Annotated in this window: 226 protein-coding genes, 1 tRNA gene and 4 pseudogenes (1 of these 231 running past the window's edge); 152 read left to right on the top strand and 79 right to left on the bottom strand. The window is 55.8% G+C overall.

Features of this window, described 5'->3' with window-relative positions; genetic code table 11:
- From MWU60_RS15225 to MWU60_RS15205, 5 genes are all read right to left on the bottom strand, one after another.
- A protein-coding gene (locus MWU60_RS15225; protein ID WP_247228237.1) for an oligopeptide/dipeptide ABC transporter ATP-binding protein crosses the window boundary here: on the bottom strand, positions 1–728 show its 5' portion. The gene continues 280 nt to the left of window position 1, outside the view; the window shows 728 of its 1,008 coding nt (coding positions 1–728); it begins with the start codon at positions 726–728; its stop codon lies beyond the left edge, outside the window.
- Positions 728–1,693, bottom strand: coding sequence for an oligopeptide/dipeptide ABC transporter ATP-binding protein (locus MWU60_RS15220; RefSeq protein ID WP_247228236.1), 966 nt, complete (start codon positions 1,691–1,693; stop codon positions 728–730). Before MWU60_RS15220 ends, MWU60_RS15225 begins: the two co-directional genes overlap by 1 nt.
- A gap of 2 nt (positions 1,694–1,695) precedes the next feature.
- A complete protein-coding gene (locus MWU60_RS15215) occupies positions 1,696–2,622 on the bottom strand; it encodes an ABC transporter permease subunit (RefSeq protein ID WP_247228235.1) in 927 nt (308 codons plus the stop codon).
- Between the two features lie 12 nt (positions 2,623–2,634).
- Positions 2,635–3,558: an oligopeptide ABC transporter permease OppB gene (oppB, locus tag MWU60_RS15210; protein WP_247228234.1), complete on the bottom strand. Its 924-nt coding sequence runs from the start codon at positions 3,556–3,558 to the stop codon at positions 2,635–2,637.
- A 70-nt stretch (positions 3,559–3,628) separates the two neighbouring features.
- Positions 3,629–5,263 (bottom strand): peptide ABC transporter substrate-binding protein, encoded by a 1,635-nt coding sequence (locus tag MWU60_RS15205; RefSeq protein WP_247228233.1) that lies wholly within the window; start codon positions 5,261–5,263, stop codon positions 3,629–3,631.
- 318 nt (positions 5,264–5,581) lie between these two features.
- On the opposite strand from MWU60_RS15205, the gene MWU60_RS15200 reads away from it, so the two are divergent.
- The gene (locus MWU60_RS15200; RefSeq protein ID WP_247228232.1) at positions 5,582–6,151 is read left to right on the top strand and encodes a hemerythrin domain-containing protein; all 570 of its coding nucleotides are present in this window, start codon (positions 5,582–5,584) and stop codon (positions 6,149–6,151) included.
- A gap of 1 nt (position 6,152) precedes the next feature.
- Here the strand turns inward: MWU60_RS15200 and MWU60_RS15195 are convergent, their stop codons facing one another.
- From MWU60_RS15195 to dapB, 3 genes are all read right to left on the bottom strand, one after another.
- Positions 6,153–6,515: a dihydrodipicolinate reductase gene (locus tag MWU60_RS15195; protein WP_247228231.1), complete on the bottom strand. Its 363-nt coding sequence runs from the start codon at positions 6,513–6,515 to the stop codon at positions 6,153–6,155.
- A 119-nt stretch (positions 6,516–6,634) separates the two neighbouring features.
- On the bottom strand, positions 6,635–7,027 hold the full coding sequence (locus MWU60_RS15190) for a hypothetical protein (RefSeq protein ID WP_247228230.1): 393 nt from the start codon (positions 7,025–7,027) through the stop codon (positions 6,635–6,637).
- A gap of 23 nt (positions 7,028–7,050) precedes the next feature.
- Positions 7,051–7,860: a 4-hydroxy-tetrahydrodipicolinate reductase gene (gene dapB, locus MWU60_RS15185; protein ID WP_247228229.1), complete on the bottom strand. Its 810-nt coding sequence runs from the start codon at positions 7,858–7,860 to the stop codon at positions 7,051–7,053.
- A 97-nt stretch (positions 7,861–7,957) separates the two neighbouring features.
- Here dapB and rbfA point away from each other — a divergent pair, with 97 nt between their 5' ends.
- Entirely contained in the window at positions 7,958–8,353 is a 396-nt protein-coding gene (gene rbfA, locus MWU60_RS15180) for a 30S ribosome-binding factor RbfA (RefSeq protein WP_247228228.1), read from the top strand.
- Complete coding sequence (locus MWU60_RS15175) at positions 8,353–9,072, top strand: phosphodiester glycosidase family protein (protein WP_247228227.1); 720 nt, start codon at positions 8,353–8,355, stop codon at positions 9,070–9,072. The genes rbfA and MWU60_RS15175 overlap by 1 nt, the downstream gene beginning before the upstream one ends.
- A gap of 2 nt (positions 9,073–9,074) precedes the next feature.
- Here MWU60_RS15175 and MWU60_RS15170 read toward each other — a convergent pair whose 3' ends face one another.
- A complete protein-coding gene (locus MWU60_RS15170; protein ID WP_281493313.1) occupies positions 9,075–9,494 on the bottom strand; it encodes an NUDIX hydrolase in 420 nt (139 codons plus the stop codon).
- A 108-nt stretch (positions 9,495–9,602) separates the two neighbouring features.
- Between MWU60_RS15170 and MWU60_RS15165 the strand changes: the two genes are divergently transcribed.
- From MWU60_RS15165 to MWU60_RS15150, 4 genes are all read left to right on the top strand, one after another.
- Positions 9,603–10,514, top strand: coding sequence for a co-chaperone YbbN (locus MWU60_RS15165; RefSeq protein ID WP_247228226.1), 912 nt, complete (start codon positions 9,603–9,605; stop codon positions 10,512–10,514).
- Between the two features lie 27 nt (positions 10,515–10,541).
- Positions 10,542–11,183, top strand: a complete 642-nt coding sequence (locus MWU60_RS15160) for an LON peptidase substrate-binding domain-containing protein (RefSeq protein ID WP_247228225.1) — start codon at positions 10,542–10,544, stop codon at positions 11,181–11,183.
- On the top strand, positions 11,180–11,359 hold the full coding sequence (locus MWU60_RS15155) for a Trm112 family protein (RefSeq protein WP_247228224.1): 180 nt from the start codon (positions 11,180–11,182) through the stop codon (positions 11,357–11,359). Before MWU60_RS15160 ends, MWU60_RS15155 begins: the two co-directional genes overlap by 4 nt.
- Before the next feature lie 62 nt (positions 11,360–11,421).
- A complete protein-coding gene (locus MWU60_RS15150) occupies positions 11,422–11,976 on the top strand; it encodes a hypothetical protein (protein ID WP_247228223.1) in 555 nt (184 codons plus the stop codon).
- Here MWU60_RS15150 and MWU60_RS15145 read toward each other — a convergent pair.
- Positions 11,973–13,220: a UbiH/UbiF/VisC/COQ6 family ubiquinone biosynthesis hydroxylase gene (locus tag MWU60_RS15145; protein WP_247228222.1), complete on the bottom strand. Its 1,248-nt coding sequence runs from the start codon at positions 13,218–13,220 to the stop codon at positions 11,973–11,975. The genes MWU60_RS15150 and MWU60_RS15145 overlap by 4 nt on opposite strands.
- 42 nt (positions 13,221–13,262) lie before the next feature.
- Here MWU60_RS15145 and MWU60_RS15140 point away from each other — a divergent pair, with 42 nt between their 5' ends.
- From MWU60_RS15140 to MWU60_RS15125, 4 genes are all read left to right on the top strand, one after another.
- Positions 13,263–14,591, top strand: coding sequence for an amidase family protein (locus tag MWU60_RS15140; RefSeq protein WP_247228221.1), 1,329 nt, complete (start codon positions 13,263–13,265; stop codon positions 14,589–14,591).
- 638 nt (positions 14,592–15,229) lie between these two features.
- The gene (locus MWU60_RS15135) at positions 15,230–16,429 is read left to right on the top strand and encodes an aminotransferase class I/II-fold pyridoxal phosphate-dependent enzyme (RefSeq protein WP_247228220.1); all 1,200 of its coding nucleotides are present in this window, start codon (positions 15,230–15,232) and stop codon (positions 16,427–16,429) included.
- An 11-nt stretch (positions 16,430–16,440) separates the two neighbouring features.
- Positions 16,441–19,320, top strand: a complete 2,880-nt coding sequence (locus MWU60_RS15130) for a DNA translocase FtsK (RefSeq protein WP_247228219.1) — start codon at positions 16,441–16,443, stop codon at positions 19,318–19,320.
- 61 nt (positions 19,321–19,381) lie between these two features.
- A complete protein-coding gene (locus MWU60_RS15125) occupies positions 19,382–20,593 on the top strand; it encodes an MFS transporter (RefSeq protein ID WP_247228218.1) in 1,212 nt (403 codons plus the stop codon).
- Between the two features lie 60 nt (positions 20,594–20,653).
- Here the strand turns inward: MWU60_RS15125 and rpsU are convergent, their stop codons facing one another.
- Positions 20,654–20,860, bottom strand: a complete 207-nt coding sequence (rpsU, locus tag MWU60_RS15120; protein WP_008231221.1) for a 30S ribosomal protein S21 — start codon at positions 20,858–20,860, stop codon at positions 20,654–20,656.
- 109 nt (positions 20,861–20,969) lie between these two features.
- Here rpsU and MWU60_RS15115 point away from each other — a divergent pair, with 109 nt between their 5' ends.
- On the top strand, positions 20,970–21,665 hold the full coding sequence (locus tag MWU60_RS15115) for a COQ9 family protein (protein ID WP_247228217.1): 696 nt from the start codon (positions 20,970–20,972) through the stop codon (positions 21,663–21,665).
- 13 nt (positions 21,666–21,678) lie between these two features.
- Positions 21,679–22,650 (top strand): NAD(P)H-quinone oxidoreductase, encoded by a 972-nt coding sequence (locus tag MWU60_RS15110; protein WP_247228216.1) that lies wholly within the window; start codon positions 21,679–21,681, stop codon positions 22,648–22,650.
- On the opposite strand, the gene MWU60_RS15105 is transcribed toward MWU60_RS15110, so the two are convergent.
- The 9 genes from MWU60_RS15105 to MWU60_RS15065 all read right to left on the bottom strand — a co-directional run bounded on the left by MWU60_RS15105 (position 22,647) and on the right by MWU60_RS15065 (position 28,301).
- The gene (locus MWU60_RS15105; RefSeq protein ID WP_247228215.1) at positions 22,647–23,354 is read right to left on the bottom strand and encodes an RraA family protein; all 708 of its coding nucleotides are present in this window, start codon (positions 23,352–23,354) and stop codon (positions 22,647–22,649) included. The two genes, MWU60_RS15110 and MWU60_RS15105, sit on opposite strands and share 4 nt — an antisense overlap.
- Positions 23,339–24,034: an alpha/beta fold hydrolase gene (locus tag MWU60_RS15100; RefSeq protein WP_247228214.1), complete on the bottom strand. Its 696-nt coding sequence runs from the start codon at positions 24,032–24,034 to the stop codon at positions 23,339–23,341. Before MWU60_RS15100 ends, MWU60_RS15105 begins: the two co-directional genes overlap by 16 nt.
- Positions 24,031–24,474 (bottom strand): ribonuclease HI, encoded by a 444-nt coding sequence (gene rnhA, locus MWU60_RS15095; protein ID WP_247228213.1) that lies wholly within the window; start codon positions 24,472–24,474, stop codon positions 24,031–24,033. Before rnhA ends, MWU60_RS15100 begins: the two co-directional genes overlap by 4 nt.
- Positions 24,467–25,066, bottom strand: coding sequence for a class I SAM-dependent methyltransferase (locus MWU60_RS15090; RefSeq protein WP_247228212.1), 600 nt, complete (start codon positions 25,064–25,066; stop codon positions 24,467–24,469). The genes rnhA and MWU60_RS15090 overlap by 8 nt, the downstream gene beginning before the upstream one ends.
- 1 nt (position 25,067) lies before the next feature.
- Positions 25,068–25,517, bottom strand: a complete 450-nt coding sequence (locus tag MWU60_RS15085) for a DUF3429 domain-containing protein (protein WP_247228211.1) — start codon at positions 25,515–25,517, stop codon at positions 25,068–25,070.
- Positions 25,514–26,128 (bottom strand): LysE family translocator, encoded by a 615-nt coding sequence (locus MWU60_RS15080; RefSeq protein ID WP_247228210.1) that lies wholly within the window; start codon positions 26,126–26,128, stop codon positions 25,514–25,516. The genes MWU60_RS15085 and MWU60_RS15080 overlap by 4 nt, the downstream gene beginning before the upstream one ends.
- Positions 26,125–26,661 (bottom strand): putative glycolipid-binding domain-containing protein, encoded by a 537-nt coding sequence (locus tag MWU60_RS15075; protein WP_247228592.1) that lies wholly within the window; start codon positions 26,659–26,661, stop codon positions 26,125–26,127. Before MWU60_RS15075 ends, MWU60_RS15080 begins: the two co-directional genes overlap by 4 nt.
- Positions 26,662–26,666: 5 nt before the next feature.
- Positions 26,667–27,617 carry a 4-hydroxy-3-methylbut-2-enyl diphosphate reductase gene (ispH, locus tag MWU60_RS15070; protein ID WP_247228209.1) on the bottom strand — a complete coding sequence of 317 codons (951 nt, stop codon included), beginning with the start codon at positions 27,615–27,617 and terminating at the stop codon, positions 26,667–26,669.
- Positions 27,618–27,725: 108 nt separating this feature from the next.
- The gene (locus MWU60_RS15065; protein ID WP_247228208.1) at positions 27,726–28,301 is read right to left on the bottom strand and encodes an NYN domain-containing protein; all 576 of its coding nucleotides are present in this window, start codon (positions 28,299–28,301) and stop codon (positions 27,726–27,728) included.
- 110 nt (positions 28,302–28,411) lie between these two features.
- Here MWU60_RS15065 and folK point away from each other — a divergent pair, with 110 nt between their 5' ends.
- From folK to recO, 11 genes are all read left to right on the top strand, one after another.
- A complete protein-coding gene (gene folK / locus MWU60_RS15060; protein ID WP_247228207.1) occupies positions 28,412–28,999 on the top strand; it encodes a 2-amino-4-hydroxy-6-hydroxymethyldihydropteridine diphosphokinase in 588 nt (195 codons plus the stop codon).
- 101 nt (positions 29,000–29,100) lie between these two features.
- On the top strand, positions 29,101–29,454 hold the full coding sequence (gene rpoZ / locus MWU60_RS15055) for a DNA-directed RNA polymerase subunit omega (RefSeq protein WP_247228206.1): 354 nt from the start codon (positions 29,101–29,103) through the stop codon (positions 29,452–29,454).
- 40 nt (positions 29,455–29,494) lie between these two features.
- Positions 29,495–31,645, top strand: coding sequence for a bifunctional (p)ppGpp synthetase/guanosine-3',5'-bis(diphosphate) 3'-pyrophosphohydrolase (locus MWU60_RS15050; RefSeq protein WP_247228205.1), 2,151 nt, complete (start codon positions 29,495–29,497; stop codon positions 31,643–31,645).
- 6 nt (positions 31,646–31,651) lie between these two features.
- A complete protein-coding gene (locus MWU60_RS15045; RefSeq protein WP_247228204.1) occupies positions 31,652–32,293 on the top strand; it encodes a DUF2062 domain-containing protein in 642 nt (213 codons plus the stop codon).
- A gap of 27 nt (positions 32,294–32,320) precedes the next feature.
- Positions 32,321–33,064 (top strand): pyridoxine 5'-phosphate synthase, encoded by a 744-nt coding sequence (locus MWU60_RS15040; RefSeq protein WP_247228203.1) that lies wholly within the window; start codon positions 32,321–32,323, stop codon positions 33,062–33,064.
- Between the two features lie 100 nt (positions 33,065–33,164).
- Positions 33,165–33,566 (top strand): holo-ACP synthase, encoded by a 402-nt coding sequence (gene acpS, locus MWU60_RS15035; protein ID WP_247228202.1) that lies wholly within the window; start codon positions 33,165–33,167, stop codon positions 33,564–33,566.
- Between the two features lie 53 nt (positions 33,567–33,619).
- On the top strand, positions 33,620–34,465 hold the full coding sequence (lepB, locus tag MWU60_RS15030) for a signal peptidase I (RefSeq protein WP_247228201.1): 846 nt from the start codon (positions 33,620–33,622) through the stop codon (positions 34,463–34,465).
- The gene (gene rnc, locus MWU60_RS15025) at positions 34,462–35,142 is read left to right on the top strand and encodes a ribonuclease III (RefSeq protein WP_247228200.1); all 681 of its coding nucleotides are present in this window, start codon (positions 34,462–34,464) and stop codon (positions 35,140–35,142) included. The genes lepB and rnc overlap by 4 nt, the downstream gene beginning before the upstream one ends.
- A complete protein-coding gene (gene era, locus MWU60_RS15020) occupies positions 35,139–36,056 on the top strand; it encodes a GTPase Era (RefSeq protein WP_247228199.1) in 918 nt (305 codons plus the stop codon). Before rnc ends, era begins: the two co-directional genes overlap by 4 nt.
- Complete coding sequence (locus MWU60_RS15015) at positions 36,053–36,379, top strand: DUF1491 family protein (RefSeq protein ID WP_247228198.1); 327 nt, start codon at positions 36,053–36,055, stop codon at positions 36,377–36,379. Before era ends, MWU60_RS15015 begins: the two co-directional genes overlap by 4 nt.
- Before the next feature lie 96 nt (positions 36,380–36,475).
- Positions 36,476–37,204 carry a DNA repair protein RecO gene (gene recO, locus MWU60_RS15010; RefSeq protein WP_247228197.1) on the top strand — a complete coding sequence of 243 codons (729 nt, stop codon included), beginning with the start codon at positions 36,476–36,478 and terminating at the stop codon, positions 37,202–37,204.
- Here recO and MWU60_RS15005 read toward each other — a convergent pair.
- Complete coding sequence (locus MWU60_RS15005) at positions 37,197–38,225, bottom strand: aldehyde reductase (RefSeq protein ID WP_247228196.1); 1,029 nt, start codon at positions 38,223–38,225, stop codon at positions 37,197–37,199. The genes recO and MWU60_RS15005 overlap by 8 nt on opposite strands.
- A 58-nt stretch (positions 38,226–38,283) precedes the next feature.
- Positions 38,284–39,969 carry an acyl-CoA dehydrogenase family protein gene (locus MWU60_RS15000; protein ID WP_247228195.1) on the bottom strand — a complete coding sequence of 562 codons (1,686 nt, stop codon included), beginning with the start codon at positions 39,967–39,969 and terminating at the stop codon, positions 38,284–38,286.
- A gap of 147 nt (positions 39,970–40,116) precedes the next feature.
- Here MWU60_RS15000 and MWU60_RS14995 point away from each other — a divergent pair, with 147 nt between their 5' ends.
- Positions 40,117–40,887: a sulfite exporter TauE/SafE family protein gene (locus MWU60_RS14995; protein WP_247228194.1), complete on the top strand. Its 771-nt coding sequence runs from the start codon at positions 40,117–40,119 to the stop codon at positions 40,885–40,887.
- On the opposite strand, the gene MWU60_RS14990 is transcribed toward MWU60_RS14995, so the two are convergent.
- Together MWU60_RS14990 and MWU60_RS14985 are read right to left on the bottom strand one after the other, a co-directional pair.
- Entirely contained in the window at positions 40,884–41,420 is a 537-nt protein-coding gene (locus tag MWU60_RS14990) for a DUF3859 domain-containing protein (RefSeq protein WP_247228193.1), read from the bottom strand. The two genes, MWU60_RS14995 and MWU60_RS14990, sit on opposite strands and share 4 nt — an antisense overlap.
- Positions 41,421–41,473: 53 nt before the next feature.
- Entirely contained in the window at positions 41,474–43,072 is a 1,599-nt protein-coding gene (locus MWU60_RS14985) for a phosphoenolpyruvate carboxykinase (RefSeq protein ID WP_247228192.1), read from the bottom strand.
- Positions 43,073–43,371: 299 nt separating this feature from the next.
- On the opposite strand from MWU60_RS14985, the gene MWU60_RS14980 reads away from it, so the two are divergent.
- The 8 genes from MWU60_RS14980 to MWU60_RS14945 all read left to right on the top strand — a co-directional run bounded on the left by MWU60_RS14980 (position 43,372) and on the right by MWU60_RS14945 (position 50,423).
- On the top strand, positions 43,372–44,073 hold the full coding sequence (locus MWU60_RS14980) for a response regulator transcription factor (RefSeq protein WP_247228191.1): 702 nt from the start codon (positions 43,372–43,374) through the stop codon (positions 44,071–44,073).
- Between the two features lie 3 nt (positions 44,074–44,076).
- Positions 44,077–45,813: a sensor histidine kinase gene (locus tag MWU60_RS14975; protein WP_247228190.1), complete on the top strand. Its 1,737-nt coding sequence runs from the start codon at positions 44,077–44,079 to the stop codon at positions 45,811–45,813.
- Between the two features lie 3 nt (positions 45,814–45,816).
- Complete coding sequence (locus MWU60_RS14970) at positions 45,817–46,248, top strand: serine kinase (protein ID WP_247228189.1); 432 nt, start codon at positions 45,817–45,819, stop codon at positions 46,246–46,248.
- The gene (gene rapZ, locus MWU60_RS14965; protein WP_247228188.1) at positions 46,245–47,159 is read left to right on the top strand and encodes an RNase adapter RapZ; all 915 of its coding nucleotides are present in this window, start codon (positions 46,245–46,247) and stop codon (positions 47,157–47,159) included. Before MWU60_RS14970 ends, rapZ begins: the two co-directional genes overlap by 4 nt.
- Positions 47,156–47,551, top strand: a complete 396-nt coding sequence (locus MWU60_RS14960) for a PTS fructose transporter subunit IIA (RefSeq protein WP_247228187.1) — start codon at positions 47,156–47,158, stop codon at positions 47,549–47,551. The genes rapZ and MWU60_RS14960 overlap by 4 nt, the downstream gene beginning before the upstream one ends.
- Positions 47,548–47,817, top strand: coding sequence for an HPr family phosphocarrier protein (locus tag MWU60_RS14955; protein ID WP_247228186.1), 270 nt, complete (start codon positions 47,548–47,550; stop codon positions 47,815–47,817). Before MWU60_RS14960 ends, MWU60_RS14955 begins: the two co-directional genes overlap by 4 nt.
- 57 nt (positions 47,818–47,874) lie before the next feature.
- The gene (locus MWU60_RS14950; RefSeq protein ID WP_247228591.1) at positions 47,875–48,726 is read left to right on the top strand and encodes a lysophospholipid acyltransferase family protein; all 852 of its coding nucleotides are present in this window, start codon (positions 47,875–47,877) and stop codon (positions 48,724–48,726) included.
- Between the two features lie 134 nt (positions 48,727–48,860).
- Positions 48,861–50,423 carry an EAL domain-containing protein gene (locus MWU60_RS14945; protein ID WP_247228185.1) on the top strand — a complete coding sequence of 521 codons (1,563 nt, stop codon included), beginning with the start codon at positions 48,861–48,863 and terminating at the stop codon, positions 50,421–50,423.
- A gap of 176 nt (positions 50,424–50,599) precedes the next feature.
- On the opposite strand, the gene MWU60_RS14940 is transcribed toward MWU60_RS14945, so the two are convergent.
- The gene (locus MWU60_RS14940) at positions 50,600–51,475 is read right to left on the bottom strand and encodes a 3-hydroxybutyryl-CoA dehydrogenase (protein WP_247228184.1); all 876 of its coding nucleotides are present in this window, start codon (positions 51,473–51,475) and stop codon (positions 50,600–50,602) included.
- A 160-nt stretch (positions 51,476–51,635) separates the two neighbouring features.
- Between MWU60_RS14940 and MWU60_RS14935 the strand changes: the two genes are divergently transcribed.
- On the top strand, positions 51,636–52,481 hold the full coding sequence (locus MWU60_RS14935; protein WP_247228183.1) for a DUF6473 family protein: 846 nt from the start codon (positions 51,636–51,638) through the stop codon (positions 52,479–52,481).
- Between the two features lie 51 nt (positions 52,482–52,532).
- On the opposite strand, the gene MWU60_RS14930 is transcribed toward MWU60_RS14935, so the two are convergent.
- The 5 genes from MWU60_RS14930 to MWU60_RS14910 all read right to left on the bottom strand — a co-directional run bounded on the left by MWU60_RS14930 (position 52,533) and on the right by MWU60_RS14910 (position 56,057).
- A complete protein-coding gene (locus tag MWU60_RS14930) occupies positions 52,533–53,459 on the bottom strand; it encodes an FAD-binding protein (protein WP_247228182.1) in 927 nt (308 codons plus the stop codon).
- Positions 53,459–54,217, bottom strand: a complete 759-nt coding sequence (locus tag MWU60_RS14925) for an electron transfer flavoprotein subunit beta/FixA family protein (RefSeq protein WP_247228181.1) — start codon at positions 54,215–54,217, stop codon at positions 53,459–53,461. The genes MWU60_RS14930 and MWU60_RS14925 overlap by 1 nt, the downstream gene beginning before the upstream one ends.
- A 165-nt stretch (positions 54,218–54,382) precedes the next feature.
- Positions 54,383–54,955 (bottom strand): cob(I)yrinic acid a,c-diamide adenosyltransferase, encoded by a 573-nt coding sequence (locus MWU60_RS14920; protein ID WP_247228180.1) that lies wholly within the window; start codon positions 54,953–54,955, stop codon positions 54,383–54,385.
- A gap of 5 nt (positions 54,956–54,960) precedes the next feature.
- Positions 54,961–55,167: a twin transmembrane helix small protein gene (locus tag MWU60_RS14915; RefSeq protein ID WP_247228179.1), complete on the bottom strand. Its 207-nt coding sequence runs from the start codon at positions 55,165–55,167 to the stop codon at positions 54,961–54,963.
- 62 nt (positions 55,168–55,229) lie between these two features.
- The gene (locus tag MWU60_RS14910; RefSeq protein WP_247228178.1) at positions 55,230–56,057 is read right to left on the bottom strand and encodes an SDR family NAD(P)-dependent oxidoreductase; all 828 of its coding nucleotides are present in this window, start codon (positions 56,055–56,057) and stop codon (positions 55,230–55,232) included.
- Between the two features lie 116 nt (positions 56,058–56,173).
- On the opposite strand from MWU60_RS14910, the gene MWU60_RS14905 reads away from it, so the two are divergent.
- Complete coding sequence (locus tag MWU60_RS14905; protein WP_247228177.1) at positions 56,174–58,516, top strand: DNA topoisomerase IV subunit A; 2,343 nt, start codon at positions 56,174–56,176, stop codon at positions 58,514–58,516.
- A 103-nt stretch (positions 58,517–58,619) separates the two neighbouring features.
- Entirely contained in the window at positions 58,620–60,500 is a 1,881-nt protein-coding gene (locus MWU60_RS14900; protein WP_247228176.1) for a PhoX family phosphatase, read from the top strand.
- A gap of 60 nt (positions 60,501–60,560) precedes the next feature.
- On the opposite strand, the gene MWU60_RS14895 is transcribed toward MWU60_RS14900, so the two are convergent.
- The gene (locus MWU60_RS14895; protein ID WP_247228175.1) at positions 60,561–60,932 is read right to left on the bottom strand and encodes a VOC family protein; all 372 of its coding nucleotides are present in this window, start codon (positions 60,930–60,932) and stop codon (positions 60,561–60,563) included.
- Positions 60,933–61,133: 201 nt separating this feature from the next.
- Between MWU60_RS14895 and tuf (MWU60_RS14890) the strand changes: the two genes are divergently transcribed.
- Complete coding sequence (gene tuf, locus MWU60_RS14890) at positions 61,134–62,309, top strand: elongation factor Tu (protein WP_247228174.1); 1,176 nt, start codon at positions 61,134–61,136, stop codon at positions 62,307–62,309.
- A 128-nt stretch (positions 62,310–62,437) separates the two neighbouring features.
- Here the strand turns inward: tuf (MWU60_RS14890) and MWU60_RS14885 are convergent, their stop codons facing one another.
- Positions 62,438–62,845 carry a DUF2147 domain-containing protein gene (locus MWU60_RS14885; protein ID WP_247228173.1) on the bottom strand — a complete coding sequence of 136 codons (408 nt, stop codon included), beginning with the start codon at positions 62,843–62,845 and terminating at the stop codon, positions 62,438–62,440.
- The gene (locus MWU60_RS14880; RefSeq protein WP_247228172.1) at positions 62,829–63,593 is read right to left on the bottom strand and encodes a GGDEF domain-containing protein; all 765 of its coding nucleotides are present in this window, start codon (positions 63,591–63,593) and stop codon (positions 62,829–62,831) included. Before MWU60_RS14880 ends, MWU60_RS14885 begins: the two co-directional genes overlap by 17 nt.
- Positions 63,594–63,739: 146 nt before the next feature.
- Here MWU60_RS14880 and MWU60_RS19535 point away from each other — a divergent pair.
- The 5 genes and pseudogenes from MWU60_RS19535 to MWU60_RS14860 form a co-directional block, all read left to right on the top strand.
- Positions 63,740–63,835: pseudogene (locus MWU60_RS19535) on the top strand (hypothetical protein); the annotation flags it as partial.
- Between the two features lie 531 nt (positions 63,836–64,366).
- On the top strand, positions 64,367–64,804 hold the full coding sequence (locus tag MWU60_RS14875) for a universal stress protein (RefSeq protein WP_247228171.1): 438 nt from the start codon (positions 64,367–64,369) through the stop codon (positions 64,802–64,804).
- A gap of 11 nt (positions 64,805–64,815) precedes the next feature.
- Complete coding sequence (locus MWU60_RS14870; RefSeq protein WP_247228170.1) at positions 64,816–66,369, top strand: alanine/glycine:cation symporter family protein; 1,554 nt, start codon at positions 64,816–64,818, stop codon at positions 66,367–66,369.
- 106 nt (positions 66,370–66,475) lie between these two features.
- Complete coding sequence (locus tag MWU60_RS14865) at positions 66,476–66,730, top strand: hypothetical protein (RefSeq protein WP_247228169.1); 255 nt, start codon at positions 66,476–66,478, stop codon at positions 66,728–66,730.
- Positions 66,727–67,383 carry a CatB-related O-acetyltransferase gene (locus MWU60_RS14860; RefSeq protein WP_247228168.1) on the top strand — a complete coding sequence of 219 codons (657 nt, stop codon included), beginning with the start codon at positions 66,727–66,729 and terminating at the stop codon, positions 67,381–67,383. The genes MWU60_RS14865 and MWU60_RS14860 overlap by 4 nt, the downstream gene beginning before the upstream one ends.
- Before the next feature lie 9 nt (positions 67,384–67,392).
- Here MWU60_RS14860 and MWU60_RS14855 read toward each other — a convergent pair whose 3' ends face one another.
- Positions 67,393–68,082, bottom strand: coding sequence for a hypothetical protein (locus MWU60_RS14855; protein ID WP_247228167.1), 690 nt, complete (start codon positions 68,080–68,082; stop codon positions 67,393–67,395).
- Between the two features lie 127 nt (positions 68,083–68,209).
- Here MWU60_RS14855 and MWU60_RS14850 point away from each other — a divergent pair.
- The 6 genes from MWU60_RS14850 to rplA all read left to right on the top strand — a co-directional run bounded on the left by MWU60_RS14850 (position 68,210) and on the right by rplA (position 71,471).
- A tRNA-Trp gene (locus tag MWU60_RS14850) sits at positions 68,210–68,285 on the top strand.
- A gap of 47 nt (positions 68,286–68,332) precedes the next feature.
- Positions 68,333–69,229 (top strand): hypothetical protein, encoded by an 897-nt coding sequence (locus MWU60_RS14845; RefSeq protein WP_247228166.1) that lies wholly within the window; start codon positions 68,333–68,335, stop codon positions 69,227–69,229.
- Between the two features lie 91 nt (positions 69,230–69,320).
- Positions 69,321–69,521, top strand: a complete 201-nt coding sequence (gene secE / locus MWU60_RS14840) for a preprotein translocase subunit SecE (protein WP_247228165.1) — start codon at positions 69,321–69,323, stop codon at positions 69,519–69,521.
- 184 nt (positions 69,522–69,705) lie between these two features.
- The gene (gene nusG / locus MWU60_RS14835) at positions 69,706–70,236 is read left to right on the top strand and encodes a transcription termination/antitermination protein NusG (RefSeq protein ID WP_247228164.1); all 531 of its coding nucleotides are present in this window, start codon (positions 69,706–69,708) and stop codon (positions 70,234–70,236) included.
- 108 nt (positions 70,237–70,344) lie between these two features.
- Positions 70,345–70,770 carry a 50S ribosomal protein L11 gene (rplK, locus tag MWU60_RS14830; protein ID WP_247228163.1) on the top strand — a complete coding sequence of 142 codons (426 nt, stop codon included), beginning with the start codon at positions 70,345–70,347 and terminating at the stop codon, positions 70,768–70,770.
- Positions 70,770–71,471: a 50S ribosomal protein L1 gene (rplA, locus tag MWU60_RS14825; protein ID WP_247228162.1), complete on the top strand. Its 702-nt coding sequence runs from the start codon at positions 70,770–70,772 to the stop codon at positions 71,469–71,471. Before rplK ends, rplA begins: the two co-directional genes overlap by 1 nt.
- An 89-nt stretch (positions 71,472–71,560) precedes the next feature.
- Here rplA and MWU60_RS14820 read toward each other — a convergent pair whose 3' ends face one another.
- Positions 71,561–72,313: a hypothetical protein gene (locus MWU60_RS14820; protein WP_247228161.1), complete on the bottom strand. Its 753-nt coding sequence runs from the start codon at positions 72,311–72,313 to the stop codon at positions 71,561–71,563.
- 87 nt (positions 72,314–72,400) lie between these two features.
- On the bottom strand, positions 72,401–74,224 hold the full coding sequence (locus tag MWU60_RS14815; protein WP_247228160.1) for an EAL domain-containing protein: 1,824 nt from the start codon (positions 74,222–74,224) through the stop codon (positions 72,401–72,403).
- A gap of 316 nt (positions 74,225–74,540) precedes the next feature.
- Between MWU60_RS14815 and rplJ the strand changes: the two genes are divergently transcribed.
- Together rplJ and rplL are read left to right on the top strand one after the other, a co-directional pair.
- On the top strand, positions 74,541–75,053 hold the full coding sequence (gene rplJ, locus MWU60_RS14810; protein WP_247228159.1) for a 50S ribosomal protein L10: 513 nt from the start codon (positions 74,541–74,543) through the stop codon (positions 75,051–75,053).
- Between the two features lie 68 nt (positions 75,054–75,121).
- Positions 75,122–75,493 carry a 50S ribosomal protein L7/L12 gene (gene rplL, locus MWU60_RS14805; RefSeq protein WP_247228158.1) on the top strand — a complete coding sequence of 124 codons (372 nt, stop codon included), beginning with the start codon at positions 75,122–75,124 and terminating at the stop codon, positions 75,491–75,493.
- Positions 75,494–75,572: 79 nt separating this feature from the next.
- On the opposite strand, the gene MWU60_RS14800 is transcribed toward rplL, so the two are convergent.
- On the bottom strand, positions 75,573–76,463 hold the full coding sequence (locus MWU60_RS14800; RefSeq protein WP_247228157.1) for a LysR family transcriptional regulator: 891 nt from the start codon (positions 76,461–76,463) through the stop codon (positions 75,573–75,575).
- Positions 76,464–76,620: 157 nt separating this feature from the next.
- Here MWU60_RS14800 and MWU60_RS14795 point away from each other — a divergent pair, with 157 nt between their 5' ends.
- The 4 genes from MWU60_RS14795 (at position 76,621) to MWU60_RS14780 (ending at position 81,009) form a co-directional block, all read left to right on the top strand.
- The gene (locus MWU60_RS14795) at positions 76,621–77,394 is read left to right on the top strand and encodes an alpha/beta hydrolase (protein ID WP_247228156.1); all 774 of its coding nucleotides are present in this window, start codon (positions 76,621–76,623) and stop codon (positions 77,392–77,394) included.
- 50 nt (positions 77,395–77,444) lie between these two features.
- The gene (locus tag MWU60_RS14790) at positions 77,445–78,395 is read left to right on the top strand and encodes a glycine betaine ABC transporter substrate-binding protein (RefSeq protein WP_247228155.1); all 951 of its coding nucleotides are present in this window, start codon (positions 77,445–77,447) and stop codon (positions 78,393–78,395) included.
- 64 nt (positions 78,396–78,459) lie between these two features.
- Complete coding sequence (locus tag MWU60_RS14785; protein ID WP_247228590.1) at positions 78,460–79,518, top strand: betaine/proline/choline family ABC transporter ATP-binding protein; 1,059 nt, start codon at positions 78,460–78,462, stop codon at positions 79,516–79,518.
- 3 nt (positions 79,519–79,521) lie between these two features.
- Entirely contained in the window at positions 79,522–81,009 is a 1,488-nt protein-coding gene (locus MWU60_RS14780) for an ABC transporter permease subunit (protein WP_247228154.1), read from the top strand.
- 11 nt (positions 81,010–81,020) lie between these two features.
- On the opposite strand, the gene MWU60_RS14775 is transcribed toward MWU60_RS14780, so the two are convergent.
- Entirely contained in the window at positions 81,021–81,920 is a 900-nt protein-coding gene (locus MWU60_RS14775) for a LysR family transcriptional regulator (RefSeq protein ID WP_247228153.1), read from the bottom strand.
- A gap of 119 nt (positions 81,921–82,039) precedes the next feature.
- On the opposite strand from MWU60_RS14775, the gene MWU60_RS14770 reads away from it, so the two are divergent.
- On the top strand, positions 82,040–83,053 hold the full coding sequence (locus MWU60_RS14770) for a D-cysteine desulfhydrase (RefSeq protein WP_247228152.1): 1,014 nt from the start codon (positions 82,040–82,042) through the stop codon (positions 83,051–83,053).
- Positions 83,054–83,056: 3 nt separating this feature from the next.
- The gene (locus MWU60_RS14765) at positions 83,057–83,755 is read left to right on the top strand and encodes an amino acid racemase (RefSeq protein ID WP_247228151.1); all 699 of its coding nucleotides are present in this window, start codon (positions 83,057–83,059) and stop codon (positions 83,753–83,755) included.
- Between the two features lie 111 nt (positions 83,756–83,866).
- On the opposite strand, the gene MWU60_RS14760 is transcribed toward MWU60_RS14765, so the two are convergent.
- Both MWU60_RS14760 and MWU60_RS14755 read right to left on the bottom strand, forming a co-directional pair.
- Positions 83,867–85,795 (bottom strand): DUF4105 domain-containing protein, encoded by a 1,929-nt coding sequence (locus MWU60_RS14760; protein ID WP_247228150.1) that lies wholly within the window; start codon positions 85,793–85,795, stop codon positions 83,867–83,869.
- A 77-nt stretch (positions 85,796–85,872) separates the two neighbouring features.
- Positions 85,873–86,337 carry a DUF3015 family protein gene (locus tag MWU60_RS14755; protein ID WP_247228149.1) on the bottom strand — a complete coding sequence of 155 codons (465 nt, stop codon included), beginning with the start codon at positions 86,335–86,337 and terminating at the stop codon, positions 85,873–85,875.
- A 546-nt stretch (positions 86,338–86,883) separates the two neighbouring features.
- On the opposite strand from MWU60_RS14755, the gene rpoB reads away from it, so the two are divergent.
- Both rpoB and rpoC read left to right on the top strand, forming a co-directional pair.
- Positions 86,884–91,023: a DNA-directed RNA polymerase subunit beta gene (rpoB, locus tag MWU60_RS14750; protein WP_247228148.1), complete on the top strand. Its 4,140-nt coding sequence runs from the start codon at positions 86,884–86,886 to the stop codon at positions 91,021–91,023.
- A 94-nt stretch (positions 91,024–91,117) separates the two neighbouring features.
- Positions 91,118–95,374, top strand: a complete 4,257-nt coding sequence (gene rpoC, locus MWU60_RS14745; RefSeq protein ID WP_247228147.1) for a DNA-directed RNA polymerase subunit beta' — start codon at positions 91,118–91,120, stop codon at positions 95,372–95,374.
- 98 nt (positions 95,375–95,472) lie between these two features.
- Here the strand turns inward: rpoC and MWU60_RS14740 are convergent, their stop codons facing one another.
- Positions 95,473–95,901 carry an SRPBCC family protein gene (locus MWU60_RS14740; protein WP_247228146.1) on the bottom strand — a complete coding sequence of 143 codons (429 nt, stop codon included), beginning with the start codon at positions 95,899–95,901 and terminating at the stop codon, positions 95,473–95,475.
- Positions 95,902–95,948: 47 nt separating this feature from the next.
- The gene (locus MWU60_RS14735; RefSeq protein WP_247228145.1) at positions 95,949–96,179 is read right to left on the bottom strand and encodes a DUF2892 domain-containing protein; all 231 of its coding nucleotides are present in this window, start codon (positions 96,177–96,179) and stop codon (positions 95,949–95,951) included.
- A 121-nt stretch (positions 96,180–96,300) separates the two neighbouring features.
- Here MWU60_RS14735 and MWU60_RS14730 point away from each other — a divergent pair, with 121 nt between their 5' ends.
- The 3 genes from MWU60_RS14730 to MWU60_RS14720 all read left to right on the top strand — a co-directional run bounded on the left by MWU60_RS14730 (position 96,301) and on the right by MWU60_RS14720 (position 98,658).
- A complete protein-coding gene (locus MWU60_RS14730; protein WP_247228144.1) occupies positions 96,301–97,164 on the top strand; it encodes a LysR family transcriptional regulator in 864 nt (287 codons plus the stop codon).
- 145 nt (positions 97,165–97,309) lie between these two features.
- On the top strand, positions 97,310–97,717 hold the full coding sequence (locus tag MWU60_RS14725; RefSeq protein ID WP_247228143.1) for a universal stress protein: 408 nt from the start codon (positions 97,310–97,312) through the stop codon (positions 97,715–97,717).
- A gap of 38 nt (positions 97,718–97,755) precedes the next feature.
- The gene (locus tag MWU60_RS14720; protein ID WP_247228142.1) at positions 97,756–98,658 is read left to right on the top strand and encodes a DMT family transporter; all 903 of its coding nucleotides are present in this window, start codon (positions 97,756–97,758) and stop codon (positions 98,656–98,658) included.
- Positions 98,659–98,660: 2 nt separating this feature from the next.
- On the opposite strand, the gene MWU60_RS14715 is transcribed toward MWU60_RS14720, so the two are convergent.
- Positions 98,661–99,236, bottom strand: a complete 576-nt coding sequence (locus MWU60_RS14715; protein ID WP_247228141.1) for a hypothetical protein — start codon at positions 99,234–99,236, stop codon at positions 98,661–98,663.
- A gap of 440 nt (positions 99,237–99,676) precedes the next feature.
- On the opposite strand from MWU60_RS14715, the gene rpsL reads away from it, so the two are divergent.
- The 18 genes and pseudogenes from rpsL to rplP all read left to right on the top strand — a co-directional run bounded on the left by rpsL (position 99,677) and on the right by rplP (position 115,250).
- The gene (rpsL, locus tag MWU60_RS14710; protein ID WP_072901927.1) at positions 99,677–100,048 is read left to right on the top strand and encodes a 30S ribosomal protein S12; all 372 of its coding nucleotides are present in this window, start codon (positions 99,677–99,679) and stop codon (positions 100,046–100,048) included.
- Positions 100,049–100,060: 12 nt separating this feature from the next.
- Positions 100,061–100,531 (top strand): 30S ribosomal protein S7, encoded by a 471-nt coding sequence (gene rpsG / locus MWU60_RS14705; protein ID WP_247228140.1) that lies wholly within the window; start codon positions 100,061–100,063, stop codon positions 100,529–100,531.
- Between the two features lie 15 nt (positions 100,532–100,546).
- Positions 100,547–102,664 (top strand): elongation factor G, encoded by a 2,118-nt coding sequence (gene fusA / locus MWU60_RS14700; RefSeq protein WP_247228139.1) that lies wholly within the window; start codon positions 100,547–100,549, stop codon positions 102,662–102,664.
- An 88-nt stretch (positions 102,665–102,752) separates the two neighbouring features.
- Positions 102,753–103,928, top strand: a complete 1,176-nt coding sequence (gene tuf, locus MWU60_RS14695) for an elongation factor Tu (protein WP_247228138.1) — start codon at positions 102,753–102,755, stop codon at positions 103,926–103,928.
- Between the two features lie 362 nt (positions 103,929–104,290).
- On the top strand, positions 104,291–104,815 hold the full coding sequence (locus MWU60_RS14690) for a lysozyme inhibitor LprI family protein (protein ID WP_247228137.1): 525 nt from the start codon (positions 104,291–104,293) through the stop codon (positions 104,813–104,815).
- Positions 104,816–105,177: 362 nt separating this feature from the next.
- The gene (gene rpsJ, locus MWU60_RS14685; protein WP_008236563.1) at positions 105,178–105,489 is read left to right on the top strand and encodes a 30S ribosomal protein S10; all 312 of its coding nucleotides are present in this window, start codon (positions 105,178–105,180) and stop codon (positions 105,487–105,489) included.
- Positions 105,490–105,501: 12 nt separating this feature from the next.
- Positions 105,502–106,353 carry a 50S ribosomal protein L3 gene (gene rplC, locus MWU60_RS14680; protein WP_247228136.1) on the top strand — a complete coding sequence of 284 codons (852 nt, stop codon included), beginning with the start codon at positions 105,502–105,504 and terminating at the stop codon, positions 106,351–106,353.
- The gene (gene rplD / locus MWU60_RS14675) at positions 106,353–106,973 is read left to right on the top strand and encodes a 50S ribosomal protein L4 (protein ID WP_247228135.1); all 621 of its coding nucleotides are present in this window, start codon (positions 106,353–106,355) and stop codon (positions 106,971–106,973) included. The genes rplC and rplD (MWU60_RS14675) overlap by 1 nt, the downstream gene beginning before the upstream one ends.
- The gene (locus MWU60_RS14670; protein ID WP_008236551.1) at positions 106,970–107,266 is read left to right on the top strand and encodes a 50S ribosomal protein L23; all 297 of its coding nucleotides are present in this window, start codon (positions 106,970–106,972) and stop codon (positions 107,264–107,266) included. Before rplD (MWU60_RS14675) ends, MWU60_RS14670 begins: the two co-directional genes overlap by 4 nt.
- Before the next feature lie 180 nt (positions 107,267–107,446).
- Entirely contained in the window at positions 107,447–107,716 is a 270-nt protein-coding gene (locus MWU60_RS14665) for a hypothetical protein (protein WP_247228134.1), read from the top strand.
- A 44-nt stretch (positions 107,717–107,760) separates the two neighbouring features.
- Positions 107,761–108,129: pseudogene (gene rplD, locus MWU60_RS19530) on the top strand (50S ribosomal protein L4); the annotation flags it as partial.
- Between the two features lie 47 nt (positions 108,130–108,176).
- Complete coding sequence (locus tag MWU60_RS14655) at positions 108,177–110,276, top strand: methyl-accepting chemotaxis protein (RefSeq protein ID WP_247228133.1); 2,100 nt, start codon at positions 108,177–108,179, stop codon at positions 110,274–110,276.
- 564 nt (positions 110,277–110,840) lie between these two features.
- A pseudogene (locus MWU60_RS14650) lies at positions 110,841–111,119 on the top strand (NAD-binding protein); the annotation flags it as partial.
- Between the two features lie 1,494 nt (positions 111,120–112,613).
- Positions 112,614–113,456, top strand: a complete 843-nt coding sequence (gene rplB / locus MWU60_RS14645; protein ID WP_247228132.1) for a 50S ribosomal protein L2 — start codon at positions 112,614–112,616, stop codon at positions 113,454–113,456.
- Between the two features lie 2 nt (positions 113,457–113,458).
- Positions 113,459–113,737, top strand: a complete 279-nt coding sequence (rpsS, locus tag MWU60_RS14640; protein WP_008236480.1) for a 30S ribosomal protein S19 — start codon at positions 113,459–113,461, stop codon at positions 113,735–113,737.
- Between the two features lie 3 nt (positions 113,738–113,740).
- Positions 113,741–114,121 (top strand): 50S ribosomal protein L22, encoded by a 381-nt coding sequence (rplV, locus tag MWU60_RS14635; protein WP_008236481.1) that lies wholly within the window; start codon positions 113,741–113,743, stop codon positions 114,119–114,121.
- Positions 114,121–114,822 carry a 30S ribosomal protein S3 gene (gene rpsC / locus MWU60_RS14630; RefSeq protein WP_247228131.1) on the top strand — a complete coding sequence of 234 codons (702 nt, stop codon included), beginning with the start codon at positions 114,121–114,123 and terminating at the stop codon, positions 114,820–114,822. The genes rplV and rpsC overlap by 1 nt, the downstream gene beginning before the upstream one ends.
- Before the next feature lie 14 nt (positions 114,823–114,836).
- Positions 114,837–115,250 (top strand): 50S ribosomal protein L16, encoded by a 414-nt coding sequence (gene rplP, locus MWU60_RS14625; RefSeq protein ID WP_100367924.1) that lies wholly within the window; start codon positions 114,837–114,839, stop codon positions 115,248–115,250.
- 81 nt (positions 115,251–115,331) lie between these two features.
- On the opposite strand, the gene MWU60_RS14620 is transcribed toward rplP, so the two are convergent.
- The gene (locus MWU60_RS14620) at positions 115,332–115,739 is read right to left on the bottom strand and encodes a hypothetical protein (RefSeq protein WP_247228130.1); all 408 of its coding nucleotides are present in this window, start codon (positions 115,737–115,739) and stop codon (positions 115,332–115,334) included.
- A 257-nt stretch (positions 115,740–115,996) separates the two neighbouring features.
- On the opposite strand from MWU60_RS14620, the gene MWU60_RS14615 reads away from it, so the two are divergent.
- Both MWU60_RS14615 and MWU60_RS14610 read left to right on the top strand, forming a co-directional pair.
- Positions 115,997–116,536, top strand: a complete 540-nt coding sequence (locus tag MWU60_RS14615) for a peptidoglycan-binding protein (protein ID WP_247228129.1) — start codon at positions 115,997–115,999, stop codon at positions 116,534–116,536.
- Positions 116,537–116,718: 182 nt separating this feature from the next.
- Positions 116,719–117,243: a hypothetical protein gene (locus tag MWU60_RS14610; RefSeq protein WP_247228128.1), complete on the top strand. Its 525-nt coding sequence runs from the start codon at positions 116,719–116,721 to the stop codon at positions 117,241–117,243.
- A gap of 53 nt (positions 117,244–117,296) precedes the next feature.
- Here MWU60_RS14610 and MWU60_RS14605 read toward each other — a convergent pair whose 3' ends face one another.
- The 4 genes from MWU60_RS14605 to MWU60_RS14590 all read right to left on the bottom strand — a co-directional run bounded on the left by MWU60_RS14605 (position 117,297) and on the right by MWU60_RS14590 (position 120,065).
- Entirely contained in the window at positions 117,297–118,130 is an 834-nt protein-coding gene (locus MWU60_RS14605; RefSeq protein ID WP_247228127.1) for a glycosyltransferase, read from the bottom strand.
- Complete coding sequence (locus MWU60_RS14600; RefSeq protein ID WP_247228126.1) at positions 118,127–118,843, bottom strand: polysaccharide deacetylase family protein; 717 nt, start codon at positions 118,841–118,843, stop codon at positions 118,127–118,129. The genes MWU60_RS14605 and MWU60_RS14600 overlap by 4 nt, the downstream gene beginning before the upstream one ends.
- 238 nt (positions 118,844–119,081) lie before the next feature.
- Positions 119,082–119,702: a TIGR02466 family protein gene (locus MWU60_RS14595; protein WP_247228125.1), complete on the bottom strand. Its 621-nt coding sequence runs from the start codon at positions 119,700–119,702 to the stop codon at positions 119,082–119,084.
- A 54-nt stretch (positions 119,703–119,756) separates the two neighbouring features.
- Entirely contained in the window at positions 119,757–120,065 is a 309-nt protein-coding gene (locus tag MWU60_RS14590) for a type II toxin-antitoxin system death-on-curing family toxin (RefSeq protein ID WP_348644696.1), read from the bottom strand.
- Positions 120,066–120,553: 488 nt separating this feature from the next.
- Between MWU60_RS14590 and rpmC the strand changes: the two genes are divergently transcribed.
- The 31 genes from rpmC (at position 120,554) to MWU60_RS14435 (ending at position 144,598) form a co-directional block, all read left to right on the top strand.
- Positions 120,554–120,787: a 50S ribosomal protein L29 gene (gene rpmC / locus MWU60_RS14585; RefSeq protein WP_247228123.1), complete on the top strand. Its 234-nt coding sequence runs from the start codon at positions 120,554–120,556 to the stop codon at positions 120,785–120,787.
- A 3-nt stretch (positions 120,788–120,790) separates the two neighbouring features.
- Positions 120,791–121,021, top strand: a complete 231-nt coding sequence (gene rpsQ, locus MWU60_RS14580) for a 30S ribosomal protein S17 (RefSeq protein WP_008236497.1) — start codon at positions 120,791–120,793, stop codon at positions 121,019–121,021.
- Between the two features lie 155 nt (positions 121,022–121,176).
- Positions 121,177–121,545 (top strand): 50S ribosomal protein L14, encoded by a 369-nt coding sequence (gene rplN, locus MWU60_RS14575; protein ID WP_247228122.1) that lies wholly within the window; start codon positions 121,177–121,179, stop codon positions 121,543–121,545.
- A complete protein-coding gene (gene rplX / locus MWU60_RS14570; protein WP_247228121.1) occupies positions 121,545–121,850 on the top strand; it encodes a 50S ribosomal protein L24 in 306 nt (101 codons plus the stop codon). The genes rplN and rplX overlap by 1 nt, the downstream gene beginning before the upstream one ends.
- Positions 121,850–122,413, top strand: a complete 564-nt coding sequence (rplE, locus tag MWU60_RS14565; RefSeq protein WP_247228120.1) for a 50S ribosomal protein L5 — start codon at positions 121,850–121,852, stop codon at positions 122,411–122,413. Before rplX ends, rplE begins: the two co-directional genes overlap by 1 nt.
- A gap of 13 nt (positions 122,414–122,426) precedes the next feature.
- A complete protein-coding gene (rpsN, locus tag MWU60_RS14560; protein WP_055295584.1) occupies positions 122,427–122,732 on the top strand; it encodes a 30S ribosomal protein S14 in 306 nt (101 codons plus the stop codon).
- Between the two features lie 12 nt (positions 122,733–122,744).
- The gene (gene rpsH, locus MWU60_RS14555; protein ID WP_247228119.1) at positions 122,745–123,137 is read left to right on the top strand and encodes a 30S ribosomal protein S8; all 393 of its coding nucleotides are present in this window, start codon (positions 122,745–122,747) and stop codon (positions 123,135–123,137) included.
- A 9-nt stretch (positions 123,138–123,146) separates the two neighbouring features.
- Positions 123,147–123,680, top strand: a complete 534-nt coding sequence (gene rplF, locus MWU60_RS14550) for a 50S ribosomal protein L6 (RefSeq protein ID WP_247228118.1) — start codon at positions 123,147–123,149, stop codon at positions 123,678–123,680.
- 11 nt (positions 123,681–123,691) lie between these two features.
- On the top strand, positions 123,692–124,057 hold the full coding sequence (rplR, locus tag MWU60_RS14545) for a 50S ribosomal protein L18 (RefSeq protein ID WP_247228117.1): 366 nt from the start codon (positions 123,692–123,694) through the stop codon (positions 124,055–124,057).
- A gap of 131 nt (positions 124,058–124,188) precedes the next feature.
- Positions 124,189–124,770, top strand: coding sequence for a 30S ribosomal protein S5 (gene rpsE, locus MWU60_RS14540; protein ID WP_247228116.1), 582 nt, complete (start codon positions 124,189–124,191; stop codon positions 124,768–124,770).
- Positions 124,771–124,783: 13 nt separating this feature from the next.
- Positions 124,784–124,972, top strand: coding sequence for a 50S ribosomal protein L30 (gene rpmD, locus MWU60_RS14535; protein ID WP_247228115.1), 189 nt, complete (start codon positions 124,784–124,786; stop codon positions 124,970–124,972).
- A 294-nt stretch (positions 124,973–125,266) separates the two neighbouring features.
- Positions 125,267–126,031 (top strand): hypothetical protein, encoded by a 765-nt coding sequence (locus MWU60_RS14530; RefSeq protein ID WP_247228114.1) that lies wholly within the window; start codon positions 125,267–125,269, stop codon positions 126,029–126,031.
- A gap of 572 nt (positions 126,032–126,603) precedes the next feature.
- Positions 126,604–127,077 (top strand): 50S ribosomal protein L15, encoded by a 474-nt coding sequence (rplO, locus tag MWU60_RS14525; protein WP_247228113.1) that lies wholly within the window; start codon positions 126,604–126,606, stop codon positions 127,075–127,077.
- 105 nt (positions 127,078–127,182) lie between these two features.
- Complete coding sequence (gene secY / locus MWU60_RS14520; protein ID WP_247228112.1) at positions 127,183–128,541, top strand: preprotein translocase subunit SecY; 1,359 nt, start codon at positions 127,183–127,185, stop codon at positions 128,539–128,541.
- Entirely contained in the window at positions 128,538–129,182 is a 645-nt protein-coding gene (locus MWU60_RS14515) for an adenylate kinase (protein WP_247228111.1), read from the top strand. The genes secY and MWU60_RS14515 overlap by 4 nt, the downstream gene beginning before the upstream one ends.
- Positions 129,183–129,445: 263 nt before the next feature.
- On the top strand, positions 129,446–129,814 hold the full coding sequence (rpsM, locus tag MWU60_RS14510; protein ID WP_247228110.1) for a 30S ribosomal protein S13: 369 nt from the start codon (positions 129,446–129,448) through the stop codon (positions 129,812–129,814).
- A 14-nt stretch (positions 129,815–129,828) separates the two neighbouring features.
- Positions 129,829–130,218, top strand: a complete 390-nt coding sequence (gene rpsK / locus MWU60_RS14505; RefSeq protein ID WP_019953332.1) for a 30S ribosomal protein S11 — start codon at positions 129,829–129,831, stop codon at positions 130,216–130,218.
- 109 nt (positions 130,219–130,327) lie between these two features.
- Positions 130,328–131,344, top strand: coding sequence for a DNA-directed RNA polymerase subunit alpha (locus tag MWU60_RS14500; RefSeq protein ID WP_247228109.1), 1,017 nt, complete (start codon positions 130,328–130,330; stop codon positions 131,342–131,344).
- A gap of 139 nt (positions 131,345–131,483) precedes the next feature.
- A complete protein-coding gene (rplQ, locus tag MWU60_RS14495) occupies positions 131,484–131,903 on the top strand; it encodes a 50S ribosomal protein L17 (protein ID WP_247228108.1) in 420 nt (139 codons plus the stop codon).
- Positions 131,904–132,030: 127 nt separating this feature from the next.
- The gene (locus tag MWU60_RS14490) at positions 132,031–133,086 is read left to right on the top strand and encodes a TauD/TfdA family dioxygenase (RefSeq protein ID WP_247228107.1); all 1,056 of its coding nucleotides are present in this window, start codon (positions 132,031–132,033) and stop codon (positions 133,084–133,086) included.
- Positions 133,087–133,090: 4 nt separating this feature from the next.
- On the top strand, positions 133,091–134,401 hold the full coding sequence (locus MWU60_RS14485) for a replication-associated recombination protein A (protein WP_247228106.1): 1,311 nt from the start codon (positions 133,091–133,093) through the stop codon (positions 134,399–134,401).
- 31 nt (positions 134,402–134,432) lie between these two features.
- Positions 134,433–134,792, top strand: coding sequence for a fluoride efflux transporter CrcB (gene crcB, locus MWU60_RS14480; RefSeq protein WP_247228105.1), 360 nt, complete (start codon positions 134,433–134,435; stop codon positions 134,790–134,792).
- Positions 134,789–135,844 (top strand): RluA family pseudouridine synthase, encoded by a 1,056-nt coding sequence (locus MWU60_RS14475; RefSeq protein ID WP_247228104.1) that lies wholly within the window; start codon positions 134,789–134,791, stop codon positions 135,842–135,844. Before crcB ends, MWU60_RS14475 begins: the two co-directional genes overlap by 4 nt.
- Positions 135,837–136,502 carry an HAD-IA family hydrolase gene (locus MWU60_RS14470; protein WP_247228103.1) on the top strand — a complete coding sequence of 222 codons (666 nt, stop codon included), beginning with the start codon at positions 135,837–135,839 and terminating at the stop codon, positions 136,500–136,502. The genes MWU60_RS14475 and MWU60_RS14470 overlap by 8 nt, the downstream gene beginning before the upstream one ends.
- A gap of 3 nt (positions 136,503–136,505) precedes the next feature.
- Positions 136,506–137,216 carry an ATP12 family protein gene (locus MWU60_RS14465; protein WP_247228102.1) on the top strand — a complete coding sequence of 237 codons (711 nt, stop codon included), beginning with the start codon at positions 136,506–136,508 and terminating at the stop codon, positions 137,214–137,216.
- Between the two features lie 217 nt (positions 137,217–137,433).
- On the top strand, positions 137,434–138,453 hold the full coding sequence (locus MWU60_RS14460; protein WP_247228101.1) for an amino acid ABC transporter substrate-binding protein: 1,020 nt from the start codon (positions 137,434–137,436) through the stop codon (positions 138,451–138,453).
- 128 nt (positions 138,454–138,581) lie between these two features.
- Positions 138,582–139,811, top strand: a complete 1,230-nt coding sequence (locus MWU60_RS14455; protein ID WP_247228100.1) for an ABC transporter permease subunit — start codon at positions 138,582–138,584, stop codon at positions 139,809–139,811.
- Between the two features lies 1 nt (position 139,812).
- The gene (locus MWU60_RS14450) at positions 139,813–141,102 is read left to right on the top strand and encodes an amino acid ABC transporter permease (RefSeq protein ID WP_247228099.1); all 1,290 of its coding nucleotides are present in this window, start codon (positions 139,813–139,815) and stop codon (positions 141,100–141,102) included.
- Positions 141,103–141,114: 12 nt separating this feature from the next.
- Entirely contained in the window at positions 141,115–141,882 is a 768-nt protein-coding gene (locus MWU60_RS14445) for an amino acid ABC transporter ATP-binding protein (RefSeq protein ID WP_247228098.1), read from the top strand.
- A 196-nt stretch (positions 141,883–142,078) separates the two neighbouring features.
- Positions 142,079–142,585 carry a hypothetical protein gene (locus MWU60_RS14440; RefSeq protein WP_247228097.1) on the top strand — a complete coding sequence of 169 codons (507 nt, stop codon included), beginning with the start codon at positions 142,079–142,081 and terminating at the stop codon, positions 142,583–142,585.
- A 9-nt stretch (positions 142,586–142,594) separates the two neighbouring features.
- The gene (locus MWU60_RS14435; RefSeq protein ID WP_247228096.1) at positions 142,595–144,598 is read left to right on the top strand and encodes an EAL domain-containing protein; all 2,004 of its coding nucleotides are present in this window, start codon (positions 142,595–142,597) and stop codon (positions 144,596–144,598) included.
- Between the two features lie 17 nt (positions 144,599–144,615).
- On the opposite strand, the gene MWU60_RS14430 is transcribed toward MWU60_RS14435, so the two are convergent.
- From MWU60_RS14430 to MWU60_RS14375, 12 genes are all read right to left on the bottom strand, one after another.
- On the bottom strand, positions 144,616–145,143 hold the full coding sequence (locus tag MWU60_RS14430) for a histidine phosphatase family protein (RefSeq protein WP_247228095.1): 528 nt from the start codon (positions 145,141–145,143) through the stop codon (positions 144,616–144,618).
- Positions 145,140–145,751: a ferredoxin gene (locus MWU60_RS14425; RefSeq protein ID WP_247228094.1), complete on the bottom strand. Its 612-nt coding sequence runs from the start codon at positions 145,749–145,751 to the stop codon at positions 145,140–145,142. The genes MWU60_RS14430 and MWU60_RS14425 overlap by 4 nt, the downstream gene beginning before the upstream one ends.
- A gap of 39 nt (positions 145,752–145,790) precedes the next feature.
- Positions 145,791–146,309 (bottom strand): hypothetical protein, encoded by a 519-nt coding sequence (locus tag MWU60_RS14420; RefSeq protein WP_247228093.1) that lies wholly within the window; start codon positions 146,307–146,309, stop codon positions 145,791–145,793.
- 62 nt (positions 146,310–146,371) lie between these two features.
- On the bottom strand, positions 146,372–147,226 hold the full coding sequence (gene argB, locus MWU60_RS14415; RefSeq protein ID WP_247228092.1) for an acetylglutamate kinase: 855 nt from the start codon (positions 147,224–147,226) through the stop codon (positions 146,372–146,374).
- Between the two features lie 17 nt (positions 147,227–147,243).
- The gene (gene yihA, locus MWU60_RS14410; protein ID WP_247228091.1) at positions 147,244–147,891 is read right to left on the bottom strand and encodes a ribosome biogenesis GTP-binding protein YihA/YsxC; all 648 of its coding nucleotides are present in this window, start codon (positions 147,889–147,891) and stop codon (positions 147,244–147,246) included.
- Between the two features lies 1 nt (position 147,892).
- Positions 147,893–148,648 (bottom strand): MOSC domain-containing protein, encoded by a 756-nt coding sequence (locus MWU60_RS14405; RefSeq protein WP_247228090.1) that lies wholly within the window; start codon positions 148,646–148,648, stop codon positions 147,893–147,895.
- Complete coding sequence (gene yidC, locus MWU60_RS14400) at positions 148,649–150,472, bottom strand: membrane protein insertase YidC (protein ID WP_247228089.1); 1,824 nt, start codon at positions 150,470–150,472, stop codon at positions 148,649–148,651. It abuts the gene before it with no gap.
- 137 nt (positions 150,473–150,609) lie between these two features.
- A complete protein-coding gene (locus tag MWU60_RS14395; RefSeq protein WP_247228088.1) occupies positions 150,610–150,780 on the bottom strand; it encodes a hypothetical protein in 171 nt (56 codons plus the stop codon).
- A gap of 332 nt (positions 150,781–151,112) precedes the next feature.
- A complete protein-coding gene (locus MWU60_RS14390) occupies positions 151,113–152,414 on the bottom strand; it encodes an FAD-binding oxidoreductase (RefSeq protein ID WP_247228087.1) in 1,302 nt (433 codons plus the stop codon).
- Positions 152,415–153,806 carry an aspartate aminotransferase family protein gene (locus MWU60_RS14385; protein ID WP_247228086.1) on the bottom strand — a complete coding sequence of 464 codons (1,392 nt, stop codon included), beginning with the start codon at positions 153,804–153,806 and terminating at the stop codon, positions 152,415–152,417. It lies immediately after the preceding gene.
- Positions 153,807–153,822: 16 nt separating this feature from the next.
- Positions 153,823–155,199 (bottom strand): glutamine synthetase family protein, encoded by a 1,377-nt coding sequence (locus MWU60_RS14380; protein WP_247228085.1) that lies wholly within the window; start codon positions 155,197–155,199, stop codon positions 153,823–153,825.
- A gap of 98 nt (positions 155,200–155,297) precedes the next feature.
- The gene (locus MWU60_RS14375) at positions 155,298–155,987 is read right to left on the bottom strand and encodes a GntR family transcriptional regulator (protein WP_247228084.1); all 690 of its coding nucleotides are present in this window, start codon (positions 155,985–155,987) and stop codon (positions 155,298–155,300) included.
- A gap of 114 nt (positions 155,988–156,101) precedes the next feature.
- On the opposite strand from MWU60_RS14375, the gene MWU60_RS14370 reads away from it, so the two are divergent.
- The 4 genes from MWU60_RS14370 (at position 156,102) to MWU60_RS14355 (ending at position 160,097) form a co-directional block, all read left to right on the top strand.
- A complete protein-coding gene (locus MWU60_RS14370) occupies positions 156,102–157,190 on the top strand; it encodes a polyamine ABC transporter substrate-binding protein (protein ID WP_247228083.1) in 1,089 nt (362 codons plus the stop codon).
- 74 nt (positions 157,191–157,264) lie between these two features.
- Positions 157,265–158,386 carry an ABC transporter ATP-binding protein gene (locus MWU60_RS14365; protein WP_247228082.1) on the top strand — a complete coding sequence of 374 codons (1,122 nt, stop codon included), beginning with the start codon at positions 157,265–157,267 and terminating at the stop codon, positions 158,384–158,386.
- Positions 158,387–158,391: 5 nt separating this feature from the next.
- Positions 158,392–159,282, top strand: coding sequence for an ABC transporter permease subunit (locus MWU60_RS14360; RefSeq protein ID WP_247228589.1), 891 nt, complete (start codon positions 158,392–158,394; stop codon positions 159,280–159,282).
- The gene (locus MWU60_RS14355) at positions 159,279–160,097 is read left to right on the top strand and encodes an ABC transporter permease (RefSeq protein ID WP_247228081.1); all 819 of its coding nucleotides are present in this window, start codon (positions 159,279–159,281) and stop codon (positions 160,095–160,097) included. The genes MWU60_RS14360 and MWU60_RS14355 overlap by 4 nt, the downstream gene beginning before the upstream one ends.
- A gap of 103 nt (positions 160,098–160,200) precedes the next feature.
- On the opposite strand, the gene MWU60_RS14350 is transcribed toward MWU60_RS14355, so the two are convergent.
- The 3 genes from MWU60_RS14350 to MWU60_RS14340 all read right to left on the bottom strand — a co-directional run bounded on the left by MWU60_RS14350 (position 160,201) and on the right by MWU60_RS14340 (position 162,619).
- The gene (locus MWU60_RS14350; RefSeq protein ID WP_247228080.1) at positions 160,201–160,806 is read right to left on the bottom strand and encodes a VPLPA-CTERM sorting domain-containing protein; all 606 of its coding nucleotides are present in this window, start codon (positions 160,804–160,806) and stop codon (positions 160,201–160,203) included.
- Between the two features lie 370 nt (positions 160,807–161,176).
- A complete protein-coding gene (locus tag MWU60_RS14345; RefSeq protein WP_247228079.1) occupies positions 161,177–161,431 on the bottom strand; it encodes a DUF6525 family protein in 255 nt (84 codons plus the stop codon).
- 168 nt (positions 161,432–161,599) lie between these two features.
- Positions 161,600–162,619: a zinc ABC transporter substrate-binding protein gene (locus tag MWU60_RS14340; RefSeq protein WP_247228078.1), complete on the bottom strand. Its 1,020-nt coding sequence runs from the start codon at positions 162,617–162,619 to the stop codon at positions 161,600–161,602.
- Between the two features lie 120 nt (positions 162,620–162,739).
- Here MWU60_RS14340 and MWU60_RS14335 point away from each other — a divergent pair, with 120 nt between their 5' ends.
- Genes MWU60_RS14335 through MWU60_RS14325 form a run of 3 tightly spaced genes read left to right on the top strand, consistent with a single transcriptional unit; the run spans position 162,740 to position 164,804 of the window.
- On the top strand, positions 162,740–163,237 hold the full coding sequence (locus MWU60_RS14335; protein ID WP_247228077.1) for a transcriptional repressor: 498 nt from the start codon (positions 162,740–162,742) through the stop codon (positions 163,235–163,237).
- Positions 163,234–164,007, top strand: coding sequence for a metal ABC transporter ATP-binding protein (locus tag MWU60_RS14330; RefSeq protein ID WP_247228076.1), 774 nt, complete (start codon positions 163,234–163,236; stop codon positions 164,005–164,007). The genes MWU60_RS14335 and MWU60_RS14330 overlap by 4 nt, the downstream gene beginning before the upstream one ends.
- Positions 164,007–164,804: a metal ABC transporter permease gene (locus MWU60_RS14325; RefSeq protein ID WP_247228075.1), complete on the top strand. Its 798-nt coding sequence runs from the start codon at positions 164,007–164,009 to the stop codon at positions 164,802–164,804. The genes MWU60_RS14330 and MWU60_RS14325 overlap by 1 nt, the downstream gene beginning before the upstream one ends.
- A gap of 264 nt (positions 164,805–165,068) precedes the next feature.
- On the opposite strand, the gene MWU60_RS14320 is transcribed toward MWU60_RS14325, so the two are convergent.
- A complete protein-coding gene (locus tag MWU60_RS14320; RefSeq protein WP_247228074.1) occupies positions 165,069–166,346 on the bottom strand; it encodes an NAD(P)/FAD-dependent oxidoreductase in 1,278 nt (425 codons plus the stop codon).
- 31 nt (positions 166,347–166,377) lie between these two features.
- Complete coding sequence (locus MWU60_RS14315; protein ID WP_247228073.1) at positions 166,378–167,121, bottom strand: cupin domain-containing protein; 744 nt, start codon at positions 167,119–167,121, stop codon at positions 166,378–166,380.
- A 498-nt stretch (positions 167,122–167,619) separates the two neighbouring features.
- On the opposite strand from MWU60_RS14315, the gene MWU60_RS14310 reads away from it, so the two are divergent.
- The 12 genes from MWU60_RS14310 to MWU60_RS14255 all read left to right on the top strand — a co-directional run bounded on the left by MWU60_RS14310 (position 167,620) and on the right by MWU60_RS14255 (position 182,413).
- Positions 167,620–168,741, top strand: a complete 1,122-nt coding sequence (locus MWU60_RS14310) for an extracellular solute-binding protein (protein ID WP_247228072.1) — start codon at positions 167,620–167,622, stop codon at positions 168,739–168,741.
- Between the two features lie 45 nt (positions 168,742–168,786).
- On the top strand, positions 168,787–169,698 hold the full coding sequence (locus MWU60_RS14305) for an ABC transporter permease (protein ID WP_247228071.1): 912 nt from the start codon (positions 168,787–168,789) through the stop codon (positions 169,696–169,698).
- Positions 169,695–170,525: an ABC transporter permease gene (locus MWU60_RS14300; RefSeq protein WP_247228070.1), complete on the top strand. Its 831-nt coding sequence runs from the start codon at positions 169,695–169,697 to the stop codon at positions 170,523–170,525. The genes MWU60_RS14305 and MWU60_RS14300 overlap by 4 nt, the downstream gene beginning before the upstream one ends.
- A 4-nt stretch (positions 170,526–170,529) precedes the next feature.
- Positions 170,530–171,621 (top strand): ABC transporter ATP-binding protein, encoded by a 1,092-nt coding sequence (locus MWU60_RS14295; protein WP_247228069.1) that lies wholly within the window; start codon positions 170,530–170,532, stop codon positions 171,619–171,621.
- 6 nt (positions 171,622–171,627) lie between these two features.
- Positions 171,628–172,290: a TetR/AcrR family transcriptional regulator gene (locus MWU60_RS14290; RefSeq protein WP_247228068.1), complete on the top strand. Its 663-nt coding sequence runs from the start codon at positions 171,628–171,630 to the stop codon at positions 172,288–172,290.
- Positions 172,287–173,687 carry an NAD(P)/FAD-dependent oxidoreductase gene (locus MWU60_RS14285; protein WP_247228067.1) on the top strand — a complete coding sequence of 467 codons (1,401 nt, stop codon included), beginning with the start codon at positions 172,287–172,289 and terminating at the stop codon, positions 173,685–173,687. The genes MWU60_RS14290 and MWU60_RS14285 overlap by 4 nt, the downstream gene beginning before the upstream one ends.
- The gene (locus tag MWU60_RS14280; RefSeq protein WP_247228066.1) at positions 173,680–175,776 is read left to right on the top strand and encodes an FAD-dependent oxidoreductase; all 2,097 of its coding nucleotides are present in this window, start codon (positions 173,680–173,682) and stop codon (positions 175,774–175,776) included. The genes MWU60_RS14285 and MWU60_RS14280 overlap by 8 nt, the downstream gene beginning before the upstream one ends.
- A gap of 25 nt (positions 175,777–175,801) precedes the next feature.
- The gene (locus MWU60_RS14275) at positions 175,802–178,390 is read left to right on the top strand and encodes an FAD-dependent oxidoreductase (RefSeq protein ID WP_348644694.1); all 2,589 of its coding nucleotides are present in this window, start codon (positions 175,802–175,804) and stop codon (positions 178,388–178,390) included.
- Positions 178,391–178,393: 3 nt separating this feature from the next.
- Complete coding sequence (locus MWU60_RS14270) at positions 178,394–179,692, top strand: FAD-binding oxidoreductase (protein WP_247228065.1); 1,299 nt, start codon at positions 178,394–178,396, stop codon at positions 179,690–179,692.
- Between the two features lie 24 nt (positions 179,693–179,716).
- A complete protein-coding gene (locus MWU60_RS14265; protein ID WP_247228064.1) occupies positions 179,717–181,192 on the top strand; it encodes an aldehyde dehydrogenase in 1,476 nt (491 codons plus the stop codon).
- A gap of 103 nt (positions 181,193–181,295) precedes the next feature.
- Complete coding sequence (locus tag MWU60_RS14260) at positions 181,296–181,991, top strand: TorF family putative porin (protein ID WP_247228063.1); 696 nt, start codon at positions 181,296–181,298, stop codon at positions 181,989–181,991.
- 74 nt (positions 181,992–182,065) lie between these two features.
- Positions 182,066–182,413, top strand: a complete 348-nt coding sequence (locus MWU60_RS14255; RefSeq protein WP_247228062.1) for a hypothetical protein — start codon at positions 182,066–182,068, stop codon at positions 182,411–182,413.
- Positions 182,414–182,688: 275 nt separating this feature from the next.
- On the opposite strand, the gene MWU60_RS14250 is transcribed toward MWU60_RS14255, so the two are convergent.
- From MWU60_RS14250 to MWU60_RS14220, 7 genes are all read right to left on the bottom strand, one after another.
- Positions 182,689–185,913, bottom strand: coding sequence for a S41 family peptidase (locus tag MWU60_RS14250; protein ID WP_247228061.1), 3,225 nt, complete (start codon positions 185,911–185,913; stop codon positions 182,689–182,691).
- Between the two features lie 42 nt (positions 185,914–185,955).
- Positions 185,956–187,266 carry a di-heme oxidoredictase family protein gene (locus MWU60_RS14245; protein WP_247228060.1) on the bottom strand — a complete coding sequence of 437 codons (1,311 nt, stop codon included), beginning with the start codon at positions 187,264–187,266 and terminating at the stop codon, positions 185,956–185,958.
- A 12-nt stretch (positions 187,267–187,278) separates the two neighbouring features.
- Positions 187,279–187,668: a VOC family protein gene (locus MWU60_RS14240; RefSeq protein ID WP_247228059.1), complete on the bottom strand. Its 390-nt coding sequence runs from the start codon at positions 187,666–187,668 to the stop codon at positions 187,279–187,281.
- Between the two features lie 75 nt (positions 187,669–187,743).
- Positions 187,744–189,357, bottom strand: coding sequence for a hypothetical protein (locus tag MWU60_RS14235; protein ID WP_247228058.1), 1,614 nt, complete (start codon positions 189,355–189,357; stop codon positions 187,744–187,746).
- A gap of 429 nt (positions 189,358–189,786) precedes the next feature.
- A complete protein-coding gene (locus tag MWU60_RS14230) occupies positions 189,787–191,358 on the bottom strand; it encodes a TRAP transporter large permease subunit (protein ID WP_247228057.1) in 1,572 nt (523 codons plus the stop codon).
- A 3-nt stretch (positions 191,359–191,361) separates the two neighbouring features.
- A complete protein-coding gene (locus MWU60_RS14225) occupies positions 191,362–191,913 on the bottom strand; it encodes a TRAP transporter small permease subunit (protein ID WP_247228056.1) in 552 nt (183 codons plus the stop codon).
- A 60-nt stretch (positions 191,914–191,973) separates the two neighbouring features.
- Positions 191,974–193,077 carry a TRAP transporter substrate-binding protein gene (locus MWU60_RS14220; RefSeq protein ID WP_247228055.1) on the bottom strand — a complete coding sequence of 368 codons (1,104 nt, stop codon included), beginning with the start codon at positions 193,075–193,077 and terminating at the stop codon, positions 191,974–191,976.
- Between the two features lie 195 nt (positions 193,078–193,272).
- Here MWU60_RS14220 and MWU60_RS14215 point away from each other — a divergent pair, with 195 nt between their 5' ends.
- Positions 193,273–194,178, top strand: a complete 906-nt coding sequence (locus tag MWU60_RS14215) for a cyclase family protein (protein WP_247228054.1) — start codon at positions 193,273–193,275, stop codon at positions 194,176–194,178.
- On the opposite strand, the gene nanR is transcribed toward MWU60_RS14215, so the two are convergent.
- Complete coding sequence (gene nanR, locus MWU60_RS14210; RefSeq protein WP_247228053.1) at positions 194,170–194,886, bottom strand: transcriptional regulator NanR; 717 nt, start codon at positions 194,884–194,886, stop codon at positions 194,170–194,172. The two genes, MWU60_RS14215 and nanR, sit on opposite strands and share 9 nt — an antisense overlap.
- A 398-nt stretch (positions 194,887–195,284) precedes the next feature.
- Here nanR and MWU60_RS14205 point away from each other — a divergent pair, with 398 nt between their 5' ends.
- Positions 195,285–196,286, top strand: coding sequence for a TAXI family TRAP transporter solute-binding subunit (locus MWU60_RS14205; RefSeq protein WP_247228052.1), 1,002 nt, complete (start codon positions 195,285–195,287; stop codon positions 196,284–196,286).
- 94 nt (positions 196,287–196,380) lie between these two features.
- Positions 196,381–198,288: a TRAP transporter permease gene (locus tag MWU60_RS14200; RefSeq protein ID WP_247228051.1), complete on the top strand. Its 1,908-nt coding sequence runs from the start codon at positions 196,381–196,383 to the stop codon at positions 198,286–198,288.
- Here MWU60_RS14200 and MWU60_RS14195 read toward each other — a convergent pair.
- Positions 198,285–199,028: an alpha/beta hydrolase gene (locus tag MWU60_RS14195; RefSeq protein ID WP_247228050.1), complete on the bottom strand. Its 744-nt coding sequence runs from the start codon at positions 199,026–199,028 to the stop codon at positions 198,285–198,287. The two genes, MWU60_RS14200 and MWU60_RS14195, sit on opposite strands and share 4 nt — an antisense overlap.
- A gap of 258 nt (positions 199,029–199,286) precedes the next feature.
- Here MWU60_RS14195 and MWU60_RS14190 point away from each other — a divergent pair, with 258 nt between their 5' ends.
- The 4 genes from MWU60_RS14190 to denD are packed head-to-tail and all read left to right on the top strand — an operon-like array spanning position 199,287 to position 203,250.
- The gene (locus tag MWU60_RS14190; RefSeq protein WP_247228049.1) at positions 199,287–200,231 is read left to right on the top strand and encodes a tripartite tricarboxylate transporter substrate binding protein; all 945 of its coding nucleotides are present in this window, start codon (positions 199,287–199,289) and stop codon (positions 200,229–200,231) included.
- 57 nt (positions 200,232–200,288) lie between these two features.
- Complete coding sequence (locus tag MWU60_RS14185; protein ID WP_247228048.1) at positions 200,289–200,756, top strand: tripartite tricarboxylate transporter TctB family protein; 468 nt, start codon at positions 200,289–200,291, stop codon at positions 200,754–200,756.
- The gene (locus tag MWU60_RS14180) at positions 200,756–202,255 is read left to right on the top strand and encodes a tripartite tricarboxylate transporter permease (protein WP_247228047.1); all 1,500 of its coding nucleotides are present in this window, start codon (positions 200,756–200,758) and stop codon (positions 202,253–202,255) included. Before MWU60_RS14185 ends, MWU60_RS14180 begins: the two co-directional genes overlap by 1 nt.
- A complete protein-coding gene (gene denD / locus MWU60_RS14175; RefSeq protein WP_247228046.1) occupies positions 202,252–203,250 on the top strand; it encodes a D-erythronate dehydrogenase in 999 nt (332 codons plus the stop codon). Before MWU60_RS14180 ends, denD begins: the two co-directional genes overlap by 4 nt.
- A 2-nt stretch (positions 203,251–203,252) precedes the next feature.
- Here the strand turns inward: denD and MWU60_RS14170 are convergent, their stop codons facing one another.
- The 3 genes from MWU60_RS14170 to MWU60_RS14160 are packed head-to-tail and all read right to left on the bottom strand — an operon-like array spanning position 203,253 to position 205,601.
- Positions 203,253–203,759 (bottom strand): GAF domain-containing protein, encoded by a 507-nt coding sequence (locus MWU60_RS14170; RefSeq protein WP_247228045.1) that lies wholly within the window; start codon positions 203,757–203,759, stop codon positions 203,253–203,255.
- The gene (locus MWU60_RS14165) at positions 203,752–204,855 is read right to left on the bottom strand and encodes a Xaa-Pro peptidase family protein (protein WP_247228044.1); all 1,104 of its coding nucleotides are present in this window, start codon (positions 204,853–204,855) and stop codon (positions 203,752–203,754) included. Before MWU60_RS14165 ends, MWU60_RS14170 begins: the two co-directional genes overlap by 8 nt.
- Positions 204,852–205,601 (bottom strand): GntR family transcriptional regulator, encoded by a 750-nt coding sequence (locus MWU60_RS14160; protein WP_247228043.1) that lies wholly within the window; start codon positions 205,599–205,601, stop codon positions 204,852–204,854. Before MWU60_RS14160 ends, MWU60_RS14165 begins: the two co-directional genes overlap by 4 nt.
- Before the next feature lie 77 nt (positions 205,602–205,678).
- Here MWU60_RS14160 and MWU60_RS14155 point away from each other — a divergent pair, with 77 nt between their 5' ends.
- The 6 genes from MWU60_RS14155 (at position 205,679) to MWU60_RS14130 (ending at position 213,949) form a co-directional block, all read left to right on the top strand.
- Positions 205,679–206,665 carry a sugar ABC transporter substrate-binding protein gene (locus tag MWU60_RS14155; protein WP_247228042.1) on the top strand — a complete coding sequence of 329 codons (987 nt, stop codon included), beginning with the start codon at positions 205,679–205,681 and terminating at the stop codon, positions 206,663–206,665.
- Between the two features lie 63 nt (positions 206,666–206,728).
- Positions 206,729–208,756 (top strand): hydantoinase/oxoprolinase family protein, encoded by a 2,028-nt coding sequence (locus MWU60_RS14150; RefSeq protein ID WP_247228041.1) that lies wholly within the window; start codon positions 206,729–206,731, stop codon positions 208,754–208,756.
- Complete coding sequence (locus tag MWU60_RS14145; protein WP_247228040.1) at positions 208,753–210,453, top strand: hydantoinase B/oxoprolinase family protein; 1,701 nt, start codon at positions 208,753–208,755, stop codon at positions 210,451–210,453. The genes MWU60_RS14150 and MWU60_RS14145 overlap by 4 nt, the downstream gene beginning before the upstream one ends.
- A complete protein-coding gene (locus tag MWU60_RS14140) occupies positions 210,450–211,958 on the top strand; it encodes a sugar ABC transporter ATP-binding protein (protein ID WP_247228039.1) in 1,509 nt (502 codons plus the stop codon). Before MWU60_RS14145 ends, MWU60_RS14140 begins: the two co-directional genes overlap by 4 nt.
- A complete protein-coding gene (locus MWU60_RS14135; RefSeq protein WP_247228038.1) occupies positions 211,955–212,890 on the top strand; it encodes an ABC transporter permease in 936 nt (311 codons plus the stop codon). Before MWU60_RS14140 ends, MWU60_RS14135 begins: the two co-directional genes overlap by 4 nt.
- A 51-nt stretch (positions 212,891–212,941) precedes the next feature.
- The gene (locus MWU60_RS14130; protein WP_247228037.1) at positions 212,942–213,949 is read left to right on the top strand and encodes a zinc-binding dehydrogenase; all 1,008 of its coding nucleotides are present in this window, start codon (positions 212,942–212,944) and stop codon (positions 213,947–213,949) included.
- Positions 213,950–214,346: 397 nt separating this feature from the next.
- Here MWU60_RS14130 and MWU60_RS14125 read toward each other — a convergent pair whose 3' ends face one another.
- Entirely contained in the window at positions 214,347–215,639 is a 1,293-nt protein-coding gene (locus MWU60_RS14125; protein WP_247228036.1) for a bifunctional diguanylate cyclase/phosphodiesterase, read from the bottom strand.
- Between MWU60_RS14125 and MWU60_RS14120 the strand changes: the two genes are divergently transcribed.
- The 8 genes from MWU60_RS14120 (at position 215,638) to MWU60_RS14085 (ending at position 226,676) form a co-directional block, all read left to right on the top strand.
- Positions 215,638–216,303 (top strand): DUF3987 domain-containing protein, encoded by a 666-nt coding sequence (locus tag MWU60_RS14120; protein WP_247228035.1) that lies wholly within the window; start codon positions 215,638–215,640, stop codon positions 216,301–216,303. The two genes, MWU60_RS14125 and MWU60_RS14120, sit on opposite strands and share 2 nt — an antisense overlap.
- Before the next feature lie 253 nt (positions 216,304–216,556).
- Positions 216,557–216,844, top strand: coding sequence for a hypothetical protein (locus MWU60_RS14115; protein ID WP_247228034.1), 288 nt, complete (start codon positions 216,557–216,559; stop codon positions 216,842–216,844).
- 204 nt (positions 216,845–217,048) lie between these two features.
- On the top strand, positions 217,049–217,843 hold the full coding sequence (locus MWU60_RS14110; RefSeq protein ID WP_247228033.1) for a hypothetical protein: 795 nt from the start codon (positions 217,049–217,051) through the stop codon (positions 217,841–217,843).
- Between the two features lie 67 nt (positions 217,844–217,910).
- Positions 217,911–218,792, top strand: coding sequence for a DNA adenine methylase (locus tag MWU60_RS14105; protein WP_247228032.1), 882 nt, complete (start codon positions 217,911–217,913; stop codon positions 218,790–218,792).
- Between the two features lie 705 nt (positions 218,793–219,497).
- Positions 219,498–221,849 (top strand): N-6 DNA methylase, encoded by a 2,352-nt coding sequence (locus MWU60_RS14100; protein ID WP_247228031.1) that lies wholly within the window; start codon positions 219,498–219,500, stop codon positions 221,847–221,849.
- A 29-nt stretch (positions 221,850–221,878) separates the two neighbouring features.
- Entirely contained in the window at positions 221,879–223,285 is a 1,407-nt protein-coding gene (locus tag MWU60_RS14095; RefSeq protein WP_247228030.1) for a restriction endonuclease subunit S, read from the top strand.
- Complete coding sequence (locus tag MWU60_RS14090; RefSeq protein WP_247228029.1) at positions 223,282–224,775, top strand: hypothetical protein; 1,494 nt, start codon at positions 223,282–223,284, stop codon at positions 224,773–224,775. Before MWU60_RS14095 ends, MWU60_RS14090 begins: the two co-directional genes overlap by 4 nt.
- An 11-nt stretch (positions 224,776–224,786) precedes the next feature.
- Positions 224,787–226,676 carry a DUF262 domain-containing protein gene (locus MWU60_RS14085; RefSeq protein WP_247228028.1) on the top strand — a complete coding sequence of 630 codons (1,890 nt, stop codon included), beginning with the start codon at positions 224,787–224,789 and terminating at the stop codon, positions 226,674–226,676.
- 187 nt (positions 226,677–226,863) lie between these two features.
- Here the strand turns inward: MWU60_RS14085 and MWU60_RS14080 are convergent.
- Positions 226,864–227,573: pseudogene (locus MWU60_RS14080) on the bottom strand (hypothetical protein); the annotation flags it as partial.

Below are 227,573 nucleotides of genomic sequence, written 5' to 3'. Positions count from 1 at the left end.
TGACTTTCCGCCGTTTCCATCACCCGACCAAGGTAAAGCACAAGCGTGCGGTCGCTAATGTGTTTCACGACGCTGAGGTCATGGGCGATGAAGATCATCGACAGGTTCATGTCGCGCCGCAACTCCATCAGCAGGTTTATGACCTGCGCCTGTACTGACACATCAAGGGCTGAAACGGGTTCGTCACAAATCAGCAGCTTGGGTTTCAGGATCAGCGCACGCGCGATCCCGATGCGCTGGCATTGCCCGCCGGAAAACTCATGCGGGTAACGGTTGATCAGGTTGGGCAGCAGGCCCACCCGTTCCATCAGTTCGCCCACGCGTTTCTTGACGTCCTTGCGGGAAGTGCCCGGTTCATGGGTGATCAGCGGTTCTGCAATAATCTCGCCCACAGTCATGCGCGGGTTCAGCGCGGCCAGCGGGTCTTGAAAGATCATCTGCACATCACGCCGGTGTACCCGCCGTTCGCGCGTGTCCATATTGGCCAGATCGTGCCCTTCAAAGAAGATGTTGCCGCCGGAGGACGGCAGCGTGCCAACAATGGCGCGGGCGATCGTGGATTTGCCTGAGCCGGATTCGCCCACGATGCCGAGGCATTCACCGGGCTGGATATCAAAAGACACCTCAGACACCGCATGCAGTTTGCGCGGCGGCGTCCAGGGCCACGATCCGGGGCGGCGTATATCAAACGTCACCGACAGGTTGCGCACGGAAAGAAGCGGTTCCATCACGCGACCTCCTGCACTGGCAAATGGCAGGACCGGCGGCGGTCGCCCGTCATTTCAAGCGGCGGGCGCTGGGCGCTGCAATGGTCAAGCTGGACAGCACAGCGGGGCGAAAACGGGCACCCGGGCGGCAGGTTGGACATATCGGGCGGTTCACCTGCGATGGTGATCAACTCGCCTTCGTCAACGTCCAGTCGTGGGACAGCTTTGAGCAGGCCGCTGGTGTAAGGATGCGATGGATTGGCGAAAATATCGTCCGTGGTCCCTTCCTCCATAATCTGCCCGCCGTACATCACCAACGTGCGATCACAGAAGCCCGCAACAACGCCAAGATCGTGGGTGATCAGGATGACAGCGGTGCCAAAGTCCTGCCGAATGTCCCCAAGCAGTTGCATGATTTGCGCTTGGACTGTCACATCCAGCGCCGTGGTCGGTTCATCGGCGATCAGCAGACGCGGCTGGCAGAGAAGTGACATCGCGATCATGATCCGCTGGCGCATGCCGCCAGAAAATTCATGCGGGTACATCGTGACACGGGCCCGTGCGTCGGGAATGCGGACGGCGTCCAGCATGTGTACCGCCTCGGTCACCGCTTGTGATTTGCTGACGCCTTTGTGCAGCATCAGCACTTCGGCCATCTGTTCGCTCACCCGCAGGTAGGGGTTCAGCGATGTCATGGGATCCTGAAAGATCATCGCCATGTCTTTACTGCGGATTTTGTTGAACTCGCGCTGGGACATGGACAGCAGGTCTTTGCCGTCAAACCGGGCCACACCTGTGGCGCGCCCGTTCTTGGCCAGCAGCCCCATCGCGGCAAAGGCGGTCTGGCTTTTGCCCGACCCGCTTTCACCCACAATCGCCAGTGTTTCACCCTTGTCGATATTGAACGTCAGCCCATTCACTGCGTGCACATCGCCGTCAGCGGTGGTGAAAGTGACCATGAGGTCTTCGATTTCCAAAAGGGGCATGTTCAGCGGTCCTTGGGGTCAAGTGCATCGCGCAGACCGTCGCCAACAAAGAAGAAGGCGAAGATGGTCAGGACGAAGAAGAAAAGCGGGAAAGAGATTTGCCACATATAGCCGAACTGCATGGTGCGCGATCCTTCGTTGATCAGCGCACCCAGTGATGTGGCGGGTTCTTGTACGCCAAGGCCCAGAAAGCTGATGAAACTTTCAAAGATGATCATATTGGGGACCAGCAGCGTGGCGTAGACGATCACGATCCCTAGCAGATTGGGCACGATGTGGCGCAGGATGATCTTGCTGGGGCGCACGCCGGTGGCGACGGCGACCTCAACAAATTCCTTGTTCTTGATCGTCAGCGTCTGCCCTCGCGCGATCCGCGCCATGTCGAGCCATGAGATCAGGCCAATCCCGAGGAATAGCATGAAGATGGACCGCCCGAATATCACCAGCATCAGGATCAGCACGAACATGAAAGGGATGGACATCAGTACATCCACGATCCGCATCATGATCCCATCAACGCGCCCGCCATAATACCCCGCTGTCGCCCCATAAAGCGTGCCGACAATCACGGCGACCAAGGCCCCCACGACGCCGACCATCAGCGAAATGCCGGTGCCCATCGCGGTGCGCGCGAACAGGTCGCGCCCATTGCTGTCGGTTCCGAAATAATGACCGGTTTCAATGGAAGGCACGCCAAGATAGGCGTTGCTGCCGATCAGGCTGAAGTTCACGAAGTCGGGCTCGTATTGCGCGAACATACCGCCAAAAAGGGCGAAGGCGGCAACCAAGCCCAGCATGACAAGCGATATGACGGCGGCCCGGTTGCGGAAAAACCGGATGCGGGCGTCGGCCCAAAGGGACCGGCCTTTGACCTCGGCCAATGCCATCTGGTCTGCGACGCCTTCGACGGCTGCTCTGTTCGGTAACATCGCGCGCCTCCCTTAATAGCGGATCTTGGGGTCGATCCATGCGTACAGGATATCGACCACAAGGTTGAACAGGATTGTCAGGGTGCCCACCAGAATGGTGATCCCCATGATGACGGAATAGTCGCGGTTGAAGGCAGAGTTCACAAAGAACTGGCCAATGCCGCCGGTGGAAAAGAACACGTCAATAATGACCGATCCGGTGATCATGCCGACGAATGCTGGTCCAAGGTAGGACAGCACCGGCAGAATGGTCGGCTTCATCGCATGCCGCCAGATCACGCGGCGCATTGGCAGGCCCTTGGCCTGGGCGGTGCGGATGAAATTGGTGTTCAGCACCTCAAGCATCGAGGACCGGGTGATCCGCGCGATGGAGGCCATGTAGGAGGTTGAGAGCGCGATCACCGGCATGATCAGGAACTGCCATTGCCCGCCGCTCCAACCGCCGCCGGGCAACCAGCCAAGCCAGAGGGTGAAAACGAGTAGCAGGATGGGCGCCATCACGAAGTTAGGCAGCACCTGCGCGCCGATTGAGATGCCAACGGCGAAGTAGTCGATCCATGTGTTTTGCTTGATGGCAGCTGCAACACCAAGCGAGACACCAATCGTCACCGCGACCACGAAGGACCAGAACCCATAGGTCAGCGTCACCGGGAACCCTTGCGCGATCACGTCGTTCACGCTGCGGTCTTTGTACTGGAAGGACGGGCCGAAATCGAAGGATGTCACAACACCGGAGACGTAGTTGACGATCTGCTTCCAGAATGGCTGATCCAACCCGTATTTCGCTTCGATATTCGCCAACACTTCAGGCGGCAGGGGGCGTTCGGAATTGAAGGGACCGCCGGGGGCTGCGTACATCAGGATGAACGACAGGATGACCAATATCAATAGGGTCGGGATAGCCACGGCGAGGCGACGAACAACAAAGCTCAGCATGTGTCAGGTGTCCTAACAGAATGGGAAAACCGCGCCCCGTGTGAGGGGCGCGGTCAATCACGCGATGTGATTACTCAGCGATCTTGTAGAGATCTTTAGAGTACCATTGCTGTTGGAAGTTCTCGAAAGGCCAGCCTTCGAGGTTCTCGTTGTACATATACACGGATGCATAGTGGTAGATCGGAATGATCGGGGCCTCTTCGGCGATGATTTCCTCAACCCGATCATAGTTGGCTTGGGCGTTGTTCGAGGTCTTCGCCTCTTCCATGAGCGCATCAACTTCCGCGTTCACGAATTTGCTGTCGTTGTAGCCGGACTCGGATTGCATCAGGTCAAGGAACGTCGATGCCTCGTTGTAGTCAGCACACCAACCACCACGGGCCACCTCGAAATCACCGTTGTTGCGGGCTTCAAGGAAGGTTTGCCATTCCTGATTGGCCAATACGGTTTCAACACCAAGGGTTTGCTTCCACATTTGGCTGATTGCGACCGCGACAGACTTGTGGCTGTCGGAGGTGTTATAGACCAGATCAATCTCAAGCGGATTGTCAGGACCGTAACCGGCCTCTGTCATCAGCTCTACCGCCATTTCGTTGCGCTCGGCTTGGGTCATGGAGGCCTTTGGGATATCGGGTGTTTCAAACCCGGCTGTGGCCCAGTGCGTGAACGTGTAGGCGGGTTTTTGGCCACCGGCGAGCACGTTTTCGACGATGATATCACGGTCCACAGCGAGGCTGAGCGCACGACGGACGTTGACGTCTTGCACGTCTTCGGATGCGCCATCGCGCAGGTTGAACATGTAATAGTAGGAACAGGCTTCTGGCACGGATACAGCTTGATCCGGGAATTCCGCAGACAGACGCGGGAACTGACCGGCGGGCACGTGCGTGCGGTCCAGCTCACCTGCCAGATAGCGCGTCAGGGCGACGTTCTCATCGTTAATGACCAGCGACGTGACCTTCTCGATGATGGTATTTTCGTTATCCCAATACATCTCATTGCGCTCACGCACGAGCCGTTCTTGGGGCACATGTTCGGTCAGGACGTAGGCGCCATTGGACACCATGTTGCCGGGTTTGGTCCAATCTGTGCCATGCTCTTCGATCGTCGCCTGAGGCACTGGGAACGTGGTGTAGTGGGTCAGCATCAGCGGAAAGTAGGGTAATGGCTGGGACAGGCGGACCTCAAGCGTTGTGTCGTCGATTGCGGTGACGCCAAGCTCGGACGGATCCAGATCGCCCGCGATGACTTCGGATGCGTTTTCAAGCGCCATGATTTCAAGGAACCATGAGTAGGGCGATGCCAGTTCAGGGGATGCGGCGCGCTTCCAAGCATACTCAAAATCACCGGCAGTGACCGTGTCGCCGTTGGACCATTTCGCGTTATCGCGCAGAGTGAACGTATAGGTCAGATTATCGTCACTGACAGTATGGCTTAGCGCGACGCCGGGGGCCAGACTACCAGATGCGTCTTGGTTATAAAGACCTTCGAACAGGTCACGCACAATATCACCGCCGGCGCTATCTTCAGCCATCCCCGGATCAATCGACGGGCTTTCGTCAAGATCGCGGTAGGTAAAGGACTGGTCAGAGGCGAGCACCTCGCCGGTTTCGGGATGGGTGGCGTGGCCGTCGGCGTAAAGCGCGCCAGTTGTGGCGATCAGGACAGCCGAGGTCGTTGCCAGAAGCTTTGTTCTGAGTGTCATAATATATCTCCCTGTTGCTGTATCTCTTGGCGATACAATCATTGGTTTTCGCGCGCATGCTTGCGCTTGTGAAACTATCTTTTGACGTGAAATTCGAAATGGCAAGTGTAATCAGGGCTTGACCCTAGGGCAGATGCTTCTGGGCATAATTTGACCCGTAAGTACGCAATAAGTGGGCAAAATTTCACGGATATGCGGAATTTTATGACTGCAAGTTTAGTAGGCGGAAGGGTTGATTCGCTGCGTTTCAGCCGCTTTTGGCTAGTGTTGGTCGTCGAACATGCTAGATGCTAGCGACCAGAAAATGATGGGATAATCATGGACAATCTTGCCCTTGCAAAGCGCGCGCAGCTACCTGACGCTTTGCGCGTTTTACTGGCAGAATACCCCCGTGACGGATGGGAGGCAGACCCCGGATTTGACGGGTTGATCCGGTTCTGGCTGGACCGGCATTTGATGTTTCGCCGTCTGATGCGCGAGATGCGTGAAGGGACTGAAGCGCTGCTGGACCGCAAAACCGCCCCTGATCGCTATGCTGCGATGGTATCACGTTATGGTGGTATGTTTGTGAACGGACTGCACGAGCATCACACGATCGAAGACACCTATTACTTTCCAAAGCTTGCGACAAAGGATGCTCGGATTGAAAAGGGGTTCGCCATTCTGGACAAGGATCACCACGACATTGATGCGTTTCTTGCGTCCTTCGTGGATCGCGCGAATGAGATTATACAGACCAGCGCTGATCGCGATACATTGCAGACCGTCGCAGGATCATTTCAACAAGAGCTTGCGAAGCTGGAGGGCCTGTTGGACCGCCACTTGATTGACGAGGAAGAACTGATTGTCCCCGTCATCTTGCGCTATGGTTCAGCCGACCTTGGTTAACCTACTGAAGCCGGAATGATGCGGAATCGCCCGCCCCCTGATCAACCGTAAAGCGCAGGCGGTCATCGCCGCGTGCCTCAACCAATTGGCAGTTATATGGGATCGGGTCACCACCCCAGCTCATTTCCCGACAGAAATAGCCGTCCTGCCAAGTCCACGTCCCTTCAATGCCCCAGCCAACGGCAGAGCCGTCGATTTGGCCGTTTGGGAACACATTCAGACGGACGCCGTAAAAGAAATTGCGGAGTTGTTTACCGTCAACCAGCGACAGGAAGGTCGCTTGGTCCTTCACAGGGACATAGCTATCTGCTGCGGCAGGTGCAGCGGCGGTGGCGAAGATCAAAGCCAGGATCGCGTGTTTCATCAGGTCCTCCGTCGTGTGCAGAATATCTTTAATACGCAGCGGTCTCGCATTTGGTTCACTTGGTGGGGTCTGGTATCATCCAGATCGGTCAGTTTCCGCCGATGGCTGGATGTTTGACCTCAGATATCTTCATCTGGGTAAGGCAAATCATCCAGCGACACGTTGATGTGATCAGGCTTTGGCGTCACGGGGAGGCGGATGGCTTGGATATGGGTCCGGCCTTCGACCAGCGCTTTGACCACACGGTGCATGCCGTCCATAAGCCGACCGTCGGCGCAAAGCAGGATCGGATATTTCAAGTCTGTCTCGCGGACCAGCACCAGATGTTCGGCAAAAGACCGTGGCGTGGGCATCATGCCGGGCTCTTGATACCACCAGTTTTCGTCAAGTTCCGCGATGTCGCTTAGCGAGACCAAGATTGGGTCGATGCCTTTGGATAGTCTGACAAGCCGATGCACATCCCAGATGTGCCGGTCCGTGCCCACAAGGCGGCTATGATATTGCGTTCTCATATCACGGACCGCAGTGACATTGGCTATATCCCTAGCACATCCATCATATCGTATTCACCGGGGTTCTTGTCTTGTCCCCAAAGGGCGGCCTTCAGCGCACCGCGCGCAAAGATCGCCCGGTCCGTTGCCAGATGCCGCAACACGATCCGTTCGCCAGCTGCGGCAAAGAGCACGTCATGTTCGCCCACGATATCGCCGCCCCGGATGGCACTGAACCCGATATCGCCCTTTTTGCGGGCGCCCGTGATCCCGTCACGCCCGCTGTCGCTGACGTCTTTGAGGGACACGCCGCGCCCTTCAGCGGCGGCCTCGCCCAGCATCAGGGCAGTGCCTGAGGGGGCATCGACTTTTTGGTTGTGATGCGCCTCGATCACTTCGATATCGAAATCATCATCAAGGGCCGCGGCGACTTTCTTGGTCAGTTGCACCAGCAGGTTCACTCCAAGGGACATATTGCCTGCGCGCACAATAGCGGCATGGCGGGAAGCAGCGTTGATGGCTTTAAGGTCATCCTCTGATAGCCCCGTCGTTCCAATTACATGCACCGCGCGCGCTTGCGCCGCGAGACCCGCAAAACCAACCGTCGCAGCAGGTGCGGTAAAGTCGATGACGGCTTGCGCCTTGGCAAAGACCTCAACCGCATCATCGGTCACCGAAACGCCGACCGGTTGCCCGCCCATGGCCGTCCCAACGTCCTGCCCGATCCAATCATGGCCCGTCCGCTCCAGCACACCGACCAGACGGCATTTGTCCGACGCGAGCACAGTCTGGATCAGCATTTGCCCCATCTTGCCTGATCCGCCGGTGATCACGATGCCTGGTGTGTCTGTCATGTCGTTCTTCCTCATTTTCGCCCCACGTTTAGCGCCGGTTCGCCGTTGACGCAAAGCCTAGCTTGGCATCGCCTTCCGCAACGACTAAATGAACGCCATGGCAAAGAATTCAAACCGAGACGGCAAGGCCCCCACCCAGCGCATGTTGCGCGTGGGCGAGGTGATCCGCCGGACACTTTCCGAAGTCCTGCAACGCGGTGACGTGCATGACGACGAGTTGGCGCGCATGTCCATTACGGTGGGCGAGGTGCGCATGACGTCCGATCTGCGGATTGCGACCGCTTTTGTGCTGCCCCTTGGTGGGCAAGGCAAGGAAGAGGCGTTGGAGGCATTGCGCCGCAACAAACACGAAATCCGGCATCTGGTGGTGAAAGGCGGGACGATGAAGTTCGCGCCTGAACTGCGGTTCGAGATTGACGGCACGTTTGATCAAATTGACGCGACACGGGCCTTGCTGGCAGAGGATCATGTCCGTCAGGACTTGGAAGACTGATGCGTTGGTTGGCAGGGGTGCTGCTGTTCTGGGCTGTGCCTGCAACAGCAGTGACCTGCGAAGATGTCGATTATGAAGGGCGCAGCTATACTGCTTGCACTGTTGATGCAACGACCGAGAACCTTGGCCTGTTTCATCACGATGCCGATGGCGCGGTGATTGGCAGCTTCAGCGCGCTTGAGGATCATCCGGATGTGCACGCCCTCGCTTTCGCGATGAACGCGGGCATGTATCACGATGATCGTTCTCCCGTCGGGCACTATGTCGAAGATGGCGTGCAGACGATGCGGGTGATCACCAATGCAGGTCCCGGTAACTTTGGTCTGCTGCCCAATGGTGTGTTCTGTATCAACGATGACAGTGCGCAGGTTTATGAAACGCTGGATTACGTCGAAACCGCGCCTGCATGTCGGGACGCCACACAGTCCGGCCCAATGCTGGTCATTGATGGCGCACTGCATCCACGGTTTTTGCCGCATAGCACGTCGCGCTTTGTGCGCAACGGGGTGGGGACCAGCGCGGATGGAACAACGGCGGTCTTTGTCATTTCCAACGACAATGTGTCGTTCCACGAATTCGGCAGCTTCTTTCGCGACTACCTCGCAGTACCCAATGCGCTGTACTTCGACGGCAAAGTCTCGCGGCTTTACGCGCGGGATCAGGGACGTAGTGATTTTGGTTTTTCTTCGTTGGGTCCGATGGTCGCCGTGACTGAGTGACCCTAAGCGTTCATCAGATCAAAAACAGTTTGCACATTTGGGCTTTGGTCGAGGGCTGCAGCCTCTTCAACCGTGAACCACCCCGCATCGCTCACGTCATCTGCAGCCTGCGGGGAGCCGCTTTCGTAAGTACAGACGACAACCGCCAGCAAATAGTGAAACAGAATTGCCCCCTGCGCATCCCGCGTAATGACATCGACGTTTGTCAGATACCGCGCGGCACGACCAATTACGCCGGTCTCTTCGGCCAATTCGCGCGCCGCCGCCTCTAGCGCCGTTTCGCCCAATTCCACATGCCCGCCGGGAAAGCCCCATGTATCGGCGTTAGGTTCTTTCTTACGTTTCACCAGCAAGAACCGCCCTTCGTATTGGACAACCGCAATCGCGCCAAGCTTGGGTAACATGGGAACAGTTTGCGTCATGCCCGCACGCTATGTGCGCGCGCGCAGATCGTAAAGCGTCTTTGCCCCTTGGCGTTGCCTGTCTTTGCGCACATATAAGAGCCAACCAAGAGTTGAAGGAGACAGACCATGCTGGAATTGGATGGAACCGCCGAAGCCCCCGCTGATCTGATCAAAGACGGCACTGACGCAACCTTTGCGGCGGATGTGATCGAAGCCTCGCAAACCGTGCCGGTGATTGTGGATTTCTGGGCACCGTGGTGTGGCCCCTGCAAAACACTTGGTCCCGCGATCGAGGCGGCAGTGACCAAAGCCAAAGGCCGGGTCAAGCTGGTTAAGGTCGATGTGGATGCCAATCAGGCCTACGCTGGTCAGTTGCAGGTGCAGTCGATCCCGACCGTCTATGCCTTCTTCCAAGGCAAGCCGATTGATGGCTTCCAAGGTGCGCTGCCACCATCTGAGATTGATGCCTTTGTCGATAAGATCGCAGCGCTCGCCGGCGATCCCGAGGCCGAAGGGCTAAGTGCCGCGATTGAAGCCGCAGAGCAGATGCTGGAAGAAGGCGCTGCGACTGATGCTGCCGAAACCTTTGCTGCGATCTTGCAGGAAGAGCCCAACAATGCGCCCGCTTACGCGGGGCTTGTCCGGTCTTATCTGGCGCTGGATGATGTGGAACAGGCCGAGGCGATCCTGAATGGCGCACCGGCCGAGATTTCGACCGATCCTTTGTTAGAGGCAGTGCATGCCCAAATCCGCCTTGCGCGCGAAGCGGCCAACGCGGGTCCGGTCGCTGAATTGCAGGCCACTGTGGATGCCGAACCTGATAATCATCAGGCGCGCTTTGATCTGGCGATTGCTTTTCATGCAAACGGTCAGGTGGAGGATGCAGTGAACACATTGCTTGAACTTTTCCGCCGTGATCGCGAGTGGAACGATGGGGCCGCCAAGACCCAGCTTTTCACCATTTTCGATGCGCATGAGGCGAAAGACCCAATCGTTTTGAACGGGCGGCGCAAACTTTCGTCGATGATATTTGCCTGACCAAAAGTTCGGCCTACCTTCGTATACATGATATCAAAGACTGACCTGCCAGACACTATTCCGGTGTTTCCATTGCCGGGCGCACTGCTACTGCCGCGCTCGCGTTTGCCGTTGCATTTGTTTGAACCGCGCTATCTGGCGATGCTGGATGATGTGCTCAAAACCTCGAGCCGCTTGATTGGGATGGTGCAGCCTTATGATGCGCCGGGTGCGGGTGGCAAACTGCACAGCATCGGATGTGCGGGCAAAGTCACTGCCTTTTCCGAAACCGAAGACGGGCGCTATATGATTACCCTGTCGGGCGCATCCCGGTTTCGGATCAAGGAAGAGGTCGAAGGCTTCACACCTTACCGCCGCTGCAATGTCAGCTGGCAGGGCTTTGACCGCGATCTGGGCCCAGTTGAAAAAGATGACAGCTTTGACCGCGATGCCTTTATGGAGGCATTGGGCCGCTATTTGGTTGATCAGGGTTTGTCGACCGATTGGGAAAGCCTAGGTGATGCCGAGGATGAATTACTGATCAACTCGCTGTCCATGCTGTGCCCGTTCGAACCCGAGGACAGGCAGGCCTTGCTTGAGGCCCCATCCTTGACCACACGCCGCGAAACGCTCATGACCTTGATTGAATTCGCCCTGCGCGGCGGATCCGGTGAAGAGGTAATGCAATGAGCGAGATCGCGTTCGACCCCAAGATGCTTGAGGCGCTGGTGTGCCCCATGACGCAAGCCACGCTGGAATATGACGCTGACAAACAAGAGCTGGTCAGCAAAGCGGGGAAGCTCGCCTTCCCGATCCGCAATGGTATCCCGGTGATGTTGGTGGATGAAGCGCGGGTGTTGGAGTAAACCGAACAACCGGCGCGCTGTTTCGCGCGCGTGATCCATGACTGACACAAGGGGAATATGAAATGCCCCATGATCCCAAAGAACGCCCCCCTTTGCAGCCTGCGCAATTGATCCGAGTGCTGGCCGATTTCAAGATAAATTGGGTTTTATGTGGATCACAGGTCTTGGCGCTTCATGGGGCTGATCTTGCGCCGAATGATTTGGATGTGGTTCCTGATCTGGCTCCGGATAACCTGAGACGCGTAGCGGATTGCCTTGATGACCTGCATGCCACGGCGGCTTATCTGGATGGATGGGGTGGCCCACGCGGCACGTTGGAGGCCTGTCGCGCATGGCACCCCGATCCGGCAACCGCTGAACACCTTGATTGGCTGTTTGTTACGCCGTTCGGGATGCTTGATATCGTGATCGAACATGCCGACAGCTATGCATCGCTCATGAATGGTGCCACGCGTTACTATGCCGAAGACGTGTCGTATTGGGTTTGCGATCCGCGTCGGGTTCTGCAAGCCCTTGAAGGGCGAAAGCGGCCAAAAGATGCGAAGCGCCGTGCGGTGTATCGGGCGATGCGCCGCAAATTCGGGATGCCGGATCTGCCAGATGCGGGCGGCGACTAGCCCTGCATCAAGCGCGGCAAATCACCTGTCAGCCCGGCAGCCCGCCGGATGAAACCGCGCCGTAGGCCTGGCGCTGCGTTCACCATACCCATCCCGACGTCGCGTGCTGCACGAAGCAAAGGGTTATCGTTTGAAAACAGACGGTTGAATGTATCGGTGGCCAGCGCCAGCGTCGTCGTGTCGAACCGTCGCCATTCCTGATAACGCGCTAAGGTTTGCGCGCTGCCAATGTCTTCGCCCCGCCCGCGGGACTCTTCCAACACATGGGCCAAGGCCGCTACATCCCGTAGCCCTGCGTTCAGCCCTTGCCCTGCAATCGGGTGCACGCCGTGGGCTGCGTCACCGACCAAGGCCAGCCTGTCGGCGATAAAGCTGTTGGCCAGCGTCAGCCCCAGCGGATAACTGAACCGCGCGCCCGTCAGACTGATCTGCCCCAGAAAGCTGCCGAATGCGGGGCGCAGTGCCTCCAGAAAATCGTCATCGTTCATCGCAATCAATGCGGCGGCGCGGGCATCGGTCTCGCTCCACACGATTGAACTGCGGTTCTTGGTCAGCGGCAGAATTGCCAGCGGGCCTGAGGGCATGAAAAACTGATGTGCGATCCCATCATGTGGTCTTTCATGGCTCACGGCACAAACGACCGCCGTTTGCCCATAGCCCCAGCCTGTCCGCTTGATCCCCGCACGTTCGGCCGTGCCACTTTTGCGGCCATCACAGCCGACCAGCAGGCGGCCAGTGATCTGCGCACCAGATGCCAGTGTCACTGTCACACCAGCCGTGTTATGCGTCTGCGCCACGACCGTTTCACCCGATAGATGTGTGATCTTGTGACTTTCCGCCATTGCATCCAGAAATGCGCGGCGCAGGTGCCGGTCTTCGACCAGATAGCCCATTGGCTCTTCTTCGATTTCAGCATGATCAAAATGCATCATCCAAGGGCTGGGGCCTTCGCCCGCGCGGCCATCGGTGACCTTGATCTCCAACATAGGTTGGGCGTTTTTGGCGATGCCGTCCCAAATCCCGATCCCGCGCAGAAGCCGCATTGACGCATGCGCCAGCGCATAGCTCCGCCCGTCAAAATCCACGCGTTTGCGGGTGTCCAATGGCAGGCTGTCGATGATTGTGACGCTAAATCCGGCCTGTGCTGCGGCCAGCGCCAAGGCGGGGCCATTCAGCCCACCGCCCACGATGATCAGATCATTTTCCATGCTTGGCAATATGCGCAGCCAGGCGGGATTGTCCATGCGCCTGATGGCCGCTACCGTCGTCCCGAACAGGAGAATGAAATGCAAGACTGGCGATGGATGACAGCGGCGGATTTGGGCCGCGCGATTGGGGCAGGTGACATTGATCCGCTGGCGCTGACGGAGGTGTATCTGGAGGCCATAGACGCGCACGAACATCGCGACCGGATTTATGCGCGTGTGACCCATGACCGCGCGCGGGCTGAGGCGAAAGCAGCGTCCGAGCGGGCGAAAGCGGGGATGCGTCGCGGGGTGCTTGATGGTGTGCCTGTGTCCTGGAAGGACCTCTTTGACACAGCTGGCATCGGAACCGAGGCAGGCACTGCACTGATGGAAGGCCGCGTGCCTGATGAGGACGCAGAGGTCTTGAAAGCGGCGACAGCGGCGGGGCTCGTTTGCCTTGGCAAAACCCACATGTCCGAGATCGCCTTTTCGGGGCTGGGTCTGAACCCCATCACTGCGACTCCACCTTGCGTGAATGATCAGACGGCGGTGCCCGGTGGGTCATCATCGGGGGCAGGGGCTTCGGTCGCCTTTGGCTTGGCGGCGGCTGGCATCGGGTCGGATACGGGCGGGTCTGTCCGAATACCATCCGCCTGGAATGATCTGGTTGGTTTGAAAACCACGCATGGGCGGTTGTCTTTGGAAGGCACTGTTCCGCTTTGCCTGACATTCGATACGGTCGGCCCGCTTTGCCGGTCGGTTGAGGATGCAGGGCTGTTTCTGGCGGCGCTTGAGGGCAGTAAACCAGCGGATCTTGCGGGCAACAGCCTTGATGGGGTGCGTCTGATGGTGCTGGATACCATCGTGCCCGAGGATGTCCGCGATGCGCCTCGCGAGGCGTTTGAGAGCGCCGTGTTGCGCCTTAAAGCTGCTGGCGCGCAGATCGAACACCGCTATTTTTCGCAGCTTTTCGATGCGTTCAACGTGGCAGGCAACCTTTATGCCGCCGACAGTTATGGCTGGTGGCGTGATCTGGTCGAGGCGCACCCCGAAAAGATGTTCCCCCAGATTTTGGAACGTGTGCGCGGTGGGCAAACAGTCACTGGCCCGGATTACTGCGCTGGCTGGAATATGCTGCGCGACATTCGCAAACAGTACCATGCAGAGACAGCGCAGTTTGATGCGGTGATCATGCCCACAGCCCCGATCCTGCCGCCCAATGCAGAGCGGTTGTTGTCGGACGATGACTACTACAAATCCGAGAACCTGCTGGCCCTGCGGAATACACGGGTCGCGAACCTGATGGATGTATGCTCGGTGACGCTGCCGACGGGGGTGCCGTCTTGCGGGATCATGCTGAATGGGCAGAATGGAACGGAAGAGGCGTTGCTAAGGGTGGCGGCTGCGGCGGAGAGGGCTTTGCGGTAGATTGGTAGCTCTGCATTGCTTGATGGCGACTTAGCGGTGAGGATCGAATGGGTGGCAAAGGTGCAAAAATGAAGTTCTATGGTGGGTGCCAATGCGGGGCAGTGCGATACGAAGTAAACAGCAACCCGATCATTGCCTACTGTTGCCATTGTACTGATTGCCAACGGCAATCAAGCAGTGCTTTTGGGATGTCTGTTTGGTTCCCAACCCACTCATTCAAGCTCACATCCGGTATCCTAAAGACTTGGAAAACAAATGCCGATAGCGGGAATGAGAAGGTCTGCAACCACTGCGCCGATTGCGGTACGCGCATACATCATGGATCCCTCGATGAGGACGATGTTCTTAGTGTGAAAGGAGGTTCACTTGACGACATTTGCCAGATCACACCCATTGCGCATATCTGGACAAGAAGTGCTCAGCCTTGGATTTTGTGGTTTATCTCAGATGAAACCTGCCACGAGACTCAACCTGATAGCTTCGACGACCTCATCGCACGCTTTCAAAGTGATTAGAGCAGGTTAGGCTCAAACCTGACATGCCTAACTGACCAAAAAGCCACAAAAACCCGCTGACCTGCCCCTTCTTCTGGACAGGTCCGCCTCTCCCGCGCTAGTTTACAAAAAAGTCGGGCGAAAATGATCCGGCGTATTGAGGCAGTTATGGTATTTCCTGAGCGGTTTTCGGACCTTCCGGCAGCGACGTGGCCACGCTTGCGTGCGCTTCTTGACGTGCCGACAACGGCGTCCGAGGCGATCAACATGACGATTGGCGAACCGCGCCATGCGTTTCCTGCGTTCGTGGGCGATATCATTGCGGACAACCTGGCCGGATTCGGGAAGTATCCGGCGAACAACGGGACCGACGCGCATCTGAAGGCAATTGTCGGGTATATCCGGCGTCGATATGACCTTGAAATACTTCCTGATCAGGTGCTGACACTGAACGGCACACGCGAAGGACTCTATAACGCTGCGATGGCGCTGTGCCCTGAGGTGAAAAACGGGCGGCCAGTCGTGCTGACCCCAAACCCGTTTTATCAGGTTTATGCGGTCGCTGCGCTTTCTGTGGGCGCAGAGCCGATTTACGTGCCAGCGACAGCGGAAACTGGCCACCTTCCAGATTTCCATGCCCTGCCAGAGGATGTGCTGAACCGCACTGCACTGGCCTACATCTGCTCACCAGCCAACCCACAGGGGGTTGTGGCCGATGGGGGTTATTGGCGTGATCTGATCAATCTGGCTGAAAAGTACGACTTTAAGGTGCTGGCGGATGAATGTTACGCTGAGATTTACCGGGATACGCCGCCACGCGGAGCCTTGCATGTCGCGCGCTGGATGCGCGCTGATCCAGAGCGGGTTATGGTTTTTCATTCGCTTTCCAAGCGGTCGAACTTGCCGGGTCTTCGCTCTGGTTTCTGTGCTGGTGGGCGGAACAGCATTGCGCGGCTGCGGCAGTTGCGTGCGTTTGCGGGAGCACCGCTGCCAGAGCCGTTGCAGGCAGTGGCAACTGCGGCTTGGAGCGACGATGCGCATGTGGTTGAGAACCGGGCGCTCTACGCGGAAAAATACGTCATCGCTGACGAAACGTTTGGCGACATCCCCGGCTACCAAAGCCCGCAGGCAGGGTTCTTTTTGTGGTTACCGGTCGATGATGGCGAAGAGGCCGCCGTCAGGCTCTGGCAAGAGACCGGCGTGCGTACCTTGCCCGGTGCCTATCTGAGCCGAGAGATCGGGGGCCAAAACCCCGGCAAACCCTATATCCGGGTCGCCATGGTGGCCCCAAAAGAAGAAATGCAGCGCGGTCTGACCCTGATCCGCGACTGTTTGTACGATTGAGGAACGAGCATATGGCATCTTACCAATCCCGGCGGCGCGATCCGCTTTTGGACAGCACGACACAAGCAGCGATTGAAAAACGCACCAAAGAGCTTTTGGGCCTTGGTCTGCTTTTCGCGGGCTTGTTGATTGCTCTGATGGTGGGCAGCTATTCGCCCGATGATCCAAGCTGGATTTCCGCGACGGATGCCCCTGTGCAGAACTGGCTGGGCCATTTCGGGGCGTCGGTTGCCGCACCTTTGATGATGATCATTGGGCTTGGTATTTGGGTTGTGCCGGTTGTGCTGATGATGTGGGGCCTGCGCTTTGTGATGCACCACGGGCAGGAACGCGCCATCGGGCGTTTGATCTTTGCGCCCGTCGCCATTGTGCTGGCGTCGGCCCATGCCGCGACGCTGACACCCGGTTTTGCGTGGCCTGCGAACTTTGGTTTGGGTGGTCTGTTTGGTGATACTGTGTTGGGTGTTATCCTGACAATTGTGCCCTTCGGTACGATCTTTGGCGTTAAGCTGTTGTCGCTCTTGTCCGGTGTTGCTTTGCTGGCGCTGATGGCCTTTGTGCTTGGGTTCACGCGACCCGAAATGAAGGCGGCTGGCCGCTTTGCGTTGCTGGGCACCGTTATGCTTTATGCCATGTTGCTGCGGGTAATGGGCAAGGGGGCTGCGTTGTCAGCCCAGGCAGCCCAAGGTGTGAACGCCACTGTGCAGGCGCGCCGCGAACAGTTCGCTGAGACACGTGCCGCCCGTGCGGATGAACCTGCGCTGGAAGACCCGTTCTCTGTTGCATCGCTTCAGGAAGATCCGCGCACCCGTGCTGCTGCCGTTGTTCGTGCCAACCCCGTGATGCCGACAGCCGAGCCGCCCCTGACCGCACCAAAGATGCCGCCAGCACCGCCTCTGGCGGCTCCTGCCCGAACCGTCGCACCTGAGCCACAAGGTGGTTTTCTGTCCGGCCTGCTGAAGCGCAATGATGCGATGCCGGAGCCTGAATTGGTGACGCCTGTACCCGTTGATCCCGTCATGCCGGAAGGCGGCAACACGGATCGCGTCAGCGCGCGTATTGCCGATGCGATCAAGAACCGCTCTGTGCCACCAGCGCCAACCGGTGTACGTATTGAACCATCTTTGACCGCTGGCCGCGGCCCACAGCCGCTCGTGTTCGCGCCGTTGGAAGACGACACATCCGCAGATGAAGAGTTGATCGAAACACCAGTTGAAGCGCCGCGCATGGCCGCGCCGCATATGCCAATCCCTCAGGTGCATGTCCCGACACCCGAGCCGCGTAGCGTTGTGCAGCATCCGCCGAAACGCGCACCTGCCCCGTCTCGTCAGGCCCAAGCCGAGGCGCAGCCTGCTCTGAGCTTTGAAGATAAGTATGCCGATTACGAGCATCCGCCGCTTGGCCTGTTGTCCAACCCGATTGATATTCAGCGTCACCACCTGAGCGATGAAGCGCTGGAAGAAAACGCCCGCATGCTCGAAAGCGTGCTGGATGATTACGGCGTGAAGGGTGACATCGTTTCGGTCCGTCCCGGCCCTGTCGTCACGATGTACGAGCTAGAGCCTGCGCCGGGTTTGAAAGCATCCCGTGTGATCGGCCTGTCCGATGATATCGCGCGTTCAATGTCTGCCTTGTCTGCACGCGTTTCCACCGTGCCGGGTCGGTCGGTCATTGGTATCGAACTGCCCAATGAGAACCGCGAAAAGGTGGTCTTGCGCGAAATCCTTTCCCATCGTGACTTTGGCGATGGCAATCAAAAGCTGCCACTGGCGCTGGGCAAGGATATTGGTGGTGAACCGATCATCGCCAACCTTGCCAAGATGCCTCACCTGCTGATTGCTGGTACAACCGGTTCGGGTAAATCCGTGGCGATCAACACGATGATCCTGTCGCTGCTTTACAAGCTGACACCGGAAGAATGCCGGATGATCATGATTGACCCTAAGATGCTGGAACTCAGCGTCTACGACGGCATCCCGCATCTGTTGTCGCCTGTTGTGACCGACCCGAAAAAGGCGGTTGTCGCCCTCAAATGGGTCGTGGGCGAGATGGAAGAACGCTATCGCAAGATGTCCAAGATGGGCGTGCGCAACATTGATGGCTTCAATGGTCGCGTGAAAGATGCGCTGGCCAAGGGCGAAATGTTCAGCCGCACGGTGCAGACCGGGTTTGATGATGAAACCGGCGATCCGATCTTTGAGACAGAGGAGTTTCAGCCGGAAGTGCTGCCTTACATCGTCGTCATTGTTGATGAGATGGCCGACCTGATGATGGTGGCCGGTAAAGAGATTGAAGCCTGCATTCAGCGTCTGGCACAGATGGCGCGTGCGTCGGGTATTCACCTGATCATGGCCACACAGCGTCCGTCAGTCGATGTGATCACCGGTACGATCAAGGCGAACTTCCCGACACGGATTTCCTTCCAGGTGACCTCGAAAATCGACAGCCGCACGATTTTGGGTGAAATGGGCGCAGAGCAGCTTTTGGGCATGGGTGACATGCTTTATATGGCGGGTGGGTCCAAGATTACCCGCGTGCACGGGCCGTTTGTCAGCGATGAGGAAGTTGAGGAAATCGTCAACCACCTGAAAGGCTTTGGCCCGCCTGAGTATATGTCAGGTGTGGTCGAGGGGCCGCCTGATGATCAGGAAAGCAGCATTGATCTGGTGCTTGGCCTTGGTGACGGGTCGGATAGCGAAAACGCACTTTATGACACCGCCGTGGCGATTGTGATCAAGGATCGCAAATGCTCTACCTCCTACATCCAACGCAAGCTTGCGATCGGCTATAACAAGGCCGCTAGACTTGTTGAGCAGATGGAAGACGAAGGCGTCGTCAGTTCCGCCAACCACGTTGGCAAACGCGAGATTTTGGTACCCGAGCAGCACTAACGTGTCAGGAGTGTTGCTTTAGCGGCTTGCTACCCAGAGCAAAGAGGTGTCGATTGGCAGCATGAAGCTGTCCGGCCCCTTTTTGTTCATCCTCGCAACTCTGCTGATCGACGCGATTGGCATCGGCATCGTCTTTCCGATCATGCCCGATCTGATGGACCGTGTCGGTGCGACCAGCACCGCGGAAGGCGCATTTTGGGGCGGGGTGATGATGTCGGCCTATGCCGCAGCGATGTTTCTGTGCGGGCCTATTATTGGCAGCCTGTCGGATGCCTTTGGGCGCAGGCCAATCCTGATTGCCGCCTTGGTCACGTTGACGATTGATTATGTCATCATGGCGATGGCCCAGACCTATTGGGTGCTGCTTGTGGGGCGCGTCGTCGCTGGTATGGCCGGGGCGACATATATAACGGCGACTGCGTACATTGCCGATATCGCCAAGCCCGAACAACGCGGGGCTGCCTTTGGCATGATCGGGGCAGCATTCGGGATTGGCTTTGTCATTGGTCCCGCCCTTGGTGGGCTTGCGTCGGGCTGGCACATTACCGCACCGTTTTGGATTGCTGCGGCATTGTCTGCGGTCAACGTGGCGTTTGGGTTCTTCATCCTGCCGGAATCGCTGAAAGAGGAAAATCGCCGCCCGTTTGGCAGGGGAGATCTGAATCCATTTGCCATCATCCTGCGCGCGATCCGCTTGCCGGGTCTTGCGATCCCGCTGATCTGCATCTTTGTGTTTGAGTTCGCGAATATGGTCTATGTCACGCTTTGGGCGTTTTGGGGACGCGAGGTGTTCGCATGGGATGGGTTCACCATCGGCCTGTCGCTATCGGCCTACGGTATCTTGATCGCTGTCGTGCAAGCCGGCGTGTTGCCGCAATTGACCAAGCGCATTGGCGACTACAAAACCCTGCTGTTCGCGACCGGGGCGGCGATTGTCGGGATGATCGGCTTTGGCTTTGCGGGCGCGGTCTGGGCTGTGGTTATTTTCTTGCCCATCGCTGCGCTGTCAGACATGGCACCACCCTTGATGACCGCTTTCGCAGCCAACCGTGTGGGTGAAGATCAACAGGGGTTGGTGCAAGGCGTGATAGCATCGCTGGCGTCAGTAGCGGCGGTCGTGGCCCCGCTCTTGTTAACCGGCGTGTTTGAGCGTGCGGTCAACGATGATGGTCTTTATCTGCCCGGCGCCCCGTTCTTGATTGCAGGGTTCTTGATCATACTGATTACCCCGCTGGTGCTGCGTATGCGATCTGACGGTACGCCGGGGGAATGAAAAACCCCCGCCTGATCACTCAGCCGGAGGTTCTTTAGATCGTAACGCTGAAGGGTCGCTTTAGAGCAGACCTTCACGCTGGAGCTTTTTCCGAGCCAGCTTGCGCTGACGGCGGATCGCTTCTGCTTTCTCGCGTGCTTTACGCACGGACGGCTTTTCGAAATGTTGCTTAAGCTTCATTTCACGAAAAACGCCCTCACGCTGGAGCTTTTTCTTCAGAGCACGCAACGCCTGATCGACGTTGTTATCACGAACACTAACCTGCATGTGGTTTTCACCACCTCTCTAAGTTAAATTTGCAAAAATTGCAGGAAGTGGGCAGATAGCAAAGGTGGGCTAGTTTGTCTAGTGTCCGCCGTTGCAGGAGATCAGGATCATGACCGCCCCAATAGACCCTATGTTGAACACGCTTTTGGACGCCGCCTTGCCGCATGTGGCATTTGACGGGTGGTCCCCCGCGACGTTCAACGCGGCCATTGCTGATGCTGATATCACTCCCGGTGCTGCCGCCACACTTTGCCCGCGTGGTGCTGTTGATCTCGCCATCGCCTATCATCAGCGGGGTGATGCTGCGATGGTGGCCGCCCTGAAAGAGGCCGACCTGACCGCGATGCGCTTTCGCGATAAGGTCGCCCATGCGATCCGACTGCGCCTGCAAGTGATCGACGATAAAGAGGCCGTGCGTCGCGGCACCACCCTTTTTGCGCTGCCGCACATGGCGGCGGATGGGGCCAAGCTGATTTGGGGCACGGCGGATGCGATCTGGACCGCGCTTGGCGACACGTCGCGCGATGTGAATTGGTACACGAAGCGGATGACGCTTTCGGGCGTTTATAGTGCGGTGATCCTGTATTGGCTGGGCGATGACAGTCTTGACTTGCAGGCAACGGATGCCTTCATCGACCGGCGCATTGACAACGTCATGCAGTTTGAGAAGATCAAAGCGCACGCCAAGGCCAGCCCTCTTTTGAAACCGCTGACCACCACGTTGGAGCGTATGATGGGCTCAGTCAAAGCGCCAGGTGCCGCGACCGACCCTGATCTGCCCGGTGTTTGGCGCGATCCGCAATAGGAATAATAAGTTCATGAAGGCCATCGAGATTTCCCAACCCGGCGGGCCGGAGGTGCTGACCCTTACGGACCGGCCGATGCCGGAACCTGCCCATGATCAGGTGGTGATCAAGGTTGCCTATGCCGGGGTCAACCGCCCTGACGCATTGCAGCGTGCGGGTCTTTATAATCCGCCCAAGGGTGCCAGTGATCTGCCGGGGTTAGAGGCTGCGGGTGAGGTCGTGTCTTGCGGTGCCGGTGTTGCGGGCCTCAAGCTTGGCGATCAGGTCTGCGCGTTGTTGCCGGGTGGTGGCTATGCTGAATACGTGGCGACCCCCGCTGCGCATTGCTTGCCCATTCCCGGTGGTCTGAATTTGAAACAGGCGGCTTGTTTGCCCGAGACGTTTTTTACCGTGTGGTCCAATGTCTTCATGCGCGGCGACTTGAAAGCCGGCCAACGGTTTTTGGTGCATGGCGGCAGTTCCGGGATCGGCACAACGGCCATCCAACTGGCCAAGGCCTTTGGTGCACGCGTGTTTGCGACCGCCGGGTCGGACGACAAATGCACGGCTTGCATGGGTTTGGGGGCAGAGGCGGCCTTTAATTACCGCGAAGACGATTTTGTTGAAAAAATGCAAGCGCTGGGAGGGGCCGATCTGATCCTTGATATGGTCGGAGGCCCTTATATCCAGCGTAATCTCAAAGCGTTGGCGGACGACGGAAAACTGGTGCAGATCGCATTTCTGCAAGGGCCGAAGGTCGACTTGAACCTCGTGCAGCTGATGACGCGCCGGTTGACGATCACAGGATCAACGCTGCGCCCGCAGTCCGATCTGGCAAAGGCACGGATTTCGGATGATTTGCGCAAACATGTCTGGCCGCTGATCACGGCAGGCAAAGTCGCCCCGGTGATGGATCAGGAATTCGTGTTGGAAGATGCAGCCGCCGCCCATGCCCGCATGGAAAGTAGCGCGCATATTGGGAAGATTGTGTTGAAAGTCGCCTAGGTCCGCGCCTTTTCAAACGCGCTCCAAGCCTCCAGCAATTTGTCGAGATCAAAGTCAGGCTCTCGTGCTGGCCCGAGGATGATCTGCTCGCCTGCGAACATCTTTTCAATCGCGGCCTTCAAGTTCGGGATCACCTCAGGTGGAATGACCAATCCGCCATGCCGATCCGCATGCACAAGATCGCCCTGGTTTACCGTCATGCCCATGACATTCACCGGCGTACCCAGTTCGCGCACATGCACAAAGGCGTGGCTGGGGCCTATAGAGCCTGCAATCACCGGAAACCCCTCCGCTAGATCGCCAAGATCGCGCATAACGCCGTTGGTCAGTGCACCGTTCAGGCCAAGGCCTTTATGCACATTCGTATGCACCTCGCCCCACCATGCGCTCACGCAATGGGGGTAATCAACGTCTTCGAGCACGGCAATTGCGGGGCGCGGGCCCTCTGCCATGTTGCGGAAATAGTCCAGCCGCCGGGCGCGGATCACGTTCGGGTCTTCAGTCGGGGCCTCGCGTCCTGCGATCTTGGCGGTGCGCGCAAAACCGACCATGGATTGCCCCGGCGCTGAGCATTGCATTGTCCCTTTCGTGTAGGCGTCAAAGCCACGCTTGCCCTGCGCCACTTCAATGGCATTGCAGACCGTGGGTGTGTCGACCCGTTGCAGCAGGTCGAGCAGGTCGGCGGGGATTACTGGTTCAGCCATTTCGCCAAAGCCTCATTTGTTGCGTCGGGTTGTTCGAGCGTGGGCAGGTGGCCCGCACCTTTGATGATTTTCAGTGTCGCGCCAGAGATCAGATCGTGCATCAACTCATGCCGATGGATCGGGCAAAGCGTGTCGTCTTCACCGCAGAGGATCAGTGTTGGCACTTTGACGCCGCGCAGCGTTTCTTGCTGATCAGGCCGCGACTGCAACGCACGCGATTGGTTGATGAAGACATCAGCGCCCAAAGTCGCGGCCATCGCCATGCAAAGATCAAGGATTTGGCCCATGCGCGGGCCATCGGTCAGATAATTCGGCTTCATTTCATCGCGCATGACGGACCGCAGGTTGCCTGCGCGGACCTTCTCTATCTGCGGTTCCCGGTATTGCGCGATGGCCGGTGCCTCGGCCTTGGGGTTTGTATCCAGCAAAGCCAGCCGGGTGATGCGTTCAGGGGCCTGTCGGATAACCTCCATCGCGATGATGCCGCCCATGGAAAGGCCAGCCAGCGCGAATGTGGGCGGTGCCGTGTCGAGGATATCCTTCGCCAAAGCCTGAACCGTGTCGTGGTCATTGATTGGGGCTGTCACTATCGCACGTTCATGCGAGAATGCGTCGATCTGTGGGCCATATAGCCGTGCATCGCACATCATGCCGGGCAAAAGGACCAGTGGATCGTTCATGGTTTAAACGGCTCCATGCCTGCGCGGGCCAATTCATCGGCCTTTTCGTTTTCGGGGTGGCCTGCGTGCCCCTTGACCCATTCCCATGTCACGTCATGGCGGGCGGCGGCGGCATCAAGGCGCTGCCAAAGATCTACGTTCTTGACCTTCCCCTTTTTCCAGTTGGTTTTTTTCCAGCTATGAATCCACTTGGTGATCCCGTCTTTGACGTAGGAGCTGTCGGTCACGACCGTCAGTTTCGTTGGGCGATCAAGTGTTTCCAAAGCCGTAATTGCCGCCAGCAATTCCATACGGTTGTTTGTCGTTTCAGCCTCGCCCCCGCAGAGCTCGCGTTCCTTCAGGACGGTGTCACCGTCTCGGGCGATCAGCAGCGCACCCCAGCCGCCGGGGCCGGGATTGCCAGAACATGCGCCGTCGGTATAGGCAAAAAGCTCAGGCACCGGATTTGACCCCGCGCATAATGACAAATGGGTCCATTGTTCCAGCCATCCCGCGTTCGACGCCCTCCTTGGTGTAACTCACCGTGAAACCCGCATCGGTGATCAGGCGTTTGAGTTCATCAACAGTCACATAGGTATAGCGACGGTTGATGGCGTCACGGTCCGTACCTTCGCCGGTCTTCATCCCAATGTGTAAGATGCCGTTTGGCTGTGTCGCGCGGTGCAGCATTTGCACATAGCGGGGCAGGTCTTCGCGGGCGGCATGCAGCAGACTGAAGTTGGCCCAAACGCCTGCGTAGATCGACTCGCCGCTGATATCCTCAAAGGTGCCAAGCCGCGCGTCTAAACCGAATTTCTCGGTCGCGATGTTGATCATGCCTTCAGATGCGTCCACCGGATCGGGCACCAGTCCGGCGTCGCGCATGTGCGCTGAAGCGGCACCCGGGCCGCAGCCAAGATCCAGAACGCGCCCGCCTTTTGGCATCAAATCAATGAAGGATTGCAATGATGTGTCGGGTGCATCGCTTGCGACCAAGTTGGCGTAATCCGCCGCTTTGGCATTGTAGGTCGCGATGGTTTCTTTGTCGGCCATATCAAAACACCAATGGCAAATAGGTGATGATCACGATCGCCGTCAAAAGCCCACGCAGATGCATCCACCACGGCGGGGCAAGACCCAGCCGCCAGAAATGCCAGTCCAGCAAAAGCAGCCCAAGAAAGCCCACGATCATATTAACGGCTGCGGTGGTCGGTCCGCCACCTGTCATGAAAAACGCCCAAAGTGCCGGGATCACGGACAAGATATAGCTGGCCGTTGCGATCTGCCCGGTCGCCTTGGTCGCAAACCCCCAAAGGACCCCGGACATGAACGACAGGATCACCGCGCCGTAGAACAGCTGCACATAGGGCCCTATGAACCTGCCGCTCAGGTTCATTTGCCCCCAGAGTGCGAGATCCGGCAGTATGATGGTCGCCGCACCCCAGATAAACGGGATGAGGCCAGCCAAGCCAAGGATCAGGGCAGAGCGTGGGATATCATTCATGCTTTCTCAAACGCCAATCGCAGGCCAAGTGCTGCAAAGATGCCCGCAAAGGACCGGCTGAGCCATTTCATGACGGTCTCACTTTGCAGCAGCCAGTCACGCGCGAAGGCGGCAAAAACGCCGTAGAGGACAAAGATCACAAAGGTCAGCGCCATGAAAATACCGCCAAGCAGAACCATCTCAGCCGTGGCTGTCGCGGGGTTGCCGGATAGGAATGGCGGCAGCAGGGCGAGGAAGAAGATCGACAGCTTGGGGTTCAGGATGTTGATCAAAGCGCCGCGTCGGGCGATCTTGAAGGCGGCTTGTGGTGTGGCATCCGGCCGGATTGCCAATGCGCCATCCGACTTCAGCGCCTGCCATGCGAGATAAAGCAGATAGGCGACCCCTGCGAATTTTACGATCTGGAACAGCAGGGCGCTGGTGTGCAAAAGGGCCGCCAGTCCCAGCGTTGCCGCCGCCAAGTGTGGCACGATCCCAAAAGTGCATCCTGCTGCCGCCGCGATCGCCGCGCGCCGCCCTTGGCCAAGGCCCAAAGCCAGTGTGTAGATCACGCCCGTGCCCGGTGCGATGCATACGACAATGGCGGTGATAAGAAACTGCAGGCTGATCATGGCGCCCCCTCGGTCAAGTGACAAACACCGGGATAATCGGTGACCCAGCCCGCAGTGTCCACTGTCAAGTTCGCGCGGAACCCGCTGTCGCGGTTTTCATAAAGATACCCGGTCGGGGTGCGCCGATAGTGTTGACGCACGACGTGCGGTTTCAGTGCAGGAATGGGGATATACAGCACATCAATCTCGGCGCTTTCCTCTGGGCCAAGGTTCAACCGTCGGATCGGCAAGGTGTTCGTCAGCGCGGTGCAGGCAATATCAACATCGTAGGCCTGAATGCTTTGCTCAATTAATGTGCCATCCGCGTGGTGCCAGCCGAAGGCGTCGCGGCGCAAAGCGAGCTTTGCGGGGTGGTCCTCTGGGCCGTCCAAAGCGACCTCAACAGTCTGGGCCGCCCCGTCCTGATCCGTTGTCAGCCAGTAGCAGGTCGATCCATGCTGACCTGAGACGAACCATCCGTCATCCTTAACCATGACGCTTGCACGGTCACCCCCGCCATCAACCCATTGCCAAGTCAGATCATAGGTCGTCATTGCATTCACGCAGGTTCGCGCAGGACCCGAGGCACTTTGAATTCCACATTCTCCTGGGCCGTGACCACCATCTCGACGGTTGTATCAAAGCGGTCTTTGAAGGCGTCGATCACTTCGGTGATCAGGACCTCTGGCGCAGAAGCCCCGGCTGTAATCCCCATTGACTTGATCCCCTCCAGCGCGCGCCAGTCGATGTCGGTCGCCCGTTGCACCAGTTGCGCGTATTGGCAGCCAGCCCGCGCGCCGACCTCGACCAGCCGTTTTGAGTTGGATGAATTGGGTGCGCCAACCACCAGCATGGCATCGCATTTGGGAGCCATCGCCTTGACGGCCTCTTGGCGGTTCGTTGTGGCGTAGCAGATGTCTTCTTTGTGGGGGCCTACGATCTTGGGGAAACGATCATAAAGGGCCGCGACGATATCAGCCGTGTCATCGACCGATAGCGTGGTCTGGGTCACAAAGGCAAGCTTGTCAGGGTCGCGCACTGTGACGGTGGCGACATCGGCAACAGTCTCAACCAGCAGCACTTCGCCATCTGGCAGTTGCCCCATCGTGCCGACGGTTTCGGGGTGGCCTTCGTGGCCGATCATGATCATTTGCAGGCCATTGTCGGCATGGCGCTGGGCCTCGATATGGACCTTGCTGACGAGCGGGCAGGTCGCATCGACATAAACCATCTCGCGCTTGGCTGCGGCGGCGGGCACCGATTTGGGCACACCGTGGGCCGAAAAGATCACAGGCCGGTCGTCGGGACAGTCGTCCAGTTCCTCGACAAACACAGCACCTTGATCGCGCAGCGCATCGACAACGAATTTATTGTGCACAATCTCGTGGCGCACATAGACCGGCGCGCCCCATTTTTCTAAAGCCATCTCGACGATCTTGATGGCGCGGTCGACGCCAGCACAAAACCCGCGCGGGGCGGCCAGATAAAGGGTGAGAGGTGGTTTGGTCATCGCATACTCCGGTGTCATCACCAGAGGTAAGGGTTTGGGCCGTGTAGGTCCAGCATCAGATGCTGCGGCGGATTGGAGCGCAGTGCGCGCGCCCCAATCTCTGGACGCTTACGTTTCTTGTGTGACTTCTTCTTGTTCCGGCTCAATGCGCGGCTCGCGGGTCGGACGACCAACAACATCGCGCAGCTCGTCCAGTTCGATGAAGTTATCAGCTTGGCGGCGCAATTCGTCGGCGATCATAGGTGGTTGGCTGCGAATCGTTGAAACGACGGAAACGCGCACACCTTTGCGTTGCAGTGCCTCGACAAGAGGCCGGAAATCGCCATCACCGGAAAACAGCACAACGTGGTCGACGTGTGGGGCCAGTTCCATCGCATCGACCGCAAGTTCGATGTCCATGTTGCCCTTCACCTTCCGGCGACCCATGCTGTCGGTGTATTCCTTGGCCGGTTTGGTCACCATCGTGAAGCCGTTGTAGTTCAACCAATCCACGAGTGGTCGAATCGGCGAGTATTCGTCGTTCTCCAAAAGTGCGGTGTAGTAGAATGCCCGAAGCATTTTTCCGCGGCGCATGAATTCCTGCCGCAAAAGTTTGTAATCAATGTCAAACCCAAGCGACTTAGCCGCTGCATACAGGTTTGATCCATCGATAAAGAGCGCCAATCGCTCGTCCCGATAAAACATGGATGGTCCTTCCAAATATAGACCTTGCGCGTTGTTTGTCCGTGAGTGTTATGGTTCGCACAAAGATTTCACTTATTTAATGTTTTCCACGAATGAGGCAAGACAGTCATATGAGCATAGTAAGCCGGTTAGCGCTGATCGCCCTTGGCAGCAACGAAGAATCGGTCTGGGGTGACGCAAGGGAAACTGTACAAAAGTCTATGCTGGCTGTCGGCCAATTATCGGAACAATCAGCGAAATTCAGCGGATTGTTTACAACACCGGCTTTTCCGGCGGGGGCGGGACCGGATTTTGTGAATGCTGCGATGGCGATCTTCACAAAGCTGTCACCGGCGGATTTGCTGGATCAGCTACACAGAATCGAAGCCGATGCCGGTCGCATCCGAACCCGGCGTTGGGGGCAACGCACGCTTGATATTGACCTGATCGCCATTGCCGATGACGTGCAACCAGACGCTGCAACCCATGCCTATTGGCGTGACCTATCACTGGACGATCAGCAGGCGATGATGCCCACTGAATTGATCCTGCCGCATCCGCGTTTGCAGGACCGCGCGTTTGTGCTGATCCCCTTGATGGATGTTGCCCCGGATTGGGACCATCCGCTGCTCGACCTCTCGGTCGCCCAGATGTGTGCAGCACTGCCCTCTGCGGCACAGGCTGACGTGGTGCGGCTGGATGGTGCAAACACCCCTTAGAAAACTGCGCTCCACATGGTCTCTGGCCCTTGTCAACCTCGCTCTAAGCCTCTAAGTAGGCGACTTCCAATGTCCCTTTTGACCCGACTGGAGTACGCCTCATGGCCCGCGTCACCGTAGAAGATTGCGTCGATAAAGTTCCTAACCGGTTTGAACTGGTGATGCTTGCTGCACATCGTGCCCGCGAAATTTCCGCTGGTGGCCCGATCACAGTGAACCGTGACAACGACAAAAACCCTGTTGTTTCTCTGCGTGAGATTGCGGAAGAAACCCAGCAGGCCGCGGATCTGCGCGAGCGCATGATTGAAGCGAACCAGACCCAGATCGAGGTTGATGAACCCGAAGAGGACAGCATGTCCTTGTTGATGGGCGCCGAGACGGACAAGCCCGCAGAAGACGATATGTCAGAAGAGAAACTGCTGCGCGCATTGATGGATGCGCAAGGGCAGCGCTAAGGCCGCCTTACCGGCCTTATATGGATAGGCGCGGGACCGGATGACGAACGCAGATGATCTGATCTCACTGGTCCGCACCTACAACCCAAATTCCAATCAGGTATTGCTGCGCGATGCATTCGCCTTTGGTGCTGAGATGCATGACGGACAGTTTCGCCACTCCGGCGAGCCGTATTTCACGCATCCTGCCGCGGTGGCTGGTATTTTGGCAGAACAGCAGATGGATGACGCCACGCTTGTGACGGCATTGCTGCACGACACGATTGAAGACACCAAGGCGTCTTTTTCTGAGGTCGAGAAACGCTTTGGCCGCGAGATTGCCGAACTGGTTGACGGTGTCACCAAGCTGACGAACCTGCAACTGACCTCAACCCAGACAAAGCAGGCCGAAAACTTTCGCAAGCTTTTCATGGCGACCTCGCGCGATCTGCGGGTGACATTGGTCAAGCTGGCTGACCGATTGCACAATATGCGCACGATCAAATCCATGCGCCCGGACAAGCAGGCCCAAAAGGCGCGCGAAACGATGGATATCTTTGCCCCTCTTGCGGGCCGCATGGGTATGCAATGGATGCGCGAAGAGCTGGAGGATCTGTCCTTCCGTGTCCTGAACCCCGAGGGCCGCAATTCAATCATTCGTCGCTTTATCACGTTGCAGCGCGAAACCGGTGATGTGGTCCAAAAGATCACCGCCGACATGCGGGTTGAGCTGGAAAAAGCCAGTATCACCGCTGATGTGATCGGCCGTGCGAAAAAGCCCTATTCGATCTGGCGCAAGATGCAGGAGAAAGAGCAGGGGTTCAGCCGCCTGTCCGACATCTACGGCTTTCGCATCATTGTAGCGACCGAGGCGGATTGCTACCGCGTGCTGGGTGCCATTCATCAGCGTTGGCGTGCAGTGCCGGGACGGTTTAAAGACTACATCAGCCAGCCAAAATCCAACGGCTATCGCTCGATCCACACCACCGTGTCCGGGCGTGACGGCAAGCAAGTCGAGGTCCAGATCCGCACCCGCGAAATGCACGAAGTGGCCGAGACCGGCGTTGCAGCGCACTGGTCCTATAAGAACGGTGAACGGGTCGAGAACCGCTTTGCGGTCGATCCGGTAAAATGGATTTCCTCGCTGACCGAGCGGTTGGACGAAGATCAGGACCACGATGAATTCCTCGAAGCGGTCAAGCTTGAGATGTATCAGGATCAGGTGTTCTGCTTCACACCCAAGGGTGATGTGATCAAACTGCCGCGCGGGGCGACACCGATTGATTTTGCTTATGCGATCCACACCCGCATCGGATCGGCCTGTGTCGGGGCCAAGGTTGATGGGCTGCGCGTGCCGCTTTGGACCCGCCTGAAGAACGGACAGTCTGTCGATGTGATCACCGCCGAAGGGCAAACGCCACAGGCGACGTGGATTGATATCGCTGTGACGGGTCGTGCGAAAACGGCAATCCGGCGGTCCTTGCGTGAAGAAGACCGCGAACGCTTTGTGCGTCTGGGCCGCGAACTCGCCCGTGTTGCCTTTGAAAATGTCGGCAAGAAAAGCACCGACAAGGCGTTGAAGACTGCTGCGAAAGCACTGGCGATTGACGGCGTTGAAGAAATGCTGGCCCGCCTTGGCAGCGCGGAACTGACCGGGCGCGCGGTTGTCACCGCGATTTATCCCGAGCTTGAGCACGCTCAAGGCGAAGTGATTGACCAGAGGCGCGCTGTTGTCGGTCTTGCCTCCGATCAGGTGCAGCAACGTGGTGCCTGTTGTCAGCCAGTGCCGGGTGAGCGTATCCTGGGCATTACCTTTCGCGGGCAAGGCGTTGTTGTCCATGCGATTGATTGCGAAGCTTTGGCTGACTATGAGGACCAGCCAGAACGCTGGATTGATCTGCATTGGCATGAAGGCACACACGCTGCTGTGAACACCGTCACGTTTGACGCCACGATCGCAAATGATTCTGGTGTCCTGGGACGTATTTGCACATTGATCGGCGAACAAAGCGCCAATATCTCTGACCTTAAGTTCATTGACCGGAAACCAGACTATTTTAGGTTATTGATTGACGTAGATTTGCGCGACGCGGAGCACTTGCACCGCATTCAGACCGCGCTTGAGGCAGAAAGCAACGTGTCGACGATCACACGGCACAAAGATCCGGGGCTTGCGGCCTTGGGCGCGGGCACACCCCGCAGAGAAGGATGACGACTTTTGGTATTCAAACGCAGGGATAGACGCGCGATCTGGCAGATCGTGCTGGATTTCTTCTATCCCCGTGGTGGTTGGACCCGTGCCTTTGAATACGTCAAACATCGTGTGCGCCGTCTGCCTGACACGCCTGAAAAGATCAGTCGTGGCATCTGGGCGGGTGTTTTTATCTGTTTCACACCGCTTTTTGGTCTGCATTTCGTCTTTGGCGCGATCATCGCGCGGTTGCTGCGTGGCAATATCCTTGCCGCCTTGATGGCGACGTTCTTTGGTAACCCACTGACCTTTCCGCCCATTGGTTACTTGTCCATCAGTCTGGGGTCTTGGATGTTGGGCCTGCCGCCGGGACGGAATGACCACCTTGGTCAAAAATTCGCGGATGCCAGCTATGATCTGTGGAACAATATCGTCGCTGTTTTCACGCCTGCCCGGATCAACTGGCATGGGCTTCGCGTTTTTTATGACGATGTGTTCTTTCCTTATCTTGTGGGCGGGATAATTCCTGGATTGATCACTGCGACGGTTGCCTACTATCTGGCTGTGCCTGTGATCAGCGCTTATCAGATGCGCCGCAAGAAAGCGTTGCTGGCAAAGCTTGACCAGTTGAAGAAAAAGACATCACCTAGCGAAGACGCCAGCAACTAAGCTGCTCAAGACAAAGGAATGCTCCCGATGACCAAGAAACTGCGCCTTGGGGTGAACATTGACCATGTGGCGACCGTGCGGAATGCGCGCGGTGGGGCTGTGCCTGACCCGGTCCGCGCCGCCGTTATGGCAGAAGAGGCGGGCGCTGACGGGATCACAGCGCATTTGCGCGAGGATCGCAGGCATATCTCGGATGCGGATATCGAAGGGCTGATGGCCGCGTTGAAGGGGCCGTTGAATTTTGAAATGGCGGCGACGCAAGAAATGCAAGCCATTGCACTGCGCCATAAGCCTCATGCAGTGTGCATCGTGCCTGAAAAGCGTGAGGAACGGACCACAGAAGGTGGGCTGGAGGTTGCCCGCGAAGAAAACTCCTTGGCGCATTATATCGCACCTTTGCGTGATGCCGGGTGCCGCGTGTCGATCTTTATCGCAGCTGATCAGCGCCAGATCGAAGCCGCGCACCGGATTGGTGCGCAAGTGATCGAACTGCACACCGGTGCTTACTGCGATGCCCATGCCGAAGGGCGTTTTGACGCGCGTGACGAAGAGTTGCGCAAATTGACCGAGATGGCAGCCTTTGCCGATGATCTGGGGCTAGAGGTCCATGCCGGTCACGGTCTGACCTATGATTGTGTGTCGCCAGTCGCCGCTTTGCCGCAGGTCGTTGAGTTGAACATCGGCCATTTTGTGATTGGCGAGGCGATTTTCCGCGGTCTTGGCCCCACAATAGGCGAAATGCGCCGTATCATGGATGAGGCGCGCGGGTGATCAAGCAAGTCGTTTTTCTTGATCTGCCCAATGACTATGATCGCAGAGCGTTGACCGGGATCATGGACGGTATCGGCGTGATTGATCTGGATATCAGCGCATGATCTTGGGTGTCGGCACGGATTTGGCAAATATCGAACGCATCGCAGGTACGCTGGACCGCTTTGGTGACCGCTTTCGCGATCGCGTCTTCACGGATATCGAACAAGGCAAAGCGGAGCGGCGCAAAGACGTGGCAGGCACCTACGCCAAACGCTGGGCCGCGAAAGAGGCGTGTTCCAAAGCGCTGGGCACCGGCCTGCGCATGGGTATTTCGTGGAAAGACATGGCCGTGTCCAACCTGCGCACCGGCCAACCCGTGATGGCGGTCACCGGCTGGGCTAAAGAACGGCTGGATCAAATGACCCCAGAAGGCCACGAGGCCATCATTCACGTGACTTTGACCGATGATCACCCTTGGGCGCAGGCTTTTGTGGTGATTGAGGCACGGCCCATCGCTTGACAGCACAGGCGCGCGCCCTCATGTAGCCTCAAACCCAAAGCAAGGATCAGGCAATGGCCGAAAAAGCCGAAAACACAGGATTTATCGCCTGGCTTATCGAGACAGTGAAGACAGTCTTTTGGGCGCTGATCATAGCAGGCATATTTCGGACGATTTTCTTTCAGCCGTTTTGGATCCCATCAGGATCAATGAAAGACACATTGCTGATCGGGGACTTCCTGTTCGTCAACAAAATGGCCTATGGCTACTCCTACGCGTCCTGCCCGTCGATCCGTATCCCTCAGGTCGGGCTAGATCTTGGCGCTGACGATTTTTGCGGCTTCCTTGAGGACCGCGAAGACCGCATCTTTGGCGCGGACCCGGAACGCGGCGACATCGTCGTCTTTCGTCACCCGGTGGATGGGCGCGACTTTATCAAGCGGCTGATCGGCGTGCCCGGTGATCGCATTCAGATGATCGACGGTGTGCTGCAGATCAACGATGTGCCCGTGACAGTGGAACCGGCAGGCACGTTCACTGAGATTATGGAACCCCAAGGCCCGCTTGGCCTGCGACCCCAATGCGCAAATGGTGCTGTGGGTTTTGGTGCCAATTGCGATAAGGCGCGGTTCATCGAAACGCTGCCCAATGGGGTAAGCCACGCGATCCTTGATATCGGGCCTCGGCCCACCGACAACACCGGTGTGTTCACTGTTCCTGAGGGGCAGTTCTTTTTCATGGGCGACAACCGCGACAATTCCACTGACAGCCGCGTCGCCCAAATCTCACGCGGTGTGGGCTTTGTGGAACGCAAGGATATCGTTGGCCGCGCAGATCGGGTGATGTTTTCATCCGCAGGTCGGTCGATGTTTGCGTTCTGGACATGGCGGTCGGATCGTTTCTTCAAGGCGCTCGATTGAAGCTCTCAGCCGAACTGACGGCCTTTTCTCAAAGGCTGGGGCATAACTTCGCCAAGCCAGAAATCCTGATCCGTGCGGTCACCCATTCTTCCATCGTCAGTCCGCATCGTGACGATAATCAGCGGTTGGAATTTCTGGGCGACCGGGTGTTGGGCCTTGTGATGGCCGAGGCGCTGCTGCAAGCGGACCCATCTGCCCCCGAAGGCTTGCTTGCCCCGCGCTACAACGCGCTGGTTCGGCGTGAGGCCTGTGCCGATGTCGCGCGCCAGATTGATCTGGGGGCGGTGCTGAAACTGGGCCGATCCGAGATGAAATCAGGCGGTCGCCGGAAAGAAGCGTTGCTGGCTGATGCGATGGAAGCAGTGATTGCCGCGATCTATCAGGACGGTGGGTTTGATGCGGCTCGCGCGGCGATCCTGCGCCTTTGGGGTGACCGGATCAAAAATGTGGCCGCTGATGCACGCGATGCAAAGACCGCGTTGCAAGAATGGGCGCAGGCCCGTGGCGAGGTTCCGCCGCAATACATCGAGGTCGCGCGCACTGGACCTGACCACCAGCCGGTGTTTACCATTGAAGCGCGTTTGGCCTCTGGTGCTTCCGAGCAGGCGACTGCCGGATCAAAGCGCCATGCCGAGCAGGCCGCCGCGACCGCCCTTTTGAAGAAAGTCGATACATGACCGATGCCCCAACCAAAGCCGGTTTCGTTGCCCTGATCGGCGAACCGAATGCTGGCAAATCGACGCTGCTGAACCACATGGTTGGCGCGAAAGTGTCGATTGTGACCCATAAGGTGCAAACGACGCGCGCGCGCATTCGCGGCGTGGCGATGGCGGAAAATGCGCAGCTTATCTTCGTTGACACCCCCGGTCTTTTTAAACCGCGCCGCCGATTGGATCGGGCGATGGTTGCGGCCGCTTGGGGCGGGGCTGCGGATGCGGATGTTGTCGTTTTGATGATCGAGGCACATCGCGGGGTCACGGATGGCGTGAAGGCGATTTTGGAAACGCTGTCCGAGCGGGCAGGGAAATCGCCTGTCGCATTGGCGATCAACAAGATCGACAAGGTAAAGTCCGAGGTGCTGCTCGCGCTGACCAAACAGATGAACGACGCCTACCCATTTGCAGAAACCTTTATGATCTCGGCAGAACGCGGGCATGGCTGTGACGCCTTGCGCGATTGGCTGGTCACACAAGTGCCCGAAGGTCCGTATCTTTACCCCGAAGACCAGATTGCTGATCTGCCGATGCGTATGATTGCGGCAGAGATGACGCGCGAAAAACTGACGCTGCGCTTGCATCAGGAATTGCCATATGAATTGACGGTTGAGACCGAGAATTGGGAAGAACGCCCCGACGGGTCTGCCCGAATTGATCAACTGATCTATGTCGCCCGCGATGGGCACAAGGGTATCGTGCTGGGTAAAGGGGGCGAGACGGTCAAGGCAATCAGTCAGGCCTCACGGCTTGAGTTGGAAGAGTTTTTGGGCCGCCGCGTGCATCTGTTCGTGAAGGTCAAAGTGCGACCTAATTGGCTGGAAGAATCCGAACGGTACTCGGAAATGGGCCTTGATTTTAAAGATGGCAACGCTTGAAGCTAACGGCTGAGATATGGGTGTCTGCCTATCTGACACGGCTGCGTCTGATCGAAATCCCTGCCTTCATCGTGCAGCGTGGCGATAGCACCGCAGGCGCTGTCCTCGTCAAGCTCAACACGCTTGATGGCAAGGCTTGTTGTTATCAGCGCAGTTTTGACCTGATGACGGGTGACCGCAAATGGATGGTCTTGGCTGAGGGCGATGAGGCAGAGGTTGATTTGTCCGTGTCAAAGCAATGCGGTTTTGACCCTGATCTTTGGGTGATCGAGGTTGAGGATAAACAGGGCCGTCATCTTTTGGATGAACCGGGGCTTGAATAACTCCCGCCTGAGGCATCATCCCTGACAACACGCACTGCCGCTTGCAAGTGAGGTCGAACCGGTCTGATATGGGCCTTATGAATTTGGCTGACCAACATGATTGAATGGCGTTCTGAAGCAGCATTGCTTTCTACACGGCCTTTTGGTGAAAACAGCGTCATTATTGAGGTGTTCAGCGCCTCTCATGGCCGTCACGCCGGTGTTGTCCGTGGCGGAACCAGCCGCAAGGTCGCACCGATCCTGCAGCCGGGTGCGCAGTTATCAGTGGCGTGGAAAGCGCGGCTCGATAGCCACTTGGGCAGTTTCACAGTAGAGCCGATCCGCAGCCGCGCAGCGGTGGCAATGGGGGACCGCCTTGCCTTGGCCGGGCTGAATGCTGTGTGCAGTCTGTTGGCGATGGTCCTGCCAGAACGCGAAGCCCATGCGCCGCTATATGACCGCACGATTGCATTGCTGGATTTGCTGGGTCAGTCCGACGTCTGGCCGCTGGCCTATCTGCGGTGGGAGCAGGCTTTGCTGGAGGAAATGGGCTTTGGCTTGGACCTCTCCGCCTGTGCGGTGCGCGGTGTGAATGAGGAGTTGATTTATGTCTCGCCAAAGTCAGGCCGTGCTGTCAGCCGTGAAGCGGCAGGTGAATGGGCCGACCGAATGCTTGCCTTGCCAGAGGTGCTGGCCGGCAAAGGGGATGCGTCAAACGATGAAATTCTCAGGGCCTTGGGGACCACCGGTTATTTTATCGAGCATCGTCTGATCAAAGGTCTTGGCGATCGTCCCATGCCTGGCGCACGCGCCCGGCTTCTCGATGCAATTGCGCGGGTTAAATGAGCTTGTTGTCGATCAGATAGGTCGCGGAGGACGCGGCGGCCTTGGGTGCCTGCCGCATGCCACGCCGCAAGGTGGCAATGGCCCGGGCGTTATCCATCTTGTCCACGCGACCCAAGCTTGGGATAATTGATCTGATCGCCGGATCAAAAAGCCCCAGAAACTTGATCACGAAATTCGGTGCGACACGGGTCGGAATCTTGCGGTCTGGATGCGCCGTCTTGATTGCTTTCGCTATTTGAGAGAATGAGAGAAAGCGATCCACGACCATGATCCGCTGACCGATCGTATCGGGCTTGTCGATCACGGTGACATGCATTTCAGCGACGTCCAGCACATCGACAGTCGCAAATCCGATATCGGGCAGCATCGGGTCTTTGCCCCGGACCAAGCGGGCGATCACATTGATGGAGGTGCCAAAGTTTTTATCAAGTGGCGCACCCAAAACAAAGCCGGGGTTGATGGTGGTCAACTCCATCTCGGGCGCTTCATCGCTGATGAATGCCCATGCTGCTTGTTCTGCGAGCGTCTTGGATTTTGTGTAGGGGTTGATCTCGGGATCGTCCGGGTTGGTCCAGTTTGTTTCGTCAAATGCGGTGTCGCCACCGGGCAATTCCGATCCGCTGATTGCGGCGGTCGAGGATGTCAGCACGACCCGTTTCACGCCAGCCTTTTGTGCTGCACGCAGTGCCCGCAATGCGCCGTCAACTGCTGGACGGATCAAGTCATTTTCATCCTTGGGTTGGGTCAGCGGAAAAGGCGACGCGGTATGCATCAACACATCGACGCCTGCCATCGCGTCTTCCCACCCGTCATCGGAGGTCAGATCAAGTGCGACAAAAGTCAGCCTGTTTTCAAGGTCATCCGCATCTGTCAGGTGCGGGCGCACCGCTTCTGTCACCTCGGCCCCACGAGACAGGTCGCGTACCGTGCCACGCACGTGGTGCCCAGCCTCAAGAAGTTGCAGCGCGATATGCTTGGCGATGTAACCGGATGCTCCGGTAAGCAGAACAGTCTTAGGCAATTGCGGCTCCTTTTTGCGCTACCCTATTGCACTTAGCCACAGGTAGCGCAAAAGCAACCTAGTCGAGCAAACGACGTGCGATGACTTGCGCTTGAATCTCTGCGGCCCCTTCAAAGATGTTAAGGATACGCGCGTCACACAGGATACGGCTGACTTTATACTCCAAGGCAAAACCGTTGCCGCCGTGGATTTGCAGTGCGTTGTCGGCGCAGGCCCAGGCAATCCGTGCACCCAGCAGCTTGGCCATCCCTGCCTCAAGGTCGCAACGGCGGTCGTTGTCTTTTTCATGTGCGCTGAAATAGGTCAGTTGGCGGGCGACCATGATCTCAACCGCCATCATTGCCAGCTTGCCTGCGACGCGTGGGAACGCGATCAAAGGCTTGCCGAATTGCTTGCGATCCTGCGCATATTGCATGCCGACGTCCAAAGCGGATTGCGCGACGCCCACGGCACGGGCCGCAGTCTGGATGCGGGCGGACTCGAAGGTCTGCATCAACTGCTTGAAGCCTTTGCCGGTTTCGCCACCAAGCAGGTTTTCGCCCTTGATCGCAAAGCCGTCGAAGGCCAGTTCATACTCTTTCATACCTCGATAGCCGAGCACTTCAATCTCACCGCCGGTCATGCCGGGGGTGGGGAATGGGTTTTCTTCAGTGCCAGGGGTCTTTTCGGCCAGAAACATGGACAGGCCGCGATAGTCAGTCGTCTCAGGATCGGTCCGCGCGAGCATCGTCATCACATGGGTGCGGGTCGCATGGGTGATCCAAGTCTTGTTGCCGGTCACTTCCCAGTCATCGCCTTTCTTGACCGCACGGGTGCGCAGGGAACCAAGATCGGAGCCGGTGTTGGGTTCTGTGAACACCGCCGTTGGCAGGATTTCAGCAGAGGCGAGGCCCGGCAACCATTTCTGCTTTTGTTCTTCAGTCCCGCCACACAGTATCAGTTCTGCCGCAATCTCGGACCGGGTGCCGAGCGAGCCAACGCCGATGTAGCCGCGCGAGAGTTCCTCGGACACCACGCACATCGACGCTTTCGACAGGCCAAACCCACCGTATTCTTCGGGGATGGTCAGGCCGAAGACGCCCATTTCGGCCATCTCGTCGATGATTTCCAGCGGGATCAGTTCATCCTTGAGGTGCCAGTCATGCGCATCAGGCTCTACCCGGTCGATACTGAAGCGGCGGAACTGTTCGCGGATCATTTCCAGCTCGTCATCAAGGCCAGACGCGCCGACGGTGATATTGGCAGATTGTTCCTGCATCAGCTCACACAGGCGCATCCGTGCCGCTTGCGTGTTGCCCGACCCCGTCAGCGTCATGACCGCAGGTTGCATCAAGCTACGCATGTCATCCTGCGACAGGCCGATGTCTTGCAGGCGCAGGATCTCTCCCTGACTCATCGGGATGCCGCCGTAGATCTGCCAAAGGTATTCACCAAAGGCGATCTGGTGGATCAGCTGTTCCACCTCACCAAATTTACCATCCGCTTGCAGACGTTCAGCCCAGTTTTGCATTTGCTGCAAGGACTGTGCGTAGGTGGCCAGCCAGGCAAGGCCGTGGGCCGCTGTCTGGTTCTCTTCGATCAGCTTGCCAGAGATGCGGTCGCCGTCTGTCACAGTGGCGCGCACGGCGTCTTTTGCGCGTGCGAGAACGTCTTCAACAGCAGGAATTGCGTCGGCGGTCAGCGACAGCAGATCAGCCAGAACTGGGTTTTGGTTCAACGTCATATCCTGACCATCATGCGCCATTTTGCGACTCCTATCAATTTGCAGGTGCAGAGATAATCACTTTGCAAGTGCAGCGCAATAATTATTCACCAAGACACGTCGTTACGCACAAAAGTGTCGCACGTGATTTCTTTCTGGAATGTCCTGACCAATGTCGTAAGACAAGATATGCCCGAGTTTTCGCCTCTGATAACCCCAGCGATTTTTGCCTTTGCCTGCGCTGTGACGCTGCTGGGTGGCTTTGTCAAAGGTGCCGTCGGATTCGCGATGCCGCTGATCATGATTTCGGGGATGGGCATTTTCATTCCGCCGGAATTGGTCATTGCGGGCATCGTGATCCCGATTGTGATTGCCAATGTCCTGCAAGTAGCGCGTTCGGGGATCGGAAATGCACAAGCGTCGCTTAAGGAACACTGGCGCTATATTATTGTCGTTTGCGTCATGATTCTGGTGTCTGCTCAGTTTGTGCGCAGCATTCCGGGCGACGTGATGTTCATTGTGCTGGGTGTGCCGGTTGTCGCCCTGTGTGTCATTCAACTTATCGGCTGGCGTCCGCGTATTAAGCCACAGTGGCGTCGCCCCTTTGAATGGACCGCAGGCGGCCTTGCCGGGACCTTGGGCGGTTTGGCGGGAACATGGGGTCCGCCGACGGTTCTCTATCTTTTGGCGCTTAATACGCCCCGCGAACGGCAGATGTCGGTGCAAGGGGTGATCTACGGGCTTGGGTCCGTGATGCTACTGCTGGGCCATTTGCAGTCCGGTATTCTGAACGCGCAAACCTGGGGGTTTTCGGCGGCTCTGGTGGTCCCCGCGTTACTTGGCATGTGGTTGGGGTTCCGGCTGGGAGATCGGTTTGATCAGGAACGGTTCCGCAAGGCGACCCTATGGGTGTTGATCATCGCGGGCGCCAATTTGATCCGCCGTGGTGTGATGGGCTAGGACAGCAGTTCCAGATAGCCGCAGGCATTGGCGAGTTGCGGCACAGCGCGCGGGTCCACCACTTCAAAACTGACCGAATAAAGCGCCTGATCTCCTGACATCGCCGTGAATTCCCATGTGCCAAGGACCAGTTCATAGCTGTAATCAAACTGATAGAATGTCAGTGAAGGATCGCTACCACTGATCCGCGTGGCAAAGGTCTGCATCGTTGCGTTTGTAGCGCCCATCTTTGGATGAGTCAGAACCATGTTGATCCCGTCCAGACCGCCTGTTGCGACCGCTTGCGCTTTCACACCAAAACCAACGCCCAGCACAGCAGGGACTTGCCGCGTGGTGCTGACGAAGTCCGGTTCTTCAGCGATGATATGCGTCGTGCCAGCCACGGTGCCCGGCGCGGGTACTGATCCGATAGGGTCGGGCGCGCAAACAATGCCGGCCTCAAGCGATGCGATTTCGGAAGATGTGGCAATGTCAGCCGAGGCGACTGTCATGCTCAGGCATAAAACGGCGGTCAGGGTGTAGGTCGGTTTCATACCCCATAAGTTAGGTATGAAACCGCGGTTGTCTATGAAAATGCGCTGTCTATTCAGCCGATAGCCGCTGCTTTCACATCGTCATCAATGAACGGGACATATTTTTCAAAGTTGTCGCTGAACATCGTGACCAGCTTTTCGGCCTGCGCGTCATAGCCTGCCTTGTCGGCCCATGTATCGCGCGGGTTCAGCAGCCCATCGTCTACGCCATCAACCGAGATTGGAACCTCGAACCCGAAATGCACATCCTTGCGGAAGGTGCTTTCGATCAGCGTACCGTCCAGGGCCGCAGACAAGAGCGCGCGTGTTGCTTTGATCGGCATGCGTGACCCGGTGCCATAAGCGCCACCGGTCCAGCCGGTGTTCACCAACCAGCAGGTCGCACCGTGGCTTGCGATCTTGGAGCGCAGCAGGTTGCCGTAAACTTCGGGTCTGCGCGGCATGAAAGGCGCGCCGAAACAGGTGCTGAATGTTGGCTCTGGTTCTGTCACACCGCGCTCGGTGCCTGCGACCTTTGACGTAAAGCCGGACAGGAAGTGATACATCGCCTGTGCCGGTGTCAGCCGCGCAATCGGGGGCAGGACTCCGAAGGCATCGCAGGTCAGCATGATGATGTTCTTGGGATGCCCGCCCAGTGCGGTGTCTGATGCGTTGGAGATGTAGTTCAGCGGATAGGCGCAGCGCATGTTCGCGGTCAGACTGTCGTCTTCGAAGTCGAGTTCAAGCGTCTCTGGATCAAAGACCATGTTTTCGATCACCGTGTGCGGCATGGAACAGGTGGCGTAAATTTCCGGCTCGGCCTCTGGGTCCAGACCGATCGTCTTGGCGTAGCAGCCGCCTTCAAAGTTGAAGGTCCCGCGATCGGACCAGCCATGTTCGTCGTCGCCGATCAGCACGCGGGTTGGATCGGCAGAAAGGGTCGTCTTGCCTGTACCGGACAAGCCAAAGAAGACGGCCGTATCAACAGGGTTGCCCGGCGCGTGGTTGGCCGAGCAGTGCATCGGCATGATGCCTTTTTCGGGCAACAGATAGTTAAGCAGGGTGAAGACCGACTTTTTGTTTTCGCCGGCGTATTCCGTGCCGCCGATCAGGATCAGCTTCTTCTCGAAGTTCAACGCGATCACGGTCTCGGACCGGCACCCGTGCTTGTCAGGGTCGGCCTTGAAGGTGGGGCAGTTGATGATTGTGAAATCCGGTGCAAATGTTTCCAGCTCGGACGCGTCGGGGCGACGCAGCAAGTGACGGATGAACAGGCCATGCCAAGTCAGCTCTGTCACGACGCGAACATCAAGACGGTGGGCCGGATCAGCACCACCAAAAAGGTCCTGCACGTTGTAGGTGCCACCTTTCATGTGCTCCAGCATGTCGTTGTAGAGCATGTCAAACTTGGCTGGCTCCATTGGTGGGTTGTTTTCCCACCAGATCGTGTCTTCGACACTCGCCGTTTTGACCACGAATTTGTCCTTGGGCGACCGCCCGGTGTGCTTGCCTGTGGTGACAAGGAAGGTGCCGCCTTTGCCTGTGACGCCTTCACCAGCGGCAACGGCTGCATCGTGTAATTCGGCTTCAGAGCGGTTGTAATACACATAACCCAGCCCTGTGATGCCTTGATCTTCAAGTTTCATCGACGGGTTGACCGTACCGTGGTCCATGGGTTCGCTCCTTTGTGAAGTGGCCGTTGTGGCCAGCGATGGTCTTCCATAGCACCAAGTTTTAAAGGGCCGATACCCCCGTCGCACATCGTTAGCGCAACCATTTCGATGTTAGCGCAACCAACATACGCTCTGGTCGAGGCGGCAATAAGAATTTTGGCGAAACTGGCAAAATTAACCCAAATAAGGCGTATTTGTGGCCTAGACTGAGTTAACTATTGATTCGTCACAATAAAACAGTGAAAACCTTGTTTCAGCGCCAGCAAGAGCGTCGGTACAGCGAATGAAGGGGCTCTTTGATGTCCAGAATTGCACTTGTCGATGATGACAGGAACATCCTTACGTCGGTTTCGATGACACTCGAAGCCGAAGGGTTTGAAGTTGAGACCTACAATGACGGCTTGTCCGCATTGGAGGCGTTCAACAAACGTATGCCTGAACTGGCTGTGTTGGACATTAAAATGCCACGGATGGACGGCATGGACCTGTTGCAGCGTCTGCGCCAGAAGACGTCGATGCCCGTTATTTTCTTGACGTCCAAGGATGATGAGATCGACGAAGTCCTTGGTTTGCGTATGGGCGCGGACGATTACGTAAAAAAGCCATTTTCTCAGCGTTTACTGGTTGAAAGAATCCGTGCGCTCTTGCGTCGTCAGGATGCGATCGCCGGTGAAGAGATTGAGGAAACCGAAGACACCAAAGTGATGGTGCGCGGTGAATTGGTGATGGACCCGCTTCGTCACGCAGTAAAGTGGAAAGGGAAAGACGTATCCCTGACAGTGACCGAGTTTTTGTTGTTGCAGGCGCTTGCCCAGCGGCCCGGCTTTGTGAAAAGCCGCGATCAGTTGATGGATGTAGCCTATGATGATCAAGTCTACGTGGACGATCGCACGATCGACAGCCACATCAAACGGCTGCGTAAGAAGATGCGTAATACGGACAATGAGTTTTCCGCGATCGAGACCCTCTATGGCATCGGGTACCGCTACAACGAAGAGTAAGGCATGACCGCCGCTCCGAAAATTGACGTACGCGACCTGAAGTCGGTGCGTGCGGCGGCACGCACGCCTGACCTTGTGTTGGGTGATGACTGGGTTGACCCCGATCTTGTCACTGAGGATATCGCAGTTGATGAGGTTCCGGGTGGTCGCCTTTTTGCGCTACGGCGTTCGCCCATTGCCCGCAAGATTGTCACCTTCAATCTGATCGCTTTGATCCTGCTGATCGCCGGTGTGCTTTATCTCAGCCCATCGCGTGACAGTCTGGCTTTTCAGCGTGCAAACGGTCTTGTCAACGAAGCACAGCTGATCGCTGATGTGTTTGAGGCGCAGTTGCCGACGGTTGCCCCGGTCAATCTGGTCACAGCCGACGGTATCAATCCGACGGCAACTCTTGATGGTTTGAACCTGCGCGGCGGTGTCGAAGTATCCGTCTTTGCCCCTGATACAACACTGGTGGCGCGTGCGACCGGTGGCTTGAACGCGTCCCAGATTGCCGAACTTGAAGCACAGACCGGCGGGACCTTTGTGTTGGATTCTCTCATCTCGCTTTGGAACGGCATGGTCAGCCTTGGGTCCTTCGGTGAAGAACCAATGACCCAGGAACAAGCCCTGGTTCAGCTATCGCAAGAGAACGTCAGGCAAGCGATTGAAAATGGAACGCAGCTCGAGGCCTCGCAAATCGAAGGTGCCACCAGTTTTGTCGTGACCACACCGATCATGCGCAACGGTGTCGCTGTCGGCGTGATTGCGGTAACCACGGCCGCGGGTGAAGTGGACAGCCTTGTGCGCCGCGAACGGGAACAGTTTTTGCGTTTGTTCTTTGTTGGCGTTTTTGTCAGCATCGGCCTCAGCCTTGTGCTGGCTTCGACCATCGCGAACCCGCTTGCCCAATTGGCAACGGCGGCTGAGGCAAGCCAGGAAAAGAACGCGCGCAAGATGTCGCCCGGTCGTGTCCGTATTCCTGATCTAAGCGGACGCCCTGATGAGATTGGTCGCCTTTCCGCCGCCTTGCGCAGCATGGTTGCCGCACTTTACGAGCGGATTGAAGGCAATGAACAGTTCGCCGCCGACGTCGCCCACGAAATCAAGAACCCGCTCGCGTCCCTCCGCTCGGCCGTTGGCACGATGCGTGTGGCCAAACGCGATGACCAGCGCGAGCGTTTGCTGGAAGTGATTGAGCATGATGTGAAGCGCCTCGACCGGTTGGTGAGTGATATTTCCAATGCATCCCGTCTTGATAGTGAATTGGTGAAGGAAGAAGAAGAAACCTTCGATCTGATCAATATGCTTGGCAATATTGCGGAGTTCCTTGGCAAAGATGCGACCCAGCGCGGCGTGGATTTCGTCGCCGATTTACCGGATGAGGCGATCACCGTGCAGGGGCTTGAGGGCCGCATGGCGCAGGTGTTTGTGAACCTGATCACCAACGCTGTTTCTTTCTGTGACAAGGGCGATGCGATCCGTGTTTGGGCGCGGACCCGCCAAAACCGCGTGCTTGTCGTGGTTGAGGATACGGGTCCGGGCATCCCTGATGATGCGCTGACCAAGATTTTCCAACGCTTTTATTCGGAACGCCCCGAAGGCCAGTTTGGCAATAACTCGGGTCTTGGTCTGGCGATTTCAAAGCAGATTGTTGAAGCACATGCGGGCGTCATCTGGGCCGAGAATATTCGCCCGACGGATGCTGATCCAACGTCAGAGCCGCTTGGCGCGCGCTTTGTCGTTGGTTTGCCGATCTAGCCTATGTCCGATCCCGCCCCTGACACCCTGCACGCGACCTGTGTGGCATGGGATGGGAGGGCGGTCGCGATTACAGGGGCATCGGGTGCGGGCAAATCAGCCTTGGGTTTGGCGCTGCTGGCACTTGGGTGCACCTTGATTGCGGATGATCATGTGCAGCTGACCGCGCAGGATGGTCATCTCATTGCTCATTGTCCGCAAACAATCGTGGGCCTGATTGAAGCGCGCGGTGTTGGCATCATCAATGCCCATCACGAAATGCAGGCACAGGTTGTGCTGGTGGTTGATCTGGACCGCATAGAGGCGGAGCGACTGCCAAAAGAGCGCATTTTCACGGCTTTGGGATGTGATGTGCCCTTGATCTACAAGGTTGATGCGCCACACTTTGCACCGGCAATTCTGCAAATTCTCAAGGCCGGTTGGAGCGATAGATGACACGGGCAGGTCCTGACCCTTCAAAATCGGCACCCTCTGTGGTGTTGGTGACTGGTCCATCCGGGGCGGGGCGGACAACAGCGATCAACGCGTTGGAAGACCTCGGGTATGAGGTGATCGACAATTTGCCGCTGTCGTTATTGCCACGACTGCTGGACGGTCCGCCACCCGCGCGCCCGCTTGCGCTGGGCGTCGATGTGCGGAACCGCGATTTTGGAACAAATGCGTTGATCGAAACCATTGATCGGCTGACCGGGCAGGGCGATCTGATGGCGCAGGTCCTTTACATGGATGCCGCCGAAGAAGACCTTGTGCGCAGGTATTCCGAAACACGGCGCAGACACCCGCTTGCGCCCGCTGGTCCGCCTCTTGCGGGGATATCTGCAGAACGCGAACTGCTGATTCCGATCCGTGCACGTGCTGATGTCTTGATCGACACCACGGGCATGTCACCCCATGATGCCAAGGCTGAGGTTGAGCGCTGGTTTGGGGCCGGCGACGGACACCGACTAAGCGTCACCTTGCATTCCTTCTCTTACAAACGTGGCCTGCCGCGCGGCATGGATATCGTCATGGATTGCCGTTTTTTGCGAAATCCACATTGGGAAGAGGACCTGCGCAAACTGGACGGGCGTGATCCGGCGGTGGCCGCCTATGTCGCGGCTGACGCGCGCTTTCCAGCGTTCTTTGAGCGGGTGAAAGCACTGGTGGATTTGCTGCTGCCTGCCCACCGGGATGAGGGCAAGGCGCATCTGTCCATTGGCTTTGGGTGTACCGGAGGGCAACACCGCTCAGTTGCCCTGACGGAACATATGGCAGAAACTCTTGCGCAAGACGGATGGCATGTGTCTAAACGACACCGCGAGTTAGAGCGGCGCGAAGCGCAAGGTAGTATGGGACAAAAGGTTTGATCGGTATCGTCATCGTCGCACATGGTGGGCTTGCACAGGAATACCACGCTGCCGTGGAACATGTCGTAGGGCCGCAGCCCGGCATGGTCAGCATTGCCATCGGTCCCGAAGACGATCGGGCGACCAAGCAATCCGAGATTTGCGATGCGGCCGATGGGGTCGATACCGGCGACGGCGTTGTGATCGTGACGGATATGTTCGGGGGTTCGCCCACAAACCTGTCTTTGCGGGCTTGTAGTCCGGACAATCGCAAGATCCTTTATGGGGCCAATCTGCCGATGCTGATCAAGCTGGCCAAGACCCGCAACAGGACGGTGCCTGATGCGGTTGAAGCTGCAATTGCTGCCGCGCACAAATACATCAACAGCCACAATGGTGGTCTTCCGCAATGACGGTGCAGCGGTTGAAAATCCAAAACATCAAAGGCCTGCACGCCCGCGCCTCTGCCAAACTGGTTGAAGTGGTCGAAAGTTTTGATGCGGATGCCACGGTCAGCAAGGACGGCAACAGCACAGGCGGCGACAGCATCATGGGTCTTTTAATGTTGGCAGCTTCTATCGGAACCTTTATTGACGTTGAAACCCGCGGTCCGCAGGCAGCCGAGCTTGCGGCGGCAATCGAAAATCTGGTCGCGGATAAGTTCGGCGAAGGCGACTGACCTCTATGTGGATCGAATAGGACAAGCAGATTGACCGAAACGAGCCCTAAAGCCTCTGTGCAGCCTGCGGTTTCCCAAGCCACACCACGCGTCTATGACCGCGGGGCGCTGACCTACTCCAACACTTTTGACAGCCCTATCAAACGCAACATCATCAAAACGATTGAGTGGTGCTCGGGCAAGATCCACATCATCCGCATGATCCGCAAGTTCGAGAAGCGCGGCAAGTACCACGGTCAGTCGTTTTGGCGTGGTGCGCTGGATGTGATGGGCATTGATCTGATCACGCCGCAGGAGCAACTTGACCGCATTCCCAAGACCGGCCCTGTGGTCATTGTCGCCAACCATCCGCACGGCATGGTCGATGGCATGGTGATGGCTGATCTGATCGGGCGGGTGCGCACCGATTACCGCATTCTGACCCGCGCTTTCCTGACCGACATCGACGAAGACGCTGGCAATTTTCTGATCCCGGTTCCATTCCCTCATGAAAAAGACGCGCAGGCCAAAATGGTTGAAATGCGCAAGGCAGCGATGGCGCATCTGAAAGAGGGCGGCGTCATCGCGATATTTCCGTCTGGCGTTGTGGCCTCATCGAACTCCTTGTTTGGCCCGATGGTTGAGGATGAATGGAACCTCTTCACCGCCAAGATGATCCGCATGTCGGGTGCCCGCGTCGTGCCACTGTTCTTTCCCGGTGCAAATTCGCGTTGGTATCAAATGGCAAATCAGGTTTCAGCGACACTGCGTCAAAGCCTGTTGATCCATGAGATCGTGAATGCCTGCGGTCGGCCACAAAAGCCCGTTGTCGGGCATCCGTTTGACGAAGATGAGGTTAAAGAGCGCCTGAAAGACCAGCGCGCCTGCATGGATTGGATGCGCGAAGAAACGTTGAACTTGAAAGAGTGAAGCTGGATTGGCCGGCGCGTGGTGGGATGCACCTAAAATGCAAACAAAGCGGCGCTGGGGGACGGGCATAATGCATGAGTTGTTAACTGATTACCGCTAAACCTAAAGCCGTCGAAACGACCGGGTTTAGTATTATGTTGAATAGGATTAAGGCGTATTGGATCGACGCGCTTGTGTGTTTGGTCGGTGTAATTGCCTATATATTCGCGGCTGAGGCCGAGGCGTTTGAAGCATTTTTTGAATTCAGCCGTTCGCATGAAGATTGGGATCTTGACGAGATTATCCTCGTCTACGCAATTGGCGCGGCGATTTTGCCGTTTCTGCTTTTTCGTGCGAATAAGCGCCTGCGTGCTGCCATGCGCGATGCATCTGAGGCCAAGAACAATGCCCAGCATGCCGCACGCCACGATGCGCTTACCGGGTTGTATAACCGGCGCTATTTCAGCGAGCTGTTAGACGCCGCTACTGAAAATGTGACGCAGGATGAAGTCCCGACCGTGCTTTTGCTTGATCTGGACCGGTTCAAGGCCGTCAATGACCTGCGCGGGCATGAAAGCGGCGATTTGGTTCTTCAGGAAGTCACGCGTCGGATTCAGAAATGCTGCGGCAGTGACGACAAGGTGGCGCGTCTGGGCGGTGACGAATTTGCCATTCTGATATTGGACAATTTGAAATTCACAGGGTCAACCAGACTGGCACGAAGGCTTTTGACGGAAATCGGAGAGCCTGTAGAATTTGATGGATGGCTTGCAAACATCGGCAGCAGCATCGGCATAAGTCGTTGGCATCAAGGCGAAGATGCGCAATCAATGATAAGAAACGCCGATCAGGCGATGTATCGGGCAAAACAACAGGGCCGCGGCCGTTACGCCTTTTTTGACAAAGACCTTGGCGATGAACTGCACAAGCAGGCTCTGCTTGAAGCTGAATTGAAAGCAGCCGTGGCTGAGATGAGTTTTGAGCCGCATTTTCAGCCAATCGTTGACATCAATGACGGAAGTGTATGCGGCTTTGAGGTTCTTTCGCGTTGGAACAGCCCCACGCTTGGCCCCGTTCGACCAGACGAATTTATTCTGCTGGCCGAGGATATGGGGCTTATCAATGCAATAACATGGCAGGTGATGCGCAAAGCGCTCAAGCTGGCGGCGGAGTGGGATGAAAACCTGTTCATTGCATTCAACCTGTCCCCACGCCTGTTTGATGACGAGCTGTTGGAAAACATCAAATGGCAGTTGAGTGAGTCGAAAATTGCCCCAAACCGCATCGAGATTGAGATTACCGAAAACGCTGTGATCGGTAACATCGGCGAAGCGAAAAAGGCTCTGGATGCCCTTAAAGAACTTGGCATGCAGATATCCCTCGACGACTTCGGAACAGGCTTCTCTAGTTTGGCAACGCTTAGCAAGCTGCCATTCGACAAGATCAAGATCGACAAGAGTTTCGTGTCGCATGTCGAAACCACACCGCAGAATGCCAAAATCGTCACAGCTATTCTGGCGCTCGCACGGTCAATGGATATCAAGGTCACGGCTGAGGGAATTGAAACTGATGAGGCCCTGAGTTTTCTTTCAGATCGGCAGTGTCGCCAAGGCCAAGGCTTCCTGTTTGCAAAGGCAATGGACGCGAAAGCCGTTTCAGATTTCCTCGGCCGGACAGATGGGCTGCTCAATGATATGGCAGCGCGCCAAGCGTCCTGATCCATCGTTTTTCAACGGGTCGCTCAGCTGACAGCCGGTGTGCGTCAGCTAACCGGACCCCTGATGTGGGATGCTGGCCGGTTTAGTCGATCCAGATGTTGGCTTTGCTTTGTATCGCGACCCAATACTGCAACCAAGCATCAATCTGCTCAGGCTCAGCCATCGTTCCCGGTAACCTATCGCGTCGGAACCGGAGTATCCCCCCGGTAGTCATAAAATCCGCGTAGCGATTTACGACCCAACCAGCCAGCTTCCACGTATTTCGTCAGCAATGGGCAAGGGCGGTACTTCGTGTCGGCCAGTCCGTCATGCAATACGTTCATAATGGCAAGGCAGGTATCAAGCCCGATAAAGTCTGCCAGTTCCAGCGGCCCCATCGGGTGATTTGCACCCAGTTTCAGTGACGTATCAATCGACTGCACCGATCCCACACCTTCGTAAAGCGTGTAGATCGCCTCATTGATCATTGGCATCAGGATGCGGTTCACGATGAAGGCGGGGAAATCTTCTGCTGTGGCCGAAGTTTTGCCCAGACGCTCAACGACGGCATAACAGGCTTTGAACGTCGGCTCATCCGTTGCGATGCCACGGATCAACTCGACCAGTTGCATGATCGGCACCGGGTTCATGAAGTGGAACCCCATGAATTTCTCAGGCCGGTCGGTGCGCGACGCGAGGCGCGTGATTGAAATAGAGGAGGTGTTGGAGGTCAGGATAGTATCTGGCTTCAGATGGGGCACAAGGTCCTCAAAAATCGCCGTCTTGATCGTCTCACGCTCGGTCGCGGCCTCAATGATCAGATCTGTTTTGCCCAGATCGGTCAGGGTCTGGGTCGTGCCGATCCGCTTGATTGCATCGGCTTTCTGGGAAGCTGTGATCAGCTCTTTGCTGACCTGCCGATCCAGATTGCGTTCAATCAGGGCAACGGCCGCGTCAAGCGCCTCTTGGCTGATGTCCGTCAGCAGCACCTCGTATTCGGCTAGGGCAAAAACATGCGCGATGCCGTTGCCCATCTGGCCTGCGCCAACAATGCCTACCTGTTCAATTGCCATGATCAATTCCTCAACGGTTCGCTGCACCATAGGCCCCAGCGGGGGGCAGCATCAAGGCGGGTCGATAGGTAAAAGTTTTAACGAATATGCGCATTAGCGAATTGGCAAAGGATTTCAGCGAATCTGCATCGTGGGTGAAGAAATCAAAGGGGTTGAAGCCATGAAGCACGAAAACGTTGAACTGGGTGATCTGTCGTATTCGCCCTGCCGCTATGGTAATTCCCGGATGCTGTTCCGCGGGCCGCGCAAACGGCTGGATGCGCCTTATCTTGCCTTTGTCGGCGGAACAGAGACCTATGGGAAATTCATTGAAAAGCCGTTCCCAGCGCTGGTCGAAAAGGCGATGCGCCAGCCTTGTGTGAATTTTGGTTGTGTGAATGGCGGCATTGATGCCTTCGTGAATGACCCCACAGTGATGGGTATTTGTTCAGAGGCTGATCTGACCGTGGTTCAGGTGATGGGCGCCAACTACTTGTCGAACCGGTTTTACTCCGTCCATCCACGTCGCAACGACCGTTTTTTGCGCGCTTCAACCGTCTTGCAAGCGATCTATCACGATGTGGACTTTTCCGAATACTCCTTTACGCGGCACATGCTGGGCGCGTTGCATACGAAGTCTATTGAACGGTTCGAAACCGTCGTGGGCGAATTGCGCGAGGCTTGGCTGGCGCGGATGCGTAATATGCTGGGTCAGATCGGTAACCGTGTGATCCTGCTGTGGTTTTCCGAGGATGAGATGACTGACAGTCATTGGTCAAAACGGCAAAACCAGCTTCAGGTCGATCCTTTGTTCATCACCGCATCAATGATTGATGAGTTGCGCCCACTGGTAAAGGATGTCGTGATCGCCAACCCATCCGAGAAAGCGGTCGCGCAGGGGACTGAAGGCATGTTTTTCCCAGTTTCACAGACCAAAGCAGCGTCCGAGATGCTGGGTGTGGATTGCCATGTTGAGGCCAGTGCTGCCTTGGTGCGATCAATCCGCGATACGCTTTATGAGATATGAAAAAGGCCCGCGCATTGGCGCGGGCCTTTTCAAGTTCACCCAGGCGGACGCCTAGAGCTTGCCGGTCAGTTCTGGCACCGCGTCAAAGAGGTCAGCAACCAGACCGTAGTCAGCGACCTGGAAGATCGGCGCTTCTTCGTCTTTGTTGATTGCCACGATGATCTTGCTGTCTTTCATGCCCGCAAGGTGCTGGATCGCACCCGAGATACCGACGGCAACATAGAGATCAGGTGCGACCACCTTACCGGTTTGACCGACCTGCCAATCATTGGGCGCATAGCCGCTGTCAACAGCGGCACGTGACGCACCCACTGCGGCGTTCAGCTTATCAGCCAGCGTTTCGATCAGGGCAAAGTGCTCTTCCGACCCCACACCACGACCACCGGACACAACGACACCTGCAGATGTCAATTCTGGCCGGTCTGAGGCTGCCACCTTGTCTTCGACCCATTCAGACAGACCGGGGTTACCAGCAGCACCGATGCTTTCAACAGTGGCGGAACCGCCCATCTCAGCGGCGTCATAGCCGGCGGTACGGATGGTCATGACCTTCTTGGCGTCAGCGGATTTGACCGTCTGGATCGCGTTGCCGGCGTAGATTGGGCGCTCGAACGTATCGGCGTCAACGATGGCTGTCACTTCGGAAATGACCATCGCATCCAACAATGCCGCCACGCGTGGCATGACGTTCTTGGCGTCGGTCGTACCGGGTGCGGCGATATGGGTGTAATCGCCAGCCAATGACACGATGAGGTCGGCAGTTGGTTCTGCCAGACGATGACCAAGGGCCGGGTCTTCGGCGCAAAGCACCTTTGACACGCCTTGAATTGTTGCCGCCTCATCAGCCGCAACCTTTGCAGAGGCACCGGCACAAAGCACGGTCACATCGCCCAAGGCCTGCGCTGCAGAGACAGCTTTTGCAGTCGCATCAACGGCCAATGCGCCGTCTGTGACTTCGCCAATTAGAAGTACAGCCATTATACAGCCCCCGCTTCTTTGAGTTTTTCAACAAGTTCATCGACAGAACCAACGATGATGCCCGCTTTGCGTGCTTCGGGCTCAGCCGTGCTAACGACGGCCAAGCGCGGTGCGACATCAACGCCGTAATCGGCCGGTGTCTTTTCGTCCAAAGGCTTTTTCTTGGCCTTCATGATGTTGGGCAGTGACGCATAACGTGGTTCGTTCAAACGCAGGTCCACAGTCACGATAGTCGGCATCTTGACCTTGATCGTTTGCAGGCCGCCGTCCACTTCGCGGGTCACTGTGGCGCTGTCGCCGTCCACATCGACCTCGGATGCGAATGTTGCTTGTGACCATCCCAGCAGGGCAGACAGCATCTGGCCTGTCGCGTTCATGTCATTGTCGATGGCTTGCTTGCCACACAGAACCAGACCCGGATCTTCTTCCTTGACGATGGCCGCCAGGATTTTCGCAACGGCCAGCGGTTCGATGTCCGTGTGCACATCATCTGTCGCGACGACAAGGATTGCACGGTCGGCACCCATCGCAAGGGCGGTGCGCAATGTTTCCTGACTTTGCTTGACGCCGATGGACACCGCGATGACTTCTTCGACCTTGCCTGCTTCGCGCAGGCGGATCGCCTCTTCAACGGCGATTTCATCGAATGGGTTCATCGACATTTTGACGTTGGCGAGATCAACACCGGAACCATCCGCTTTGACGCGAACCTTCACGTTGTAGTCGATCACGCGCTTGACGGGTACAAGGACCTTCATCTGCGTTCTTCTCCTAAGAATCTGATCATTTATGTTCTCAGGATGTTGTTATCGTGCGCGTGCCCGGGAAAACAGTGTAAAATCGACGCGCCAAGGCCTCCCGACGCCACGTTCTTGACGTGCACGTCAGGTGCGAAACGTAAGGTGGATCATGATCCACCTTACCTAGCGGTTCGCACCGGGCACCCAAAGCACGTCGTCCTTGCCGTTGTTGTTCGCGATCCTGGACGCTTGAAAGCACCAGTCTGACAGACGGTTAAGGTATTTTACGGCCGCAGGGTTCACAGACTCCATTGTCGCCAGTTCCACCGTCAATCGCTCTGCCCGGCGCGAAACGGTCCGGCACAAATGCAAATAGGCAGCAAGCGCTGATCCGCCCGGCAGGATAAAACTGCGCAAGGGTTCAACTTCCTTGGTCATCGCATCAATCTGACCTTCCAGCCGCTCGACCTGCGCGTCTGTCATACGCAGGACAGGATATTCAGAGTCGCCGTCTTTTTCCATGTCAGGACGGCACAGGTCCGCGCCCAAATCAAAAAGGTCGTTCTGGATCATCGCCAGTTGCGCGTCCATTTCACCCGTTGCATGCAGCCGTGCCAGACCCACGGTGGCGTTCGTCTCGTCCACTGTCCCGTAGGACGTCACCCGCAGTGAATGTTTGGCCACCCGGCTGCCATTGCCAAGTGCCGTTTCACCCGCATCGCCGGTTTTTGTATAGATTTTGTTCAGAACAACCATGGTCTTCAGGCCCCTTCGCCGCGCAGATAGACAAACAACAAGATAAGTACGACGGCAAACAACTGGGCCCCGATCCGCCAGCGCATGATCTTATTGGCGTGCTTGCGATTGTATTCGCCGCCTTTGCCAAAACTGCCCATACCCCACATCAGGATGCCAAGTACAATCAGCACTGAAAGTGACATCAGCCAGAAAAGTGGATCATCCGCCATCGTTTTCGTGTCCTTCGTTCGTGTGGCTTGCGATGTAGCAGGCGGACCGGGGAAGGAAACCCTCAGGCGCGCAAAATCAACGCATCAAGAAGTCGAGTTGGGAGAAGCCGCCGTAGAAATCCCATCAAATAAGTCGGTGTCGTCACATAGTATCGTGGCCTCGGGCGCTGCGCTGTCAGTGCATGCAATATCTTCTTTGTGACGGCAGAGGGCGGTAGTTCAAATCGGTCAGGCCCCGCATCTTCATACAGGCGCGACCTAAGCTCGTCATACTGTGCTGCGCGTGCTGACGACTGCCAGTCAATCCATTTCTCAAAATGCGGGATCGCATTCTGGCGAATTTTTGCGGTGATTGGCCCCGGTTCGATCAGGATTACCTTAATTGGTGTATCGCTCATTTCGATCCGTAAAACATCTGTCAGGCCCTCAAGCGCATGTTTGGACGCCACGTAGGCCCCGCGCCAGCGCATCGGTACGAATCCCAACACAGACGAGCAATTGATAATCCGTCCATGTCCTTGCGCACGCATCACCGGGATCACCAACCGTGTCAGTGCGTGCCCGCCAAAGACGTTGGTCTCAAAGATGGCGCGCAATGCGTCGACCGGCAGATCCTCGACCGCGCCGGGCAGCGCGTAGGCCCCGTTGTTGTAAAGCGCGTCCAGTGTCCCGCCGGTTGCCTCAAGTGTCTCAGCCAGCCCATTCACGATGCTGTCGGCGTCGGTATAGTCGATACGCGGGCTTTCAAACCCTTCGCTGCGCAGCTGGTCGCAGTCTTCCGCCTTGCGGCAGCTTGCAAAGACGCGCCAGCCTGCCGCGCGCAACCCGCGTGCCGCGTCAAGGCCGATGCCGGAGGAACACCCGGTGATCAGTATGGATTTCTGTGTCATTGCAACTCTTTGGCCTCTTGCCAGTGTTGTGGCAAGCGATGTTGCGCCAAAAGGGCGGATGCCCGCCAAAAGATAGCTGCTTTACGCTGGATTCTTGCATCGCTACACACGTCACCATGAGTGATGACAACGATACTGGTCTCGGCCCGAACGATGTAACCGAAACGCTGCGGCGCGCCATTGGCGATCGCTATCTGACCTATGCGCTCTCAACCATTATGCACCGGGCGTTGCCGGATGCGCGTGACGGGCTCAAGCCTGTGCACCGTCGCATCCTTTATGCGATGTCGCGGCTGCGCCTCTCGCCCACAGGCGGTTTTTTGAAGTCTGCCAAGATCAGTGGCGACACGATGGGCGACTTCCACCCGCATGGTGACGCCGCGATTTACGACGCGATGGCGCGTTTGGCGCAGGATTTTAACGTTCGCTACCCGCTGGTCGATGGTCAGGGCAACTTTGGTAACATCGACGGCGATAATCCTGCCGCGTCCCGGTATACCGAGGCGCGCATGACCGCCGCCGCCGAGGCTTTGCTGGAAGGCCTCTCTGAAGACAGCGTTGATTTCCGCGATAACTATGACGGGCGGCTGACCGAGCCGGCAGTCTTGCCGGCCACATTCCCGAACCTTCTGGCCAATGGGTCCAGCGGGATCGCTGTGGGGATGGCGACGAATATCCCGCCGCATAACCTGCACGAGTTGATCGACGCCTGCCTGCATCTGATCAAGACACCGGATGCCCGTGATGATACGTTGCTGAACTACATTCCCGGTCCTGATTTTCCGACCGGTGGCACCATTGTCGAACCTGCCGAAAATATCGCTGAGGCCTATCGCACCGGGCGCGGGTCTTTCCGTCTGCGTGCAAAGTGGGAAGTCGAGGATCTGGGGCGTGGGACATGGCAGATTGTTGTGACCGAGATCCCTTATCAGGTCCAGAAGTCCAAACTGATCGAGAAGTTGGCCGAGGTCATCCAGCTTAAGAAAGTCCCGTTACTGGCCGATGTCCGCGACGAAAGTGCCGAAGATATCCGCGTTGTGCTGGAACCGCGCGCCAAAACTGTCGATCCCGAGGTGATGATGGGCATGTTGTTCCGCAACTCCGATCTGGAAACACGGTTTAGCCTCAATATGAACGTGCTGATTGACGGGCTGACGCCCAAGGTTTGTTCGCTCAAGGAAGTGCTGCGCGCCTTTCTTGAACACCGCCGCAATGTTCTGGTGCGTCGCAGCAAATACCGCCTTGAAAAGATCGACCACCGTTTGGAAGTGCTCGAAGGCTTCATCATTGCCTTCCTGCATCTGGATCGTGTGATTGATATCATCCGCTATGACGATGAACCTAAACAGGCTCTTATGGTCGAAGACTGGGCGCATGATCACGTTCGCGCCACATCCGAGGTCGACTATCGCTCGCCGATCGTACCGGGCGCTGACCCAGAGGTTTCGCTGTCTGAAATTCAGGCCGAGGCGATCCTCAATATGCGCCTGCGCAGCTTGCGCCGGTTAGAAGAGCTAGAACTGATTGCCGAGCGCGATGCTTTGATGGAAGAACGCGCAGGCATCGAGGATTTGCTGGAAAGCGATGACCTGCAATGGGCCAAGATCGCTGAGCAGTTGCGCGAGACCCGCAAGGTTTTTGGCCGTGACAGCGAAGGTGGCGCACGTCGGACGCAATTTGCCGAAGCGGCTGAGGTTGTCGAAGTGCCGCTTGAGGCGATGATTGAGCGTGAGCCGATCACTGTGGTCTGTTCGCAAATGGGCTGGGTCCGCGCGATGACCGGTCATATTGATCTGACCCGCGAGTTGAAATTCAAGGACGGTGACGGCCCGCGTTTCATCTTCCATGCGGAAACCACCGATAAGCTGTTGGTCTTCGGCGCCAATGGCCGCTTCTACACCGTTGGTGCCACCAACCTGCCCGGTGGGCGCGGCATGGGCGAGCCTTTGCGCCTGATGATTGAGCTGCCCAATGACGTCGAGATCGTGGATTTCCTGATCCACAAGCCCGGTGAAAAGCTGTTGGTCGCCTCGGCTGAAGGCAACGGTTTTATCGTACCAGAAGAAGAAGTCGTGGCGCAAACCCGCAGCGGCAAACAGGTCCTGAACGTCAAAGACACCATCGCCAAAGTCTGTCACCGCGTTGCGGGTGACCATGTGGCGGTCGTGTCTGAGAACGCGAAATTCCTGGTCTTTGAAGTCAGCGAACTGCCCGAAATGAACCGCGGCAAGGGTGTGCGCATCCAGAAATACAAGAAAGCCTCGGGTCGTCAGGGCATGTTGGAACTGGATGGTGGACTGTCTGACATCACCACCTTCGCGTGGGACGAAGGCCTGTCGTGGCCCATGGGCGGCGGTAAGACTCGGGTAGAGCCTGACATGACGGAATGGAAGGGTGCGCGCGCCGGGGTTGGCAAGCGTCCACCTTACGGCTTTCCCAAGAACAATCGCTTCTCATAGCGCTGCTTGCGGTTTTACATCGCTGTCACACAAGCTTCACATGGGTGCAAAGAATGTCCCTTAGCGTCCGCGCTGTTGCCAACACCAGCTAGGAGCAAGTGTGATGAAAGATAACGATACTTACCACCTGTCATGGGACGAATGGGACGAGCTGCAACGCCCCGCGCCTGAACAGACCGATTTTGATGATGTCGTCGAAGCCGCCATTTCGCGCCGTGGATTTCTAAGCGGTGTTCTTGCCTATGGCTCTGGTGCTGCGGTGATGGGCACGGGCCTTTTGTCTGGCACATCAGCCGAGGCACAGACCGCAAGCCGCTTTGGCTTTACCCCGATCCCGATCCAGACCGATGGGACTATCCATGTGCCAGAAGGCTATACATGGCATCCGGTGGCGAAATGGGGTCAGGCGCTCTTTTCAGATGCAGAGCCTCTGAGCAATGAAACGGGCGTCAGCGTCGCAAGCTCTGACCGGGTGTTTGGTGAAAACACCGACGGTATGGAAGCCTTCGTTGTCGATGGCCGTCAGGTGATTGCCATAAACCACGAATACGTCAATCCGCGTGAAAACCTGCCACATCAGGACGGCGAAGTCCTCAGCGCGGATGACGTGCTGACGTTGCAGAACATGCAAGGCGTCACCGTGATGGAGGTGGCCGAGGGCCCTGACGGATGGGACATTGTTGTCGATAGCGACCTGAACCGCCGCATCACCCCGAACACGCCGATGACGATTGCAGGCCCTGCTGCGGGCCATCCTCTGATGCAGACACCTGACGATCCTGCGGGCACGACGGTACTGGGCACGATGAACAACTGCGGTGCAGGAAAGACACCTTGGGGCACCTATCTGACCTGCGAAGAGAACTTTAATGGCTATTTCGGGTCCACCGATCCCGCGTTTGAACAGCCTGAGGATTACATCCGCTACGGCATCGGCCTTGAAGGTCGCTATGACTACGAAAGGTTCGACGCCCGCTTTGACGTCAGCCAAAACCCCAATGAGCCGCACCGCTTTGGTTATATCGTCGAGATCGACCCGACAGATCCGACATCAACCCCGATCAAGCACACCGCCATGGGCCGTTTCAAACACGAAAACGCAGCAGCGGTAATCGCCCCCGATGGCCGCGTTGTTGTCTATATGGGCGATGATGAACGGGGCGAATTCCTGTATAAATACGTCTCAAACGGCATCTACACACCCGGTGGACCAACATCGGAATTGTTGGATGACGGTCAGCTTTACGTGGCCAAGTTCAACAACGATCTGACTGGCACTTGGGTTGCACTTACGCCTGAGGCGACCGGCATGGATGAGGCCGAGATCGCGATCTATACGCGCATGGCTGCATCCAAAGTGGGGGCGACAACCATGGACCGTCCTGAATGGGTGGCCGTGAATACCGTCGCGGTAGAGGGTTACTGCTGTCTGACCAACAACCGCAACCGAGGCGTTCAGCCAAATGCAGGCGGCGATGAAACGCCGGTGAATGGGCCAAACCCCCGCGCGGAAAACCACTATGGCCAGATCGTGCGCTGGTATCCCAGCAACGATAATCATGCCGACGACAGCTTTACGTGGGACCTTTATGTGATGGCTGGGAACCCAACCGTACATGACGACGTTTATGGCGGGTCGTCCAACATTAACGAAGGGAACCTTTTTAATTCACCCGATGGGATGATGTTCGACAGCACGGGTCTGGTCTGGATCCAGACCGATGGTGACTATGACAATGAGGGTGATTTCGCGGGTATGGGCAACAATCAGATGCTGGCCGGTGATCCGATCACTGGGCAAATCGAACGCTTCATGACCGGTCCTTACGGATGCGAGGTCACGGGGCTGACATGGTCAGCCGACAAGCGCACGATGTTTGTGGGTATCCAACACCCCGCAGCACCTTTCCCGGATGGGGAAGGGATGCTGCCACGATCGTCTATCGTGGCCGTGAAGCGGGTCGATGGCGCGATGGTTGGTTGATTGCGTTGGGGGCGTGCCACAAGGCGCGCCCCTGCGTCATTGGGTAGATGGCTGCTGGCGTCACCGATGCTGATCCACCAATATCGGGTTCCCATCCGGGTCCTTGATGATAAAGCTCGCCGGTCCCGTTGTGCTTTCATCGGCCTCGCTTGCAAAATCGACACCGTCCGCCTTCAACCGCTTCTGGATGTCGCGCACATCATCGAAGTCATCAAGCTCTTGGATGTTCTGATCCCAGCCGGGGTTGAATGTCAGCGTGTTGGCCTCAAGCATCCCTGCAAAGAGCCCAATTACGGTGTCGCCATTGCGCAGGATCAACCATCCCTGCGCCTCGTCCCCACCAAAGGCTTCAAAGCCTAGCTTGGCGTAAAACGCTTTGGAAATGGCAATGTCCTTGACGTTCAAGCTGAGTGAAAATGCGCCCAGTTTCATGATTATGTCCTTTCAAACTGTCCTTGCGACATAGCATATCCTGCCGCTCGCATGAAGTTCCGCGCCCCCGCGCTTGTAAAAAGTGACCCGACAGCCCTGTTGTGCCAACCCAAGGCTTGATTTCCACCGCGTTTCCCAATACATCGCCCGCGATGTTGGACCGGGCCGTACATGGCCCCACAAAATTAAGGGCCCTGCAAAATGGCAAAGGCAAAGTTTGAACGTAATAAGCCGCATGTAAACATTGGCACGATTGGCCACGTTGACCACGGCAAGACGACGCTGACAGCGGCGATCACCAAGTATTTTGGTGACTTCCAGGCGTATGACCAAATCGACGGCGCGCCCGAAGAAAAGGCCCGTGGGATCACCATTTCCACAGCCCACGTCGAGTATGAGACAGAAGCCCGTCACTACGCCCACGTCGACTGCCCCGGCCACGCCGACTACGTCAAGAACATGATCACCGGTGCCGCCCAGATGGACGGCGCGATCCTGGTTGTGAACGCCGCTGACGGCCCGATGCCACAAACCCGCGAGCACATCCTGCTCGGCCGTCAGGTTGGTATCCCGTACATGGTCGTCTACATGAACAAGGTCGATCAGGTTGACGACGACGAGCTGCTTGAGCTGGTGGAAATGGAAATCCGTGAGCTGCTGTCCTCTTACGAGTACCCTGGCGACGACATTCCTGTGATCCCGGGTTCCGCGCTTGCCGCGATGGAAGGCCGCGATCCCGAGATTGGTGAAGAATCTATCAAAAAGCTGATGGAAGCTGTCGACACATATATCCCGACACCTGCCCGTGCGGTTGACCTGCCGTTCCTGATGCCAATCGAGGACGTGTTCTCGATCTCTGGCCGCGGTACTGTTGTGACCGGCCGTGTTGAGCGTGGCGTGATCAACGTCGGCGACGAGATCGAAATCGTCGGTATCCGCGACACCTCCAAGACCACATGTACGGGTGTTGAAATGTTCCGCAAGCTGCTGGACAGCGGTGAAGCTGGCGACAACATCGGTGCGCTTCTGCGCGGTGTTGACCGTGAAGGCGTTGAGCGTGGTCAGATCCTGTGTAAGCCGGGTTCGGTGAAGCCGCACACCAAGTTCGAAGCCGAAGCCTATATCCTGACCAAGGAAGAGGGTGGCCGTCACACGCCGTTCTTCGCCAACTACCGTCCACAGTTCTACTTCCGGACCACAGACGTGACCGGCACGGTTGAGCTGCCAGCGGGCACAGAGATGGTGATGCCGGGCGACAACCTGAAGTTCAACGTCGAGCTGATCGCACCGATTGCGATGGAAGACGGCCTGCGCTTCGCGATCCGCGAAGGCGGCCGGACGGTTGGTGCCGGTGTTGTGTCGAAAATCGTCGAGTAAGCACGACCGACCAAACATGTAAGGTGGATCATGATCCACCTTACACCAAAGGCCGCTTCGGAAACGAGGCGGCCTTTTGCTTTGATCCCGGGCAGGTCTGTTGCAGAGTTTGGTCTATTTGCCTTTGCTCAGGGTCGTTGCCATTGCGAGGTGGCACAGAGAAGGCCGCCCAAGATACAACCTTGCAGAGCAAGACTTTGACCCGCGACGGTCAGTCGTCCCAAATAGACGGTGCCACTGCGTGGATCGATCACCTCTCCTTCGAAACGCCCCTGTCCAACCTGCCGCATCTCCCGGATCACGGGGTTACCTGCCAGCGTATCGACCCGCGTACCGTTTGCGTCAATGCCGTGGACGACGTTTCCACAAAATGCGTCCTGACAACTCTCGACCCGGATCAGGCCTGACACGCCGTCACGCGGTTCCGTGATCCAGAACCCGATAAGAGAGGGGTCCGACCAAGCGGCGCCACCCGACAGACAGCAGGCCATCAGCCCGATGACCAGACGTGACAGCAACTCAGGCCTGCCAAGCATGCGCGACATCCTTGGCGCGTCCTTCGAAGGCCGCAATCTCAGCGGTCATGACGGCGCAATCCCGCCCGGCGGCCTTTGCTGCATACAGCGCTTCATCGGCATCCAACATCGCTTGATCAACCCCGCATCCGTCAAGCTTTGTCACACCATAGCTCGCGGTGAGCGGGTAGGGTGCGTCGCCCTGTAAAGCTGGCGCGCGCCGCAATACGGCGCGCAGCCCATCGATCCAGATGTTCAGATCCGCCTTCGCCGGCATATCAATGTGGATCAGGAATTCCTCTCCGCCGATCCGTCCGATCGCCGCCCGTTCTTCACCCAGCGTCATTTGCAGATAATGCCGTGCGGTTGCCCCGAAATGTTGCAACATCAGATCACCTGCAGCGTGACCAAACCGATCGTTGATGGATTTGAAGTGATCTATGTCTGCAAGCACCAAGAACCCCGTCGCCCGACGGCTATTCTGGAGCCGCTCAAAAATCGCCCGACGCGAATAGGTGCCGGTGAGGGTGTCGTGCGACAACGCATATTCCAGAGACTGCTTGAGTTTGTTTTCGCGCAACATTCTGTGCCCGGTGATCTCCGCGACCCCAAAGCCAAGACTAGCCGAAAACAGCATCCGCCAGCCCAGATTACGCTCGAAAGCGGCTTGGGGGATCATCGTCCAATCATAAAGAACACTGGCCGCCGCGGCAAAAAGCGAGATGGCGATCGAGAAGATAACCACATGCCGGGGGGATTTGATCTGCACACTGACGCTCCACTTGCCGACGCGTTGGTATCGGCCAATCCTGAATAGTCCGTGAACAATTGCTGGGTGTGGGGCAAAAAGGGTTTGCCTGTCCCGGCGAACATTCCTGTGGCAGCCCAATCAAACACGGATGTGCCGTGTGCGCCCTGATCGCCCCCATCGCGATGGAAGGCGGCTTGCGCTTCGCGATCCGAGAAGGCGGCCGCACCGTTGGTGCGGGTGTTGTATCGAAGATCGTCTAGTAAGCATAACCTACCAAGCGTGTAAGGTGGATCATGATCCACCTTACACCAAAGACCGATCCACTTGGGGCGGTCCTTTTGCGTCAGGTTGTTTATATGTTGGCAACAACTCTCTTAAAATTCTGAAGTTGGATCGAAAAACGCGATGCTGGCTTTAAAGTCATCGACTGCTATTTGCGCCGCGGTACTTTTTTGTTTGCAAGAACAGCGCCAGGCGATATTTGATCAAACACCATAAGGCGGCGACCAAACGGTGCCTTCTCAAATTGTCCTTTTTGCAATCTATCAACAGATCAAATTTCCGGCTTCGTGCCCAAGATGAAACCATTTAGCCGGTTTAAGGCGTAGATTGCAGGCTGAATAGCCTTCACATCATAAAAATTAAGTCACAATGCCCTATTGAATTTCCTTATCGTGATCCCAAGGGGCTGCGCCAAAATGGCGAGATTCTGTGCATCCGTGGTCAACAGGGACCCTGCGCAGCTCTTTCATGGATAAGCACTGACGATATGCCAAAAGAAAGTGGGACAGATGGCGCATAAAATTGTCGTCGGCCTTGATGGGCAAAGTTCGGGCGCAAAGGCGCTGGACTATGCACAAAACATGGCCAAGCAAATGGGTGTGTGCGAGCTTCTTGTTGTCTATGTGATCGAATGGTCGCCCTTTTCGTTCCAGACTGCCGAAGAAAACGCAGAGCGTCACAAACGGCGCGAGGAAGAAATTACTGTTGCGAAAGAACGGGTCGTGGAGCCGGCGCTCAAGCAACTCAAAGACGTGGGGCTGACGGCGACCGGTGTCGTCCGGCACGGCCATGTTGCGGATGCTCTGGACGCGATCGCCAAAGAACATCAAGCAGATCAGATTGTTGTGGGGCGTTCGACCGAAGGCGGTATGACCGCGCGGATCTTTGGCAGCTCGACCGCCAATCTTGTTATGAACGCATCGGTGCCTGTCACCGTGATCGCTTAGGGGGCATCACAATGAACGCTTTTACAAAACGCCTGATGGCTGCGGGCGCTGCATGTGCTGCGGCTGGTCCGGCACTCGCCCAAGAGGCAATGACGCTTGATGAGCGCGTCAATGCTACCTTTGCATCTGCAACAGGGTGGTTCGTCAACTTCATCTTTATGTCGATACCGGGCACGAATTTCCCGTGGATTGTGATGTGGCTGGTGATCGGTGCTACCGTGTTTACCATATACTTTGCCGCGGTGCAGTTCCGGTTCTTTGGCCATGCGATCAGCCTGGTCAAAGGCGATTATTCCGATCCCAATGATGCAGGCGAAGTCAGCCACTTTCAGGCGCTTGCAACTGCCCTGTCGGGGACCGTTGGTCTTGGTAACATCGCTGGTGTTGCCGTGGCGGTCGGTATCGGCGGACCGGGGGCCACGTTCTGGATGATCCTTGCGGGTCTGTTGGGCATGGCGTCGAAGTTCACCGAATGTACGCTGGGTGTGAAATATCGCAACGAATACCCCGATGGGACCGTCTCTGGTGGTCCGATGTACTACATATCAAAGGGGTTTGATGAATTGGGCTTGCCGGGGGGTAAAATCCTTGCGGTGATGTTCTCGATCTTCTGTATTCTTGGGGCCTTGGGCGGTGGGAACATGTTCCAGGCCAATCAGGCACATGCACAGATTACGCAGATCACCGGCGATTTCCCGGGCTGGATCACGGGCCTTGTCTTTGCGGGTGTCGTATTTGCCGTGATTGTTGGCGGTATCAAGTCTATTGCGCGGGTCACCGAAAAGGTCGTGCCTTTCATGGGCATTCTTTATGTAGGCGCATCAATCGTCGTTTTGATTGTGAACTACGACATGATCGGTTGGGCCTTTGGCCAGATCTTTGCGGGTGCATTCACTGGTCTTGGTGTCGCGGGCGGTTTCGTCGGCGCGTTGATCCAGGGCTTCAAGCGTGCTGCCTTCTCAAACGAAGCAGGCGTTGGTTCTGCGGCGATCGCACACTCGGCGGTGAAAACCAAAGAGCCGATCACCGAAGGGTTTGTGTCCTTGCTTGAACCACTGATCGACACGGTTGTGATTTGTACGATGACAGCTTTGGTGATCATCATCTCGCAACAGCTGATCATTGACGAAGCGACAGGCAACTACATGCTGAACGAAGCGGGTACGGCGATTGCCACGGTTGATGGCAACGGCGGTGTAGCGCTGACGTCAGCCGCGTTTGGATCGGCGATCAGCTGGTTCCCGTTTGTCTTGGCAATCGCGGTGATCCTGTTTGCCTTCTCGACCATGATCTCTTGGTCGTACTACGGGCTGAAAGCGTGGACTTACCTGTTCGGTGAAGGCAAGACCACTGAGCTGGTGTTCAAGATCATCTTCTGCATCTTCATCGTGATCGGTGCGGCGGCCAGCCTTGGGCCTGTCATCGACTTCTCGGATGCGGCGATCTTTGCGATGGCGGTGGTCAACATCTTCTGTCTCTACTTCCTGATGAAAGTGGTGCGGACAGAGTTGAACTCTTACAGCGCGCGTCTGAAGTCAGGCGAGATTAAGAAGTTCACCCATTAAGCGCGTTGATTGCTGAATAAAGAGGCCGCCTTGGTGACAGGGCGGCCTTTTTTTATCTCAAACAGTCGGGTACGGTTTTCGTGAAATCAGCAAACTGAGGACCCCCATGCAAAAAACTCTTAGCGCCATTGCATTGCTCACTTTCGTTGCGGCCTGCGGTGGCCCGTCGCCGGACCAACTGACACAAAACCGCGATGGCAACACGGTTACAGGAACAGCCGGCGCGAACTGGTCGGATGAAGAACTGCGCAGCAATGCGTTCGCAGCCGTTTGCGCGCAAAACGAGCGGATCACTGACCTTAGGATCAGTCGCGATGCTGATGGTGTCGGCACCTTCTCGGCGACCTGCCTGAGCCAGTGACGTTCTTTCCATTGCCTGACACGGTGCATCCGGTGACTTTGCCGGATGGGACCGTACATAAAGGCAATGTGTTTTTGAAGGCCGCGATCACGCATCCAAACTGGGATGTGGGTGATTACACCTATGCCAGCGACTTTGATCCCCCCGACGACCCACAGGATTGGGCCGGGCGATTGGCACCATATCTGTTTCCAATGGCAACGGATCGTCTGATCATCGGCAAGTTTGGGCAGATAGCGCATGATGTGCGGTTCATCACAGATGGGGCTAATCATGCCCGGATGGGCTTTTCGACCTTTCCCTTCGCGATCCATGATCCCGACCGTTTTGCGGACTATGCCAGCACATTGCGCCCGGGCCGCGATATCCGGGTTGGCCATGATGTCTGGATCGGGACCGGTGCGCGTATTTTGGCGGGCGCGCAAATTGGTAATGGCGTGATCATCGGGGCCGGAGCGGTCGTCAGCGGCGTTGTGCCGGATTATGCCATCGTGGCGGGCAACCGCGCCACGGTGCAGCGCATGCGTTTTGATGATGAAACGATTGCGGCGCTGAACCGGATTGCGTGGTGGGACTGGGACATCGCCCGGATCATTGACAACGAAAAGGCTATCGTCGGGCATGATTTGCAAGCATTGCTTGCGGCAAGCTGACCAAGCGCATCAAGGTCCTTCTGGCAGGCCTAAAAGCTGGTCTGCGTCACGTGTCACCTTGTTCAGAAAGTCCTGAAGGCTTTGGCGCAACGCTTCCTGTTCATCCGCCGTCGGTTTACGTGGAAACGCGTCATCAAATCGGCGAAAGACATAGGCCCCTTTGCCAAAGGGTTTGGGCACCAACATTTGATCCCACGAGTCCAAACGCCGTTCTTTTGTCGTGGTAAAGGCATAGCCGAAAACCGGGATGCCCGTCACCCGTGCCCATTCCAGCGTTGCATCGTTGACTTGCCGGGCGGGCCCCAAGGGCCCGTCGCCCGTCATCCCGATGCTGACGCCCTCTTTCACCCGTTTAAGGACCGTGCGCGATGCTGCGATGTTAGTGGTTTTGCGCGACATTTTCATCGGTCGCAGGCCTGCGCGGGTATGCAAAACACCAACCACGCGGCCGATGGGTGAGGTGTCATGCAGGCTGGAGAGTGTGCCATCGGCAATCGGCCAATGGTACGCGCTCATCATCAGGCGGCTGTGCCACATCACCAGCAAAACGGGGCCTTCGGCCATCGCGGCACGCAGGTCATCGACACCTTCGGACTGCCACGTGGTCGTGCGTTGGCAGAATGACAGATAGGTCCCGGCCAGCCGTGCCAGAACATTCGCCAGAAATGTAGATTTCTCAATCCGTTTGCGCAGGGACATGAGCGGGCAGAGACCTTTGATTGTGAATTGCGCCCTTCTTGTCGCATTTCTGGACCTGAACACAAGTGTGCCGCACTTATCCCCCTTGATCCTGCCTTGGTTTCGGACTACCCCGACACCCGGTCGTAGGGGTATAGCTCAGTTGGTAGAGCGGCGGTCTCCAAAACCGTAGGTCCCGGGTTCAAGTCCTGGTGCCCCTGCCAGACCAGATCACCGATACGCGCATGCGCGGAGGATCAAAACCTTTCCCATGACATCCCAGCCGCTTTCAATCGCCTTTCATATCGGCGCGCACAAGACCGCCACATCGCATTTGCAGCGCTCGCTGTTGCGCGCGCGTGATATTTTGGCTGTGAAGGGTGTGCGTTATTATGGGCCCGATTATTTTCGTCTGCCCGGCCACACTATTCAGGCACTGTTTGGGTTTCGTCCCGGTGTCGCAAATGGTGGTGCTCTGCGCCCTGCGTCCGATCAATTGGCCTTACTGCGCAAGGATGGTCATCGGTTGGTCTTTAGCGAAGAGAACTTCATTGGACCGTTGAATCAACCCTATGGACGCACAATGAAGCGACGTTACAAAGCGGCTGATGCGCGGTTGCAGGCGCTGGCCCGTGCCATCGGGCAGGATGTCGATGTTTTCCTTGCCGTGCGCCGCCCGACGGCTTTCATCAATTCGGCCTATTGCCAGATGTTGCTGGGCGGGCGGGTGCAACCCATTGCCGTTTATCAAAGGCGCAACCCGCTGAGCACTGTTGATTGGGTTGATCTGGTCTCGCGGGTGCGCGCGACGCCGGGCGTTGGTGGCGTCACCGTGTGGCAGTACGAAGATTATGGTGCGCTGTTCCCGCAAATCATAGCCGGGCTGGTTGGGCCAGAGGCCGCGTCGGTGGTCCCGCCTCGCCCGCGCTATATCAACCGTGGTCTGTCAGAGGCGGCTGTGACGGCAGTCTTGGACCAAGCAGAGGGCGAGATCGCCGAAAAGCTGGCCCATGCCGCGCGCCAGCAGTTCCCGGTTGAGGACGGGCATACGCCCTTTGATGGTTTTGCCGCCGACGAACATGCCATTGGTGATGCGGCCTATGCCCGTCAGTTGAAAACCATCGCAGGGCTTGATCGCGTACGGTTGCTCCAAACGGCCCCTGATTGACGCCATGTTGATGGACCCGGTGCCCTTACGGGCTTGAATTCATCCGGCGGACCCCGTAAGTGGATTTTGTTTCGACAAAGGACAATCCGACATGGCCATCGCCAACCCCGTCAAGTTCATCCAAGAAGTCCGCGCAGAGATTTCCAAGGTCGTATGGCCGACCCGTCGTGAGGTGATCATGACAACAATCATGGTGTTTATCATGGCGGCATTGACGGCGATCTTCTTCTTTTTGGTGGACCTGCTGATCCGTACCGGACTGAATGGTGTGCTGACCTACTTTGGCAGCTAATCTAGCGGAATTCTCGCAGGGCTCTTGAAAACTGTGTGTGGCAGCGGTAAGAGCCTGCAACTTCCCGAAAATGGCGTGCTGCGAATCAAGTTGCACGCCGCTTTTATTTTCGGGACTTGCGGATTTCTCCGCTGAAATGCAATTGCGGCCCATCGGGCCACGTGACGACAAGGTGCTCTGACAGATGGCCAAACGTTGGTATTCGGTAAGCGTTCTCTCAAACTTTGAGAAGAAGATCGCAGAAGCGATCCGCCAGAAGGCGGAAGAACACGGGCTTGACGATCAGATCGACGAAGTGCTGGTGCCGACCGAAGAAGTCATCGAAATTCGCCGGAATAAAAAGGTGACAGCCGAGCGCCGCTTTATGCCCGGCTACGTTCTGGTCCACATGGAAATGTCGGATGAAGGTTATCACCTGATCAACTCGATCAACCGCGTCACAGGTTTCTTGGGCCCACAAGGCCGCCCAATGCCGATGCGCGACGCCGAAGTGCAGGCCATCCTTGGCCGCGTTCAAGAGGGCGAAGACGCGCCACGCACGCTGATCCACTTTGAGATCGGCGAGAAGGTCAAAGTCAACGACGGTCCGTTTGAAGACTTCGACGGCATGGTTGAAGAAGTTGATGATGAAAACCAGCGCCTGAAGGTGACGGTTTCTATCTTTGGCCGGGCCACCCCGGTCGAATTGGAATATACGCAGGTTTCTAAACAGTAGGCTGCGTGTTCAGACGTGGGAGAGGCAACTCTAACCACGGCATAACCGCCCCAACTTGGGGCAATGTAGGACAGGTTTCGATCTGTCGCTGAAAAAAGGAGAGGCCTCATGGCCAAGAAAATCGTGGGTACGCTGAAACTGCAGGTTCCTGCAGGTGCTGCTAACCCTTCCCCACCTGTGGGTCCTGCGCTGGGTCAGCGCGGCATCAACATCATGGAATTCTGTAAAGCGTTCAACGCCAAGACAGCTGACATGGAAAACGGCGCACCTTGCCCGACTGTTATCACCTACTATCAGGACAAGTCGTTCTCGATGGAAATCAAGACGCCACCTGCGTCTTACTACATCAAGAAAGCGGCCAAGCTGAAGTCCGGCAGCCAGACACCTGGCAAGTCGGTTGCGGGTTCGATCACTGGTAAGCAGGTGCGTGAAATCGCCGAGGCCAAAATGAAAGACCTCAACGCGACGTCTATCGAAGGCGCAATGCTGATCATCGCGGGCTCTGCTCGCTCTATGGGCATCGAGGTGAAGTAATGGCAAAGTTCGGTAAGCGTACAACAGCGGCCCGCGCCGCATTCGAAGGCAAGCACAACGTATCCGTTGCGGAAGCCGCATCTTTGGTCAAAGACAACGCCAAGGCGAAGTTTGACGAAAGCATCGAAATTGCAATGACACTGGGCGTTGACCCACGTCATGCAGACCAGATGGTTCGTGGCACGGTTTCCCTGCCACACGGCACAGGTAAAACTGTCCGCGTTGCTGTCTTCGCCCGTGGCGACAAGGCTGAAGAAGCAAAAGCGGCCGGTGCAGATATCGTTGGTGCAGAAGACCTGATGGAAACCGTTCAGGGCGGCACAATCGACTTTGATCGTTGCATCGCCACACCTGACATGATGGCCGTTGTTGGTCGTCTGGGTAAGGTTCTGGGTCCACGTAACCTGATGCCAAACCCACGCGTTGGCACAGTGACCATGGACGTCAAGGAGGCTGTGGAAGCAGCAAAGGGCGGTCAGGTTCAGTTCAAGGCTGAAAAAGCTGGTGTGGTTCACGCCGGTATCGGCAAGGCGTCATTTTCTGCCCAACAGATCGAAGAGAACATGAAAGCCTTCGTTGACGCGGTCAGCAAAGCCAAGCCAACAGGTGCCAAGGGTACGTACATGAAGAAGATCGCCGTCAGCTCGACCATGGGCCCAGGCGTTTCTATCGACGTGTCTTCTGCGACTGGCAACGAATAACGTCTCATCACTTTAGTGAACGGATTGTGGAAAGGCGGCCTTCTGGGGCCGCCTTTTTAAGTTGCACCATCATGAACCTGCGGTCCGGTCTAAACTGGTCCTGCGTCAAATCGAGAGCGCCATACAGCACCGCTTTTCTGTAGCGTTCTCGCGATCGCACGTTGGTCCCCTTCCATCGCGTCATGAATGATGCGGGACAGCACGCCGTCTTCCTTTAACTTCAGCCCGATTTCGGAGTGGCCGAGACTTGGGAATACAAAATGTGCCCGATTGCGGCGCGGGGCAAACAGCCGGAGGTGGGCTGCATCATTTTTGCCCGCGTGTATGATGAAGCTTTGCTGAGGATGGGTTTGGATTGAATCAGCAGTCTCAAACCGCAAGTCACCAAGTCTTTGACGCCAAAACTCCCAGCGGTGTTCATCGGGTAAGATGGCCTTTGACATCGTGTACTGAGGCGATATTGCGAGCGCGGTTGTCACAGGAAAGAGGGTTGCGCACACAAGAGCGCTGAAGCCTCCCATGCTGAGACCCAGCGCTGTCGTTCGTTTGATATGACCATCTTTCTGGATGTTCTGAACGACCTGTTGAAGCTTAAGACAGAGCGTCGCGTCGTTGAGCCAAGATCTTTTGAGGTCACTCACAAAAAGGCAGTGTGCGTTCTCATTGCGTAGAACTGAACCGACAAATTCATCAGGCGGCATTTCAGTGCGCGACCCGCCAATGCCCGCAAAGCATATGATAAGATCTGCACCTTGGCCTTCCGCATAACGCATACGCATCGTCTCAGGGGTGGGCAGTGTCACGAGCGTCCGCCGCTGGTCGGTTTTGTCGGTGTCGGACATAGAGGCTCGTCTTGTATCGGGTTTGGGTCGCAAAATATCGGCCGTTGTGACTCTGCGTGTCCAAATGCGGTAGTGCCCGAGGGGACGTTAGTCAATCTTCACGGCATGAGCGGCCCGCGTTGCTGTGCTTGCCGTTTTCATTTGGTTGGTTGGCTGCATCTGATGCAAGTACTCTAGAAAATCCGCCTCAGACAGCGGGCGCGCATAGGCGTAGCCTTGGAACAGATGACATCCCAGTTTCCGAATGACCGCGATATCTGCAGGTGTTTCGACCCCTTCGGCCAGCACCTCAATCCCAAGCGCGCGGGTCATGTCCAAGATAGCGGAAACGACCTTGCGCTTAGTGGGATCGTTGGTTGCGGCCTGCACCAGATGGCGATCAATCTTGAGCCGGTCCGGGCGCACCATGAGCAAGCCGGTGATCGACGCCCGCCCGCTACCAAAGTCATCGGTTTCGATCTGAACCCCTAATGCGCGCAGCCGTGCGAGGTTGTCGTTGACCATGGGTTCGTGCTGCAATTCATCAAAACTGATGGTTTCCAGCAACTCGATGGATAACTTGCACTGCCGGTTGGTCCAGCATGCATCAACGTCATCAACCAGCTTTGGGTCAATCAAACGTCCCGCGCTCAGATTGACTGAGATAGCGGGTAGCAGCCCCTGTTTCGCCGCCCCGTCTGCGAATTGCAGGGCCTGATGCATCATGCTGCGGTCGATCGCCGCCACAAGGCCCAGTTCGGAGGCGACATCAAGGAAAGCAGCCGGTGCCAGCAGTCCGTGTTCTGGGTGTTGCCACCGCGCCAGTGCTTCGGCCCCGACGACAGCGCCGGTTCCGGCATGGATTTGCGGCTGGTAGAATGGGATGAATTCACCGTTTTCAATAGCGCCCGGAATTTCACTGGCGAGTTGCCGTCGCGCGGCGATCGCGGATAGCATGCTTGGCATCAGTTCGCGCACGCACCCGCGGCCAGCGCGCTTTGCCTCATAAAGTGCGATATCGACTTTCGCGACCAGTTGGCGCGGGGTCACGTCGCCACCAGCGCCATAGGCGATACCAATACTGGCCCCGATTGAAATCTCTTGCCGGTCGACAAGGATTGGCTGTTCCATCGCCTCAACCAAATCATCGGCGATCCAGCGGGCCTGATCGCGGTCCGCATTATCGGCCAGAACAATCAGGAATTCATCGCCCCCCAGACGATAGACCGGGCCAATGCCGCTGGCGCGCTGTCGCATGCGTTCGGCTGCTGCGACGAGTACGCTATCCCCGGCCGGGTGGCCCAGCGTGTCATTGACCCATTTGAAGCGATCCAGATCAATGTGAATAAGAATGACGTCATTACCGACGACCCCCAGCACTTCGCTTAGGTCCCGTTCAAATGCGCGCCGGTTCAGCAGGCCTGTCAAACTGTCTTCATTGGCGCTGCGTTCCAAAGCGCGTCGCATCACGTTAAGTTCGCTGTTGCGTTCTGCGAGCGCCGCATTCGTTTCCATCAGGCGCTGTATGGACTCTTTTTCCTGCGTAATGTCATGCCCGGTGCCCCGATACCCGATGAAGGCTCCGGCATCGTCAAACAGCGGCTGCCCGGCAACGCGGACCCAAAGATAACCACTGTTGTTGGGTCGATTGATCTTATACTCAAAGTTTCTGAAAGGGCGTCGTGCCCGCAGGTCTGCAAGATGGGCCTGCCAGTTCGGATCGTTTGCGCACATCTCTCCGACATCATCCCGCCGGGTGCCCAGGACTTTTGACGGATCTATCTTTGCGATGTCTTTCAGAACGCTTGAAAAATATGTGAACCGATGTTCGGAGTCGGTCTCCCAGAACCAGTCGGAAGAGATACCGGCAAAATCCTCAAGATTTCGAAATTTAGTATCATTTGTCGATGTCATCGCAGCGAGCTTAGTCAAAGGCGCTGAACAAGTGGTTAGCGTGTGCCAATTCTGTTGGGCGGTGCTGCAGGATAAGACTTGGCATTTGGGTGAATGATGACTAGGGATTGCGCAGGTCCGAACGATTGATTCGAACGGGCTTTATTCGTCCGAGACGGTGGGTTGGTGCAGAGCATCGCTAATTCCTGCCTGAGACGGGATAGACCGGATTTACCTGAGGCCATGCCTCAGCCCAAGCTGGCTCAACCCCCGTACATGTGGACATCGACTGTCACCGCGCTTGCGTGGGGGCAAAATTGAGCCGGGAAGCAATTCCCAAACTTGGAGTAAAACTGTGGATAGAGCACAAAAAGAACAGCTGGTCGACGATCTCGGCCAGATCTTTGAAAGCTCTGGCGTCGTAGTGGTTGCCCACTACGAAGGCATGACAGTTGCTGAAATGCAGGACCTGCGCGCGCACATGCGTGAAGCGGGCGGTTCCGTACGCGTTGCCAAGAACAAGCTCGCCAAAATCGCCCTTGAGGGCAAGCCATGCGCAAGCATCGCTGACTACCTCGAAGGCATGACTGTACTCGCTTACTCGGAAGACCCTGTCGCTGCGGCGAAGGTTGTCGACAAGTATGCCAAAGAGAATGACAAACTTGTCATTCTTGGCGGTGCCATGGGCGAGACAGCACTGGACGTCGCTGGTGTGAAAGCCGTTGCCGGGATGCCATCACGCGAGGAGCTTATTGCTTCTATCGTGGGCTGCATCGGGGCACCTGCAAGCAACATCGCCGGGGCCATTGGCGCGCCTGCTTCGAACATCGCAAGCATTCTCTCAACCATCGAAGAGAAAGCTGCATAAAGCATCTGAATTGACTTGGGGGTTCACCCTCACGTTGGAACACACATAACTGAAACGGAAAGCATAAAATGGCTGATCTGAAAAAACTTGCTGAAGAGATCGTTGGTCTGACCCTTCTCGAAGCACAAGAACTGAAAACCATCCTCAAGGACGAGTATGGCATTGAGCCCGCAGCTGGCGGCGCAGTCATGATGGCGACATCTGACGCTCCCGGCGAAGCTGCTGCTGAGAAGACAGAATTCGACGTCGTTCTCAAGAATGCTGGCGCATCCAAAATCAACGTCATCAAAGAAGTCCGCGCGATCACAGGTCTTGGCCTGAAAGAAGCAAAAGACCTCGTCGAAGCTGGCGGCAAAATCAAAGAAGGCGCGTCCAAGGACGAAGCCGAAGAAGTCAAAGCCAAGCTGGAAGCAGCTGGCGCAGAGGTCGAACTGGCCTAAGCCACTTCGATTTGATCAAAGGAATCGGGTCGCATCACGCAGCCCGGTTTTTTTGTGCCGTTTGAGAAGACCGTCAAGGTCAACCACCAAACCTTTTCCAGACTTCGAGCCCTTTTTCATCGAGCCGCTCAGGAGAACAGAACACCGAGAGCGTCATCTGTGCTTCGAGTTCTCGCGGTCCCATTTGTTGAAGAGTTCCAGCCGCCAATTCGGTATGGATGGCGGAATATGGAAGCCAGCCGATCCCGCTTCCGTTAAGGACTCGTCTTTTAATGGCTTCGACAAGCCCATCAACGTAGCGCACGTTTAGATGAAGCAGCTGCTTACTAATTGTTTGGTCGACAACTGTGCCCAAAAATGAAGACCGTTCATAGGCAAGATATGGCACGGGCGCATGTGCTGTCCCCGGCAAAACCCAACCGTTTGAAGCAACAGCTTTCTTAAGCGCAAAGGGTACTAATTTCTCAAAACCAAGGTCAATTCGTGAAAACTGATCCTCGTCCAGGATCAAAGGTACGTCGGGATGGCGATAGCAAATCAGAAAATCGCACCCGCCTTCCGCCAATAGCTGGCAACACGTGCTGAGGCTGTCAGAAATGACCCGCGCCTTTAGGTCGTCAATTTCGGCTTCCAGTTCTTCAAGTCGCACGGTCAGATAGTTTACTGAAATCGTGTGCAGAACAGCAAAGCGTTGGAAAGACTTATCGCCTTGATCTTGCTCTCTGATGGCTTGGCGTGCATCAATCAAATCAGCAATGATCGCCTTTGCCACCGGCAAAAACTGCTTTCCGGCCGGTGACAATTGAACCGGGTAGGTTGCCCGGTCAATGAGAGCAATTCCCATCCAGTTTTCGAGCGATTTTACACGACGACTGAACGCAGACTGCGTAATGTTGCGTTCTTCTGCGGCCCGCGTAAAGCTAAGCGTGCGCTCAAGGCAGATAAAATCTCTTAGCCAGTTCAGATCCATTTTATCGCCTTTCCATCGAAATCTACGAAACAAATTCAAGTTATGCAAATTTGGAATAACGTGATGAAATAAATGAATTGGCGCGGCAAAGCTCTTCGCGTCTAGGCTCAAAAGGTAAGTCCGGCATGTGGTCTGGATTCTACTGGAGACGCCTAAAATGCAACTTGCCGAGGCTGGGCCAACTTATTTGCGCGAAGGCAAAGGATTTCCGTTGGTCCTTTTGCACGGCTATCTTGGTGGGGCAGCACTTTGGGAACAGCAAGTGGCGGCGCTAAGCAAGAATTTTGATGTCATCGTACCTGAACTTTCTGGATACGGCGGCAATGCTGATCAATCACCTTTGGATAGCATCGAAGGCTACGCGCGTCAGGTTTTGGATTTCCTAGACGATCTACGCGTCGATAGATTTCATCTGATAGGGCATTCAATGGGGGGCATGATCGCTCAGCAGATGGCGGCCATGGCGCCCAACCGCATTGACAGGCTCGTGTGTTACGGTACCGGCCCACGCGGCGTCATGCCTGACCGTTTTGAAACCATAGAAACGTCCCGTGCCCGTACCCGCGATGATGGCACCATAGCCACAGCGCGCAGGATTGCAGCAACGTGGTTTGACGAAGGCGAACAGGCCGCAGGTTACAACACCTGCGTCGCCCTGAGCGAAAATGTAAGCCTTACGACGGCGCTTTCGGGCCTGTCGGCCATGGAAACGTGGGACGGGCGTGCCGCACTTGAAAACATCACTAATCCGACCCTCGTCATTTGGGGGGATCGTGACCGATCTTATGGCTGGTCGCAGCCAGAAGCTCTGTGGCGCGGGATCAAGGACAGCAGTTTGGCGGTTTTGCCGGGCTGCGGACACAACGCGCACATGGAACAACCGGAAATTTTCAACGCAATCGTGGGGAAATTTCTGCCGGAAACCGTCTGAAAAACAGACCGCGCCAGCCGGCGGCGCCTAAAGCAACAGTGGAGAGACCAATGAAAAAGTTACTACTTTCAACAGCCCTTTTGGCCAGTATGGCAACTGCATCAGCCGCAGAAGAAGTCAAAATCGGCGCACCGGCATGGACCGGTGCACAGGCCATCGCACATCTGATCGCTGAAATCGTCGAAACCCGTATGGGCGGCGAAGCAGAACTGGTGCCGGGCAACAATGCCAGCATCTTTCAGGCCATGGGCCAAGGGCGTGGCGACATCGACGTACATCCAGACGTTTGGCTGCCAAACCAACAAAGCTTTACCGATCAATATGTGGAAGAAGAGGGCACGGTTATCCTGTCGGACAATTCCTATGAAGGTAAGCAAAGCTTTTGTGTCAGCCGCCAGTTCTCTGAGGCGAATAACGTCACATCCATCTTCGATCTGGCGCGTCCTGAAATTGCGGCACTGATGGACAGCGATGGCGACGGCCTTGGCGAAATCTGGATCGGCGCACCCGGTTGGGCCTCGGCCAATGTAAACGAAGTGAAGGTCCGTGATTACGGCCTGATGCCGTTTATGGAACCTATCCGCGCCGATCAAGCCGTTATGACCGCCACCGTAGGCGACAGCATCCGCAAGGACATAGGCTATGCATTTTACTGCTATTCGCCACATGCAATCTGGTTCCAGCATGACATCGTGCGTCTGTCAGAGCCACCGTTTGACCCAGCCAAGTATATCGCAATTCAGCCGTCCGATGATCCGGATTGGTTCGAAAACTCGACTGTCATGACAGAAGACGCTTTGAAGGAAGTGCAGATTGCATATTCCGGCACGTTGTCCGAACGCTCGCCTGCGATTGCCGATCTTTTGGCGAACATCGCTTTGGACGGTGAAACTGTGTCTGACTTTGCCTTCCAGATCGAGGGCGGCAAAGACCCGGCGGATGTTGCGCGCGAATGGGTTGCGGCCAATTCAGACCGCGTCGACAGCTGGCTCGGACTTTAATCCGAAAATAATGATAGGCACCGCGCATCTGCGTGGTGCCGCCACCGACCTTGGGGACCTGAACATGTCAGAAGACTACGCCATCGAACTGTCGAATGTTTGGAAGATCTTTGGTCACCGCGCACCCGAAGCAATGGCCGATGTGAAAGCGAACGGCATCACCAAGAAACAGGTGCTTGAAAAATACAATTGCGTGGTCGGCGTGGCCGACGCGACCATGAACATCAAACCCGGCGAGATTTTTTGCGTCATGGGTCTGTCAGGGTCCGGCAAATCAACGCTCGTGCGCCATATCAACCGATTGCTAGAGCCCACATCGGGCACCATCACGGTGAACGGCAATGACATCATGGCAATGCAGCCCGATGACCTGCGCCGCTACCGCAATGAACACATTGCAATGGTGTTCCAGAACTTCGCGTTGATGCCCCACAGATCCGTGCTGGATAACGTCGCGCTGCCGCTTGAAATTCGCGGTATTTCGAAAAACCAACGTATGGAAGTGGCCGAACGCACCATCGAAATGGTCGATTTGACAGGCTGGGGTAACAAGTTTGCGCATGAGCTTTCCGGCGGTATGCAGCAGCGGGTTGGCCTTGCCCGTGCCTTGGCCGCTGATCCTGAAATCCTGCTGATGGACGAGCCATTTTCGGCGCTTGATCCGCTGATCCGCCGCCAGTTGCAGGGCGAGTTTATGGGGCTGGCCGCGAACATGAACAAAACGACCGTCTTCATCACCCATGATCTGGATGAGGCCGTACGCATCGGGGATCGCATTGCGATCATGCGCGACGGTATGGTGATCCAGACAGGCACGCCCGAAGATATCGTGATGAACCCGGTGGATGATTACGTCTCGGATTTTGTTGCCGGTATTTCGCGCCTGAAAGTTGTGCGGGCCCATGCAGTCATGCAGCCCTTGGCCGCATTCGAAAGCGCAAATGGGACCCTTGCTGCGACAGCACAAGAGTTTCCACAAGACGCTCACTTGGGTGATCTTATCGGGGCGGCGATCACGTCTGATCAACCCGCCGCAATTATCAACGCCACCGGACAGCGCATCGGGGTCATCACCCGACCCGACCTGCTGCGCACGGTGATCGAAGGAACGGAGACCTCTTGAGTCATGACAGATAAGACCAAAGATGAGCTCCTCACAGATTTTGTGACCACGAGCAGCGCGTATTACAATGATCAGTTCCAAAAGATCGGGGCGAGCGCAAAATTCACCTGGACTTTCAATTGGGTCGCCGCCCTGCTGGGACCAATTTGGTTCGGGATGCGGGGCATCTGGAACTGGGCACTGACCTTTGTGATCCTTGAAGCCTTTGCCTATATCCAGCTAGGGCGCGGACTGTTCGGAGACCTTGGAGCCACCGCACGCGACAAGATCGCGCAGATTGAAGGCACGTTGGCCTTGCGGCGTGAACAGCTAGAGGCCGCGATTGCAAACGACGCTGATAATGTTGAAGTGTTTGAACGCACGATTACCTCGCTTGAGACCGCCATCTCTGACGTGCGTGTCGAGATCGCTGAACTTGAATCCGGCGCGATCTGGGTGGCCCTTTTCGGGTTTGTCGCGCTGATCGTAATCAAGATTTGCGCCGGCATCATAGCCAACACAGCATTGGAAAAGCGTTATTCAGAGTGGTTGTCGGATGCGTCGGTCAGCTCTGGCATGAACCCGTTTCGCACCGGTGTGGCCGTGATCTTTCCCGTGCTCGTTATTGCCACCTGCGTGATACATTATGCTTTTCCCGGTGCGGTCTACTGGCTCACGGATTTCCCCACACGACCCGAAATTCGCCTTGGTGCCATCGACCGGGTCGAAGCATTTTTCGCAGCCATCATCGATTCAGGTGAGTGGTTCTTCCGGCTGATCACGCTTGGCATTCGCACCGTTCTTGACGCGTTAGAGGTCTTGTTTGTGGACACGCCGTGGCCCGTGATCGGCAGCTTCATCGCCTTGCTGACATGGCTCTCAGCAGGCAGCCGCGCTGCGATATTTGCGGTCGCATTCCTTGCCTACATGGGCTTTTTGGGGTTTTGGGAAAAAGCCATGACCACATTGGCACTTTTGGGAACAGCCGCCTGTATCTCAATCGCGATTGGTATTCCTGTGGGTCTATTCTGCGCGCGTCGTCCGCGATTTTACGCGGTCGTGCGCCCTGTGATGGACTTTATGCAAACCATGCCTGCCTTTGTTTTCATGATCCCTGTCATCGCGTTTTTCGGCACCGGTAAACCCGCGGCGGTCGTCACCACGATGATCTTTGGCGGCACACCCGTGGTGCGCCTTACGGTTCTTGGTTTGCGTGGTGTGCCTGACACCATCCGTGAAGCCGCCATCGCATATGGCGCATCCAAGTGGTTCTTGTTGACGAAGGTTGATTTGCCCCTCGCTGCGCCATCCATTTTGGCGGGTGTAAACCAAACTATCATGCTGAGCCTTGCAATGGTTGTTGTGGCATCCCTGATCGGCGCAAAGGGACTGGGCGAAGACGTTCTGGAAGCCTTGCAATATGCCTCTGTCGGGCAAGGTATCCTGGCAGGCTTTGCGATCCTGTTTTGCGCGATGATTTTGGACCGTATCGTCCAAGGTAAACGAGAGTAGATCGCGGTGTTCTAAAGCGTCGGGACCACTTGCAAATTCTCGGCAAGGTGACGCCAGATCGCGTCACTTTGCGCAGTCTCGCCGCCGCGCAGGCGGACCAGGTTGATGTCAAGGGTTTGCGCAGGCAAGGTATCATCAACGCGTATGAGTTCGCCCTGCGCAAGGGGCTTGGCGATCAGCGAGGACGGCAGCCATGCAATCCCGATCTCGCTGAGGGCCAACTGCAACATGGCGAACGTCAGTGCCGTTTCGGCGATGGGGACAATCGTGACACCATGCGGCAATCGGGGGCTGACCATGCGTGTAAAAACCTGCCCCAGAAAAACGTCTGATGGGTAGGCAATGATAGGTATGTTTTCGCGACAGGCCTGCACGCGCAGGCTTGGTGCGCAAACCGGGACAAAGATATCCTCACCAAGGCTCAGGGTTTCAAACGCAGTGCTCTTTTTCAGCGTCGCGCCATTTGGAAGCGCATACATCACCGCAAGATCGACCTCTTTGGAGAGCAGCAACATCAAGCATTCGTCCTGATTGCCTGAGCGGACGCGCACAGTTGTCTCGCCATCGTGTGCCGCTGCACGCACGACTTGGGGCGAGATGGTCGTGGTCAGAGCATGCTGGCACACGAACGCAAGTGACTTGCCCAACCCCTTGCTTGTGGTTTTCAGGGTTTGGCGCAGTTTGTGCAGCCGCGTGCTAAGTTCACGTAGCTCTGGCTCCAATGCCTGGACACCGGGCATCAGTGACACAGGTTTGCGGCGACGATCAAAGAGCGTGGTTCCAATACTGTCTTCGATGGTGCGGACCCGCCGCGTGAATGCGGATTGGGTTAGTGCACGCTTTTCAGCTGCCTGCGCAAGTGACCCGCAATCAAGTACCGCCAAGATATCATCAATCCACTCAAGCCGCATAAATTCTTATCCTGATCGCGCTATAAAATGCAATTCACGCAACTTAAGACGCGTAATTCGCATTAGCAACGTAAGATATATCACTCTAAATTGACGTAAACACATATAGGAGAACCATAATGCACCTCGCTCGCTTTCCCCGCGTTCATCTGGCCCATCTTTCTACACCACTTGAGCCAATGGAAAGGTTGTCAAAGGAACTTGGTGTCGAGTTATGGATCAAACGTGATGACTGCACCGGCATGTCAACGGGCGGTAATAAGACCCGCAAGCTTGAATTCTTGATGGCCGAAGCCTTGGAACAGGGCGCAGACATGGTCATGACCCAAGGGGCGACCCAAACCAACCACGGTCGCCAAACAGCCGCTTTTGCCGCAAAGTTGGGCCTGAAATGCCACATCCTGCTAGAAGATCGCACTGGTTATCAGGATGGCAACTATAACACCAACGGCAACGTGTTGTTGGATCACCTACATGGTGCGACGACCGAGAAATTCCCTGCGGGCCATGACATGCCCGGCGAAATGGAGAATGCCGCCGAGAAGATGCGCGCCAAGGGCCACACAGTCTATGTCATCCCCGGTGGTGGCTCGAACCCGACGGGTGCGCTTGGTTATGTCAATGCCGCGTTCGAGCTCGTCTCGCAGGCCAATGACATGGGAATGAAAATCGACCGGCTTACACACGCGACAGGCTCTTCAGGTACGCAGGCAGGTCTGGTCACAGGCATGTGCGCAATGAACGCACAAATCCCCGTATTGGGCATTGGCACCCGCGCACCGCAGCCCAAGCAAGAACAGATGGTTTATGATCTGGCCTGTAAGACCGCTGAAATGCTGGGCTGCCCCGGCATCGTCAAGCGTGAAGATGTGATGGCGAACACCGACTATGTCGGCGACGGCTACGGCATTCCTACCGAAAGCGGCATCGAAGCGATCAAGATGTTTGCAGAATTGGAAGGCATTCTGCTTGACCCTTGTTACTCGGCCAAAGGTGCCGCAGGTCTGATTGATCTGGCACGCAAAGGCGAGTTCAAAGATGAGCGTGTGGTGTTCTTGCACACAGGCGGTGCGGCTGCGTTGGGTGGCTATGACTTTGCCTTCGATCACACTTCCCGCTGGGTGAACGTTTAGAAAATGCCCGGGCCCCTTACAATCGGTATACTCGGCGGGATGGGGCCCGAAGCAACCATATTGCTGCAACGCAAAGTCATTGATGCCGTGTCTGCGCATGACGACAGCGATCATGTTCCCTTAATGATTGACATGAATCCGCAGGTGCCGTCGCGCATCGCGCATTTGATTGAAGGCACCGGCGAAGACCCTGGTCCTGCGCTGGCCGCGATGGCTATTAGGTTGCAACACATGGGCTGCGCCGCCTTGGCAATGCCTTGCAACACGGCGCACCACTATGCAGACGCGATAACCGGCGCGGTGGACATTCCCTTCTTGAACATGATTGATCTGGCTGCAAACCATGCCGCGCGCGCTATTGGCGAGGGTGGACGTGTTGGCATACTGGCCTCACCTGCCGTGCAGAAAGCCGGCTTATTTGAGCGGGCTCTGGGCAAAAAAGATATGTCGGTGCATTGGCCAAACCGCGATGATGCCATGCTCGCTGCAATCAGTTTGATTAAATCACAAGGACCAGAGCCGCGAGCACGCAACGCTCTACTTGACGCCTCGACAGTGCTTGATGCTGCTGCGGTGGAGCTACAGATCATTGCCTGTTCCGAATTTTCGCTGATCGCAGATAGCGTGGTCCCGGATGCACATGTTGTGGATACCATTGACCTGTTGGCACAGGAAATTGTTGGCTTTTCGACGACTGGATAGATCAAAAAACCCCAAACCGGACCGTCGCCGCATTCTGATCCAAAGACCGTTTTTCTGTTTGAGGTCAGATATGCGGGTGAGGGGGGAATGCGGCCGACATTCGGCAGAGCACTAGAAAAAGAATGATGCTGACAATCCAACTTCTGAATTGCTTTGCCCGCTGTCGGGTTGCAAGTGCTGGGCTCTGAGCCGTACATCCGATGTTTGGCTGTCGCCAAAGCGCATGTCGATTGATGCTTCAAAGCGGCTCTGGTCGTCCAACCCATGTGATGTCAGGTGGCGCGCCGTTGCCGCCAGTCTGATCGCTGTGCCAAATGATCCGACCAGTTGGATGTTCGGCCCAACCTCAAGCGCGCCGTCAAATCGACCATCTGCAATCCCGCGCCCTTGGGCGAAAAGCGCGAGCGCCGCATTCTGTCCCAATGCGATGCTGGTCCCGTACCCCCCTTCGGCAAAACCAACGAGGCATTGATCGCAGCTTAGGTCGCGATCTTCGGCACCGATCCGGAAAGTCCATGCACGATCGCGGTCAAAGGGCAGGGCGGTTGGGGATACGTTGAATGCTTCGATCCTGATCAGGTCCAACTGTCGCAGCGATAGTTCATCGTTGCGCAGCAAAAGACGGATATCTCCCATCGCTACGCCACCATAGGGCAATGCACCTGCATCAAGTGACAAAAGGTCCGAATAGGCGGGCCGCAGTCTGATCTCGATCCCTTCGCCAAGCCTGTTGTGCGACAATGCGGTGATCTGCAGCAGTGACGACCGATGCCCCTGCGTCGGCGGAGCGATATCATCGGGTGCAGGTTCTAACGCGGCCCCTGCCGGTTGTTGCAGCCGTAACAGGGCCAGTTGCCGCTGCATTTGCTGGGCACTGGTGGCTTCGTCGCTACCGGCCTCATGCTTTTCACGGCCAAAGCGGGTGTATTGCAAAGCCACCTCAAGAATGCGGCTTTGGCTTTGAGGGTCTTTCTCGTCAAAGCTGGCCGGGGCGCTTTCGCCTGTATCCAGCGCGGTCAACAAATCGTCCAGTGCCTGTTGCTCAGCGGTCGTCAGCGATGCGTATGCCTGTCGGAAACTTCGCTGGCGCGACGCGACAAGCCCTATGTCAGCCACCAGTGGTGCGCCTGTTGCGGTGGTCATGCCGGACAGGCTCTCGAACAGATCGGCGGGGGTGGACCAGAGTTTGATTTCAGGCAAGGTCAGCCCGTCAATGGCTAAGGAAAGCAATTGCGCAAACTCGTAAGCGCAATTGCGGGTCAGAAAGAAGTAGGTGTTGCGCGCATCCTGCAATTCCCATGTGTGATCTACCATAAGCTGCACTTGCGCATCGTCTAGGTTCAGGCGGTATTCCCACATGTCGCGCAACTGATCTTCGCCGTAGTCGTGGCGTTGGTCAAAGTAGCTGGTAGAACTGTAGCTGGATGGGTAGCCGCCCACCAATCCGCGCACCAGATAAGACACGGGATTTTCGGCCTCGGGCACAAGTGCGCCAAAATTGACGCTGCGGTTGCTCAGGTCGTCAGTTGTCAGGTCACCTTCACCGTCCTCGTTGAATTTCATCAAGATATGACCAAAGAATGAGGCGGGGTTCGACAGATCACCCGAGACGAAAACCAGACTGATCCCTGTAACGCTGCCATCCCTGCGCCAGCGTTGCAGGTCGGGGCAAACCGGTTGCTGCGGGGCTGTCCAGTCCAGCGCATCTTGCAAAAAACGGATGCGCGCCGGATAGCGACAGGACACGTAGGTGTTCACATCAGTGCTGATCGGGGCGAAGGCGGCAGTTAGCGTCGCCTCCATCTCGGCCAACGGATCGGTGGCACCTTCAGGGCTGAGGAAAAACGAACCTGGGCTGATTTCACTGCGCTGCGCTCTGCCGCGATAATGTAGCAGACCTTTCCAGTGATCCCGCTCACTGAGTTGCAGATCGTTGGCTTGTGCGATCAGGCTTTGCAACTGGGCACGGTCGCCCGCATCACGCGCGCTCAGTGGTCCGGATATCAACAAAAGTAGGGAAATTAGGCATATACGGAGCATGCAAAAGCGATCCGATGAGATTTGCAAAAAAAAGGGGTTGGCAAAAACGTGTTTTGCCAACCCCTCAATAGCGGTGGTTACTGTACGGGCAGGCAGGAACCCGCATAGTTGGCTTGTACGGTCTGGTACATATCCACATACATGTCGCGTGCTTTGTCAGCGTCGTCCATGCTTGCGTAAGTAACGTCAGACATGCTGTCGTTCAGGTTTGTGCGCATGTCGGCGATCAACGCAGGGCGTATCGCTTCGTCACAACCCATCACGTTCATCAGCGATGTGATGTATTCACCTTCGCCAACGGCCACATCAACTTCGAATTGTGGGTAGGCTGCGTGCATCATACGTGCAGAGACTGCGCCCGCGCCGGAGCAGCTGTCAGGTAAGAGCAGACCTTGGGTCAGAACGGTCGGCGATGACACCAAGATGTTGACAATAACAGGTGCGACGGGCTGATCACCATTTGGGAAAATTGCGCCACCAAGGCCGCAGTTTGTATAAATCGCGCCAATATCTTGCGCAGAGGCAACGTTTGGTGCGGTCAAAGAAAGGGCGGCAACGGCGGCTACATATACGAGGTTTTGCTTCACAGGTTTTTTCTCCAGTTATGGTTCTCACAAGTTGAGCGATATGAACAGTTCACTCAATCGTGAGCATTGCCCCGAATTGCTGCTGGTACAAGGTGTTTATTCGACTTAAGCGTGTAACGCACATTTGCCACGAATGATCTGAAGCGGTCCGAACCATAGTTTCCCGCGCGGATAAGCCCCCGTCGCCATTTCTGGTGTCAGGTGTCGCCCCGCTTCATCGGTGCATTTCGCGCTGTTTTTTCTTATTGACCTTGAACTTTTGTCGAATCCCGACTAAGTGACGCGCTCGTCCAGCGTGATCGGCCCAAATTAACCATGTCATAACCATATTTTAGCTTGTCTTTCAAAGCGCCGATGATGCGCGTTTTGACAGGTAAGTTGTTCGTTTCGGGAGAGGTGTTTTGGGATACACCTCAGGTATTGAAACGATCCTGCTGTAAATCGGACGCGCATTGGTGGCCCAGCCAACGCGCGTTCTGACATTATGGAGACCCGGCAAACATGGCTTCAACCTTCCTTGGTCAGAAACGTCTGCGTAAGTACTACGGCAAAATCCGCGAAGTACTTGAAATGCCGAACCTTATTGAGGTTCAGAAATCCTCTTATGATCTGTTCCTGCGCTCTGGCGACAGTGATACACCGCTTGACGGCGAAGGCATCAAAGGTGTCTTCCAGTCGGTGTTCCCGATCAAAGACTTCAATGAAACCGCCGTGCTTGAGTTCGTCAAATACGAGCTGGAAAAGCCGAAATACGATGTCGAGGAATGTCAGCAACGCGACATGACTTACAGCGCACCGCTGAAAGTGACCCTTCGTCTGATCGTGTTTGATGTGGATGAAGATACAGGCGCAAAGTCTGTCAAAGACATCAAAGAACAAGATGTGTTCATGGGCGACATGCCCCTGATGACGCCAAATGGCACATTTGTTGTCAACGGCACCGAGCGTGTGATCGTATCCCAGATGCACCGTTCCCCCGGTGTGTTCTTTGACCACGACAAGGGCAAAACCCACTCGTCCGGTAAACTGCTGTTTGCTTGCCGTATCATCCCGTACCGCGGCAGCTGGCTCGACTTTGAATTCGATGCCAAGGACCTTGTGTTCTGCCGGATTGACCGTCGTCGTAAACTGCCTGTGACAACCCTGCTTTATGCGCTGGGCTTCGATCAGGAAGGCATCATGAATGCCTATTACAACACTGTGGAATACAAGCTGGACAAAAAGGGCGCTGCTTGGACAACCAAGTTCTTCCCTGAGCGTGTGCGCGGCACACGCCCCGCCCATGATCTGGTTGACGCCAAAACAGGCGAAGTGATCGCCAAGGCGGGTGAGAAAGTTACCCCGCGTTCGGTCAAGAAACTGATTGATGCCGGCGACGTCACTGAATTGCTGGTTCCATACGACAACATTCTGGGCAAGTTCGTATCCGAGGACATCATCAACGAAGAAACCGGTGCGATCTACGTCGAAGCCGGTGATGAGTTGACTGTTGAAGTTGACAAAGCTGGTGAAGTGACCGGCGGTACGCTGACCGAATTGGTCGCTGCTGGTATTAAGACGATCCCAGTTCTGGACATCGATAACGTCACAGTGGGCGCTTACATGCGCAACACAATGGCCGCAGATAAGAACATGAACCGCGAAACCGCGCTCATGGATATCTACCGCGTCATGCGTCCGGGTGAGCCGCCGACCGTTGATTCAGCAAGCGCGCTGTTCGACACGCTGTTCTTCGACAGTGAGCGTTATGATCTGTCCGCTGTTGGCCGTGTGAAGATGAACATGCGTCTGGATCTGGATGCTGAAGACACCATGCGCACCCTGCGCAAGGAAGACATCGTATCCTGCATCAAAGCGCTGGTTGAGCTGCGTGACGGCAAAGGCGACATCGACGATATCGACCACCTTGGTAACCGCCGCGTCCGTTCTGTTGGCGAGCTGATGGAAAACCAGTACCGCGTTGGCCTGCTCCGCATGGAGCGCGCGATCAAAGAGCGTATGTCATCTGTCGAAATCGACACAGTCATGCCGCAGGACCTGATCAACGCCAAGCCGGCGGCGGCCGCGGTGCGTGAATTCTTCGGCTCTTCGCAGCTGTCGCAGTTCATGGACCAAACCAACCCGCTGTCCGAGGTCACGCACAAGCGTCGCCTGTCCGCACTTGGACCCGGTGGTCTGACACGCGAGCGTGCCGGATTTGAGGTGCGCGACGTGCACCCAACCCACTATGGTCGTATGTGCCCGATTGAGACACCGGAAGGGCCGAACATTGGTCTGATCAACTCGCTGGCCACTTTTGCCCGTGTGAACAAATACGGCTTTATCGAAACACCATACCGCAAGGTCACAGACGGCAAGGTCACAGACGAAGTGTCCTATATGTCCGCGACCGAAGAAATGCGTCACACCGTGGCGCAGGCCAACGCGAATATGGCTGCCGATGGGTCGTTTAACAACGAACTGGTCTCAACCCGTAAGAACGGTGACTATACGCTGTCTCCGCGCGAAAACGTTGACCTGATCGACGTGTCACCAAAGCAGCTTGTCTCTGTTGCGGCGTCCTTGATCCCGTTCCTTGAAAACGATGATGCGAACCGGGCCCTGATGGGTTCGAACATGCAACGTCAGGCGGTTCCACTGCTTCAGGCCGAGGCCCCGTTGGTGGGTACCGGTATCGAAGAAGTTGTGGCACGCGACAGTGGCGCGGCGATCATGGCGAAACGTGGTGGTATCATCGACCAGGTCGATGCCCAGCGTATCGTGATCCGTGCGACATCTGATCTTGAGTTGGGTGACGCAGGCGTTGACATCTACCGCATGCGCAAGTTCCAGCGTTCCAACCAGAACACCTGCATCAACCAGCGTCCGCTGGTGAAGGTGGGCGACAAGATCCAGAAGGGTCAGGTCATTGCCGATGGTCCATCTACCGATATCGGTGAATTGGCCCTTGGTAAGAACGTGGTCGTCGCGTTTATGCCGTGGAATGGCTATAACTACGAAGACAGTATCCTGATCTCTGAGCGTATCGTGCGCGACGACGTCTTTACCTCGATCCACATCGAGGAGTTTGAAGTCGCCGCCCGTGACACCAAGCTTGGGCCAGAGGAAATCACCCGCGATATTCCAAACGTCGGCGAGGAGGCACTGCGCAACCTTGACGAAGCAGGGATCGTTTACATCGGGGCCGAAGTTGGCCCTGCGGATATCCTTGTCGGCAAGATCACACCAAAAGGCGAAAGCCCGATGACGCCGGAAGAAAAGCTTCTCCGCGCCATCTTTGGTGAAAAAGCATCTGACGTGCGCGACACATCCTTGCGTCTGCCGCCGGGTGACTTTGGTACGGTCGTAGAGGTCCGCGTCTTTAACCGCCACGGCGTGGAAAAAGACGAACGTGCATTGCAGATCGAGCGTGAAGAGGTTGAACGCCTTGCGCGTGACCGCGACGATGAAATGGTCATCCTTGACCGCAACATCTATGCGCGTTTGTGGGACATCATCAGCGGCAAGAAAGCGGCCAAGGGTCCGAAGGGCTTTAAGTCGGGTTCTGTGGTGTCCGAGGAAAGCGTTGCCGATCTGACACGTGGTCAGTGGTGGCAGCTGGCGATGGCTGACGAAGATGACGCCAAGATCGTGGAAGCGCTGAACGAACAATACGAAATCCAGAAGCGTGCAATGGACGCGCGGTTCGAGGATAAGGTCGAGAAAGTGCGCCGCGGCGATGATCTGCCTCCGGGTGTGATGAAGATGGTCAAAGTCTTCGTGGCTGTGAAGCGTAAGCTGCAGCCCGGTGATAAGATGGCCGGTCGTCACGGCAACAAAGGTGTTATCTCCAAGGTTGTTCCTATGGAAGACATGCCGTTCCTTGCGGATGGTACACCAGTGGATTTCTGTTTGAACCCACTTGGCGTGCCTTCGCGGATGAACGTCGGTCAGATTCTGGAAACACACATGGGCTGGGCCGCACGCGGCCTTGGCATTCAGATTGACGAAGCCTTGGGTGAATATCGCCGCTCTGGCGATCTGACACCTGTGCGTGAGGCGATGAAAATTGCCTATGGCGACGATGTCTACGACGAAGGCATTGCTGGCATGGACGAGGATCTGTTGATCGAGGCTGCGGGTAACGTCACCAACGGTGTTCCAATCGCAACGCCCGTTTTTGACGGCGCGAAAGAGGCTGACGTGAATGACAGCCTTGTGCGTGCGGGTTTCGACACCTCTGGTCAGTCGGTTTTGTTCGACGGTCGCACAGGTGAGCAGTTCTCGCGCAAAGTGACTGTTGGTGTGAAGTATCTGCTGAAATTGCACCACCTGGTCGACGACAAGATCCACGCACGTTCCACCGGGCCTTACAGCCTTGTCACGCAGCAACCGTTGGGTGGTAAAGCCCAGTTCGGTGGCCAGCGTTTCGGGGAAATGGAAGTCTGGGCATTGGAAGCATATGGCGCAGCTTACACCTTGCAGGAAATGCTGACTGTGAAGTCGGATGACGTGGCAGGGCGGACGAAAGTCTATGAAAGCATCGTCAAAGGCGAGGACAACTTCGAGGCCGGTGTGCCGGAGTCGTTCAACGTGCTTGTGAAAGAAGTCCGGGGCCTCGGCCTCAACATGGAACTCCTGGATGCGGAGGATGAGGAATAGGCGCAGCAGCGCGTGGGTTTCACCCACCCTACCGTAGGGTGGGTGAAACCCACAATTCCCACATCCCCATGCACCCCAATTCAAGGAATTGAAGATGAACCAGGAACTGACAAACAACCCGTTTAATCCGCTCACACCGGCGAAAACGTTTGACGAAATCAAGGTCTCTTTGGCCTCTCCTGAACGGATCCTGTCGTGGTCCTTTGGTGAGATCAAAAAGCCAGAGACCATCAACTACCGTACGTTCAAGCCAGAGCGTGACGGCCTGTTCTGTGCGCGTATCTTTGGCCCGATCAAGGACTACGAATGCCTGTGCGGTAAGTATAAGCGCATGAAATATCGCGGTGTTGTCTGCGAAAAATGCGGTGTGGAAGTCACACTGCAGAAAGTCCGCCGCGAGCGGATGGGCCACATCGAATTGGCCGCACCTGTGGCCCACATCTGGTTCCTCAAGTCGCTGCCATCCCGCATCGGCCTGATGCTGGACATGACATTGCGCGATCTTGAGCGTATCCTTTACTTTGAAAACTACGTAGTGATCGAACCCGGCCTGACTGACCTGACTTACGGCCAGTTGATGACCGAAGAAGAGTTCAACGACGCCCAAGACCTTTATGGCATGGATGCATTCCAGGCCAACATCGGTGCCGAAGCGATCCGCGAAATGCTGTCCCAGATTGACCTTGAATCTGAGGCAGAGCAACTGCGCGCTGACCTCAAAGAGGCGACAGGTGAGCTGAAGCCAAAGAAGATCATCAAGCGTTTGAAGATCGTCGAAAGCTTCCTTGAAAGCGGCAACCGCCCAGAGTGGATGGTTCTGACAGTGATCCCTGTGATCCCGCCAGAGCTGCGCCCGCTGGTCCCACTGGATGGCGGCCGTTTCGCGACGTCTGACCTGAACGACCTTTATCGTCGTGTGATCAACCGCAACAACCGTTTGAAGCGTTTGATCGAATTGCGCGCCCCTGACATCATCGTCCGCAACGAAAAGCGGATGTTGCAGGAATCTGTTGATGCGTTGTTCGACAACGGCCGTCGTGGCCGCGTGATCACGGGTGCCAACAAGCGTCCGCTGAAATCGCTGTCAGACATGCTGAAAGGTAAGCAGGGTCGTTTCCGCCAGAACCTTTTGGGGAAACGCGTCGACTTCTCTGGTCGTTCGGTCATTGTGACGGGTCCGGAACTGAAGCTGCATCAATGTGGTCTGCCGAAAAAGATGGCGCTGGAGCTGTTCAAGCCGTTCATCTATTCGCGCCTTGAAGCGAAGGGCCTGTCTTCGACCGTCAAGCAAGCCAAGAAACTGGTTGAAAAAGAGCGTCCCGAAGTGTGGGATATCCTGGACGAGGTCATCCGCGAACACCCTGTCATGCTGAACCGTGCGCCAACGCTGCACCGGTTGGGCATTCAGGCGTTCGAACCTGTGCTGATCGAAGGCAAAGCGATCCAGCTGCACCCGCTTGTGTGTTCTGCGTTTAACGCCGACTTCGACGGTGACCAGATGGCGGTTCACGTGCCGCTTTCGCTGGAAGCACAGCTTGAAGCCCGTGTTCTGATGATGTCCACGAACAATGTGTTGTCGCCCTCCAACGGTGCGCCAATCATCGTGCCTTCGCAGGATATGATCTTGGGTCTCTACTACACCACCATCATGCGCGACGGCATGAAGGGCGAGGGCATGAACTTCTCGGATATCGAAGAAGTTGAACACGCCTTGACCGCTGGTGAAGTACACCTACACGCCAAGATTAACGCGCGCATGACGCAGATCGACGACGAAGGGAACGAAGTGCAGGTGCGCTTTGAAACCACGCCGGGCCGTTTGCGCCTTGGTGCGTTGTTGCCGCTGAATGCGAAGGCACCATTTGCCTTGGTCAACCGTCTGCTGCGCAAGAAAGAAGTGCAGCAGATCATCGACACGGTCTACCGTTACTGTGGTCAGAAAGAATCTGTCATCTTCTGTGACCAGATCATGACCATGGGCTTCCGCGAGGCGTTCAAGGCGGGCATTTCGTTTGGTAAAGACGACATGGTTGTGCCGGACACCAAGTGGGGACTGGTCGATGAAACACGCGACTTGGTCAAAGACTTTGAACAGCAGTACATGGACGGCCTGATTACGCAGGGTGAAAAGTACAACAAAGTTGTCGATGCGTGGTCAAAGGCCAACGACAAAGTCACCGACGCAATGATGGCCACGATTGGTACAACGCCAACGATGGAAGACGGCTCTCAGGGTGAACCGAACTCGGTTTACATGATGGCCCACTCCGGTGCGCGTGGTTCGGTCACACAGATGAAGCAGCTGGGCGGTATGCGCGGCCTGATGGCCAAGCCGAACGGTGAAATCATCGAGACGCCAATCATCTCGAACTTTAAGGAAGGTCTGACCGTTCTTGAGTACTTCAACTCTACCCACGGTGCCCGTAAGGGTCTGTCGGATACGGCGTTGAAGACTGCGAACTCTGGTTACCTGACACGTCGTCTGGTGGATGTCGCCCAAGACTGTATCGTCCGCGAGGTTGATTGCGGAACTGAGCGTGCGATCACTGCCGAAGCTGCCGTGAACGATGGTGAGGTTGTGTCGTCCTTGGCTGAGCGTGTGCTGGGCCGTGTCTCTGCTGATGATGTCATCAAGCCGGGTACGGACGAAGTGATCGTCGAAGCTGGTGAGCTGATCGACGAACGCAAGGCCGACATGATCGACGTTGCCGGCGTTGGCAAAATGCGTATCCGTAGCCCGCTGACATGCGAGTCAGAGGATGGCGTCTGTGCCATGTGCTACGGTCGTGACCTTGCCCGCGGTACACGCGTCAACATCGGTGAGGCCGTTGGCATTATCGCTGCACAGTCCATCGGTGAGCCTGGTACGCAGCTGACCATGCGGACATTCCACATTGGTGGCGTTGCCCAAGGTGGCCAGCAGTCGTTCCAGGAGGCATCACAGCCGGGTAAAGTTCGTTTCGACAACGAAAACCTGCTGGAAAATGCCGCTGGCGAAATGGTTGTCATGGGTCGTAACATGACTCTGTCGATCATGGACGCGGACGAGAACGAGCTTGCCAGCCACAAGGTTGGTTACGGTTCCAAGGTCTTTGTCAAAGACGGTCAGGATATCCTGCGCGGCGACAAGATGTTCGAATGGGATCCATACACCCTGCCGATCATTGCAGAGGCATCCGGTACAGCCAAATACGTTGATCTGGTGAACGGTATCGCGGTCCGTGAAGACACAGATGATGCAACGGGTATGACCCAGCGCATCGTGTCTGACTGGCGCGCGGCACCCAAGGGCAATGAGCTTGCACCAAAGATCATCGTTCTGGGCAAAGATGGCGAAGTTGTCCTCAAAGAGGATGGCAACCCTGTTGCTTATCCGATGTCTGTGGACGCCGTTCTGTCTGTCGAAGACGGGGAAGAGATCAAAGCGGGTGACGTTGTCGCGCGTATCCCACGTGAGGGTGCCAAGACGAAAGACATCACCGGTGGTCTGCCACGTGTGGCCGAACTGTTCGAAGCCCGTCGTCCGAAGGATCACGCAATCATCGCCGAAATTGATGGCTACGTGCGCTTTGGCAAGGACTATAAGAACAAGCGCCGCATCGCGATTGAATCCTCTGATGATGCAGAGGTAAAGGTCGAATACATGGTGCCCAAGGGCAAGCACATCCCGGTTGCGGAAGGTGACTTTGTCCAGAAGGGTGACTACATCATGGACGGCAACCCAGCCCCGCACGATATTCTTGCGGTTATGGGGGTCGAGGCGCTTGCCGACTATATGATCGACGAAGTGCAGGACGTGTACCGCCTGCAGGGCGTGAAAATCAACGACAAGCACATCGAAGTTATCGTACGTCAGATGCTCCAGAAGTGGGAGATTCAGGACAGTGGTGACACCGTTCTGCTGAAAGGCGAAAACGTCGATAAGGCTGAATTTGATGAAGCCAACGCCAAGGCACTTGCACGGGGCGACCGCCCCGCGCAGGGTGAGCCGATCTTGTTGGGTATCACCAAGGCATCGTTGCAGACCCGTTCGTTCATCTCTGCCGCATCGTTCCAGGAGACGACACGCGTTCTGACCGAAGCATCCGTGCAAGGTAAGCGCGACAAGCTGATTGGCCTGAAAGAGAACGTCATCGTGGGCCGTCTGATCCCAGCCGGTACGGGTGGCGCGACACAGCAGGTGCGCCGTGTGGCCGCTGACCGCGACAATGTCGTGATCGAAGCGCGCCGCGAGGAAGCTGAAGAAGCTGCACGTTTGGCCGCTCCGATGGAGATGGCGGATACGTCATCTGACGCGAATGTGTTTGCGGATGATCTGGTTGTGGACACGCCGGAAAGCAACGACACGTAAGATCGGTCAAATGATTGAAAAAGGCCCTCGCTTCTGGCGGGGGCCTTTTTGTTTGGTGCCACGATGCATTCGCAAAAAACCCAACTTTGGGCGAACGACTAGCTTTGGTGATGTGCCTCCAGCGACGCAAGTCCGTTGTCATACATCCCCTGAACCATTGGCCCGAACTTTTCAGCTGTGCCGGGATCAAGCACAAGCTGAGCGGACCAGGAAACATGGCTGGTCCCGTCGCCTAGATCGTCGATACGGATCGTCCCGACGACGTTCCTGGCGGGCAACCCGTGCTCATCAATAGCGTAGCTGAAGGTGCGGGTCGCCGCATCGCGAAGCAGTATCCGTTCCTTCAAGATGCCGCCATCTTGCATGACACAGGTCCTGCGCGGTTGCGCTGAATCGGCCTCCAGAACTTCGCTTTCCCGGATCAAGCCCGGATACCATTTTTCCATCTCGGTCATTTGGCTGACGGTCTGCCAAAGTATATCTGCACCAATTGGAATGTTACGTTCCGCGCGAATGTGGTGGGTCATGTTTTATCCTGATTTGGGTGAGCTTTGAGAGTGAGGTCTTTTTGTGATCAAGAATTGTTCACGGGGCAGGTGCTGAAGCCCAGCATTGCGTAGATTGAACAGCGTGCCGTGATTGACGTGAGTAAGAGCATCACTGCCAGTACCGCGCTAATCACAAGAGCAATGCCCGTTAGCGTGCCGTTGAACCAAAGAAGGGTGACAATAAGGGCGGGGACGGCGCGAACAATTCTGTCGATGGTGCCGACATTCCGGGTCATGAGACGTTGAAGAAGTGACATTTGGTGTTTCCTTTCTGGGTTCATTTCCGGAAAGAGTTATGGCATGGATCATATTGGTCCGCGTGATCCAATTTTGAATATACTGTGGTCCATTAATGGACCGCATCCGGAGGAAACTAGAATGTCCTTGGATTGGAATGACTTGAAAGTGTTCCTGGCGTTAGAGCGAGGACGATCAGCGCGTGCGGCGGCAGTCAGTTTGGGGACCAGCCATTCGACAGTTCTACGCAGACTACAGACGTTAGAACACGCGCTGGGCGCACAGGTTTTTGATCGAACGCCGGAAGGGCTGTTGATCACAGGGCCGGGGGAAACGCTTCTTCACAAGGCGCAGCAAATCGAAGCTGACTTTCTTGAGGTTGAGCGCGAAGTGGCAGGTGCTGATGTTGTTCTCAAAGGCGCGGTCAGGTTGACGGCGCCACCGGCTGTCCTGAAATATCTGATGCTTCCCATCTTGGCCGATTTCCGGGCAAAGTACCCCGAGATTGAGATTGAGATCGTATCAACGAATAGATTTACAGATCTGAACAAGCGGGACGCTGACATCGCTGTTCGGTTCTCGGAAGAACCCGATGATTATCTTGTTGGAAGACGATTACCGCCATTTCATGACGCGATATTCTGCGCCCGCGGAACCGCAGATCCGCAAGGGATGGGCTGGATCGGTTGGACGAATACTGTCCGCTTTCAAGAACGGATCGCAACGACCCCATTTTCAAACGCGCCTGTTGACTGGACGATCCCGGATCTTGAGTTGCAGGCGCAGGCAGCGCGGGAAGGCTTGGGAATGGCTCTGTTACCTTGCGTGATGGGGGACCGCGATGACCGGCTACAGCGGGTGGTTCCACATTTCACACAACCGACATTGACGGCGTGGTTGCTTCAGCATCCAGACCTGCGGCGGCTGGAACGCGTACGCATTTTTGCAGAGTTCGTCTTTGCCGCAATTTCAAAACAGAGCCGGTTTGTGGCTGGTATTGGCTAGAGCCTATCTGAAACAAGCATCGGCATGGCGTCTTCCCGACGGCGCCGCTGCGCACAGTCAAAATCATCGCAATCCGGGTGACCTAGATCAAAGCTATCCGTGCGCTGGGCTGCTACGCTGTGGTCATAATCAAAGGACCCAAATCATGTACAACAACATCCTCGTTCCCGTTTCATTCGAAGCTGACCGCAATGCCCAAGGTGCGATGGAAATCGCCAAGGCGCTCCGCGCCGATGGCGGGACAATCACCTGCCTGCATGTGATGGAACAGTTGCCGAAATACGCGACCGAGTATTTGCCCGCCGGTCACCTTGAGACTGCGAAGGCCGATGTTGTGGCAAGTCTGCAATCGCTTGTTGATGGGGTCGATAACGCATCTGCGGTGGTAGTGGACGGGCATTCCTCGCGTACCATCCTTGCCCATGCCGACAATAACGATGTGGACCTGATCATCGTGGCCAGTCACCAACCGGGCATGCAGGATTACCTTCTGGGGTCCACAGCGGCCAAGGTTGTGCGCCATGCCAAATGCGCGGTGCATGTGCTGCGCTAATGCTGGCTTTGTCTGGATGGCGCTGATACGCCAGCGCCATGCCGGTCCTGTCTGACAATATCCGCGGCGCACTTTTCATGGTGTGCGCGATGTGCGCCTATACGTTCAACGATGCTTTCATGAAGGCACTGTCGGATGAAATCCCGCTGTTTCAGGCGATCTTTTTGCGCGGGGTCGGTGCGGTGATTTTTCTGGCGATCATGTGCCGCATGCTGGGTCAGCTACGTTTCCGGTTTCCGCGACGCGATTGGGGCCTTTTGCTGCTGCGCACGGCGGGCGAGGTTGGGGGCACGTTCTTCTTTCTGACCGCCCTCTTCAACATGCCCATTGCGAACGTGAGTGCGATTTTGCAGGTGCTGCCTCTGAGTGTCAGCCTTGCTGCGGCGCTGATCTTGGGCGAGGCGCTTGGCTGGCGCAGGCTGACGGCAATCTTTGTTGGCTTTGTCGGAGTGCTGTTGATCATTCAGCCAGGTGGTGCGGATTTCAGTAGCTATAGCATTTATGCGCTTGGTGCTGTCGCCTGTGCGACGATGCGCGATATCGCCATGCGGCGCATGTCGCATGACGTGCCAGCTGTGTTTGTGGGGTTGATTGCGGCAGTTGGTGTCATGGGACTGGGGGCGGGTGGGTCGCTTTTCACCTCGTGGGAGCCGCTTACCAGAACGTCCGGCTTGCAGTTGGCCGGTGCGATGACATTCATGATCTTTGCTTACATCGCATCCGCGAATGCGATGCGATTTGGTGAAATCGGGTTTGTCGCCCCGTTCCGCTACACCAGCTTGTTGGTCGCGTTGATCCTTGGTGTCATCGTCTTTGGTGAATGGCCCAACGCGTTGGCCTTGGCCGGTGGTGCTGTCGTTGTGGTCACAGGGCTTTTTACGCTCTACCGAGAGACGAAGCTGAAGATCCGGCACAGGATTATGCCGGACCGTATCAAATAGGCTTAGTCTGCTCTCCCGAAGAAGACGCCATCGACATCCATATTGAATTCGCCGCGCGCGGTCCCTTCGGCTGACCCAAAGACTGCATCGCCGCGACGCAAGCCGTCATGGACGTCACCATCAAGCGTCAAAAGCATCTGGCTGTCGACCTCAACCCCGTCGTTGTCCACACCGGTAATCTGACCCGATGCAAAGGCATCAAGTCGACCGCTGCTTTCAACCCCGTCAATGTTCAGACTGCCATCAAAGCGTTGGTTAGGTTCCCCGTTGGGATCAATCAGGTTAATGTTCGTGACACTGCCATCAATGTCATTGTCTGCAAAATCGACGCGCATGGCCATGTCACCCAAAATGCTGCCATTGGCATCACCGCTTACATTTGCGCCTAACTGACCGCGATAGGTCACGCTGCCTGTGGGCAAGTTGGCTGTGCTGGTCAAAGGCAATCTGCTGATCGCTTCTGCCTCGGCAAAGGCACGATCCACATCCGAGGCAGTGACGGAAGGCTCATTCTCGCTTGCGCTCATGCAGGCCGAAAGGGCGGCGAGGCTGATTATACTAACTGTGATACGGTTCATGTTTTGGGCTCCATCGTGATGGTTGCAAAGGGCTGGCGCGGCTTTTGCGCCTTGCAACAACAGATGGGGCAAGGGGGCTTCGTTAAGCAATAAAGCCTGATTGCTATAGGATATCGTTGGATGTTATTGACGCCTTCGCGCCGCCAGATAACAGGTGCGCGACTGAGACGCGGGGTGGGCGTTGTGGCACTGTTGACAGCCCAACCGACTCCACCTATACGCCGCTCATCCGGGCCGAGGGGAAACCCTTATAGTCCCGTTATTATACCACGTCGTGGCCAAGAACCGAGCGCTTTTACTGCTTTGTTCCTCTGGAGCTCACCGCACCGAACCTCCGGTAAGGGTTCGACTGCGGAATTTTTGTGCTTTCCGAAGTGAAAGCAGTTTTGAAACTCAGCGTTTGCCGGACGCAACATGTGAATAGATGGGAACATCAAACGATGCCAACGATTCAGCAGCTGATCCGCAAGCCGCGCCAGCCAAAAGTCACCAGATCCAAGTCGCTCCACATGGAGGGATGCCCACAAAAACGCGGTGTTTGCACACGCGTTTATACAACGACACCTAAGAAGCCGAACTCGGCCATGCGTAAGGTTGCCAAAGTGCGCCTGACAAACGGTTTTGAGGTCATCTCTTACATCCCCGGTGAAAGCCACAACCTTCAGGAACACTCAGTGGTTCTGATCCGTGGCGGCCGTGTAAAAGACCTTCCAGGTGTGCGTTACCACATCCTGCGCGGTGTACTTGATACCCAAGGTGTCAAAGACCGTAAGCAACGTCGTTCGAAATACGGCGCGAAGCGTCCTAAGTAAGGAAAAGATTAGATGTCACGTCGTCACGCCGCTGAAAAACGCGAAGTCCTGCCAGACGCAAAGTTTGGTGACCTTGTTCTGACAAAGTTCATGAACAACCTGATGGTTGACGGTAAGAAAGCCGTCGCCGAACGCATCGTTTACAACGCATTCGATCGCGTTGAAGACAAGCTGAAGAAATCCCCTATGGAAGTCTTCCATGAGTGCCTTGAAAACATCAAACCATCCGTCGAAGTGCGTTCGCGCCGCGTCGGTGGTGCGACCTATCAGGTACCCGTCGAAGTGCGCCCAGAGCGTCGCGAGGCATTGGCTATCCGCTGGCTGATCGCTGCTGCGAAAAAGCGCAACGAAAACACGATGGAAGAGCGCCTTGCAGGCGAGCTGATGGACGCGGTCAACGGCCGCGGCACAGCCGTCAAGAAGCGTGAAGACACCCATAAAATGGCCGACGCGAACAAAGCGTTCAGCCACTACCGCTGGTAATAGGAAGCATCTGATATGGCACGCGAGTATCCTCTCGAACTGTACCGGAACTTTGGTATCATGGCGCACATCGACGCCGGCAAAACCACATGTTCCGAGCGCATCCTGTATTATACAGGCAAAGAACATAACATCGGCGAAGTCCACGACGGCGCGGCGACCATGGACCACATGGAGCAAGAGCAAGAGCGCGGCATTACGATCACATCTGCTGCGACGACTACTTTCTGGGAGCGCACAGAAGATGGTGCGACGCCTGATGGCCCCAAGCACCGCCTGAACATCATCGACACACCCGGCCACGTTGACTTCACGATTGAAGTTGAGCGTTCTTTGGCTGTGCTTGACGGTGCGGTCTGTGTTCTTGACGCCAACGCCGGTGTTGAGCCGCAGACAGAAACTGTTTGGCGTCAGGCTGACCGTTATAAAGTGCCGCGCATGGTTTTCGTCAACAAGATGGATAAAATCGGCGCTGACTTCTTCAAATGTGTTGAGATGGTCGAAGACCGCACTGGCGCACGCGCATTGCCAATCGCATTCCCAATTGGTGCCGAAACCGAGCTGGAAGGCCTGGTTGACCTTGTCACTATGGAAGAATGGTTGTGGCAGGGTGAAGACCTTGGTGCGTCTTGGACCAAAGCCCCTATTCGTGAAAGCCTGCAAGACCTGGCCAACGAATGGCGCGAAAAGCTGATCGAAGGTGCGGTTGAGCAAGACGACGATGCAATGGAAGCGTACCTTGAAGGTAACGAGCCTGACGTCGCAAAGCTGCGCGAAATGATCCGCAAAGCGACGCTCAGCATGTCTTTCGTTCCTGTTCTGGGTGGGTCTGCGTTCAAAAACAAAGGTGTTCAGCCGCTGTTGAACGCAGTTGTTGACTATCTGCCAAGCCCGCTTGACGTCGTGGACTACATGGGCTTCTTGCCCGGCGACGAAGACGAAGTGCGTAACATTGCCCGCCGTGCGGACGATGATATGGCCTTCTCTGCGCTGGCGTTCAAAATCTGGAATGACCCATTTGTGGGCTCGCTGACGTTTACCCGCATCTATTCGGGTAAGCTGGAAAAAGGCGATACATTCCTGAACTCCACCAAAGGCAAAAAAGAACGTGTCGGCCGCATGATGATCATGCACTCCAACGACCGTGATGAAATCTCGGAAGCGTTTTCCGGCGACATCATCGCGCTGGGTGGTCTGAAGGACACAACAACAGGTGACACATTGTGTTCTGTTGCAGAGCCTGTCGTTCTTGAAACAATGACGTTCCCGGATCCTGTGATCGAGATCGCCGTTGAGCCAAAGACAAAGGGTGATCAGGAAAAGATGGGCCTTGCTTTGCAGCGTTTGTCTGCTGAGGATCCTTCCTTCCGCGTTGAGACTGACCTTGAATCCGGTCAGACCATCATGAAGGGCATGGGCGAATTGCACCTCGACATTCTTGTCGACCGCATGAAGCGCGAATTCAAGGTTGAAGCCAACATCGGTGCGCCACAGGTGGCATACCGTGAAACAATCGGCCACGAGGTTGAGCATACCTACACCCACAAAAAGCAGTCGGGTGGTTCAGGTCAGTTCGGTGAAGTGAAAATGATCATCTCCCCGACAGAGCCCGGCGAAGGTTTCTCATTCGAAAGCCGCGTTGTCGGTGGTTCGGTGCCCAAGGAATACATCCCCGGTGTTGAAAAAGGCATCCGGTCTGTCATGGATAACGGCCCCTTGGCCGGCTTCCCCGTGATCGACTTTAAGGTGGCTTTGATCGACGGAAAGTTCCACGACGTTGACTCCTCCATCATGGCGTTCGAAATCGCGGCCCGTATGTGTATGCGTGAAGGCATGCGCAAAGCTGGTGCGAAACTGCTTGAGCCGATCATGAAGGTTGAGGTGATCACACCTGAAGAACACACCGGTGGTATCATCGGCGACCTGACATCACGTCGCGGTCAGGTGCAGGGTCAGGACACACGCGGTAACGCCATTGCAATCGACGCAATGGTGCCATTGGCGAACATGTTCGGCTACATCAACACGTTGCGTTCCATGTCGAGCGGTAGAGCCAACTTCTCGATGCAGTTTGACCACTACGAGCCGGTTCCAAGCAACATCTCTGAAGAGATCCAAGCGAAATACGCATAAGCGGTGCGGCGGGGATAACCCCGCCCTACCACCATCCCGTAGGGCGGGGTTATCCCCGCCGCCCCAACTAAATTGAAGGAGCCACACCATGGCAAAGGCAAAGTTTGAACGTAATAAGCCGCACGTAAACATTGGCACGATTGGCCACGTTGACCACGGCAAGACGACGCTGACAGCGGCGATCACCAAGTATTTTGGTGACTTCCAGGCGTATGACCAGATTGATGGCGCGCCCGAAGAAAAGGCCCGTGGGATCACGATCTCTACAGCCCACGTCGAGTATGAGACAGAGGCGCGTCACTACGCCCACGTCGATTGCCCCGGCCACGCCGACTACGTCAAGAACATGATCACCGGTGCCGCCCAGATGGACGGCGCGATCCTGGTTGTGAACGCAGCCGACGGCCCGATGCCACAGACCCGCGAGCACATCCTGCTCGGCCGTCAGGTTGGTATCCCGTACATGGTTGTCTACATGAACAAGGTCGATCAGGTTGACGACGACGAGCTGCTTGAGCTGGTCGAGATGGAAATCCGCGAACTGCTGTCCTCTTACGAGTACCCCGGCGACGACATTCCTGTCATCCCCGGTTCGGCTCTGGCTGCAATGGAAGGCCGCGATCCCGAGATCGGCGAAGAATCCATCCGCAAGCTGATGGAAGCTGTCGACACCTACATCCCGACACCTGCACGTGCGGTTGACCTGCCGTTCCTGATGCCAATCGAGGACGTGTTCTCGATCTCTGGCCGCGGTACTGTTGTGACGGGCCGTGTTGAGCGTGGCGTGATCAACGTGGGCGACGAGATCGAAATCGTCGGTATCCGCGACACCACCAAGACGACCTGCACAGGCGTTGAAATGTTCCGCAAGCTGCTGGACAGCGGTGAAGCTGGCGACAACATCGGTGCGCTTCTGCGCGGTGTGGACCGTGAAGGCGTTGAGCGTGGTCAGATCCTGTGTAAGCCGGGTTCGGTAAAGCCACACACCAAGTTCGAAGCCGAAGCCTATATCCTGACCAAGGAAGAGGGTGGGCGTCACACGCCGTTCTTCGCCAACTACCGCCCACAGTTCTACTTCCGGACCACAGACGTGACCGGCACGGTTGAGCTGCCAGCGGGCACAGAGATGGTGATGCCGGGCGACAACCTGAAGTTCAACGTCGAGCTGATCGCACCGATCGCGATGGAAGACGGCCTGCGCTTCGCCATCCGCGAAGGCGGCCGGACTGTTGGTGCCGGTGTTGTGTCCAAGATCGTCGAGTAAGCACGACCACGCGTGGGTTGCACCCACCCTACGTAGGGTGGGTGAAAACCCACCGCATGACCAAACAAACGAAAGGCCGTCGCAGATTTGCGGCGGCCTTTTTGCTTTTGGTTTGCTGCTAGTGCGCCATGCCCGCACATGACCCTCCAGCCAATCTAGCCCGCGGTGTTAGTTCTTACGATGCGCTTCGTTTTCGCTGCTGGATATCCCCATTGGAAATTGTCGTCATGCCTGAATTTGCGACCAACCAAGAAATCGCTTGACTACAAGGCAATCTCCTTCAAGTTGTGCACCAAACAGCAAGCACTTGAGCAATGCTGGGTAAATTTTCACCACAAGCGATCTACTAAAGGAAAATACTGATGCTTAGACAGATACTGGCTTTTGGTTTTGTAGTTGTAGCGGCAAGTGCGCAAGCAAATGATTGGGAGGCAGCTTCCGCTGAATACGATGAATCCTATCTTCAAGTTGAAGCGTGTTTCGCAATTGAGTCTATCGATCAGGCAGCTTGCGTCATAGCAGGTATTCAAGAGTGTGTAATAGACTTGGAAACAGTTCTCGAAAGCAAAGGGCTCCCTATTCCCGGAGGAGCCGCTGTGTCACCTAGCGAGTACTGTAACTACATTGGCGCGGGACGTGCGGACGAGTATCTTAACGCTGTTTACCAACGGGTAATTGCCCAAGGACCGTCGCGACCTGGCGACCAAGAGAGTATCGCCAATCTGCGCGTGGCTCAGCGGCAGTGGATTCAGTTCGCAGATGAAATGTGTTCCGAAAAGAACATTGTTGGCTGGCACTCGGGAGGGTCAGGCTGGGGAGCGGTCACGGCTGAATGCATTACAATTCTGTCAATCCAGCAAGCCCAGAATCTGGAACGGTTCTTTTAATAAGCCTGGCTGATCATAAACGGGTTGTGATTGCATCTTAATCATAAAGACAAATCGCTTATGGTGGTGTCAAAGAGACGGCCGCCCTCGAATTTGCGTACTCCATAGCCTTCGGCTATCCACATCCGCAAAGTGCTCTAACCAGACACTGGTTAGACAAGTGAGGAATTAGCATCTTCTGAGGTTGTGAACCACTCAACGCCAAACCCCCTTTACACATCCCCCGACTCCCCCTATAGCACCCCAATCCAACAAGGGTACGCCGCGCGTGCCCTTTATACGTTGGACCAAAGACGCGACGAGGGTAGGGGATGAGCCTCTATCGTCCAATCCGTTTCAGACCCTAGATAAAGGGTGATGACATGGCAGCGAGCCAAAACATCCGTATTCGCCTCAAGGCGTTTGATTTCCGGGTGCTTGATGCAAGCACACAGGAAATCGTCAGCACAGCAAAGCGCACTGGCGCATCTGTGCGTGGACCGATCCCACTTCCAAACAAGATCGAAAAGTTCACCGTTCTGCGTGGCCCCCACGTTGACAAGAAATCCCGCGATCAGTTCGAGATCCGCACGCACAAGCGCCTTCTCGACATCATCGACCCAACACCACAGACCGTGGACGCGCTGATGAAGCTCGACCTGGCCGCCGGTGTTGACGTTCAGATTTCTGTATAAGGGGTAGATCATATGCTCCGTACAGGACTTATCGCAAAGAAAGTCGGCATGACCCGGCTTTTCATGGAAGACGGCAAGCAGATCCCTGTGACCGTTCTTTCCCTCGAAAATCTGCAGGTTGTGGCACAGCGCACGCCCGAGACAAACGGCTACACAGCTGTTCAGCTGGGTGCAGGCAACGCCAAAGCCAAGCGCACGTCACAAGCGATGCGCGGTCACTTCGCAAAGGCCAAAGTCGAACCCAAGCGCAAGGTTGCTGAGTTCCGCGTTGCCCCAGAGAACATGATCAATGTGGGCGAAACACTGACAGCGAACCACTACTTCGAAGGTCAGTATGTTGACGTCTGTGGTACATCTATCGGTAAAGGTTTTGCCGGTGCGATGAAGCGCCACAACTTTGGTGGTCTGCGCGCGACACACGGTGTGTCGATCTCTCACCGTTCGCATGGTTCCACTGGCCAGTGTCAGGATCCGGGTAAAGTCTTCAAAGGCAAGAAGATGGCCGGTCACATGGGTGCGGCGAAAGTCACAACCCAGAACCTGCAAGTCGTTAAGACCGACGCCACCCGCGGTGTCATCATGGTCAAGGGCGCTGTTCCCGGTTCCAAAGGTGGCTGGGTCACAATCAAGGATGCGGTCAAAAAGCCGACACCTGAGAACGTGATTTATCCTGCTGGTCTGAAATCCATGGCCGAAGAAGCTGAGCGTCTGGCCGCAGAAGCCGCCGCCGCTGCTGCCGCTGAAGAGGAAGCCGCCGCAAAGGCCGCAGCCGAAGCAGAACAGGCGGCATTGGAAGCTGCTGAAGCAGAAGCCACAACTGAAGCCTCGGCAGACGATGCCGCGCCAGAAGAAGGTGATAAATAATGAAGGCTGATGCAATCAAACTGGACGGCAAGAAAGCTGGTTCCGTCGAACTGAACGACGAAATCTTCGGTCTTGAGCCACGCAAGGACATCTTGCACCGCGTCGTCCGCTGGCAGCGTAACAAGGCAATGGCAGGTACACACGATGTGCTGGGTCGTTCCGAAGTGAGCTATTCCACCAAGAAGATCTATCGCCAAAAGGGCACAGGTGGCGCACGTCACGGCTCGCGCGGTGCTCCGATCTTCCGTTCCGGTGGTATCTACAAGGGTCCAACCCCCCGTAGCCACGCGCATGATCTGCCAAAGAAGTTCCGCAAGCTTGGTCTCAAGCACGCTTTGTCTGCAAAAGTTGCAGCAGGTGAACTGGTGATTGTCGATGACATCAATGTCAAAGACGCCAAGACCTCTGCTCTGGCCAAACAGGTCGGCGCGTTGGGCTGGAAGCGCGCGCTGATCATCGACGGTGCCGAAGTCAACGCTGACTTCAAAAAGGCCGCCGCCAACATCACAACCATTAACGTTCTCCCGTCTCAGGGTGCCAACGTTTACGACATCCTGCGCAGCGACACACTCGTGTTGACCAAAGCAGGCGTCGAAGCTCTGGAGGCTCGTTTAGCATGAACGCTAAAGCAGAACATTACGATGTGATCCGCAAGCCGATCATCACCGAGAAAGCAACAATGGCGTCCGAAGCCAATGCCGTTGTTTTCGAAGTTGCGATCGACGCCAACAAGCCGATGATCAAGGAAGCTGTTGAAAGCCTCTTTGGTGTGAAGGTCAAAGCGGTCAACACATCCATCACCAAAGGTAAAGTGAAGCGCTTTCGCGGGTCGCTGGGCACACGCAAAGACGTGAAAAAGGCCTATGTGACGCTCGAAGAGGGCAACACGATTGATGTGTCGACTGGTCTGTAAGACCCAAGGTCGGACGAAATGGAGAAGGCCCTCGCAGTGATGCAGGGGCCTTTTTGCGTCGTGGGTGTTGCAGGGCAAGGTTTTGCTGAAGTTGAGGTTCCCATTGAGCGAAGCTATAGTTTCAAATTCGCCTGGGCCGCGATGCACGTTGGCCCAAGGCGTATGAAACAGGAGATACAGATGTCTAATATGAAATTGACGGTTCTTACGGTCTTGGCATTAGCCCTTGCCGCTTGCACGCCGCCTGCGGCCACGCCCAGCCCGCCAGCGGGCGCCACGCCAGAAGAAGTCGTCGCGTTCTATGGCGCTATCTGTACCCAAGAGGGCATTCCGGATATGTCCGTCGAAGACGCTGTTGCGCAGGGCAATGCGCGACTGGCCTTTGCGCATCAAGCCTGCATCGATGGGTATGTGCTTGAGCACGTGAAAAAGATACAAGCAGGCGGCTAACACGAAGGGCCAGCGACTGCCCGTGGGGTGGCATCGGTCAGCCCAAGAAGTTCCGCAAGCTTGGTCTCAAGCACGCTTTGTCTGCAAAAGTTGCAGCAGGCGCGTTGGTGATTGTCGATGATATCAATGTCAAAGACGCCAAGACCTCTGCTCTGCCCAAACAGGTCGGCGCATTGGGCTGGAAGGTAACACAATCGACGTATCTACTGGTCTTTAAGTCAGCCACCGAACGAATTGATGAGGGCCCTCGCGGAAACGCGGGGGCCTTTCATCTTGCTTGCTATCAGTCCTCAGCCAGGCAGCGAGGAAGATGCGACCGTGGCCAAGGTCTGTGCAGGGCAGGTGGGTATGACGTTGCCAGGCACGGGAAAGTATCCGGCGCCGGAATGAAAGTGATGTTGGGGCCGCTTTAGAAATCTTGCTGTTTGGAAACCAAATCTAAAGGATCGTGCAGCTATTCATGGACCCTACCCGATCATGCGATGCAAAGCCGATTATTTGGGAGCTTACTGTGACGATCAAAACTGTCCTGACGCGCAACACGCTGATCACTGTGTTTGCTTTTCTTCTTATGATGGCCCTTGGGGCGTTCTTTCTTCATAAAGAAGATGAAACTGATCGCGCCAAACAAGACGTGGCCGATTTCGAAATGCACTTGCGTGATCTAGATATCGATTTGCTGCAGGCCCGGCGCGCAGAAAAGGATTTCATACTGCGGCGAGAAGAAAGATATGCGCAACGACATGCAGAAGCAGTAGCGACTGCGCTTTCGGATTTGACTAGAATTGGTGATCAGGCGCGCCGGCTGAACGTGCCAGATAGTGACGTGCGTATTCAAGAAATATCTGAAACGTGGCAGACGTATGTGACGCAGTTCGAAACGCTGGTACGGCTGACACGGCAAGTTGGTTTGCAGCCCGACCTTGGATTAGAGGGCGAATTACGCGGTGCAGTTCACAGCATTGAAACCCTTTTGGGTGAGGTTGGAAATGACGCACTTACCGTCAAGATGTTGATGATGCGCCGGCATGAGAAAGACTTTATAATGCGGGTTGATCAAAAATACGTTGACCGCATCGCGGCCCGTGTCGAAGAATTTCAAGCATTTCCAGTGACTGCCTTCGGATCACAGGCTGTCGCGACGCAAGCGAATGATCTTCTTTTAGTGTATCAAAACGCCTTCAATGCGCTCGCTCAGGCTACTTTTGCGGAACGCGAGGCGCGGCGCGTTCTATCCAATTTATACAGTGAGGTGACGCCGCTGATTGCCGAACTGAAGACGGCTGCTGATACGGTTTCAAAGGCGAAACTTGCGGCTGACAGTCAGGCGCGACAATTCTTTATTGTAGCATCGTTTGGGGTTGTTTTCGCCAGCATAATCGGTGTCTTTGTAGCGATGCAGCGGTCATCGCGCGCGATCGCGACACCGCTGACGTCTTATGTCGAAGCGCTAAGACGCGTCATGGCTGGGCAGGACATTGGTGCTTTGCCCGGGTCGAAAATATATGAAATCAGCGAAATTTCCAAAGCCGTTGAAGCTCTGGGACAGAATGAAGACAGGCGCAAGGTGTTGGAGGCTGACGCAGCGCGCTTGCAGGAAAGTCAGGAAAAGGTCACGGAAGTCCTGCAATCCAGTCTTGAACGTTTAGCTGATGGGGATTTGCAGTGGCGTATCGAAGCCCAGTTCGGCGGCGGATATGACAAACTCTTGGCAGATTATAACGGCGCAGTCGATAAATTGAGATCGGCGATGGTGGGAATTTATGAACGCTCCGCGCGTATTCGCAGCGGTGCGGACGAGTTCGCGCACGCCACAGGCGACCTGTCTCGCCGGACAGAAGGCCAGGCTGCAAGTCTGGAAGAAACAGTGGCCGCGATCGAAGAATTGAGCGGAAGCGTGAAATCATCCGCAGAGCGATCAGGCGAAGTACATCACTTTGTGACAAAGGCCCGCTCGCAGGCTGAAAAGGCCAGCGAAGTGGTCAGCAATACGGTCACTGCCATGGGTGAGATTGAAGGATCGTCAAAAAGCATATCGCGCATCATTGGTGTGATTGATGATATTGCCTTTCAGACCAATCTTCTTGCATTGAATGCGGGCGTCGAAGCGGCGCGCGCGGGTGATGCCGGACGCGGGTTTGCTGTGGTGGCCTCTGAGGTGCGCGCGCTTGCGCAACGCTCGTCCGAAGCCGCAAACGAAATCAAGACCCTGATTTCCGCGAGTTCAGAGCATGTTGACCGTGGGGTTGACTATGTGGGCAAGACCGGAACGGTTTTGAATGAAATCGTAGAAATGGTTGAACAGATCAACACTTTGGTATCAGAGATCGCGATGGCTTCGACCGAACAAGCCAACGGTCTGACCGAGATAAACGCTGCGATGGTCCAGCTTGATCAAGTGACCCAGCACAATGCTGCGATGGTTGAACAAACGACTGCAGCGAGCGTTGAACTGACAAGGGATGCCGAAGGACTGGACAAACTGACATCAGGTTTTCGGTTGGGCGTAACGTCTGGGGGGCCACATGCAGGTGCAGAAGGTTTAGCAAAGGCGAGCTGACGCACTCTGGCTGAGTGTGGCGTGGGCGTGGCGTGCAGTCGTCGGCCTATTTGCTTTTCTGGGCACGGATCGCGGTCATGGCGCATGACGTTACCACTGCCTAATACTTCAAAAGAATTGTTACGGCAGAAGCTGCGAAAATGAACGAAAGATCCTGCAGCAAGATGGCTACAGGGGCCGGGACCCATGGCAATCCCCCGACAACCCGGCGCCGTCAGTTTGTCAGATTGATCCCGTGGCGATGCGTAAAACTGCAAGAATAGCGGTTCTGTTTCAAGGCTTTGAAACGATGCCCAAGCAGGCCATCCGCCAAACCCGTCGTGCCGAAGATATGCCTGATAATCTGAAGCGCCAGCCTGAGGGTGACGCGCGACGTGTTCACGTAGTGTCGGAGGCACGCGCCGTTAGCGAAGGTCTATGCGGGGCAGGTCGGTGTGACGTTGCCGGGGAAGTGATGCGTCGGGGCAGGCCCCGACCTACGTAGGCCGGGGTTCTCCCCGGCGATCCAACATTTGCCACAAACGAATGGGCCAGCGGTAGCCTATGGGTTGGCATCGGTTACGTCGCTGCGCCGGCACCAGCTGGATGCTGGAAAACCGCGCGCCGCATATCGTGGCGGGGGATTACACGCCGCATAGTTCAGTCAACATCTGGCCCAAAGACCTTGGGATCGTGCTGGAGATTGCAGAGGAGGCGGGGTTCGACGCCCCGGTGACGCAAGCGGCCTTGGCGCAGTTCATGGAAGCGGCAGCGCAAGGGCTGGGCGGCGAGGATGATGCGGCGGTGGCGAAGGTCTATGCGGGCCAGGTGGGGGTGGGGTTGCCCATTACCAAAAAGGATTGACAGGACATTCCAATAAGTAAGCTGGCTGTACCAAGGCAATCTAGAACGAAACAGAGACCAGTCTGGGATTCACATAGTAGTTTGCTGGCATCACTATCGGTGCAGTTCGACACAAGTCCCGCAACTCAAGTGGCGATGATCGTTGCATAACTGCACTGAATATCTCGAAAATGGCTGTGCTGCAGATTTGGCCTCTCTTAAACTCCTCTTCTAATGACTTGGTATGACTTCGCGCGCCAAAAGAAACTCGTGTTTTTTCTAGCCATGTTCCTAACGTTATTCCAAGTGCGATAACGTTAATGCTATAGTACATTGATGTGAATTCTTCAGCTTTAGACAGTAACGCTTGGACGGGCAGTTTAACGTTCTTTTCGTCCAATGTAGGCCTGCCTGCAGAAATTTTAGCGCCATCATAATATTCGAGAAAGCTTTGTCGCCGAATGCGTGAATTACTTGGTGAAGCTGGAGAAAATGTACCGTGTATGACTTCATTGTGACCCGAATAGAGTGACACGTGAACAATTGAAGGCGAAGGAGGGGGATATTTGAAGTAGTTTTGAGTCAGCTCAATTGTAGACGACAAGGAAGATCTGTCACTCCACTTCATTATGATATCGCCCGGCCGAAGCTTGGACAATATTTCATCAATATTTTTACGGCTAACGGTTTTAGTTGGTCTATGAGTAATCGGTTGTTCGGTTGGCAATACAGAACTCTTTATGAACTGGAATAGTTGAGTCCATCATTTAAAGCTTTTCTCAAAGTTGTACCAGAACACAAATTACGCCTACGCGTATATTTTTGCGTCGATATCGCCGTCCAAGTTTTCGTATGCGAGTACATTGACTGCAAAGCCATCTTCTAAGGTAAAGCTGACGTTAACCCCAACTTCCAAATCTAGTACTTCGCCAAGGTTGGGAAAATGGCTGTACGCCTTCCCAGTGTCCTCGCACCAAATAAAGCAGCTGCCAGATGCAAATTTCTGACTGACTATTCCGTACATTGGCTTTCCTTTCAGCTATCACCATCTCTAACAGCCTGTGCTACGACCGTAAACTCACAATAAGGCGTAAAAAAGTTAGCAAATAGTGACGCGAGGGGAATTTCTTAGAGATTATGTGGGTATTAATCGGAACTAGTCAAGCTTCATGTCATTTTGTCTAGGGGCCTAAAGTAATGCCAATGCTTCGCTATACGATGAAAAATCAGTAACTTAGCGAATATACAGAGCTAGCAAGATGAGGCTTGCTGCAACTAGAGGAATTCTCTATCGAAATGTCCGAAGCTCTTGCCACCCTCACCCCTCCCTGCTACATCCCCGCAATCGCTTGGCCTCGGATTCGTTCCGGGGTCTTTGTGTTATGCGAAAAGCCGGGGAAAACTTCGGCCTACGTAGGTCGGGGGCTCCCCCGACACATCCAACCGGGCACCTACGGGGGCCTATAACATCAGGGTTCGCACTGCGGGCCCGCCAAGCAAACGGAAGAAGCTAACATGGCACTCAAGTCGTACAAACCGACGACGCCGGGCCAGCGTGGGCTGGTGCTGATCGACCGTTCGGAGCTTTGGAAAGGACGTCCTGTCAAATCTCTTACAGAGGGTTTGACCAAATCGGGCGGCCGGAACAACACCGGACGGATCACTATGCGTCGTATTGGTGGGGGCGCAAAGCGTCTTTACCGCATCGTCGATTTCAAGCGGAACAAGCTGGACATGTCCGCTGTTGTCGCACGGATCGAATATGACCCGAACCGCACCGCATTCATCGCGCTGATCCAGTACGAAGACGGCACACAGAATTACATCCTTGCCCCGCAGCGCCTCGCTGTTGGTGACAAGGTGATCGCATCTGCCAAGGCTGACATTAAGCCCGGTAACGCCATGCCATTCTCTGGCATGCCAATTGGTACGATCATTCACAACATCGAAATGAAGCCAGGCAAAGGCGGCCAGATCGCCCGCGCAGCCGGTACATACGCCCAGTTCGTGGGCCGTGATGGCGGCTACGCGCAGGTCCGTCTGTCTTCCGGTGAATTGCGCCTGATCCGTCAGGAATGCATGGCCACTGTTGGTGCTGTGTCAAACTCTGACCATTCCAACCAGAACTTCGGTAAAGCAGGCCGCATGCGTCACAAGGGCATCCGCCCAAGTGTCCGTGGTGTTGCCATGAACCCGATCGACCACCCGCACGGTGGTGGTGAAGGCCGGACATCTGGTGGTCGGACGCCTGTCACACCTTGGGGTAAAGACACCAAGGGCAAGCGCACCCGTAACAAAAACAAAGCATCGCAGCGCCTTATCGTGCGTTCGCGTCATGCCAAAAAGAAGGGTCGTTAAGAATGGCTCGTTCCGTATGGAAAGGCCCCTTTGTGGACGCCTATGTTTTGAAAAAAGCAGAAGCATCCCGCGAAAGCGGCCGCAACGAAGTGATCAAGATCTGGTCGCGTCGTTCCACTATCCTGCCTCAGTTCGTTGGCCTCACCTTTGGTGTGTACAACGGCAAGAAGCACATCCCTGTCAACGTTAGCGAAGACATGATTGGTCAGAAGTTTGGTGAATATTCGCCAACGCGGACCTATTATGGTCACGCCGCTGACAAAAAAGCGAAGCGGAAGTAAGCCATGAGCAAGGATAAGAATCCCCGCCGCGTGGCCGATAACGAAGCAATGGCAAAACTGCGCATGCTCCGTACCTCCCCGCAAAAGCTGAACCTCGTTGCTGGCCTGATCCGTGGCAAGAAAGTCGAGCAGGCATTGACTGACCTGACTTTCAGCAAAAAGCGTATCTCGGACGATGTGAAGAAGTGTCTTCAGTCGGCCATCGCCAACGCCGAAAACAACCACAACCTTGACGTCGATGAACTGGTCGTCGCAGAGGCTTATGTCGGTAAGAACCTGACCATGAAGCGCGGTCGCCCTCGGGCCCGTGGCCGTTTTGGCAAGATCATCAAGCCGTTTGCAGAGATCACCATCAAGGTGCGTCAAGTTGAGGAGCAATCATAATGGGTAACAAAGTAAACCCGATCGGTATGCGTCTTCAGGTCAACCGCACCTGGGATAGCCGCTGGTATGCAGATACCAAAGACTATGGCGACCTTTTGTTGGAAGACCTCAAGATCAAGGCTTTCATCAAGAAAGAATGTGCACAGTCCGGCGTCAGCCGCGTGATCATTGAACGTCCGCACAAAAAGTGCCGCGTTACAATTCACGCAGCACGTCCCGGTGTGATCATCGGCAAGAAAGGTGCAGACATCGAAGGTCTGCGTCAGAAGCTTGCCAATCTGACCGCATCTGAACTGCACCTGAACATCGTTGAAGTCCGCAAGCCAGAACTTGACGCAGCCTTGGTTGCCGAAAGCATTGGTCAGCAGCTTGAGCGCCGTGTCTCTTTCCGTCGCGCCATGAAGCGGTCTGTTCAGAACGCGATGCGCATGGGCGCCCTTGGTATCCGGGTGAACCTTGCCGGCCGTCTGGGTGGTGCAGAGATTGCCCGCACAGAATGGTACCGTGAAGGTCGCGTGCCGCTGCACACACTGCGCGCCGACATCGACTATGCACTGTATGAGGCGATGACGCCTTATGGGATCATTGGCATCAAGGTCTTCATCTACAAGGGTGAGATCATGGAGCACGATCCATCAGCGCACGACCGCAAACATGCTGAGCTGCAAGAGGGCGCTGTCCCTCGCGGCCCACGTCGCTAAGGGAGCTGATTTAAATGCTACAGCCAAAGCGTACAAAGCACCGGAAACTGCACAAAGGCCGTATCCGGGGTGAAGCCAAAGGCGGTTCTGATCTGAACTTCGGCACATATGGCCTGAAAGCCATTGAGCCTGAGCGGATCACAGCCCGTCAAATCGAAGCCGCACGTCGTGCCATGACGCGTCACATGAAGCGTCAGGGCCGCGTCTGGATCCGGATTTTCCCGGACACGCCAGTAACGTCCAAGCCCGTCGAAGTGCGTATGGGTAAGGGTAAAGGTTCGATTGATTTCTGGGCATGCAAGGTCAAACCCGGCCGCGTGATGTTCGAAATTGATGGTGTGAACGAGACAATCGCACGCGAGGCCCTGCGCCTTGCCGCGATGAAGCTGCCGATCAAGACACGGACGGTTGTTCGCGAAGATTGGTAAGTTTGAGTCGGGGCAGGCCCCGACCTACGTTAGAATATGAAAGCCCCTGCCGGGATATCGGTGGGGGCTTTTTGTTTTCGACTACCAAACCACGTCAATGATCCGGCCATCGCTGTGGTTACAAACACCCACACCACCTGCTGATGTTTCTCCTAGGCTGCTCGCATAGTTCATCTGGCATCTGAGCGTCGATCCACGATTGCCAAGTAGTGTCGCAACAAAGTTACCGCTGCTGCTCGACGTCATTATCGTCGAAGGCATACCTGTACCAAAGACTGTTCCAAAGCCTGAACGTGCGTCTGCTTGAACGGCTTTACCGCTAAACTGTTCACCGCCAACCTGAGCAGTGTAAGTGTCACTTTCCATACCTTGTTCGTATTGAAATTGAACAGGTGACCCATCTCCCCGAACGACGCCTTGCATTGTGCCGCTACATGCAGTCAGCGCCAGTACTGTGGCAAACGATAGAAGAGTTTTCTCAAATTTCATAACAACCTCAAATAGAGTGAAAATCGGTGACCCTCACTATGAGGATTGTTTTGGCGCAAATAAGGCATTGAGAACAGTTCTGGGTTCGTAGTTCGCCGCTGCGCAGCAGAGTACCGCCCGGCCTTGTCGGGCAGCCGGACAGCTCCTTTAGAGCGGGGAGTTGCCTTACCTCTTTCCCCTCGTGGCATCTGTCCTTTTGAGATAGCTTTTGTGACAAGAGCAACGCTCTGACATAAAAATCAAAAGGGAGTATCAACATGTCTATCCTCAAGCGTGGCCTGAAGGGCGCACCTGTAAAGCGGTTGCAGGCGAAACTTGGCGTCACCGCCGACGGCGATTTTGGGCCGGGGACAGAAAAGGCGCTCAAGGAGTGGCAGTCTGCCAATGGTCTGGCAGCCGACGGTGTCGCTGGTCCAGATACGTTTACCGCTATGGGTCTGCTTGAGCTGGTGCTGTTGCGCAAAGGGTCGCGCGGCGCGCAGGTGAAGAAACTCCAAGAGGGTCTTGGCATTGCCGCCGATGGCATCTTTGGTGCGGGGACAGCGGCGAAGGTCGCGGAATTCCAGGCGGCCAACGGTTTGGACGCTGACGGCATGGCCGGGCCTGCGACCTTGGCGAAGATGGACACCTTTGCTGAAATCACGCCTGCTGTGGTCGAAAAGGCGGCTGTGCAGCCTGACGAAGAGCACTTTGAAGAAGAAGCACTGCCCGAAATTGAAGGCACCGATGTAGCCACCGCCAGCGAAGAGCCCGCGCCAAAAGGCGTTTGGGGCAAGATGAAAGGCTGGTTCAGCTAGGCCGATAGAGCCGTCTGACCCAAATTTCGAGAATAAGCCCCTGCCGAGAGATCGGTTGGGGCTTTTGCCTTAGGTTAGGTTTGTGCAGCGATCCGATGTCCCGACAACTCCTTGTGTTAACCGTATTTCAGCCCGATTCCACTCATATCGCGGGCGACGGATACAACAACGGAATTTTGGAAATGATCAAGACAGCAGTTGCCGCACTTTGCTTGTCCCTTGGCCTGACATCTACAGCGATGGCGCAATCGGCAAGTAATAGTATTTTCTATTTTGGAGGCGGCGTGAATAACGACGGCGCGACCGAGGAGACCGATGATACGCCTTTCGTCATCGGGTTCATGGGCTCACCTGCCAATAGCAACGCGCTCTTTGGCGTTGATATCGCGGCGGAAGGCGAAATGCTTGATTCAACATTCGGCACGGATTCCGTCCGTCAGGCGTTTTCATTCAACGCGCTGGTGGGTGCCAATCTGTCCAATTCCGGCCAGATGCGCACCGATGCCGCGCTGATCCTTGGCATGAGAGAAAGCTTCTCTGATTGCCCGGATTCCTTCATCGGGTTCCAATGCTACGCCGATGAGCCACCTGAAACGGATTATGAGTTCAACTATGGTGCTTTGCTGACGATGTCCGTGAATAACATCACTTTTGGTGTGCGCGCGACTGAGGTGAGCACCCAAGCGGTCATTGGCTTTAGCTTTTGATTGCGAAGTAGCGTCGGGGCAGGCCCCAACCTACGCACGAAAAGACGCCGCTTTTACCGCCCTCTGTACCACTGGCTTTGTGTGCGGAAAAGCGGCGTACGCACGGCCAATGCGACGCTTGCGTAGACCACAAAACCCAAGGGATCGCGTAGAAAAAGCGCCAGCTTCTCTTTCAGGTCAGGGTTTGTGCGCTCCATCCGAGCAGACAGATCGGGCCAGCGTTCACGGATTTCTTTCAGTCCTTCGTCCTGCCGTCTGCGAACCCGCACCAGATTCACAAAGCCTTCCGTGATAGGCCAGGAATAGGTCGCTGGCACGCCGCGCATTTCCTCTGGTGCGAAGTTATTGCGGACGAATGTGTCATCGGCAATCACTTGCGGAAATGCCTGCCAGCGCGCCCGGCCCGCCGCATTCACCCCGAAGACCCCGCAGCCGGGCACGCCTGTGGCCATAAAGGGCAGCTTTTCCCAGAAACGCGCGTAGCGTTCGGAAATGAAGTTTCGTGCGCGGCGGATTTGCGGTCGTCCTCCTGCATAGGTGGGCTCAGGCCGATCCAGTGCCTCGGCAAGCTGCGCGATCAGTGGCGGCGTGACATGAACATCCGCGTCAATGTAAACTCTGAGCGGGAAAAGGATGGCGTCCTCGCTGGCGTTGAGTGCATTCACCTTTCCGCCTTCGACGAGGTCCAAAACGTCAAGCGTCCAACCTTTAGCCGCAAAGGCCGCGGTCCTCGCGCTTGCTTCGGCCACCGTGCCGTCTGTGCACCCATTGGCCACGACGACAACCTGTATCGGTCCTCCTTCGGGGGCATCTGACGCAAGCAGCAGGTCAAGGCAGGGCCCGATGTAGCCTTCTTCGTTGTTGGCGGGCACGATCACGGAAATCATGCGCGCAACCTGACTGGCAGCAGGCGCTTGCGCGCAACGCCAAGGCAGCGCCGCACCGCACGCAGCGGCGGCACGCGTCCGCGCAATGCATTTTGAAGAGACGTCTGATCCATCGCGCCTTCCAGGCAGTTGCGTGGGCGCACAAAGCGACCCGCGTCAGCCAGTCCGCGATCACTAGTATAAAGTGCGTCGAATTTAAGACCGCGAAGATCCTGGATCGTTTGTCTGTTATACAGACCGAACGGCGCGGCCGCTGTTTGAATAGGATATCCTGCCAGTTCGGCCAGACGTGCGCGTGCCGCGACAAATTCACGGTGACGCCCCGCCTCATCCAGTTCACGCCAGTCAACATGCGCATGCCCATGCAGACCAATGGCGTGTCCTGCTTTGGCTAGCGTCCCGACATCCTCGCTTGTCAACGATCCGGGCGTATCCAACCTTTGCGTCAGCACAAAGAACGTCGCCGTCAGGCTGCGTGCCGCAAGTTCCGGCATGGCGATACTGATGTCAGATGCATTGCCATCATCAAAGGTGATCATTGGTGCGTCGTCACCCATCAGGGCAATCTGATCCAAAGTGCGGCGAAAGAGGTCCTTTGACAGCCAGAACGCGTCCTCGCCAGCCTCCAGCGCGCGCTGCGGCGCGCCGATCCCATGCAGGATGATAACGGAGTGGTTGGCCGCATCCTTCATTTTGCTGTCGTGGGGCTGCATCGGAAAATCATTTTCAAAAGTACAAGTTAAAGGCAGGCAAAAAAGTCAGAGTGTGCCACTTCGAAAGACCCTAGCGGCCCGCAGGGAACGGATCAAGCGTAGGCCATAGATCGCCAATAGGTGCGGTACGGCAGGCGGGCGTCGTGCAGACTCAGATGACATGACATCTATTTGCAAATTCTGGTCATGATCCGCCGTGCCCTTTTTTGAAGACACACCGGGATCACGCCGACAAAGCCTAGCCCCAGCTGTAGTTGAAACTCACCGATATCCGCTCTTCCTCAGCCATGTTCATCGGCACCTCGTGCCGCAGCCAGCTTTCCCAAAGCAGCACGTCGCCGACTTCCGGTTTCGCGTAGTAGAACGTCCGCAACTCGTCCCGCGCGTCTTTCACCCGCGTGGGGGCCGCCATCATCATGGCCAGTCGGGGGTCTTCGAACTTGATCGCGCTCGCCCCGTCGGGCATGGCGACGTAGGTCGTGCCGCTGATCACCGAATGGGGGTGGATGTGGCCGGTGTGGATGCCGCCTTCGGGCAGGATATTGATCCAGATGTCTTCGAGTTGCAGTGTCGTGTCGCCAAGGTCGAAAGCCAAGTCTTCGGCAAAACCCGCGACATGGGCGTCGAGGACGGTGACGAGATCTTTGAAGATCGGGAAGCGCCAGGGTAGGTCGCTGAGCGACGCGTAGGAGGTGTAGCCCGGAAAGCCGTTCTGCTCGCACCAGTCCTGCCCCGCCTCATCGTCATCTGCGATGACAAGGCAAGAGTTTTCAAGCTCGGACGGGTCGATGGGCGCGCCATGGGCGGAAAGCTTGGCGTGGTAGAGGCGGGTCGCGAAGAGGGATTTGATTTGGGTCATGAGAGTGTCTTAACGAATGCCGTCCGACAGGGCGAGTGTAACCTGTGAAGTGGCTCAGGTCGCGGTGTCGGATTTGCTAATCCGTGCTTTGAACCACGCGCAAAGTTCTTCAAATGTGATTTGATTGTCCGCGACGGAGACAACGAGATCATCAATGGGTGCGTCATCGGCGATTGAGAGGTGGAAACCACTACGCTCAATCAGTATTTCCACCAAGAGCCATGCCGTACGCTTATTTCCATCCGTAAAGCCATGATTGCCCACGACACTATGCAAAATTGCTGCCGCTTTGCGATGGATCGGACGATGATATCCTGAGTATGCACGTGCCACGGCCGACTCGATGAGATGCAGGCTCGTCACGCCTTCTCGCCCACCGTACGTCAAAGCTTCATCATGCGCGGTGAAGGCGTCTGCCAGCGTAATGCGGTAGTGACGCCTACCTATCCGCCAAACGCTTCAGCGCAGCACTGCGCTTTGAGGAAGCCTCCTTCACAGTCGTTACCGTGGTCTTGCGTGCAACATGTTTACCTGTGCTCGTGTGTACCTCTACGAAACGCCCCGTCTTTGCGTCACGTTTGATTTGTCCACCCTTAACGGAAGTTGTTTTGACAGCGGTTGACATCGTGGCTCCTGAAATCCTTCTACCGTGACTTCTAATATATGTGGTGATCTGTGCACAGTGTTAAAAGGATGTATGCGTTTAGGCCGTGAAAACACGAAGTGCGGTGGATTAACCCCCTTGCCACACCCCTTTAACCCCCCTATACGGCCCACTTCTACCCCCACTCCATCGGGAATCGGGTGACGTGTTTCACGGCCCGCCGATGATGTTGACAAAGGAATATGGCATGAACGCCAATGAACTGCGGGATAAAACGCCCGATCAGCTCCGTGAAGAGCTGGTGAACCTGAAAAAAGAGAGCTTCAATCTGCGCTTTCAGCAGGCCACTGGTCAGCTTGAAAACACAGCAGGCATTCGTGCGGCCCGCCGCAACGCTGCCAAAGTGAAGACAATCCTGAACGAAAAGGCCGCAGCGGCCGCGTCGGACGCCCCGTCCGCGAATGAAAAGTCGGAGGCTTAATCTATGCCTAAGCGTATCCTAGCCGGGGTTGTCACAAGCAACCAAAATGCCCAGACCGTCACCGTGTCGGTTGAGCGTCGTTACAAGCACCCGCTGCTTCAGAAAACTATTCGTAAGTCGAAGAAATATCGCGCTCACGATGAACAGAACGCATTCAACGTTGGTGACCAGGTCCGTATCCAGGAATGTGCACCAAAGTCGAAAACGAAACGCTGGGAGGTTATTGCCAGCTGATTGGGGCTGCTTATCAAGCCTGACGGCTTTCTTCGCGAAGAAGGAACCGAAGGGACTGATGAGCGATCTGTCGATAGGTAGTAACACCCCATTAATCGAAACCCTGGGCCCCCGGACAGAAATCGGGACTTGCCCATAGGTCGGAAGGAAACCAAATGATCCAGATGCAGACCAATCTGGATGTTGCTGACAACAGCGGCGCACGCCGTGTTCAGTGCATCAAGGTTCTGGGTGGTTCTCACCGTCGTTACGCCAGTGTTGGAGACATCATTGTCGTTTCGGTCAAAGAGGCCATTCCACGCGGTCGCGTAAAGAAAGGTGACGTCCGTAAGGCCGTTGTCGTACGCACCGCCAAAGAAGTTCGCCGCGACGATGGCACAGCCATCCGTTTTGATAGCAACGCTGCTGTCATCCTCAACAACAACAACGAGCCAATGGGTACACGTATCTTTGGACCAGTTGTTCGCGAGCTGCGCGCAAAGAACTTCATGAAAATCATCTCGCTTGCTCCGGAGGTGCTGTAATGGCTGCGAAACTCCGTAAAGGTGACAATGTCGTCGTTCTGACTGGCAAGGACAAAGGCAAGACTGGCGCGATTTCCAGCATTGACCCGAAATCCGGCAAAGCCATCGTGGACGGTCTGAACATTGCGATCCGTCACACAAAGCAATCTCAGGCAACACAGGGTGGCCGCACGCCAAAGGCGATGCCGATCCAACTGTCCAACCTGGCAATCGTTGACAAGAATGGCAAAGCAACCCGCGTCGGCTTCCGCATGGATGGCGACAACAAGGTGCGTTTCGCCAAGACAACAGGGGATGCAATCTAATGCTTGATACTGCAAACTATACCCCCCGTCTCAAGGACCTCTATGCATCGACCGTTCGCGCGGCGATGAAAGAAGAGTTCGGCTACAAAAACGACATGCAGATCCCACGTTTGGACAAAATCGTTCTGAACATCGGTTGTGGTGCAGAAGCTGTCCGTGACAGCAAAAAAGCAAAATCCGCACAGGAAGATCTGACAACGATTGCCGGTCAGAAGGCCATGACAACACGCGCCAAGAAATCCATCGCTGGTTTCCGCGTTCGTGAAGACATGCCTTTGGGTGCCAAGGTCACATTGCGTGGCGATAAGATGTACGAATTCCTCGACCGTCTGATCACCGTTGCAATGCCTCGTATCCGTGATTTCCGCGGCGTATCTGGCAAATCCTTCGACGGTCGCGGCAACTATGCCACAGGCCTGAAAGAGCACCTGGTGTTCCCCGAGATCAACTTCGACAAGATCGATGAGAACTGGGGCATGGACATCGTCATCTGCACAACAGCGAACACTGACGCTGAAGCAAAGGCACTGTTGAAAGCTTTCAACATGCCGTTCAACAGCTGAGGGGATATTAGATATGGCTAAGAAATCCATGATCGCACGCGAAGTGAAGCGTGAAAAGCTGGTCAAGCAGTATGCCGAAAAGCGTGCCGCCTTGAAGGCAATCATCAACAACAAAGAGATCGCGGTAGAAGAGCGGTTCAAGGCAACACTTGAACTGGCGAAATTGCCACGGAACTCTTCTGCAACCCGTTTGCATAACCGTTGCCAGCTGACCGGGCGTCCACACGCCTATTACCGTAAACTCAAGATCAGCCGGATCGCGCTGCGGGACCTTGGTTCCAATGGCGAAATCCCCGGCATGGTCAAGTCAAGCTGGTAAGGAGCACATATTATGAACGATCCTATCGGTGATATGCTCACACGTATCCGCAACGGCCAGATGCGCGGCAAGGCAGTGGTGGAAACACCTGCGTCCAAGCTTCGTGGTTGGGTTCTGGACGTGCTTTCCGACGAAGGCTACATCCGCGGATATGAGAAGAAGGACGGCAAAGATGGCCATCCTGCTTTCTCGATCGAGCTGAAGTATTACGAGGGTGACCCAGTCATTCGCGAAGTGAAGCGGGTTTCAAAGCCTGGCCGTCGCGTTTACCTGGGCTCCAATGACATCCCATCCGTCCGTCAGGGCCTGGGTGTGTCGATTGTCTCCACCTCACAAGGTGTGATGTCGGATGCAAAAGCACGCAGCGCCAATATCGGCGGCGAAGTGCTCTGCACTGTATTCTAAGGGGATATCATGTCTCGTATTGGTAAAAAACCGGTTGAGCTGCCATCAGGCGTTACCGCCTCTGTGTCAGGTCAAACCGTTGAAATGAAGGGCCCTAAGGGGACCCGGACTTTCAAAGCCACCGACGACGTCACCATCACAGTTGATGGCAACGTTGTTACTGTAGAACCACGCGGCAAATCCAAGCGTGCGCGCCAGCAGTGGGGCATGAGCCGCACAATGGTTGCAAACTTGGCCACCGGCGTATCCGAAGGCTTCAAGAAAGAGCTTGAGCTGTCGGGTGTTGGTTACCGTGCACAGATGCAGGGCAATGTCCTGAAACTGTCATTGGGCTACAGCCACGATGTTAACTTTGAAGTGCCTGAGGGTGTCACTGTGACATCCGCAAAGCCAACAGAAATTCTTGTCGAAGGTATCGACGAGCAGCAGGTTGGACAGGTTGCGGCGAATATTCGCGCTTGGCGTAAGCCCGAGCCCTATAAGGGCAAAGGGATTAAGTACAAAGGCGAATACATCTTCCGCAAAGAAGGCAAGAAGAAGTAAGGAACGCGACAATGGCAAACAGCAAAAGAACACTGTTTCTGAAGCGCCGCATGCGCGTTCGGAACAAACTGCGGGGTGTTACAGCCAACCAAGGGCGTGCGCGTCTTTCGGTTCACCGCTCAAACAAGAACATCAGCGTCCAGCTGATCGACGACGTCAACGGCGTGACACTCGCGTCCGCTTCGTCGCTCGAAAAGGATCTGGGCGTGGTCGGCAAGAACAACATCGAAGCTGCTTCCAAAGTGGGCACTGCAATTGCAGAGCGCGCAAAGAAGGCGGGTGTTGAGGTTGCTTTCTTCGACCGTGGTGGTTTCCTCTTTCACGGCAAGATCAAGGCTTTGGCCGATGCGGCCCGTGAAGGTGGTTTGAAGATCTAATGGTGGGGGTGGGTTTCACCCACCCTACCAACAACCTGTAGGGTGGGTAAAACCCACGCTCGATGATCCGGGGGCTTCATACCCACCGCGATTGGACAACGCCTTCGGGCAGGAAAACAAAGGACGCCACTATGGCAGAACGTGATAACAACCGGGGCGGCAATCGCCGTAACCGTGACGAAACACCAGAGTTTGCAGACCGTCTGGTCGCGATCAACCGTGTTTCCAAGACAGTCAAAGGCGGTAAGCGCTTTGGTTTCGCAGCGCTCGTCGTTGTTGGCGACCAAAAAGGCCGCGTTGGTTTTGGTAAGGGTAAAGCCAAGGAAGTTCCTGAGGCGATCCGCAAAGCCACTGAGCAAGCCAAGCGTCAGATGATCCGCGTTGCACTGCGCGACGGGCGGACCCTACACCACGACATCGAGGGCCGTCACGGCGCTGGTAAAGTGGTTATGCGTACAGCCCCAGTTGGTACCGGTATCATCGCCGGTGGTCCAATGCGTGCCGTGTTTGAAATGTTGGGTGTACAGGATGTTGTGTCCAAGTCCATCGGTTCCCAGAACCCCTACAACATGATCCGCGCCACGATGAATGGCCTGACCAAAGAGCAATCACCCCGCAACGTCGCACAGCGTCGTGGCAAAAAGGTGGCTGATATTCTGCCTAAGCGTGACGAGGCCCCAGCGGCCGAAGCACCTGCTGAAGCTGACGCGTAAGGAGACCTGACAGATGGCTAAAACAATCGTCGTCAAGCAGATCGGCTCCCCGATCCGCCGCCCCGCCAAACAGCGTGCCACGCTGATCGGCTTGGGCCTGAACAAGATGAACCGTACACGCGAGCTGGAAGACACACCATCCGTGCGCGGCATGGTGAATTCGATCAGCCACATGGTCGAGATCATCGAAGAAAAAGGGTAGTTCAGGGTAAGGTGGATCATGATCCACCTTACGGTTTGGAATGAAAGCGCCTCGCAGGGAACTGCGGGGCGTTTTTCGATTGAGGCGGTTAGGTTTCTTCTGCAAGCAACGTCCGCTATGAGCCCAAAGTCCCTGATGCTGCAGAGTGCGCGAACGGCAGTTATCTGCTCGGCTTGCTCCTATCATAGTGTAGTTTTTTGCTTCTAAAGGCAGCTCTCCAGTCTAACTATCGGCCTCCGCGTCTGTTATTATTTGATTATGATTGAGAGCACTCGACCCGTCGTTGAAAGACTATTGAGAGGTATTTCGACGGACCATGTTGAAACCGTTCGAGATGCGTGGCGAGAAATTCTGAAAGAAGGCGACACCTCAGTTAGCCAAATTAAAAAAAAGTTGGATTCACCTGCCTGGGCTGAGAACCCCCGCGGACCACTGGCCAAGTACTTTGGTGTATTGCTGTCCATTCTTGATGAACTGGACCCATCTGCTTTTGAAGAAGAAGTCGAGAGGCTTCGAAAGACAAAGTTGCATCCCATGCATATTAAAACGTTGGATATTCTGTCGCGACGCATTCTCGAAGAACCTGCAACTCATGTTATTGGCCAAATACCTGTATTTGTTGCCTCTGACATAGCTGATCGCTCTGTGGTCGTCAGAAATATCGAGATTTGGAGCAAGACGCAGGGTCTATCGCTAGGCAACGTGACCCGTGTGGATGTTATCGCGCGCCGGCCAGAACTCGATTATCTGGGGCTGTATAACTTGTTCTTCTCCGGGATCATTTTGACTTGGCCCGCCAACAAAGTCAGCGGTGTGAAGCTTTGGTGGTTGCGTCTGGATGCAGAATTCACATTCTATCATGAAGTCGGGCATCACGTATCGAGGCATATAGAGGGTGGACAAGTGGCTGAACAGGAAAGGGAAGCAGACGAATACGCCCGTTCAATGATGCGCAACTCGAGGCCGGTCTTAACGTTGATTGGTAGAACGCTACTTTGGCCGCTTAGGCTCTTGTTAAAGCGCTTGATTGCGTCGTCACGTCGCGCCAGAGCCGATTAAGAACGCCCATGCAGACATTCGGAGCACAGCAATGGACGGCAGCTTCGTCCGCATAGCTGATATTGAGTTTGAGGACGCTATCTGACTTATCCAACTGATCGCCCGGCTTGCCCGGGCAGCGGCCGACCTCCCCCAGGAGGCCGCTTTTGCGACGTCTCAACTTGAACTGACATTTGCAACTTTGGCGATACTGTGCGTCAAACAAACCTTCCAAGGCCTCCAGGTCGGCCGCTGCCCTCTATTTCGCCAATCCTTAACGCGGCATTAATCCGTCCCACCGCGCGCCCGGTTAACCATGCGAAATCTGTATATCTGTACGTACAGGTTCTGTACGCTTTGCATACGTCATCTGTACGCGCTCAACCCCTGTTTTCATGGCCTTTAACCACAAATGCCGCACAACGCGGCGAATTCAGCACATTGCCCCACCGCAGGTTGCGTCCCCCCACTTGATCCACTCCGCGCATCCGTCTATACGCCCCCAGTCGGACATCAAAAATCCGACTCAGATGAAACGCCGTGTTTGGCCGCTCCCGTCGCTGGGGGCCAATTCCGGCAAGAGGAGAAGCGACATGAAACTGAATGAATTATCCGATAATCCCGGTGCAACCACCCGCAAAACGCGCGTTGGCCGTGGTGCAGGTTCCGGCAAGGGTAAGACCGGTGGCCGTGGTATCAAAGGTCAGAAATCACGCTCCGGTGTAGCCATCAAAGGCTATGAGGGCGGCCAGATGCCACTTTACCAGCGTCTGCCAAAGCGTGGCTTCAACAAGCCGAACCGCAAGACATTTGCTGTCATCAACCTTGGTCTGATCCAGAAATTCATCGACGAAGGCAAGATCGACGTCAAAGCAGACATCACCGAAGATGCGTTGATCGCGTCCGGTCTGGTGCGTCGCAAAAAGGACGGTATCCGCGTTCTTGCCAAGGGCGATTTCAAAGCCAAAGCAAAAATCACAGTCACAGGTGCGTCCAAGGGCGCTGTTGAAGCTGTCGAAAAAGCGGGCGGTTCACTGACTGTCACAACACCGGCAGCGGCTGAGTAAGACCTTGTGAGCGGCGCACCCGTCGCTTACATAACTCTTCATGTTTTCCCAAACGCCGCGAACCGGGGAACGGTTTTGCGGCGTTTCTTATAAAAAGAGACCCATATGGCTTCTGCAGCAGAGCAAATGGCAGCCAACGTCAGTTGGAGCGCCTTCGGCAAAGCAACTGAACTGCGCCAGCGGATCATGTTCACGCTTGGTTTGTTGATCATCTACCGCCTTGGTACGTTTATTCCTGTACCTGGTATTGATGGCGCTGCGCTGGCACAGTTTATGGAAGACGCCCAATCGGGCATCGGCGGTATCCTGTCGATGTTCACTGGCGGTGCGCTGTCGCGGATGGCGATCTTTACCCTTGGTATTATGCCTTACATCTCTGCCTCCATTGTGATGCAGCTGCTGGGGTCTATGTGGGAGCCGCTGAAGAACCTTAAAAAAGAGGGTGAGCAAGGGCGGCGCAAGCTGAACCAGTATACCCGTTATGGTACTGTCGTTCTGGCCACGGCGCAGTCTTACGGCCTCGCGCTCAGCCTTGAAGCGGGTGGCTTGGCCGCTGATCCGGGTTTGTTTTTCCAAGCATCCACCGTGATTACCATCGTGGGTGGCTGTATGTTCCTGATGTGGCTTGGTGAGCAGATCACCGCCCGCGGTATCGGCAACGGTATCTCGCTGATCATCTTTGTCGGCATCATTGCTGAGATTCCAGCCGCCTTGGCACAGTTCCTGTCACAAGGCCGGTCCGGTGCGATCAGCCCGCTGGTGATCGTCGGCATCATTCTGATGTTGATCGTAGTGTTGACCTTTGTGGTGTTCATGGAACGCAGCCTGCGCAAGATCCATATTCAATACCCGCGCCAGCAGCGTGGTATGAAGGTCTATGATGGCTCTACCAGCCACCTGCCGATCAAGGTGAACCCGGCTGGCGTTATCCCTGCGATCTTTGCGTCAGCTTTGCTGTTGCTGCCGACGACGATCAGCACGTTTAATGGGGGCTCCTCCGGGCCGCTGATGTCGACGATCCTCGCGCTGTTTGGTCCCGGTCAGCCACTTTATCTGATTTTCTTTGGCGGCATGATCATCTTTTTCACGTATTTCTACACCCGTGAAGTCGCCTTCAAGACTGAAGATGTTGCCGAGAACCTTAAGAACCAGAACGGCTTTGTCCCCGGTATTCGCCCCGGCAAGAAAACCGAAGAATATCTGGATTACGTGGTGACACGTATTCTGGTGCTGGGTTCTGGTTATCTGGCTTTGGTCGCCTTGCTGCCCGAGATTATCCGGGCAGAGCTGGCCATTCCGTTCTACTTTGGCGGTACGTCGATCCTGATTATTGTGTCGGTTGGTATGGACACCATCCAACAAATCCAGTCTCATCTGGTGGCACATCAATACGAAGGCCTGATTGAGAAGTCTCAACTGCGTGGCAAGCGTAATGGAAAACGTAAAGGGCCATCGCGTCGATGAATATCATACTGCTGGGACCGCCGGGGGCGGGTAAGGGGACACAGGCACGCAAGCTTGTGGATGAACGCAACATGGTGCAACTCAGCACCGGTGATATGCTGCGGGCGGCCCGGACCAGTGGGACAGAGATGGGCAAGAAGGTCGCGGCTGTGATGGATCGCGGTGATCTTGTGACTGATGAGATCGTGATTGGCCTGATCCGCGAACAGCTGGAAAGCGATCAAGGCGGCGGTGGATACATCTTTGATGGTTTCCCCCGGACATTGGCACAAGCGGATGCGCTGGGTCGCTTGCTGGTTGATATGGGCGAGAACCTGGATTGCGTGATTGAGATGCAGGTCGATGATGACGCGTTGGTTGCCCGCATTACGGCGCGCGCGACATGCGGCGATTGTGGTGAGGTTTACAACGACCTGACAAAGCCGATCCCAGCGGATCAGAAGTGCACCAACTGTGGGTCTTCCAATTTCCAGCGCCGCGCGGACGACAATGAAGACAGCCTTCGGACCCGGTTGTTGGCCTATTACAAACAGACCAGCCCATTGATTGGCTACTACTATGCCAAGGGCGATTTGAAGTCCGTCAATGGTTTGGCCAGCATGGATGACGTCGCCGACAGTATCTCAGAGGCTTTGGCGTAGAGCGCACAATTTTCGCCGAAAATTGTTCTGTACAGAAGGATTTTCCAGAAAATCCTTTGCGCCGCGTTGGGTGGCTTGACCATGCCTCAAATGCCCCCTAAACAGCGCCATCCTGCAAAGGAATCAATTTGTGGTTAAGGGTCGCCCCCTGACATCACAGAACACCTCGATATGACGCAGCCCGGCGCCCTTCAAAGGTCCGGGCTTCCGTTGTGAAAAAAGGGTCTGGAATGACGGACCCGCAACGAAAAGGAATTGCACACGTGGCACGTATTGCCGGCGTAAACATCCCGACTGCAAAGCGGGTACCAATCGCCCTCACTTACATCACCGGTATTGGCAACGCCAAAGCCGAAGAAATCTGCGAAGCGGTCAAGATCGACCGCGCGCGTCGTGTTAACCAGCTCTCTGATGCAGAAGTGCTGTCGATCCGTGAATACATCGACGCCAACCTGACTGTTGAAGGTGACCTGCGTCGCGACACACAGATGAACATCAAGCGCCTGATGGACCTTGGTTGCTACCGTGGCCTGCGCCACCGTCGTAACCTTCCTGTCCGTGGTCAGCGTACATCCACAAACGCGCGTACACGCAAGGGCCCTGCAAAGGCCATTGCTGGTAAGAAGAAATAAGGGAGGCTTGATCAATGGCACGTGATACAAAACGCACCAAAAAGAAGGTTTCCAAGAACATCGCAGCTGGTGTTGCGCATGTGAACTCTTCTTTCAACAACACGAAAATCCTGATCTCTGACGTGCAGGGCAACGCGATCGCATGGTCGTCCGCTGGCACCATGGGTTTCAAGGGTTCGCGGAAATCCACACCTTATGCGGCCCAGATGGCTGCAGAGGATGCGGGCAAGAAAGCACAAGACCACGGCGTGAAAACGCTGGAAGTCGAAGTGCAGGGCCCCGGTTCCGGTCGTGAGTCAGCGCTTCGCGCATTGGCCGCTGTTGGGTTCAACATCACATCTATCCGTGACGTGACCCCAATGGCCCACAACGGTTGCCGCCCCCCAAAGCGCCGCCGCGTCTAATTACACCCAAACGCCTTGGGGTCATGCTTTTTGCATGGCCCCAATCCGTCATTTTAACCTCGGGCGTTTGCCTTTTTGGACATGAAGGCAGACTAGTATGGAGGGACATATGATCCACAAAAACTGGGCTGAGTTGATTAAGCCAACTCAATTGGAAGTTAAGCCGGGCAACGACCCCGCGCGTCAGGCAACCGTCATTGCAGAACCACTTGAGCGTGGCTTTGGTTTGACACTGGGCAACGCCCTGCGCCGCATTTTGATGTCATCCCTTCAGGGTGCTGCCATCACTGCCGTTCAGATCGACAACGTCCTGCACGAGTTTTCATCCGTGTCTGGTGTACGTGAAGACGTCACCGACATCGTGTTGAACCTCAAAGGTGTTGCGATCCGTATGGAAGTTGAAGGCCCCAAGCGTTTGTCCGTTCAGGCCAAGGGCCCGGGCGTTGTGACAGCCGCCGATATCAGCGAGACGGCGGGTATCGAGGTTCTCAACAAGGACCACGTGATCTGTCACCTTGATGATGGTGCAGACCTGTACATGGAACTGACCGTCAACACCGGTAAGGGCTATGTTGCGGCCGACAAGAACAAGCCAGAAGATGCACCGATCGGCATGATGTCCGTCGATGCAATCTACTCGCCTGTCAAGAAAGTCAGCTATGACGTGCAGCCGACCCGTGAAGGTCAGGTGCTGGATTATGACAAGCTGACCATGAAGGTTGAAACCGATGGGTCGCTGACACCTGATGATGCGGTCGCTTATGCTGCCCGCATCCTGCAGGATCAACTGTCCATCTTCGTCAACTTTGATGAGCCTGAGTCCGCAACTGCAGGTCAGGATGACGACGGTCTAGAGTTCAACCCGCTTCTACTCAAGAAAGTGGACGAGCTGGAACTGTCTGTCCGTTCGGCAAACTGCCTCAAGAACGACAACATCGTCTACATCGGCGATCTGATCCAGAAGACCGAAGCAGAAATGCTGCGCACCCCAAACTTTGGCCGCAAGTCTTTGAACGAGATCAAAGAAGTGCTGTCGGGCATGGGTCTGCACCTTGGCATGGACGTCGAGGACTGGCCACCAGACAACATCGAAGATCTGGCGAAGAAGTTCGAAGACCAGTTTTAAAACGTAAGGTGGGTTTAAACCCACCTTACACCAAATGCCCGTCTGTATACGGGGAAAACCTTGGGCAATCCCGCCCCACTAACGGAGCCAGCGACACGCATCGCATAGGCCCATCCTAATACAAAATGGAGACTATCACATGCGTCACGCAAGAGGTTACCGCCGCCTAAACCGCACACATGAGCACCGCAAAGCGCTGTTCGCGAACATGGCAGGCTCGCTCATTGAACATGAGCAGATCAAAACAACATTGCCAAAGGCCAAAGAATTGCGCCGGATCGTTGAAAAGCTTGTCACATTGGGCAAGCGCGGCGACGACCACGCCCGCCGTCAGGCCAACGCGCAGCTGAAGCAGGCAATGCACGCACAGAAATTGTTCGACGTCATTGGTCCCCGCTACAAAGAGCGTCAGGGCGGCTATGTCCGCATTATCAAAGCGGGCTTCCGCTACGGTGATATGGCGCCGATGGCGATCATCGAATTCGTCGACCGCGACGTCGACGCCAAAGGCGCGGCTGACAAGGCGCGCTTGACCGAGTATGAGGCTGTGGAAGAGTAAATCTTTCAGCAGCGCAAAGAATTGAGCCCCTCGTTGACTGCAGCGGGGGGCTTTTTCTTTGGGGCTTATGATGGGTTGCTCAAAGGTTGTGACTGTCGCAACCTTAATGCGAGAGGAAAGAAATCTGATGTCAGTTTTGGACGCGATCCCAGACCGTATTGAAAGCCCCTCCGCTTGGATCGGGGCTGAGATGGCGGCCAATCCGGACCGCTGGCTGGTTGATCTGACGCCCGATGTGTTGGTCGACCTGCATCAGGCGGCGACCCATTTTCTTAGCCTCGGGAAAGCCATTGGTGAAATCACCGCTGCCGACTTCCCGCTGCCCGTTTTTGCCTCGCATTTGGCAAAGCTTCGGACACAGCTGATCCATGGCACCGGAGTAGAGGTTCTACGCGGCTTGGATGTGATCAATACATCCCGCGAAATGGCCGCGACGATTTTCTGCGGCATCGGTGCGCATCTTGGCAGTGCCCGGTCACAGAATGCTGCGGGCCATATTTTGGGCCATGTACGTGATACCGGGGCAGACGCTGCCGATACGAACACTCGGATTTATCAAACATCGCAACGCCAGACTTTCCACACAGATAGCGCTGATGCCGTTGGCTTGATTTGCCTGCAAGATGCGCAAGAAGGCGGGCTGTCGCTGCTGGTCAGTGCCGTTTCGATCTACAACCGCATGCGGGCCCAACGCCCTGATTTGCTTGCGCTGCTCTTTGATCCAATCGCAACTGACAGGCGCGGTGAGGTGCCAGAAGGTGCAAAGCCTTACATGGAAATACCGCCGCTCAGCTGGCACGATGGCAAGCTCACGGTGTTTTATCAGCGTCAGTACATCGACAGTGCGCAGCGGTTTGAGGGGGCGCTAAAGTTGACGCCAGCGCATGTAGAAGCGCTGGATATGTTTGATGCGCTGGCCAATGATCCAGAATTGCACTTTGGGATGCGTTTGCAGCCGGGCGATATGCAGTTTGTCTATAATCATTCTCAATTGCATGACCGCACAGGATTTGTGGATTGGCCTGATCCTGACAAACGCCGCCATTTGCTGCGCCTGTGGCTATCATTACCTGGGGACCGCGTGTTGCCGGGCAGTTTCAAGCAACGCTATGGGTCGATTGAGATTGGCAACCGGGGTGGTATTGTGACGGCGCAGACCAAACTGCACGCCCCATTGGATTGACCACTTGGCCGACCTTTTTGACAGCACACCGACAGATACACCCGCAGGCCCGCGCCCGCTGGCGGACCGACTGCGCCCAAAAACTTTGGCCGAAGTCATTGGCCAGCAACAAGTGTTGGGCGCGGATGCGCCGTTGGGCACGATGTTGGCCTCTGGCTCGCTTTCGTCCCTGATCTTTTGGGGTCCACCCGGTGTAGGCAAGACGACCATCGCGCGGTTGCTGGCCGACGAGACCGATCTGCATTTTGTCCAGATCAGCGCGATTTTTACGGGTGTTCCCGATCTGCGCAAGGTGTTCGAAGCCGCCAAGATGCGTCGTCAGAACGGCAAAGGCACACTGCTTTTCGTGGATGAAATCCACCGCTTTAACAAAGCGCAGCAGGACGGGTTTCTGCCTTATATGGAGGACGGCACGATCCTGCTGGTCGGGGCCACGACCGAGAACCCAAGCTTTGAGTTGAATGCGGCTGTGTTGAGCCGCTCTCAGGTGTTTATCCTCACCCGGCTGGACCTCAAGGATCTCGAATTGCTGGCGCAGCGGGCTGAGAAAGAGCTGGGCAAACCGCTTCCTCTGGATGGTTCCGCGCGTGAAGCGCTGCTGGGGATGGCTGATGGCGATGGTCGGGCGCTGTTGAACTTGATTGAACAGATCGCGGCTTGGAAAACCGATGCCAAGCTAACGGTCGATGACCTGACAAAGCGATTGATGAAGCGTGCAGTGAAATACGACAAGTCGGGTGATGAGCATTACAAACTGATCAGCGCCTTGCATAAATCTGTGCGCGGGTCTGATCCTGATGCGGCCTTGTACTGGTTCGCGCGTATGCTTGCGGGCGGTGAAGACCCTCGTTTTCTGGCCCGCCGTATCACGCGCATGGCGGTTGAGGATATCGGGTTGGCCGATCCACAGGCACAGGCGGTGTGTTTGCAGTCTTGGGAGACGTATGAGCGCTTGGGGTCGCCTGAGGGTGAATTGGCACTGGCGCAGGCGGTGACTTACCTTGCGCTCGCGCCGAAATCGAACGCGACGTATGTGGCCTATAAGGGTGCCGTTGCGGCGGCCAAGCAGACAGGGTCAGAGCCGCCGCCAGCGCATATTCTGAACGCGCCGACGACGCTGATGAAAGAGCAAGGGTTTGGCGCAGGCTATAACTATGACCATGACGCCGAGGACGGGTTCAGCGGCCAAAACTACTTCCCCGAGACGATGAAGCGCGGCGTCTATTACATCCCCGTTGATCGTGGGTTTGAGCGCGAGTTGAAAAAGCGCGTTGATTTCTTTGCGGGCCTGCGTGCCAAGCGTGGCAAGAATTGACAATCCCGCAGCGAACCGCCACAGCACCCGCATGATGACACCTGTAATCTCTGTTGCCCTTGGCGGGGCTTTGGGCGCTGTGCTGCGTTACCTTGTCGGGCTGGCCGTGGCTTTCCCGATAGGCACGCTCGCGGTCAATGTCATCGGGTCTTTCGCCATAGGCTTGCTTTGGGTCTTGCTGGCAGCGCGCGGATTGCAGCATTGGCTGCCCTTCGTGATGACTGGTCTGCTGGGTGGGTTCACGACCTTTTCGGCCTTTTCGCTGGACACGCTGCGCCTGGTCGAGGCGGGCCGCATCACGGCGGCGGGCGGCTATGTTATGGCCTCTGTTGTCCTCTCAATTCTCGCATGTGCCGCAGGTTTGTGGCTAGCCAAAGGAATGACACCATGAGCGGCGTGCAAACACGGGTGATCGGCCCTGATGATGGCGACCAGCGACTTGATCGCTATCTGCGCCGGTTGTTCCCGCATCTGACCCAAGGACGCATCGAAAAGATGTGCCGCAAGGGTGAGGTGCGCGTGGATGGCGGCCGCGTGAAATCGAACTCTCGCGTTGAGGTCGGTCAGAAGGTCCGTATTCCACCATTACCGACCGAGGAAGAGGCCGCCGCAGCGGCGTCGCTGGCCAAACATGGTGTCACCAAGGCAGACGCCAAGCTGATCCAGTCCTGTGTGATTTACAAAGACGACCATATCATCGCGATCAACAAGCCACATGGTTTGGCGACGCAGGGGGGGACGAATACCATCCGCCATGTGGATGGTCTCGCTGAGGCGTTGATGTTTGATTACGACGAAAAGCCGCGCTTGGTACATCGTCTTGATAAGGATACCTCAGGTGTTTTGCTGCTGGCCCGCACCCGCATGATGGCAAAGCAGTTGACCGAGAACCTCAAACACCGTGAGACGCGCAAGATTTATTGGGCGGCTGTCGCGGGTGTCCCGCATCCGCGTGCAGGGACCATCAAATACGGCTTGGTCAAGGCCCCCGGCCATGGTCGTGGCGGCGAGAATGAAAAGATGCGCTGTGTGCATCCGCGCGACCTCGACAGCGTTGAAGGCGCAAAGCGCGCGACCAGCGATTATGCGGTGATGGATACGCTGGCCAGCCGCGCGGCATGGTGCGCGCTGGTCCCGATTACAGGCCGCACCCACCAGTTGCGCGCGCATATGGCCGAGATCGGGCATCCGATTGTCGGTGATGGCAAATACGGTGGCTCTGGTCAGGAAAACCTTGGCGATGGCTGGGGTGCCGGCATGGGCAGCGAGATTGGCCGCAAGCTGCATCTGCATGCTCGCAGCCTGACGATTGAGCATCCGGCCACGGGGGCGACATTGCATCTGACAGCCCCGTTGCCAGAGCATATGCAGAATACATGGGATTTCGTGGGCTGGGTTGTGGGCCACGCCCCTGTTGATCCGTTCAATATGCCCGATGAGTGACTTGCGGCTAGTGATCTTTGACGTGGACGGCACGCTCGTCGACAGTCAGGCCGAGATTATGGCGGCGATGACTTTGGCGTTTCAATCTGAAGGCTTGGATTTGCCCAACCGGACGACCGTTTTGTCGATTGTGGGTCTGTCACTGGCCGAGGCGTTTCATGCGCTGTGTCCTGACGCGGATGCGGCGCAGCGCGCGCGGTTGGTTGAGGCTTACAAGGCGTCTTTCATGCAGTTGCGCACGGACAATCGGGAAATGGGTCCGCTTTTCCCCGGCGCGCAGGATGCTTTGGATATCTTGCGCGCACAGGACAACACCTTGTTGGCTGTTGCGACAGGCAAGTCCCGGCGCGGGCTGGATAAGGTGCTGGAACGGCATGGGCTGACGGGTGTGTTTCATTCCGAACAGGTGGCGGATCATCATCCGTCGAAGCCGAACCCTTCGATGATCCTGACGGCGTTGAATGAAACGGGTGTCGCGCCACAACGGTCCGTCATGTTGGGCGATACGACCTTTGATATGGATATGGCGCGTGCGGCGGGGATCAAGAAAATCGGGGTGACGTGGGGCTATCACGCCGCCGAGGCCCTGCAAGCTGATGCGATGATTGAGGATTTTGCGGCGCTCGCGGGTGCTGTCGACCAGTTGATAGGGTCTTGAGCGATGAGTGACTGGAAACCAAAACGCTTTTGGAAAACGGCCCTGGCTGGCCCTTGTGAGGGCGGGTTTACGGTGTTGTTGGATGAGCGCCCGGTGCGCACACCCGCCAAGGCCCCATTGACCATGCCAACGATTGCGATGGCAGAAGCGGTCGCGCGCGAATGGGATGCGCAGAAAGAGTTGGTTGATCCACGCACGATGCCAGTCACGCGTGGCGCGAATGCGGCAATTGATAAGGTCCGCACCCAACGCGCTGAGGTGGTCAGTCTGCTGTCTGAATATGGGGACAGCGATTTGTTGTGCTACCGCGCCGCTGGGCCAGAGGGCCTGATCCAGCGACAGGCAGAAGGCTGGGATCCAATGCTGGATTGGGCCGCCGAGACACTGAATGCGCGGCTTTTCGTGGGGGAAGGGGTGATGCATGTGACGCAAAAGCCCGACGCGCTGCAAAGACTGGAAGCTCAGGTCGCGGCATTCGACGATTTTGCTCTGGCCGCCGTACATGATCTGATCAGCATTTCGGGGTCTTTGATCCTTGCCTTGGCGATCACCAAAGATGCCATCTCGGTTGAAAAAGCCTGGCTGCTTTCGCGCATAGATGAGCATTGGCAAATTGAGCAATGGGGCGAAGACGAAGAAGCTACCCTAGCGGAAGCCGTCAAGCGAGACGCATTTTTCGATGCTGCACGCTTTTACCGCTTGGCCACCGCTTAGAGGAAACAGTTCGTTTCGCGGCAAACACTCAAAAACCGCCTGATTTTGCGGCAATTGCACAGTGTTTTGCGCCACTCACCCTTGACTCTACCGGCGAATAAACAAAGTCTTGGCGCATTGAGATGGGAGGATCCCGCTCATTCATCGTGACTGTCTATCGGGACGGGATAAAAAATTGGCCACCCAAAGTTGGGTGGAAACTCAGGAAGAGGTAAAAATGAAAAAAACCGCATTTTACGGCGCACTGACTGTTGCTGGTCTTGCCGCAAGCATGGCATCGGCAGCGACGTTGGATGACGTCAAAGAACGTGGCGTGTTGAACTGTGGCGTAACAACCGGCTTGGTCGGCTTTGCATCCCCCGATGCGAACGGCGTATGGACTGGTTTTGACGTTGGTGTTTGCCGCGCTGTTGCAGCCGCTGTTCTTGGCGACGGCGACGCTGTCGAGTTCGTACCGACAACCGGTAAGACACGCTTTACTTCGCTGGCTTCCGGCGAAATCGACGTGTTGGCACGTAACACAACATGGACATTCAGCCGTGACGTTGACCTGAAGTTCGAATTCACAGGTATCAACTACTATGACGGCCAAGGCTTCATGGTGCCACGCGATCTTGGTGTCTCTTCAGCGAAAGAGCTTGATGGCGCGACCGTCTGCATCCAGACAGGTACAACAACCGAGCTGAACCTGGCGGATTTCTTCCGTTCTAACAGCATCAGCTATGAGCCGGTTCCAATCGAAACAAACGCAGAAGCACAGGTTCAGTACCTTGCTGGCGCATGTGACGTTTACACAACTGACGCATCCGGTCTGGCTGCGACACGTGCATCCTTCGAGAACCCAGGCGACCACGTTCTGTTGCCAGAGATTATCTCAAAAGAGCCACTCGGCCCGCTTGTCCGCCACGGCGACAACGACTGGGGTGACATTGTGCGTTGGACATTGAACGCACTGATCGCAGCTGAAGAGCTGGGTGTCACATCTGCCAACATCGAAGAGCTGGCAGCGGCCCCAACAGGTAACCCTGAAGTGAACCGCCTGCTGGGCACCGAAGGTGAACTTGGCGCGATGCTGGGTCTGGAAGCAGACTGGGCAAAGAACGCGATTGCTGTTGGTGGTAACTATGGTGAGCTGTTCGAGAAGAACATCGGTGAGAACACACCAATCGGTCTGGCGCGCGGTCTGAACGCGCAGTGGACAGACGGTGGTCTGCTTTACACTCCACCTTTCCGCTAAGGAAATCTGAAAGATTTAAGGGCGCGGTGCAAACCGCGCCCTTTCACCAAGACGACCATAAAAATCGGCGTAGACGAGTTGCGCAAAGCAACCACACCAAATAGCGCCGACACAACGGGGAAATTCTAATGACGTCGATTACAGACCCACCGCAGGGGTCGTCCTTTCGCCTGTCAATGCTCATCAACGATACACGCTATCGCTCTTACACGTTTCAAGCGATCGCTTTCATCGTGCTGGCATTGGCCATCGGCTATCTGATCAACAACCTATTCACGAACCTTGCCGCGCAAGGTCTGGACATTGACTTTAGCTTTCTGGGCGCTCCGGCTGGCTATGACATCAACCAGCGCCTGATCGAGTATACCAGCCAATCAACAAACCTGCAGGCCGCCATCGTGGGCGTGCTGAATACGCTTTTGGTCTCATTTCTGGCCTGTGTGACCGCGACGGTCTTTGGTGTTCTTGCGGGTGTTTTGCGCCTGTCGAACAACTGGCTCGTGCGCAAGTTGATGGCAATCTACGTTGAGATTTTCCGCAACATCCCCGTGCTGATCTGGGTTCTGATCATCTTTACGATTATGATCGCTGTGTTGCCGGGGCCAAGAGAATTCCGCGGCGATGACGCGTCCGCGTCGATGTTCTTGGGTATTTCGGCCTTTACCAACCGGGGTGTTTACATCCCACTGCCATTCTTTGAGCGTGGTTTTGGTGGTGGCATGGATCTCCTGATGGTGATTGCTGTGTTGGTCGGTTCATTCTTTGGTGCGCGGGCCGTCACCGCCCGCGCGACCCGCATTCAAGAGGCAACAGGTGATCGTCCTGCGACGCTGCTGACCAACCTCGCCATTTGGTTCGGCCCGTTGATTGCGGTCTTCGTCATCTTTGGCCTGAGCTTTGAAATTCCTGAACTCAAGGGTTTCAACTTTGCCGGTGGCATCAAGGTCGGCGGTCCGCTGATCGCGATCTGGTTCGCCTTGTCGATCTACACTGGTGCCTTTATTGCCGAGAACGTGCGTGCAGGTATCCAAGCCGTATCAAAGGGTCAGACAGAGGCCGCTGGCGCGCTGGGCATTCGCCCACGTCGCATCATGAGCCTTGTTGTCTTGCCACAGGCATTGCGGGTGATCATTCCACCGCTGATTTCCAACTACCTCAATATCACCAAGAACTCGTCTTTGGCGATTTTGGTGGGGTACGCGGATGTGACGGCGACATTGGGTGGTATCACGTTGAACCAAACAGGCCGCGCGATTGAGTGTATCCTCTTGTTGATGCTGTTCTATCTCACCATTTCGCTGCTGATTTCTGCGGTGATCAACGTCTACAACAACGCAATCAAGTTGAAGGAGCGCTAAGATGACTGATCGTTCTGTTGCGTTCGTTCGCACCGAAACCCTGCCTGAATTGCCGCCACCGCCAAATGCGGCGGGGCCGACGAAATGGATCAAAGACAATCTGTTTGCGACACCTGCGAATAGTGTCCTGACAGTCCTTGCTATCTTGGCCATCTACTTAATCCTAAGCGGCGCTTTGCCGTGGATGCTGAATGGTATTTGGACATCACCAAGCCTCGCCGTCTGTCGCGAAATCCTTGATGGGACAACGGGTGCTTGTTTTGCAGTTCTCACGGAACGCTGGAACCAGCTTTTGTTTGGCTTCCAATACCCCACCGACCTCTACTGGCGTCCCGGTCTTGCCTTTACCTTGCTGTTCTTTGCAGCAGCACCGGTTCTGTTCTTTGATCTGCCACGCAAGCTTTTGATCTTCACGGCGCTTTACCCGTTCATCGCTTACTGGCTGATCTGGGGTGGGTCGATCTTTGGGCCACTTCTTGCGCTCGTTTCGATTGCTGCGGGTGTGGTGTTCTACCAAAAGTTCGTCACCCAGAGCTTTGCACTTGGCTTCTTTGGCGGTGTGGTCACGTTCTTTGTCGTGCTCACGATAGGTGGATACATCATCCCGGATACGGAGATTACCGAAGGCGCGATGCGTTCGGTGCCCAGCCGAGACCTTGGTGGCTTCATGCTGAACATGATGTTGGGCGTGACCTGCGTGTCATTGTCCTTGCCAATTGGCATTGCCTTGGCGCTTGGCCGTCAATCCAGCATGCCAATCATCAAATATGTCTGCGTCATCTTCATTGAATTTGTCCGTGGCGTGCCGCTGATCACATTGCTTTTCGTGGCAAACGTGATGTTGGGCTACTTCTTCCCACCCGGTTCTGGTGTTGATCTGTTCTTGCGCGTTGTGATCATGATCACGATGTTCTCGGCGGCTTATATCGCCGAGGTGATCCGCGGTGGTCTGGCCGCTTTGCCAAAGGGCCAGTATGAGGCGGGCGATAGCTTGGGTTTGGATTATGCGCAGTCGATGCGTCTGATCATTCTGCCGCAAGCGCTCAAAATCTCGATCCCGGGCATCGTGAACGTGTCGGTGGGTCTGTTCAAAGACACCACGCTCGTCTCGGTCATTTCGATGTTCGATCTGGTCGGCATGATCCGCGGTCCGATCCTTGCCTCTATTGAATGGCAGGGCGTCTACTGGGAGCTGTTTGGCTTCGCAGCCCTGCTTTTCTTCGTCACATGCTACGGCATTTCACAATACTCACAATGGTTGGAGCGCAGGCTCGCAACCGACCACCGATAGGAGGCTGATATCATGGCCGAAGCAACACAAATGAAAGTCTCTGACGAGCTGGCGATTACCATTGAGAATATGAACAAATGGTACGGTTCGTTCCACGTTCTGCGTGACATCGACCTGTCGGTGTATCAGGGCGAGCGGATCGTGATCTGTGGCCCCTCGGGGTCCGGTAAATCGACGCTGATCCGGTGCATCAACGCGCTGGAAGAGCACCAACAAGGCAAGATCACCGTGGACGGCACGGTGCTGTCCTCGGACCTCAAGAACATCGACAAGATCCGGTCAGAGGTCGGCATGTGCTTTCAGCACTTCAACCTGTTCCCGCATCTGACGATCCTTGAGAACTGCACGCTGGCCCCGATCTGGGTGCGTAAAACGCCCAAGAAGGAAGCCGAAGAAACGGCGATGCACTTCCTTGAAAAGGTGAAAATCCCCGAGCAGGCCGATAAATACCCTGGTCAGTTGTCTGGTGGTCAGCAGCAGCGCGTGGCGATTGCCCGTTCGCTGTGCATGCGCCCGCGCATCATGCTGTTTGACGAACCGACATCGGCGCTTGACCCTGAGATGATCAAAGAGGTGCTGGATACCATGATCGAGCTGGCCGAGGAAGGCATGACCATGCTGTGCGTCACACACGAGATGGGCTTTGCCCGTCAGGTGGCGAACCGCGTGATCTTTATGGACCAAGGTCAGATCGTGGAACAGAACGAGCCGGAAGAGTTCTTTAACAACCCCAAGTCCGACCGGACGCAACTGTTCCTGAGCCAGATTTTGGGTCACTAAACCAATAAACAAAGCACTGACAAAGGCCCCGGTTTTGCCGGGGCTTTTTTCGTGCTCGGCCTGATCAGCGCTAGGTATTTAAACTTGAAAATACTATTTGCGCGCAAATGGCGTCATGCGCGGTGCTTGCGAACGCAGACTTAACTAACTGTAGCTAGTCTTCTCTGAAAACCGACACAGACGAAGGAGAGTTGTTATGTCTAAGATGTCCGTTCTGGCCGCGATTGCGGCACTTGCGCTAGTGACTGCTGCTGCTGCGGATACGCCGCAACCTATCGCGCTTGAACCGATCAATCACGCAGAGGCGGAATTGATCATTGTGCGGTCCGATGGGACGAAGCAGTCTTATACCCCGGCCGAACTGGAAACTTTGGCAACCTATCGGGTGCGCACAACGACACCATGGCGCGACGAACCCGCAGACTTTGATGGTGTGCTGCTGAGCGATCTTCTCGCACAGAGCGGATTGCATCTTGAGGATGCGATCAAGGTCATCGCCGAAAACGAATTTAGCACGATTATGCCTCGTGCCTTGTGGGAAACGGTCCCGGTGTTGATTGCAACGCGCGTCGATGGTCGTGCACATACCCGGCGCGAACGTGGCCCAATTCAGGTTGTTATAGACATGGATGACTACACCGCATCGCCTATCGCGGGCGAAAAGCATCTGGTTTGGATGGTTGCAAGAATCGAAGCCGAGTAGGCCGGGCGGTTGGAGGCATCTTCCTCAAAACAAGGCAAATTCGAAAGAATAAGCGCGCTGTTCCTGCGACGGCGCACTGTGGCTGTCTGCGTCTTCGCTATTCTGACGACTTGCCTTGTTGCGGGCTATTACGTGCAGGCCGCCGTGACCAACCTTCGTTCCACGCATCAATCATTCAATGACCGCCAGCTGCGCAACGGCTATATCGCAATCAGCGACTTGCATCGGCTGGTTCTTATTATTCAAGAAGCATCTTTGCGCGGCGTCATGACCGATGAAGCTGTTGCTGATTTTCGCGCGGCATCGGATTTTCTCTTTGTCAGGACAGATACGTTTCGCCAGATACAATCCGGGCGCAGCTTCTTGAAAGAAGCTGATGACGCCATTGATGCGCTTCTGCGGGCACAAAGCGTGGCGGATGAGGCGATTGCAACTGACTTTCGTGATCTCGACGGTGCCGCTGCTGCGTTAATTGCCCAGACGCAAACCGCGCGGGAGGCGCTGGTCGTCTACCTGGACAAGATGAGGCAATTGCAGGATGGCCTGTTATTGGGACAAACTTCTGCAGTTGAAAATCAGCGAACCGTCGTTTGGGTGACGCTGCTGGGATTATCGGTCCTTGGTATCGCCGCAACCGCTTTGTTGCGCAAAGAGGTGATGGCTAAACAGGCCCGCCGAGAGGCCGAAGAGAGGGTCAGGCACTTGGCTTTCTTTGATCCGTTGACCGGATTGCCCAACAGGGTACAGTTTCAGGACCGATTGACCGGTCTGCTGGTTCAAAGAAGAAGGCTGGCCTTGTTGCTGGTCGATCTGGATGGTTTCAAGCAGATCAATGATACCTATGGCCATGCCGCTGGCGACGATATCCTGCGGCATGTTGCGGCTACCCTGACACCTTACTGTTCGTCGCATGACGGTTTCGCCGCACGTCTTGGCGGGGATGAGTTCGCGGTTGTCTGTATGACGCAGGATGTACCATCGCTGATGCAGATCTGCGATGCGATCATCACGGCGATTGCCCGGCCGATTGTTTTTGAAGGCGAATCTGTGGCTGTTGCCGCCAGTATTGGGTTGGCGACAAAGGCCCACCTTGGTGGGGAGGTCGATCTGACCGTTGACGGTCTTACCCGCGTGGCTGATTTTGCGCTTTATGCGTCAAAGTCGGATGGGAAGGGCAAGTTCACCATCTACGACGAAGTGCTTGAACGACAGTTTCTGGAACGGCGCGCCATGGTTGAAGAACTGCCGCAGGCGATCGCCGATGGCAGTCTTGAGTACTATTTGCAGCCAAAGGTGGACCTTGTCACCGAAGAAGTCTTTGGGTTTGAGGCGCTTGCCCGTTGGCGGCGCAATGACGTGATCGTCCCCCCAAGCGTCTTTATCTCAACGGCCGAGGAGAGTGGCATTATCGCTGATATTGATTGCACTATCCTGTCAAACGCCACCCGCGATATCGCTGATTTCAATCGCCGCAACGGCACGCGTTTTTCGGTCAGCGTTAACTTTTCAACCCTACATTTCAATTCGCTCAAGTTCGTCGAAACGGTGGCGCAGGCGTTGATCGAGTCGGGGCTTGAATCGGACCTTCTTGTGATTGAGATTACAGAAACAGCCGAAATGCAGGACTGGGACAAAGCCAAACAGATTGTGTCTGCAATCCATAGTATTGGCGCGAAGGTTTCGATTGATGATTTTGGCGCGGGCTTTTCGTCTTTGGCCTATTTACGCACCACAGTTGCCGATGAAATTAAAATTGATCGCTCCTTGGTTCAGGATATCGAAACCTCGGACGCGGCCCGGTTCTTGTTGGATGCAGTGCTTGATATTGCGCGCAATCTTGGGCTGGATGCGACAGTTGAAGGGATTGAGACGCGGCAGCAAGCGGATATTGTTTTGGCGATGGGCGCGCGCAAAGCACAAGGCTTTTTCTTCGATGCGCCAATGCCGCGTGATGATGCTCTTGCTTCGGCCATGGCAAGTGCTCGGCCGCTGTTGGAACGCCCTGCGTCCTGACCCTAAGCACCCAATGTCTATTCGATGTCGTGGTTTGCCGTTCCAATCAGATCGCGTGGCACAACAAAGGCTTTGCAATGCCCGGTGCGTGGTTGGACTGCAGCCCACTTATTAGCCGTAAAATCAATCACCGTACTCGCACAGGTCGGGTAGTCGCTGAACCGGTGATGATCAGGGGCAGATTTCACCAGCCCGTTTGCCAACATCCCGATCCCAGGGTTGTGGCCGATAACGGCGATCGTTTGGTCGGTCTGCCTTCGAACCATCTCAAGGATTGTATCAGGGGCCGCGTGATAGATGTCGCCCGAAAGCTGAAGCGCTGGTTGAGGGTCGAGGGCCGCGATGACAAGCGCAGCCGTTTCCTGCGTCCGCGCCGCGTCAGAGCAGAGCACCACATCCGGTACATACCCTTCCTGCGCCATCCACTTGCCAATCGCTGTGGCCGACGCTTGTCCCCGTTTGTTCAGAACTCTTGCGTGATCGTCAGCGAAAGGATCGCTCCAACTGGATTTCGCGTGGCGGATCAGGATCAGGCGCAGGGTCATAGAAAGGCCTCCATATGGAAAGCGGCTTGGGCGGGCAGGCGGTTGCCTTGGCCCACAGGACAGGCGCGGCGGGCAAGGCAGCCTTCGGTGCGGCAGATTTTGCCAGCGGATGAGGCGACATGGGCTTTGCAGGCGGCCACGTCATAGCCGTCGTTGAATGCGCCAACCGGGCAGGCAATCGCACAGGGTTTTGCGCAGGTAACGCAAGGTTGCGGGCCGGTGCCAAGCTCCGCGGGCTTTCGCCACCGCAGCGCGCCACGGAACGACGTGAAGAGCCCTCCGCTATCATGCACCAGAAACCCAATCGGTGACGCCCAGAACCGCCCCGTTTGTTTGGCCCATGTGAAGAAGGGCGCATATGGCGGACCGCCGAAGGGGAACAGTGGTTCTGCGTCCAGCTGATCGGCGACCTCGGTGATGACGCGCTGGGACCAGCGGTCCATTGGGTCCGCCGCATCGTCCTTGTATTCAGAGCTTTCGCAAAATATCGGCCAAAACCGCGGTTCGTCCGGGCCGATCAGTGTGATCGTGCCGGCGCCATCAGGGCAATCGCCCAGCCGTCGCAGGCCAATCGGGTATAAAGCATCGCTTAGAACATCGCGTTTCATGGGCACGACTTTAGAGAGTGCGCGCTGGATGACCAGAGCCTACCGTCTGCGCCAAAGCCGGGGCATCCGGTTTTCGTCTGTTAGGCCGCCGACGGTCGCTTCAAAACGAAGTGTGTCGCCCGCACATTCAAACCAGCCGGTGCCGCCGCCGCCCATGCCGGTATCTGATGAAAACGGGATTTCCATCGTCTGCCCCAGAACATCAGCCGAGCCGACCAAGCTGTAGTCATTGACCGAGGCCAGAAAAACATTATCTGCCGCGTCAAACTGACCGGCGCTGTATCCGACAACTTTGACATCCATCGGAGGGACATTTGGCACCTGCACGTTGATGATCATGTCGTCCGCAAGCAAGGTAAAGCTGCCGTCATCCGCGATTTGCATGGATACTTCACCGCCGACGGGCGTTGCGGCCCCTTGCATCTGTAGCGCCATCATATCGGCGATATCACTCATATCCGCGATCCAGGTATCGACCATACAGTTTTCGACTGCGGCACTTGCTGGGTTGGCGATGGTTGCAATGAGCAGTGCAATGGCGGGGGTGACAGGTTTCATTGGAGCCCTCACTTTCCTGCCAACACGGTATCAGAGGAGGTCATTTACCCAAAGTAGGGATATCATGACTTTGGTTTGCGAATCAACGAACCGGCGCCGTGGTCAGTGAACAACTCTAGCAAGCAGGCGTTAGGTGCGCGTCCATCAAGGATAACAACCGCGCGCACGCCGTCGTTCATTGCGGCCAGCGCCGTTTCCGTCTTGGGGATCATGCCGCCTGCGATGGTGCCGTCAGCGATGAGGTCGGGGATGATTTTGGGATCAATTTCGGTCAAGACTTCGCCTGACTTGTCCTTCACGCCTTCGACATCTGTCAAAAGCAAAAGGCGGTCTGCCTTAAGCGCACCCGCGATGGCTCCTGCCGCGGTATCGCCGTTCATGTTAAATGTCTCGCCGTTCCGACCCATGCCGAGTGGTGCAATCACCGGGATCGCATCAGCGGCATGCAGATCACGCAGGACCGTAGGGTCAACGGCAACTGGTTTGCCGACAAAGCCCATCGCCGGATCAGCCTGTTCGCAGATCACCAGCCGGGCGTCTTTGCCTGACAGCCCCACAGCTTTGCCGCCTTCCTCGCAGATCGCCTGCACCAGCCGGTTGTTCACCTGACCTGAAAGCACCATCTCGACCACGTCCATTGTCGCCTGATCGGTCACTCGTTTGCCGTTCACGAACTCTGATTTGATATTCAGCTTGTCCAGCATCTCGTTGATCATCGGCCCGCCGCCATGCACCACGACAGGGTTCAACCCGACCTGCCGCATCAGCACCACGTCGCGCGCAAAGCCGCGCATCGCGTCATCGCTGCCCATGGCGTGACCACCAAGTTTGATCACCACAGTCGCACCGGCATAGCGCTGCATGTAGGGCAGGGCTTCGCTGAGCGTCCGGGCGGTGGCGATCCAATCACGGTTCATGTCTTCGGTCCTTGTCTTCATTCAATGCCCGCAATGACGGCCCGCAGGGTTTCGATGCCGTCACCCTTTTCCGACGATGACAAGATCAGTTCTGGAAAGGCCGCTGGGTGTTTGGCCAACGCCGCGCGTGTCTTATCAAGGGATGCTTGCAGCGACTCGCCCTTCAGCTTGTCAATTTTGGTCATCACAACTTGGAAGGTCACCGCAGCGCTATCAAGCAGTGACATGATTTCTTCATCCACGGCTTTCGCCCCATGCCGCGCGTCGATCAGCACGAAAACCCGGCGCAGGGTTTGCCGTCCTTGCAGATATTGCTTGAGCAACCGCTGCCATTTTTCAACTACCTCCACCGGGGCGTTCGCAAAACCATAGCCGGGCAGGTCAACGACATAGATATCGCCGGCTGTGAAAAAGTTGATCTCTTGTGTGCGCCCCGGTGTGTTAGAGGCCCGCGCCAACCCTTTGCGCCCGGTCACCGCGTTGATCAGCGATGACTTTCCGACGTTGGACCGCCCCGCAAAACACACTTCAATCCTGTCGGCGGGCGGCAAGCCGTCCATTGCCACGACGCCTTTGACGAATTCCGTTTCACCAGCGAACAGCAGGCGGCCTTTTTCAAGCGCTTGTGCGTCAGGCTCTTCCGCTTCGGGAAAGCGCATTTCCATGTCAGACTACCTTTGCCGTGTCGTTCAGGGCGACCTTACCGCCCTTGATCACCTTGGCATAGACGCCAAAATTCTGATGGTTCCAGCCGTCGCGCAAAGCGGCCAGAGTATCTGCGTCGCGCTTCCCGGTGCGCGGATTGGCCATCGTGTGTTTGCAGCGCTCAATCGGTTCGACAACATGCAGCACGGCCTCGCCGATTTGGATGTCTTTGCCAAGCCATTCGAACTCTTCCCACGGGCCAGCACCGTCCAGCCAGATGTTGCCACGCCAGCGTTCAATCTCAAGCGGGCGACCCAGTTTTTGGGACACCGCGTTATGGCTGGATTGGGTCATGATGGACACGGATGGATAGTCGCTGTCCGTCATCCCACGCTCAGGCGCTTTCGCAAGCCCTGTTGGCTTGAACGACTCAGCAGGACAAACGGGGCTGACCCATGCAATGAAGCGCGCAGCGTCATCGGCGTTGTCAGGATCAAAGCTGATGTCGCCCAGCGCGTCGTGGCGCAGATGCATGATGCCCGTTGCCTCATCAAAGCGGGCCCAGATACCGGCAAGCCCGGGGGTGCTGACCCCAATCATGAAGTTTCGACAGCTAACCCAAGCAGGTGCTTTGGCATCAAATTTTGATCGCGCGTGCATCACAGCCCAAGCGCGATCCCAAGGCATGGTCTGTCCGGGGGCCAGCGTCACAGCATCCAGCGCCTCACGCCCGTGGCTCTTGATGGGGTGCCGCCACAGTGCGGCGACACGCGGCATCTACTTGCCTTCTTTCTTATCGGTCTCGGCGGCTGCGGCCTTTTTCTTCACACTTGCTTTGATGTTGCCAAACACATCCGGTTTGGCCCCATGGCTGCGCATAATCGCGTATTGCTGGATAAACGTAATGATGTTGTTGGCAATCCAGTAAAGCACCAGACCCGACGCGAATGACCCCAGCATGAACATAAAGACCCAAGGCATCCACGCAAAGATCATCTGTTGCGTGGCGTCTGTTGGGGCCGGGTTCAGCTTTTGCTGTAGCCACATGGAAACACCCAGCAAGATCGGCAGGATACCAATAAAGATGAGCGCGAGGATCGAACCGGGCTCCGGGCTGGCGAAGGGCAGCAGGCCGAAAAGGTTGATGAAGGATGATGGATCGGGCGCAGAAAGGTCATCAATCCAGCCGATCCAGGGGGCATGCCGCAACTCGATGGTGACAAAGATCACCTTATAGAGCGAGAAGAAGATCGGGATTTGCAGAAGAATCGGCAAACAACCGGCAGCGGGGTTTACCTTGTTGTCCTTGTAAAGCTTCATCATGCCTTGCTGCATGGCTTGCTTATCGTCGCCCGTGCGTTCTTTCAGCGCTTCCATTTCTGGCTGAAGCTCTTTCATCTTGGCCATCGACACGTAGGACTTATAGGCCAGCGGCAGCACGATGATTTTCAGGATCACGGTCAGTGCAAGGATCGACCAACCCATGTTGCCGATAAAGATATTGAGATAGTGCAGCAGTGCAAAGATCGGCTTGGTCAGGAAAAAGAACCAACCCCAGTCGATGCTGTCCAGAAAGCCGTCAACACCGCCTTCGTTTTCGTAGCTGCGGATCGCTTCCCATTCCTTTGCGCCGGCGAAAAGGCGTGTTGTAACTGTCGCCGTTTCGCCAGCCGCAACGGTCGAAATCGGCATGACAGCTTCGGCTTGGTACAGGTCGCGGGCATCAAAGTATTTGGAGGTCGACCGGAACGGGACACCCTGTTCGGGGATCAGCGTCGTCATCCAATAGTGGTCGGTGTAGCCAATCCAGCCAGAGGCGGTGGCATCCAGACGTTCGGCCTGTGTGCGCTCGCGGGGGTCGACTGCATATTCGGTGATGTCATCATAGCCGGTTTCTTCCAGCTCACCGTCGGTCATCCGCACCATGCCTTCATGCAGGATGAAAAAGTTCTTCAGGTCATCGGGCTGACCGTGGCGGCGCAGCAGACCATAGGGTCGCGCTGATACTGGGGTGCTGGTCGCGTTTTCGACGCTTTGGTCGAATGTAAACATAAAGGCGTCATCGACGGAAACCTGCGTGCGAAACAGCTGACCCGCGCCATTATCCCACGACAGTGTGACCGGGCTGTTGGGGGTCAGTGTGTCGCCGCTTTCCAATGACCACAATGTGTCCGGGCCGGGGACTGCTGACGCGTCGAGCCCGTCAATTGCGGTCCAGCCAAAGGACGCAAAGTAAGCACCCGGTTCGCCGACAGGTTTCAGCAGGCGCACCACTTCGGCGTCTTCCTCAATCGTTTCGCGGTAATTGGTCAGAGCAAGGTCATCAATGCGCCCACCCAACAAGGAAATAGATCCGCTAAACTCACCCGTTTCAATCGCAACGCGTGGCGCTTGGGCCACAGGTTCAGGCGCTTCCGTCGGAGTGGTGGCAGCGGGGGCCACTGGGTCTGCGGTTGGCAGTGTGGGGTCTTCAAGCGTTTGGGCGGCTTCAGTCGCCGGATCGACTGGCAGATCCTCTGGTGGGAACAATGTTGTCCACGCAACGATGACAGCAAAGCTCAGTACCGTCGCCAAGATCAGGTTCTTGTTCTGGTCGTCCATCTGAAAACAGCCCACATTTCTTGTAAAAAGTCTGGCCCCGGTTCAACCTGTCAGGGGCCGAAAGGTCAAGCTGTTTTCAAGGATTTTGGACGGTTTGAAGCAGTTGTGAGCGCGTGGGTTGGTGTCGCCCGGTCTGTTTAGGACTTCTTCGCTTCAAGGAAGCGGCGGCGCGTGCTCTTGAACACGTCGCTCAAGCGGGGGTCGTTTGCCGCCAGCTTGGCCACCATATCATAAAATGACGATTCATCTTGCCCATAGAACGCCTGGGCAGCTTCGCGCTGGGTCATGGATTGCGCTGCATCTTTCATACGAAGTCACCTTTCACAAATAGTCTGCAAGAAGGCTAGCCCGTCATCTGGGTCAAATTGGGGCCGCTTCTGGGCTAAAAAGTTGTTGTTTGCGAAATTGCAAAAAGCTTTAAAAATCTTAAACTTACTACGTTTCATACGTGTTAAACCGCCATATCAGGACAAAAAGGCACACCCTCCGCCTTATTTGTGCATAAGAACTATCCGAATGACTGATTACAAGCATCATCGGACAGCTTGGTTAACTAAACTTGACCTTAAGTCACCCGTTTAATGCGCTATTGCGCCCAATAATGCAAATTCTTGAGCGAGCGCAGGTCTGACGTGTTGCTCTAAAGCCTGTCGCGCAGGCTATACCAGAGCATTGCCAGCACCAGCAAGGGCGACCTGAACCGGGGCCCACCCGGGAAGGACAGCGTGGGGACCTTTGCCATCACGTCGAACCGTTCTGCCTGCCCTGCGATGGCCTCGGCAGCGATTTGGCCGGACAATGTGCCCAGCGCGACACCCGAGCCGGAAAACCCTGACATTGTCAGGATGTTTCCCGCAATCCGTTCGTAATGCGGCATTCGGTTCATTGTGATTCCAAGGGTGCCGCCCCATGCGTGGTCGATTTCGACGTCTTGGAGTTGCGGGAAAATCTCGGCCAGAGGTTTACGCACGGCACCCGCGATATCGGTAGGGAATATATACCCATAGCTTTCGCCGCCGCCAAAAAGCAGCCGGTGATCTTCGGAAAACCGAAAATAGTTCACGACGAACTTGCTGTCGGCCACGGCATAGTTGTTGCGGATGATCTGTTCTTGCGCCTCGGGTGACATTGGTTTGGTCGAGACGATAAAGTTGTTGATTGGCATCACCCGCGCGGCCACATGTTTGTGCATCGTGCCAAGGTAGCCGTTGCAGCCCAAGACGACATAGCGGGCTTTAATCGTGGACTGTGCTGTGGTGACGGTGGCCGGATCGCCTTCATCAACACGTTCGACTTTGGACCCCTCAAAGATGCGCGCACCTGATGTCACGGCCAGCCGCGCCAATCCCAGCACCAGTTCAAGCGGGTTCACATGGCCTGACCCCATGTCCAATACGCCACCATGATAGGCAGGTGAATTCACGATCTGGCGGCACGCGTCAGCGTCAAGAAGGCTGACTTTGTCATAGCTGTATTTGTGTCGCATATGATCGACGTATGCTTGGTTATGTGCGTGGTCGCGCTTGCGGTTGGCAGTGTGCACGATGCCGGGGTGAAAGGTCGTGTGTACTTCGTCCTTTGTGCAAAGCGTGCGCACCAAATCGACGGCTTGCGCGCCGATATCCCAAAGCGCGCGGGCATGGGCATCGCCGACCATCGCCTCAAGGTCTTCTTGATCGCGGCGCTGCCCCATACTGGCCTGCCCGCCGTTGCGCCCGGATGCACCAAAGCCGACGCGCTGGGCCTCAACCACCACCACGTCATAGCCGCGCTGGGCCAGATGATAGGCGGTGGATAGTCCTGTGAAACCGGCCCCAACAACGCAAACATCGCATTCCAGATCACCTATTGCCGGCGGAAACCGGTCCAGATGCTTGGCACTGTCCGCATAGTACGACCGCGGGTATTCGCCCGGCTTATCGTTCGCGGTGAGCAGGTCCATTTAGCCCACCTTCAGCAGATCGTCGGCTTTCAGTTTCTCGTAACACTCATCCAGTGACTTGCGCGCGCGTTCCATCAAAATGTCGATTTCATCGCGGGTGATCGACAGCGGAGGCGAGATGATCATCCGGTCCCCCACGCTGCGCATGATGATGTTGTTGGCAAAACAGCGGTCGCGGCAGATGAACCCTACCGTGCCGGGATCGGGAAAGGCCGCGCGGCTGGCCTTGTCAGGGGTCAGCGCGATAGAGGCCATCATGCCAACGATCTTCGCTTCGCCCACCAATGGATGATCGGCAAGCGCTTCCCATTTTTTGCGCAGGTAGGGTGCGGTCACGTTGCGCACATTATCGACCATGCCTTCCTCTTCGAGGATGCGCAGGTTTTCCAAGGCGACAGCACAGGCCACCGGGTGTCCGGAATAGGTATAGCCATGGTTGAATTCTGTTTCGCGCAGAACGGCGGCGACTTCGTCTGACACGATAGAGCCGCCGATGGGGATGTAGCCAGAACTGAGACCCTTAGCGATCGTCATGATGTCAGGTTCGATCCCCACGGTTTGCGAGCCGAACCAGTTGCCGGTGCGGCCGAAGCCGCAGATCACTTCATCTGCGATCAGCAGGATGCCGTATTTTTTCACGATCCGCTGGATTTCGGGCCAGTAGGTCTCGGGTGGTACAATCACACCGCCAGCCCCTTGGATTGGCTCGGCGATGAAGGCGCCGACCCTTTCCGGACCGATTTCCTTGATCTTTTCTTCCAACTGCCGCGCGCGCTCTAACCCGAAGTCCTCGGGTGTCATATCGCCGCCCTCAGACCACCAGTTCGGCTGGTCTATGAATTCAATGCCGGGGATGGGCAGGCCGCCTTGGCCGTGCATACCCTTCATCCCGCCCAATGACGTGCCGCCTATGGTAGAGCCGTGATAGGCATTCCACCGCGAAATAATCACATCGCGTTCTGGTTGACCCTTCTCGGCCCAATAGGTGCGCACAAGGCGGATATTGGTGTCATTGGCGTCTGATCCACCACTGGCAAAGAACACTTGGTTCAGGTTTTCGGGCGCTAGTTCCGCCAGTTTTTTGGCCAGCATGATGGCGGGCACATGGGTGGTTTGAAAGAAGGTATTGTAGAAAGGCAGTTCCTTCATCTGGCGCGCGGCGGCCTCTGCGAGTTCATCGCGACCGTAGCCGATGTTTACACACCATAGGCCTGCCATGCCGTCGATGATCTCTTCGCCATCGCTGTCTTTCAGCCACACACCTTTGGCGGATGTGATGACACGCGGACCTTTGGCGGCAAGTGCGTTGGCATGCGTAAAGGGATGCAGGTGGTGGGCTGCATCCAGCGCCTGCAATTCATCGGTCGGCGGATAGTTCGTAAGCACGTTCATTGGCTGTGACCTCTGATCAGACGTTCAAAAGAAGGTGGCGGCGTTCCCAAGGCGAGATTTCGCGTTGGTATTCTTCGTTTTCGGCGAGTTTGATCTGCTCGTAGAGGCGGCAGAAATCTTCGCCCAACAGTGCACGGATTTCAGCGGCCTCTTCAAAGTACTCCAGTGCCTCGCGCAGGCTGGCGGGCAGGGGCACGTCAGCCTCCCACACTTCCTTGGTGGCCTCAGCACGCGGTTCAACCTTGTTGAGCATGCCAAGATACCCGCAAGCCAACGACGCGGCGATGGCGATGTAGGGATTGCAATCCATACCGATCACGCGGTTTTCAAGGCGGCGCGCCTCGGGTCCGGAATGTGGGACACGCAAACCGGTGGTCCGGTTGTCAGTAGCCCATTCAAGGTTTGCCGGTGCGCTTTGCCCGTCCACGGTGATGCGGCGGTAGGAATTGACGTAAGGGGCCAGCAGCGGAATGATCTGCATCAGGTATTTCTGCGAGCCGCCAATGAACCAGCGGAACAGATCGGTCGCGCTGCCGTCTTCGGCGGAAAAGATGTTTTGCCCGGTTTTCGTGTCGATGACGCTTTGGTGCACATGCATCGCACTGCCGGGTTCATCGCGTTTGGGCTTGGCCATGAAGGTCGCGAAGACATTGTTCTTGAGCGCGGCTTCACGGATGGTGCGTTTGAAATAAAACACCTGATCGGCCAAGTGCAGCGGATCGCCGTGCATCAAGTTGATCTCAATCTGGCCCGCACCGCCTTCCTGGATCAGCGTATCAATCGACAGGCCTTGATGTTCGGCATAGTCGTAGATGGTGTCGATCACCGGCCCGTATTCATCAACGGCCACCATGGAATAGACCTGACGGCTGGGCACTTTGCGCCCGGTGCGCCCCACAGGCGTTTCGATAGGATCATTGGGGTCAAGGTTCGGGGTTGTCAGGTAGAATTCCAGTTCAGGCGCGATGACCGGCTTCCAGCCTTTGTCGATGTAGGCCTGCATCACCTTTTGCAGGATCGTGCGTGGCGCTATCGCAAGCGGTGACCCATCGCGGTTGAACATATCGCAAATGACCTGCAATGATACATCATCTGCCCAAGGGATCGCACAGGCGGTCGTCATGTCCGGCTTCAGCACCACGTCTTTTTCAAGCCACTGGTTTTCAATATCCATATCGACGTATTCGCCAGATATTGTCTGATAAAAAAGCGAAATGGGCAGTGCCATTTCTGCGTTCGGCTGGAATTTGACCGTTGGCATCGTCTTGCCTCGCGAGGTGCCTACGAGATCGGGAACAATGCACTCGACCCCGTCGATTTTGTTGCCCTGCGCGTAGGCTGCGAACTCTTCCGACAAATTGTCTTGCCAGTGCGGGGTGTTCGTCGGTGCCATTGGTGGGTCCTTTGGGTGGAACTGATAGGGGTGGTGATCCATTTTCGACAATTTGATCAAAAGTTTGATGGTAGTCAATTGACCGCAGTATTGTGGTGCTAACTTTCTGTGGTGACGACAGACTGACGGACAAAGTCCATGCCCTGCCGAATATCCTGCGCGATGGCGTCACGGGTCATTGCCGCATTGTCGCTTTGCAGCGCTTGGGTCGCGGCGCGGTGGTGATCTGTCAGATTGGCGGTCCCATATCTGCCGCAAACGACGCGCAGCGATGGTCCGATACGCAGCCATAGTGTTTCGGCGATGCGGCGCAGAATTTGCGCATCCGCCAAACCATATAAATGAAAGTGGAAGTGGTAATTTGCCTCAAGATAGCCCCGAATATCGCCGCCTACGATTGCGGCATCGACACGCGCATCCAATTGCTCCAACGCTTTGATATCCTGGGGTTTGCAGTTGCTTGCTGCGGCCTCGGCCAGTGCTGGTTCAACGGTTAGGCGCACCAGTTCAATCTGCTGTAGCCGATGGGCTGTCATGGCGGGTACTTCAATGCGGCGATTTTCGCGGGTGACAAGGGCGCCCTCGGCGGTCAGGCGTCGGATCGCCTCGCGCGCGGGTGTGACGCCGGTGCCAATCATGTCTGCTAGCCCGTGAATTGTAACCGGCTGCCCCGGCACAACCTCGCCAAACAGAATCATCTCTTTCACGCGCTGATATATCGTTTCATGTTCCGGCTTTTTGCTGACCATCTGGTTCATGTTTCTGCCCGCCTCCAAGGCATTTGGCATCTCATAAAGCCCCTGTCATGTCAAAACCTATCAAATTAACGCAAGCAGGATTGCAAAGACCTCTGATTTCATCAAAGCTATTTTCGATGACGGGACAATCCAACGGAGGTTTACATGCTCAAAACGAAATCCTGCACCGCGCTTGCGGCGCTTGTGCTTGCCGCTCAGGCTGGTTGGGCGGAAGAGGTACGGGTCTATAATTGGTCTGACTACATAGACGAAGACCTGCTGACCAAGTTTGAGGAAGAAACCGGGTATGAGCTGATCTACGACGTCTTTGACAGCAACGAAGTTTTGGAAACCAAACTGCTGGCAGGCGGATCAGGCTATGATGTTGTGGTGCCTTCGGCGACGTTCCTACAGCGCCAGATTTCGGCTGGGGCCTTTCAACAGTTGGACAAGTCCAAACTGAGCAACATTGGCAATCTTTGGGATGTCGTGGAAGCGCGCACCGAGACATATGATCCCGGCGGGAACTACTCGATCAACTACATGTGGGGCACCACGGGCATTGGCGTGAACGTCGGCAAGGTGACAGAGATTTTGGGCGAAGATGCTCCTCTCAACTCGCTCGAACTGATATTCAACCCAGAGAACATGGAAAAGCTGGCAGAATGTGGCGTGCATTTCCTTGATGCGCCGTCTGAGATTATTCCGGCCGCATTGCAGTACCTCGGTGAAGATCCTGACAGCAAAGACGAAGATGTACTTGCATTGGCAGAGCCAGTCCTGTCCGCCGTCCGCCCCTATGTGCAGAAGTATCACAGCTCAGAGTATATCTCGGCTTTGGCAAACGGTGACATCTGCGTCGCATTTGGCTGGTCCGGCGATATTCTGCAATCGCGTGACCGCGCATGGGAAGCCGATAATGGCGTTGAGATTGCTTATAATGCCCCCGTTGAAGGTGCGCTGATGTGGTTTGACCAGATGGCGATCCCTGTTGATGCGCCAAACCCGGAAGGTGCACATGCCTTCCTTGATTTCATCTTGGACGCTGAAAACATGGCCGCCGCGTCGAACTATGTTTACTACGCCAACGGGAATGCGGCATCGAAGCCATTTTTGATCGAAGATGTGATTGGTGATCTTGCGATCTATCCCGATGAGGCCACGCTTGAGACACTTTATACAACCACACCCTATGACGCGCGATCACAGCGTTTCGTCACGCGCATGTGGACACGTGTGAAGTCTGGCACTTAAGATAAAGATGCATCGGCCTGCGCAAATGTGGGTCGGTGCAGCAACTGTTGTGCATACCAAAGGCTCTAATCCCTATGTCTGAGACCGTGTTTGAGCCTTGGAATGATCCTGCCGAAAAACCTCTGATCCAGTTTCGCAACGTCACCAAAAGCTTTGGTGATTTCACCGCGATTGATGATCTGAGTATCGACATTTATGAAAAAGAGTTCTTCGCGCTGCTCGGTCCTTCTGGCTGTGGTAAGACCACGATGATGCGGATGTTGGCCGGGTTTGAAAAGGTGACATCTGGTACGATCATGCTGGATGGGCAGGATATTTCGCCCATTCCGCCCAACAAGCGTAGCGTGAACATGATGTTCCAGTCTTACGCGCTGTTCCCGCATTTGACCGTTTACGACAATATCGCTTTTGGTCTGAAGCGCGACAAGCTGCCCAAGGATCAGATTGATGCGCGGGTGAAGGAAATGCTGCGGCTTGTGCAGATCGAGAAGTTTGGCCAGCGCAAGCCCGAGCAGATTTCAGGTGGGCAGCGCCAACGTGTCGCCTTGGCGCGCGCGCTTGCGAAAGCGCCCAAGCTGTTGTTGCTGGATGAACCGCTTTCCGCGCTGGATAAGAAACTGCGGCAGGATACGCAGTTTGAACTGATGGATATTCAGGAAAAGACGGGAACCACTTTTGTTGTTGTCACCCACGATCAGGAAGAGGCGATGACCGTCGCCTCCCGCGTGGCGGTGATGGATCATGGCAAGCTGAAGCAGGTGGATACTCCGGATCGCATCTACGAAGCGCCCAACAGCACTTATGTCGCGGACTTTATCGGTGATGTGAACATCATCGAAGGGCATGCCACAAAGCAGGGCGAAACGATGGCGATCGGCTGGGCCGAAGGGCAGCCGCCCATCATTGGCACGCCGTCAAAGCCGATGGATGACGGCAAGGTCAGCTTTGCGATCCGACCTGAGAAGGTGGCGATTTCGGCGGAAAGGCCGACAGACCGCAATAATGTGGTGCAGGGCAAGGTCTTGGACATCGCCTATCTCGGCAACCTGTCAACCTATCATGTGCAGTTGCCCAATGGCGTTATGATCAAGGCACAGGCCGCCAATTCACGCCGCCGTGCCAGCCGCCCATTCACGTGGGACGATGAGGTTTGGCTGTCATGGACTGATACCGCCGGTATCATTTTGGAAAACTGATGAACCTGCGTCGCTTCTCTCTGATCGCGGTTCCCTATTTCTGGCTGTTGGGCCTGTTTCTGGTCCCCTTCCTGATCGTCTTCAAGATATCTCTATCCGACATCGCCCTGTCGATCCCGCCCTATACGCCGACGCTGGAACTGTCCGAAGGCTGGGCGGGTTTCCGTGATTTCCTGTCGCAGCTGGATTTCGAGAATTTCGAGTTTCTGGCGACGGATGACCTATATTGGAAAAGCTACCTTTCCAGTGTGCAGATCGCCTTCATCTCAACCTTCATCTGCTTGGCTATTGGTTTTCCCATCGCCTACGGCATGGCGAACGCGCCAAAGGAGTGGCAACCGACCCTGATGTTGCTGGTGATCCTGCCGTTCTGGACCAGCTTTCTGATCCGGGTCTATTCGCTGATCGGTATCCTGAGCCAAGAGGGGATGCTGAATCAGTTCCTGATGTGGATCGGCTTGATCAACGAACCGCTGACGATCCTGAACACGAACATCGCGGTCTATATCGGCATCGTCTACACTTACGTGCCGTTCATGATCCTGCCGATCTATGCCACGCTAACCAAACTGGATGGATCGCTTTTGGAAGCGGCAGAGGATTTAGGTTGTTCACGGACCGAGGCGTTCTGGCGCATCACCATCCCTCTGTCGAAGGCTGGTATTATCGCGGGCTGTTTTCTTGTCTTCATCCCGGCGCTGGGCGAATTTGTGATCCCGTCCCTGCTGGGCGGGTCTGAGACGCTGATGATCGGCAAAGTGCTGTACGAGGAATTTTTTGCCAACCGCGATTGGCCTGTCGCTGGCGCGGTGGCTGTCATCCTGCTGCTGATCCTGATCATCCCCATCGTGCTTTATCAGCGCAATGAACAAAGGCAGCTGGAGGCCGAGACATGAGGCGGCTGACATGGTTCAACGCGACCTCGCTGACGCTGGGGTTTGCATTTCTCTATATCCCGATGATCGTGGTGATCATCTATAGCTTCAACGAAAGCCGTCTGGTGACCGTCTGGGGTGGCTTTTCGACCAAATGGTACGGTGAGCTGTTGCAGAACGAAGCCTTCCTTGATGCCGCATGGGTCACGTTCAAGGTTGGCTTTTTCTCATCCATCATTGCGACAATCCTCGGCACGATGGGTGCTTATGTGTTGGTGCGGGGTGGGCGGTTCTACGGGCGCACGCTGTTTTCCGGAATGATCTATGCGCCCTTGGTAATGCCCGAAGTGATCACAGGATTATCGCTGCTCTTATTATTCATCTCGATCGGGCTCGACCGCGGATTGTTCACGATCATTCTCGCCCATGCAACCTTTTCGATGTGCTATGTGTCGGTAGTCGTCAGCTCGCGGCTGGTCAGTTTCGATCGTTCCGTCGAAGAGGCAGCGCTTGATTTAGGTTGCACACCGTTCGAGGCGTTTCGCTTGGTGACGTTACCCATCATTGCACCGGCGGTGATTTCAGGTTGGCTTTTGGCGCTGACGCTATCACTCGATGATCTGGTCATTGCTTCTTTCGTGGCCGGACCTTCTGCCACAACGCTACCGATCAAGGTGTTCAGTTCGATCCGTCTAGGGGTAAGCCCCGAGATTAACGCGCTATCCACAATCCTGATTGGGTTGGTCACCATCGGGACCATTGCTGCATCTCTGACGACCAAACGCGCAGTCATGCGCCGTAGGCGTGAAGAGCAGATGGCGGAGCAGATGACTTAGTGCTTCATGCGTCACCGCGATACCTATCAGACCCACCAACGAAAAAGCCCCAGCACGATCTCGTTGATCGGCTGGGGCTATTATTCTTCTGGCAATGGACCGTTTAGGCAGCCAGCTGACGGCGCCGCATCAGGCCGAAACCACCCAGGCAGCTTAGCAACAGGATAACACCTGCAGGAAGCGGCACAGCGGCAACCTCAATGCGGAAGTCTACGCCAATACCGAAGCCGTCGACGTCTTGGTCACTTTGGACAAAGCCGCCGCCCCAAAGACCGACGATGTTGTCGTCAAACCAGTTCGCAACCGGGTTGTGAGCTGCGTCAGCAAAGTAGAACTCATATGCGCCATCTTGGCCGTGTGCCGATCCAGAGATGACGATGTTCATCAAGCCAGCGAGACCAGTGGCGCTGCCATTGGCGCGGTCTGTCAAGAAAAGGCTACCATCCGCGGTTGCTGTTCCGCCGCCAACAAGGTCCATCACGAAGTTAATGCTGCCCGTTGCAGTGTCCCACCAACCAGATCCTTCGCCGGTCGCGCGATCCAATGTGTTACCGCACATGCCACCGCAGCCAGAGGCTTCGTGGAACAGTGTCGATCCAAAGCCGTCAGCAACCAGGTTTTGGAAACCATCAATACGGTAGGTCGCAGCATTCGCAGCAGATAGGGATGTAATTAAGAGCCCAATGCTCAATGCGAGAGTTCTAAGCATTAATTATCCTTCCAATTATACTCATTATGTACTGATCGTCCGCCAAAATAGACCAACGATTAACGTTATGTTTACGGATGCATCGGGGGTGTGTCAAAGAAGCATTCTTGGCAGACCCAGCTTGGTGTACAAAGCGCCGTGATATGATGGATTGTTTCCATTTATCCCGCTATCGCGCAATCGAAACAGCATATTCTGTGCCGCCCTGCACCTTCAGGGTGCGTTGTTCGTTCATGTCGAGTTTAGGTGAGTCGGTATGCGGTTCACCCGACAAAACAACGTGTCGCAAAGAAATATACCTTGCGTGCATTTGATACATTTCAGGTTGGGCTTGATACTTTGTCGGACCCACACGGACCGGGTGCTGATCCTATTTGTCGATTGGTCTATCGCTTGACAGCTTGATGGCCTGAAGCCGCTCTAAATCGTTCAAGGCCTGCGCCGGATCACCCGTTTGCGCCAACGCGCGGTTATAAGCCCGCCGGACAGAGCGCGGACGCCAAGGCAGCGCCGCATTGGCCAGCCACGCGCGCAAAACTGGCGGAAGCCGGTCAAATTCATGCATCGGGTCTTCCCGCCGTCGCCGCTTGCGCAGTGTCGTTTGCCCCAGATTGTTGCGCTTCACCCGGTACCCTCCGCATTAAGAACCGTGCCGCGCTTATTCAGACGGGTCTGGCGCTCTGGCACCGGCTGACAAGGGCAGATGGACAACGACAAAGGCAGCTTCGCAACTGCGCGAGATGCCATAATACGCTTCATGATACGACCACTCGCGTTTGGGTTTCCCTCTGACCTAAAGGCAGTCGGCAAGTGTGGTTGCCATGTTGCGGATCAACTGCGGATACAGTGCTGGACCCGGCTCTAGATCGACACCAAGGGGGTCGATCACGCCAGTGTTGGCTTCGGTTCCGTCTAGAACAGCGGTCACCAAACCTGCGTTGAATTGCGGTTCGGCCAGTACACATGCAACCCCTTCCTCGCGGACCCGTCCTTGGATCTCCGCGATCCGTGCCGGGCTGGGGTCTGCGGCATCGCTCAGCGAAATCGCGCCAGAGGCGGGAAAGTCGAAATCTGTTTCAAAGTACTGATAGGCATCGTGGAACACGACAAAACTTTCGCCACGGACGGGTGCCAATATGGCGTTTACTTCGGCAGATAGAGCCTCCATCTCGGCCCGTGCGGCGGCGGCGTTGGCAAAATATGTGCCTGCATTTTCAGGGTCTGCCGATGACAGCTGTGCTGCGATCAGGTTGAGCCATGTTGTTGCGTTTGTCGGGGCCAGCCAGGCATGCGGGTCATGCGCGCCGTGATCATGGCCTTCATGCGCATCAGTTTCGGTATGCTCATCGTGGTCATGCCCTTCATGGTCGGCGTGATCATCATGGTCATGCGCGTCATCCTTGGCGTGGTCATCATGGTCGTGATCGTCATGCGCTGCCGCCTCGATCGCTTTGTCGTGATCGTGTTCACCACCATCGTCGTGATCATGAGCTTCGAACAAGGCACCCTCGCGGAAATCAAGCAAGGTTGTCTCCTTGGCCTCCAAAAGCGTCACCACGCTTGCGCTGCCAGCCAGTGTGTCAACCGCGTCTTCCATCCATGGGGTCAGATCATGGCCCATCCATACAACGATATCAGCGTCTTGCAGTGCCGTCGCCTCGGACGGCCGCAGGCTATATTCATGGGGGGATGCGCCGGGTGGCAGGATAAGGCTGGGGGTGCCAACCCCCTCCATGACGCGCGCGACAAGGGAATGCACAGGTGCGATATCCACGGCCACATTCGGCACATCGGCCATGGCAGTCCCGCCCATCAAAGTTGCAATTGCAGAGAGTGAAGCGCGCATTCTGGACATTAAGTACCTCATGTGATTTTATAACGTTACCAAGAGTCATAAATGATATAGAATAACATGACAAGAGAGGCAAAAGGCATGTCTGCGGAAAATGCAACACCACTCGGGTTTGAAAAGCACGACCATAAGGCCTGCGTTACACAAGGACTGGCCGCCGCTGAGGACCGTTGCATCGCAAAAGGGCTGCGTCTGACGCCTGTCCGCCGCAAAGTGCTGGAACTTCTGTTGCGTGAACACCGCGCGCTGGGCGCTTACGCGATCCTTGATCTGTTGCGCGACGCGGGCTTTGGTTCGCAGCCGCCAGTGGCCTATCGCGCGCTCGATTTTCTGGCCGAGAACGGGTTTGTCCATAAGATTGAGCGCCTGAACGCCTTTGTTGCTTGCGCCCACCCGGGAGAGAGCCATTCACCTGCTTTCATGATCTGCCGTCGTTGCGATGCGGTGGCCGAAGCCCAATCAACACCGGCCAAAGGTGCGCTTGGCGATGCCGCCCGCGCTGCTGGGTTCCAAATTGAAAAGACGGTGGTTGAGGCCGAAGGCATTTGCCCGTCCTGCGTTGATAAGGCGGATGCATGAGCCTGATTTCTGTCAAAAACCTCAGCGTCGCTTACGGCGCAAATACTGTGTTGCGCAATGTAGCCCTGCATCTGGACCCCGGTGAGATTGTAACCATCGTTGGCCCCAACGGGTCCGGCAAGACAAGCCTGCTGCGCGCCATCATCGGTGCGACTGCTCTGGCAAGTGGTGAAATTACTCTGCAATCTGGTCTGAAAATCGGGTATGTGCCGCAGCGATTGCATATTGACCCAACCCTGCCGATCACAGTCGAACGGTTCATGCGGTTGTCTAACCGCGAGTCAAAAGCAGCGTGCAAGTCCGCGCTGGAAGCGGCGGGTGTGCCGGATCTGTTGAAAAGGCAAATGTCGCAGTTGTCTGGCGGGCAGTTTCAGCGCGTCATGTTGGCGCGCGCCTTGATCAACCGGCCTGACGTTTTGCTGTTGGATGAGGCGACACAGGGGCTTGATCAGCCAGGATCAGCCGCGTTTTACCAGCAGATTGACGCGGTGCGTCAGGACACGGGCTGTGCCGTCTTGATGATCAGCCATGAATTGCATGTGGTGATGAGCGCATCTGACCGAGTGATCTGCCTCAACGGTCATGTCTGTTGCGAGGGCGCACCCGCGGTTGTCGCCTCTGCGCCAGAATATCGCGCGCTTTTCGGGACGGGGACGGGTGGCGCTTTGGCGCTTTACCGGCATGACCACGATCACGATCACGATCACGATCACGACCATGACCATGATCACAACCACAGCCATGCACATAGCCATGAGGCCGCCGAATAATGCTTGATGACTTTATGACCCGCGCCATGCTTGCCGGGGTCGGTGTGGCCTTTGCGGCAGCACCTTTGGGCTGTTTCGTGGTCTGGCGGCGGATGGCCTATTTTGGCGACGCGACCGCACATGCGGCGATCCTTGGGGTCGCCTTGTCGCTGGCACTTGAGGTGTCGGTCTTTGCAGGTGCGATGGCTGTGGCGCTGATGATGGCGCTGACCGTGACGTTGCTGGCCGGACGTGGTTACGCAATGGACACGCTCTTGGGGGTGCTTGCCCATTCGGCATTGGCCTTTGGCCTTGTGGCAGTGTCGTTCCTGTCTGGTGTGCGCATTGACCTGATGGCATATCTGTTTGGCGATATTCTTGCGGTATCGCGGACGGATTTGATGGTCATCTGGGGTGGGGCTGCGCTTGTGGTTGCGATGATCCTATGGCGCTGGTCGGCCTTGCTGACATCAACACTGAACGAGGAACTGGCCTATGCCAGCGGGCTGAACCCCAAACGTGAACAGCTTATTCTGACGGTTTCTCTGGCGATTGTTGTTGCGGTCGCGATTAAAGTGGTTGGCGTGCTTTTGATCGCCGCACTCCTGATTATCCCGGCTGCTGCGGCGCGGGGTCTGGCACGCACACCAGAGGCGATGGCTGTGATCGCGGCTGCAATCGGCACTATCTCTGCAATTGCCGGGTTACAGGGCGCCTATATCTTCGACACGCCCGCCGGGCCATCCATTGTTTGTGTGGCGGCAGTTCTCTTTGCAGCGTTGAACATCATCGGTTGGCGTAGCAAGTCGAGCGCATAGGCGTCAGCCGATGTGTTGGAGCGGGACTCGGGTGTTAGATATGTGTCGCCTGTTCTATGAGATGGAACGCTTCACTGTTCGCTGAAAGCGCAGTTCATACGGACTATGATTGGTTTGACCTGATACTCAAAGACCGATCGTGCTGCGGTCATGGAATTGTCCCGAATGAGCTCAGACCGCTTCGATCTCGACCATGTCCTGCGTTGCTGCCATTGGCCAAGGCACTCGCTTGTGAAGCAGCCGTTGGATGTGCGTCGCATGGTGTCAAATCACTTTGCAGATTTTTCGCGCAGCGCGCTTCCCGCTTGTGTAGGCCCCGCTGACCAATGCAGGGTACCCGCCGTCCATCGCCTCGCCAGCAAAAAACAGGCGGTCGCCCACCGGGGCCCCTAGCGTCTTGCGTACACCAACGTGCCCAGGTTTCACGGCGGCATAGGCACCAAGCGTGTTTTCATCATTCGCCCAATCGGTGCGGAACCCTTTGATGAAATGCTTGCGTGCATCAGAGCCCACAAGTTTCACCAACTCCTCCATTGCGAAATCGACTGTCACGTCGGAGTGTTCGCGGGACAAATCCCACCCCAGCTTTCCGCCGATATTGCCAAACAGGTAGTCATGTCCACATGGCCAAGCGATGAAGTAACAGGCCTTTGTGGGGATCTCATTGGGGACCTGATAGGTCACCCAGTTGTTTTCACCCAAACCCAAGCGTGCGCCATCAAACATCATCGGTACTTTGACAAGCAGGCCCATCGGTAGGTTATGCGCAGCTTCGATCTTTGATGCAGGCAAATCAGGGGTGAAGCGCATCTTACCCGTCGCAAGCACGCCAGTTGACACGGTGATGACACAGACCTTAGCGGCTATTGTCCCGTTGTTGGTTTCGATGCGGACGCCGGTGCCACTCCAGTCAATGTGGGTGACCGTGGTGTTCAGCTTGATGGGCAGCCCCTCGGCTCTGGTGGCGACAACGGATCCCAGACCCTCGCGTACGAAATAGCTTGGTTGATCACTTTTGCCCTGCCAGTCATCCAGCGTCGAGATTTCGTCAAAGTCCACACCATAGTCCATGGGCCCCAGCCACGACTGGATTGCGCCCATCCAAGGCAGATCATTCGGGGTGACCTCTGATGCGGGCACGTCGCGGCCCTTTTTGCCCGCTCTATTCATGCTTTTTTGCAGCGCTTTGGCGTTTTTCGCGTAGTCTTTGTAGTCCTGCGCATTGGCCCGCGATCCATCCATGCGGAAGAGATCGGTCTGTGCATGGGTATGCTCTATCAGCTTAAAGCCGCTCTTGCGCGCAATCTTGGCATAAGGATTTTTGTTCGCCCCAGACACCCATGACGCCCCCATGTCTACGGGCACGCCAAAACTCTCGCTTTGCGTCCATGCGCGCCCGCCGACCCGGTTTGCGGCCTCAAGAACCATGACAGATTTCCCGCCTTTCAGCAGTCTCCGTGCGGCACCCAGCCCAGCAGAACCAGCGCCGATCACCACAACGTCTGGATTTGTTGGAAGGTTTGCAAATGTAGGGTCGGGCATGATCTGCCTCCTCAAAAAGTGCTTTTGTTCATCAGTCTTCGTGGTCGACAGCGGCAAAGAATTTGCGGATGTATTTGGGCACGTGCCAGCTGCATTCGGTCCCTTTGGGCACGAAGAACGCATCGCCTGCGGTGAACGTCTGGCTGATGCCGCCAAGTTCTTTGATTGTGACTTCGCCAGCGACCACGAAACAGAACTCATGGCTGGGGAAGGGTTCGATTTCGCCCTCGAACGCTTGGCAGTCCCACAGACCCACGGTCATGGCTCCGTCGTCACTGGTAAAGAATTCGCGTTCGCGTTCGACCGCACCTTCCACGTCTGGCAGGATATCGTCGCCGGTCAGTTCCAACGTGGGGTCAATCACAATGACGCCGCCTTTCGCGGATGCGATCTTGGGGGTGTCCGCATTTGGATCCAGCAGCGTCAGGTAGAATTTCTTGAGGTATCCGTCCTGTTTCCAGCTGACCGGAATGCCGTTGCGAAAGGCGACCAGTTGACCTTTTTCCACGGGCACCCCGTCGCCATCGCCATCAAGCATCGCGAACCGGCCTTCCAGCACGACGATGAATTCGTCGCCGGGGTAGGGGCCGAACGCCTCTTGCATCGTCGTCGTGTCCCAGACGCCCACGTTTAGACCACGCGTTGCATCGCTATAGTAAACGTGAACGTTCTGTTCCGGTAAGGGCGATTGGAAATCAGCCGGGTCAAGGTCCATCCGTGTCAGGCCGGCCGGTCCGTTTTCGTGCATGCGGATGACGCGAGGGGCTATGGTCATGAGATGCCTTTCTGGCGGTTGCCGCTTCTGTCGCGAAATAGCGAGTCTTATCATCCTTGGCGCAGGTTCGCGTGAAAAGCAACGAATGAATAGGCATTCAGTTAAGATTCACTCCTACCGTCTGTTTGTTAGATCGCAAATGTAGAAACCATGTTGTGACTTCTGGTTGAATGCTATGAAAATTGCATGATTTCTTATCATATTCGAAGGAAATCACCTGATTTAAAGATCTGATCCGGGTCTTGATGCAACTGCATGCGATGTGACGGATTCGGACCGTTAGGGGCTGACATGGCTGATCTTCAGTTCGTTTGATGTCGCAAATTTCACCATATTATATCAATTTTTCAGCTGTTTGACTGATTGCTTAATGAATCCTTGACTGCGACATTCTGTTGACCCAACGTAATGAGTGAACAGTCATTCAGTGATTGCGATCAATATATGACGTATCGAGTGACCCAAAGAAAGAAAAGCTTCGGGATAGGAGATTTCGCTATGGACGTAATTGACCAACTCAATGCAGTGAAAACGGGTAAACTGTCGCGACGCGCTTTTCAGAAAACCTTGCTGGGTGCGGGCATTGGCATAATGACAACGCCTTTTGCTGCCAGCCGTGCCGCAGCGCAGGACGCCCAAGGCACGCTGTTTACCTGGGGTGGTTTTGACATTCCCGATCTTTATACCAGCTACGAGGCCGCGAATGGTGCGCCGCCTGATTTTGCCGTCTTTGGTGGTGCTGAGGATGCGCTGACCCGGATGCGCAGCGGCTTTGTCGTAGATGTCGCTCATCCTTGCCACACTGATATGGTCCGCTGGGTACAGACTGGCTTGTTCCAACCGATTGATACCTCGCGTTTGTCGAATTGGGGTGATGTGTTGCCGGAACTGGTCGCATTGGAGTCCAACGAGGCCGAGAACGGTATGCCGTGGATGGTGCCGTTTGATTGGGGTGGCACGTCGATCACCTATCGTACTGATCTGGTCGAGATTGAGGGTGAGGAAAGCTGGGATATTCTTTGGGACGAACGCTATGCCGGGAGGATTGGTATGCTCGCCTCTGGCGGTGACGCTTGGTGGTGTGCGGCGATCAAAGCGGGCGTGCCGTTTGACCAGATCGCCACGGAAATGGCGTTTGAAAAGACGTCTGCAGCTTTGCGTGAACAGCGGCCGTTGGTCCGCGTTTACACGGATGACACGACAACTCTGGGGCAGGCCTTGTCCTCGGGCGAAATGGTCGCCGCGATGACCTGGAACAGCACTGCCGTTGAGCTGCAAGCCGAAGAAATCCCTGTCCGCTTTGCCCAACCCAAAGAGGGCGCGCTGACGTGGGTTTGCGGTTTGATGATGCATAAAGATGCCCCAAACCCCGACCGCGCCTATGACATTATCGACAGCATGCTGAGTGTTGAGGCGGGCGAGTTCATGATTGGCGCGTATGGTTACGGCCATTCGAACGCCAAATCATTCGAAAGCTTTACCGACGATGAATTGCAAGGACTGGGCCTAAGTGCAAACCCTCGTGAAATCCTGGACGCTGGTCAATTCTCGATCCCGCAAGAGCAGGAGTGGGAAAGCCGCATGAACGAAACCTACGAGTTGATCAAGGCCGGGTTCTGATCTGATGCGGGGGCCCAGGGGGGCACACTATGAACTGGACAGGTCATGGTAAGCGTACCTGACGCAGCACCTGTGCGACGCAACCGCCTGACTGCATGGTTTCGGCGCAGCGAAGCGGCCCAAGGTTATGCGTTGATGTCGCCTACGTTAGTGGTGTTGGTCGTTGGTATTGCCGTCCCGCTATTGATCCTGATCGCGATGAGCATGTGGACCCGCGACGGCTTTGGTTTTGATATGACACCGACCTTTGCCAATTATGAACGTGCTGCGACTGAACCGATCTTTGGCACGCTGCTGACCCGGTCGTTCTTTGTTTCTGGCTTGGCGACCTTTTTTACTGTCCTTTTGTGTTACCCAATGGCCTATTACGTGGCCTTCCATGTCCATCGCAACAAGATGCTTTGGATCGTCCTGATGACCTTGCCGTTCTGGACCAGCTATCTGCTGCGCGTTTTCGCGTGGCGGGTGATTTTGGGGTATGAGGGGGTGATCAACTCGGCCTTTTTGACTGCCGGTTGGATCGAGGCACCGCTCGAATTTTTGCTCTATAGCCAGACGGCAGTGATTATCACGCTGGCCCATGCCTGGGCCGCTTTTGCAATCCTGCCCCTTTATGTGTCGCTTGAGAAGATCGACAAATCCTTGCTTGAGGCCGCGACTGATCTGGGAGATGGCCCGTTCACGCGGTTCATGCGCATCACCTTGCCCCTGTCGATGCCCGGTGTGATTTCCGCCTGTTTCCTGATCTTCATTCCCACCACCGGTGATTACATCACGCCTGCGTTGCTGGGCGGCCCGGATGGGGTGATGATCGGCAATCTGATCCAATTGCAGTTTGGCCCTGTGAACAATTGGCCCATGGGGTCGGCCCTTTCCATCGTGTTGATGGCATGGATTGCCGCCCTTGCGCTGGTGTTCTTGTTCCTGACCCGCAAGGCGAAGGATCAACTGGCATGAGGGAAGGCACCTATATCAAGCAGCCGAACCGCGCATTGCAGGTCTATGCGATTGTTTTTCTGATCGTGCTCTATCTACCGGTCCTGTTCATTCCCTTGTTTAGCTTTAACGATTCCATCTATGTGCGTTTTCCGATGCAGGGGCTTACCTTTCATTGGTATGCGGACCTGTGGACGCGCGACACCGTATGGGCTGCGTTGAAGAACAGCCTGACAGTGGGTCTGTGGGTGTCTGTTATCTCGACATGCCTTGGTGTTGTCGCCGCACGCGCGATTACCCGCTACCAGATGCCCGGCCAGAACGCGATTGTCACCTTTGCCATGCTGCCGTTGATCGTGCCCGGCGTGATCTTTGGTGTGGCCTTGCTGGTTTTGGTTAGCCGTCTGGGTATTCCGTTGTCGCTCTATACCGTCGGTTTTGGGCATCTGATCATCTGTCTGCCCTTCGCCATCGCGACCTTGCTGCCCCGGTTTGAGGGGTTTGATCGGTCGATGGAAGAAGCCTCGGCCGATTTGGGTGAAAACGGCTGGTGGACGTTTTGGCGTGTGACCTTTCCGATGGTGGCACCCGGCATCGTGGCCAGCCTTTTGCTGACTTTCACCATCTCTTTTGACGAATTCATCATGACCTTCTTTTTGTCCGGCACGGACACCACCTTGCCGATCTATATCTGGACCCAACTGCGGTTCCCCCGCGAATTCCCTGCTGTTCTGGCCCTGTCGACCATCATCCTTGCGCTGTCGTTTGTGATGGTTTTCGTGGCCTTGTGGATCGGGCGCTTGGGTGCGGTGCGCGATCAGGTCAAAGCCACCAACGAAGGAGCCTGACCTTATGACCGACGACGCCTTTATCTCGATCCGCAATGTGGGCAAGTCCTATGGCAGCTTCCGCGCCATTGAAGAAATCTCTTTGGATATCGCCCATGGCGAATTCTTTTCGCTACTGGGTGCATCGGGCTGTGGCAAAACCACATTGCTGCGGATGCTGGCCGGGTTTGAAAGCGTGTCATCCGGCGAGATTTACATTGATGGCCAGCCGATGTCGGATGTGCCGCCGTTTCAGCGCCCTGTGAATATGGTGTTTCAGAACTATGCTATCTTTCCGCATCTGAATGTCGCACAGAATATCGGGTACGGTTTACGCAAGCTCAAACTGCCCCGCGCCGATCAGGACCGCATGATTGATGAGATGTTGGAACTGGTGCAGCTGACCGGTTATGGCAAGCGCCGCGCGCATGAATTGTCGGGCGGGCAGCGTCAGCGGATAGCATTGGCCCGTGCCTTGATCCTGAAGCCCAAGGTGCTGTTGTTGGATGAACCCTTGGGTGCGTTGGATAAGCAGTTGCGCGAACAGATGCAGATGGAATTGCGCCGCTTGCAGCGCGCGATTGGTATCACCTTTGTCTTCGTCACCCATGATCAAGAAGAGGCGCTGACTTTGTCGGACCGTATTGCCGTGATGTCGGGCGGTGAGGTGTTGCAGGTGGACAGCCCAAGTGGTCTGTATGAAGCGCCCAAGACCCGCGATGTGGCCAGTTTTATCGGCAATATGAACTTCCTTGATGCGCAGGTCACAGGCCGCGTGAATGGCCACGCTTATCTGGATGTGCAGGGCATTGGGAAGATGGATATCCCGGTGAAAGGCACGACCCTGACCGAAGGTGACAAGGTCAGTGTGGCCATCCGCCCGGAAAAGCTGATACTGCATGATACGGCACCAGCGGGTGACGCCATCGCAGGTGAGATTGAATTGACCACTTACCTAGGCGAGCGAAGCCATTATCATGTCCGCGTTCCGGGGTGTGATGTACCGATGGCGATTTCGTCCCAAAACAGTCATATGCACGACCCCGACGAGGCCAAGACAGGCCGTCCTGTTTGGCTGACCTGGCCTAATGATGCGCTGATCGTGCTTGAAAGGTAGACCCGCATGAATACTCGTACCGCAGCTAAACCACGCAGCAAACCCAAAACCAAACGCCGCACGGCCCCCAAAGAGGTCCGCCGCCTGCAGCTGATTGAAGCCACGATTGCCTGCATTGCAGAGCGCGGTATTTCCGGAACCACAATGGCCGCTGTGACGGGGCGGGCCGGTCTGTCGATGGGCATTGTCAGCCTGCATTTTGACAGCAAGGACAACCTGCTTAACGCCACACTGACGCATCTGTCGCAAGAGGTGCGACGCACCTGGGTCAATGTTGTTCAGGACGACACAATGAAACCTGCGCAAAAGCTATGGGCCGTCGCCATGTCCAGCTTTGATCCGCGCATCTTTAACCCCACCACCATCGCCGTCTGGTTCGCCTATTTCGGCGAAGCGCGGTATCGGGCGTTCTATCGCCGCATAGTGGAATCCTTTGATGACGAACGCTCTGACGTGTTTGAAGAGCTTTGCGAACATCTGGTGCCCGAAGGGACGGATACCCTCGCACTGACCAACAGTATCGAGACCTTTGGCGATGGATTATGGCTGAATGCGATCCTCTATCCAGAGGAATTCACCCGTGAATACTGTATGATCCAAATGGCGACGTATCTGGCTGCCATGTTCCCGGATCACTTTGGCGATAACCGCGCAAAGACCGTCATATGACATGCTTGCCACACTCACGCAGGGGGTTCATGGCAGGTGCGGCAAGTGCCGCGTTGTTGCCGATGGTGGCGCGCGCGCAACCCACCAACCCTGATGTGGTGGTGATTGGTGCCGGTGCGGCAGGCATCGCGGCTGCACATCGCCTAATTGCGGGTGGCAAGACCGTTGTGGTGATCGAGGCCGCTGACAGGATTGGAGGCCGCGCCTATACTGAAGCCGACAGCTTTGGTGTGCCTTTCGATCAGGGCTGTTCATGGCTTCAAGGGCCGCGTTCCGGGGTGCCGCAAGTCGGTCTGGCGCGCGAGTTGGGCTTTACCTTGATTGATCACAATGGTGCCGATGAAGTGCTCTACGTTGGCGACCGTCCGGCCAACAGCGCTGAGTTGAGCGCCTATCACCGTGCGTATGAGCAGATTGAGGCGCGCGTTTACGGCATAGGCGATGTGTCTGCCGCATCGCGACTGCCTGCTGATTTGCCCTTCTCTGCTGAGGCGCAAAGCTGGATTGGTCCGATGGACTTTGGAGTTGATTTTGCGGATTTGTCCACGGGCGATATGAATTCCTACGGTAGCTATGCCTATAATTATCTGGTGAAAGAAGGGCTGGGTACGCTGGTTGTGGCGCATGGCCAAGGCTTACCCATTCGCACCGGTGTTGCCGCCACAGCCATTGACTGGAGCGGTGAAGGCGTGCGTGTGGATACGACCGATGGCACAATTTCCGCTGCGGTTTGTATCGTGACCGTCTCGACTGGCGTGCTGGCCTCAGGTGCGATCAAGTTCACCCCCGCATTGCCGGTTGAAAAGGCCGAGGCCATTGCCGATGTGCCGATGGGTTTGCTGGCCAAGATTGCCCTGAAATTTGATGGTGAACGGTTCGGCTTGCGCGAAAATGATTTCCTGACGTATGCCGTGCCAAACGATGTGCCCGCAGAGGCATGCTATTTCCTGACGTGGCCCGCGGGCATTGATGTCGCTGTCGGTTTTGTGGGGGGTCAGTTTGGGTGGGACCTGTCCCGGGCGGATGAGGCCGAGGCGGTGGATTTCGCCTTGGGGGAATTTGCCAACATGATGGGCAGCGGCGCGCGGACCCATTTTGTCAAAGGTATTATGACCGACTGGGCGATAAATCCGCTTACTCTTGGTGCTTACGCCGCCGCCAAACCGGGGCACTTTGCGTCGCGCAAAACGCTCGCTGAACCTTTGGGTGATCGCGTCTTCTTCGCGGGTGAAGCCGTTGCCGGCCGCTATAAGGCTCTGCTGTCTGGTGCGCATCTGAGTGGTGATTTCATTGCTGGCGAAGTGGTTGATGTGTTGGGCGGCCCCGGACTTTGTGGTTCGTGCGAGGCCCGTGCCGATCAACGCGAACGCATGTTAGAGGCGCAGGAGGATGAATAAACCGACCGGTCCCATCGCCTCAAAGTCCTTGCGCGACCCCCGCTATGATGTGCTGTTCGAGTCTGTCCAAATTGGCCCGGTGCAGACCCGCAACCGCTTTTATCAGGTGCCGCATTGCAATGGGATGGGCCATCAGTATCCATCCTCGATGGCCGAAATGCGGGGTATCAAGGCCGAGGGTGGCTGGGGAGTCATTTGTACCGAGCAAGTGGAGATTCACCATACCTCTGAACTGAGCCCGGTGATCGAAGGTCGCTTGTGGGAAGATCGTGACATTCCCGTGCTGCGCAAAATGACCGACAAAATACACGAACATGGCAGTCTGGCCGGGGTTGAGCCGTGTTACGATGGTCTGGCGACCCCAAACCGTTACAGCCGCGAAATTCCGATGGGGCCGTCGCCGCGCCCAGTCAGCTATATTGATCCGGTACAGGCCCGCGGCATGGACCTGCGCGATATTCGCGATCTGCGCCGCTGGTATGTCGATGCGGCGAAACGCTCAAAAGAAGCCGGGTTCGATATCATCTACGTCTATGCGGGCCACGATCTGAATGCATTGTCGCATTTTCTGTCGCGTCGCTGGAACCATCGGACGGATGAATACGGTGGTAGTCTGGAAAACCGCCTGCGTCTGCTGCGTGAAGTGCTGGCCGATACCAAGGACGCGGTTGGCGATACTTGCGCCGTTGCTTTACGCTTTGGCGTTGAGGAGATGTTGGGCGATGAAGGCTTGTCGAGCGAGGGTGAAGGCCGTGATGTGGTCGAAATGCTCGCTGACATTCCTGATCTGTGGGACGTGAACCTGAGCGATTGGGACAATGATTCCATGACATCGCGTTTTGCTGCCAGCGGGTTTCAGGATGCCTATGTGAATTTCGTCAAGAAGGTCACGAACAAGCCCGTTGTTGGCGTGGGGCGCTACACGTCGCCCGATGCGATGGTGTCGTTGATCAAGTCCGGTGCGCTGGATCTGATAGGCGCTGCCCGCCCTTCCATCGCTGACCCGTTCCTGCCCAAGAAGGTTGAGGAAGGCCGGATCGAGGATATTCGCGAGTGTATAGGCTGCAATATCTGCGTCACTGGTGACTTTCTGGCGACGCCTATTCGTTGCACGCAGAACCCCACGATGGGCGAGGAATGGCGCAGGGGCTGGCATCCTGAAAGGATTGCCACGCGTCATGCCGATGAGAGCGTGCTGATCGTTGGGGCTGGTCCATCCGGGCTGGAAGCCGCCCGCGCTTTGGGTCAGCGCGGATATATCGTGGCCTTGGCCGAGGCGGGCACCGGTTTGGGTGGCCGTGTCGCTGCGGAGGCGGCTTTGCCGGGGTTGGCTGAGTGGAAGCGCGTCTCGGACTACCGCGAATACCAGATCAGCCAAATGGCGAATGTGGGGATTTATCTGGACAGCCGCCTGACGGCTCGGGACGTGCTGGAATATGGTGCGGATCACGTTGTGATCGCCACCGGGGCCCATTGGTCTGACAGCGGGATTGGCCGCGCGCATCACGCCGCAATCCCGCGCGAAGATGGCGCCAATATCGTCACCGTGAATGCGATCATGGCCGGGGCGGAAGTTGCTGATCCGGTCGTGATCTTTGACGATGATCACTATTATATGGGCGGCGTTATTGCTGAAAAGCTGCGCCTTGCAGGCCATGAGGTGACGCTGGTCACACCGCAGGGGGATGTGTCGCATTTTACCCATAACACCCTGGAGCAGCATCGTATTCAAAAGCGCCTGATGGAGTTGGGGGTTAAGATCACACCCCTTCATACGGTCACGGATATTGAGGTGGGCAGTGTCACTCTTGAGTGCATCTATACTGAAAAAGAGCATGACATTGATTGCGGCACCTTCGTTCCTGTTACGATGCGCCAACCTGAAGATGCGCTTTATCATGAGGTTGAGGCGCTGATTGAAGCGGGCGCAAGTGGCCCGCAAACCCTTACCCGTATTGGCGATTGTCTGGCGCCCGGCACCATTGCAGCCGCCGTCTATGCAGGCCACCGCTATGCCCGCGAGTTGGGTGAGCCAAAGACCGACGCGCCCCCGTTCAAACGCGAACTTCCTACCCTTGCCACCGATTGATCTGACAGAAAAGGCAGCGTGCGCCATGTCCCGCGACCCACGATATGACATCCTGTTTGAACCTCTGAAAATCGGTCCGGTGACGACCAAGAACCGCTTTTATCAGGTGCCCCACTGTACTGGCATGGGCTATCTGCGTCCAAATACGCTGGCCCATATGCGCAGGATGAAGGCCGAAGGCGGTTGGGGTGTGATTTGTACCGAGTACAATTCGATCCATCCGTCGTCTGATGACCTGCCGCATGTGTCGGCGTCTTTGTGGGATGACAGTGATATTCGCGCCCACTCACTGATGACCGATATGGTGCATGAGCATGGGGCGCTGGCAGGAGCAGAGCTTTGGTATTCAGGTGCGCGGTCCGCCAACCTTTACACCCGCTTGCCGTCGATGGATGTCACGTCGATGCCCAATCTGGCGGGCCAGCCGTTTCAGACCAAGGCGATGGATAAGACTGACATCAATAACCTGCGGCGCTGGCATAAAAAGGCGGCCCTGCGGGCGCGGGACGCCGGGTTTGATGTCGTCTATGTCTACGCCACCCATGGTTACATGCTGGCAAATTTTCTGGACCCGACCATCAACACCCGCAGCGATGAATATGGCGGCAGTTTGGAAAACCGCATCCGCCTGACCCGCGAATTGATCGAGGAAACGAAAGAGGCCGTGGGCGATCGCTGTGCCGTCGCCGTGCGGTTCAAGTCGGATGAGACCATTGGCGCGGATGGTCAGCCCGAATACGGCGAGCGCCGCGAGATGTTTGAGATGCTGGCGGATTTGCCGGACCTTTGGGACATCAATATCGCCGACTATAGCCTTGAGATGGGGGTATCGCGCTTTACCAAAGAAGGCGCGTTGGAACCTTATATGGAGTGGGTGAAATCGGTCACCGCAAAGCCGGTTGTGACGGTGGGCCGCTTTACGTCTCCCGATACGATGGTCAGTCAGATCAAGCGCGGCATCACCGATCTGATTGGCGCGGCGCGCCCTTCCATTGCTGATCCGTTTCTGCCCAATAAGGTGGAAGAAGGCCGGTTTGAGGATATCCGCGAATGTATCGGCTGCAACATTTGCTATTCGGGTGACAGCACCGGTACGCCGATCCGCTGCACCCAGAACCCGACGATGGGTGAGGAATGGCGCAAGGGCTGGCACCCGGAAAAAGCCGCCCCTGCGAGATCTGATGCCAGTGTCCTGATCGTTGGCGCTGGTCCTGCCGGGCTGGAAGCATCGCGCGTGCTGGGCCTGCGTGGCTATAACGTGATGCTGGCCGAGGCGACCCGCGAGTTGGGCGGTCGTGTGACCCGCGAAGCTGCCTTGCCGGGGATGAGTGAATACATCCGCGTGCGCGACTATCGCGAACAGCAGCTTTTAAAGATGCTCAATGTCGAGGTTTTCCGTGAAAGCCGCCTGACCGCAGAGGATGTCTTTGCGACCGAGGCTGACCATGTAGCAATTGCAACGGGGGCTGTTTGGAACCGGACGCGCTTTGATGGCAAGGCTTACGTGCCTGTGACCACTGACGGTGCGGGCGTATTTACCCCCGATGACATCATGGATGGCAAGCTGCCCAATGGTCCGACCGTCGTGTTTGACGGTGATAACTACTACATGGCCGGGGTGATTGCCGAGGCGGTGATCAATGCGGGCCACCCTGTCACTTACGTCACCGAAAGCGACAATGTATCGGCCTGGGCCGAGATGACATCAGAACGCTGGCGCATTCGCACGCATTTGATGAAAATGGGGGTTAAGATCGTGACGGCCCATGCCTTGACCCGGTTTGATGGGGCAGAGGTGACTTTGGCCTGTGAATATACGGGTGCAGAGCAAAAACTGGCGGCTGAGGCCGTGGTGATGGTGACGCAGCGCACGCAGAACGCGGGGCTATACCATGAGATTTTGGCCACCGTGGACGGTGACGCCAGCAAGCTGCCTTTTAACCTCAAACTGATCGGCGATGCCGAAGCTCCAGCGATTATCGCAGCGGCCACTTACGCGGGCCATCGCTATGCCACCGAGGTGGATGAGGCCGTCGATATTGACGATCCGATGAAATACGATCGCCCGGATGTCGGGGCCGTTTTGCCGGAAGCGGCACCCCCGGTTTTGGCAACGTCGCCCGCGCGGCAAACTGTGGATGCCCGGTATTTGCTGACCTTGCAGGAGTACTACGAAGAAGAGGTGTCAGGCGAGGCGTGGTATCGCGCTTTGGCGGACCTGTTTGAGGGTGCGCGCCGCAATAAGATGCTGCGCTTGGCCGAGGTGGAAGGGCATACCGCGCAGATTGTGCGCCCTTTGATTGATGCCTATGGGTTGGCCCCGAAAGCTAGCTCAGCGTTGCAGGAAAAGGGGCGCAAGGCTGCGCAGAGTGGTCCGCAAGAGTGGGATGCGTTGCTTGACCAAATGCGTGCTGACTTTCCGCAGTACATTGATGATTTTAAGGCGCTTGAGGCCATGGCCCCGCCGCAGGACCGCGCCATTTTGAAGCGCATGACCGAGCATGAGGTTGTTGCGATTGAGTTCTTGGCGCTAGAGGCGGCGGGTGATCCGCAGAGTAGTGCACCGTTGGATGCGTTTCTTGCCGGGCCAGTTGCCACAGCGAAGGTGGCCTGACCTATGGGTGTGATCGCCAATGAACGTAGCGTCTTGTCGCACAGCCTTTGGGCTGCGACGGCGAATGATGCACCGGACCGTCCCGCCCTTGCGGATGATGTGACGTCGGATTGCGTGATCATTGGTGCGGGCTTTACCGGGCTGTCCGCTGCGCTGCATTTGGCGCAGACTGGCGCGCGGATTACTGTGTTGGAGGCGGAAACGCCCGGGTGGGGTGCATCAGGCCGCAATGGTGGGCAGGTCAATCCGGGGCTGCAGGACGGGCCGGATGCGCTGGAGGCGCAGTTTGGGCCAGAGATAGGCCGCAGGATGACGGATGTGTCTGGTGGTGGCGGTGATCTGGTGTTCGGCTTGATTGCGCAGCATGGGATTGATTGCGACGCCAACAGGGTCGGCTGGATCAGGGCCGCGCATACCCGCAAGGCGCTGGATGAGTTGGAAAGCCTTGCGGATCAATGGCGCGCGCGTGGGGCTGTGGTTGAACCGTTGTCTCGGGATGAACTGACCCGGCTGCTGGGCGTGAATGACTATCTGGGTGGCACGATTGACCGGCGGGGCGGAAACTTGCACCCGTTGAATTATGCGCTCGGGCTGGCGGATGCGGCGGAACGGCATGGTGCGCAGATTTTTGGTGACAGTCGGGTGATGGGATACACGGCCAAGGACGGTCTGGTGACGGTGAAGACCGCTGGTGGATCGGTGACGGCACCCAAGGTGTTGGTGTGTACCAACGCCTATACCGGTGATCTGGGCAAACCACTGGGCAAGTCTGTGATGCCTGTGACCTCTGTGCAGGTGGCGACGGCCCCGCTGAGTGATAATATCGCACAATCCATCCTGCCCGAGGGACACGCGGTGTCGGACTCGCGCCGTGTGCTGATTTATTTCCGCAAGGATGCTGCCGGGCGCTTTATCATTGGCGGTCGTGGTGCCACGCGTGATGCCAGTGTGCGGGCGCGGCAGGCCGCGTTACGCGCGAAGGCTGAACAGCTTTATCCGCTGCTAAAGGGTGTAGAATGGACCCATGCCTGGGGCGGCGATGTTGCGCTGACCCGTGATCATTTGCCGGGACTGCATTTGCTGGCATCCGGCGTGATGGCGGGGCTGGGCTATAACGGGCGCGGCGTCGGGATGGCGACTGTGATGGGCAAGGTGCTGGCGGATTGGGCCAGTGGCGTCCCTGATGATGCGCTGGATTTCCCTGTCACCAAGGTGCGCCCAATCCCGTTTCACCAATTTCGCAATCTGGGGCTCGGCCCCACCGTTGCCGCACTGCGCTTGCTGGACCGTGTGGGGCTGTGACGCCGCAATCAAGGAGACTTTGTTATGAATGCTTACACCTCCATCGCTGCCCGACTGAAACTGCCGACTGGTATCTTTATTGATGGCGGGTATCTGCCTGCTGCCAGCGGCAAGACGTTTAAAACGAAGAACCCCTACAATGGCGACGTCATTGCCAGCTTGCCTGCCTGTGACAGCGCTGATGTGGATGCTGCCGTCGCCTCATCCAAGGCAGCATTTGAAAGCGGGGTCTGGTCCGATCTGCACCCAAGCGAGCGTAAGGTGGTGTTGGGTAGGCTGGCTGATCTGATCATGGAGAATGTTGAAGAATTGGCCGTGATGGAGGCGCTGGATGCGGGCAAGCCCGTGACCGATTGCTTAGAGATCGACGTGCCAGAGACCGCCAACTGCATCCGCTGGCATGGCGAGGCGCAGGATAAGCTTTATGACCAGATCGCCCCTTCCGCCCCTGATGCTGTGGCGTTGATCGTGCGCGAACCTGTGGGCGTTGTGGCGGCTGTACTGCCCTGGAATTTCCCGCTGATGATGATGGCTTGGAAGATCGGGCCAGCGCTGGCGACCGGCAATTCAGTTGTGGTGAAACCCGCCGAGTACACCAGCCTGACATCGCTGCGCCTTGCGGAATTGGCGGTTGAGGCAGGTGTTCCGCCCGGCGTGTTGAATGTGGTGACGGGCATGGGCCCCGATGTGGGTGAACCTTTGGGGCGTCACATGGATGTGGACGCGCTGACCTTTACAGGATCGACCGCAACAGGCCGCCGGTTTTTGGAGTACGCGGCCCAAAGCAACATGAAAGAGGTCTGTTTAGAGATGGGCGGGAAGTCAGCGGCAGTTGTGCTTAGCGACGCTAAGGACATTGACCGCATCGCCGACATTCAGGCCAATGCGATTTTCTGGAACATGGGTGAAAACTGCACTGCCAACAGCCGGATCATTGCCCATAAGGATGTGTATGATGACCTGATCGCCGCGATGGAAAAAAAGATCGCGGATTGGAAACTAGGCGATCAGCTGGACCCTGAAACGCGCAATGGACCGCTAGTGAGCGAGATGCATTACAAGAAAGTCGCGGGCCTTGTGGAAACCGGCAAAGCGCAGGGCGCGCGCCTTGTGGCTGGTGGCGATGGAGCCGGAGGGTTGATGTTCCAACCCACGATCTTTGCCGACGTGACCGCCGACATGGATATCTTTCAAAAGGAGATTTTCGGCCCTGTCGTTGGTGTCACCCGCGCTGAAACGGATGAAGACGCGATCGCATTGGCCAATGCCACCGAATACGGGCTGGCTGCGACGCTTTACACCTCGGACATCAGCAAGGCGCACCGCTACGCCCGCAAGCTGAAAGCGGGAACGGTGGGTGTGAACGCCTATTCCGAAGGTGAGATTTCAACGCCCTTTGGGGGTTTCAAAGCATCTGGCTTTGGTGGACGCGACAATGGCATTCACGCCCACGCGCAATACACCGAGCTGAAAACGATCTGGATCGATTTGACCGCCTGATCCGGGGGAAGGAAGCGGTGGCGTGCCGGTTGCAGCCGACACGCCGTCGTTAGGTCATGGACTTTTTGACAAGCAACACAAACCAACGAAATGAGGACTTAACATGCGATCACTTTATGCGACAACCACTGCGGCTGCAGTATTTGCAATTGCGGGGCCCACAGTCGCCACCGCCGAAGAGTTTAGCATCAGTGCCGGCTTTGCAGTGACTTCCGAATACGTTTCGCAAGGCTTGAAATTCTCGGATGGACCAGCGGTGCAGCCCTATGTCGAACTTAGCTATGGTGGCCTTTATGCGGGGGTCTGGGCGTCAAACGGCGATGAGAACCTGTTGTTTGCCGACAGTGAGGTTGATTACTATATCGGCTATCGCGGAGAGATCGAGGCTTTCTATTATGATGTCTCAGTTGCGTATTACACGTTCCAGGACAGCACGTTCCCACCGCCAGACGATACGATTTCTTACGAAGAGTATCTGGTCAGCGCAGGCTATGCGGTGAATTTGCAGCTCTATGTTACCGGCAATGTGGGCTATGCGCCCGAGTTTGAAACGACCGATCTGTCTTTGGATGTGGACTACTTTACCGATCTGCCGGGTCTTGCGCTGGCGGCCTCTTACGGGTCTGTCATGTCGGATATCTCTGGCGCGGATGAGTGGAACTATTGGTCGATCGGCGGCAGCTATAGCCTGACTGATACCATCACCCTTGATCTGACCTATCACGATTCAGATGAAACCGGCGACTTCATCGAAGGGGCCGATGGTCTGATTGTCACAACGATTTCTTTCGATTTCTAAAGCAGTTTGGTGCGGTGCTGTCTGGATCAGCCCGCGCCGTCTTTCGCCTAACCCCATGATAAGGAGACACCACTATGGCAATGTCCCACCTGAAGCTAATCATGCCTGTGACCGCACTTGGCTTCACCTTGCTTGCCACCCCGGCTACGGCTCAGCAACTGACCGGTCAACAGTTCATCGACAGCCATGCCGGCAAATGCTTAACTTACACCGGTCCTACAAATGGTACCCAATGCTACAATGCGGATGGCACCACATCCTACGATGATGCGATCTATGGCACTGACACCGGCGAATGGTCGGTCCGTGGCGATGATATTTGCGTGCGCTATACCAAGGAGCCAGCACTTGATTGTGGGCCGGTGACGAGTGTTGGTGGGGGTAGCTATACTGACGGTTCTTATACGTGGACGCTTAACTGATACCGAAGGTCAGGATCACTTGACCGTACACCGTCCGTCATCTTGGCGGGGTGCTTCAGGTCATCTGTCAAACTGTGGGTGCGGAATGAATCGGTGCCGACCGTGGCGCAAGCAAGTTGCCAACGCGTGTCTTCAGATATGCGGAAGTTCATGAAGCGCGGGCCGGAAAATCTTAATAAATTTCCAGTTCCGCGCCTTCGAGATCAAATTATGGGAAGACCTAAAGCCAGCGGTTTTATGCAAGAGGCACCAGCGGTTAGACTCCGCTAGACTTGTCACCTCTCGCCCATTGCCAGCTCCAATGCCGCGCGCAGTTGCGTGTCCCGGCCGTGGAAAAAGAGATAGGGATCATTCTTGACCTCGATGTCGGGGAGGACGCCTCGGCCCTCGATGATCATTTCGCCCCCTTCCTGTCCGGGAAAGTAGGAAGCGGAAACTGGAATTCTGACAGCAGCCCCGTTGACTAAACGGCGGTCGTCGTTGACCCAGATACCCGCACCCGTCGTCCGCGTTCCGACGAGTGTGCCGAGGCCGAGTTGGCGGACGCCTTCGGCAATCAGTTCCCCATCGGAATAAGTATCGCCATCAATCAGCACGATAAGTTGCCCGGTAAAGGCGTCGCGCGGGTGCTTCAATACTTGGCTGTCATAGCGATCCTGAACGGAAAGCCAGGCCTGCCGCTGCAAGAAATGGAGAACCCAGGGGTCCACGTTCCCTCCACTATTGCCCCGCAGATCAAGGATGAGCGCATCGCGATCATGAAGAGAGGTATACTGGCGGACAAACTCGGCAAAGTCGTCGGCATAGGCGGACTCCATGTGAATGTAACCGACGCGTTCGTTGCTCAACTCGTCCACCAGCGCGGCGTTTCTCGCCGCAAAGGCCTTGTTGCGCAGCCAGCTTTCATCGCCTGCCGAGAGCAGCTCAATCCGGTGCCGGTAGAAGTCGCCCTCGGGGGTTTCAATGTCGAGCAGGACAAGCTCGCCGACCTTGCCCATCATCATCCGTTGTAGAGAACCGATGGATAGCACTGGCGCGCCGTTCAGATTGGCGATGCGGTCGCCGACGCGGGCAGGCGGTGACAGCTCTGTCAGGGGGGAACGCTGGTCGGTGATGTCGAGGTCCCCGTCCAGAATGGCGCTGATGAAGACCTCGTAGTCATGTTCAATAAGATCCGCGCCGAGACTGGCGATGGCCCGGGTCTCATCAGTGTCGACGGCGGTACGCGTCAAAGAGGTGTGCCCTGCACCCAGCTCGCCCACCATATAAGATACCAGGTCGTTGAACGCGGCGTCGCTGGCGACTCCAGCGAGGTAGGGGCGGTAATTGTCGTACTGCGCGGCCCAGTCCACCCCGACCATGCCTTCGTCCCAGAAGTAGTCACGATAAAGTCGCCAGAGATCGCGGAATTGCTGGGCGTATTCGGTTTGGCGGTCGATCATGACTTCTGGGGTGAAGGCGTTGAGCCTGTAGTCGGGATCGGTAAAGCGGCCCTCTGCATCCATCGTGGAAATAAAGATGCCGGCGGGTGTGAGGCCGATCATGGCGCGATTGTTGGTCGAAAAACTTACAACGTCGATGGTTTGCTCTAGGGGGATGCTAGGGCCCATGCGCGGGCCATCATCGACGACGGGGAAGGCATGGATTTCGCCCCAGTCGTGGCGCTTGGCCTCTTTTGCAAAGACCAGAAGGATGTCGTCTACGACGCGCAGGTTGGAATAGGTGCCGGGAAGATAGGGAAGTTCTCTCATCATGGGACGTGCGCGCGGCGGAATGGCCGATGTGCGTTCGATCCGGGTCGAGCACGCAGCATCCGTCGCGGCCTCCAGCCCCGCAGCTTGCCAAGACAGGGCGTTTCCTTGTTGGGCGGTGTTGTCTGGCAGGAAGGCGACCGTATGGATCAAGGAGCGTTTGTCGAAGGATGGCCAGTGCGTGCCCGGCGCCCAAGTATCATTGACGCTCGAATAGAAGTTCATGTCGGCGATGAGAAGAATGTCGTTGTCGTCGTTGGCGAAAACCGGCGAAGAGACCTCGTGCCGTCCACTGGTAAGGTATGCGATCTGGTGGCAATGCGCGTCGTAGACGGTGATGCGGCCGATATCAATGTCGTTGAAGGTTACGAAGGTCGCGTATCGGCCGCTATGGGACCAGCTGATTTCCTCTGGTTGGGTGCGGGTGTCCACGGCGATTTCTTTCGCCGTGTCACCATCGTGGGCGATGAGAGTACCGTCCACGAGGCGGATGATAATGTCGCGTCCGTTGGGTGAGAGCATAAAATTCTGAATGGGAGAAGACGTTTCGAGTGGTATGGATGCGGACCCGGTGCGGCCAGTGACGTCGTATGAGGTAAGCAGGAACTCCCCTGTCGCATCGTTGAGACCGAAGATCCGCGTGCCGTCGTGAGAGAACCTGATCTTGCGGACGCGGTGCCCTGAGGCGCAGTCGAGGCAAGTGGCCGCAAGGGTGTTCATGTCGACGGCCCAAAGGTTCCCGCGAATGACGAGAGAAACGAGGGTGCCGTCGTTGGAGATTGCGAATTCCTCCGAGGACAAGGCGGCCAGGGTTGCGGGGAATTGCGCAGGGATGGCGCTCTCGGGGAGTGTTAGTGAGATACGGGAGACGACGCCGTCTGACGGGTCAAGCCGGAACACCCCACCGATCCTGCTGAAGACGATAGTATTGCCATCGCCGGATGAGATTTCTTTGATGTCGTGATCTTCGCCGAACGTGTGCTGGGTCAGCGCGTCACCATCGCCATTGATCGACCAGACATTAAAGGTGCCAGAGCGGTCGGAGAGGAAGAAAACGCGCTCTCCAAGACAGATCGGATCGCGGCTGATGCCGTCGTAATCGCCGGTCAGGAGAACAGAGGGAGCCCCGGGCATCTGAATGAACTCTGGCGTGTCCACCAACTCATTGGGGATGCGGTAGATCTGCTGTGCGTAGCCGCCGCGGTAGTTCTTGACGTTGTCGAGTAACGGCTGGTTCTTGACGAAAATTAGATCGTCACCAAGCTGACAGCCCTCTGATGCTTCAAGCAGTGGCAGCACCCGGACGCGCCGCGTGTCCCGGTCGACGGCAAAGAGAAGGGGGCCACGCTTTCCTGCCTTGCCAATGCTAGAAAAGAGGACCTCGGTCTCGTTCAGCCATCCCTCGACCTCCACGCTGAAGCCGCCCTCGTAGGTTAGACGCTCGGTGGCCTTGGTTTCGATATCGGTGACGAATACCTCAAGATGTGCACCTGCATCCGCGACATAGGCTACTTCTAATCCGTCAGGCGAGAGGGCTGGCGTGCTTTCCTCTACGTTGTTGTCGGTCAAACGTCGTGCCTCGCCACTCTCCATCTCGGTGATCCATAGGCGGTTATTGATCTCCACAACGAGCGTATCGGCGTGAGAGGTGGGGTGCAGAGCGTAGGGTCCGCTTATCTCTTGGGCGGAGGCGACCCCATTAACGAGCAGAAGGCCGAGCACAGCGCCTATTGTCGCTGCGGTTTTCATAGCTTTCATTTCGTCACCTTTCGTTGCCAGGGGTCATGTGCATCAAAGCGAGTCCAGAAAATCCATGAGATCTGCGCGGTCGCGCGCGCTTAGGGTCTCGAACCGATTTGTGGAGGCTTGTGCCGCGCCGCCGTGCCAAAGGATAGCTTCGGTCAGAGTGCGGGCGCGCCCATCATGGAGAAAGCCGACGCCGGGGACGACGCCCTGCTGTGCGCCGATGCCCCAGAGTGGAGGGGTCCGCCAGAACGATGCATCCGGGGACCCACCCGGTTCAGCCAGCGCCGGGCCCATGTCATGCAAGAGAAAGTCGGAGAACGGATAGATCGCGACACCGCGATATTCCTTGGGAATGTGCGGCGCGCTTGAGGTTTCCCATGCCGGTTTGTGGCATTCGATGCAGCCAACGTCTTGGAACAGGCGCGCACCGGCAAGGATGCGGGTCTCGTCATCAATCCGGCGCGCCGGGATTGCGAGCATACGGATGTAGTCTGTGAGCAGGGTTTCGAGAGCTACGAGGGCGGCGCTTTCCTCGCCCACGTCTTTTGACAGGTCAACAAGACCAAGCTCCAGCACCATTGCATCGCGCACCTGAGCATCAAGTGTTGCGAATTTCGCTTTCCAGCCGAAGCGGGCGATGCGGCCCTCTTCTCCTGGGACATCACTCAGTCTGGCTTGCCCTGTGCCGTTTGCAGCATGTGCGAGGATGTCGGCGTCCGGGATCAACTCGATCAGCCCGAGGCCGTAGACGCCCGGCGAGGTGCGAAGCGGCAGCTTCATCTCCTGCCCATCCACCAGCGCGACGGGTTCGACAAGTTCAATGGTTTTGCCCTCGGGAAGCGTCACCCTACGAGCAGTACGCCATTCCACATCGTCGAGCCGCCGCGCGTTTGGATCATGATACATTGGATAGCGATAGACGCGCTCCGTGGCACCGGCCACCGGTGCTGGCACGGAGAGCCCCGACATGTGAAGGTCGGCCATGTTGTGGACGCGACCGCGACCATCAAGAGCGTGACAGCCGCCGCAGGACGGACCTTGATGGCTTTGCCCTGCGGCGAGGCCTGTGGCCACGTCGGTGATCACCGGCCAATGATTGGTAAAGGCGACCGCCCCGTCTGAAAACATGCGCCTTTCGGGCAGCGTGAGGAAGGGCGCTCCGCGATTGTAGGGTGCGCGCCCATAGGAATAGACAGTGAAACGTCCGGCAACAGCGTCAACCTGTGCCCACTCCTCTAGCGGTAGCGCGCTGCCTGCGGTGGTGCCGTGCCACCCCTCACTTCGTCCCACGACCGCCGCCAGAAACACGATGAAGATCGCACAGCCCACAAGGATTGGGAATTTGCGAAGCTGCATGGCGTCAGCCTCTCACTTCGCCACGAATTCGAGTTTGATGCGGTTGGGATCTTCGACGAAAAGCGCGTAATAGTCGGTTCCTCCGGTCGCGAAGGGGTAACGGTCGTCATAAAGCATCGAATACCTCTTCTTTTTACAATATGCGCGGAGCTCGTCGACCAGTTCGCGGGTCTCAACCGAAAAAGCGAGATGGTTCAGCCCGACGGCGCATCTGTGATAAGGGCGGTCGGCGTGATGGTCTTCAACTTGAACGAAAGTCAGGTAGGCGTCGTGATCATTTGATAGTGTAAACCCTTGATCAAATGATCCAGTCTGCCTCCATCCGATATGTTTGAGTATATTCTTCCAAAACGATTTTGTCGTGCGGAGGTCCGAGACATATATTTCAACGTGGTGTAGCATTCATTTCTCTTATTGTATTCGATAGGTAAGCACGGCCAAAATAATCGGCCGTGCTTTTGTCATTTTCAGCAGAAACTACTCGGTAATCAGAGCCGCATGCTCTTCCTCGCGTAGCTCCGCGGCATTCACCCCAGTCGGAAGGCTGACGAAGCGCATTTCCCCGCCTTGAGAGACCATAAGATCGACGTAGACCTCTCCGTCGCGATCCTCGAAGAGGCACTGGCTCGACGTGAAGATGCCCGCCGCGTCGAAGTCAGTGATCCCCCGTGCCTCGAGCTCAGCAGCGCTGAAGCTGGTATGGTGAGAGAACGTCATGCCGGTATCCGTGGACACTGCCACGACGAGACGTGCTTCGCCGGAACTTGGATCCATCTCCTTATAAGAGGTTGCACGGATCTTAGTGTCGATCAGTGCGCTGTATTGGAACTGCGTGGCATCCACATCAAGCGTCGATGTGGTCCGATCCACGGCAGTCGGATCTGCGGTTAACACGTTATGTGCGACGACGTGGGTCCACGGTGCACCGGGCTCGATTTCGCGGAAGCTGACGATGCTCACTTCACTCCCGGGTTCGTCCACACCCATAGGCAGCATGGACGTTTGAACGAAGGTTAGCCCGTTCTCATTGTCCTTCACGCTTGCCATCTGGACACCTGGCGAAGTCTCTTCCGGGTTGAGCAGCGGGTTGGCGCGTTCATCAGTTCCACGTGTCCGCAGGTCTACGTAATCGCGTCCGCCGCCACTTGTCGAGGATCGTGACGAGCCCCAGTTGAGTGTCGGAGAATTTGGCAGATCTGTCCCAGCTGCAAGGCGCAGATACTCGATTTCACCTGTTTTGCTGGCAACTTCGGCCACTGGGAAGTCATTGGACATATCGCCGAAGACGGGCCGTGGTGTGGACCATGTCTTGCCTCCGTCCATGGACTCGATCCACGCTGGATAGGTGCGATCTGCGCGCATGGACACCGGTACATCGCTGGGAACGATGTCGGGATGCGTTGTTTGATAGCTCGCGACCACATAATTCCCGCGAACCGCCACCGCTGGGCCGGACGCTGCATAGGGGTCCGCGAGGACCTTCTGCGCAACAGGGAAAGTTTCGCCGTCGAAGGACACGCCGACGTAAAGATCGCCCGTCACAGCATCCTGATAGCCATAGGCGACGGTCTCGCGCGAGATGTCTGAGAGCTGTCCCCAGCCTTTGCGCGACGCCTGAACATAGACGTCCTGCGGGATCACCCCAACAGGAGAAACACTGTCTGAGACTATGAACTCCGGATTCTCTGCGAACGGGGCACCCGTGAATGCCATGCGACTAATCAAAGTTCCATTCACCTCTTCTGTGAAGACGATGTAGGAGCCCTTGAAGTTTGAGTCGACGGCCGCCTGGCCGACATTACCTGTCACTTCGGAGAAGGACACCGGCATCCATGTTTGGCCGTTATCGAGCGTTCGCGAGAATGTCAGTTCGGCGCGATTTCCGTTCACGGATGCATATGTGGCGACAATCCCGCCGTCGGCCGTCCGCATTATATTGCGGCCTGCATTGTGAATGGATTGCTCGGAAATTGTCGCGGTCATACCCGACGGCACGTCAGCGAAGGACTGGAGGGCCGGCGTGGCAAATACAATTGCCAGTGCAGTGGTAAGCTTTAAGAACCTTATGGACATGATGCTTCCTTTCAGCATTGAAGGCTGCCTTCAAAGCAGTTGCCTGAATTAAGCCTCTTGAGATCGCAATTCTCTCTTGGTGTCAGACGGAGATTTCCGTAACACGTAATAGGGTATTCATGGATGCGATAACATTACCGTGAGGCGAGTCGTTTTAATTGTCAACGAGCGTCCTCATTGTTCCTGAAGGCCAGCGTATTCTGGCGCATTCCCGCCTGTCTCGGGGTTGCGATCGGGAAATTGTGCGCGCTCAAGATGAAAAATTAGGCATTGAACGATTTCTTATGCGCAGAATTGAACACCGCGTTCTTGATGAGAACCTTGTGAATAGAATGCTGTGTTGTTGGTGATGTGAGCCTTCCAGCAGACTTGCATATTATGCCAAATGAGGAAGCGCGATGCTTGCCCCAGACGATCCGAAATGATGAGCGCTGATAAGTATATCAATCAAGGACCAAAGACCACGCCGGGTAACCACGTGGCGAGCGCCGGAAACAAGGCGAGGATACAAAGCATAGAAAGCTGTATTACGACAAACGGAGCGACCCCTGCGTAGATGGTACTGGTCTTGACCTCGGGGGGTGTCACCCCGCGCAGGTAAAACAACGCAAAGCCAAATGGCGGTGTCAGATAGGATGTTTGCAGGTTCACCGCAATCATCACACCCAGCCAAACCGGGTTCAGGTCCATCGCAAGCAGGATAGGCGCCACAATCGGCACAACCACGAACGAGATTTCCAATACGTCCAGAAAGAAACCCAGCACAAAGATTACGACCATCACGGTAAAGACGGCCCCAAAGACACCACCGGGCAGTGACGTCAGGACATGGGTCACAATCTCGTCCCCGCCAAGCCCCAGAAAGACGAGCGAAAACAGTTGCGCGCAGATGATGATCGCAAAGACCATTGACGTGATGCGGATGGTCTGGCGGTTGACCTCGGCCAATGTGCCGTTCTGAAATACCCGCCACAGGCAAACCGCAAGACCATAGGCCACAGCGAGACAGGCCCCAACGGCGACCCAGATCGCGGCTTTCTCAACCGGTGTTCCAATGTCGCGCGTGACCCGTATGTCCACTTGGGTCACAAGGGCGAGCAGCATGACCAGCCCTGTGCAGACGGCCAGCGCAGCCCCCTTTTTTTGGCGATTAGCGCGGAAACCACCAAGGACCGTCGCACCAAGCGCACCCAGTGCGGCGGCCTCGGTCGGGGTTGCGATACCGGACAGGATGGATCCCAAAACCGAAAAGATCAGAACGGCAGGAGCGAGAAGCGCATGCACGATGCGGCGCCCTAAATCTGTGGTCTGGGTCGTATCGGAGGCGCTCAATGCGGGGCCAGCAGATGGTTTGATCAAACAGTAAATCAGAATGTACAGAATATAGAGACCAACAAGCACAAGCCCCGGCACAAGGGCACCTGCAAACAGGTCACCAACCGACACCGGGTCGGGCGACCAATTCCCAAGTTCGCGTTGCGCCTGCTGATACGCGATCGAAATCTGATCCCCCAACACAACTAGAATGATTGAGGGTGGAATGATCTGGCCAAGTGTGCCGGACGCCGCGATAATCCCGGTCGAGAGTTTCGGGTCATACCCCCGCCGCAACATGGTGGGCAGCGCCACCAGCCCCATGGTCACAACAGTAGCACCCACAATGCCTGTTGATGCGGCCAGCATCGCACCCACAACAGCGACCGATATGCCCAGTCCGCCGCGCAACCGCCCAAACAGCATGCCCATCGTTTCAAGCAATTCTTCGGCCACACGGGATCGCTCCAACATGACACCCATAAAGATGAACAGCGGAATCGCGATCAGCACTTGGTTCGACATCAACCCGCTGACACGGTTAGGCAGCACCGCAAAGAATGACAGCTGAAAGGCGTCTAGCCACCACCCTAGCAGGCCAAACAATATGGACGCGCCCGCTAGGGTAAACGCAACTGAAAACCCCAGCATCAGCGTGCCGAAAACAATGATGATCATCAGACCAAGAAGGATATCGGGGTCCATGTGTTACCCCTTCGTGCCGATCTGGGGGGCCTGCCATGCATTCGTTGCCAACACCCCGCGCAGAACCAAAACCGACCGTAGCAATAGCGAAAACCCCTGCACCAACAGCGTTGCAGGGAAAAGTAAGATGCATGTCTTGAGCAGAAACATCGCCGGGATGCCGCTGGGTTCTATCGACCCTTCCCAAACCGCCCACGACGATGCGACATACGGCCAGCCTGCCCACAGCAACAGTACACACACCGGCGTCAGCAAAAATACGACACCGATGATATCAATGATCGCTTTGGTGCGGGGTGACGCGCCGCTATAGAATATGTCGACGCGCACATGCCCGTCATGCAAAAGCGTATATCCAGCCGCCGATAGAAAAATGATCGCATGCAGATATAGAATCCCTTCTTGCATCCACAGGATCGACAGCCCAAAAACATACCGCATAAAAACAACGGCACCTTGCAGCAACACCATAGCAAGCGCGAGCCACGACAGACCACGCCCAAACGTGTCGGTAATCAGATCAAGATGGCGGGACAGCTTCAGCATGTACTTCATTCAAGAACCGAAAGCGCCCTAGGCAGGTGGCCAAGGGCGCTGTCAGCGGGGAGGAACCAGTCAGAGATTTGAGCCAGCCATTGTGCGGGCATTCAGAAAGCCTTGAATCCCCAAGCTGGACCATCCGATAGATTTTTCGCGAAACGCTTGATAGCTATCCCACACGGCCCGCGTCGTGGCGTCTGCGTTTGCGACATCCTCCATCACATCGCGGCTGGCTTTAGCCAATTCGACCAGCAGATCGTCCGGGTATTGATGCAATTGCACATCATGCTCTGTCAGCAGCTTATCGAGCGCATCGGGGCTGGCACCGTTGTATTCTGCCGTTTGCAGATAGCATTCGGCTTCCAAGATTGATGTGATGATCTGCTTGTCGGCGTCTGAGACACCTTCCCAGAAATCCAGGTTGATCCCGTAAGACCCGATGTTGCCCGGTTCATGGAAGCCTGGCCAATGGTAATGCTTCACAACCTTGTGGAAACCAAAGGCCAGATCATGCCACGGCCCAACCCATTCGGCCCCATCAATTGCGCCAGACTGAAGTGCTGCGAAGACCTCTGATCCCGGAAGATTGACCACTGCCACCCCAATGGACCGCAACACCTCGCCACCCAGACCGGGCATGCGGAACTTTACGCCCTGCATGTCGTCCAACGATTCTATCTGCTTGTTATACCAGCCACCCATCTGTACACCTGTGGATGGGCCGGCAAATGGCTTCATATTAAAGCCCTCATGCAGCGTGTCCCACAGTTCTTGACCCCCGCCATGCAAGATCCAGGCGTATGTCTCCGGGGTCGTCATACCGAACGGCACCGCGCCATAGATATTGTAGGCTTGGCTTTTAGATGGGTGATAGTATTCGGATGAGTAATACATATCAGCATTGCCCGCCGCGACGGCCTCAAACACGCCCACACCGCCGGGCACAAGCGCACCGCGATCATAAAGCGTGACCTCAATACGCCCCTCAGTGGCAAGGTTAATGCGATCTGTGACGCGTCGGGCTGATGTGCCCAACCCCGGAAACATTGTCGGAAAAGACGTTACAAAGCGCAGTTCCTTCTTGCCCTGCGCAATGGCTGGCGAACCAAGCGCTGCAGCACCTGCAACGCTCAGGCCGGCCGTTTTGATAAACCGTCTCCGTTCGATTGATTTCGTCATCGTTCCCTCCCAATAGACCGCCGCAAAGTCCGGCATATTCTGCGTTACATGTCGCACACGTTACCGCGCACTCTCTCACCTAGTCATCATACCAGTTGAAAATGTGATCATGTCAAGCCATTGTATTTCTAAGGACGTGAGACGCGTATTTTCGACCCATCGGACAGATGGTTTCATGAGACCTGAGAGGACAGAATGACAGCTTGTATTCACAATCATTCACAATGGCAGCCCGGCGACCCGACGGGTGCAGCGGGCAGGTATTTGACGACAGATGTGACGCTGGATGCTTTATCGTTGGTCAAAAAGGGGCACATCATCGACCTTGGCCGTATTATAGCGCCGGGCGCGCCAGCCAATCCGGCGTTGATGACGCCCTATGTCATTTCACCCACCGTTCGTGCGGCTGACAACATCGCCATGCGGCGGGCCAATGGGGGCGAAAACGATGCGGGCGCGATATTGGAGCGTATTGGTATGACAACCCATGTTGGTACACATATCGACGCGTTAGGGCATTTTGCCCAAGGCGATGTGATGCATGGCGGTCGGTCCGCCGCTGTACTGACAACACCGGTCGGACTGGCCGATCTTGGCGCGGAACATATCCCGCCGATGGTCACAAGAGGCATCGTCTTGAATTTCGCTGGCTTGGATGGTGGCGATCATCTTCGGCCAGGCCGCACCATAACGGTGGCCGATCTGAAAACGGAACTTGATAGGATTGATGCCACACTGGGACCGGGTGACGTTGTGTGCCTTCACACGGGATGGGGCCAATTCTATGAAACGGATCCCGCACGCTATGTTGCGAGTGAACCCGGCATTGATTTGGCAGCCGCAAAATATCTAACGTCGCATGGGGTCATCGCGATTGGCGCGGACACGATGGCGGTAGAGGTTTTGCCAGGCGCAGATTTCCCCAAGATGCAGATGCCGGTGCACCTGCATTGTCTTGTCGATGCGGGCGTCAACCTGATCGAGAACATGTTGCTGGAGCCACTGATCGCACAAGACATATCAGTTTTCTGCATCATTGTGGCCGCCGCGAAACTTAAAGGCGCAACAGGCGCACCTGCCAGACCGCTCGCATTAGTTTAAATGTGTGCGGTGATACAGGACATTCGCGCGGGTGAGATGGTCGTGCATCGCTTTCGCTGCGCGTTTTTCACTCTTTGCTTCGACGGCATCCAGAATCTCTAGGTGCTCATCAATTGTCAGCTGTTCGCGGCCCGGCAGAATAACAGTATCGGCGTGAAAATCAGCCAGCCAGCCAAACATTGCTTCGGCAAGCGCTGTGTAGATCGGATTGCCACTGATAGCCGCTATCGCGCGGTGAAATTCGCGGTCATGGCTGAGAAAGCTTTCTTTATCCGCCATTGCACCTGCTTGCGCTTCAATGATCCGGCGCATCCGGTCAAGATCGGACGAGGTGCGCATCCGTGCGGCCTCTTGGACCATGGATTTTTCAAACGCAAACCGCGCAACCTTCAGGTGTTCGAGATTTGCGCTTGAAGACGCCAGCAGGTGACGCATCGTACCACTGAAGTGTTCAACCATCTTGCCAATAGAAGGCTCAGCGACTTTTGCGCGCTCACCATGACGGATCTCGACCAGACCCATCACTTGCAAATGCTGCATGGCCTCGCGCACAACCGGTCGGCCCACACCGAATTGCGCCATCAGCTCTCTCTCGGATGGGAGGGCTGATCCGGGGCCATAGGCATCATCCTCGAGCAACGCGATAAGACGTTCACGTATGTCATGTGACAGGTTTTTTTTGCGGGTTTTTGGTTTTGCTGCGGTCATTGGCACAAATTCATACAGTATGAGAGCTTATTCAAGCGGTTTCGTCTGTCGAAAGACAACAGGCCCATCGCCGTTTTGCTGTTATCAGGTGATCAGACCAGTTATTCAATCTAGTCTATTGAGTCGGTCAAGTTTCTAACTGATTAACACCGATATGTTACGCTTTTCAAGACTATTGAATCTGTGAAAGACGCCTAGAGATAGTATAACAATATGATTTATATGTATAAAATTTTGGGTATGATGCGTCACGCATAATGGCCTTTGTGGTTACTTGACTTATCAAATCAGATGAACTGGTATGATAAGTGGGTTTCTGACTATGGCAGTCTGGCGCCCCAATAGTGTTAATCTCTGTCCAAGTAACTGGTGACAGGGTGTTCTTGGGAGGAATAACAATGACCAATTCAAAGACGTTCTGGCAACGCGGCCCCATCGTCGCAGTTTTGCTTGCCGTCGCCGCAGCGCCGATCATGCCAACGGCTGCGCACGCAGAAGACAAAGCCTACACCGTCTCGGCGGGCTCAATCAGCGGGAGCTGGTTTGCGATCATGACAACCATGTTCGAGCTTTATCGCAACAATATCGAAGATCTGACCTACACGACCATCCCCGGCGGCAGTGTTGCAAACCCGATATCACTTAGCGCTGGGCAATCCCAGTTTGCGATGTCGTATTCGACCAATCTGTTTGCCGCGGCACGCGGTGATGAACCTTACGAAGCCCAACTCGACAATATCCGCGCCATCGCGAATACGGGCCTGTCTGCCTATATGCATGTCTACTTCGATAAATCGCTGGGTATTGAAACGCTTGATGATATCGCCGCGCGGCAAATCCCACTCAAAATTGATACTGGGCCGCGTGGCAGCGGTGGTGAACTTGCGGCCGGACGTATGCTTGCCGCTCATGGCGCATCATATGAAGACATTCAGGCATGGGGCGGTTCAATCACTTACTCGCCCTATCGCGAAGCGATGGACCGTGTGAACGACAAACAGATTGATGGCTTTGCGAATGATGACTTGCCTGGCGCGCCGCTCTTTGCGGAATTTGCCGGAAAGGACGACATCACGATCTATTCGCAATCGGCAGAGGCCATCGCGCTGATGGAAAGCGAATATGGCTATATTCCCGGTGTGATCCCTGCTGGCACTTACGAAGGGCAGGATCAGGATATCATGACGACCTACCAGACGCCATTGTTCGTCACGACGGCCGACATGGACGAAGAGGTGGTCTATCAGATGACAAAACTGATGTTTGAAAAGACGGATGAATTGATCGCGGGGCACAATGCGTTCACGGCGCTTGATGTCAACAAAGCACCGTTCGGCCTGACGGTCCCGCTCCACCCGGGGGCAGAGCGGTATTACCGCGAAATCGGCGTTCTCGAATAAAGCTACAAATCATGATTGGTTGTCCCGTCCAGGCGGGGCAGCATTCTATTTCAATTCACCTGTCGCAGACACAGTTATCCGGGGAACCAGCGAAATGGCCGTAGAGGTGAGTGGGCAGCGTATTCTGTCAGGCGGTCATGCCATTATCTTGCGATATTTTACGCTGATCGTGATCTTCTATCATCTGTACACGGTTCAGTTTGGCCAACCCCAAGTACTTATTTTCCGGTCTATTCACGTCGGCATGTATACTGCGCTTGTTTATCTGGCATATGGCATATCAGCGCGACGCAACGCGGATCGCATTCCTTGGTATGATTTCGTTCTGGCAGGCATCGCACTCGCCCCCGCGTTTTATGTCTACTTTGACTATGACCGTATCTCACTTCGGTATCCCTACGTGTCCGCGCTGGAGACATGGGACTGGATCATGGGGCTGACGGTCATGATCCTCGCAGCCGAGGCTTGCCGGCGGGCCTTGGGCCTGACACTTGCGCTGATGCTTGCATTCTTTCTTGGACATGCGCTGTTTGGGCCGTATTTCCCCGGCGTCTTGGAACAACCGGCGATCAGTCCGGAAAGGATCATTGACCACACCTTTATGACAACTGCGGGTATCTATGGATCGCTTACAGGCCTGTCAGCGACATATGTGCTGATGTTTGTGTTGTTCGGCGCTATTCTGGATTGCGCGCAGGGGGGCAAATTCTTCATGAATGCCTCAGCACTGTTGGCTGGCAGGTTGAAAGGCGGTGCGGGCAAGGTTGCGGTTTTTGCAAGTGGGCTGTTCGGGTCGATATCGGGGTCTGCAGTTGCCAACGTCTACGCGACGGGCAGCTTTACCATTCCATTGATGATCCGCACCGGGTTCAAACCACGCTTTGCCGCCGCGGTCGAGGCGATTGCATCGTCCAGTGGGCAATTGGTGCCGCCGATTATGGGGTCAGCGGCGTTTCTAATCGCTGATTTCACAGGAACAGCGTATTTCGAAGTCGTGAAGGCCGCGATCATTCCGGCATATCTGTACCTTTTTGCGGTCTACATGATGGTCCACCTTGAAGCGGCCAAGAACGACATCCCCGCGATGGGCGAAGACCTGATCGCATCGGCAAAGACCGACTTTTTCAGATATGCGCATCTTGGCTTGCCGTTGGTTGTGATCGTCTATCTGCTGATCGACGGGCGTTCGCCCTATAACGCGGCGTATTGGGGCATCGTCAGCACAATCGTTCTGGCCCAGATCTTTCCGGCGACGCGGATGAACATCCGCGGCATCCTTGAAGCGTTTGAGACGGGTGGGCGCATCATCGCGCCGATTGCCATGTCATTGTTCGTGGCTGCGATGATCATCAGCACGATTGAGCTGACAGGGCTGGGCCTGCGGTTTACGGCATTGCTGCTCAGCGTGACGAATGGCGACTTGGTTATCACGCTGCTGCTGGTCATGATCAGTTGCATCATTCTGGGGATGGGTCTTCCAACGGCCGCAGCGTACATCATTGTTGCGATTTTCGCCGCACCTGCCTTGGTCAAACTGGGCATATCACCGCTGTCGGCCCATCTGTTTGTTTTCTATTATGCCATCGTGTCAGCCATTACCCCGCCCATTGCAGTTGCCGCGTATGCCGCAGGCAGCATTGCGGGGGACAAATCGCTTCAGGCGGTCGGTTTCACGGCAATGCGTCTTGGTATTGCCGTCTATCTGGTGCCGTTCATGTTCATTTTGACGCCCGCTTTGTTGTTGGATGATACGTGGATCAACATCGTACAGTCGCTTGTCACGGCGTCGCTGGGCATCATCGCTCTGGCCGCTGCGGCGCAAGCATACCTGATGGTCATAGCCAATGCTTTCGAGAGGATTGTCTTGTTGACCGCTGCTGTGTGCCTACTGATGGGTGGGGTGGTCACCGACCTTTTAGGCTTGGGCCTTATGGCCGCAGTCGCGCTTTTGCACTATCGCCGTAAATCAACGGCAAGTCCGACGCCCGCACCCTCAAACTAGGTGATATCCCAAAGCCTCGCCAACGCCTGAAGAGGGCCGTCTGGATCCAGAACAAAGGTATGCCCGCCTGGCATCAGCATCAGTCGCGCATCTGGGATCAAGCCGGCCAGCGCCTCGACAATATCGCGCGGGGCCTGTCCATCATGACGGCCACCGATAACCCAAGTCGGACACCGAACTGACGCAAGTACGGCACGCGCATCATGCGCGGCCCGCACAGCAAGAAGCCGGGTCGGTCCATCCTTTGGCGATACAGCCGCTTTGCGTTTTATGTTCGCAACCATGCGGTCAACCTCGACATCGGACACTTTCCCTTCTTTACGGATGTCCTGAATTGCGATGATTTTCCGCGCGCGTTCCAATAGCGGCAGTTCTGCCAGTTCATGAAGCGGATAAGAATTCAGATCACCACCCGGTCCTGCCGCGATCAGGGCCAGCCGATTGATCCGGTCAGGCATTTTTGCGGCCAGATGCTGCGCGACCATGCTGCCGAAAGAATATCCGACAACGTCGAACCGCTTATGCCCGGCCATGACACGCGCCGCGTCGGCAACATAGTCGGCCATGGCCCAAGCCGTACTTGGCGTGTCTGTCTGACCCAGTCCGCGTTGATCAAAAGCCGTTACACTGGCGCGGGGTGCCCAATCAAAGGCCACGCGGTCAAATCGCAAGTCCCATGACGAACCGCCAAGAAACAACAGCGGCTTACCTGATCCATGAGTTTCGACATGTATATGCATTGCCAGTCCCAATTCTTGCGCTGCGTCCCGCCCAAAGTTGCGTTAAACTGATATGATCAGTCAACCAAGCAGTTTCAAAGCAACGACTCCATACATCATTGTAAGAGAATGCAATTCTAGAGATATCATTCAATGCACGGCTATATTCTAAAGTCCGTGAACTTGGACTGGACACAAACACATCATACCAGTTACGCTGAGTCAGTCAGGATCTGGCGTGCCAGTTTTCAAAGAATGACAAACCTGGGAGGAAACGAAATGAAACTCAAATCAGCTTGCTGCGCGGCGATCATCGCCTTGGCTGGACCAGCCCTTGCGGACTTTCCCGAAAAGCCCGTGACCTTGATTGCGCCTTTCAACGCAGGCGGCGGCACAGACCTGTTGTTGCGCGGGTTCCAAGAACCCTTTGCAGAGGCTCTCGGCGGCACTGCCGTGGTTCAAAACATGGCCGGTGGCTCTGGGACTGTTGCTGCGTCCCATTTGGCGGGGCTCGACCCTGATGGTTACACGCTGGGGTACTTGTCGATCACCGTCTCAACGATCCAACCGCAAATCAAAGACGTGCCTTATGACCGCGAAAGCTGGACACCGATTTGTTCTGTCGCGGCTTCGCCTACCATGTTCTTTGTGAACAGTGACAGTGATTACGACAGCCTTGCTGACGTCAAAGCAGACATCGAGGCAAACCCGAATGCGCTGATCTTTGGCTCATCCGGCCCGGGTGCCATCACGCATCTGACGATGGTTGCCGCGATGAACGGTTTGGGTGTGATGGATCAGGTAAAACACCTGCCGCATCAGGGTTCTGGTCCTGCGATGCAATCCATGGCCAGCGGTGTCATCCAGTTTTTTGGCGATACCGAAGTCATGATGTCGCGCTATGATCTGAAGCCGCTTGCCGTGTTCGCCGATGAACGACTTGAATCGCTGCCTGACGTGCCAACCGCAACAGAAGCGGGCATACCTGCTCCGCTGAACGAATTGTATCTTTGGGGCGGCCTGTTTGCACCGGCCGGGCTGGATCCCGAGGTCGCTGAAACGCTGGCTGCCGCCTGCGAAGTGGCTGTGCAGTCGGATGCTTTTCAGGCTTTTGCGGAAAACACCGGAACGGTCATCAACTATCGCGGACCCAGCGAATTTGACGCCTTCTTTCGCCAGCAATGGGATGCAAACAGCACATTGATCGAAGCATCGGGCCTCTGAACCGGGGGTGCAAAAGCACACCCATACGCAGCAATCCAAACCAAAGCAGGAGCCCCAATGACGATCGGACTTAACGAACGTATCGTCGTTGCCGTGCTCCTGCTGCTTGCACCTGTTGTGCTTTTGCTGGTGTCGAGCAGGGCTGAGTTTGCAGCTCTCGGCAGTGCATTTTCACCGATGTTCTTTCCGGTATCTGTCCTGTGGGGGTGGATCGCAGTCGCGGCCCTGACGCTGGTCATTGAATTGCGCGCTGCCGGTGCTTTCTCAGATAGAACCTCTGCCAGAAGATGGATGCAGATTGTGGGTGTGGCGCTTGCAATGGGTCTGTTTGTTTATGCGACCACGCGGTTAGGTTTCCTGCTCAGCAGTATTGGGTTTGTCCTAGCGACACTTCTGATCTTGCAGGTGCGCGGACCGGTCTTGCTGATCAGCTATTCGGTGGCGGTGCCGGGCGTTTTGTTTGTGCTGTTTCACCATGTGCTGGGATTGCCTCTGCCCACGTCACCATTTTCGTATCTGTTTTAATGTTTGATGCTCTGCCCGCAGCGCTTGGATTGCTTTTGACCTTTCAAGGGATGACGGTGCTTGTCATCGGGACCGCCCTTGGGATCATCCTTGGCGCAATGCCCGGCATTGGATCGACAGTTGCCGTTGCCTTGGTGCTACCGTTCACGCTGTCGATGGAGCAAGCCCCGGCAATACTGCTGTTACTGGCAGTCTATGCAGGTTCGGTCTATGGCGGCTCGATCTCAGCTATTCTGATCAACACGCCGGGTACCCCAGCGGGGGCCGCCACCGTGCTGGACGGAACGCCAATGGCAAAGGCGGGCAAGGCGGGCGAAGCATTGGGGTGGGCCACCATTGCATCCGTCGCGGGCGGGCTGTTTTCTGCGGCGCTTTTGCTTTTTGCCGCACCGCAATTGGCCGCTTTTGCATTGCGGTTTGGCCCGGTTGAAACATTTGCACTGATTTGCCTGGGGATGATCTGCATTGTGACTGTGTCCAAGGGCTCTGTCCCGAAAGGGTTGGTTGCAGGCGCACTTGGTATCTTTCTCAGCACGGTCGGGGGTGATCCGATCACAGGCGAGGTGCGTTTTACCTTTGGGCACTACCAGCTGATCGCCGGGTTCAATCTGCTGGCCGTCGTTATCGGGGTTTTTGCATTTTCCGAGATATTGATCCGCATCTCAGATGGCGCATCAGAGGGCGGCACAAATGTCCAATTCGATGGTATCGTTTTACCGCGGCTTCGGCAGTGGAAAGGGCGGATCAAGGGTCTGGTGAAATCCATCGCGATTGGTTCAGGCGTGGGCGTCCTGCCGGGCACCGGCAGCGCCACAGCGGCATTCATCTCTTACGCTGAGGCGAAGCGGTCTTCGCCCCGCGGCGAAAACTTTGGCAAAGGCGAACCTGATGGGATCATTGCCGCCGAAAGCGCCAATAACGCGGTAACCGGTGGTGCCCTTGTGCCAACGATGGCACTTGGGATTCCCGGTGACGTCATTACCGCTGTCATGCTTGCCACCTTCACGTTGCACGGGATAACGCCGGGTGTCCGGCTGATGGAGGACAATCCTGTCCTCATGTCGGCAATCTTCTTGGGGTTTTTCATCATCAACATTCTGCTGCTGCCGCTTGGCTTTGCGTTGTCCAAGGTCGCGGCCCCGATCCTGCGCATCCGTGAACCGCTTCTTCTCAGCGCGATTGGTGTGCTTTGCGTCCTCGGGGTCTACTATGTTCGCGGCAATCCATTCGATCTCTTGATCATGTTCTGCGCTGGGGTAGCCGGGTTTTTTCTGCGCCGGGCAGGGTATCCTATGGCGCCACTGATCATTGGGATGGTCCTTGGTCCTGCGTTCGAACTGAGCCTCAGGCAGGGCCTGATCATCACCGATGGCTCTTTCATCGCCTTCTTCGACGGTCATCCGATTGCGGCAGTGCTGATGACCATCACAGCTGTCGGCCTCATCTGGCCGCTGATCAGCACCATTCTCACTTGGAAGAAGGACAACGCCCGGACATGACGACAGACATCCTTATCACAGGTGCAGCTGGTTTTATCGGAAAGGCCGTTCTCACCGAACTTTCATCCAAGGTTGAAATCAATGTGGACGGTGCGCCACGAACGATCGGCAACATCCTGGCACTTGATCTGTCAACAGACGCGCTGTTGGACTTGGCAGATCATGACCCGCGGATCCAGCCGATCAGCGGGTCACTTTCCGATAAAGCCGTCCTGCATCAGATCGCAGCGGTGCAACCGGGTGTGATTGTGCATCTTGCAGCTGTCGTCAGCAGTGCAGCTGAAGCGGATTTTAAGCTTGGAATCGACGTTAATGTGAATGCAACAATCGGACTGATTGACCTCATCCGCCAGTTCTCTGTAGCGCCCGTTTTCGTGTTTTCGTCTTCGGTCGCTGTCTTTTCTTGCGCTGACAATGACACCATTGACGAAGATACGCTACCGCGGCCGATGTCGTCGTATGGCACGCAAAAATTGATTGGCGAACTTTTGGTGCGGGATGCCTCACGCAAAGGCATAATCCGGGGGCGGACGCTTCGGTTTCCAACAATCTCCGTCCGTCCAGGGAAACCAAATGCAGCGGCCTCCAGTTTTGCCAGCGGTATCATTCGCGAACCTTTGGCTGGCCAGAATACTGTACTGCCTGTCGGCAAAGACCTTCGCCTGCATCTGGCGTCCCCTGACCGGGCCTGTTCAAATACGTTGGCCGCGATCGCACTGCCGCAGGATGCTTTGCACGGAGAAACGACAATCACTTTGCCCGGCGTGTCTGTGACTGTGGCCGAAATGCTTGACGCACTCGGGAAAATCGGTGGCGATGCTGTCGTCGCGCGTGTGATTGAAAAATATGATGCCAGGGTCGCGCAAATTGTGCGCAGTTGGCCGGGTAAAATCCTTACGCCTCGCGCGGAACAGATGGGGTTCGAGGCAGATGACAGTATCGAACAGATCATTGAACAGCATGCCTCTTTGACGCCAGAGCGGAGCAAATCCTGACCCTAGCGCGCCGCTGGGCTGGCAGGTTTACTGCTGAGAGCAAAGGCAAGTTGCGCCGCAGTTTCAATTGACCCAATGCTCTTTAGTCGTTCAGGCTGATAATGGTCGGCGTTGTGCAGCAGATTGATGGTGCCAAGGAACTCGCCCTTCAAGATGACCGGCAGATTGATAACTGACCCCAGTCCAAGTGAAGCGATGAAAGCGTGGTCCGGGAAAACATCCGCAAAGCCGTCGACGGAATTGGCAACAAATGTCTTGCGACGGTCGATGACGATCCCGGTCCACCGGTTTGGAACAATGTCTTTCAGGCCGGATCTTGGGTAGTTTCGCTCGTCGCTTGTGTAGACACGCGCAGCAGTGCTTTTGCCATCGGACTTCAGGAAGAAATGCGAACAGGAAAACAGTCTGTGACCAATGACATCCTGGCAGAGCTGATCAAGGGCGGCGAAGGGGTTTTCGCATGCACCATCGCGTAATTCATTTGAATACGTAGCAAATGGATCAGTCATAGGCTGAAAGCTCCCGAGGGAATTGCGTCAGGCAGTCGTACCCAGTTTCAGTGACGACCACATCGTCTTCGATCCGCACACCGATGTCGCCTGCGCGGTAGAGGCCCGGCTCTATGGTAATGACCATGCCTTTTTGCAGTGGTGCTCGATTTGATCGCATCACTTGTGGCGCTTCATGAACGTCGCGCCCCAAACCGTGGCCCGTTTTGTGTAAGATAAGGTCGGCGTAGGGTGACGCGGCCAGCACATCGGTGGCAGCTGCGTCGATGTCGCCAACTGCGTTACCTGGGTATGTCGCTTTGCGTCCTGCGGCGTTGGCCGCACGGACCGTTTCATAGAGGGCTGCATGATCGTCACTTGCGTGCCCACAAAAAACCGTTCGGGTGATGTCGGCGTGCATGGATCCGTAGCTTGCCCCAAAGTCGATGAGCAATGCATCACCCGGTTTCACCGCGCGCGCGCCTGCGTCACCATGCGGGTCGGCTGCTGCACCTCCGGTCAAGACGATGGGTTCAAACGCAAAGCCGGTCGCACCATGCGCCAGCATCGCCGCCTTGAGTTGCCCTGCGATCTCGGCCTCGGTCCGCCCGCCAATGCCATTGTCATAAGTCTCGCCCAATGCGGCCTCGCTGATCGCAATAGCGCGGCGTAACTCTGCGATTTCGGTGGCATCTTTCAGCAGTCTTAGGCCTGTGAGCGCCCCATCAGCATCGCACAGCCTTTCGACCGGCCAGTGCTTTCGCAGTGCCAAGTATTCTGCCGCCCGCATACGTAGCCCTTCGATGCCCAGAGTGTTACGGGTTCCGACAGCGCCCGCCAGGGCCACGAAAGCGGCGTTTGGGCCGTCAGCATCTTCCCAGTAGAATGTTTCGGCGTCGGGCATCGCCGCCGCCCATTTCTGTCGCTCCAAAGCGGGCATCACGGCAAACTTGCCGCCATCACAGGTCAGTGCAAACAGTGTTGGCCGCTCCATGAGGTGCATTTGGACACCAGTCAGATAGCTGAAATTTGAGCCTGGGACCAAAACAACGGCGTCGATATTTGCCTTTGTCAGCAAGTCGCACGCTCGTACTAATCGGTCAGCAGGTATTGTCATGATGGTTGTTCCGTCACAGTCGTCGGAGAGACAATGCTCATCTTGTGGCCAAAGCGGGGGCCGAGGCGACGCTGCACAATACCGGCCTCAAACATAATCGACTGCACGACCGCGACATCACTTGCTTCGGGGTCGGCTTGGGTGACGGCATCAACCACGGCGCGTAGTCGGTTTACCGCCTTTTCCTGTTCCAAGGGGGTTAGATCCGGAAAGAAATAAAGTTGCTTGAGACGAACAGATGCATCTTGAGCTTCAAGGAAATACTTTTCCAGAAATCTGTTCTCTGACAAGGCTGCCAGATGCTTGTATAGCCCCAGCTGCGCTTCAAATGCGCCTCTGGTGTCGTTCACTGCCAAGCCGTGACGATAGGTTTCGATGAAATCAGATAGGTCATCTGGCCGGGCGGTTCCGTTCATTGCAACAGACCGCAAGAGACCGCGCGCCAGCAACAAGAATGTATCGAGCAAAGCAGGTATGTTGTGCAGTGTCAGAGGTGCGACGATGGTGGTGCGGTTTTGCAGGAATTGTACGAAACCTTCGTTTGCCAACAACAACAATGCCTCCCGAATAGGGGTGCGCGATACCTCATACTTTGAGGCTAAAGCGACCTCATCAAGCGCTGATCCCGGCTCGATCTGCATCCACATAATTTCATCACGCATGCGCTCATAAACCAAAAGCGCGCCACGCTTCTTTTTGGGTGTCTCGCCATCTTGCGTTCGGGGTGGTGTTGATTTGCTATCCATAGAAATAGTTTGCATAAAGTTTGCATAATGTGCAAGCATTGAGTCGAATAAGGTTGAAAAAAGAGGGAGTCACCCAAATGAAAGCTTTAAAGAGATCACTCGTAGCAACGGCATCCGTGGTCGCGATGACTGGTGCTGCTTCAGCTGAGGGCACGATTGCCTATTTCGCGGCCACATCGCAGAACGGCTTTAACCAAGCGACTTACGAAGGCGTGCAAGAAATAGCCGCTGAGCGTGGGTATGAGACAGAAATTCTGGATGGCCAGTTTGATGCCGCTTTGCAGTATAGTCAGATCGAAGATGCGCTCGCCTCCGGCAAATACGTCGGCATGATTGTGGCGCCCAACGATTCAGTCGGCATTGCGGGCGCATTCGAGCAAGTCATTGCAGAAGGCATTCCCATCGGCACCGTGCTATTCCCAATCGGGCCTGACCTGAACTCGCTTGATCCACAGGTTGATGGCATCACGACGACGGCCGCATCACCCCCGGTTGCTGGTGCAACGATACAGGCAGAGGCGGTTGTCGATCACTGCGCAGACAAGGCCCCATGTCGTGTGGTCATCATGATCGGCGGCAAGATTTTTCCCTTTGATAACTTGCGTCTGGAAACATACGAATCCGTACTGGGCGCGCATAACAATATCGACGTGGTTGCCGTTGGTGAGGGCTTTTATTCACCTGATCCCAGCTTGCAGGCAATGACTGATATTCTGCAAGCAAACCCGGATGTTGACGTCGTGTTGTCCAACGCTGACCAGCACCTTGTCGGTGTTGAAATCGCGCTTGAAGCTGCGGGGGTGAATGTCGCTGATCTCTACCTTTCCGGTGGTGGGGCAGCCGCGATTGCGGTCGACGCTATCCGCGAGGGTCGTTGGGATGCGACCTTGGCTTATTTCCCCAAAACCATGGGCGCGCTCGCCATGGAACAGATCGCAAATGCCATCGAAGGCAAGGACGTTGTCCAGTCCATCAATATGGATGAGGCCGGGCCCGTCCAAGCGATGATTGATGCCGCTGTGCTGGAAGCCAATCCAGACTTTGGCGGCGAGTGGGAACAGTAAGCAAGTGAATACCTGAAGGCGGCGGCATGCTGCCTTCAGTTTCGTCACGAAAGGATCAAGACCGTGAGCAAGAATTTTCGTGTGTCAGCAGATATTGGCGGCACTTTCACAGACATCGTCTATCAGGACGTGGAAACCGGACGTTGCGGTGCGGCCAAGGTTCTGTCAACGCCGGACAACCCCGCGTTGGCTGTGTTGAAAGGGATTGATCAGGTTCTTGGCGCCGATGGCACCCTCGCGTTTTTTGTTCATGGTACCACAGTTGGCTTGAATGCGCTTTTGACCCGCAAAGGATCCAAGGTGGCGTTGCTCACAAATGAGAACTTTCGCGATATCTATACGATCCAAGGCAACAACCGGGGCGAGATTTTTTCGATCCAGTGGGACAAGCCAGAACCGCTGACACCGCTTGAACATACCTACACTGTCGCGGGTCGTATTGCAGCTTCCGGCGAAGAACTTGATCCGTTGCGCCTCTCGGACCTTGATACGCTGGTCGATGCCTGCAAACGCGAAGGGTATGAGGCTATCGCGATTTCACTGCTGTTTTCATTCAATAATGCAGCCCATGAAATCGCGGTCCGCGACTACCTGGCAGCGCGGTTGCCGGATGTTCAATTGGTCATGTCGCATGAAGTGTCGCCAGAATGGCGCGAGTTTGAGCGCACCTCTACCACTGTCACCGATGCCTATCTGGCCCCGGTTGTCCGCAAATACATCGCGACCCTTCAAAACGAGATGGGTGACAGGCTGCCCGATGGCGGATCGCTGCATGTGATGGAATCCAATGGCGGTGTCATGACTGCCGCGACAGCCACGCAAACGCCCCTCCAAACCCTGCTATCTGGTCCTGTCGGCGGTGCAATTGGCGGCAAATCCCTTTCAAAGGCAACGGGGCGCGGTAATCTGATCTGTGTCGATATGGGGGGTACGTCTTTTGATGCCTCGCTGGTCATTGACGGTTTGCCTTCCACTTCGAACGAAGCATTGCTGGAGGGTCTGCCGCTGCAAATGTCTGTCGTGGACATTCATGTAATCGGTGCCGGTGGCGGCTCAATTGCCTGGAAAGAGGCCGGTGCTGCCCGTGTCGGACCCCAGTCTGCGGGATCAAAGCCCGGACCGGTTTGTTATGGTCTTGGTGGTACTGAACCGGTTGTTTCGGATGCAAACCTTGTCTTGGGACGTCTTGATGGCGCCAATTTCGGCGGCGGTGAAATGATACTGGATCGTGATGCAGCTGCTGCGGCTCTGGCGGAACTGGGTGACGACTTCGACATGAATGCCGAAGAGATGGCGCAGGGTGTGATCGACATCGTCAACGCAAAGATGGCCGATGCGATCCGCACAATCACGATCCAACGTGGCATCGACCCGCGTGAATTTTCGCTTGTCGCCTTCGGGGGCGCCGGCCCTGCGCAGGCCGCAGCCTTGGCCCAAGAGCTTGAGATCAAAGAGGTCATCATCCCCGTGCATCCCGGTGCCTTTTCGGCGTGGGGCATGTTGCAAACGGATGTGAAACACGACTTCAAAGAGACGCTTTACAGCTTTTGGGATCAGATTGATGTGGCAACGTTGGATACGGCCTTCGCCGGGCTAGAGCAGCGCGGTCGCACATTCTTGGGGGATGAAGGCATTACCGGTGACCGTGTCGCTTTTGAACGGGCCATTGATTTCCGCTATTTTGGGCAAGAATACGTGCTGACGATCCCAATTGCCGAAGGCGCGATCAACATGGACAAGATCCGTGCTGACTTCGACGCCGCGTATTTGCGCCAATATGGTCACAACAGTCCTGAAAACCGGGTTGAGATGGCCAATGTCCGACTTGCGGCCCTTGGCCGTCTGGAACGGCCTGCAAATGCCCCACCTTTGCCTGTTGCCGCCCGTCCGGAGCGGTCTCGGGACGTTTGGTTTGCTGGCACAGCACATCCCACCCGCATCATTGACCGCAACGCCCTGGACGATGGTGATGCCGTGCAAGGCCCCGCGATCATCGAGGAAGTGACGTCGACCACACTGCTGCCGCCGGGCTGGACGGCACAGCTGATTGAAGGCGGTCACATGACCCTGACCAAGGAGGACGCCGCATGAGCCGGGCAGACCCAATCACCACCGAAGTGGTTCGCAACTTTGTCATTTCCTGCGCCGAGGATATGAATGCCTCGCTGTGGCGTTCTGCCCATTCCGCGATCATTTATGAGGGCAAGGACAGCGCCGTCGCGTTGATGGATGAACACGGTAATATGCTGGGTCAATCGACGGGTGTTCCTTTGTTTATCGGCGCAATTGATGTCTGCGTTCGTCACGTCAAAGACTACTACGGTGACGATATCCACCAAGGCGATATCTTCATCATGAACGACAGTTATATGCAGGGCACACACCTGCATGACGTCACCGCCATTGGTCCGATTTTCCATGACGGAGAACTGGTTGGCTTTGGTGCCGCCCGTGCCCACTGGAATGATATTGGTGCGATGGATCCCGGGTCTACCATGTCGTCGCAGAACATCTATCAAGAAGGTCTGCGCCTTGGGCCAACCCGCATCATGAGCCAAGGCAAACCGATCCGTGAATGGTATGACCATCTTAAGCTGAACACGCGTTTGGAAGGGGCCACCATTGGTGATCTTGGCGCGCAGGTTGCTGCCATCCGCACAGGTGAGACGCGCCTTGGGCAACTTCTGTCCAAGATTGGGTCCGCGACATATCGGGCGTCTTGTCAGAACATCTTTGAACAGGCCCGCCGCATGGACAAGGCCGCGATTGCCGCACTGCCCAACGGGACCTGGAGCCGCGAAGGATATCTGGACAATGATGGTGTGGGTGATCAGCCTGTGAAAGTCGCGTTGACCCTGACCGTAAAGGATGAGGATCTGATCATTGACCTGACCGGCACGTCTGGTCCTGTTGCGGGTTCAATCAACTGCGGCGCCAGTCAGACAGAGTCGTTGCTACGCCTTGCTTATAAGACCATGATTTCGCCCGAAGGTGCGATCACTGGCGGTGCGTTTGAAACGATGCATGTTGTGATGCCCGAAGAATGTCTTTTCAATGCAGGCGAACCTTCGGCCTGCGAGTGGTATTTCACTGGGCTGGGCTTGCTGGCCGATCTCTTTATCTCATGTCTGTCCGAGGCCATGCCAGAGCGGTCAACGGCTGCGCATTATGGCGACTCGATGGTGGTTGGCTTCTTCTCGGTCGACCCCAAACGCGGCCAGTGGATTTCCATTGAACCCACTGCCGGTGGCTGGGGTGGACGCGCCGACAGTGATGGCGAAAGCGCGTTGATCAATCTTGTGAACGGTGGCTTCCGCAACATTCCTGCCGAGGTGATGGAAACAAAGTTCCCGGTGCGGCTGGAAGAGTTTTCAATGCGTCCCGACAGTGCTGGACCGGGTAAGAACCGTGGCGGATTGGGCGTTGTCCGGCGTTACAAGATGCTTGAGGATAATTTTGGAGCAATCTGGTTTGAACGGTCCAATACGCCTGCCTGGGGCCTTAACGGTGGGCAGGAGGGCCAAGGTCCTGAAATCAACTTGACCTTTCCTGATGGCACCGTGGATCACCCTTTGAAAATGCGTGCGAGCGCCTTGCCAGAAGGCACAATCGTCGAGTGCAAAACCGGCGGCGGTGGCGGCAATGGTGACCCCATGCAGCGCGCCTTTGCCGATGTCGCACGCGATGTGCGTCGCGGTCTTGTCAGCCCAGAGGCCGCCAAAACGTACTACGGTGTTGTCATCCAGCCCGATGGCACCGTTGACCAGTCGGCATCGGTAATAAGGTGACCGGCAAGCCGATCCTGTCAGCGCATGACATCAAAGTGCGTTTCGGCGATGTCAGTGTATTGAGCGGGGTGAACATTGATATCCGCCCCGGAGAAATACACGGGCTGATAGGTGAGAACGGTGCAGGCAAATCCACTCTCGGAAAGGTGCTTGGCGGATACTACCGTGCAAGTGCTGGTCGCATCGCCGTTGATGGCCACGTCATGGACCGCTGGGATACCCCAACAGCACTTCAAAACGGCGTGGCCATCATGCATCAGGAACTGCAACTGGTGCCGGCATTAACAGTGGCCCAGAATGTTTATCTGGGCATTGAAGATCACAGGCGCGGTGTCTTGCGTGGTACCGAAAGCAAACGCCTTGAGACCTTGATGGCTGAATGTGGTCTCCGGCTTGATCCCCGTGCCGTTACCGCCGATCTGACAATTGCTGATCAACAAAAGATCGAGATTTTGCGCGCACTGGCGCGCAAAGCGCGGGTGATTGTCATGGATGAACCTACCTCTTCGCTTTCCAAAACCGAAGTGGATCAGCTGCACCGCATCATGCGCACGCTGCGCGATGAAGGTCGCTCAGTTATCTATGTCACCCATTTTCTGAACGATATTCTTGATGTGACGGACCGTGTGACTGTGCTGCGCAATGGTAAGATGCTGCATACCACAGATACTGCTGACGAAACCAAGGAAACAATGGTTTCGGCCATGTTGGGTGGCGTCAAATCCGAAACGCTCTATCCACCCAAGCCGCGTAATCATGGTACCGTCATGCTGTCCGTGCGCGATCTGCAATCGCCAAATGGTACCCAGGTTGACCAGCTGGAAATCCGGGCGGGTGAGATTGTGGGGCTTGCCGGGCTTGTCGGCGCTGGCCGGACCGAGATTGCCCGCGCCATTGTTGGCGCTGATCCGGCGACAGGCACAATTGAGATTGCAGGCAAACCGCTGACAAAACGGACAATCCGTGCCGCCACTCAAGCCGGGATCGTGATGGTGCCTGAAGACCGCCGCGGTCAGGGTTTGGTCATGACATTGCCGGTCCGTGCAAATATATCGCTGCCCCATCTCGATACCCTGTCCAAGACCGGCATGCTTGATCGCAGCGCCGAGACCAGCCTTGCAAAGCGGCTAATTGATCGTTTTGGCGTCCGTCCGGCGACGATTGACGGCGACGTATCGAACTATTCAGGCGGGAACCAGCAAAAGGTTTTGATTGGCAAATGGATCGCAGACAAACCGCGTGTCCTGATCCTTGATGAACCCTCTCGCGGGGTTGATGTGGGCGCACGCGAAACCATTCACCAAGAGATCGTACGCATGGCAGCGACAGGTGTCGCGATCCTTGTCATCTCGTCCGAGATTGACGAAGTCCTGGGCCTTGCGACGCGTGTCATGCTGGTTGATCGGGGCCGGATTGTCGATGAAATCGACCCCGACACCGTGACCGAAACCGATGTGCTTGCCGCACTTTTTCAACACCAAAGCACCAAGGACATCGTTGCATGACCCGCGCACAAACACTTACTTTCCTGCAAAACTATGCGGTCCTGATCCTGATCGCGATCCTGATGGTCGCACTGTCCCTTCTGTCTGACAGTTTTCTGACCGGACGTAACCTGTTGAATATCCTCAACCAAAACGCACCGCTGGCGATCATGGCTTCGGCGATGACCTTGGTGATTATCGCCGGTGGGTTTGACCTTTCTGTTTCGGCGATCTTTGCCATGGGGTCGGTCACCGCAGCGTGGATCGCATTGAACGTCAATCCTTATCTGGGCCTCGCGTTGGCACCGTTCGTCGGGCTGGCACTTGGCTATGTCAATGGTCTCGCCATCACGTTCCTGCGCGTGCATTCCTTTCTTGCGACCATTGCGACGGCGTTGATTTTCAAGGGGATCGCCGTTGCAGTCTCTGATGGGCGCCTTATCTCGGTGCGGTTGGATGAATTCACATGGCTCGGGCGCGGCAAGTTTCTGGGTGTGTTCAACTCTGTCTGGATCATGGTCATTTTTGCGCTGGCGCTGACCTTCCTTTTGACACGCACGACCCTGGGCCGTCGCATCCTGTCAGTGGGTGGAAATGAAGAGGCTGCTATCCTGTCAGGCATTCGCACCGACAGGGTCAAGATCGCAACATTTGCTATCGCAGGATTTGCCGCCGGTCTTGCCGCGATTATCAGCACTTCGCGTGTTGCGCTGGGGCAAGCAACTGCTGGTGAGGGGTTGGAGCTTCAAGCTATTGCGGCCGTCATTCTTGGAGGCACTTCGATTTATGGCGGCCAAGGTGCGATCTGGCGGTCGCTTGCGGGTGTTTTCCTGCTCGCCCTTGTCAACAACGGCTTCAACATCCTGAGCGCCGATCCGTTCTACCGTGACTTGACCATGGGTCTGATCATTCTTGCCGCCGTCGGCATCTCTGCCATTGGGCAACGCCGATGACGCAATCATTCGCAAGACAATACCAGACGGAAAACCAATAGGAGCAAAGCAATGTCAAATACCAACCATGAATGGGTCGTCACCGAATACACTGGAACCTCGGGACTCGAGCTTCGGGAATATACCCCCAATGAGCCCGGACCCGGTGAGGTACGTCTCAAGGTTGAGGCATTCGCGTTGAACTGGGGTGACATGGACCTGATGCAGGGAAGGTATTCCTTTAACTTCAGCCAGCTTCCAGCGCGTATTGGCTGCGAGGCGGTCGGCATTGTTGACAAGATCGGCGAAGGCGTGGCCGGCATAGAGGTTGGAGAGCGATACTGTTCATTGCCGTATTTCTACGACATGAATGGCGCCAGCGGCGATACCGTCATTCGCGAACCACGTTATTTGACCAAAGCGCCTGAAGGCCTGAGCGCTGTTGAGGCTGGGTCGATTTGGATGCAATTCATGACCGCCTATTATCCAATCGCCGAGCTTGCAAAGGCTGCACCGGGCGTGAATATCCTTGTGACTGCGGCCACCAGCACCGCCGGATACTCTGCGCTAGAGATTGGCAATCTTCTGGGTGCGAACATGATCGGTACGTCGCGGTTCGAATATAACCGCGAATACCTCATGTCAGGTGGCGCAAACCACGTCTATATTGGTGAGGGTGATGGCTTGCCGCAAGCTGTCAAGGAATTCACTGGTGGTACAGGCGTCCATGCTGTCTTTGATTCAATAGGCGCCGGGATGATCGCGCAATACAGTCAATGTCTGGCGAAGGATGCCCAGATATTCTCGTATGGAACCTTGGATGAAAACCTGCCGCAGTTGCCTATGATGGACCTTTATCAGGCGAACGCGACATTCAAACCTTACTCACTCTTTCACTACATCGAAGATGAGGCGTCGAAAAAGACCGGCCTTGATTTCATGTACAAAGCTCTGGCCGAGGGCAAGATCAAGCCGAACGTCGATAAGGTCTTTGCTATGAAGGACTTTCGTGAGGCGTGGGAGTATCTGCGTGCGCCGCGCGAGAGCCATGGCAAAGTCATGATTGAGGTTGGCGCTTAAAGCGTTTGATGTCTTTGACGATCTTCTCGCCAGGGCTCTTCGTTGTCTTCCTCATCTGCCACTCCTCAGTGGTTACGATGAGCAACAAACACTGTCTTAGCAAATCACACGATTTGGCCCCATAGGCGCTGACGTCAGACAGCGATGCTGAAAAAGACGGCGGATATGATCAACAGAATGCCGAGACCGAGGGCGCTTAGGCGTCGAACTGGAGGATGCGTTGGCAATCGCCGAGTCCACCGAGATCTAGAAACATCGGGTCGCCTTCGCGGGCGGCCCATAGCTGACTTTCATCGCATGTGTTGACGCCGCGCTGCAGCTTTCCAAAAGCCGAACTCTGCGACGCAGTTCTATCCTTCGCTTTCGTTGCCCGTATTCCTTAAGTTTCCTCTGTGCCTTAGGCGATCGAGCGCGATGCCTCTCGTGTGCCGGTTTCATAGGCTTCGCAATGCACGATCAGATCGGCAAACGGCATCGGCCGCGCCAGACCGTAACCCTGCAACACATCGCAGCCCAGCGAGGCCAGCCGGAGGGCGTGTTCCTCCGTCTCGACACCTTCCGCCACGACCTCCACATTCAATGCAGCCCCGATGTCGATGATCTTCTTAACAAGGTCCAGATGACGTACAGACTCGACAATGGGGATCACGATTGATCGGTCGATCTTCATTGCCTGCGGATTGATCGCCATCAGACCAGCAAGCGAGGCGCGGTCGCTTCCGAAATCGTCAATCTCGATCTCGATCCCGTGGGCCGCCAGCTCGTCAATGGCCCAGCGTACCGATTCTGGCGGGTTGTCCAATGACATCGACTCCAGAAGTTCAAGCGCAATGGTTGTATGCATACCGATGCGGCTCGAAAGATCATGCGCCAGACCAGACCTCAACAGACGATCAGCGGTGACGTTGAAGCTGACCTTCGGCAATGACAACCCCCGCGCCGCAAGGGTCTCCAAGTCTTCGGCGACCTTTTCAAAGAGAATGTCGTCGATTGTGCCGACCAAGCCGAGATCGTCCGCTACTTCAAGGAAATCTCCGGGCGAGATCCAGCCCATATCCGGTTCATGCCAACGGCAAAGCACCTCTACCCCGCGCAGAACCCGCGTGCGCGCGTCGAATTGCGGCTGGTAGAATGGCTGGAATTTCTTCTGATCGATAGCCTGAACCAATCTGTCAGACAGGGCCTTGGTCTGCGCGGTCAAATCGGCAAGATCTTCGGTGAAGAAGGAGTAAGTGCCCCGACCGCTCCGCTTGACTTGATAAAGGGCAAGGTCGGCATTAATCGCCGCCTGCATCGCATCAAAACCGGTGTCACGCCCCAGCGCGATGCCGATGCTGGCGCCCACGTTGCAACGATGCCCTTTGAAATCCATCGGGGCCTTGATAAGACGGATCAGCCGCTCGGCCATCGCTTCGGCTTGTGCTGTGGTGTAGACGCCGGCCCACACAATCAGGAATTCGTCCCCACCGATCCGATAGCAACGCGACTTTGGCCCGGCGCAATCCTTGAAAATGGCTGATGCAGTGGTCAGGACAAAGTCGCCCGCCGCATGGCCCAGTGCATCGTTGATCGTCTTGAAGCGGTCGATATCGACCTGCATCACACAAAAATCGGTCTGCGCTTTGGCGTTGGCTGCGGTCATCTCCTGCAGATCGGCATCCGCCTGCCGTCGGTTGGCAAGTCCGGTCATGCTGGATGACGCAGTGATCCTTCTGGAAAAAGTTCCGGCAAACAAGCCCACCCATCTTGTTTGTACAGTTGCTGGCAAGTTGAATGCTGAACGTTCAGCCACCTCTCACGACCTCAAGCGCCACCTTGAAGGGACCGGCCAAGAGCGGGAACTGAATATCCGGGAACTGCCCTTGTCTCCAGAAGCCCGTGATGCGGTTCTGGCCTACTACATGGATGTGGAACGCGCCCAGCGCCCGGATGGGCCTTATGAGGGCTTCACCGGCTTTGCATCGAAGGCCACGGAACACGCTTGCCGCATCGCCGGTGTACTGACCATCTGGGCCCACCCTGAGGCCGCCCAAGTGAATGGGGGGTATATGGGGAATGCCATTGCGCTGGCAGACTACTACCTGAAAGAGGCTGTCCGGCTCTGTGGCGGTGCCTCTGTCCCTGAGGGGCTGTCTGAGGCTGAGGCCTTGCGGCAGTGGCTCTTGGCTAAGGCACAGGACGTGGTGTCTGTCCGTTCTTTGGTGCGGCGCGGCCCATCCTCTATGCGCAACACAACCAAGGTTCGGGCCGCTCTTGCTGTCCTTGAACGTCACGGATGGGTAGTGCCTCTGGGGGACGGTGCTGAGGTGGATGGCCACAAGACAGACGAGGCGTACAAGGTGGTTTCCGCATAATCCTATTGCGACACTGCGACACGCGACATCTGCGACAAGTCATATTCTACGGGGGCTGAGGGATGTGTCGCATGTCGCAACGCCCGCCATTCCATAATTGAACTGGTGTTGCACACAAGCGCCTAGGGGCACAGGTAGAGTCGCGCCTTCACAGCTTTCTTGGGTCACTCCCCCGCGCAAAATGCTATCCGCAGGTTGACTCCAATCACACCAACATAGACGTTTCGGGGATAGTGCCATTGGAGAATACGAATTGAGTTACGGCCTTAAAAACGCGAAGATGATTTCCGCAAATCGAATATTTCTCGATTTAGAAAACCCAAGAGTGGCAAATCCTTTTGAGTCCGAAGACGACGCCATCGCTTGGCTTTGTGACAATGAGGACGTCCTGACCTTGGCAAAGGACATCCGAGAAATTGGGCCGAATCCACTAGAACTTGTTGCGGTTATGAAAAAGGGCAGCAATGCGTATGTGGCTCTTGAAGGAAATCGACGCGTTTGCGCGCTCATGCTCTTGAACGACCCTGACCGTGCGCCATAAAAGTACAGAGATCGACTCAAGGTAGCGTCAGAAGGATGGACGCCGCTTACTGAATGGTTCTGCGCCGAATTCGCAAACCGTGATGACGTGCAGATATGGCTGGACCGAATTCATGGCGGCAAAGACGGTGGCAGGGGGCGAAGCTCTTGGGACTCTGACGTCAAGACTAGGCGAACGACCACGACCTCATCCCGTTCCAACAGGTTGCCACTGAACTTGATAGATTACGGTGTAGACAATGGGCTTATAAGCGCGGACGATAGTAAGGCGAAGCTAGCCATAGTTCAGCGTTTCTCAAGTAATCCCGTCTTCAAGAATATGTTGGGCCTCACGGGTTCCAGTAGTGGCTTCTCTTCCACGATTCCAAAGGAAGACTTTGACAAGCTTCTTGGCCAGTTATTTGAGGACATCGTGGGCAAGGAGTTTAAGGCCCATCAATTCAATAAGACTAGAGTAGAATCTTACGTTAACGACGATTTGGCAAAGGTTGGCGTTTCTGGCCAACGGCAAGATCCAGAAGTGCTCTTTGGGTCAGGTGGAAGGTCAGCAAGTGGCACCAAACCCACAAAGCCCAAAGTGCTCACAAAGATTTCTCACTCTCTAAAGCTGGAAGATGGCCTATCAAAACTGGGGAACTACAAGTTACAAAAGCTCTATTACTCGCTGACAAAGGTTTCCGCAAAAGACCACTGCCCACTTATGTACGTAGGATTTTGGTCGCTGGTTGAGTGCTTGACTGCTCTTGATGGAAGGGACCCCAAAACTTCCTTCACGTCATACTTAAGCGCCCTTCGGCTAGCCGAAATGGGGTTCGGCAATAAGGATAAGACAAAGTTCCTAAGAACCGCTCTCGGAAGGGTGGCAGAGTTTGGCAATGGTACCAAACATGACGGTGAAGCTGCGGGATTTGCGTATGAACAGTTAATAAATGATTCTAAGGTCATTGAAAAGTTGCTCGTGGAGCTTGTTAACCGGGTGACCGAAGCATCAGATCGTTGACAGTGGCCGACGTTGCCGCGGTCCGGTACACGTTCCATTAACTGCAATACTTTAAGGCACTGAAGCCATGGCACGGACAGCATCACCATTAAGATATCCCGGCGGCAAGTCTTGCCTTGAGCCGCTCATAACTCGCTTCCTAAAACTCAACCGTCTTGAGCTTGAAAACTATGCCGAACCTTATGCAGGCGGGGGTGGCCTTGCACTGTCGCTCTTGTTTTCCGGCAAAGTAAGCGACATTCACCTCAACGACGTTGACCCGGCTATATGGGCCTTTTGGTGGAGTGCACTGAACGAACCCGACGAGTTCTGCTATAAGATTGACAAAACGCCGGTGTGCGTTCCGGAATGGCACATACAGCGCGAAATCTTCAAGTCCCAAGACTTATCTGATCCACTGTCACTTGGCTTTTCCGCATTCTATCTCAACCGAACCAATAGATCAGGAATAATCAAAGACGCTGGTGTTATTGGTGGTTTGGACCAACGTGGCAACTACAAGATCGACTGTCGTTTCAATCGTGAAGGCTTAGCAAACCGCATCCGTCGTATAGCAAAGTACAGAGACCGCATTCATCTCACACGCCGAGACGCATTAGACTTCTTACAGCAGAATTGTTCTAAGCTTCCTGAAAAGAGCTTCGTATGCATCGATCCACCTTATTTTAAGAAAGGGTCAAGCCTATACACGAGCTTCTACAACCCCGATGACCATGCCATTCTTGCAAATGCCATTGTTCAAATCGACCGCCCTTGGGTTGTAACCTATGACCAAACTCCTGAAATTACGAAATTGTATCGCTCTCGGCGGCAATACTCTTTTGATATCAACTATTCAGTCGAAACTAAGCGCAAGGGCACAGAAGTACTGATTGTTTCTAAAGGTCTCAAAGTGCCGTCTGAAATCCGGGACCGGCAAATCAACATTCCACAGTACAGAGCGGCCTAAAAATCCAGAGGCTGGAAATGCTCACTCGAAGCCGCGATAGCCGAACACAACAGGGTCGGCTGTCGATATCAAAAAAGGTAATTTTTGAAAAAATTGGCGCGACAAGGGAACCCCGGTCCTTAAAGCGAATGCACTTAAGATGAGACTACCCCCCTCCCTTACGTCCGCTGACAGTAAAAAACCTGCCAAAATGACATAGTCGGGTCAGCATAAGCATTGACATCACACTTCGAAGACCCCCCCTGAATCTTTGAAACCAAGAAGTCAGCAGGTAGGCGGACAGTTGCAATCGCCTTTCCTTCGGGCGGGAATTGGGGCGGCACCCAAACCAATTCTCATTTCCACTTATGGGGACGGATATGGGGACCGCCAAAGCGGCTCGCATCCCAGATAGTGCGTCAAAAGCCTTATTTATTTAATAAAAATGCGAGAGTATGGATGTTATTAGTGGCGGACTGGGGATCATCCTAACATATCAACTAAAGTACTGGGAAAATTGCAATAAAAGAAGAAAGTCATACTTTATACCACATTTAATACCACGGCAGGCTAGGATTTTTGGATTTCTCTTTGCCAACGGTCATGAATCAAAACGAGTCTAAGCTTTCGGCAGACGTCGCAACCAGCTTTTGCAATTTGGCCGCAAGGCCGGACATTTGCTGCGTCGGCAGATTCGGTAGGAATGGCAGTAGAAGAACCTGAACTGTGAGTTATACAGTCAAAAGCGATCGTAGCTGCGAAACACTCGAACGGGAATGGATAGTAATGGCATACGAAGAAAATCTGGATCGCTTCAAGCGCGAAAACGAAGCCGCGTTGCAGGGCGGCATCATCGCCTTAGACGAAGATGAAAAGAACGTCATCTATGTCGCCTTGAACAAGAAATATCGGCTTGGCGATCCTGAAGAGTTCGTTCGCGCAAGCGCCTACGCTTCGCTAGTACTCGACTACGGTTACTCACAAGAACAAATCGATATCGAATTCACAGTTCCGCACCGCGTCCCCAACATTCATTCGGATATCGTTGTCTTCAAGGACAAAGCCAAGAAGACACCGTACATTGTGGTTGAATGCAAGCGCGAAGAGGCTAGCCAAGGCGAGTTGGATCAGGCAGTCGAGCAAGGCTTCGGATACGCCAATTCACTGAAAGCCGATTTCATGTGGATGACATCAGGCATCCGCAACGATTACTTCAAGGTATCCGGTTTCGGCGGCGCTGAACGCATCGATAACCGCATTGCCGACCTTCCCAAAGAGGGCAAGGAAGAGGCTTCGCGCGCCAAATACACCAAGGGCGGCAAAGATGGTTTTGAACTTGAGATCGTCGAAGAAAATGAACTGACGCGCAAGTTCAAGCAAGCCCATGATGCATTGTGGGCAGGCGGCAAACGTAACCCGTCTGAAGCCTTCGACGAACTCGACAAACTCATCTTCTGTAAGATTTGGGATGAACGGACTAATCGTAAGCCGGGCGAACCCTACGAGTTTCAGGTATTCACTGACGACAAGGGTGACGATCTGAAAAAGCGCATTCAAGCACTTTACCACAAGGGCCGCGACAAAGACCCAGAAGTCTTCAAGGAGGATATCCGCCTTTCCAATTCGGAGCTTCAAACCGTCGTCGGCTATCTCGCCGGTACAGACCTTGGAAAGACCGACTTGGATAGCAAGGGCCGCGCTTTCGAAACCTTCATGACCGGCTTCTTCCGGGGCGAATTTGGTCAGTATTTTACCCCGCGCAACATCGTCAAGTTCATCGTCGATGCCTTGCCGATCAATCATGATTCCGTCGTAATCGACACGTCATGCGGCAGCGGCGGCTTCTTGCTGCATGCGCTGGATAAGGTGCGCCGTGAGGCCGACCAGATGGCCGATGAGGGCTACTTCGAAATGGCATCGGTCCAGCATCACAAGCATTGGCACGACTTCGCCGAAAACAACTTGTTTGGCATTGAGATTTCCGAAGGCATCGCCCGTACGGCGAAGATGAACATGATCATCCATGATGATGGGCATACCAACGTCATCGCCTTTGACGGGCTTGAACCAATCGATACCATGCGCGCCCGGACTAAGAACCAAGGCTTCAAACCGAATAGCTTTGACTACATCATCACCAACCCGCCCTTCGGCGCGAAAGTAAAATTGAACGAAAAGCGCTATCTCGAAGATTATGATCTCGGTTGTAAGGACGTCGATTGGATCGACGCCAAGCTGAAGAACGTAACCGTCAAACAGAAGAAGGTTGGCGAAAAAGACTTCATCCGCCGCACCCTCTTGGACAAGGCGCGCGACCAACAGACTACCGAAGTGCTGTTCATCGAACAATGCCACCGCTTCCTGAAGCCCGGCGGATATATGGCGATGGTCATACCCGATAGCATCCTGACCAATTCCAGCATGCAATATGTACGCGATTGGATCGAAGAGCATTGGCGCATTGTAAGCGTCGTATCGCTTCCACAATTTGCCTTTGCGGCCAATGGCGCGGGCGTCAAAAGTTCGGTCCTTTTTCTGCGCAAGCATGACGCAGCAACCACAATCGCCATTCAGCGCGCCAAGGAAAAGGCGCAAGACGATATCCATGCACGCAAGAACGGCGGCAAGGCGCTTGAAAAACTGATCAAGGAAAAAGCCTCGAAGCTTAAGAAGGGTGATGCCACCATTCAGCATATCGACCAAGAGCTACTGGCCAAGCTGGATGCATTGGACGCCCAAGGCAATCTGACAGCGGATGCAAAGCGCAAGCTGAAGGCCGAAGCGGACAAGGCCAAGAAGGCACATGAGGTCAGCGAAGCCTATCAGCAATGGAAAACAGCAACATCGGAAGAATACAACGAGCGCATTGCCACCTTCCGAGAAACGCTGAACGACGAGTTCTTAACCGAAGTGAAGGCGAAAGTCGCCGACTATGAAATCTTCATGGCGATTGCTGAAGACATTGGCTACGACGCAACGGGGCGACCAACAGGAGCGAATGAACTCGATACAGTTTCCAGTGAACTGAGCCACTTCATCCAACACATTGAAAGTGGGGCGCCGCGCCCTTTTGCCTAAGCCCCGGCGTCGATGAAGAACGGTTCTTCATGGTCAGTTGGGGCAAACTTGAACGCAGGCATGATGCCCGCTTCTACCTTCCGCACTTTGTGCGGTTGGAAGAAAAGGTGCGTTTAAGGACCAACAGAAAGCTTCGAGATTTTTGCTTAGCAATGGCAAGCGGGGCGACTCCCAAGGCAGAAGAGAAGGAACTTTATTATTCCGACAACCCTGAAACGGGCATTCCTTTCATCCGGGTGCAGAACCTAAATATGAATGGCGATCTTGATACAAACGACGTCAAATTGATCAACGAGTCAACGCACAACGGAATGCTTGCGCGTAGCCATGTTCAAGAGAATGACCTTTTAGTGAAGATCACGGGCGTTGGCCGTATGGCCGTTTCGTCAGTGCCGCCGGTAAGTTTTGTGGGCAACATCAATCAGCATATTGCACGCGCAAAAACCCGAAGCAGGCTGGAAAGCCGGGCGCTTGCTGCGTTCCTTAACACCGACATTGGTGAAGCGTTGGCCACACGCCGAGCAACAGGGGGAACACGACCGGCACTCGACTATCCCGCCCTTCGATCCATCCCGATCATATACAACGAAGCAATATTGTCAGTCTTGGACAACGGGAACTCTCGTCGCAAAGTGGCCTTGGATAAGGCCGGCGCGCTGCTTGCCTCTATCGATGACTACCTGCTTTCTGAACTTGGCATCGTGCTTCCGGCAGAACTGGAAAACACTATAGGCAACCGCATGTTCCGCACGAACGCCCATGAACTTGGTGGTTGGCGATTTGATCCGCTCTTCCATTCGTTCAAGCTTTGGCATGCTATAGAAGCTTCGCCAACGCCGAGTGGACACCTTGGCACTTATTGCCGTTTGGCGAAAACTGGCTTTGCAGCCGGTGGCGACATGCAACTTCACGATGACGATGGCATCATTCAAATACGGCCAACGAACATCGGCGCAGATCGTCAGTTGAAGTTTGATCGCAATGTCTATCTTGATCGAAGCATTCTCACCCAACGGCCAACCGATGTGCTGAACCGTCGGGAAGTGCTTTTCAACAACACCAACAGCCAAGAGCAAGTTGGAAAAACATCGTTCTTCGATATCGAAGGCCCGTTCGTATGTTCCAATCATATTACGCGTATCTTGACCAACGAAGCGGTACTGGTGCCGGAATATCTGACCGCCGTGCTGAACACCTATCAGCGTTTAAAGGTTTTCTACAGCATTTGCACGAATTGGAACAATCAATCCGGCGTCAATGTCGATCTACTGCGTAAGCTGGCGATACCTGTCCCTTCAGTTGAAAAGCAGCAATTAATCGCAGGTGAAATTAGCAAAATCTTTGATCAAGCCAATTCCCTTCGCCAAGAAGCCAACGCTGAACTTGATAAGGCCAAAGCCGAAATTGAAGCGATCTTGTTGGGGGATGCGGCATGAGCACAGTTTTCAATGGTGCCTTTGCTCCCTCAATCGGCGGCTTTCTAACGGTTCGTGGCTATGCCCGGCTGGCAGATATCGCCAAATGCTCTTTTGCCGACAACGCCTATCAACGCGATTTGAAGCCTGAGCACGTGAAAGAGATCAGGAAGTTCTTCAATGACGGCGAATATCTCTTCTTCCCTGAAATCATCCTGTCCGTTCAGTTGGACGTCGATTACGACAAATCGGGTGCACCGTCGGGCGGCGATCCGTTCCAATTGATCCGGGATGGCCAGCCCTTCAAATCGAACACCAATGGGTTAGATATCAAGCCGCGAAAGCCCCGTTCAAGCGCCGATCTAACCCGCTATGAAATCAGCATGCCGGACGGCGAAAAGCTGTTCAAACGCATCGATGGCAACCATCGACTCAGCGCGTTTGAGGCACTAAAAGACGTGGAATTCGACCGTTACGTTGCACCCTTTTGCTTGGTGTTTTTCGGTAACGCTAAGGACGCCCGTCGCAACGAAAAGGCACTATTCCACAACATCAACTCCAAGGCTTTGCCGCTCACTTCTGAAGAGGTGTTCAAGGGGATCGTAGACGCCACAGAAGACTTTTCCAATAGCGATTTGAATGATCGCTTTGGGCCGGAGTACCTTCAATGCCGCCAACTCAAAGACCGGCTGGACTTTACATACCTTTCCAACCTGAAGAGCGTTTTCGGCAAGTGTGCGGGACAGAATGAATGCACCAGGTCGGTGTTGATCCAGTCATTACAAGACGTACGCAAACAAATTGACCCAACCGCGAGTCTAGACAGTGAAGCCGTCTTTGAAGCGATAAAACACATCAATGACACCTACAGCGACAAACGTTTGCAGACATCAACGGCGCAAGGACTATTTGCTGCGTTCATGTTTTTCCAGTTGAGTGCCGACCGGTCACGGGGCACCTACGAACAGTTTACAAATTGGGTCTTGCGAACGCACCAATACGAACTGCAATCGATCCACGCTGCGGACTTAGTTAAGATTTTCGGCAAGATTGCCCAATCGCGCAAACGTCAAGTGTTTGTATCTATGCAGTTCAGCGAAGACACCAAGCCCAACTTCGACGCCATCAAAAGCGCGGTCGATGATCTGAACAAGGCCCACGAACTCGACATCGAAATTCGGCCAATTCGTATCGACCAATTTGACACCGGCTATTCCTACGGAATCAACGCTGAAGTGTTACGTCTGATCGAAGATTCTGGCCTTCTGATCGCAGACCTCACGCACGGAAATAAGAACGTCTATCAGGAAATTGGTTACCTCATGGGACTGAACCAAGGCAAAGGCTTTGCCCATGAGAACTTCCTTCTGATCCACAATGGTTCGATTGGTGACGTGAAGAAGGATATCGGATTCAACATTGCTGGGATCAAGCAATTGCGCCTGAACGACACCAACAAGCTTCGCGAGGCGGTGAAGGAGCAGGTTTCAAAGTTTTATGGTTTAATGTGAGGACGTAGAGAATGGACGCGAAGGCCCACGATCTGAATTTTGTTCTGGGGCAACGGCAACAATGGGTCGTGCCTGTGTATCAGCGCCATTATGAGTGGGAAACGGATGCTGACAAACAAATTCCAAAATTGTGGGATGATCTTCGCGACAAGGCCGTTGAACGGTTGGAGGAAGACCGCACGCCACTGCCCCACTATTTCGGCGCGATAATATACGCTGAACCGAGCAAGCAAGCATTTGGAGTAGTGCCGCTTCGTTTTCTAGTAGATGGCCAACAACGGATAACGACGTTTCAGATCGTGCTTGCCGCAATTCGTGAGGCAGCTCGCAAACTGGATAACAAGCGCCTAATCGAAGTTGCAAACACCTATTTGTTCAACGACGAAAACAAGGGCATGAAGGACGCCGAAAAGGAGCGCTTCAAGCTTTGGTCGTCAGCATATGACCGCGACTTGTTCCAGAGGATTGCCACCAAAGAATACGCCGAAGTCGTAGCCTCATTCACACCAATGTATTTTCACGGCACGGGGCGTATCAAAAAGGGTGGCACACCCAAGCTTTTGCTCGCCTACCAGCATCTATACACAGAAATAGCTAGCTTCGTTACTGATCGCGTAGAGGTGGGCGACGATGCCGAGGCCGTTCTTGGTGCACTGCTTGAAGGCTTTCTCGCGGGGTTTCAAATCGTAATTATTCAACTGGACGAGAACGACGACGCGCAAGAGATTTTTGCTTCTCTGAACGGGCTGGGCAAGCCGCTTATGCCTTTCGATCTTATCCGAAACAGCGTCTTCCACCGTGCACGCAAGCTTGGGGAAGACGATGAAAAGTTATTCGATGGTCGGTGGAAGCTATTCGAAGAGCCGTTTTGGTCAGACGAAGTACGGCAAGGGCGACTCAAGCGGGCGCGAGCAGATCACCTGATAGCACATACGGTTGTAGCTGAAACCGCAAGGGACGCCAATATCGGTAAGATCGCAACCGAATATCAGCACTATGCCCGCGACCGCGCCTTTCCGACAGTTGCGGAAGAACTGGATGTGCTTATCGGCCATGCCAAGAACTATCGGCTTCTTGAAGAGGCTAAAGAGGGTTCTATAGTTGGGCGCATATCCAATGTCTTGAAGACTTGGGACTTATCTACGTTTCATCCCTTCGTTCTATGGGTGCTCAGCTACGTTCCCGACGAAAGTGAACAACGAAAAATCCTTGGGCTTCTTGAAAGCTATCTGGTCCGCCGCGAACTGTGCGGCCTGACCACTAAGAACTATAACAAGGTCACAACAAGTTTCATCCGTGCCGCAAAATCCGCTCCGGATGCATTCAACGCCTTTAAGGCGCACATGGCGTCGATGACAGGCGACATATCGAGAATGCCGACGGACGTCCAAGTGAAGGAAGCCGTGCTGCGTCGCAAAGCCTACGCGGTGATCCCGACACCCCGACTTCGGTTCATCCTTCAAAACGTGGAATACGGTCTTCGCGACAAATTCGACGAAATGACCGTTTCGACCTCAGACTTGACCATCGAACATGTGATACCCCGCAAGTGGGCTGAACATTGGCCATTAAGTGATGGAAGCAATGCAACCCACGAATCAAGTTTCGAGGCGATGATTGCGGGTATGCCCATGGATGACGCTACGAAAGGTCTGGTCGAAACCCGCGCTCAAGCAGTGGACACAATAGGAAATCTCACGCTCTTAACGGGGTCACTGAACCCAAGCTTGGGTAACGCCGGTTGGGTGAAGAAGCGTGAAAAGCTGTCCAGTTCGCTGCTTGCCCTAAACCGCATGGTCGCGAAGGTAGAAGACTGGACCGAAAAGAGCATTGAAGCGAGGGCCGGGGCGATTGGCGACGTGATTGTCAGTCGCTGGAACGCACCAACAAGCAATGAGTGATTGCTTGAATTTCCTTGGCGGTTTCACGCCCATAATGCCGCGCTCACGGAAAAGTTGGCGATAACTTGTCGAATTTCGACTTGATTGACGGTTTATTGAACCCTGGAAAGTGCTGAGACTCCGACTGGTTCTGTTTACCGCGTAGCGGCGGCTAATGTGGCTTTAAGCGAATGTCGATCCTGTTTGGCTAACTGCTTAATCGAGTTTGATCTTCATGGGACAACATCCTGATCTCATCCACCTGTTCGCGGTTTGTGAGCGTGCCATAGTTGTTGAACGTTGTTGTTACATCCGAATGCCCAAAGTTCTGGCTCCACGCTTTGAACGCACGCGGCGTGAGGCAGATGTCCATGCCGACATGAGTAAGCATGTGGCGGAAGCTGTGTGGGCCATAGGCGGGCATATGGAGCCTCAGAAATGCACTCCTGACTATCAACCGGACAGAGCCAGTCTGAGACCAGTGCGCCCTTGTGACAGCGTCTGACGTGAAGTTGCCATCTTCATCTCGTTCTCGACCGGTTTTTGGAAACAATGGGTCTTCAGGCCCGAAGTGCTTTTGATCGTAGAGGTATGCGACCCAATTGCAAAACGCTTCCCATAGGTCCGGCTCAGCAACGTAGAACGCCGTTAGGAACGTCTTTGCTCCCTTGGTGTCCACATCGCGGGCATCTTGCAACACGGTCCTCTCCTCAAGATTCACCCGCTTCAGTTTGAGCGTTGTCGTTGCCTTCACCCGTGCGCCTGTCATGATGAAGAAAGCGATGATTGCGCGATTGAACCGCGCCGGGTTTGCCGGAGGCTGATTTGTCTTAGTTACGCGGCCATGTCTGATCTTTCCAGAGCCGCGTAGAAGTTTGCCTCGGCTTCTGCAGGCGGGATATTCCCGATGGGTTCCAG

The sequence above is a fragment of the Yoonia sp. F2084L genome (assembly GCF_023015625.1).
In the GTDB taxonomy this organism is placed as follows: Bacteria; Pseudomonadota; Alphaproteobacteria; order Rhodobacterales; family Rhodobacteraceae; genus Yoonia.
This window is presented reverse-complemented; position numbering and strand designations above follow the sequence as displayed.

Excerpts from the sequence above, each read along its gene's own strand:
- rpoB (WP_247228148.1), top strand. The coding sequence starts at position 86,884 with ATGGCTTCAACCTTCCTTGGTCAGAAACGTCTGCGTAAGTACTACGGC.
- MWU60_RS14275 (WP_348644694.1), top strand. The coding sequence starts at position 175,802 with ATGTCCCGCGACCCACGATATGACATCCTGTTTGAACCTCTGAAAATC.
- rpsS (WP_008236480.1), top strand. The coding sequence starts at position 113,459 with ATGGCTCGTTCCGTATGGAAAGGCCCCTTTGTGGACGCCTATGTTTTG.
- MWU60_RS15195 (WP_247228231.1), bottom strand. The coding sequence starts at position 6,515 with ATGAAACACGCGATCCTGGCTTTGATCTTCGCCACCGCCGCTGCACCT.
- MWU60_RS14430 (WP_247228095.1), bottom strand. The coding sequence starts at position 145,143 with ATGACCCTGCGCCTGATCCTGATCCGCCACGCGAAATCCAGTTGGAGC.
- MWU60_RS14820 (WP_247228161.1), bottom strand. The coding sequence starts at position 72,313 with ATGTCCGACACCGACAAAACCGACCAGCGGCGGACGCTCGTGACACTG.
- MWU60_RS14290 (WP_247228068.1), top strand. The coding sequence starts at position 171,628 with ATGAATACTCGTACCGCAGCTAAACCACGCAGCAAACCCAAAACCAAA.
- MWU60_RS14330 (WP_247228076.1), top strand. The coding sequence starts at position 163,234 with ATGAGCCTGATTTCTGTCAAAAACCTCAGCGTCGCTTACGGCGCAAAT.
- MWU60_RS14760 (WP_247228150.1), bottom strand. The coding sequence starts at position 85,795 with ATGCTCCGTATATGCCTAATTTCCCTACTTTTGTTGATATCCGGACCA.
- MWU60_RS14715 (WP_247228141.1), bottom strand. The coding sequence starts at position 99,236 with ATGAACCGTATCACAGTTAGTATAATCAGCCTCGCCGCCCTTTCGGCC.
- rplE (WP_247228120.1), top strand. The coding sequence starts at position 121,850 with ATGCTTGATACTGCAAACTATACCCCCCGTCTCAAGGACCTCTATGCA.
- MWU60_RS14440 (WP_247228097.1), top strand. The coding sequence starts at position 142,079 with ATGTCTAAGATGTCCGTTCTGGCCGCGATTGCGGCACTTGCGCTAGTG.
- MWU60_RS14090 (WP_247228029.1), top strand. The coding sequence starts at position 223,282 with ATGAGCACAGTTTTCAATGGTGCCTTTGCTCCCTCAATCGGCGGCTTT.
- MWU60_RS14875 (WP_247228171.1), top strand. The coding sequence starts at position 64,367 with ATGGCGCATAAAATTGTCGTCGGCCTTGATGGGCAAAGTTCGGGCGCA.
- MWU60_RS14885 (WP_247228173.1), bottom strand. The coding sequence starts at position 62,845 with ATGCTTGGCAGGCCTGAGTTGCTGTCACGTCTGGTCATCGGGCTGATG.
- MWU60_RS14380 (WP_247228085.1), bottom strand. The coding sequence starts at position 155,199 with ATGGCACCGACGAACACCCCGCACTGGCAAGACAATTTGTCGGAAGAG.
- tuf (WP_247228138.1), top strand. The coding sequence starts at position 102,753 with ATGGCAAAGGCAAAGTTTGAACGTAATAAGCCGCACGTAAACATTGGC.
- rpsE (WP_247228116.1), top strand. The coding sequence starts at position 124,189 with ATGGCAGAACGTGATAACAACCGGGGCGGCAATCGCCGTAACCGTGAC.
- yihA (WP_247228091.1), bottom strand. The coding sequence starts at position 147,891 with ATGGAAATGCGCTTTCCCGAAGCGGAAGAGCCTGACGCACAAGCGCTT.
- rpoC (WP_247228147.1), top strand. The coding sequence starts at position 91,118 with ATGAACCAGGAACTGACAAACAACCCGTTTAATCCGCTCACACCGGCG.
- MWU60_RS14260 (WP_247228063.1), top strand. The coding sequence starts at position 181,296 with ATGCGATCACTTTATGCGACAACCACTGCGGCTGCAGTATTTGCAATT.
- MWU60_RS14605 (WP_247228127.1), bottom strand. The coding sequence starts at position 118,130 with ATGATTTCCGTGATCGTGCCCGCCAACAACGAAGAAGGCTACATCGGG.
- MWU60_RS14465 (WP_247228102.1), top strand. The coding sequence starts at position 136,506 with ATGAGTGACTGGAAACCAAAACGCTTTTGGAAAACGGCCCTGGCTGGC.
- MWU60_RS15165 (WP_247228226.1), top strand. The coding sequence starts at position 9,603 with ATGCTGGAATTGGATGGAACCGCCGAAGCCCCCGCTGATCTGATCAAA.
- MWU60_RS14905 (WP_247228177.1), top strand. The coding sequence starts at position 56,174 with ATGAGTGATGACAACGATACTGGTCTCGGCCCGAACGATGTAACCGAA.
- MWU60_RS14350 (WP_247228080.1), bottom strand. The coding sequence starts at position 160,806 with ATGCTTAGAACTCTCGCATTGAGCATTGGGCTCTTAATTACATCCCTA.
- dapB (WP_247228229.1), bottom strand. The coding sequence starts at position 7,860 with ATGACAGACACACCAGGCATCGTGATCACCGGCGGATCAGGCAAGATG.
- MWU60_RS15150 (WP_247228223.1), top strand. The coding sequence starts at position 11,422 with ATGCCCCATGATCCCAAAGAACGCCCCCCTTTGCAGCCTGCGCAATTG.
- era (WP_247228199.1), top strand. The coding sequence starts at position 35,139 with ATGACCGATGCCCCAACCAAAGCCGGTTTCGTTGCCCTGATCGGCGAA.
- MWU60_RS14270 (WP_247228065.1), top strand. The coding sequence starts at position 178,394 with ATGGGTGTGATCGCCAATGAACGTAGCGTCTTGTCGCACAGCCTTTGG.
- rplO (WP_247228113.1), top strand. The coding sequence starts at position 126,604 with ATGAAACTGAATGAATTATCCGATAATCCCGGTGCAACCACCCGCAAA.
- MWU60_RS14120 (WP_247228035.1), top strand. The coding sequence starts at position 215,638 with ATGCTGGATGACGCAGTGATCCTTCTGGAAAAAGTTCCGGCAAACAAG.
- MWU60_RS14420 (WP_247228093.1), bottom strand. The coding sequence starts at position 146,309 with ATGAAACCTGTCACCCCCGCCATTGCACTGCTCATTGCAACCATCGCC.
- fusA (WP_247228139.1), top strand. The coding sequence starts at position 100,547 with ATGGCACGCGAGTATCCTCTCGAACTGTACCGGAACTTTGGTATCATG.
- MWU60_RS14370 (WP_247228083.1), top strand. The coding sequence starts at position 156,102 with ATGCTCAAAACGAAATCCTGCACCGCGCTTGCGGCGCTTGTGCTTGCC.
- MWU60_RS14385 (WP_247228086.1), bottom strand. The coding sequence starts at position 153,806 with ATGAACGTGCTTACGAACTATCCGCCGACCGATGAATTGCAGGCGCTG.
- MWU60_RS15090 (WP_247228212.1), bottom strand. The coding sequence starts at position 25,066 with ATGGCCGACAAAGAAACCATCGCGACCTACAATGCCAAAGCGGCGGAT.
- MWU60_RS14975 (WP_247228190.1), top strand. The coding sequence starts at position 44,077 with ATGACCGCCGCTCCGAAAATTGACGTACGCGACCTGAAGTCGGTGCGT.
- recO (WP_247228197.1), top strand. The coding sequence starts at position 36,476 with ATGATTGAATGGCGTTCTGAAGCAGCATTGCTTTCTACACGGCCTTTT.
- MWU60_RS14595 (WP_247228125.1), bottom strand. The coding sequence starts at position 119,702 with ATGACCCAAATCAAATCCCTCTTCGCGACCCGCCTCTACCACGCCAAG.
- ispH (WP_247228209.1), bottom strand. The coding sequence starts at position 27,617 with ATGACCAAACCACCTCTCACCCTTTATCTGGCCGCCCCGCGCGGGTTT.
- rplF (WP_247228118.1), top strand. The coding sequence starts at position 123,147 with ATGTCTCGTATTGGTAAAAAACCGGTTGAGCTGCCATCAGGCGTTACC.
- MWU60_RS15160 (WP_247228225.1), top strand. The coding sequence starts at position 10,542 with ATGATATCAAAGACTGACCTGCCAGACACTATTCCGGTGTTTCCATTG.
- MWU60_RS14230 (WP_247228057.1), bottom strand. The coding sequence starts at position 191,358 with ATGGACCCCGATATCCTTCTTGGTCTGATGATCATCATTGTTTTCGGC.
- denD (WP_247228046.1), top strand. The coding sequence starts at position 202,252 with ATGACGACAGACATCCTTATCACAGGTGCAGCTGGTTTTATCGGAAAG.
- MWU60_RS14620 (WP_247228130.1), bottom strand. The coding sequence starts at position 115,739 with ATGAAATTTGAGAAAACTCTTCTATCGTTTGCCACAGTACTGGCGCTG.
- MWU60_RS14515 (WP_247228111.1), top strand. The coding sequence starts at position 128,538 with ATGAATATCATACTGCTGGGACCGCCGGGGGCGGGTAAGGGGACACAG.
- secY (WP_247228112.1), top strand. The coding sequence starts at position 127,183 with ATGGCTTCTGCAGCAGAGCAAATGGCAGCCAACGTCAGTTGGAGCGCC.
- MWU60_RS15215 (WP_247228235.1), bottom strand. The coding sequence starts at position 2,622 with ATGTTACCGAACAGAGCAGCCGTCGAAGGCGTCGCAGACCAGATGGCA.
- MWU60_RS14405 (WP_247228090.1), bottom strand. The coding sequence starts at position 148,648 with ATGCCGCGTGTCGCCGCACTGTGGCGGCACCCCATCAAGAGCCACGGG.
- MWU60_RS15080 (WP_247228210.1), bottom strand. The coding sequence starts at position 26,128 with ATGATCAGCCTGCAGTTTCTTATCACCGCCATTGTCGTATGCATCGCA.
- MWU60_RS14300 (WP_247228070.1), top strand. The coding sequence starts at position 169,695 with ATGAGGGAAGGCACCTATATCAAGCAGCCGAACCGCGCATTGCAGGTC.
- rpsN (WP_055295584.1), top strand. The coding sequence starts at position 122,427 with ATGGCTAAGAAATCCATGATCGCACGCGAAGTGAAGCGTGAAAAGCTG.
- MWU60_RS14785 (WP_247228590.1), top strand. The coding sequence starts at position 78,460 with ATGTCAGAAGACTACGCCATCGAACTGTCGAATGTTTGGAAGATCTTT.
- MWU60_RS14215 (WP_247228054.1), top strand. The coding sequence starts at position 193,273 with ATGACAGCTTGTATTCACAATCATTCACAATGGCAGCCCGGCGACCCG.
- MWU60_RS14285 (WP_247228067.1), top strand. The coding sequence starts at position 172,287 with ATGACATGCTTGCCACACTCACGCAGGGGGTTCATGGCAGGTGCGGCA.
- MWU60_RS14855 (WP_247228167.1), bottom strand. The coding sequence starts at position 68,082 with ATGTCCCTGCGCAAACGGATTGAGAAATCTACATTTCTGGCGAATGTT.
- MWU60_RS14390 (WP_247228087.1), bottom strand. The coding sequence starts at position 152,414 with ATGGACCTGCTCACCGCGAACGATAAGCCGGGCGAATACCCGCGGTCG.
- MWU60_RS14130 (WP_247228037.1), top strand. The coding sequence starts at position 212,942 with ATGTCAAATACCAACCATGAATGGGTCGTCACCGAATACACTGGAACC.
- rplA (WP_247228162.1), top strand. The coding sequence starts at position 70,770 with ATGGCAAAGTTCGGTAAGCGTACAACAGCGGCCCGCGCCGCATTCGAA.
- MWU60_RS14155 (WP_247228042.1), top strand. The coding sequence starts at position 205,679 with ATGAAAGCTTTAAAGAGATCACTCGTAGCAACGGCATCCGTGGTCGCG.
- MWU60_RS14995 (WP_247228194.1), top strand. The coding sequence starts at position 40,117 with ATGCCCGAGTTTTCGCCTCTGATAACCCCAGCGATTTTTGCCTTTGCC.
- rpmC (WP_247228123.1), top strand. The coding sequence starts at position 120,554 with ATGAACGCCAATGAACTGCGGGATAAAACGCCCGATCAGCTCCGTGAA.
- MWU60_RS14160 (WP_247228043.1), bottom strand. The coding sequence starts at position 205,601 with ATGGATAGCAAATCAACACCACCCCGAACGCAAGATGGCGAGACACCC.
- MWU60_RS15190 (WP_247228230.1), bottom strand. The coding sequence starts at position 7,027 with ATGAGAACGCAATATCATAGCCGCCTTGTGGGCACGGACCGGCACATC.
- MWU60_RS14600 (WP_247228126.1), bottom strand. The coding sequence starts at position 118,843 with ATGCAGCCCCACGACAGCAAAATGAAGGATGCGGCCAACCACTCCGTT.
- MWU60_RS14655 (WP_247228133.1), top strand. The coding sequence starts at position 108,177 with ATGGACCCTACCCGATCATGCGATGCAAAGCCGATTATTTGGGAGCTT.
- MWU60_RS14250 (WP_247228061.1), bottom strand. The coding sequence starts at position 185,913 with ATGAAAACCGCAGCGACAATAGGCGCTGTGCTCGGCCTTCTGCTCGTT.
- MWU60_RS15100 (WP_247228214.1), bottom strand. The coding sequence starts at position 24,034 with ATGAACGATCCACTGGTCCTTTTGCCCGGCATGATGTGCGATGCACGG.
- MWU60_RS14240 (WP_247228059.1), bottom strand. The coding sequence starts at position 187,668 with ATGCTACACCACGTTGAAATATATGTCTCGGACCTCCGCACGACAAAA.
- MWU60_RS14200 (WP_247228051.1), top strand. The coding sequence starts at position 196,381 with ATGGCCGTAGAGGTGAGTGGGCAGCGTATTCTGTCAGGCGGTCATGCC.
- MWU60_RS14245 (WP_247228060.1), bottom strand. The coding sequence starts at position 187,266 with ATGCAGCTTCGCAAATTCCCAATCCTTGTGGGCTGTGCGATCTTCATC.
- MWU60_RS15155 (WP_247228224.1), top strand. The coding sequence starts at position 11,180 with ATGAGCGAGATCGCGTTCGACCCCAAGATGCTTGAGGCGCTGGTGTGC.
- MWU60_RS14280 (WP_247228066.1), top strand. The coding sequence starts at position 173,680 with ATGAATAAACCGACCGGTCCCATCGCCTCAAAGTCCTTGCGCGACCCC.
- nanR (WP_247228053.1), bottom strand. The coding sequence starts at position 194,886 with ATGACCGCAGCAAAACCAAAAACCCGCAAAAAAAACCTGTCACATGAC.
- MWU60_RS14985 (WP_247228192.1), bottom strand. The coding sequence starts at position 43,072 with ATGGACCACGGTACGGTCAACCCGTCGATGAAACTTGAAGATCAAGGC.
- rplL (WP_247228158.1), top strand. The coding sequence starts at position 75,122 with ATGGCTGATCTGAAAAAACTTGCTGAAGAGATCGTTGGTCTGACCCTT.
- rplD (WP_247228135.1), top strand. The coding sequence starts at position 106,353 with ATGAAGGCTGATGCAATCAAACTGGACGGCAAGAAAGCTGGTTCCGTC.
- MWU60_RS14135 (WP_247228038.1), top strand. The coding sequence starts at position 211,955 with ATGACCCGCGCACAAACACTTACTTTCCTGCAAAACTATGCGGTCCTG.
- MWU60_RS15040 (WP_247228203.1), top strand. The coding sequence starts at position 32,321 with ATGACCAAGAAACTGCGCCTTGGGGTGAACATTGACCATGTGGCGACC.
- rpsU (WP_008231221.1), bottom strand. The coding sequence starts at position 20,860 with ATGCAGGTTAGTGTTCGTGATAACAACGTCGATCAGGCGTTGCGTGCT.
- MWU60_RS14845 (WP_247228166.1), top strand. The coding sequence starts at position 68,333 with ATGACATCCCAGCCGCTTTCAATCGCCTTTCATATCGGCGCGCACAAG.
- rpsH (WP_247228119.1), top strand. The coding sequence starts at position 122,745 with ATGAACGATCCTATCGGTGATATGCTCACACGTATCCGCAACGGCCAG.
- MWU60_RS14765 (WP_247228151.1), top strand. The coding sequence starts at position 83,057 with ATGCCCGGGCCCCTTACAATCGGTATACTCGGCGGGATGGGGCCCGAA.
- rpsJ (WP_008236563.1), top strand. The coding sequence starts at position 105,178 with ATGGCAGCGAGCCAAAACATCCGTATTCGCCTCAAGGCGTTTGATTTC.
- MWU60_RS14780 (WP_247228154.1), top strand. The coding sequence starts at position 79,522 with ATGACAGATAAGACCAAAGATGAGCTCCTCACAGATTTTGTGACCACG.
- MWU60_RS14450 (WP_247228099.1), top strand. The coding sequence starts at position 139,813 with ATGACTGATCGTTCTGTTGCGTTCGTTCGCACCGAAACCCTGCCTGAA.
- MWU60_RS14355 (WP_247228081.1), top strand. The coding sequence starts at position 159,279 with ATGAGGCGGCTGACATGGTTCAACGCGACCTCGCTGACGCTGGGGTTT.
- MWU60_RS14455 (WP_247228100.1), top strand. The coding sequence starts at position 138,582 with ATGACGTCGATTACAGACCCACCGCAGGGGTCGTCCTTTCGCCTGTCA.
- MWU60_RS15130 (WP_247228219.1), top strand. The coding sequence starts at position 16,441 with ATGGCATCTTACCAATCCCGGCGGCGCGATCCGCTTTTGGACAGCACG.
- MWU60_RS14190 (WP_247228049.1), top strand. The coding sequence starts at position 199,287 with ATGAAACTCAAATCAGCTTGCTGCGCGGCGATCATCGCCTTGGCTGGA.
- oppB (WP_247228234.1), bottom strand. The coding sequence starts at position 3,558 with ATGCTGAGCTTTGTTGTTCGTCGCCTCGCCGTGGCTATCCCGACCCTA.
- MWU60_RS15205 (WP_247228233.1), bottom strand. The coding sequence starts at position 5,263 with ATGACACTCAGAACAAAGCTTCTGGCAACGACCTCGGCTGTCCTGATC.
- MWU60_RS14915 (WP_247228179.1), bottom strand. The coding sequence starts at position 55,167 with ATGGCGGATGATCCACTTTTCTGGCTGATGTCACTTTCAGTGCTGATT.
- MWU60_RS14085 (WP_247228028.1), top strand. The coding sequence starts at position 224,787 with ATGGACGCGAAGGCCCACGATCTGAATTTTGTTCTGGGGCAACGGCAA.
- MWU60_RS15050 (WP_247228205.1), top strand. The coding sequence starts at position 29,495 with ATGACGAACGCAGATGATCTGATCTCACTGGTCCGCACCTACAACCCA.
- rplQ (WP_247228108.1), top strand. The coding sequence starts at position 131,484 with ATGCGTCACGCAAGAGGTTACCGCCGCCTAAACCGCACACATGAGCAC.
- MWU60_RS14095 (WP_247228030.1), top strand. The coding sequence starts at position 221,879 with ATGGTCAGTTGGGGCAAACTTGAACGCAGGCATGATGCCCGCTTCTAC.
- MWU60_RS14395 (WP_247228088.1), bottom strand. The coding sequence starts at position 150,780 with ATGAAAGATGCAGCGCAATCCATGACCCAGCGCGAAGCTGCCCAGGCG.
- MWU60_RS14265 (WP_247228064.1), top strand. The coding sequence starts at position 179,717 with ATGAATGCTTACACCTCCATCGCTGCCCGACTGAAACTGCCGACTGGT.
- MWU60_RS14725 (WP_247228143.1), top strand. The coding sequence starts at position 97,310 with ATGTACAACAACATCCTCGTTCCCGTTTCATTCGAAGCTGACCGCAAT.
- MWU60_RS14475 (WP_247228104.1), top strand. The coding sequence starts at position 134,789 with ATGAGCGGCGTGCAAACACGGGTGATCGGCCCTGATGATGGCGACCAG.
- MWU60_RS14325 (WP_247228075.1), top strand. The coding sequence starts at position 164,007 with ATGCTTGATGACTTTATGACCCGCGCCATGCTTGCCGGGGTCGGTGTG.
- MWU60_RS14730 (WP_247228144.1), top strand. The coding sequence starts at position 96,301 with ATGTCCTTGGATTGGAATGACTTGAAAGTGTTCCTGGCGTTAGAGCGA.
- MWU60_RS14910 (WP_247228178.1), bottom strand. The coding sequence starts at position 56,057 with ATGACACAGAAATCCATACTGATCACCGGGTGTTCCTCCGGCATCGGC.
- MWU60_RS14170 (WP_247228045.1), bottom strand. The coding sequence starts at position 203,759 with ATGACTGATCCATTTGCTACGTATTCAAATGAATTACGCGATGGTGCA.
- MWU60_RS14670 (WP_008236551.1), top strand. The coding sequence starts at position 106,970 with ATGAACGCTAAAGCAGAACATTACGATGTGATCCGCAAGCCGATCATC.
- rplC (WP_247228136.1), top strand. The coding sequence starts at position 105,502 with ATGCTCCGTACAGGACTTATCGCAAAGAAAGTCGGCATGACCCGGCTT.
- MWU60_RS14900 (WP_247228176.1), top strand. The coding sequence starts at position 58,620 with ATGAAAGATAACGATACTTACCACCTGTCATGGGACGAATGGGACGAG.
- MWU60_RS14740 (WP_247228146.1), bottom strand. The coding sequence starts at position 95,901 with ATGACCCACCACATTCGCGCGGAACGTAACATTCCAATTGGTGCAGAT.
- MWU60_RS14315 (WP_247228073.1), bottom strand. The coding sequence starts at position 167,121 with ATGACCATAGCCCCTCGCGTCATCCGCATGCACGAAAACGGACCGGCC.
- rpoZ (WP_247228206.1), top strand. The coding sequence starts at position 29,101 with ATGGCCCGCGTCACCGTAGAAGATTGCGTCGATAAAGTTCCTAACCGG.
- MWU60_RS14980 (WP_247228191.1), top strand. The coding sequence starts at position 43,372 with ATGTCCAGAATTGCACTTGTCGATGATGACAGGAACATCCTTACGTCG.
- MWU60_RS14865 (WP_247228169.1), top strand. The coding sequence starts at position 66,476 with ATGCAAAAAACTCTTAGCGCCATTGCATTGCTCACTTTCGTTGCGGCC.
- MWU60_RS14490 (WP_247228107.1), top strand. The coding sequence starts at position 132,031 with ATGTCAGTTTTGGACGCGATCCCAGACCGTATTGAAAGCCCCTCCGCT.
- MWU60_RS14970 (WP_247228189.1), top strand. The coding sequence starts at position 45,817 with ATGTCCGATCCCGCCCCTGACACCCTGCACGCGACCTGTGTGGCATGG.
- MWU60_RS14920 (WP_247228180.1), bottom strand. The coding sequence starts at position 54,955 with ATGGTTGTTCTGAACAAAATCTATACAAAAACCGGCGATGCGGGTGAA.
- MWU60_RS14145 (WP_247228040.1), top strand. The coding sequence starts at position 208,753 with ATGAGCCGGGCAGACCCAATCACCACCGAAGTGGTTCGCAACTTTGTC.
- MWU60_RS15000 (WP_247228195.1), bottom strand. The coding sequence starts at position 39,969 with ATGGCGCATGATGGTCAGGATATGACGTTGAACCAAAACCCAGTTCTG.
- MWU60_RS14800 (WP_247228157.1), bottom strand. The coding sequence starts at position 76,463 with ATGGATCTGAACTGGCTAAGAGATTTTATCTGCCTTGAGCGCACGCTT.
- MWU60_RS14310 (WP_247228072.1), top strand. The coding sequence starts at position 167,620 with ATGGACGTAATTGACCAACTCAATGCAGTGAAAACGGGTAAACTGTCG.
- MWU60_RS14870 (WP_247228170.1), top strand. The coding sequence starts at position 64,816 with ATGAACGCTTTTACAAAACGCCTGATGGCTGCGGGCGCTGCATGTGCT.
- rplR (WP_247228117.1), top strand. The coding sequence starts at position 123,692 with ATGGCAAACAGCAAAAGAACACTGTTTCTGAAGCGCCGCATGCGCGTT.
- MWU60_RS14955 (WP_247228186.1), top strand. The coding sequence starts at position 47,548 with ATGACGGTGCAGCGGTTGAAAATCCAAAACATCAAAGGCCTGCACGCC.
- MWU60_RS14320 (WP_247228074.1), bottom strand. The coding sequence starts at position 166,346 with ATGCCCGACCCTACATTTGCAAACCTTCCAACAAATCCAGACGTTGTG.
- MWU60_RS14340 (WP_247228078.1), bottom strand. The coding sequence starts at position 162,619 with ATGGGCGGGACTGCCATGGCCGATGTGCCGAATGTGGCCGTGGATATC.
- MWU60_RS14895 (WP_247228175.1), bottom strand. The coding sequence starts at position 60,932 with ATGAAACTGGGCGCATTTTCACTCAGCTTGAACGTCAAGGACATTGCC.
- MWU60_RS15105 (WP_247228215.1), bottom strand. The coding sequence starts at position 23,354 with ATGGCTGAACCAGTAATCCCCGCCGACCTGCTCGACCTGCTGCAACGG.
- MWU60_RS14180 (WP_247228047.1), top strand. The coding sequence starts at position 200,756 with ATGTTTGATGCTCTGCCCGCAGCGCTTGGATTGCTTTTGACCTTTCAA.
- MWU60_RS14165 (WP_247228044.1), bottom strand. The coding sequence starts at position 204,855 with ATGACAATACCTGCTGACCGATTAGTACGAGCGTGCGACTTGCTGACA.
- MWU60_RS14945 (WP_247228185.1), top strand. The coding sequence starts at position 48,861 with ATGTTGAATAGGATTAAGGCGTATTGGATCGACGCGCTTGTGTGTTTG.
- rplN (WP_247228122.1), top strand. The coding sequence starts at position 121,177 with ATGATCCAGATGCAGACCAATCTGGATGTTGCTGACAACAGCGGCGCA.
- MWU60_RS15065 (WP_247228208.1), bottom strand. The coding sequence starts at position 28,301 with ATGTTTTATCGGGACGAGCGATTGGCGCTCTTTATCGATGGATCAAAC.
- MWU60_RS14220 (WP_247228055.1), bottom strand. The coding sequence starts at position 193,077 with ATGACGAAATCAATCGAACGGAGACGGTTTATCAAAACGGCCGGCCTG.
- MWU60_RS14445 (WP_247228098.1), top strand. The coding sequence starts at position 141,115 with ATGGCCGAAGCAACACAAATGAAAGTCTCTGACGAGCTGGCGATTACC.
- rplV (WP_008236481.1), top strand. The coding sequence starts at position 113,741 with ATGAGCAAGGATAAGAATCCCCGCCGCGTGGCCGATAACGAAGCAATG.
- tuf (WP_247228174.1), top strand. The coding sequence starts at position 61,134 with ATGGCAAAGGCAAAGTTTGAACGTAATAAGCCGCATGTAAACATTGGC.
- rplP (WP_100367924.1), top strand. The coding sequence starts at position 114,837 with ATGCTACAGCCAAAGCGTACAAAGCACCGGAAACTGCACAAAGGCCGT.
- MWU60_RS15140 (WP_247228221.1), top strand. The coding sequence starts at position 13,263 with ATGCAAGACTGGCGATGGATGACAGCGGCGGATTTGGGCCGCGCGATT.
- rpsL (WP_072901927.1), top strand. The coding sequence starts at position 99,677 with ATGCCAACGATTCAGCAGCTGATCCGCAAGCCGCGCCAGCCAAAAGTC.
- secE (WP_247228165.1), top strand. The coding sequence starts at position 69,321 with ATGGCCATCGCCAACCCCGTCAAGTTCATCCAAGAAGTCCGCGCAGAG.
- MWU60_RS14425 (WP_247228094.1), bottom strand. The coding sequence starts at position 145,751 with ATGAAACGCGATGTTCTAAGCGATGCTTTATACCCGATTGGCCTGCGA.
- MWU60_RS15075 (WP_247228592.1), bottom strand. The coding sequence starts at position 26,661 with ATGACGACCTATGATCTGACTTGGCAATGGGTTGATGGCGGGGGTGAC.
- MWU60_RS14665 (WP_247228134.1), top strand. The coding sequence starts at position 107,447 with ATGTCTAATATGAAATTGACGGTTCTTACGGTCTTGGCATTAGCCCTT.
- MWU60_RS14720 (WP_247228142.1), top strand. The coding sequence starts at position 97,756 with ATGCCGGTCCTGTCTGACAATATCCGCGGCGCACTTTTCATGGTGTGC.
- MWU60_RS15220 (WP_247228236.1), bottom strand. The coding sequence starts at position 1,693 with ATGCCCCTTTTGGAAATCGAAGACCTCATGGTCACTTTCACCACCGCT.
- MWU60_RS14205 (WP_247228052.1), top strand. The coding sequence starts at position 195,285 with ATGACCAATTCAAAGACGTTCTGGCAACGCGGCCCCATCGTCGCAGTT.
- MWU60_RS15175 (WP_247228227.1), top strand. The coding sequence starts at position 8,353 with ATGCGTTGGTTGGCAGGGGTGCTGCTGTTCTGGGCTGTGCCTGCAACA.
- MWU60_RS15125 (WP_247228218.1), top strand. The coding sequence starts at position 19,382 with ATGAAGCTGTCCGGCCCCTTTTTGTTCATCCTCGCAACTCTGCTGATC.
- MWU60_RS15200 (WP_247228232.1), top strand. The coding sequence starts at position 5,582 with ATGGACAATCTTGCCCTTGCAAAGCGCGCGCAGCTACCTGACGCTTTG.
- yidC (WP_247228089.1), bottom strand. The coding sequence starts at position 150,472 with ATGGACGACCAGAACAAGAACCTGATCTTGGCGACGGTACTGAGCTTT.
- MWU60_RS14775 (WP_247228153.1), bottom strand. The coding sequence starts at position 81,920 with ATGCGGCTTGAGTGGATTGATGATATCTTGGCGGTACTTGATTGCGGG.
- rplX (WP_247228121.1), top strand. The coding sequence starts at position 121,545 with ATGGCTGCGAAACTCCGTAAAGGTGACAATGTCGTCGTTCTGACTGGC.
- MWU60_RS14105 (WP_247228032.1), top strand. The coding sequence starts at position 217,911 with ATGGCACGGACAGCATCACCATTAAGATATCCCGGCGGCAAGTCTTGC.
- MWU60_RS15145 (WP_247228222.1), bottom strand. The coding sequence starts at position 13,220 with ATGGACAATCCCGCCTGGCTGCGCATATTGCCAAGCATGGAAAATGAT.
- crcB (WP_247228105.1), top strand. The coding sequence starts at position 134,433 with ATGATGACACCTGTAATCTCTGTTGCCCTTGGCGGGGCTTTGGGCGCT.
- acpS (WP_247228202.1), top strand. The coding sequence starts at position 33,165 with ATGATCTTGGGTGTCGGCACGGATTTGGCAAATATCGAACGCATCGCA.
- MWU60_RS14940 (WP_247228184.1), bottom strand. The coding sequence starts at position 51,475 with ATGGCAATTGAACAGGTAGGCATTGTTGGCGCAGGCCAGATGGGCAAC.
- MWU60_RS14615 (WP_247228129.1), top strand. The coding sequence starts at position 115,997 with ATGTCTATCCTCAAGCGTGGCCTGAAGGGCGCACCTGTAAAGCGGTTG.
- MWU60_RS14185 (WP_247228048.1), top strand. The coding sequence starts at position 200,289 with ATGACGATCGGACTTAACGAACGTATCGTCGTTGCCGTGCTCCTGCTG.
- rplB (WP_247228132.1), top strand. The coding sequence starts at position 112,614 with ATGGCACTCAAGTCGTACAAACCGACGACGCCGGGCCAGCGTGGGCTG.
- rpsQ (WP_008236497.1), top strand. The coding sequence starts at position 120,791 with ATGCCTAAGCGTATCCTAGCCGGGGTTGTCACAAGCAACCAAAATGCC.
- MWU60_RS14930 (WP_247228182.1), bottom strand. The coding sequence starts at position 53,459 with ATGGCTGTACTTCTAATTGGCGAAGTCACAGACGGCGCATTGGCCGTT.
- MWU60_RS14470 (WP_247228103.1), top strand. The coding sequence starts at position 135,837 with ATGAGTGACTTGCGGCTAGTGATCTTTGACGTGGACGGCACGCTCGTC.
- MWU60_RS14225 (WP_247228056.1), bottom strand. The coding sequence starts at position 191,913 with ATGAAGTACATGCTGAAGCTGTCCCGCCATCTTGATCTGATTACCGAC.
- MWU60_RS14335 (WP_247228077.1), top strand. The coding sequence starts at position 162,740 with ATGTCTGCGGAAAATGCAACACCACTCGGGTTTGAAAAGCACGACCAT.
- MWU60_RS14795 (WP_247228156.1), top strand. The coding sequence starts at position 76,621 with ATGCAACTTGCCGAGGCTGGGCCAACTTATTTGCGCGAAGGCAAAGGA.
- MWU60_RS15170 (WP_281493313.1), bottom strand. The coding sequence starts at position 9,494 with ATGACGCAAACTGTTCCCATGTTACCCAAGCTTGGCGCGATTGCGGTT.
- MWU60_RS14690 (WP_247228137.1), top strand. The coding sequence starts at position 104,291 with ATGCTTAGACAGATACTGGCTTTTGGTTTTGTAGTTGTAGCGGCAAGT.
- rpsC (WP_247228131.1), top strand. The coding sequence starts at position 114,121 with ATGGGTAACAAAGTAAACCCGATCGGTATGCGTCTTCAGGTCAACCGC.
- MWU60_RS14990 (WP_247228193.1), bottom strand. The coding sequence starts at position 41,420 with ATGAAACCGACCTACACCCTGACCGCCGTTTTATGCCTGAGCATGACA.
- folK (WP_247228207.1), top strand. The coding sequence starts at position 28,412 with ATGAGCATAGTAAGCCGGTTAGCGCTGATCGCCCTTGGCAGCAACGAA.
- MWU60_RS15115 (WP_247228217.1), top strand. The coding sequence starts at position 20,970 with ATGACCGCCCCAATAGACCCTATGTTGAACACGCTTTTGGACGCCGCC.
- MWU60_RS15135 (WP_247228220.1), top strand. The coding sequence starts at position 15,230 with ATGATCCGGCGTATTGAGGCAGTTATGGTATTTCCTGAGCGGTTTTCG.
- MWU60_RS14500 (WP_247228109.1), top strand. The coding sequence starts at position 130,328 with ATGATCCACAAAAACTGGGCTGAGTTGATTAAGCCAACTCAATTGGAA.
- MWU60_RS14790 (WP_247228155.1), top strand. The coding sequence starts at position 77,445 with ATGAAAAAGTTACTACTTTCAACAGCCCTTTTGGCCAGTATGGCAACT.
- MWU60_RS15110 (WP_247228216.1), top strand. The coding sequence starts at position 21,679 with ATGAAGGCCATCGAGATTTCCCAACCCGGCGGGCCGGAGGTGCTGACC.
- MWU60_RS14375 (WP_247228084.1), bottom strand. The coding sequence starts at position 155,987 with ATGCCAAATGCCTTGGAGGCGGGCAGAAACATGAACCAGATGGTCAGC.
- rbfA (WP_247228228.1), top strand. The coding sequence starts at position 7,958 with ATGGCAAAGAATTCAAACCGAGACGGCAAGGCCCCCACCCAGCGCATG.
- MWU60_RS14125 (WP_247228036.1), bottom strand. The coding sequence starts at position 215,639 with ATGACCGGACTTGCCAACCGACGGCAGGCGGATGCCGATCTGCAGGAG.
- MWU60_RS14610 (WP_247228128.1), top strand. The coding sequence starts at position 116,719 with ATGATCAAGACAGCAGTTGCCGCACTTTGCTTGTCCCTTGGCCTGACA.
- MWU60_RS14365 (WP_247228082.1), top strand. The coding sequence starts at position 157,265 with ATGTCTGAGACCGTGTTTGAGCCTTGGAATGATCCTGCCGAAAAACCT.
- rpmD (WP_247228115.1), top strand. The coding sequence starts at position 124,784 with ATGGCTAAAACAATCGTCGTCAAGCAGATCGGCTCCCCGATCCGCCGC.
- MWU60_RS14735 (WP_247228145.1), bottom strand. The coding sequence starts at position 96,179 with ATGTCACTTCTTCAACGTCTCATGACCCGGAATGTCGGCACCATCGAC.
- nusG (WP_247228164.1), top strand. The coding sequence starts at position 69,706 with ATGGCCAAACGTTGGTATTCGGTAAGCGTTCTCTCAAACTTTGAGAAG.
- MWU60_RS14460 (WP_247228101.1), top strand. The coding sequence starts at position 137,434 with ATGAAAAAAACCGCATTTTACGGCGCACTGACTGTTGCTGGTCTTGCC.
- argB (WP_247228092.1), bottom strand. The coding sequence starts at position 147,226 with ATGAACCGTGATTGGATCGCCACCGCCCGGACGCTCAGCGAAGCCCTG.
- MWU60_RS14295 (WP_247228069.1), top strand. The coding sequence starts at position 170,530 with ATGACCGACGACGCCTTTATCTCGATCCGCAATGTGGGCAAGTCCTAT.
- rpsK (WP_019953332.1), top strand. The coding sequence starts at position 129,829 with ATGGCACGTGATACAAAACGCACCAAAAAGAAGGTTTCCAAGAACATC.
- MWU60_RS14255 (WP_247228062.1), top strand. The coding sequence starts at position 182,066 with ATGGCAATGTCCCACCTGAAGCTAATCATGCCTGTGACCGCACTTGGC.
- lepB (WP_247228201.1), top strand. The coding sequence starts at position 33,620 with ATGGCCGAAAAAGCCGAAAACACAGGATTTATCGCCTGGCTTATCGAG.
- MWU60_RS15085 (WP_247228211.1), bottom strand. The coding sequence starts at position 25,517 with ATGAATGATATCCCACGCTCTGCCCTGATCCTTGGCTTGGCTGGCCTC.
- MWU60_RS14770 (WP_247228152.1), top strand. The coding sequence starts at position 82,040 with ATGCACCTCGCTCGCTTTCCCCGCGTTCATCTGGCCCATCTTTCTACA.
- MWU60_RS14195 (WP_247228050.1), bottom strand. The coding sequence starts at position 199,028 with ATGCATATACATGTCGAAACTCATGGATCAGGTAAGCCGCTGTTGTTT.
- MWU60_RS14925 (WP_247228181.1), bottom strand. The coding sequence starts at position 54,217 with ATGAAGGTCCTTGTACCCGTCAAGCGCGTGATCGACTACAACGTGAAG.
- rpsG (WP_247228140.1), top strand. The coding sequence starts at position 100,061 with ATGTCACGTCGTCACGCCGCTGAAAAACGCGAAGTCCTGCCAGACGCA.
- rapZ (WP_247228188.1), top strand. The coding sequence starts at position 46,245 with ATGACACGGGCAGGTCCTGACCCTTCAAAATCGGCACCCTCTGTGGTG.
- rplK (WP_247228163.1), top strand. The coding sequence starts at position 70,345 with ATGGCCAAGAAAATCGTGGGTACGCTGAAACTGCAGGTTCCTGCAGGT.
- MWU60_RS14935 (WP_247228183.1), top strand. The coding sequence starts at position 51,636 with ATGAAGCACGAAAACGTTGAACTGGGTGATCTGTCGTATTCGCCCTGC.
- MWU60_RS14305 (WP_247228071.1), top strand. The coding sequence starts at position 168,787 with ATGGTAAGCGTACCTGACGCAGCACCTGTGCGACGCAACCGCCTGACT.
- MWU60_RS14235 (WP_247228058.1), bottom strand. The coding sequence starts at position 189,357 with ATGCTGAAAGGAAGCATCATGTCCATAAGGTTCTTAAAGCTTACCACT.